The organism is Nocardioides sp. T2.26MG-1 (assembly GCF_950101795.1).
Classification (GTDB): Bacteria; Actinomycetota; Actinomycetes; order Propionibacteriales; family Nocardioidaceae; genus Nocardioides.
In genome coordinates this window covers 1-226,136 of the sequence record NZ_CATNLZ010000012.1, presented here as the reverse complement: position 1 = coordinate 226,136, position 226,136 = coordinate 1, and the positions used below count along the sequence as shown (strand labels likewise).

Annotated in this window: 220 protein-coding genes, 4 tRNA genes and 1 pseudogene (1 of these 225 running past the window's edge); 145 read left to right on the top strand and 80 right to left on the bottom strand. The window is 71.6% G+C overall.

Going from position 1 to position 226,136, the window contains the following annotated elements; translation table 11 throughout:
- On the top strand, positions 1–307 hold the 3' portion of the coding sequence (locus QQZ14_RS10840; protein ID WP_284534283.1) for an SRPBCC domain-containing protein. Its footprint begins 155 nt before the window's first position; only the last 307 of its 462 coding nucleotides appear in the window; its start codon lies off the left edge, out of view; its stop codon occupies positions 305–307.
- A 15-nt stretch (positions 308–322) separates the two neighbouring features.
- Here the strand turns inward: QQZ14_RS10840 and QQZ14_RS10835 are convergent, their stop codons facing one another.
- Together QQZ14_RS10835 and macS are read right to left on the bottom strand one after the other, a co-directional pair.
- Positions 323–949 (bottom strand): response regulator, encoded by a 627-nt coding sequence (locus QQZ14_RS10835; protein ID WP_284534282.1) that lies wholly within the window; start codon positions 947–949, stop codon positions 323–325.
- A complete protein-coding gene (gene macS / locus QQZ14_RS10830; RefSeq protein ID WP_284534281.1) occupies positions 946–2,079 on the bottom strand; it encodes a MacS family sensor histidine kinase in 1,134 nt (377 codons plus the stop codon). Before macS ends, QQZ14_RS10835 begins: the two co-directional genes overlap by 4 nt.
- A 99-nt stretch (positions 2,080–2,178) precedes the next feature.
- Here macS and QQZ14_RS10825 point away from each other — a divergent pair, with 99 nt between their 5' ends.
- A complete protein-coding gene (locus tag QQZ14_RS10825) occupies positions 2,179–2,469 on the top strand; it encodes a YiaA/YiaB family inner membrane protein (protein ID WP_284534280.1) in 291 nt (96 codons plus the stop codon).
- 246 nt (positions 2,470–2,715) lie between these two features.
- On the opposite strand, the gene QQZ14_RS10820 is transcribed toward QQZ14_RS10825, so the two are convergent.
- Positions 2,716–2,949 carry a hypothetical protein gene (locus tag QQZ14_RS10820; RefSeq protein WP_284534279.1) on the bottom strand — a complete coding sequence of 78 codons (234 nt, stop codon included), beginning with the start codon at positions 2,947–2,949 and terminating at the stop codon, positions 2,716–2,718.
- Between the two features lie 54 nt (positions 2,950–3,003).
- Between QQZ14_RS10820 and QQZ14_RS10815 the strand changes: the two genes are divergently transcribed.
- The 8 genes from QQZ14_RS10815 to QQZ14_RS10780 all read left to right on the top strand — a co-directional run bounded on the left by QQZ14_RS10815 (position 3,004) and on the right by QQZ14_RS10780 (position 11,287).
- Entirely contained in the window at positions 3,004–3,912 is a 909-nt protein-coding gene (locus QQZ14_RS10815; protein ID WP_284534278.1) for a DICT sensory domain-containing protein, read from the top strand.
- Positions 3,913–3,974: 62 nt separating this feature from the next.
- Complete coding sequence (locus tag QQZ14_RS10810) at positions 3,975–5,951, top strand: clostripain-related cysteine peptidase (RefSeq protein WP_284534277.1); 1,977 nt, start codon at positions 3,975–3,977, stop codon at positions 5,949–5,951.
- Between the two features lie 57 nt (positions 5,952–6,008).
- Positions 6,009–7,148, top strand: a complete 1,140-nt coding sequence (locus tag QQZ14_RS10805; protein WP_284534276.1) for a glycerophosphodiester phosphodiesterase — start codon at positions 6,009–6,011, stop codon at positions 7,146–7,148.
- 29 nt (positions 7,149–7,177) lie between these two features.
- A complete protein-coding gene (locus tag QQZ14_RS10800; RefSeq protein WP_284534275.1) occupies positions 7,178–8,563 on the top strand; it encodes a M15 family metallopeptidase in 1,386 nt (461 codons plus the stop codon).
- Between the two features lie 43 nt (positions 8,564–8,606).
- Positions 8,607–8,861: a hypothetical protein gene (locus tag QQZ14_RS10795; protein WP_284534274.1), complete on the top strand. Its 255-nt coding sequence runs from the start codon at positions 8,607–8,609 to the stop codon at positions 8,859–8,861.
- 10 nt (positions 8,862–8,871) lie between these two features.
- Complete coding sequence (locus QQZ14_RS10790) at positions 8,872–9,291, top strand: HIT family protein (protein WP_284534273.1); 420 nt, start codon at positions 8,872–8,874, stop codon at positions 9,289–9,291.
- A 92-nt stretch (positions 9,292–9,383) separates the two neighbouring features.
- Positions 9,384–10,151, top strand: a complete 768-nt coding sequence (locus QQZ14_RS10785; protein ID WP_284534272.1) for an SDR family NAD(P)-dependent oxidoreductase — start codon at positions 9,384–9,386, stop codon at positions 10,149–10,151.
- A gap of 98 nt (positions 10,152–10,249) precedes the next feature.
- A complete protein-coding gene (locus QQZ14_RS10780) occupies positions 10,250–11,287 on the top strand; it encodes a DUF3048 domain-containing protein (protein WP_284534271.1) in 1,038 nt (345 codons plus the stop codon).
- Between the two features lie 12 nt (positions 11,288–11,299).
- On the opposite strand, the gene QQZ14_RS10775 is transcribed toward QQZ14_RS10780, so the two are convergent.
- Complete coding sequence (locus QQZ14_RS10775) at positions 11,300–12,004, bottom strand: TetR/AcrR family transcriptional regulator (RefSeq protein WP_284534270.1); 705 nt, start codon at positions 12,002–12,004, stop codon at positions 11,300–11,302.
- 136 nt (positions 12,005–12,140) lie between these two features.
- Between QQZ14_RS10775 and QQZ14_RS10770 the strand changes: the two genes are divergently transcribed.
- The 5 genes from QQZ14_RS10770 to QQZ14_RS10750 all read left to right on the top strand — a co-directional run bounded on the left by QQZ14_RS10770 (position 12,141) and on the right by QQZ14_RS10750 (position 16,191).
- Positions 12,141–12,674: a hypothetical protein gene (locus QQZ14_RS10770; protein ID WP_284534269.1), complete on the top strand. Its 534-nt coding sequence runs from the start codon at positions 12,141–12,143 to the stop codon at positions 12,672–12,674.
- Between the two features lie 144 nt (positions 12,675–12,818).
- A complete protein-coding gene (locus tag QQZ14_RS10765; protein ID WP_284534267.1) occupies positions 12,819–13,376 on the top strand; it encodes a YqgE/AlgH family protein in 558 nt (185 codons plus the stop codon).
- Positions 13,377–13,494: 118 nt separating this feature from the next.
- A complete protein-coding gene (locus QQZ14_RS10760; RefSeq protein ID WP_284534556.1) occupies positions 13,495–13,746 on the top strand; it encodes a DUF3039 domain-containing protein in 252 nt (83 codons plus the stop codon).
- On the top strand, positions 13,743–15,527 hold the full coding sequence (locus QQZ14_RS10755; RefSeq protein ID WP_284534266.1) for a DEAD/DEAH box helicase: 1,785 nt from the start codon (positions 13,743–13,745) through the stop codon (positions 15,525–15,527). The genes QQZ14_RS10760 and QQZ14_RS10755 overlap by 4 nt, the downstream gene beginning before the upstream one ends.
- Before the next feature lie 25 nt (positions 15,528–15,552).
- A complete protein-coding gene (locus QQZ14_RS10750; protein WP_284534265.1) occupies positions 15,553–16,191 on the top strand; it encodes an IclR family transcriptional regulator in 639 nt (212 codons plus the stop codon).
- 66 nt (positions 16,192–16,257) lie between these two features.
- Here the strand turns inward: QQZ14_RS10750 and QQZ14_RS10745 are convergent, their stop codons facing one another.
- The 3 genes from QQZ14_RS10745 to QQZ14_RS10735 all read right to left on the bottom strand — a co-directional run bounded on the left by QQZ14_RS10745 (position 16,258) and on the right by QQZ14_RS10735 (position 20,201).
- Positions 16,258–17,889, bottom strand: coding sequence for a methyl-accepting chemotaxis protein (locus QQZ14_RS10745; RefSeq protein ID WP_284534264.1), 1,632 nt, complete (start codon positions 17,887–17,889; stop codon positions 16,258–16,260).
- A gap of 128 nt (positions 17,890–18,017) precedes the next feature.
- Positions 18,018–19,649: a methyl-accepting chemotaxis protein gene (locus tag QQZ14_RS10740; protein WP_284534263.1), complete on the bottom strand. Its 1,632-nt coding sequence runs from the start codon at positions 19,647–19,649 to the stop codon at positions 18,018–18,020.
- 84 nt (positions 19,650–19,733) lie between these two features.
- Positions 19,734–20,201 (bottom strand): Lrp/AsnC family transcriptional regulator, encoded by a 468-nt coding sequence (locus QQZ14_RS10735; protein ID WP_284534262.1) that lies wholly within the window; start codon positions 20,199–20,201, stop codon positions 19,734–19,736.
- A gap of 82 nt (positions 20,202–20,283) precedes the next feature.
- On the opposite strand from QQZ14_RS10735, the gene hppD reads away from it, so the two are divergent.
- The 3 genes from hppD to QQZ14_RS10720 all read left to right on the top strand — a co-directional run bounded on the left by hppD (position 20,284) and on the right by QQZ14_RS10720 (position 24,061).
- On the top strand, positions 20,284–21,477 hold the full coding sequence (gene hppD / locus QQZ14_RS10730) for a 4-hydroxyphenylpyruvate dioxygenase (RefSeq protein ID WP_284534261.1): 1,194 nt from the start codon (positions 20,284–20,286) through the stop codon (positions 21,475–21,477).
- Positions 21,478–21,633: 156 nt separating this feature from the next.
- Positions 21,634–22,161: a DUF1697 domain-containing protein gene (locus QQZ14_RS10725; protein ID WP_284534260.1), complete on the top strand. Its 528-nt coding sequence runs from the start codon at positions 21,634–21,636 to the stop codon at positions 22,159–22,161.
- A gap of 52 nt (positions 22,162–22,213) precedes the next feature.
- The gene (locus QQZ14_RS10720) at positions 22,214–24,061 is read left to right on the top strand and encodes a bifunctional metallophosphatase/5'-nucleotidase (protein ID WP_284534259.1); all 1,848 of its coding nucleotides are present in this window, start codon (positions 22,214–22,216) and stop codon (positions 24,059–24,061) included.
- Positions 24,062–24,107: 46 nt separating this feature from the next.
- On the opposite strand, the gene QQZ14_RS10715 is transcribed toward QQZ14_RS10720, so the two are convergent.
- From QQZ14_RS10715 to QQZ14_RS10705, 3 genes are read right to left on the bottom strand one after another with little or no spacing between them, the layout of a single operon-like run.
- Positions 24,108–24,890: an enoyl-CoA hydratase-related protein gene (locus tag QQZ14_RS10715; protein ID WP_284534258.1), complete on the bottom strand. Its 783-nt coding sequence runs from the start codon at positions 24,888–24,890 to the stop codon at positions 24,108–24,110.
- Positions 24,883–25,467: an isochorismatase family protein gene (locus QQZ14_RS10710; RefSeq protein ID WP_284534257.1), complete on the bottom strand. Its 585-nt coding sequence runs from the start codon at positions 25,465–25,467 to the stop codon at positions 24,883–24,885. The genes QQZ14_RS10715 and QQZ14_RS10710 overlap by 8 nt, the downstream gene beginning before the upstream one ends.
- A gap of 13 nt (positions 25,468–25,480) precedes the next feature.
- Positions 25,481–26,653, bottom strand: a complete 1,173-nt coding sequence (locus QQZ14_RS10705) for an ROK family transcriptional regulator (RefSeq protein ID WP_284534256.1) — start codon at positions 26,651–26,653, stop codon at positions 25,481–25,483.
- Between the two features lie 201 nt (positions 26,654–26,854).
- Between QQZ14_RS10705 and QQZ14_RS10700 the strand changes: the two genes are divergently transcribed.
- The 4 genes from QQZ14_RS10700 to QQZ14_RS10685 all read left to right on the top strand — a co-directional run bounded on the left by QQZ14_RS10700 (position 26,855) and on the right by QQZ14_RS10685 (position 31,218).
- Complete coding sequence (locus QQZ14_RS10700; protein ID WP_284534255.1) at positions 26,855–28,153, top strand: ABC transporter substrate-binding protein; 1,299 nt, start codon at positions 26,855–26,857, stop codon at positions 28,151–28,153.
- Positions 28,154–28,233: 80 nt separating this feature from the next.
- The gene (locus QQZ14_RS10695; protein WP_284534254.1) at positions 28,234–29,133 is read left to right on the top strand and encodes a carbohydrate ABC transporter permease; all 900 of its coding nucleotides are present in this window, start codon (positions 28,234–28,236) and stop codon (positions 29,131–29,133) included.
- Positions 29,130–30,014, top strand: coding sequence for a carbohydrate ABC transporter permease (locus QQZ14_RS10690; RefSeq protein WP_284534253.1), 885 nt, complete (start codon positions 29,130–29,132; stop codon positions 30,012–30,014). The genes QQZ14_RS10695 and QQZ14_RS10690 overlap by 4 nt, the downstream gene beginning before the upstream one ends.
- A 10-nt stretch (positions 30,015–30,024) precedes the next feature.
- The gene (locus tag QQZ14_RS10685) at positions 30,025–31,218 is read left to right on the top strand and encodes an AGE family epimerase/isomerase (RefSeq protein WP_284534252.1); all 1,194 of its coding nucleotides are present in this window, start codon (positions 30,025–30,027) and stop codon (positions 31,216–31,218) included.
- A gap of 33 nt (positions 31,219–31,251) precedes the next feature.
- On the opposite strand, the gene QQZ14_RS10680 is transcribed toward QQZ14_RS10685, so the two are convergent.
- The gene (locus tag QQZ14_RS10680) at positions 31,252–32,550 is read right to left on the bottom strand and encodes a nicotinate phosphoribosyltransferase (protein WP_284534250.1); all 1,299 of its coding nucleotides are present in this window, start codon (positions 32,548–32,550) and stop codon (positions 31,252–31,254) included.
- An 18-nt stretch (positions 32,551–32,568) separates the two neighbouring features.
- Here QQZ14_RS10680 and clpS point away from each other — a divergent pair, with 18 nt between their 5' ends.
- The 7 genes and pseudogenes from clpS to QQZ14_RS10645 all read left to right on the top strand — a co-directional run bounded on the left by clpS (position 32,569) and on the right by QQZ14_RS10645 (position 36,857).
- Positions 32,569–32,868, top strand: a complete 300-nt coding sequence (gene clpS, locus QQZ14_RS10675; RefSeq protein ID WP_284534249.1) for an ATP-dependent Clp protease adapter ClpS — start codon at positions 32,569–32,571, stop codon at positions 32,866–32,868.
- Positions 32,869–32,899: 31 nt separating this feature from the next.
- A complete protein-coding gene (locus QQZ14_RS10670) occupies positions 32,900–33,484 on the top strand; it encodes a DUF2017 domain-containing protein (RefSeq protein ID WP_284534248.1) in 585 nt (194 codons plus the stop codon).
- Between the two features lie 45 nt (positions 33,485–33,529).
- Positions 33,530–34,009 carry an NUDIX hydrolase gene (locus QQZ14_RS10665; RefSeq protein WP_284534247.1) on the top strand — a complete coding sequence of 160 codons (480 nt, stop codon included), beginning with the start codon at positions 33,530–33,532 and terminating at the stop codon, positions 34,007–34,009.
- 17 nt (positions 34,010–34,026) lie between these two features.
- On the top strand, positions 34,027–34,461 hold the full coding sequence (locus QQZ14_RS10660; RefSeq protein WP_284534246.1) for a M67 family metallopeptidase: 435 nt from the start codon (positions 34,027–34,029) through the stop codon (positions 34,459–34,461).
- Between the two features lie 13 nt (positions 34,462–34,474).
- A pseudogene (locus QQZ14_RS10655) lies at positions 34,475–34,744 on the top strand (MoaD/ThiS family protein); the annotation flags it as partial.
- 77 nt (positions 34,745–34,821) lie between these two features.
- Positions 34,822–35,769: a PLP-dependent cysteine synthase family protein gene (locus tag QQZ14_RS10650; RefSeq protein WP_284534245.1), complete on the top strand. Its 948-nt coding sequence runs from the start codon at positions 34,822–34,824 to the stop codon at positions 35,767–35,769.
- A gap of 110 nt (positions 35,770–35,879) precedes the next feature.
- Positions 35,880–36,857 (top strand): ribose-phosphate diphosphokinase, encoded by a 978-nt coding sequence (locus QQZ14_RS10645; RefSeq protein WP_284534244.1) that lies wholly within the window; start codon positions 35,880–35,882, stop codon positions 36,855–36,857.
- Here QQZ14_RS10645 and QQZ14_RS10640 read toward each other — a convergent pair whose 3' ends face one another.
- Complete coding sequence (locus tag QQZ14_RS10640) at positions 36,858–37,904, bottom strand: alkaline phosphatase family protein (RefSeq protein ID WP_284534243.1); 1,047 nt, start codon at positions 37,902–37,904, stop codon at positions 36,858–36,860.
- An 82-nt stretch (positions 37,905–37,986) separates the two neighbouring features.
- On the opposite strand from QQZ14_RS10640, the gene murI reads away from it, so the two are divergent.
- Positions 37,987–38,835 carry a glutamate racemase gene (gene murI, locus QQZ14_RS10635; protein ID WP_284534242.1) on the top strand — a complete coding sequence of 283 codons (849 nt, stop codon included), beginning with the start codon at positions 37,987–37,989 and terminating at the stop codon, positions 38,833–38,835.
- Positions 38,836–38,838: 3 nt separating this feature from the next.
- Positions 38,839–39,597 (top strand): MBL fold metallo-hydrolase, encoded by a 759-nt coding sequence (locus QQZ14_RS10630; protein ID WP_284534241.1) that lies wholly within the window; start codon positions 38,839–38,841, stop codon positions 39,595–39,597.
- A gap of 91 nt (positions 39,598–39,688) precedes the next feature.
- Here the strand turns inward: QQZ14_RS10630 and QQZ14_RS10625 are convergent, their stop codons facing one another.
- Together QQZ14_RS10625 and QQZ14_RS10620 are read right to left on the bottom strand one after the other, a co-directional pair.
- Positions 39,689–40,366, bottom strand: coding sequence for a response regulator (locus QQZ14_RS10625; RefSeq protein ID WP_284534240.1), 678 nt, complete (start codon positions 40,364–40,366; stop codon positions 39,689–39,691).
- Positions 40,363–41,517, bottom strand: coding sequence for a sensor histidine kinase (locus QQZ14_RS10620; RefSeq protein WP_284534239.1), 1,155 nt, complete (start codon positions 41,515–41,517; stop codon positions 40,363–40,365). Before QQZ14_RS10620 ends, QQZ14_RS10625 begins: the two co-directional genes overlap by 4 nt.
- A gap of 132 nt (positions 41,518–41,649) precedes the next feature.
- Here QQZ14_RS10620 and QQZ14_RS10615 point away from each other — a divergent pair, with 132 nt between their 5' ends.
- From QQZ14_RS10615 to QQZ14_RS10590, 6 genes are all read left to right on the top strand, one after another.
- The gene (locus QQZ14_RS10615; RefSeq protein ID WP_284534238.1) at positions 41,650–42,552 is read left to right on the top strand and encodes an ABC transporter ATP-binding protein; all 903 of its coding nucleotides are present in this window, start codon (positions 41,650–41,652) and stop codon (positions 42,550–42,552) included.
- Entirely contained in the window at positions 42,549–43,361 is an 813-nt protein-coding gene (locus QQZ14_RS10610; RefSeq protein ID WP_284534237.1) for an ABC transporter permease, read from the top strand. Before QQZ14_RS10615 ends, QQZ14_RS10610 begins: the two co-directional genes overlap by 4 nt.
- Before the next feature lies 1 nt (position 43,362).
- Positions 43,363–44,178, top strand: coding sequence for an ABC transporter permease (locus tag QQZ14_RS10605; protein WP_284534236.1), 816 nt, complete (start codon positions 43,363–43,365; stop codon positions 44,176–44,178).
- Positions 44,179–44,482: 304 nt separating this feature from the next.
- Entirely contained in the window at positions 44,483–45,226 is a 744-nt protein-coding gene (gene rph, locus QQZ14_RS10600) for a ribonuclease PH (protein WP_284534235.1), read from the top strand.
- 56 nt (positions 45,227–45,282) lie between these two features.
- A complete protein-coding gene (locus QQZ14_RS10595; RefSeq protein ID WP_446740491.1) occupies positions 45,283–45,894 on the top strand; it encodes a non-canonical purine NTP pyrophosphatase in 612 nt (203 codons plus the stop codon).
- Positions 45,891–46,481, top strand: a complete 591-nt coding sequence (locus QQZ14_RS10590; protein WP_284534233.1) for a lysophospholipid acyltransferase family protein — start codon at positions 45,891–45,893, stop codon at positions 46,479–46,481. The genes QQZ14_RS10595 and QQZ14_RS10590 overlap by 4 nt, the downstream gene beginning before the upstream one ends.
- Positions 46,482–46,484: 3 nt before the next feature.
- Here the strand turns inward: QQZ14_RS10590 and QQZ14_RS10585 are convergent.
- Both QQZ14_RS10585 and bcp read right to left on the bottom strand, forming a co-directional pair.
- Positions 46,485–46,558, bottom strand: a tRNA-Leu gene (locus tag QQZ14_RS10585).
- Between the two features lie 92 nt (positions 46,559–46,650).
- Positions 46,651–47,193 (bottom strand): thioredoxin-dependent thiol peroxidase, encoded by a 543-nt coding sequence (gene bcp, locus QQZ14_RS10580; protein WP_342395232.1) that lies wholly within the window; start codon positions 47,191–47,193, stop codon positions 46,651–46,653.
- 87 nt (positions 47,194–47,280) lie between these two features.
- Here bcp and QQZ14_RS10575 point away from each other — a divergent pair, with 87 nt between their 5' ends.
- Genes QQZ14_RS10575 through QQZ14_RS10545 form a run of 7 tightly spaced genes read left to right on the top strand, consistent with a single transcriptional unit; the run spans position 47,281 to position 52,811 of the window.
- On the top strand, positions 47,281–47,979 hold the full coding sequence (locus QQZ14_RS10575) for an energy-coupling factor ABC transporter permease (protein ID WP_284534231.1): 699 nt from the start codon (positions 47,281–47,283) through the stop codon (positions 47,977–47,979).
- The gene (locus QQZ14_RS10570; protein ID WP_284534230.1) at positions 47,976–48,281 is read left to right on the top strand and encodes a PDGLE domain-containing protein; all 306 of its coding nucleotides are present in this window, start codon (positions 47,976–47,978) and stop codon (positions 48,279–48,281) included. Before QQZ14_RS10575 ends, QQZ14_RS10570 begins: the two co-directional genes overlap by 4 nt.
- 1 nt (position 48,282) lies before the next feature.
- Positions 48,283–48,966 (top strand): cobalt ECF transporter T component CbiQ, encoded by a 684-nt coding sequence (gene cbiQ, locus QQZ14_RS10565; protein ID WP_284534229.1) that lies wholly within the window; start codon positions 48,283–48,285, stop codon positions 48,964–48,966.
- The gene (locus QQZ14_RS10560; protein ID WP_284534228.1) at positions 48,963–49,730 is read left to right on the top strand and encodes an energy-coupling factor ABC transporter ATP-binding protein; all 768 of its coding nucleotides are present in this window, start codon (positions 48,963–48,965) and stop codon (positions 49,728–49,730) included. Before cbiQ ends, QQZ14_RS10560 begins: the two co-directional genes overlap by 4 nt.
- 56 nt (positions 49,731–49,786) lie before the next feature.
- A complete protein-coding gene (locus QQZ14_RS10555) occupies positions 49,787–50,041 on the top strand; it encodes a DUF3618 domain-containing protein (RefSeq protein WP_284534227.1) in 255 nt (84 codons plus the stop codon).
- Positions 50,042–50,072: 31 nt separating this feature from the next.
- A complete protein-coding gene (locus QQZ14_RS10550; protein ID WP_284534555.1) occupies positions 50,073–50,372 on the top strand; it encodes a GroES family chaperonin in 300 nt (99 codons plus the stop codon).
- 39 nt (positions 50,373–50,411) lie between these two features.
- The gene (locus QQZ14_RS10545; RefSeq protein WP_284534226.1) at positions 50,412–52,811 is read left to right on the top strand and encodes a penicillin acylase family protein; all 2,400 of its coding nucleotides are present in this window, start codon (positions 50,412–50,414) and stop codon (positions 52,809–52,811) included.
- Between the two features lie 80 nt (positions 52,812–52,891).
- Here the strand turns inward: QQZ14_RS10545 and QQZ14_RS10540 are convergent, their stop codons facing one another.
- The 9 genes from QQZ14_RS10540 to QQZ14_RS10500 all read right to left on the bottom strand — a co-directional run bounded on the left by QQZ14_RS10540 (position 52,892) and on the right by QQZ14_RS10500 (position 63,549).
- The gene (locus QQZ14_RS10540; RefSeq protein ID WP_284534225.1) at positions 52,892–54,022 is read right to left on the bottom strand and encodes a hypothetical protein; all 1,131 of its coding nucleotides are present in this window, start codon (positions 54,020–54,022) and stop codon (positions 52,892–52,894) included.
- Between the two features lie 150 nt (positions 54,023–54,172).
- Positions 54,173–55,681: an FAD-dependent oxidoreductase gene (locus QQZ14_RS10535; RefSeq protein WP_284534224.1), complete on the bottom strand. Its 1,509-nt coding sequence runs from the start codon at positions 55,679–55,681 to the stop codon at positions 54,173–54,175.
- A gap of 1 nt (position 55,682) precedes the next feature.
- Positions 55,683–56,765 carry a YihY/virulence factor BrkB family protein gene (locus QQZ14_RS10530; RefSeq protein ID WP_284534223.1) on the bottom strand — a complete coding sequence of 361 codons (1,083 nt, stop codon included), beginning with the start codon at positions 56,763–56,765 and terminating at the stop codon, positions 55,683–55,685.
- 72 nt (positions 56,766–56,837) lie between these two features.
- Positions 56,838–57,839, bottom strand: coding sequence for a BadF/BadG/BcrA/BcrD ATPase family protein (locus QQZ14_RS10525; protein ID WP_284534222.1), 1,002 nt, complete (start codon positions 57,837–57,839; stop codon positions 56,838–56,840).
- Between the two features lie 20 nt (positions 57,840–57,859).
- Positions 57,860–59,005: an SIS domain-containing protein gene (locus QQZ14_RS10520; RefSeq protein WP_284534221.1), complete on the bottom strand. Its 1,146-nt coding sequence runs from the start codon at positions 59,003–59,005 to the stop codon at positions 57,860–57,862.
- Positions 59,002–60,414, bottom strand: a complete 1,413-nt coding sequence (locus QQZ14_RS10515) for a D-tagatose-bisphosphate aldolase, class II, non-catalytic subunit (protein ID WP_284534220.1) — start codon at positions 60,412–60,414, stop codon at positions 59,002–59,004. Before QQZ14_RS10515 ends, QQZ14_RS10520 begins: the two co-directional genes overlap by 4 nt.
- Positions 60,411–61,241, bottom strand: coding sequence for a carbohydrate ABC transporter permease (locus QQZ14_RS10510; RefSeq protein WP_284534219.1), 831 nt, complete (start codon positions 61,239–61,241; stop codon positions 60,411–60,413). The genes QQZ14_RS10515 and QQZ14_RS10510 overlap by 4 nt, the downstream gene beginning before the upstream one ends.
- Positions 61,238–62,206, bottom strand: a complete 969-nt coding sequence (locus QQZ14_RS10505) for a carbohydrate ABC transporter permease (protein WP_284534218.1) — start codon at positions 62,204–62,206, stop codon at positions 61,238–61,240. Before QQZ14_RS10505 ends, QQZ14_RS10510 begins: the two co-directional genes overlap by 4 nt.
- The gene (locus QQZ14_RS10500) at positions 62,203–63,549 is read right to left on the bottom strand and encodes an ABC transporter substrate-binding protein (protein ID WP_284534217.1); all 1,347 of its coding nucleotides are present in this window, start codon (positions 63,547–63,549) and stop codon (positions 62,203–62,205) included. The genes QQZ14_RS10505 and QQZ14_RS10500 overlap by 4 nt, the downstream gene beginning before the upstream one ends.
- A gap of 184 nt (positions 63,550–63,733) precedes the next feature.
- On the opposite strand from QQZ14_RS10500, the gene QQZ14_RS10495 reads away from it, so the two are divergent.
- Positions 63,734–64,489 carry a DeoR/GlpR family DNA-binding transcription regulator gene (locus QQZ14_RS10495; protein WP_284534216.1) on the top strand — a complete coding sequence of 252 codons (756 nt, stop codon included), beginning with the start codon at positions 63,734–63,736 and terminating at the stop codon, positions 64,487–64,489.
- Positions 64,490–64,526: 37 nt separating this feature from the next.
- Entirely contained in the window at positions 64,527–65,339 is an 813-nt protein-coding gene (locus tag QQZ14_RS10490; protein WP_284534215.1) for a DeoR/GlpR family DNA-binding transcription regulator, read from the top strand.
- An 18-nt stretch (positions 65,340–65,357) separates the two neighbouring features.
- On the opposite strand, the gene melA is transcribed toward QQZ14_RS10490, so the two are convergent.
- Together melA and QQZ14_RS10480 are read right to left on the bottom strand one after the other, a co-directional pair.
- Positions 65,358–66,665, bottom strand: a complete 1,308-nt coding sequence (gene melA, locus QQZ14_RS10485) for an alpha-galactosidase (RefSeq protein WP_284534214.1) — start codon at positions 66,663–66,665, stop codon at positions 65,358–65,360.
- A gap of 147 nt (positions 66,666–66,812) precedes the next feature.
- The gene (locus QQZ14_RS10480) at positions 66,813–67,361 is read right to left on the bottom strand and encodes a helix-turn-helix domain-containing protein (protein WP_284534213.1); all 549 of its coding nucleotides are present in this window, start codon (positions 67,359–67,361) and stop codon (positions 66,813–66,815) included.
- 230 nt (positions 67,362–67,591) lie between these two features.
- Here QQZ14_RS10480 and egtB point away from each other — a divergent pair, with 230 nt between their 5' ends.
- Positions 67,592–68,911, top strand: a complete 1,320-nt coding sequence (gene egtB / locus QQZ14_RS10475; RefSeq protein ID WP_284534212.1) for an ergothioneine biosynthesis protein EgtB — start codon at positions 67,592–67,594, stop codon at positions 68,909–68,911.
- Positions 68,908–69,885, top strand: a complete 978-nt coding sequence (gene egtD, locus QQZ14_RS10470) for an L-histidine N(alpha)-methyltransferase (protein WP_284534211.1) — start codon at positions 68,908–68,910, stop codon at positions 69,883–69,885. The genes egtB and egtD overlap by 4 nt, the downstream gene beginning before the upstream one ends.
- Before the next feature lie 74 nt (positions 69,886–69,959).
- Here the strand turns inward: egtD and QQZ14_RS10465 are convergent.
- A tRNA-Lys gene (locus tag QQZ14_RS10465) sits at positions 69,960–70,032 on the bottom strand.
- A gap of 57 nt (positions 70,033–70,089) precedes the next feature.
- Positions 70,090–71,661, bottom strand: a complete 1,572-nt coding sequence (locus QQZ14_RS10460) for a phytoene desaturase family protein (protein WP_284534210.1) — start codon at positions 71,659–71,661, stop codon at positions 70,090–70,092.
- A gap of 107 nt (positions 71,662–71,768) precedes the next feature.
- Between QQZ14_RS10460 and QQZ14_RS10455 the strand changes: the two genes are divergently transcribed.
- From QQZ14_RS10455 to QQZ14_RS10445, 3 genes are all read left to right on the top strand, one after another.
- Positions 71,769–73,802 carry a sensor histidine kinase gene (locus tag QQZ14_RS10455; RefSeq protein ID WP_284534209.1) on the top strand — a complete coding sequence of 678 codons (2,034 nt, stop codon included), beginning with the start codon at positions 71,769–71,771 and terminating at the stop codon, positions 73,800–73,802.
- Between the two features lie 87 nt (positions 73,803–73,889).
- Positions 73,890–74,837: a pirin family protein gene (locus QQZ14_RS10450; protein ID WP_284534208.1), complete on the top strand. Its 948-nt coding sequence runs from the start codon at positions 73,890–73,892 to the stop codon at positions 74,835–74,837.
- Between the two features lie 73 nt (positions 74,838–74,910).
- On the top strand, positions 74,911–75,327 hold the full coding sequence (locus tag QQZ14_RS10445) for a hypothetical protein (RefSeq protein ID WP_284534207.1): 417 nt from the start codon (positions 74,911–74,913) through the stop codon (positions 75,325–75,327).
- Positions 75,328–75,341: 14 nt separating this feature from the next.
- On the opposite strand, the gene QQZ14_RS10440 is transcribed toward QQZ14_RS10445, so the two are convergent.
- On the bottom strand, positions 75,342–76,010 hold the full coding sequence (locus tag QQZ14_RS10440) for a helix-turn-helix transcriptional regulator (protein ID WP_284534553.1): 669 nt from the start codon (positions 76,008–76,010) through the stop codon (positions 75,342–75,344).
- Positions 76,011–76,151: 141 nt separating this feature from the next.
- Here QQZ14_RS10440 and QQZ14_RS10435 point away from each other — a divergent pair, with 141 nt between their 5' ends.
- The 6 genes from QQZ14_RS10435 to QQZ14_RS10410 are packed head-to-tail and all read left to right on the top strand — an operon-like array spanning position 76,152 to position 84,676.
- Positions 76,152–77,393, top strand: coding sequence for a nitrate/nitrite transporter (locus tag QQZ14_RS10435; RefSeq protein WP_284534206.1), 1,242 nt, complete (start codon positions 76,152–76,154; stop codon positions 77,391–77,393).
- A 2-nt stretch (positions 77,394–77,395) separates the two neighbouring features.
- The gene (locus tag QQZ14_RS10430; RefSeq protein ID WP_284534552.1) at positions 77,396–81,109 is read left to right on the top strand and encodes a nitrate reductase subunit alpha; all 3,714 of its coding nucleotides are present in this window, start codon (positions 77,396–77,398) and stop codon (positions 81,107–81,109) included.
- Complete coding sequence (gene narH, locus QQZ14_RS10425; protein WP_284534205.1) at positions 81,109–82,776, top strand: nitrate reductase subunit beta; 1,668 nt, start codon at positions 81,109–81,111, stop codon at positions 82,774–82,776. Before QQZ14_RS10430 ends, narH begins: the two co-directional genes overlap by 1 nt.
- Entirely contained in the window at positions 82,766–83,500 is a 735-nt protein-coding gene (gene narJ, locus QQZ14_RS10420; protein ID WP_284534204.1) for a nitrate reductase molybdenum cofactor assembly chaperone, read from the top strand. Before narH ends, narJ begins: the two co-directional genes overlap by 11 nt.
- A 2-nt stretch (positions 83,501–83,502) precedes the next feature.
- On the top strand, positions 83,503–84,231 hold the full coding sequence (narI, locus tag QQZ14_RS10415) for a respiratory nitrate reductase subunit gamma (RefSeq protein WP_284534203.1): 729 nt from the start codon (positions 83,503–83,505) through the stop codon (positions 84,229–84,231).
- Positions 84,224–84,676 carry a hemerythrin domain-containing protein gene (locus QQZ14_RS10410; protein WP_284534202.1) on the top strand — a complete coding sequence of 151 codons (453 nt, stop codon included), beginning with the start codon at positions 84,224–84,226 and terminating at the stop codon, positions 84,674–84,676. The genes narI and QQZ14_RS10410 overlap by 8 nt, the downstream gene beginning before the upstream one ends.
- 107 nt (positions 84,677–84,783) lie before the next feature.
- On the opposite strand, the gene QQZ14_RS10405 is transcribed toward QQZ14_RS10410, so the two are convergent.
- On the bottom strand, positions 84,784–85,383 hold the full coding sequence (locus tag QQZ14_RS10405; RefSeq protein WP_284534201.1) for a DUF305 domain-containing protein: 600 nt from the start codon (positions 85,381–85,383) through the stop codon (positions 84,784–84,786).
- Between the two features lie 167 nt (positions 85,384–85,550).
- Between QQZ14_RS10405 and QQZ14_RS10400 the strand changes: the two genes are divergently transcribed.
- From QQZ14_RS10400 to QQZ14_RS10385, 4 genes are all read left to right on the top strand, one after another.
- On the top strand, positions 85,551–86,258 hold the full coding sequence (locus QQZ14_RS10400) for a response regulator (RefSeq protein ID WP_446740486.1): 708 nt from the start codon (positions 85,551–85,553) through the stop codon (positions 86,256–86,258).
- Positions 86,255–87,361: a sensor histidine kinase gene (locus QQZ14_RS10395; RefSeq protein ID WP_284534199.1), complete on the top strand. Its 1,107-nt coding sequence runs from the start codon at positions 86,255–86,257 to the stop codon at positions 87,359–87,361. Before QQZ14_RS10400 ends, QQZ14_RS10395 begins: the two co-directional genes overlap by 4 nt.
- Before the next feature lie 214 nt (positions 87,362–87,575).
- Complete coding sequence (locus QQZ14_RS10390) at positions 87,576–88,340, top strand: DsbA family protein (RefSeq protein ID WP_284534198.1); 765 nt, start codon at positions 87,576–87,578, stop codon at positions 88,338–88,340.
- Entirely contained in the window at positions 88,337–89,002 is a 666-nt protein-coding gene (locus QQZ14_RS10385; protein WP_284534197.1) for a vitamin K epoxide reductase family protein, read from the top strand. Before QQZ14_RS10390 ends, QQZ14_RS10385 begins: the two co-directional genes overlap by 4 nt.
- A 72-nt stretch (positions 89,003–89,074) precedes the next feature.
- Here the strand turns inward: QQZ14_RS10385 and QQZ14_RS10380 are convergent.
- Positions 89,075–89,150, bottom strand: a tRNA-His gene (locus QQZ14_RS10380).
- A 44-nt stretch (positions 89,151–89,194) separates the two neighbouring features.
- A complete protein-coding gene (orn, locus tag QQZ14_RS10375; protein WP_284534196.1) occupies positions 89,195–89,875 on the bottom strand; it encodes an oligoribonuclease in 681 nt (226 codons plus the stop codon).
- 129 nt (positions 89,876–90,004) lie between these two features.
- On the opposite strand from orn, the gene QQZ14_RS10370 reads away from it, so the two are divergent.
- The 6 genes from QQZ14_RS10370 to QQZ14_RS10345 all read left to right on the top strand — a co-directional run bounded on the left by QQZ14_RS10370 (position 90,005) and on the right by QQZ14_RS10345 (position 93,607).
- On the top strand, positions 90,005–90,478 hold the full coding sequence (locus QQZ14_RS10370; protein WP_284534195.1) for a MauE/DoxX family redox-associated membrane protein: 474 nt from the start codon (positions 90,005–90,007) through the stop codon (positions 90,476–90,478).
- Entirely contained in the window at positions 90,478–91,212 is a 735-nt protein-coding gene (locus QQZ14_RS10365) for a DsbA family protein (protein ID WP_284534194.1), read from the top strand. Before QQZ14_RS10370 ends, QQZ14_RS10365 begins: the two co-directional genes overlap by 1 nt.
- A gap of 46 nt (positions 91,213–91,258) precedes the next feature.
- Positions 91,259–91,522, top strand: a complete 264-nt coding sequence (locus tag QQZ14_RS10360) for a hypothetical protein (protein WP_284534193.1) — start codon at positions 91,259–91,261, stop codon at positions 91,520–91,522.
- Between the two features lie 13 nt (positions 91,523–91,535).
- Complete coding sequence (locus QQZ14_RS10355) at positions 91,536–92,615, top strand: adenosine deaminase (RefSeq protein ID WP_284534192.1); 1,080 nt, start codon at positions 91,536–91,538, stop codon at positions 92,613–92,615.
- Positions 92,616–92,742: 127 nt separating this feature from the next.
- Positions 92,743–93,396 (top strand): response regulator transcription factor, encoded by a 654-nt coding sequence (locus QQZ14_RS10350; RefSeq protein ID WP_284534191.1) that lies wholly within the window; start codon positions 92,743–92,745, stop codon positions 93,394–93,396.
- A gap of 34 nt (positions 93,397–93,430) precedes the next feature.
- The gene (locus QQZ14_RS10345; protein WP_284534190.1) at positions 93,431–93,607 is read left to right on the top strand and encodes a hypothetical protein; all 177 of its coding nucleotides are present in this window, start codon (positions 93,431–93,433) and stop codon (positions 93,605–93,607) included.
- 18 nt (positions 93,608–93,625) lie between these two features.
- Here the strand turns inward: QQZ14_RS10345 and QQZ14_RS10340 are convergent.
- Together QQZ14_RS10340 and QQZ14_RS10335 are read right to left on the bottom strand one after the other, a co-directional pair.
- Positions 93,626–93,699 (bottom strand) — tRNA-Arg (locus tag QQZ14_RS10340).
- Between the two features lie 111 nt (positions 93,700–93,810).
- Positions 93,811–95,265, bottom strand: coding sequence for an aminopeptidase P family protein (locus QQZ14_RS10335; RefSeq protein ID WP_284534189.1), 1,455 nt, complete (start codon positions 95,263–95,265; stop codon positions 93,811–93,813).
- 80 nt (positions 95,266–95,345) lie between these two features.
- Here QQZ14_RS10335 and QQZ14_RS10330 point away from each other — a divergent pair, with 80 nt between their 5' ends.
- The 5 genes from QQZ14_RS10330 (at position 95,346) to ettA (ending at position 102,260) form a co-directional block, all read left to right on the top strand.
- Entirely contained in the window at positions 95,346–96,479 is a 1,134-nt protein-coding gene (locus tag QQZ14_RS10330; protein ID WP_284534188.1) for a PrsW family intramembrane metalloprotease, read from the top strand.
- On the top strand, positions 96,476–98,203 hold the full coding sequence (locus tag QQZ14_RS10325) for a dynamin family protein (protein WP_284534187.1): 1,728 nt from the start codon (positions 96,476–96,478) through the stop codon (positions 98,201–98,203). Before QQZ14_RS10330 ends, QQZ14_RS10325 begins: the two co-directional genes overlap by 4 nt.
- 73 nt (positions 98,204–98,276) lie before the next feature.
- Entirely contained in the window at positions 98,277–99,932 is a 1,656-nt protein-coding gene (locus tag QQZ14_RS10320) for a GTPase (protein ID WP_284534186.1), read from the top strand.
- Between the two features lie 150 nt (positions 99,933–100,082).
- The gene (locus tag QQZ14_RS10315; protein ID WP_284534185.1) at positions 100,083–100,502 is read left to right on the top strand and encodes a single-stranded DNA-binding protein; all 420 of its coding nucleotides are present in this window, start codon (positions 100,083–100,085) and stop codon (positions 100,500–100,502) included.
- A 75-nt stretch (positions 100,503–100,577) separates the two neighbouring features.
- Positions 100,578–102,260 (top strand): energy-dependent translational throttle protein EttA, encoded by a 1,683-nt coding sequence (gene ettA, locus QQZ14_RS10310; protein WP_284534184.1) that lies wholly within the window; start codon positions 100,578–100,580, stop codon positions 102,258–102,260.
- 253 nt (positions 102,261–102,513) lie between these two features.
- On the opposite strand, the gene QQZ14_RS10305 is transcribed toward ettA, so the two are convergent.
- The 3 genes from QQZ14_RS10305 to QQZ14_RS10295 form a co-directional block, all read right to left on the bottom strand.
- Entirely contained in the window at positions 102,514–103,008 is a 495-nt protein-coding gene (locus QQZ14_RS10305) for a MarR family winged helix-turn-helix transcriptional regulator (RefSeq protein ID WP_284534183.1), read from the bottom strand.
- Positions 103,009–103,159: 151 nt separating this feature from the next.
- Positions 103,160–104,374: an acetyl-CoA C-acetyltransferase gene (locus QQZ14_RS10300; protein WP_284534182.1), complete on the bottom strand. Its 1,215-nt coding sequence runs from the start codon at positions 104,372–104,374 to the stop codon at positions 103,160–103,162.
- 96 nt (positions 104,375–104,470) lie between these two features.
- Positions 104,471–105,067 (bottom strand): TetR/AcrR family transcriptional regulator, encoded by a 597-nt coding sequence (locus QQZ14_RS10295; protein WP_284534181.1) that lies wholly within the window; start codon positions 105,065–105,067, stop codon positions 104,471–104,473.
- Between the two features lie 125 nt (positions 105,068–105,192).
- On the opposite strand from QQZ14_RS10295, the gene QQZ14_RS10290 reads away from it, so the two are divergent.
- A complete protein-coding gene (locus QQZ14_RS10290) occupies positions 105,193–105,369 on the top strand; it encodes a hypothetical protein (RefSeq protein ID WP_284534179.1) in 177 nt (58 codons plus the stop codon).
- Between the two features lie 70 nt (positions 105,370–105,439).
- Positions 105,440–106,294 carry an acyl-CoA thioesterase gene (locus QQZ14_RS10285; RefSeq protein ID WP_284534176.1) on the top strand — a complete coding sequence of 285 codons (855 nt, stop codon included), beginning with the start codon at positions 105,440–105,442 and terminating at the stop codon, positions 106,292–106,294.
- Here QQZ14_RS10285 and QQZ14_RS10280 read toward each other — a convergent pair.
- The 4 genes from QQZ14_RS10280 to QQZ14_RS10265 all read right to left on the bottom strand — a co-directional run bounded on the left by QQZ14_RS10280 (position 106,258) and on the right by QQZ14_RS10265 (position 108,559).
- On the bottom strand, positions 106,258–106,830 hold the full coding sequence (locus tag QQZ14_RS10280) for an RNA polymerase sigma factor (RefSeq protein WP_284534175.1): 573 nt from the start codon (positions 106,828–106,830) through the stop codon (positions 106,258–106,260). The two genes, QQZ14_RS10285 and QQZ14_RS10280, sit on opposite strands and share 37 nt — an antisense overlap.
- Positions 106,827–107,477 (bottom strand): hypothetical protein, encoded by a 651-nt coding sequence (locus QQZ14_RS10275; RefSeq protein ID WP_284534174.1) that lies wholly within the window; start codon positions 107,475–107,477, stop codon positions 106,827–106,829. The genes QQZ14_RS10280 and QQZ14_RS10275 overlap by 4 nt, the downstream gene beginning before the upstream one ends.
- A gap of 75 nt (positions 107,478–107,552) precedes the next feature.
- Positions 107,553–108,065 (bottom strand): hypothetical protein, encoded by a 513-nt coding sequence (locus QQZ14_RS10270; protein WP_284534173.1) that lies wholly within the window; start codon positions 108,063–108,065, stop codon positions 107,553–107,555.
- 119 nt (positions 108,066–108,184) lie between these two features.
- The gene (locus tag QQZ14_RS10265) at positions 108,185–108,559 is read right to left on the bottom strand and encodes a globin (protein ID WP_284534172.1); all 375 of its coding nucleotides are present in this window, start codon (positions 108,557–108,559) and stop codon (positions 108,185–108,187) included.
- 111 nt (positions 108,560–108,670) lie between these two features.
- On the opposite strand from QQZ14_RS10265, the gene QQZ14_RS10260 reads away from it, so the two are divergent.
- Complete coding sequence (locus tag QQZ14_RS10260; protein ID WP_284534171.1) at positions 108,671–109,096, top strand: OsmC family protein; 426 nt, start codon at positions 108,671–108,673, stop codon at positions 109,094–109,096.
- Positions 109,097–109,128: 32 nt separating this feature from the next.
- Here the strand turns inward: QQZ14_RS10260 and QQZ14_RS10255 are convergent, their stop codons facing one another.
- A complete protein-coding gene (locus tag QQZ14_RS10255) occupies positions 109,129–110,172 on the bottom strand; it encodes a mechanosensitive ion channel family protein (protein ID WP_284534168.1) in 1,044 nt (347 codons plus the stop codon).
- 66 nt (positions 110,173–110,238) lie between these two features.
- On the opposite strand from QQZ14_RS10255, the gene QQZ14_RS10250 reads away from it, so the two are divergent.
- Entirely contained in the window at positions 110,239–110,589 is a 351-nt protein-coding gene (locus tag QQZ14_RS10250; protein WP_284534167.1) for a hypothetical protein, read from the top strand.
- The gene (locus QQZ14_RS10245) at positions 110,576–110,956 is read left to right on the top strand and encodes a DUF5130 family protein (RefSeq protein ID WP_284534166.1); all 381 of its coding nucleotides are present in this window, start codon (positions 110,576–110,578) and stop codon (positions 110,954–110,956) included. The genes QQZ14_RS10250 and QQZ14_RS10245 overlap by 14 nt, the downstream gene beginning before the upstream one ends.
- Positions 110,957–110,997: 41 nt before the next feature.
- Here the strand turns inward: QQZ14_RS10245 and pepN are convergent, their stop codons facing one another.
- The gene (gene pepN, locus QQZ14_RS10240; protein ID WP_284534165.1) at positions 110,998–113,544 is read right to left on the bottom strand and encodes an aminopeptidase N; all 2,547 of its coding nucleotides are present in this window, start codon (positions 113,542–113,544) and stop codon (positions 110,998–111,000) included.
- Between the two features lie 64 nt (positions 113,545–113,608).
- On the opposite strand from pepN, the gene chrA reads away from it, so the two are divergent.
- Genes chrA through QQZ14_RS10225 form a run of 3 tightly spaced genes read left to right on the top strand, consistent with a single transcriptional unit; the run spans position 113,609 to position 115,921 of the window.
- On the top strand, positions 113,609–114,733 hold the full coding sequence (gene chrA, locus QQZ14_RS10235; RefSeq protein ID WP_284534164.1) for a chromate efflux transporter: 1,125 nt from the start codon (positions 113,609–113,611) through the stop codon (positions 114,731–114,733).
- Position 114,734: 1 nt separating this feature from the next.
- Complete coding sequence (locus QQZ14_RS10230) at positions 114,735–115,340, top strand: mycothiol-dependent nitroreductase Rv2466c family protein (protein ID WP_284534163.1); 606 nt, start codon at positions 114,735–114,737, stop codon at positions 115,338–115,340.
- Positions 115,341–115,363: 23 nt separating this feature from the next.
- Entirely contained in the window at positions 115,364–115,921 is a 558-nt protein-coding gene (locus QQZ14_RS10225; RefSeq protein ID WP_284534161.1) for a TIGR03086 family metal-binding protein, read from the top strand.
- A 9-nt stretch (positions 115,922–115,930) separates the two neighbouring features.
- Here the strand turns inward: QQZ14_RS10225 and QQZ14_RS10220 are convergent, their stop codons facing one another.
- Positions 115,931–116,617 (bottom strand): GOLPH3/VPS74 family protein, encoded by a 687-nt coding sequence (locus tag QQZ14_RS10220; protein WP_284534160.1) that lies wholly within the window; start codon positions 116,615–116,617, stop codon positions 115,931–115,933.
- Positions 116,618–116,678: 61 nt separating this feature from the next.
- Here QQZ14_RS10220 and metG point away from each other — a divergent pair, with 61 nt between their 5' ends.
- Positions 116,679–118,481 (top strand): methionine--tRNA ligase, encoded by a 1,803-nt coding sequence (metG, locus tag QQZ14_RS10215; protein ID WP_284534159.1) that lies wholly within the window; start codon positions 116,679–116,681, stop codon positions 118,479–118,481.
- A gap of 11 nt (positions 118,482–118,492) precedes the next feature.
- Here the strand turns inward: metG and arfB are convergent, their stop codons facing one another.
- Together arfB and QQZ14_RS10205 are read right to left on the bottom strand one after the other, a co-directional pair.
- Positions 118,493–118,918, bottom strand: coding sequence for an alternative ribosome rescue aminoacyl-tRNA hydrolase ArfB (gene arfB, locus QQZ14_RS10210; RefSeq protein WP_284534158.1), 426 nt, complete (start codon positions 118,916–118,918; stop codon positions 118,493–118,495).
- Entirely contained in the window at positions 118,915–119,325 is a 411-nt protein-coding gene (locus tag QQZ14_RS10205) for a CoA-binding protein (RefSeq protein WP_284534157.1), read from the bottom strand. Before QQZ14_RS10205 ends, arfB begins: the two co-directional genes overlap by 4 nt.
- A 147-nt stretch (positions 119,326–119,472) precedes the next feature.
- Between QQZ14_RS10205 and QQZ14_RS10200 the strand changes: the two genes are divergently transcribed.
- From QQZ14_RS10200 to istB, 4 genes are all read left to right on the top strand, one after another.
- A complete protein-coding gene (locus tag QQZ14_RS10200; protein ID WP_284534156.1) occupies positions 119,473–120,339 on the top strand; it encodes an Ig-like domain repeat protein in 867 nt (288 codons plus the stop codon).
- 122 nt (positions 120,340–120,461) lie between these two features.
- On the top strand, positions 120,462–121,634 hold the full coding sequence (locus QQZ14_RS10195; RefSeq protein WP_284534155.1) for an acyl-CoA dehydrogenase family protein: 1,173 nt from the start codon (positions 120,462–120,464) through the stop codon (positions 121,632–121,634).
- A gap of 427 nt (positions 121,635–122,061) precedes the next feature.
- On the top strand, positions 122,062–122,700 hold the full coding sequence (locus tag QQZ14_RS10190) for a hypothetical protein (RefSeq protein WP_284534153.1): 639 nt from the start codon (positions 122,062–122,064) through the stop codon (positions 122,698–122,700).
- Between the two features lie 17 nt (positions 122,701–122,717).
- On the top strand, positions 122,718–123,491 hold the full coding sequence (gene istB, locus QQZ14_RS10185; protein ID WP_446740490.1) for an IS21-like element helper ATPase IstB: 774 nt from the start codon (positions 122,718–122,720) through the stop codon (positions 123,489–123,491).
- A gap of 339 nt (positions 123,492–123,830) precedes the next feature.
- Here istB and QQZ14_RS10180 read toward each other — a convergent pair whose 3' ends face one another.
- A complete protein-coding gene (locus QQZ14_RS10180) occupies positions 123,831–124,259 on the bottom strand; it encodes a hypothetical protein (RefSeq protein WP_284534151.1) in 429 nt (142 codons plus the stop codon).
- Positions 124,260–124,291: 32 nt separating this feature from the next.
- Positions 124,292–124,843 carry an ArsR family transcriptional regulator gene (locus QQZ14_RS10175; RefSeq protein WP_284534150.1) on the bottom strand — a complete coding sequence of 184 codons (552 nt, stop codon included), beginning with the start codon at positions 124,841–124,843 and terminating at the stop codon, positions 124,292–124,294.
- Between the two features lie 337 nt (positions 124,844–125,180).
- Between QQZ14_RS10175 and QQZ14_RS10170 the strand changes: the two genes are divergently transcribed.
- From QQZ14_RS10170 to QQZ14_RS10140, 7 genes are all read left to right on the top strand, one after another.
- Positions 125,181–125,558 (top strand): DUF3263 domain-containing protein, encoded by a 378-nt coding sequence (locus tag QQZ14_RS10170; RefSeq protein WP_342395231.1) that lies wholly within the window; start codon positions 125,181–125,183, stop codon positions 125,556–125,558.
- 177 nt (positions 125,559–125,735) lie between these two features.
- Positions 125,736–127,016: a hypothetical protein gene (locus QQZ14_RS10165; protein ID WP_284534149.1), complete on the top strand. Its 1,281-nt coding sequence runs from the start codon at positions 125,736–125,738 to the stop codon at positions 127,014–127,016.
- Positions 127,017–127,365: 349 nt separating this feature from the next.
- The gene (locus QQZ14_RS10160) at positions 127,366–128,481 is read left to right on the top strand and encodes a DUF4041 domain-containing protein (RefSeq protein WP_284534148.1); all 1,116 of its coding nucleotides are present in this window, start codon (positions 127,366–127,368) and stop codon (positions 128,479–128,481) included.
- A 136-nt stretch (positions 128,482–128,617) separates the two neighbouring features.
- Entirely contained in the window at positions 128,618–128,977 is a 360-nt protein-coding gene (locus QQZ14_RS10155; protein ID WP_284534147.1) for a hypothetical protein, read from the top strand.
- A 1,059-nt stretch (positions 128,978–130,036) separates the two neighbouring features.
- The gene (locus tag QQZ14_RS10150; RefSeq protein WP_284534146.1) at positions 130,037–130,339 is read left to right on the top strand and encodes a hypothetical protein; all 303 of its coding nucleotides are present in this window, start codon (positions 130,037–130,039) and stop codon (positions 130,337–130,339) included.
- Between the two features lie 111 nt (positions 130,340–130,450).
- Entirely contained in the window at positions 130,451–130,939 is a 489-nt protein-coding gene (locus tag QQZ14_RS10145) for a hypothetical protein (RefSeq protein WP_284534145.1), read from the top strand.
- Between the two features lie 81 nt (positions 130,940–131,020).
- A complete protein-coding gene (locus tag QQZ14_RS10140) occupies positions 131,021–131,215 on the top strand; it encodes a hypothetical protein (protein ID WP_284534144.1) in 195 nt (64 codons plus the stop codon).
- Positions 131,216–131,285: 70 nt separating this feature from the next.
- Here the strand turns inward: QQZ14_RS10140 and QQZ14_RS10135 are convergent, their stop codons facing one another.
- The 3 genes from QQZ14_RS10135 to QQZ14_RS10125 all read right to left on the bottom strand — a co-directional run bounded on the left by QQZ14_RS10135 (position 131,286) and on the right by QQZ14_RS10125 (position 134,137).
- Complete coding sequence (locus QQZ14_RS10135) at positions 131,286–132,149, bottom strand: hypothetical protein (protein WP_284534143.1); 864 nt, start codon at positions 132,147–132,149, stop codon at positions 131,286–131,288.
- Positions 132,150–132,356: 207 nt separating this feature from the next.
- Complete coding sequence (locus QQZ14_RS10130; RefSeq protein ID WP_284534142.1) at positions 132,357–132,815, bottom strand: hypothetical protein; 459 nt, start codon at positions 132,813–132,815, stop codon at positions 132,357–132,359.
- A gap of 110 nt (positions 132,816–132,925) precedes the next feature.
- Positions 132,926–134,137 (bottom strand): hypothetical protein, encoded by a 1,212-nt coding sequence (locus QQZ14_RS10125; RefSeq protein ID WP_284534141.1) that lies wholly within the window; start codon positions 134,135–134,137, stop codon positions 132,926–132,928.
- Positions 134,138–134,509: 372 nt separating this feature from the next.
- Between QQZ14_RS10125 and QQZ14_RS10120 the strand changes: the two genes are divergently transcribed.
- Positions 134,510–134,695: a hypothetical protein gene (locus QQZ14_RS10120; protein ID WP_284534140.1), complete on the top strand. Its 186-nt coding sequence runs from the start codon at positions 134,510–134,512 to the stop codon at positions 134,693–134,695.
- Positions 134,696–134,775: 80 nt separating this feature from the next.
- Here QQZ14_RS10120 and QQZ14_RS10115 read toward each other — a convergent pair whose 3' ends face one another.
- The 5 genes from QQZ14_RS10115 to QQZ14_RS10095 form a co-directional block, all read right to left on the bottom strand.
- Positions 134,776–135,702: a hypothetical protein gene (locus QQZ14_RS10115; RefSeq protein ID WP_284534139.1), complete on the bottom strand. Its 927-nt coding sequence runs from the start codon at positions 135,700–135,702 to the stop codon at positions 134,776–134,778.
- Between the two features lie 163 nt (positions 135,703–135,865).
- Positions 135,866–136,192, bottom strand: a complete 327-nt coding sequence (locus QQZ14_RS10110; RefSeq protein WP_284534138.1) for a hypothetical protein — start codon at positions 136,190–136,192, stop codon at positions 135,866–135,868.
- Between the two features lie 1,249 nt (positions 136,193–137,441).
- Complete coding sequence (locus QQZ14_RS10105) at positions 137,442–140,564, bottom strand: hypothetical protein (RefSeq protein ID WP_284534137.1); 3,123 nt, start codon at positions 140,562–140,564, stop codon at positions 137,442–137,444.
- A gap of 150 nt (positions 140,565–140,714) precedes the next feature.
- Positions 140,715–140,900, bottom strand: coding sequence for a hypothetical protein (locus QQZ14_RS10100; protein WP_284534136.1), 186 nt, complete (start codon positions 140,898–140,900; stop codon positions 140,715–140,717).
- The gene (locus QQZ14_RS10095) at positions 140,893–142,275 is read right to left on the bottom strand and encodes a tyrosine-type recombinase/integrase (RefSeq protein ID WP_284534135.1); all 1,383 of its coding nucleotides are present in this window, start codon (positions 142,273–142,275) and stop codon (positions 140,893–140,895) included. Before QQZ14_RS10095 ends, QQZ14_RS10100 begins: the two co-directional genes overlap by 8 nt.
- A 661-nt stretch (positions 142,276–142,936) precedes the next feature.
- Here QQZ14_RS10095 and QQZ14_RS10090 point away from each other — a divergent pair.
- Entirely contained in the window at positions 142,937–143,263 is a 327-nt protein-coding gene (locus tag QQZ14_RS10090) for a plasmid stabilization protein (RefSeq protein WP_284534134.1), read from the top strand.
- A gap of 6 nt (positions 143,264–143,269) precedes the next feature.
- On the opposite strand, the gene QQZ14_RS10085 is transcribed toward QQZ14_RS10090, so the two are convergent.
- Positions 143,270–145,804 carry a PAS domain-containing hybrid sensor histidine kinase/response regulator gene (locus tag QQZ14_RS10085; protein ID WP_284534133.1) on the bottom strand — a complete coding sequence of 845 codons (2,535 nt, stop codon included), beginning with the start codon at positions 145,802–145,804 and terminating at the stop codon, positions 143,270–143,272.
- A gap of 281 nt (positions 145,805–146,085) precedes the next feature.
- Between QQZ14_RS10085 and QQZ14_RS10080 the strand changes: the two genes are divergently transcribed.
- Positions 146,086–146,871, top strand: a complete 786-nt coding sequence (locus tag QQZ14_RS10080; RefSeq protein WP_284534132.1) for a sigma-70 family RNA polymerase sigma factor — start codon at positions 146,086–146,088, stop codon at positions 146,869–146,871.
- Between the two features lie 17 nt (positions 146,872–146,888).
- Here the strand turns inward: QQZ14_RS10080 and QQZ14_RS10075 are convergent, their stop codons facing one another.
- From QQZ14_RS10075 to QQZ14_RS10065, 3 genes are read right to left on the bottom strand one after another with little or no spacing between them, the layout of a single operon-like run.
- On the bottom strand, positions 146,889–147,755 hold the full coding sequence (locus QQZ14_RS10075) for a crotonase/enoyl-CoA hydratase family protein (protein ID WP_284534131.1): 867 nt from the start codon (positions 147,753–147,755) through the stop codon (positions 146,889–146,891).
- Complete coding sequence (locus QQZ14_RS10070; protein WP_284534130.1) at positions 147,752–148,969, bottom strand: LCP family protein; 1,218 nt, start codon at positions 148,967–148,969, stop codon at positions 147,752–147,754. Before QQZ14_RS10070 ends, QQZ14_RS10075 begins: the two co-directional genes overlap by 4 nt.
- Positions 148,970–148,978: 9 nt before the next feature.
- Positions 148,979–150,367: a wax ester/triacylglycerol synthase family O-acyltransferase gene (locus QQZ14_RS10065; protein WP_284534129.1), complete on the bottom strand. Its 1,389-nt coding sequence runs from the start codon at positions 150,365–150,367 to the stop codon at positions 148,979–148,981.
- Positions 150,368–150,538: 171 nt separating this feature from the next.
- Between QQZ14_RS10065 and QQZ14_RS10060 the strand changes: the two genes are divergently transcribed.
- The 7 genes from QQZ14_RS10060 (at position 150,539) to glf (ending at position 156,565) form a co-directional block, all read left to right on the top strand.
- Positions 150,539–150,730 (top strand): hypothetical protein, encoded by a 192-nt coding sequence (locus QQZ14_RS10060; RefSeq protein WP_284534128.1) that lies wholly within the window; start codon positions 150,539–150,541, stop codon positions 150,728–150,730.
- Positions 150,731–150,761: 31 nt separating this feature from the next.
- On the top strand, positions 150,762–151,301 hold the full coding sequence (locus tag QQZ14_RS10055; RefSeq protein WP_284534127.1) for an acyl-CoA thioesterase: 540 nt from the start codon (positions 150,762–150,764) through the stop codon (positions 151,299–151,301).
- A gap of 104 nt (positions 151,302–151,405) precedes the next feature.
- Complete coding sequence (locus QQZ14_RS10050) at positions 151,406–152,851, top strand: LCP family protein (protein WP_284534126.1); 1,446 nt, start codon at positions 151,406–151,408, stop codon at positions 152,849–152,851.
- Between the two features lie 110 nt (positions 152,852–152,961).
- Entirely contained in the window at positions 152,962–153,426 is a 465-nt protein-coding gene (locus QQZ14_RS10045) for a hypothetical protein (protein WP_284534125.1), read from the top strand.
- 45 nt (positions 153,427–153,471) lie between these two features.
- The gene (locus tag QQZ14_RS10040; protein WP_284534124.1) at positions 153,472–154,428 is read left to right on the top strand and encodes a glycosyltransferase family 2 protein; all 957 of its coding nucleotides are present in this window, start codon (positions 153,472–153,474) and stop codon (positions 154,426–154,428) included.
- A gap of 1 nt (position 154,429) precedes the next feature.
- Positions 154,430–155,368 carry a glycosyltransferase family 2 protein gene (locus QQZ14_RS10035; RefSeq protein ID WP_284534123.1) on the top strand — a complete coding sequence of 313 codons (939 nt, stop codon included), beginning with the start codon at positions 154,430–154,432 and terminating at the stop codon, positions 155,366–155,368.
- Between the two features lie 6 nt (positions 155,369–155,374).
- Entirely contained in the window at positions 155,375–156,565 is a 1,191-nt protein-coding gene (gene glf, locus QQZ14_RS10030; protein WP_284534122.1) for a UDP-galactopyranose mutase, read from the top strand.
- 13 nt (positions 156,566–156,578) lie between these two features.
- Here the strand turns inward: glf and QQZ14_RS10025 are convergent, their stop codons facing one another.
- Positions 156,579–157,586: an endonuclease/exonuclease/phosphatase family protein gene (locus QQZ14_RS10025; RefSeq protein ID WP_284534121.1), complete on the bottom strand. Its 1,008-nt coding sequence runs from the start codon at positions 157,584–157,586 to the stop codon at positions 156,579–156,581.
- A 285-nt stretch (positions 157,587–157,871) separates the two neighbouring features.
- On the opposite strand from QQZ14_RS10025, the gene QQZ14_RS10020 reads away from it, so the two are divergent.
- The 4 genes from QQZ14_RS10020 (at position 157,872) to QQZ14_RS10005 (ending at position 162,876) form a co-directional block, all read left to right on the top strand.
- Positions 157,872–159,278 (top strand): phospholipase D-like domain-containing protein, encoded by a 1,407-nt coding sequence (locus QQZ14_RS10020; protein ID WP_284534120.1) that lies wholly within the window; start codon positions 157,872–157,874, stop codon positions 159,276–159,278.
- 10 nt (positions 159,279–159,288) lie between these two features.
- Positions 159,289–160,470: a hypothetical protein gene (locus tag QQZ14_RS10015; protein WP_284534119.1), complete on the top strand. Its 1,182-nt coding sequence runs from the start codon at positions 159,289–159,291 to the stop codon at positions 160,468–160,470.
- 161 nt (positions 160,471–160,631) lie between these two features.
- Complete coding sequence (locus QQZ14_RS10010; protein WP_284534118.1) at positions 160,632–161,639, top strand: endonuclease/exonuclease/phosphatase family protein; 1,008 nt, start codon at positions 160,632–160,634, stop codon at positions 161,637–161,639.
- Positions 161,640–161,760: 121 nt separating this feature from the next.
- Complete coding sequence (locus tag QQZ14_RS10005; protein WP_284534117.1) at positions 161,761–162,876, top strand: hypothetical protein; 1,116 nt, start codon at positions 161,761–161,763, stop codon at positions 162,874–162,876.
- Positions 162,877–162,903: 27 nt separating this feature from the next.
- On the opposite strand, the gene QQZ14_RS10000 is transcribed toward QQZ14_RS10005, so the two are convergent.
- The 3 genes from QQZ14_RS10000 to QQZ14_RS09990 are packed head-to-tail and all read right to left on the bottom strand — an operon-like array spanning position 162,904 to position 165,938.
- On the bottom strand, positions 162,904–164,493 hold the full coding sequence (locus QQZ14_RS10000) for a LicD family protein (RefSeq protein WP_284534116.1): 1,590 nt from the start codon (positions 164,491–164,493) through the stop codon (positions 162,904–162,906).
- The gene (locus tag QQZ14_RS09995; protein WP_284534115.1) at positions 164,486–165,607 is read right to left on the bottom strand and encodes a hypothetical protein; all 1,122 of its coding nucleotides are present in this window, start codon (positions 165,605–165,607) and stop codon (positions 164,486–164,488) included. The genes QQZ14_RS10000 and QQZ14_RS09995 overlap by 8 nt, the downstream gene beginning before the upstream one ends.
- A 7-nt stretch (positions 165,608–165,614) precedes the next feature.
- Positions 165,615–165,938: a DUF6752 domain-containing protein gene (locus QQZ14_RS09990; protein WP_284534114.1), complete on the bottom strand. Its 324-nt coding sequence runs from the start codon at positions 165,936–165,938 to the stop codon at positions 165,615–165,617.
- Between the two features lie 170 nt (positions 165,939–166,108).
- Here QQZ14_RS09990 and QQZ14_RS09985 point away from each other — a divergent pair, with 170 nt between their 5' ends.
- The 6 genes from QQZ14_RS09985 (at position 166,109) to QQZ14_RS09960 (ending at position 174,998) form a co-directional block, all read left to right on the top strand.
- Complete coding sequence (locus QQZ14_RS09985) at positions 166,109–166,834, top strand: phosphocholine cytidylyltransferase family protein (protein WP_284534113.1); 726 nt, start codon at positions 166,109–166,111, stop codon at positions 166,832–166,834.
- A 5-nt stretch (positions 166,835–166,839) separates the two neighbouring features.
- Positions 166,840–167,895, top strand: coding sequence for an iron-containing alcohol dehydrogenase family protein (locus QQZ14_RS09980; RefSeq protein WP_284534112.1), 1,056 nt, complete (start codon positions 166,840–166,842; stop codon positions 167,893–167,895).
- A gap of 126 nt (positions 167,896–168,021) precedes the next feature.
- Complete coding sequence (locus tag QQZ14_RS09975) at positions 168,022–170,058, top strand: glycosyltransferase (protein ID WP_284534111.1); 2,037 nt, start codon at positions 168,022–168,024, stop codon at positions 170,056–170,058.
- The gene (locus QQZ14_RS09970; RefSeq protein WP_284534110.1) at positions 170,051–170,932 is read left to right on the top strand and encodes an ABC transporter permease; all 882 of its coding nucleotides are present in this window, start codon (positions 170,051–170,053) and stop codon (positions 170,930–170,932) included. The genes QQZ14_RS09975 and QQZ14_RS09970 overlap by 8 nt, the downstream gene beginning before the upstream one ends.
- Positions 170,929–171,735, top strand: a complete 807-nt coding sequence (locus tag QQZ14_RS09965) for an ABC transporter ATP-binding protein (RefSeq protein ID WP_284534109.1) — start codon at positions 170,929–170,931, stop codon at positions 171,733–171,735. The genes QQZ14_RS09970 and QQZ14_RS09965 overlap by 4 nt, the downstream gene beginning before the upstream one ends.
- A 347-nt stretch (positions 171,736–172,082) precedes the next feature.
- Entirely contained in the window at positions 172,083–174,998 is a 2,916-nt protein-coding gene (locus QQZ14_RS09960; protein ID WP_284534108.1) for an FG-GAP-like repeat-containing protein, read from the top strand.
- A 40-nt stretch (positions 174,999–175,038) separates the two neighbouring features.
- Here the strand turns inward: QQZ14_RS09960 and QQZ14_RS09955 are convergent, their stop codons facing one another.
- Positions 175,039–175,764: a TIGR03089 family protein gene (locus QQZ14_RS09955; protein WP_284534107.1), complete on the bottom strand. Its 726-nt coding sequence runs from the start codon at positions 175,762–175,764 to the stop codon at positions 175,039–175,041.
- A 17-nt stretch (positions 175,765–175,781) separates the two neighbouring features.
- Between QQZ14_RS09955 and QQZ14_RS09950 the strand changes: the two genes are divergently transcribed.
- Complete coding sequence (locus QQZ14_RS09950; protein WP_284534106.1) at positions 175,782–176,882, top strand: mannose-1-phosphate guanylyltransferase; 1,101 nt, start codon at positions 175,782–175,784, stop codon at positions 176,880–176,882.
- A 332-nt stretch (positions 176,883–177,214) separates the two neighbouring features.
- Here QQZ14_RS09950 and QQZ14_RS09945 read toward each other — a convergent pair whose 3' ends face one another.
- The 3 genes from QQZ14_RS09945 to cofD all read right to left on the bottom strand — a co-directional run bounded on the left by QQZ14_RS09945 (position 177,215) and on the right by cofD (position 180,018).
- Entirely contained in the window at positions 177,215–177,970 is a 756-nt protein-coding gene (locus QQZ14_RS09945) for a DUF3105 domain-containing protein (protein ID WP_284534105.1), read from the bottom strand.
- 63 nt (positions 177,971–178,033) lie between these two features.
- Positions 178,034–178,996: a coenzyme F420-0:L-glutamate ligase gene (gene cofE / locus QQZ14_RS09940; protein ID WP_284534104.1), complete on the bottom strand. Its 963-nt coding sequence runs from the start codon at positions 178,994–178,996 to the stop codon at positions 178,034–178,036.
- Positions 178,993–180,018, bottom strand: coding sequence for a 2-phospho-L-lactate transferase (gene cofD, locus QQZ14_RS09935; RefSeq protein ID WP_284534103.1), 1,026 nt, complete (start codon positions 180,016–180,018; stop codon positions 178,993–178,995). Before cofD ends, cofE begins: the two co-directional genes overlap by 4 nt.
- A gap of 154 nt (positions 180,019–180,172) precedes the next feature.
- Between cofD and QQZ14_RS09930 the strand changes: the two genes are divergently transcribed.
- Genes QQZ14_RS09930 through QQZ14_RS09920 form a run of 3 tightly spaced genes read left to right on the top strand, consistent with a single transcriptional unit; the run spans position 180,173 to position 184,775 of the window.
- Complete coding sequence (locus QQZ14_RS09930) at positions 180,173–180,427, top strand: WhiB family transcriptional regulator (protein ID WP_284534102.1); 255 nt, start codon at positions 180,173–180,175, stop codon at positions 180,425–180,427.
- A 56-nt stretch (positions 180,428–180,483) separates the two neighbouring features.
- Entirely contained in the window at positions 180,484–183,348 is a 2,865-nt protein-coding gene (locus QQZ14_RS09925; protein ID WP_284534101.1) for a glycosyltransferase, read from the top strand.
- Positions 183,345–184,775: a DUF5719 family protein gene (locus tag QQZ14_RS09920; protein WP_284534100.1), complete on the top strand. Its 1,431-nt coding sequence runs from the start codon at positions 183,345–183,347 to the stop codon at positions 184,773–184,775. The genes QQZ14_RS09925 and QQZ14_RS09920 overlap by 4 nt, the downstream gene beginning before the upstream one ends.
- Positions 184,776–184,913: 138 nt before the next feature.
- On the opposite strand, the gene QQZ14_RS09915 is transcribed toward QQZ14_RS09920, so the two are convergent.
- On the bottom strand, positions 184,914–185,366 hold the full coding sequence (locus QQZ14_RS09915; RefSeq protein WP_284534099.1) for a metallopeptidase family protein: 453 nt from the start codon (positions 185,364–185,366) through the stop codon (positions 184,914–184,916).
- 49 nt (positions 185,367–185,415) lie between these two features.
- On the opposite strand from QQZ14_RS09915, the gene QQZ14_RS09910 reads away from it, so the two are divergent.
- From QQZ14_RS09910 to secA, 17 genes are all read left to right on the top strand, one after another.
- On the top strand, positions 185,416–185,775 hold the full coding sequence (locus QQZ14_RS09910; protein WP_284534098.1) for a DUF3499 domain-containing protein: 360 nt from the start codon (positions 185,416–185,418) through the stop codon (positions 185,773–185,775).
- A 24-nt stretch (positions 185,776–185,799) separates the two neighbouring features.
- Positions 185,800–187,173 (top strand): phosphomannomutase/phosphoglucomutase, encoded by a 1,374-nt coding sequence (locus QQZ14_RS09905; protein WP_284534097.1) that lies wholly within the window; start codon positions 185,800–185,802, stop codon positions 187,171–187,173.
- Positions 187,170–187,385, top strand: a complete 216-nt coding sequence (locus QQZ14_RS09900) for a Trm112 family protein (protein WP_284534096.1) — start codon at positions 187,170–187,172, stop codon at positions 187,383–187,385. Before QQZ14_RS09905 ends, QQZ14_RS09900 begins: the two co-directional genes overlap by 4 nt.
- A gap of 12 nt (positions 187,386–187,397) precedes the next feature.
- Positions 187,398–188,426: an SIS domain-containing protein gene (locus tag QQZ14_RS09895; protein ID WP_284534095.1), complete on the top strand. Its 1,029-nt coding sequence runs from the start codon at positions 187,398–187,400 to the stop codon at positions 188,424–188,426.
- A gap of 29 nt (positions 188,427–188,455) precedes the next feature.
- A complete protein-coding gene (locus tag QQZ14_RS09890; RefSeq protein WP_284534094.1) occupies positions 188,456–189,643 on the top strand; it encodes an acyltransferase family protein in 1,188 nt (395 codons plus the stop codon).
- 119 nt (positions 189,644–189,762) lie between these two features.
- The gene (hemG, locus tag QQZ14_RS09885; protein ID WP_284534093.1) at positions 189,763–191,184 is read left to right on the top strand and encodes a protoporphyrinogen oxidase; all 1,422 of its coding nucleotides are present in this window, start codon (positions 189,763–189,765) and stop codon (positions 191,182–191,184) included.
- Entirely contained in the window at positions 191,181–192,335 is a 1,155-nt protein-coding gene (locus QQZ14_RS09880; RefSeq protein WP_284534092.1) for a TIGR04053 family radical SAM/SPASM domain-containing protein, read from the top strand. Before hemG ends, QQZ14_RS09880 begins: the two co-directional genes overlap by 4 nt.
- A gap of 57 nt (positions 192,336–192,392) precedes the next feature.
- Positions 192,393–193,337: a DUF808 domain-containing protein gene (locus QQZ14_RS09875; protein ID WP_284534091.1), complete on the top strand. Its 945-nt coding sequence runs from the start codon at positions 192,393–192,395 to the stop codon at positions 193,335–193,337.
- Positions 193,338–193,494: 157 nt separating this feature from the next.
- The gene (gene ahcY, locus QQZ14_RS09870; protein ID WP_284534090.1) at positions 193,495–194,937 is read left to right on the top strand and encodes an adenosylhomocysteinase; all 1,443 of its coding nucleotides are present in this window, start codon (positions 193,495–193,497) and stop codon (positions 194,935–194,937) included.
- Between the two features lie 191 nt (positions 194,938–195,128).
- Positions 195,129–195,833, top strand: a complete 705-nt coding sequence (gene mtrA, locus QQZ14_RS09865) for an MtrAB system response regulator MtrA (protein ID WP_284534089.1) — start codon at positions 195,129–195,131, stop codon at positions 195,831–195,833.
- Positions 195,834–195,841: 8 nt separating this feature from the next.
- Positions 195,842–197,476, top strand: coding sequence for an MtrAB system histidine kinase MtrB (gene mtrB, locus QQZ14_RS09860; RefSeq protein WP_284534088.1), 1,635 nt, complete (start codon positions 195,842–195,844; stop codon positions 197,474–197,476).
- A complete protein-coding gene (locus QQZ14_RS09855) occupies positions 197,473–199,218 on the top strand; it encodes an LpqB family beta-propeller domain-containing protein (RefSeq protein WP_284534087.1) in 1,746 nt (581 codons plus the stop codon). Before mtrB ends, QQZ14_RS09855 begins: the two co-directional genes overlap by 4 nt.
- Before the next feature lie 64 nt (positions 199,219–199,282).
- Positions 199,283–200,026 carry a ComF family protein gene (locus QQZ14_RS09850; RefSeq protein WP_284534086.1) on the top strand — a complete coding sequence of 248 codons (744 nt, stop codon included), beginning with the start codon at positions 199,283–199,285 and terminating at the stop codon, positions 200,024–200,026.
- 471 nt (positions 200,027–200,497) lie between these two features.
- Complete coding sequence (gene hpf / locus QQZ14_RS09845; protein ID WP_284534085.1) at positions 200,498–201,127, top strand: ribosome hibernation-promoting factor, HPF/YfiA family; 630 nt, start codon at positions 200,498–200,500, stop codon at positions 201,125–201,127.
- A gap of 97 nt (positions 201,128–201,224) precedes the next feature.
- Complete coding sequence (locus tag QQZ14_RS09840; RefSeq protein WP_284534084.1) at positions 201,225–201,908, top strand: response regulator; 684 nt, start codon at positions 201,225–201,227, stop codon at positions 201,906–201,908.
- A gap of 220 nt (positions 201,909–202,128) precedes the next feature.
- Positions 202,129–203,343 carry a winged helix-turn-helix domain-containing protein gene (locus QQZ14_RS09835; RefSeq protein WP_284534083.1) on the top strand — a complete coding sequence of 405 codons (1,215 nt, stop codon included), beginning with the start codon at positions 202,129–202,131 and terminating at the stop codon, positions 203,341–203,343.
- Between the two features lie 60 nt (positions 203,344–203,403).
- Complete coding sequence (gene secA / locus QQZ14_RS09830; RefSeq protein WP_284534082.1) at positions 203,404–206,244, top strand: preprotein translocase subunit SecA; 2,841 nt, start codon at positions 203,404–203,406, stop codon at positions 206,242–206,244.
- A gap of 216 nt (positions 206,245–206,460) precedes the next feature.
- Here the strand turns inward: secA and QQZ14_RS09825 are convergent, their stop codons facing one another.
- The 5 genes from QQZ14_RS09825 to QQZ14_RS09805 all read right to left on the bottom strand — a co-directional run bounded on the left by QQZ14_RS09825 (position 206,461) and on the right by QQZ14_RS09805 (position 210,323).
- A complete protein-coding gene (locus QQZ14_RS09825) occupies positions 206,461–206,988 on the bottom strand; it encodes an Rv3235 family protein (protein WP_284534081.1) in 528 nt (175 codons plus the stop codon).
- Positions 206,985–207,620: a LysM peptidoglycan-binding domain-containing protein gene (locus tag QQZ14_RS09820; RefSeq protein WP_284534080.1), complete on the bottom strand. Its 636-nt coding sequence runs from the start codon at positions 207,618–207,620 to the stop codon at positions 206,985–206,987. Before QQZ14_RS09820 ends, QQZ14_RS09825 begins: the two co-directional genes overlap by 4 nt.
- A gap of 175 nt (positions 207,621–207,795) precedes the next feature.
- Positions 207,796–208,470: a response regulator gene (locus QQZ14_RS09815; RefSeq protein ID WP_284534079.1), complete on the bottom strand. Its 675-nt coding sequence runs from the start codon at positions 208,468–208,470 to the stop codon at positions 207,796–207,798.
- 10 nt (positions 208,471–208,480) lie between these two features.
- Complete coding sequence (locus QQZ14_RS09810; RefSeq protein ID WP_284534078.1) at positions 208,481–209,605, bottom strand: sensor histidine kinase; 1,125 nt, start codon at positions 209,603–209,605, stop codon at positions 208,481–208,483.
- 13 nt (positions 209,606–209,618) lie between these two features.
- Positions 209,619–210,323 carry a class F sortase gene (locus tag QQZ14_RS09805; protein ID WP_284534077.1) on the bottom strand — a complete coding sequence of 235 codons (705 nt, stop codon included), beginning with the start codon at positions 210,321–210,323 and terminating at the stop codon, positions 209,619–209,621.
- 262 nt (positions 210,324–210,585) lie between these two features.
- On the opposite strand from QQZ14_RS09805, the gene QQZ14_RS09800 reads away from it, so the two are divergent.
- From QQZ14_RS09800 to QQZ14_RS09785, 4 genes are all read left to right on the top strand, one after another.
- A complete protein-coding gene (locus QQZ14_RS09800) occupies positions 210,586–211,356 on the top strand; it encodes a glycosyltransferase family 2 protein (protein WP_284534076.1) in 771 nt (256 codons plus the stop codon).
- Positions 211,350–211,601 carry a hypothetical protein gene (locus QQZ14_RS09795; RefSeq protein ID WP_284534075.1) on the top strand — a complete coding sequence of 84 codons (252 nt, stop codon included), beginning with the start codon at positions 211,350–211,352 and terminating at the stop codon, positions 211,599–211,601. Before QQZ14_RS09800 ends, QQZ14_RS09795 begins: the two co-directional genes overlap by 7 nt.
- Before the next feature lie 17 nt (positions 211,602–211,618).
- Complete coding sequence (locus tag QQZ14_RS09790) at positions 211,619–211,777, top strand: hypothetical protein (protein WP_284534074.1); 159 nt, start codon at positions 211,619–211,621, stop codon at positions 211,775–211,777.
- A 99-nt stretch (positions 211,778–211,876) separates the two neighbouring features.
- The gene (locus tag QQZ14_RS09785) at positions 211,877–212,410 is read left to right on the top strand and encodes a hypothetical protein (protein ID WP_284534073.1); all 534 of its coding nucleotides are present in this window, start codon (positions 211,877–211,879) and stop codon (positions 212,408–212,410) included.
- Between the two features lie 25 nt (positions 212,411–212,435).
- On the opposite strand, the gene QQZ14_RS09780 is transcribed toward QQZ14_RS09785, so the two are convergent.
- Genes QQZ14_RS09780 through QQZ14_RS09765 form a run of 4 tightly spaced genes read right to left on the bottom strand, consistent with a single transcriptional unit; the run spans position 212,436 to position 215,781 of the window.
- Positions 212,436–212,771 carry a sec-independent translocase gene (locus QQZ14_RS09780; protein WP_284534072.1) on the bottom strand — a complete coding sequence of 112 codons (336 nt, stop codon included), beginning with the start codon at positions 212,769–212,771 and terminating at the stop codon, positions 212,436–212,438.
- Between the two features lie 16 nt (positions 212,772–212,787).
- Positions 212,788–213,951, bottom strand: a complete 1,164-nt coding sequence (locus tag QQZ14_RS09775; RefSeq protein ID WP_284534071.1) for an Mrp/NBP35 family ATP-binding protein — start codon at positions 213,949–213,951, stop codon at positions 212,788–212,790.
- Between the two features lie 11 nt (positions 213,952–213,962).
- A complete protein-coding gene (locus tag QQZ14_RS09770) occupies positions 213,963–214,514 on the bottom strand; it encodes a DUF1003 domain-containing protein (protein ID WP_284534070.1) in 552 nt (183 codons plus the stop codon).
- Positions 214,507–215,781 carry a magnesium transporter MgtE N-terminal domain-containing protein gene (locus tag QQZ14_RS09765; RefSeq protein ID WP_284534069.1) on the bottom strand — a complete coding sequence of 425 codons (1,275 nt, stop codon included), beginning with the start codon at positions 215,779–215,781 and terminating at the stop codon, positions 214,507–214,509. The genes QQZ14_RS09770 and QQZ14_RS09765 overlap by 8 nt, the downstream gene beginning before the upstream one ends.
- A gap of 212 nt (positions 215,782–215,993) precedes the next feature.
- On the opposite strand from QQZ14_RS09765, the gene QQZ14_RS09760 reads away from it, so the two are divergent.
- The 6 genes from QQZ14_RS09760 to QQZ14_RS09735 all read left to right on the top strand — a co-directional run bounded on the left by QQZ14_RS09760 (position 215,994) and on the right by QQZ14_RS09735 (position 221,820).
- Positions 215,994–217,115 carry a hypothetical protein gene (locus QQZ14_RS09760; RefSeq protein WP_284534068.1) on the top strand — a complete coding sequence of 374 codons (1,122 nt, stop codon included), beginning with the start codon at positions 215,994–215,996 and terminating at the stop codon, positions 217,113–217,115.
- 210 nt (positions 217,116–217,325) lie between these two features.
- The gene (locus tag QQZ14_RS09755; RefSeq protein ID WP_284534067.1) at positions 217,326–218,453 is read left to right on the top strand and encodes an endonuclease/exonuclease/phosphatase family protein; all 1,128 of its coding nucleotides are present in this window, start codon (positions 217,326–217,328) and stop codon (positions 218,451–218,453) included.
- 158 nt (positions 218,454–218,611) lie between these two features.
- Entirely contained in the window at positions 218,612–219,808 is a 1,197-nt protein-coding gene (locus QQZ14_RS09750; protein WP_284534066.1) for an acyl-CoA dehydrogenase family protein, read from the top strand.
- Between the two features lie 84 nt (positions 219,809–219,892).
- The gene (locus QQZ14_RS09745) at positions 219,893–220,927 is read left to right on the top strand and encodes an endonuclease/exonuclease/phosphatase family protein (RefSeq protein WP_284534065.1); all 1,035 of its coding nucleotides are present in this window, start codon (positions 219,893–219,895) and stop codon (positions 220,925–220,927) included.
- An 89-nt stretch (positions 220,928–221,016) separates the two neighbouring features.
- A complete protein-coding gene (locus QQZ14_RS09740; RefSeq protein WP_284534064.1) occupies positions 221,017–221,199 on the top strand; it encodes a DUF5302 domain-containing protein in 183 nt (60 codons plus the stop codon).
- Between the two features lie 90 nt (positions 221,200–221,289).
- Entirely contained in the window at positions 221,290–221,820 is a 531-nt protein-coding gene (locus QQZ14_RS09735) for a MaoC family dehydratase (RefSeq protein WP_284534063.1), read from the top strand.
- Between the two features lie 123 nt (positions 221,821–221,943).
- Here the strand turns inward: QQZ14_RS09735 and QQZ14_RS09730 are convergent, their stop codons facing one another.
- Positions 221,944–223,134 (bottom strand): MFS transporter, encoded by a 1,191-nt coding sequence (locus QQZ14_RS09730; protein ID WP_284534062.1) that lies wholly within the window; start codon positions 223,132–223,134, stop codon positions 221,944–221,946.
- Positions 223,135–223,240: 106 nt separating this feature from the next.
- Between QQZ14_RS09730 and QQZ14_RS09725 the strand changes: the two genes are divergently transcribed.
- Both QQZ14_RS09725 and QQZ14_RS09720 read left to right on the top strand, forming a co-directional pair.
- Positions 223,241–225,211 carry a CASTOR/POLLUX-related putative ion channel gene (locus QQZ14_RS09725; protein ID WP_284534061.1) on the top strand — a complete coding sequence of 657 codons (1,971 nt, stop codon included), beginning with the start codon at positions 223,241–223,243 and terminating at the stop codon, positions 225,209–225,211.
- 28 nt (positions 225,212–225,239) lie between these two features.
- Complete coding sequence (locus tag QQZ14_RS09720) at positions 225,240–225,812, top strand: histidine phosphatase family protein (RefSeq protein WP_284534060.1); 573 nt, start codon at positions 225,240–225,242, stop codon at positions 225,810–225,812.
- The last annotated feature ends 324 nt before the right edge of the window (positions 225,813–226,136 follow it).

Sequence of the window (226,136 nt, the reverse complement as noted above, 5' to 3'; positions counted from 1 at the left end):
CGACTTCCGCGTCGGCGGGCGCGACGTGGCCGAGGGGGCGTTCCACGACGGCCCGGTCTCGCGGTACGTCGCCACCTACACCGACATCGTCGAGCACGTCCGCATCGTCACGACGTACGACATGTGGCTCGACGGGGACCACATGTCGACGTCGGTGGCGTCGTTCGAGCTCGAGCCGGTCGCCGACGGCACCCGCTTCACCCACGTCGAGCACGGCGTCTTCTTCGACCGGTTCTGGGCCGACGGCCCGGGCCGCGAGGCCGGCAGCCGTGGCCTGCTGGACCTGCTCGGCAGGCACCTCGCCTGACTCCGCCGCCTGCGACTACTCCTCGTCGAGGCCGTGCTCGATCGCGTAGCGGGTCAGCTCGACCCGGTTGTGCATCTGCAGCTTGCGCAGGGTGTTCTGCACGTGGTTCTGCACGGTGCGGTGGGAGACCACCAGACGGTCCGCGATCTGCCGGTAGGACAGGCCCTTGGCGACCATCTTGAGCACCTCGGTCTCGCGCTCGGTCAGCGGCGTCTGCTCGGTGTCGCGCTGGAACTCGCCCAGCACCAGCCCCGCGAGGCCGGGCGTGAACACCGGGTCGCCCGCGGCCACCCGGCGTACGGCGTCCAGCAGGTCCTCACGCGAGGCCGACTTCACCAGGTAGCCGGTGGCGCCCGCCTTCACCGCCGCGAGCACGTCGGTCTGCTCGCCCGAGGCGGACAGGATCAGCACCCGGGTCTCCGGCGACTGCTCCGCGATCGCCGCGGTCACCGCGACCCCGTCGGGCTCCGGGATCTGCAGGTCGAGCAGCACCACGTCCGGTCGGGCGGCCGGGAACCGCGCCATCGCCTCGCGGCCGTCCGCGGCCGTGGCGACCACGTCGAGGCCGGCGTCGGACAGGTCACGCTCCACCGCCTCGCGCCACAGCGGATGGTCGTCGACCACCATCACCCGGATGCTCATGGCGCTGAGCCTAAGGGGACGACCAGCTCCCACTCGGTGCCGAACGACCCGGTGGTCAGCTCGGCGGTGCCGCCCAGGTCGGCGACGCGGCCGCGGACCGACGCGGTCACGCCCAGGCGGCCCTGGGCGGCCGCCTCCTCGAGCCGGCCGGGCGCGATCCCGGGCCCGTCGTCGCGCACCGAGAGCTCGACCCGGTCAGCGAACGCCTGGAGCAGCACCCACGCCGGTGCGTCCGGGCCAACGTGGACGCGGACGTTGTCGAGGCACGCCTGGACCGCGGCCACCAGCTCGCGCCCGACGACCGCCGGCACCTCGACCGGCGTGCCGGGGGTCGAGACCGTGACGGCGTACCGCCGCTCGAGGCCGGTCAGCTCCGCTGCGAGGTCGACCGTTCCCGCCGCGACCGGCGCGAACTCGTCCTGCGCGCGGATCAGCCGCCGCAGCTCGCGCTCCTGCTCGCCCGCCAGCCGGCCCAGCTCGGCCGCGTCGCCCCCGAGCTCGCGGCCACGCCGCTGGACGAGCGCGAGCACCTGCAGCACGCCGTCGTGGACGGCCCGGGCGAGGCGGGCGCGCTCGGCCGCGACCGCCGCGGTGCGCTCCGCGGCCTCTCTCTCGGTGGCCATCTGCTGCACCGACCCGGACATGAACCCGACGATCGGCCCGGCGATCACCAGCAGGAACGCGTTGCCGTAGTCGGACTGCGCCACGTCCTGACGCTGGGCGAGGTCGGCGGTCGCGAGCACGACGCCCGCGGCGAGCCCGCCCTGCCAGCGGTAGTGGATCGACCAGCTCAGGAGCGCGCCGACGATCCAGAAGCCCGGGAGGCTCGAGGTGAAGTCGTCCCCCTTCACCAGTGGCGAGAGCAGCAGCAGGCCCAGCGCGAGCGCCAGGTCGGCCCCGAGGACCGTAGGCGTACGCCGGCGCGGCTCCGTGCACGACCAGGTGACGACCGCCGTCCAGACGACCATCGCCGCGATGCAGACGGCGCCCAGCACCGGGCGGGCGAAGTCGTCGGCGTGGTAGATGCTCAGCCCGACGGTGTTGAGGAGCACGATCGTGCGCAGGACGGCGAGCGCGCGGAACAGCCGGTTCTCGACCGCGACCGCGGCGGGGGAGTGCGGCGTCCTCACGAGCCGCAGTGTCGCACTGCCCACGGCGAGGCGGTGCCCGGTCGCGATCTGAGTACGCGTGCTGATGTCACGACGCCGACGCTCCGGTGGGATGAGGCAATGGAATCCAACGCACCCACCACCAAGAACACCAGCGCCTTCTTCGCCCAGGCCGGCATCGCCTTCGGGGTCTCCCTGCTCACGATGCTGGTGGCGATCTTCTACCTCCCCAGCGACCCGTGGCCCAAGGCCTTCCTCGCCCTCGGGACCCTCTTCCTGACGACCTCGGCGTTCACGCTCGCCAAGTGCGTACGCGACGCTCAGGAGACGCAGTACGTCGTCTCCCGCCTCGACCAGGCCCGCATCGACCGGATCCTTGCCGAGCACAACCCGTGGAAGGAGGTCGGCTGACCCGTCCACGCGCCGATCGACGGGACCACCACGGCGCGCGCGAAGTCTTCACCCGAAAGTCATAGACCGGGTGGCGCCCAGGTCTTCCATTTCTCCCGAGTTCGGAGTATTCAATAAGACAGCAGTCCGGCAGGCCTCGGAATCGCCCTTACGCAGCGGTGATGCCCGGGGCCTCGTCGTGTGAGGCTCCCCGGTGGCATCAGGCCCGGTCGAAGCCCCTCCAGCCTCGGCTGTGCGGCGCGGCGGTCAGGCCGCCGGGCTCGCGTCGGTACGCCGACCCGCCTGCTCGGTCAGCAGCGCGAGCACCCGCACCCGGCCCTCGGCGAGGTCGCGCGGCCAGCGGTGCGTGAGGGCCGCGAACGCGCGGACCACCGCGATCTCCGCGCGGTGCTGGTCGGGGTGCAGGCAGCAGGCCAGCCGCCACGCGGCCGAGATCGTGGCGTCGTACAGCTCCTCGGGAGAGGGTGGGGGCGCGGTCATCGGGGTCCTCCCCGGGGTTGGCTTAAACAAGGTGTTGAGGTTTAGAGTACAACTATGAACATGGCGTTGAGTTCTGCGCAAGAGGGTAGCCTCACGATCGGCGACCTCGCCGAGCGCACCGGCGTCGCTCCGGCCACCCTGCGGATGTGGGAGCAGCGGCACGGCTTCCCCGTGCCGATGCGCCTGGCGAGCGGGCACCGGCGCTACCGGACCACGGACGCCGACGTGGTCCAGGACGTGCTGCGCCGCCGGGACGACGGGGTGCGGCTCGACGTCGCGATCGAGCAGGCCGTCGCGCGGTTCGTGGAGCAGGCGCGGCCGTCGGCGTCCTCGGTCTTCGCCGAGCTCGGCCGCCGCCACCCGCAGCTGGCCGCCCACCGTCTGCACAAGACCTCGCTGATCGCGCTCTCGTGGGCGATCGAGGACGAGTTCTGCGCCAAGGCGACCCGGCCGCACCTGTTCGGCGCCTTCCAGCGTCCCGAGTTCTACGACCCGTCCCGGTCGCGCTGGCGCGAGCTGGCCCGCGTCGCGCGCTCGGCGTACGTGTTCGCCGACTTCGCGCCGGCCCGTGATCCCGGTGACTCCGTCGGCCCCGTGGAGGTGGCCCTCGCCGCCGATGCCCCGCTGCGCCGCGAGTGGGTCGTCGTCTGCGACTCGGTCGAGCTCTCGGCCGCGCTGTCCGCCTGGGAGCTGCCCGGGCAGCAGGACGTCCCCGACCACGAGCGAGTCTTCGAGGCCGTCTGGACGGTCGACCCGGTGGCGGCGCGCGACGCGGCCCGGGTCTGCGCCGCAATGGCGCAGCACGCAGACGCCCGCGACGCCGCGACCGCGGTCGCCGAGCTGGCTGCCGCGGCGCCGCGCGAGCACGCCGACCCGGCGGCCGTGACCACGCTGTTCAACCGCGTGGTGGCGTACGCCGACGCCGTGTCGTGGCGCGACCGCCACCGAACCGCTCAGGACTAGATCTCGTGGAGCAGATCCGGCGTTCGCCGGACGGGCAGGCGGAGCCCACCTAGCCTCGCGGGATGCTCCCTCCAGCTTCGCGACGCTTCGGCGCGCCCACCGCGCTCGCCGCGAGCCTCACCGCCGCTCTCCTGTTGCTGACCGCCTGCAGCGGCGGCGGCTCGGACGACGGAGGCGACGAGGGCGAGACGCCCGCCGCCGGCCACACCGGCCGTGAGGGGGACGGATGGACCGTCCTGCACTACTCGATGGCGGACACCAACCTCGAGCCGTTCATGGCGGCCGACGTCAACGAGCTCGGCGCGGTCGGCTCGAACGACAACCTCCAGATCCGCGAGTTCATGGACCGCTCCGCCGGGTACGGCGAGGACGAGGTGCTCGACCAGGGCAGCTGGGTCGGCAGCCGGGTGCTCGACCTGGGCGCGGACGGCACCACCGAGGTGGTCGAGGATCTCGGCGACGTCGACTCCGCCGACCCCGCGGTGCTCGCGTCGTTCATCGCCGACGGCATCGAGGCGCACCGCGCCGGCCACTATGCGCTGGTGATCTCCGACCACGGCGCCTCCTGGCCCGGCATCGGCCCCGACGAGGGCAGCGACTACGACGTGCTCGACCTCGCCGAGATCACCGACGCGATCTCGACCGGCCTCGAGGAGGCCGGCGTGGACAAGCTCGACCTGCTCGGGTTCGACGCCTGCCTGATGGCCAACTTCGAGGTCGCGACGGCCGTCGCGCCGCTGGCCGACCGGCTGGTCGCCTCGCAGGAGCTCGAGCCCGGCCACGGCTGGGACTACGGCTCGCTGCAGCTGCTGGCTGACGACCCGGACGCGACCGTGGACGAGCTCGGCGAGGAGATCCTGGCCGGCTTCGAGGGTCAGGCCGCGGACCAGGGCACCCAGGACCAGATCACGCTGGCGCTGATCGACCTGACCAAGATGGACACCGTCGACGACGCGGTCGCCGGGTTCGCCACCGCGCTCACCGAGGAGTCCACCGACGTCGCGCCCGTGGTCGGCCAGTCCGAGGCGACCACGCTGGCCTTCGGCAAGAGCCCCGACGAGACCCAGGACAAGCACCTGAGCGACCTCGGCCTGCTCGCGGCCGCGATCGGCGAGGCCGCGCCCGAGGTGGCAGAGCAGGCCGACGCCGTGGTCACCGCGCTCGACGACGCCGTGGTCGACTCCGTCGACGGGCTCGGCACCGCCGGCGCCACCGGGCTGTCGATCTACCTCCCGCCGGTGGCCGGGCTCGCGGACCCGGCGTACGCCGACGTCTCCACATCGGCTGACTGGGCGGGCTTCCTCGACGCCTACTACACCGCCGGCGAGGCGATCCCGGCTGCGGAGCAGCCGGAGTTCACCGACCCGGCCGCCGGTCCCGACGTCGGCTTCGACGACGACGGCAGCATCACGCTGACCGGCACGTTCGACCCCGCCGGCCTCGAGAACATCACCGAGGCCACGATCAGCTATGCGCTCGTCAACGACGACGACTCGATCACCTATCTCGGGGAGGAGGTCGCCGACTTCGCCGACGACGGTGCCGCGCCCGAGGCGTCGGGCAACTACGACCTCACGGTCATGGAGATCTCCGACGGCGAGGACTCGGCGTACGCCTATGTCGACCTCGGCCTCAGCGACGACCTCAGCACCGCGTTCTTCGACGTGCCGCTGACCTACTACGCATCCACCGACCGGCGCGGCAAGCACCCGATCGACGCCCAGCTCTCGCTGGTGCTCGACATCGAGGCCGGGAAGTTCACCAGCGAGACCGTCTACGTCTACGACGAGACGTCGGGCGGGTACGGCGAGCTCGCCCCCGACCCCGAGGGCATCCTCGTGCCCGACGTGCTCACGATCGGCGCGGACGGCGAGCAGACCTGGGAGCCCACGACCGACGTCGGGCTCTACGCCGACGTCGCGAACCTGACCTACGAGTTCGTGCCGCTGGAGTCGGGGACCACGATCCAGGCGGACCTCACGCTGTACGACTTCGGCGGCAACACCAGCACGCTCAGCTCGCTGGTTGAGGTGCCGTAGCGCGAGCGTTCACCTGCGCCTCGCCGGGCGGCCACCTCGCCTCGTTTGGGTGAGGTCATGACCTCTCGGACCCTGCTGGCCGCCGCGGCGGCGGCGCTCCTCACCCCTGCCCTGACCTCCGTCGTGATCAGTGCGCCGGCCGCCGGACAGCCTGGCGACGGCCACGGCCACCATGCCGTCAGCCAGCTGCGCACCCCGCTCGTCGTCGGCCACCGGGGCGCCTCGGGCCACCGGCCCGAGCACACCCTCGCGTCGTACCGGAAGGCGATCGAGCTGGGCGCCGACTACGTCGAGCCCGACCTGGTGTCCACGAAGGACGGGGTGCTGGTCGCCCGCCACGAGAACGAGATCAGCGGCACCACCGATGTCGCCGACCACCCGGAGTTCGCCGACCGGCGGACCACCAAGGTCATCGACGGGCGCCCGGTCGCCGGCTGGTTCACCGAGGACTTCACGCTCGCCGAGCTGAAGACCCTGCGCGCCAAGGAGCGGCTGCCGCAGGTGCGCCCGCAGAACACGCAGTACGACGGGCAGTTCGAGGTGCCCACCTTCGCCGAGGTGCTGCGGCTCGTGCGCGCGGAGTCGAGGCGGACCGGCCGGACGGTCGGGCTGGCCCCCGAGACCAAGCACCCGACGTACTTCGACTCGATCGGCCTCTCGCTGGAGGAGCCGATGCTGCGCACGCTGCACCGCTACGGTTTCGACAAGCCGCGGTCCAAGGTGCTGATCCAGTCCTTCGAGGTCGGCAACCTGCGCCAGCTCGACAAGATGACCGACCTGCCGATCGAGCAGCTCGTCGACGCGGCCGGTGGGCCCTACGACCAGGCCGCCGCCGGCACGCCCGTGACCTACTCCTCGATGCTCACCCCCGACGGGCTGCGTGCGGTGGCGCGGTACGCCGACTGGCTCGGGCCCAACAAGGACCTGGTGCTGCCCCGCGACGCCACCGGCGCCACGGGGGAGCCGAGCACGCTCGTGCCCGATGCCCACCGGGCCGGGCTGCGTGTCGTGATCTGGACCATCCGCGACGAGAACCAGTTCATGGCCACCAACTTCCGCACCGGCGCCGATCCCGTCGCCAAGGGCAACGTGCACGACGAGATCCTGGCGTTCCTCGACGCCGGTGTGGACGCGCTCTTCGCGGACTACCCCGACTCCGCGGTCGCGGCCCGCGACGACTGGCTCGCCGCGCGTTAGGACCCAGCGCTCGGGGGAACAGTGCCCGCATGCATCTCGGGCATGCGGTCGCTGTCGGTCTCCTCGCCATCGTGGTGGCGGTGGGTCTCGTCTCCCCGGCACTCGCGGCACCGGCCGCCACCGAGCTGACGCTCGCGGGCGACCCGGCGCACGCCGACACGGACACCGCCCTGCGGGTCCGGGTCACGGACGGGGGAGGAGCGCCGGTCGCAGGCGCCGAGGTCACCCTCGAGCGCAGTGTCTCCGGGGCCTGGACCCCCGTGGCGACCGCGACCACCGACGCGGACGGGCGCGCGACCCAGACGGTCAGCCTCAGCCGGAGTCCCGGTGACAACGTCTTCCGGGCGACGTACGCCGGCGACGACGCCCACGAGCCGGCGACCCGGGAGACCCAGGTCGACCTGAAGCGCCGGGCCAGCCGGGTCGTCCTCGGCGGCCCGGACCAGGTCGTCGACGGGCGGTCCGTGGACGTCACCGTCCGGTGGACCACGAGCGGGGGCGCGCCGGTGCCCGGGCGGGTGAAGGTGCTCCGCTCGCTGGACGGCGGGCGGTGGCGGCTCGTGCGCACGCTCACGACCGGGGACGACGGCCGGGCCCGGCTCACCACGACCCCCCGGCGGGACTCGCGCTGGAAGGCCCGGGCGGTGCGCCAGGCCTGGGTCGAGGGCGACCGCAGCGTGGTGCACCGGATCGACAACCTGCCCCCGGGCAGGCCGGTCCGGCTCCCGCGGGCCGCACCGCGGCCGCGCGTCCACCTCCCGGCGCAGCCGCGGGCCGTCGGCGAGGGAGCCAACGTCGTGGTCACGCGCATCCCCGACGGGATCTGGCGGCAGATGGCCGGCGTCTCGTGGCACCGCGGCTGCCCGGTCGGTCGCGCGGGCCTGCGACTGGTGCGGGTCAACTACTGGGACTACGACGGCTACCCGCGGCGCGGCGAGCTGGTCGCCGGCGCCTCGGCCGCACGCGCGATGGGTGCGGCGTTCGCGGAGATGTACCGCCGCGAGCTCCCGGTCCGGGCGATGTACCGCGTCGACCGGTTCGGCTGGGGGAGCCGGTCGCGCGGCGGCAACGACTACGCGTCGATGTCGGCGGGGAACACCTCGGCGTTCAACTGCCGCGACGTCACCGGTCGGCCGGGGGTCCGCTCACCGCACAGCTACGGCCGCTCGCTGGACGTGAACACGTGGGAGAACCCCTACCGCTCGGCGCGGGGCACGGTGCCCAACCGGTGGTGGCAGTCGCACTCGCACCCGCGGGTGGCCTGGCGCTCGCGCTCGCACCCGGTGGTGGCGCTGATGGCCCGGCACGGCTTCCGCTGGACCTACGGCCTCGGGGACACCCAGCACTTCGACTACGTCGGCAGCCGGGCCCGGGCGGCCGTCCTGCCGCGGCCCTGCGACGAGCTCTGCGACTGACGGTGCTCCCAGGGGTCCACCCCGGGCCGCTACTGTCCCGGGCATGGTCGCCTTCCTCGTGGCCGGGGTGATCCTCGGCGTGCTGGCCCGGGTGCTGCACCACGACCCCGACGATCCGGGGGTGCCGGTCACCCTCGTGCTCGGCGTGGCCGGTGCCGCGGCCGGCGGCGCCGGGATGAACCTGGTGCTGGGCGAGTCGCTCACCGACCTCGACGCCTGGAGCTTCACCGCCGCCTGCATCCTGTCGTTCGTGCTGCTCGGCCTGCTCGAGGGCGGCGTGGGCCGGAAGCGGCCATGAGAGCACCGTCATGAGTCCGGACTGCGTCTTCTGCGCGATCGTCGCCGGCGACGTGCCCGCGGACGTGGTGCTCGAGGACGCCGGGTTCGTGGCGTTCCTCGACCGGCGGCCGCTGTTCAAGGGCCACACGCTGCTGGTGCCGCGCGAGCACGTGGTGACCCTGCCCGACCTCCCCGCGGCGCTGCGCGACGGCTTCCTCGCCGCGGCGCAGCGGCTGGCCACGGCCATGGTCGACGGCCTCGGCGCGCAGGGCAGCTTCGTGGCGATGAACAACGTCGTCAGCCAGTCGGTCGCCCACCTGCACCTGCACGTGGTGCCCCGCACCAAGGGTGACGGCCTGCGCGGGTTCTTCTGGCCGCGCACGACCTACGCCGACGGCGAGGCAGGGGAGTACGCCGAGCGACTGCGCGCCGTACTCGCCCAGGTCTGAGCCCCTCGGTTACTGACCGGTTCGGGGTGACCTAGTGTGTGGTGGCGACGGGTCCGACCGCCGGGCCCGCCGGACCACGAGGAGTCACACCCATGGGCCGTTTTGACGGACGTGTCGTCGTCGTCACCGGAGCCGCGCGCGGCATCGGGTTCGGGACCGCCACCCGGTTCGCCGAGGAGGGCGCCTCGGTCGCCGTCCTCGACCTCGACGAGGCCTCGGCCGCCGAGTCCGCCGCGAAGCTGCCGGTCACCGGCGGAGCGAAGGCGGTCGGCATCGGCTGCGACGTCAGCGACAGCGCCGCCGCGGAGGCCGCCGTCGAGCGCGTCGTCGCCGAGCTCGGCGGCATCCACGTGCTGGTCAACAACGCCGGCATCACCCGCGACAACCTGCTGTTCAAGATGACCGACGAGGACTGGGACCTGGTCATCAACGTCCACCTGCGCGGCGCGTTCCTCATGACCCGCGCCGCCCAGAAGCACTTCGTGGCCCAGAAGTACGGCAAGATCCTCAACCTCTCCAGCGTCTCCGCCCTGGGCAACCGCGGACAGGCCAACTACTCCGCGGCCAAGATGGGCATCCAGGGCTTCACCCGGACGCTCGGCATCGAGCTGGGCCCGTTCGGCATCAACGCCAACGCGATCGCCCCCGGATTCATCGCGACCGAGATGACCGACGCGACCGCGGCGCGCCTGAAGATGGACGTCGAGGAGTTCCGCAAGCTCAACGCCGAGGCCAACCCGGTGCGGCGCGTCGGCTACCCCGAGGACATCGCGGCCGCCGCGGCGTTCCTGTGCAGCGACGAGGCGTCGTACATCACCGGCCAGACGCTGTACGTCGACGGCGGCGCCAAGCTCGGGTAGCCGAGCGGACCACCCGTGGCGCGCCTCCCCACCTGGCGAGGCCGCGGCTGCACACTTGAAGTCGACCAGTTCACACGAGTTTGAAACGGAGCGTCCCCGTGCGCCGTGCCACCCTGACCCGCACTCCCTCCCTGGCGCCCCTGGCCGCCCTGCTCGTGACGGCGAGCCTCGTGCTCGCCGGCTGCGGCGGAGGTGACGACCCCGGCGACGACAAGACGCCCGCGTCGCAGGACGTCGAGGGCGCCGACGAGGTGGCCGCGAACTGGCCGCTGACCGGGCTGCCGGTGACCGGCGACGACGAGGTCGAGCAGGACCACCCGGTGCTGGTCACCAAGATGGACAACACCTACGCGAGCGCGCCGCAGGTCGGCCTCGGCTCGGCCGACCTCGTGGTCGAGGAGCTCGTCGAGGGCGGTCTGACCCGGCTCGCGGCGTTCTACTACTCCCAGATCCCCGAGCTGGTGGGGCCGGTGCGCTCGATGCGCGCCAGCGACATCGGCATCGTCTCGCCGGTCGACGGCACGATGGTCACCAGCGGCGCCGCCGGCCAGACCATCGCCCGGATCAAGAAGGCCGGGATCCAGTTCTTCCAGGAGGGCGCGAAGGGCTTCGAGCGCGACAGCTCGCGGCGTGCGCCGTACAACCTGTTCGCCCACCTCACCGAGGTCGCGGCCGAGGCGAAGGTCGACGCGGCCCGTCCCGACGACTACCTGCCGTGGGGTGCCGAGGAGGACTTCCCGAAGGGACAGCCGGCGAAGTCGATCGCCGCGGTCTTCGGCGGCGGTCACACGACGAACTGGACGTACGACGGCAAGGGCTACGTCAACGAGAACAGCTATGCCGCCGACGACGACCAGTTCCCGGCCGACACGGTGCTGGTGCTCCGGGTGACCGTCGGCGACGCCGGCTACCTCGACCCGGCCGGCAACCCGGTGCCGGAGACGAAGCTCGAGGGCAAGGGCGAGGCGATGATCTTCCACGGCGGCCGGTTGGTCCGCGGGACCTGGAAGAAGACGGGGCTGGACTCCGCGATCTCGCTGTCGACCAAGGCGGGGGAGCTGAAGGTCCCGGCCGGTCACACCTGGATCGAGCTGGTGCCGGCCGCGAACGGCGACGTCACCTTCGCCAAGAAGTAGCCCGGGCGGCCGTCAGTCGACGGTGTCGATGACCTCGCCCGAGGGCAGCTCCACGCCGCTCTCAGCCAGAGCCTGGAAGCCGGCGAGGATGAAGCCGATGGCGGTCTCGACGTTCGCCGCGGCCTCGATCGGGTCGGGGGCGCTCGAGACCGACTCGCCGGCCGAGGACATCGCCCCGAAGAAGATCCGCGCGAACGTCTGCTGCAGCGCCTCGTCGAGCTCCCACTTGCCGGCGGCCAGCACCGACTGGACGATCTCGAGCACGTTGGCGAACGTCGAGCGCTCCTCCTGCTCGCGGTAGCGCTCGTAGCCGAGCACCGAGGGGCCCTCCTGGATCACGATCCGGCGGTAGCGGGCCTCCCGCACGACCTCGAGGAACGCCCGGAGCCCGGCCTGGGCCTTCTCCCACGGGTCGCGGTGGCCCTTGAGAGCCTTCTGGATGGCCCGGGCGGCGTCGCTCTCCACGCGCTCGAAGACCGCCTCGAACAGCGCCTGCTTGCCGCTGTAGTGGTGGTAGAGCGCGCCCTTGGTGACCCGCGCGCCCGCCACGATCGCGTCCAGCGAGGTCGCGGCGTAGCCGTTCTCGGTGAAGAGCTCCTCGGCGACGTCGACCAGTGCCCGCTTGGTGGAGGCGGAGTACTGCTGGCGGCGGCTGGCCCCGGGCACGGCCACGCCGGGCACCCGCGGCACGAGCTTGGAGACCGAGGACTTGCTCATAGTGACGGGAGCCTAATGCGTACTGCCGGTACGGGTGACCACCGTCACCGCGAGGCGGATTGCGTACCGTCGGTACGGTTACGTACCGTGGGTACGTACTTACGGTATGTGCCGTGCCCCCTCGAAGGAGCAGACCATGACCTGGAAGTCCTTCCACTCTCGCGGTGAGATCCTCCGCGACGTCATCACCACCGCCAACGGCCGCCGCGACGGCCTCCTCCCGCTGGACGTCGACGGCGTCGCCGAGACCTTCGGTGACGAGCTGACGCTCCTCGGGGCCCTCCAGCTGCGCTGGCACACCCGGCTCGCGGGCCGGATCGACCGCGAGCTCATGCAGCAGCCCATGGACCTCGAAGGCGCCGTCGTCGCCGCCTGGCACGCGACCGCCGACGAGCTGCCCGGCGTGCTCGCGATCGTCGACCACTACCGCGCCGAGCCGCAGGACGCGGCGATGGCCGACGCGATGACCAAGTCGGCCACCAAGGAGCGGATCATGCTGGCGATGATGGCCGGCCGGGTCAGCGCCCCCGACCAGGCCGCCGCCCGGGTCGGCGCCGCGATCGAGGCCCAGGCGCGGGCGACGTACCGCCCGGTCCGTCCGCAGCCCACCTCGCGCCGCGCCGCGCACCCGCGGCTGCTCGCCCGGCTCAAGGCGGCGCTGGCCGCCTGAGCCCACCCGGACCGACAGCCCCGACCCGGCGCGCCCTCCCTCCCAGCGGACCCTCCCAGCCGCGAACTCCCAGCGCCGGGCCGGGGCTGTCGTCTGCCCGCGCCCATCCAGGCGCCGTCGGGGCCCGTGGGTGATGATGGGGGCATGACCGAGGCGCGGGCCGGGATGCTGCTGGTGGCGACCCCTGCCCTGCTCGACCCGAACTTCGCCGACACCGTGGTGCTGCTGCTCGACGTCGACGAGCAGGGGGCCCTCGGGGTCGTGCTCAACCGGCCCTCGGCGGTCCCCGTCGACGAGGTCCTCGAGGGCTGGGGCGAGGTCGTCACCGAGCCGGAGGTGCTGTTCCAGGGCGGCCCGGTCGGCCTGCAGGGCGCGCTCGCGGTCGCCACCCTGGCCCGCCCGGACGACGTCCCGGTCGGCTTCCGCGTCGTCGACGGGATGCTCGGCCTGGTCGACCTCGACGCACCGATCGAGCTGCTGCGCGGTGGTCTCCACCGGCTGCGCATCTTCGCCGGCTACGCCGGCTGGGGCGCCGACCAGCTGCGCGGCGAGATCGAGGAGGGCAGCTGGTACGTCGTGCCCGGTGAGCCCGGTGACGTCTTCCGGCCCGACAGCGCCGAGCTGTGGCGCGACGTGCTGCGGCGCCAGCCCGGGGAGATGGCCTGGAACTCCACGCGGCCCTTCGACCCCGACCTCAACTAGCTTTCGCACGGGGGAGGCGGAGGGTTTCGGCTGCTGGCAGCCGATCCCCGCAGCCGTCCGCCGCGGAGGAGGGGCCGGGCTGTCCGCCGGCTCGATTACAGTGGGGGCCGTGACCACCATCGGCTTTTCGACAGACACCGATGTCCGCGAGGACCGGCGTACCGTCCCGACCGACGAAGGTGACCACGAGCGGTTCTCCCACTTCGTCGACAAGGACAAGCTCACCGAGGCCATGGTGATGGGGACCCCGGTCGTCGCGTTGTGCGGCAAGGTGTGGGTGCCCAGCCGGGCTCCGGAGAAGTTCCCGGTCTGCCCGGAGTGCAAAGAGGTCTGGGAGTCGCTCCGCGACGAGTCGGGCAAGAACGCGTGACGGGTCGGCCCGAGGCCGACCCCCAGCTCGCGCTGACTCCGGCCTGGCCGGAGCGCGCCGCATGGGGGACGGCGCCGTCGCTGCGTGCGTGGCAGTCCGCGGCGATGCGTCAGTACTTCGCCGAGCTGCCACGCGACTTCCTCGCGGTCGCCACGCCCGGGGCCGGCAAGACGACCTTCGCGCTCTCGGTCGCGGCCGAGCTGCTCGGGCGGCGGATGGTCGACCGGATCACGGTCGTCGCCCCGACCGAGCACCTCAAGCTCCAGTGGGCCGAGGCCGCGGCCCGGGCGGGGATCCCGATCGACCCGACGTACGCCGCGGGCAAGGGCAAGACCTCGCAGGACTTCGTCGGCATCGCCGTGACCTACGCCGGCGTGGCGGTCAACCCGCTCGCGATGCGGATCCGCACCGAGCGGTTCAAGACCCTGGTGATCCTCGACGAGGTGCACCACGCCGGCGACGCGCTGAGCTGGGGTGAGGGGGTCCGGGAGGCGTTCGAGCCTGCCGCTCGGCGGCTGGCGCTGACCGGCACGCCGTTCCGCTCCGACGTGAACCCGATCCCGTTCGTCACCTACGCACCCGGACCCGACGGGGTCCCGCGGTCGGTGGCCGACTTCACCTACGGCTACGCGCACGCGCTCGCCGACCACGTCGTCCGCCCGGTGCTGTTCATGGCCTACTCCGGAGAGATGCAGTGGCGCACGCGCGCCGGTGACGAGATCGCGGCCCGGCTGGGCGAGCCGCTGACCAAGGACCTCACGGCGCAGGCGCTGCGCACCGCGCTCGACCCGAGCGGATCCTGGATCCCGTCGGTGCTCGCCGCCGCCGACAGCCGGCTCACGGAGGTACGCCGCCACGTCCCCGACGCCGGCGGCCTGGTGATCGCCACCGACCAGGACTCGGCGCGCGCCTACGCCAAGGTGCTCAGGCAGGTCAGCGGCGAGCCGGCCACCGTCGTGCTCTCCGACGAGAAGCTCGCGTCGAAGAAGATCTCGGAGTTCACCGACAGCGACCGGCGCTGGATGGTCGCGGTGCGGATGGTGTCCGAGGGCGTCGACGTGCCCCGGCTGGCGGTCGGCGTCTACGCGACCACCACGTCCACGCCGCTGTTCTTCGCCCAGGCCGTCGGCCGCTTCGTGCGCGCCCGGGGCCGGGGCGAGACCGCGTCGGTGTTCCTCCCGTCCGTGCCGAGCCTGCTGGGGTTCGCCTCGGAGATGGAGGTCGAGCGCGACCACGTGCTCGGCCGCCGGGTCAGCGACGAGGGCGACATCTTCGCCGCCGAGAACGATCTGCTCGCCCAGGCGAACGCCGGGGAGACCGCCTCCGCCGAGCTCGAGACGTCGTGGGAGGCCCTCGGCTCCGAGGCGAGGTTCGACCGGGTGCTCTTCGACGGCGGCGAGTTCGGCCACTCCGGTGAGGTGCACGTCGGGTCGGAGGAGGAGATGGACTTCCTCGGCATCCCCGGCCTGCTCGAGCCGCACCAGGTGCGGGAGCTGCTGCAGACCCGGCAGAGCGAGCGGGCCCGCAAGCAGAAGGCCGCGGCACCCGACCAGAGCGACTCGGTCGCCGAGGTCTCGACCCACGAGCACCTGGCCACGCTGCGCCGCGAGCTCAACGGGCTGGTCGCCGCCTGGCACCACCGCACCGGCCAGGCGCACGGCATCACGCACGCGGCCCTGCGCAAGGAGTGCGGGGGACCGGCGGCGGCGGTGGCCACCGCCGACCAGCTCCACTCGCGGATCGACAAGCTCCGGGAGTGGGCGCTCCGCAAGACCTCCTAGCTCCGGCGTCCCTACACTCGGAGGCGTGCCGGCCGAGACCTCCCAGACGCTCGACCGGGGGCTGCGGGTCCTCGACGTGCTCGCGGGGTCCCCGGACGGGCTCACGATCACCGAGCTCGCGGGCCGGCTCGAGGTCAACCGCACCGTGGTCTACCGGCTGGTCAGCACGCTGGAGCAGCACGCGCTCCTCCGCCGGGACCCGCGGGGCCGGCTGCACGTGGGGCTCGGCGTGCTGCACCTGGCCTCCGCCGTGCAGCCGGTGCTGCGCGACCTCGCCGTACCCGTGCTCCGCGAGCTCGCGGAGGCGGTCGGCTGCACCGCGCACCTCACCGTGGCAGACGGTGAGGAAGCCCTCGCGCTGGCGGTGGTCGAGCCGTCCTGGACCGACTTCCACGTCAGCTACCGCGTGGGCTCGCGGCATCCGTTGACCCAGGGCGCGGCCGGTAAGGCCATCCTGCTCGGCCGGCGCGGTGACCCTGCGCCGTTCGCGGTCACCGTGGGGGAGCTGCAGGCCGGAGCGCGTGGGCTCGCGGCTCCCGTGCGCGGCGTGGACGGGCTCGAGGCGAGCGTCGGCATCGTCACGCTGGGCAGCGACGTCGACGTCGACACGATCGCGCCGCTGGTGTGCCGGGCTGCCGAGGAGGTCGCAGCCCGGCTCTCCTGAGCCAGGCCCCGACCTCCCCCCATACCGCCCCGGCGGACCGTTCCGTGGCGGTCGGCCGGGCGGTCGTCAGTAGGTGAAGCGGTTGACGAGGGCTTGCATGTCGGCGGCCATGCCGGCGAGCTCTTCGGCGGCGTGGCTGGTGCTGGTGGCGGCTTCGGTGGTCTGGGTGGCGGCGTGGGCGACGCCGGTGATGGTGTGGGCGATGTCGGTGGAGCCGGTGGCGGCTTCGGTGACGTTGCGGGACATCTCGTTGGTGGTGGCGGTCTGTTCCTCGACGGCGGAGGCGATGGTGGTCTGGGTGTCGCTGATCTGGGCGATGATCTCGGAGATGTGGCCGATCGCGACGACGGCTTCGCCGGTGTCGGCCTGGATGGCCTCGATGCGGCGGCTGATGTCCTCGGTGGCGCGGGCGGTCTCCTGGGCGAGCTCCTTGACCTCGTTGGCGACCACGGCGAAGCCCTTGCCGGCCTCGCCGGCGCGGGCGGCCTCGATGGTGGCGTTGAGGGCGAGGAGGTTGGTCTGTTCGGCGATGGAGTTGATGACCTTGATGACGTTGCCGACCTCGGTGGAGGACTCGCCGAGCTTGGCGACGGTGGCGGTGGTGGACTCGGCGGCCTCGACGGCGCGTCCGGCGACGGAGGCGGCGTCGGTGGCGTTGTGGGCGATCTCGCGGATGGAGGCGGACATCTCCTCGGTGCCGGCGGCGACGGTCTGGACGTTGTGGGAGACCTGGTCGGCGGCTGCGGCGACGAGGTCGGTCTGGGTGGCGGCGTCGGCGGCGGTGCCGGACATCTGGGTGGACACGGCGGTGAGGCGCTCGGAGGCGGCGGTGAGGTTGTCGGCGTTGGTGCCCATCTGGCGCAGGGACTCGGTGATGGAGTCGAGGGCCTCGTCGAGCGCGGAGGACATCTGGCCGACCTCGTCGCCGCGGTCCAGGGCGGAGCGCACGCCGAGCCTGCCGGCGGCGACCTCGCGCAGCTGCTCGACCATGTGCCGCACCGGGCGCACCACCGAGCGGGTCACCAGCAGCAGCAGCACGAGCGCGACCACGGTGGCCAGGCCGAGGGCGATCCAGACGAGCCGCTTGCCGGCCGCGAGGTCGGCCTCCTGCTGGTCCTGCATCTTCGTCACCCGGGCGTCGATCAGCTCCTGGAAGCGACCGGTGGCGTCGTACGTCGCCGACCACGACTCGCCGGCCGGACCGCCGTTGATGCTGTCCATCACGGCCGGCAACGCGTCGAGACCCTGCTTGGTCAGCATCTCCCGCAGCTTGAGATCCTCGGCGAAGAACTGGTCGAAGTTGCCCTTCGCCTCCGCGATGATCGCCTGCTCCTTCGAGGTCAGCATGGAGACGTCGAGGTTGTCGAAGTAGTCGGTGATGCCCTGCTGGGAGTCGGTGAAGCCCTGCATGTTGTAGTCGTCCTCGGCGAGGCCCTTGTCGACGCCGTAGGCGGCCGCGTCGTTGATGTACAGCGACTGCCAGCCGCTGATCTCGTTGATCGCGATCAGGAGCCGGTCGGAGATCTCCTGGCCGGCCTCGGCCTGCTCGACCTGGTCCGCGAGGTCCGCCGCGTCGTGCTGGGCCTTGAGGTCCAGCGCGAAGGCGGCCGCGATCAGCAGCCCGCACAGCGCGAACACGGCGCCCAGCCGTACGCCGATCCGAAGGTTGTCGACGCGACGCGCGAGCTTCTTCAACATGGTTTCCTCGGTCCTCCCGTGGTGGAGGCAGGTGGGGATCGCCCCCTGCCGTTCCTTCTTGGGGAGGATCGGCCGCGCCAGGGCCCAGTTGAGCGGTCGGCCGCGCGAACCCTGACGCCGGGCGGTCGTCAGTAGGTGAAGCGGTTGACGAGGGCTTGCATGTCGGCGGCCATGCCGGCGAGCTCTTCGGCGGCGTGGCTGGTGCTGGTGGCGGCTTCGGTGGTCTGGGTGGCGGCGTGGGCGACGCCGGTGATGGTGTGGGCGATGTCGGTGGAGCCGGTGGCGGCTTCGGTGACGTTGCGGGACATCTCGTTGGTGGTGGCGGTCTGTTCCTCGACGGCGGAGGCGATGGTGGTCTGGGTGTCGCTGATCTGGGCGATGATCTCGGAGATGTGGCCGATCGCGACGACGGCTTCGCCGGTGTCGGCCTGGATGGCCTCGATGCGGCGGCTGATGTCCTCGGTGGCGCGGGCGGTCTCCTGGGCGAGCTCCTTGACCTCGTTGGCGACCACGGCGAAGCCCTTGCCGGCCTCGCCGGCGCGGGCGGCCTCGATGGTGGCGTTGAGGGCGAGGAGGTTGGTCTGTTCGGCGATGGAGTTGATGACCTTGATGACGTTGCCGACCTCGGTGGAGGACTCGCCGAGCTTGGCGACGGTGGCGGTGGTGGACTCGGCGGCCTCGACGGCGCGTCCGGCGACGGAGGCGGCGTCGGTGGCGTTGTGGGCGATCTCGCGGATGGAGGCGGACATCTCCTCGGTGCCGGCGGCGACGGTCTGGACGTTGTGGGAGACCTGGTCGGCGGCTGCGGCGACGAGGTCGGTCTGGGTGGCGGCGTCGGCGGCGGTGCCGGACATCTGGGTGGACACGGCGGTGAGGCGCTCGGAGGCGGCGGTGAGGTTGTCGGCGTTGGTGCCCATCTGGCGCAGGGACTCGGTGATGGAGTCGAGGGCCTCGTCGAGCGCGGAGGACATCTGGCCGACCTCGTCGCCGCGGTCCAGGGCGGAGCGCACGCCGAGCCTGCCGGCGGCGACCTCGCGCAGCTGCTCGACCATGTGCCGCACCGGGCGCACCACCGAGCGGGTCACCAGCAGCAGCAGCACGAGCGCGACCAAGACGCTGAGCCCCAGCGCGAGGTACACCAGCCGCTGACCGTCGGCCAGGCGCTGCTCCTGGTCGGCCTGCATCGTCTGCACGCGCTTGTCGATGATCGTGTGGAACCGGTCGTAGGCGTCGTACGTCGCCGACCACGACTCGCCCGCGGCGCCGCCGTTGATGCTGTCCATCACGGCCGGCAACGCGTCGAGACCCTGCTTGGTCAGCATCTCCCGCAGCTTGAGATCCTCGGCGAAGAACTGGTCGAAGTTGCCCTTCGCCTCCACGATGATCGCGTCCTCCTCGGGGGTGAGCATCGAGGTGTCCATCGTCGAGAAGAGCTCCTCGATGCCCTGCTGGGAGTCGGTGAAGCCCTGCACGTTGTAGGCGTCGTCGGACAAGCCCTTCTGGACGCCCATCGCGGCGACGTCGGCGATGTAGAGCCCCTGCCAGCCGGTGATGTCGTTGATCGCGATCAACAGCTCGTCGCCGATCTGCTGGCCGAGCCGCGTGTGGTCGAGGTCGTCCTGGAGGGCTGCGGCGTCGTGCTGGGTCTTGACGTCGAGCGCGAAGGCGGCCGCGATCAGCAGCCCGCACAGCGCGAACACGGCACCGAGTCGCAGCCCGATCCGCAGGTTCTCGACACGGTGCACGATCCTCTTCAACATGGCGTCCTCACTCCTCGGCTGGTCGACCGGCAGCCCGGGGGGAACGCCGCCAGTCGTCCTCGATGAGATCGGTCCGTCAGGAGGTCACCTGAGGGATCCGGCCAAGGGCAGCACGCGGTAGGGCACCTGGGTGGCCAGCGCGATCACGGCGGAGGAGCGCACGATCGTCGGCGACTCGAGCACCCGGTCGATGACCCGCTGCAGGTCGGCGTTGGAGCGGGCGACCACCCGGGCCAACAGGTCGCCGGCGCCGGTGATCGTGTGCACCTCGAGGACCTCGGCGATCGAGGCCAGGTGCTCGCCCACCGCATCGTGGCCGCCTGACCGGGCGGCCTGCCGGATCTCGAGGGTGAGGAAGGCCGTGACCGGGTAGCCCAGTGCGGCGGGGGAGAGCTCGGGCCCCCAGCCGGTGATCACGCCCGACGCCGTGAGCTTGTCGAGCCGCGCCTGCACCGTGCCGCGCGCGACGCCGAGACGACGCGAGGCCTCGAGCACCCCGACCCGGGGGTGCTGGGCGAAGAGCTCGATCAATCTGCGGTCGAGCTGGTCCATGGGGCCGCCTCCGACTATGCAAGTTGTCCAATCTGTCAGCCAAGCCTTGCACAACCTGTGTGACCCTGGCCACGCTGCGCCCATGACGTTGACACCTGACGAGCTCAAGGCCGACCTGACCCTCGAGCAGCTCAAGGAGCTGGTCGGACTCGTGGAGTACGACGCGGAGAGCGACGTCTTCCCGGTCACCGGCTGGGACGCGATCGTCTTCGTCGTCGGCAACGCGACCCAGGCCGCGCACTACTACCAGTCCGCGTGGGGCATGGACCTGGTCGCCTACAACGGTCCCGAGAACGGCACCCGCGACCACAAGTCGTTCGTGCTCCGCTCGGGCTCGATCAAGTTCGTCGTCAACGGTGCCGTCGACCCGGACAGCCCGCTCGCCGACCACCACCGCCGCCATGGTGACGGTGTGAGCGACATCGCCCTCGAGGTCCCTGACGTCGACCGGTGCATCGCGCAGGCCCGGAGCGCAGGTGCGACCGTGGTCCGGGAGCCCGAGGACGTGACCGACGAGCACGGCACGGTCCGGATCGCCGCGATCGCGACGTACGGCGAGACCATCCACACGCTCGTCGACCGCAGCCGGTACGACGGCCCCTACCTGCCGGGCTACGTCGCGAAGGAGAGCACCTGGAAGAAGCGCGACGGGCAGCCGAAGCGGCTGTTCCAGGCCCTCGACCACGTCGTCGGCAACGTCGAGCTCGGCCACATGGACGAGTGGGTGGACTTCTACAACCGGGTCATGGGCTTCACGAACATGGCGGAGTTCATCGGCGACGACATCGCCACGGACTACTCGGCGCTGATGTCCAAGGTCGTCGCGTCGGGCAACCACCGGGTGAAGTTCCCGCTCAACGAGCCGGCGATCGCGAAGAAGCGGTCGCAGATCGACGAGTACCTCGAGTTCTACCGCGGTGCCGGCGCCCAGCACCTCGCCGTCGCGACCAACGACATCCTGGGCTCGGTCGACGCCCTACGGGCGAACGGCGTGGAGTTCCTCTCGACCCCCGACTCCTACTACGAGGACCCGGAGCTGCGGGCCCGGATCGGCAACGTGCGGGTGCCGATCGAGGAGCTCCAGAAGCGCGGGATCCTGGTCGACCGAGATGAGGACGGCTACCTGCTGCAGATCTTCACCAAGCCGCTCGGTGACCGGCCGACGGTGTTCTTCGAGCTGATCGAGCGGCACGGGTCGCTCGGCTTCGGCAAGGGCAACTTCAAGGCGCTGTTCGAGGCGATCGAGCGCGAGCAGGAGCTGCGCGGGAACCTGTGAGCCCGACCGGCACGATACGTCTCGAGCGCGAGTGGCTCGGACCGGTACTCTGCGAGGGCCTCGGGGCCACGATCTCCCTTCTGGGAGGGAGCAACGCCCCGGCCGCCGCGAGGCAGCCGGGGCGTTGATTGGTCGCCGTCGGGCATGATGCCGGCCATGGCGACGTACGTCGGGTTCCTCCGCGCGATCAACCTCGGCGCGAACCGGAAGTTCCCCAAGGACGCGATCCGGGCTGCGGTCGAGGCGGCCGGCTTCACGGACGTCGAGACCTACATCAACACCGGCAACGTCCGGTTCGCGACGGCCCTGCGCTCGCGCCCGAGGATCGAGGCCGCGCTCGAGGAGGCGTTCCTCGCCGACCGCGGGTTCGAGGTCCCCACGATCGTCTTCACTCCGAAGGAGCTGAGCGAGATCGCCGAGCACGCCGCGTCCTTCGGCCACGGTGGGCGGCACTACGTCTCGCTGCTCAAGGAGGAGCCGACGCAGGACGCGATCGCGAAGGTCGAGGCGCTCACCTCCGCCGGTGAGGTGGCCCGGGTCTCGGGCCGCGCGGTGCACCTCCTGCTCGGCGAGAACTACCACGAGGCCAAGCTCACCAACGCCGTGGTGGAGCGGCACCTCGGGGTCGCGACGAACCGCAACCTGACCGTGATCGAGGCCCTAGCCAGGAAATGGGGCGGCTGACTCCCCGGAGTGGTAGGACTTTTCTCGTCCGCATCTATCTCTGGAGGAGATCGTGTCCCAACCCATGCCGTCGCGTCGTGCCGTCCTCGCAGGTGGAGTCACCGGAGGTGCCGCGCTCGCGGCGGCCGGCTACGCCACCCCGTCGTCCGCCGTCGAGTACAACCCGCGCAAGCCCGGCCGCCACGTCCGACTCACGGTGCTCGGCACGACCGACCTGCACGGCAACGTCTACAACTGGGACTACTTCAAGAACAAGGAGTTCGACAACAGCGCGCACGACGACATCGGCATCGCCAAGGTCGCCACGCTCATCGAGGCGATGCGCCAGGAGCGCAAGGGCGAGCCGATCCTGACCCTCGACGCCGGCGATACGATCCAGGGCACACCGCTCGCTTACTACTACGCACGGATCGCGCCGATCACCCAGGGCGGCGTGCACCCGATGGCGAGGGCGATGAACCTCGTCGGGTACGACGCGGCAGCGCTCGGCAACCACGAGTTCAACTACGGGCTCGACACCCTGCGCACCTTCGAGGACCAGCTGGACTTCCCGCTCCTCGGCGCCAACGCGGTCGACCCCGCGACCGGGCTGCCCGCGTTCCCGCCGTACCTCATCAAGAGGTTCAAGGTCGGCAGCGGCCGCACGCTCACCGTGGGCGTCCTCGGGCTCACCAACCCCGGCATCGCGATCTGGGACAAGGCCAACGTCGAGGGCAAGATGGAGTTCCCCGGCCTGGTCCAGCAGGCCCGGAAGCTCGTGCCGAAGATGAAGGCCAAGGGCTGCGACATCGTGGTCGTGTCTGCCCACTCCGGTGCGGACACCTCCTCGTCGTACGGCGACGCGCTGCCGTTCCCGGAGAACGCCGCGTCCCTCGTGGCCGCGAACGTCCGCGGCATCGACGCGATCCTCGTCGGGCACGCACACAAGGAGATCGCGCAGCGATTCGTGCGCAACGCCCACACCGGGCAGCAGGTGCTGCTGTGCGAGCCGTACTACTGGGGCATGCGGCTCGCGGTGATGGACTTCGTCGTGCGCGAGACCTACAACAAGTGGGGCAAGCTGAAGTGGGACCTGGTCGGGGTGGGCTCGCAGCTGCTGAACTCCAACACCGTCGACACCGACGCCGCGGTGGCCGCCGCCGTACAGGAGCAGCACGACACCGTCGTGGCCTACGTCAACAGCCCGGTCGGCACCTCGACCACGGCGATGTCGGCCGCCCGAGCCGTCGTCGAGGACGTGCCGATCATCGACTTCGTCAACTTCGTGCAGGCCGACGCGGTGAAGGCTGGGCTGACCGGTGCCGCCGCGTCGCTGCCGGTGCTGTCGATCGCGGCGCCGTTCAACCGGTCGGCGTCCTTCCCGTCCGGGGAGGTCTCCGTTCGCGATGTCGCCGGCCTCTACATCTACGACAACACGCTGCTCGGTGTGCAGGTCTCGGGCGCGGACGTGAAGGCCTACCTGGAGTTCTCCGCGCGGTACTACAAGCAGGTCACCGGGACGGGTCCGTTCACGATGGCCCAGGTCACCAACGCCGTGACCGCCACCGCCCCCAACGGCACTCCCGACTACAACTACGACGCGGTCGCCGGGCTCGACGCCCCGCTCACCTACGACATCGACATCTCGAAGGAGGTCGGGTCGCGGATCCTCAACCTGGCCTACGACGGCGCCGAGGTCAAGGACACCGACCAGTTCGTGCTCGCCGTCAACAACTACCGCCAGTCCGGCGGTGGCGGCTTCCCGGCCGTCTCCACCGCGACCGTGGTGTACAACCGGCAGAACGAGATCCGTCAGCTGCTCATCGACTGGGTCACCGCCCACGGCACCATCGACCCGGCCAAGTTCGCCTCCGTCGACTGGAAGCTCGTCTCCGGGGGGCAGCCGATCACGGTGAGCTGACCGCCCTCCGCTTGTAACGCTCGGCGTTACAAGCGGGGGCCCGGGATCACTCGCCGCGGAACACCGGCCGCCGGCGCTCGGAGAAGGCGCGCATCCCCTCGGCGGCGTCGGCGGTGCGGAGCAGGACCGCCTGGCCGGTGCGCTCGCGCTCGAGGGCGGCGTCGAGGTGGGGGAGGGTGGCGGCGTTGACCGCCTTCTTCGTGGCGGCCAGGGCGAGCGGGGGACCGGCGGTGAGCCGCGCGGCGAGCGAGGAGACGTACGCCGGCAGCTCGTCGTCCGCGACCAGGTGGCTGACCAGGCCGGCGGCGTACGCCTCCGTGGCGGCGAGCGGCTCGCCGAGCAGCGCCATCCGCATCGCCCGGGCCCGGCCGATCGCCGCGGCGACGGTGGCCGAGGCCCCGCCGTCGGGCATCAGCCCGATCCGGGCGAACGCGAGCAGGAACGACGCCGACGACCCCGCGACGACGAGGTCGGCGGCCAGGGCGATCGAGCAGCCGACGCCGGCGGCGACGCCGTTGACCGCCGCGACGACGGGGGTGGGGCAGGACGTGATCGCACGGACGATCCGGTTGGCCCGGTCGAGCGCGGAGACGTCGAAGTTCTCGTGGGGGTCCGCGCCGGAGATGTCGGCGCCGGCGCAGAACGCCGATCCGGCGCCGCCGATCACGACCACCCGGACGTCGTCGCGAGCGGCCACAGCCTCCACGGCCGCCGCGAGCTCGTCGGACATCACGTCGGTGAGCGCGTTGAGCAGGTCGGGCCGGTTGAACGTCAGCCGCAGCACCCCGTCGGCGACGCCGGCCTCCAGGTCGCTCGTCGCGTCAGGCAACGGTGACCCCGGCGGTCCGCAGCTCCTCGAGCGCCGCGGCGGTGGTGTCCGGGGCGACCCCGGCGCACAGGCCGGTCAGCACCCGCGTGGTGAACCCGTCGCGCACCGCGTCGAGGGCGGTGGTGCGCACGCAGTAGTCGGTCGCGATCCCGCAGACGTCGACCTCGGTCACGCCGCGGTCCCGCAGCCAGTCGGCGAGGCCGGCCCCGTCGACCGTGCGGCCCTCGAACCCGGAGTACGCCGCCTGGTGCTCGCCCTTGAGGAAGACCGCGTCGAAGGGCAGGGGGTCGAGGTTGGGGTGGAACGACGCCCCGTCGGTGCCGACCCGGCAGTGCACCGGCCACGAGTGCCGGTAGTCGGGATCGTGGGACCAGTGGTCGCCCGGGTCGATGTGGTGGTCCTTGGTCGCGACCACGAGGGCGTAGCCGGGTGCCTCCGGGCCACCGGCCACCCATGCGTGCACCACCTCGGCGATGTCGGCGGCGACCCCGGCGCCGCCCTCGACCGGCAGCGAGCCGCCCTCGCAGAAGTCGTTCTGGACGTCGATGACGAGCAGGGCGCGCTTGATGTCGCTCATGCCCTGGAGTCTGTCACCGATCGACAACCATCCGAGGCGGGTCCAGCGCCACGGCGATCGCGCCCATCACCTCGGCCCGCTCGCCGAGCGCCCCGCCGAGCACGCTGATCGCGGCGGCGGTGGTCGGCTGGGAATAGCGGTCGAGTGCGTCGCGGATGCCGGCGAGCAGCGCGGGCGCCGCGCCGAACGTGCCGCCGACCACCACCTGCTCGGGGTTGAGCAGGTTGGCGATGTTGGCGAGCACCCGGCCGATCCGGCGTCCGGAGTCGTTGAGGGCGCGGTTGGCGCCCGGGTCGCCGGACTCGGCGAGCTCCAGGATGCGCGGGATCGTGAGGCGCTCGTCGTACGCCGGCTGCAGCAGCCCGACCAGCTTCGGTCCGGACACCTCCGTCTCCAGGCAGCCGCGGCTCCCGCAGCGGCACATGACGCCGTTGACGTCGACCTGCACATGGCCCAGCTCGCCGGCGATGCCGGTGGCGCCCTTGACCAACTGGCCGTCCACGATCAGCCCGGCGCCGATGCCGGTGGACGCCTTCACGTAGATCACGTCGCGGTGGCCGCGGGCGGCGCCGTACGCGAGCTCGCCGCGGGCGCCGAGATGGGCGTCGTTGTGCACCCGCGCGGTCAGCCCGGTCCGCTCGGCCAGCTCGTCGGCGGGCCGGAGCCCGCGCCACGTCGGCAGGATCCCGGAGGTCATCCGGCCCTCGTGGTCCACCGGGCCGGGGATGCCGAGGCCGACGCCGCGCACGTCCGCTCGCGTGTGCCCGCTCTCGGCGAGCAGCTCGTCGAGCAGGGTCGCCACCCGGTCCATCGACTCCCGGGGGGAGTCGTCGACGTCGAGGCTTGTCGAGCGCTCCTGGACCACCGTCGAGTCGGGGCGGGCCAGGGCCACCCGGACGTGCCGGTGGCCCACGTCGACGCCTGCGACGACCCCGGTCACGCTGGCCAGCTCGAGGAGGATCGGTGGCCGACCGCTGCGGCCCTTGTACGGCGTGCCGCGGTCGACCTGCTCGACCAGGGCGCCGTGCTCGAGCAGCTGCACGACCAGGCTGGAGACCGTCGAGCGGGAGAGGCCGGTGCGGCGCATCAGGTCGGCGCGGGACATCGGCCCGGCCTGCTCGAGGATCGAGATCACCAGCGCCAGGTTCGCTGCACGCAGCTCACCGAGCGATCCGCCGTGGGCCATGGTCAGATGCTACTAGATTAGTTCGGAGTCCGAACGTCACAGTTTGATATTTTCGGTTCTTTGATCCTTGACCCGAACTAATGCGGGCTCCTAGCGTGACGAGAGGGAGCCACGGTCAGGACTCCTCAGCAACTTTCGCCCGGCCTCGTCCGGACTTCGCGAAGGCGCCGAACCATCACATGACCGACCTATGGAGGAAAGATGAATCGCACGCGACGCGCGTTGAGCGCGATGGTGGCGGCCGGTGCTCTCGTGGTCCTGGCTGCCTGCGGGGGGAGCGACGACGGTGACAAGAAGGACACCTCGTCCGACGGCGGGACCGTCAGTGGTGAGGTCGAGGTCTTCACCTGGTGGGCGGAGGGCAGCGAGAAGGCCGGTCTCGACGCGCTGGTCGCCGAGTTCAACAAGCAGTACCCGGACGTCAAGTTCGTCAACGGCGCGGTCGCCGGCGGCGCGGGCAGCGACGCGAAGAACGTGCTCGCCTCGCGCCTGCAGACCAACGACCCGCCCGGAACCTTCCAGGCGCACGCGGGGGCCGAGGTCACCGACTACATCAACAACGGGCAGATCGAGGACCTGACCCAGATGTACGCGGACAACGGCTGGAACGACTACTTCCCGCAGACGCTGCTCGACCGGCTGACGATGGACGGCAAGATCTACTCGGTGCCGTCGAACATCCACCGGGCCAACGTGGTCTGGGCGAACCCGGCAGTTCTGGAGGACGCCGGTGTCGACCCGAAGGCGACGTACGCCTCGCTCGACGACTGGATCAGCGACCTGCAGAAGATCAAGGCTGCCGGCAAGATCCCGCTGTCGATCGCGACGGACTGGACCCAGGTCCACCTGTTCGAGACCGTGCTGCTCGCCGACCTCGGCGCCGACGGCTACACGGGCCTGTGGGACGGGACGACCGACTGGGCCGGGTCCGAGGTGACCGCCGCCCTCGAGGACTACAAGACGCTGCTCGACCTCACCAACGAGGACCGGCAGTCGCTCGACTGGCCGGACGCCACGCAGCTGGTCATCGACGGCGACGCCGCGTTCAACGTGATGGGTGACTGGGCCGTCGCCGCGTTCGAGGAGCAGGGCAAGAAGCTCGACACCGACTACCTGGCCTACCCCGTGCCCGGCACCGACGGTGTGTTCGACTTCCTGGCCGACTCCTTCACGATGCCGGTCGGCGCGCCCGACCCGGCCGCCACCGAGGCGTGGCTGTCGACGGTGGCCAGCCCCGAGGGTCAGACTGCCTTCAACATGAAGAAGGGCTCGATCCCGGCGAACACCGAGGCCGACACCTCCGGGTTCGGTCCCTACCAGCAGACCGCGATCGAGTCGTACGCGAACGACGAGATCGTGTCCTCGCTGGCCCACGGTGCTGCGGCACCGATCAGCTGGCTGACCGACATCACCTCGGCGGTCGCGAAGTTCGGCTCCACCGGTGACCTCGGCGGGTTCCAGGACGACCTGGCCGCCGCGGCCGAGAAGAACGCAGGCTGATCCTGCTCGGTCGGCCCGGCCCCTGCGGCCGGGCCGACCGGTTCGGACCAGACGATCGACCCCGATCCGACAAGGAGTGCATGGTGAATCGAGGATGGCGAGCGTGGGGCCCACCGGTCCTGCTGATCCTCCCGTCGTTGATCCTGATCGGGGTCTTCGTCTACGGCCTGATCGGCGTCAACTTCAACACCTCGTTGACCGACCAGCACCACCGCATCGGCGGTGACGTCGCGTACGTCGGGTTCGACAACTACAAGACGCTGTTCCAGGACGACACGTTCATCTACTCCCTGAAGAACCTGCTCAAGTACACCGGGGCGTTCCTGGCCGGCACGCTGGTGCTCGGCTTCGTGTGGGCCTGGCTGCTGGAGAAGGGCGTCAAGGGCGAGGGCTTCTTCCGCGCCGTCTACCTGTTCCCGATGGCCGTCTCGTTCATCGCCTCCGGCGTGGTGTGGCGCTGGCTGCTCAACAACGCCGAGGGCGACCGTGCCGGCGGCCTGAACCGGCTCTTCGAGCAGTCCGGGCTCGGCTTCCTGCAGAACCAGTGGTGGACCGACCCCAACTGGGGCGTGGTCGCGATCGCCATGCCGGCGGTCTGGCAGCTGTCCGGCTACGTGATGGCGCTGTTCCTCGCCGGCTTCCGCGGCATCCCCGACGAGCTCCGCGAGGCCGCCCGGGTCGACGGCGCCACCGAGTGGCAGCTCTACCGGCACGTGATCTTCCCGCAGCTGAGCCCGGTGGCCCTGTCGGCCATCGTGATCGTCGGCCACATGTCGCTGAAGGTCTTCGACCTGATCATGGCGATCGCCGGCCAGACCAACTACACGACCCAGGTCCCGGCGATCCAGATGTGGGTGGAGTTCACCCGGGGTGACTACGCGCGGTCCGCCGCGATCGGCACGATCCTGCTCGTGATCGTGGCGTTCCTGATCATCCCCTACCTCGTCTACACCTACCGGCAGGAGCGGCTGACCCGATGAGCACCTCTGCTCTCCCCACGGCCGACGTCGCCCTCGCGCCGTCCGGCCGCCGGGCCGACCACACCGGCTCGGTCGCGATGCGCACCGTGCGCTACGCGCTGCTGACCTTCTTCCTGCTGGTCGTGCTGCTCCCGGCGTACGTCCTGTTCGTCACCTCGTTCAAGGGCCTCGGCGACGCCACGCCCAGCCGGGCGTGGTCGCTGCCGCAGTCGTGGGAGACCGCCGGCTGGGACCGGGCCTGGGAGGTCCTCTCGCCGGCGCTGCTGCGCACGTTCTCGATGGTGATCCCGGCCTCGATCATCTCCGCGATGCTGGGCTCGATGAACGGCTTCGTGCTCTCGAAGTGGCGGTTCCCGGGCGCGGACGTCGTGTTCACGATGCTGCTGTTCGGGATGTTCATCCCCTACCAGGCCGTGATGATCCCGCTCGTGCAGCTGATGCAGGACCTCGGCGTCCCGAGTGGCGTGCCGAGCCTGATCGTGCTGCACGTCGTCTACGGCATCCCGATCACCACGCTGATCTTCCGCAACTACTACGCCTCGATCCCGACCGACCTGGTCGAGGCCGCGCGCGTCGACGGCGCGGGCATGCTGCGCACCTACTCCTCGATCGTGCTGCCGATCTCGGCCCCGGCGTTCGTGGTCGTGCTGATCTGGCAGTTCACCTCGGCCTGGAACGACTACCTGTTCGCGCTGTTCTTCTCCAACTCGCGCAACGGGCCCGTCACGATCTCGCTGAACTTCCTCGCCAGCGGTCAGCTGCAGGACTACTCCGCGAGCATGGCCGGGGCCCTGATCGCCTCGCTGCCGACCCTTCTCGTCTACATCATCCTCGGACGCTGGTTCGTCGGCGGGCTCATGGCGGGCTCGGTCAAGGGCTGATGGACCGCTGATGGACACCGACGCAGAGGGCAGGAGGCTGCTGGCCTTCGCCCGACACAGCGCCCTGCCCGGTCTGGGCTTCGGGTGGCTCGACGACCACGGCGTGGTGGATCCGCGCCAGCCCGTGCAGACCTGGATCACCGCGCGGATGACGCACGTGTTCGCGCTCGCCGCGATGCGCGGCGAGCCCGGGGCCGCCGAGCTGGCCGCCCTCGGCACCGACTCGCTCGCCTCCGGCCCGCTGCGCGACTCGGCGCACCCGGGCTGGGTGGGTGCGGTCGACCGCTCCGGGAGCCCGGCCGCGGACCACAAGCTCGCCTACGACCACGCCTTCGTGGTGCTCGCGGGCTCCAGCGCGGCGGCGGCTGCGGTCCCGGGGGCCCGCGAGCTGCTGGACGACGCCGTCGCCGTCTTCGAGCGCTTCTTCCTCGACGACGAGGGCCGGGTCGTCGACGGCTACCCCCGCGACCTCGCCGCGCCCGAGCGCTACCGCGGCGCCAACAGCAGCATGCACACCGTCGAGGCCGCGCTGGCTGCCGGCGATGTGCTCGGCGAGCCCAGGTGGCACCGGGTGGCGCTGGGCATCGCCGAGCACCTCGTGCACGAGGTCGCCGTCGGTCACGGACACCGGGTCCTCGAGCACTTCGACGAGCACTGGGCCCCCATCCCGGAGTACAACTCCGATCGGCCGAGCGACCAGTTCCGGCCGTACGGCGTGACGCCGGGACACCTGCTCGAGTGGAGCCGCCTGCTGCTCCAGATCGAGGTCGCCCTCGACGACCCGCCGGCCTGGCTGCTCGCGGACGCGCGGGCGCTCTTCGACCGGGCCGTCGAGATCGGCTGGGCCGCCGACGGTGCGCCCGGCTTCGTCTACACCACCGACTGGCAGGACCGGCCCGTGGTGCGCAACCGGATGCACTGGGTGCAGGCCGAGGCCATCGCGGCTGCGGCGACCCTGGCCCGGCGTACGGGCGAGGAGCGGTACGCCGTCCTGGAGCGCGACTGGTGGGACTTCGCCGACCGCTGCTTCGTCGACCACGTCCCGGGCTCGGGCAGCTGGTTCCACGAGCTCGATCCCGACAACCGGCCGACGGCCGGTGTCTGGTCCGGCAAGCCGGACGTCTACCACGTCTACCAGGCCACGCTGCTCACCCGGCTGCCCACGGCGCCCTCGCTCGCCGGCCAGCTCGCCGGGGTGGTCTGACCCCGGACCGGACGGGACGGGACCCTGACGCCCTCAGAGATGCAGCGTCGGGATGACCGGCTCGCCGCGGGACATCTGCTGGGCCGCCACGGGCAGCTCGGCCCGTGCGGACAGGTGTCGCGCCCGCGCGTCGTCGAGGGACTCGCGGCCGACCACCTCGCCGTCGCGGACGAGGGGCACCAAGAGCGTCCGGTCGTCGCCGTCGTCCACCGGTGGCGTGCCGATGCCGACCACCTCCGCCGACGCGGTCCCGGAGGGGTTGCGGCGGCGCAGCGCGTACTTGCGGCCGCCGACGGAGGCCTTGTCCACGCTGCGCTTGGCCACCGAGACCATCGTGCCGGCCTCGTCCTCGCGCGCGACGAGCTTGTAGACGAAGCCCGAGGTCGGGTGCCCGCTGCCGGTGACGAGCTCGGTGCCGACGCCGTACCCGTCCACCGGCGCCGACGCGAGCGCCGCGATCGCGAACTCGTCGAGGTCGCTGGTCACGATGATCCGGGTGCCGGTGGCGCCGAGACCGTCGAGCTGGGCGCGGACCTCGTGGGCGAGCAGGCCGAGGTCGCCGGAGTCGAGGCGCACCGCCCCCAGGCCGGTGCCCGCGACCTCGACCGCCAGCCGGACCGCCTCGGCGACGTCGTAGGTGTCCACGAGCAGCGTGGTGCCCGTGCCGAGCGAGGTCACCTGCGCCCGGAACGCGTCGGCCTCGGAGTCGTGGAGCAGCGTGAAGCTGTGCGCACTGGTGCCCGCGCTCGGCACGCCGTAGCGCTGCCGGGCAGCGAGGTTGGAGGTCGTGGTGAAGCCGGCGACGTACGCCGCGCGCGCGGCCGCGACCGCGGCCTCCTCGTGGGTGCGCCGCGAGCCCATCTCGATGCAGGGCCGGTCGCCGGCCACGAACGTCATCCGGGACGCCGCCGAGGCGATCGCCGAGTCGTGGTTGTAGACCGAGAGCAGCAGCGTCTCGAGCAGCACCGCCTCGGCGAAGGTCGCCTCCACGATCGCGACGGGGGAGTAGGGGAAGTACGCATCGCCCTCGGCGTAGCCCCAGATGTCGCCGGAGAACCGGTAGGACTCGAGCCACTCCAGCGTCGCCCCGTCCACCACGTCGGCGAGCACCGCGAGGGTGGGTCCGTCGAAGCGGAACCGCTCGAGTGCGTCCAGGGCGCGCCCGACGCCGGCCACCACGCCGTACCGCCGGCCCTCGGGGAGCCGCCGCGCGAACAGCTCGAACACCGACCGCCGGTGCGCGGTGCCGGCCCGCAGCGCGGCCTGGAGCATCGTCAGCTCGTAGTGGTCGGTCAGGAGGGCGGTGCTGCCGGGCGAGGGGGAGTTGGCCACGACCCACAGTGTGCCAACATGGGGAATGTGTCTGCCCCCGTCGAGGTCGAGCCGACCCTCACTCCCGACGAGATCACCCAGACCGCCAAGCCGTGGGTGACGATCGTGTGGAACGACCCGGTCAACCTGATGTCGTACGTCACGTACGTGTTCCAGAAGTACTTCGGCTACTCCAAGAAGAAGGCGGAGAAGCTGATGATGGAGGTCCACGAGGACGGCAAGTCCGTGGTCAGCGCGGGCACCCGCGAGGAGATGGAGCGCGACGTGCAGGCCATGCACGAGTACGGTCTGTGGGCCACGATGGACAAGCAGGAGTGAACCCGGGAGTGAACGCCGCAGTGAGCCACCCGTGAGCGGCTTCCACCGCCACCGCCGCAGCAAGCTGATCATCGCGAACTTCACCGGCTTCGAGGCCGACCTGCTGCGCTCGCTGGCCGGACAGCTCGTGGAGCTGCTCCGCAACGAGGCGGCGGTCCCGCGCGACGACGTCGACCCGTTCGAGGCGATGATGGACTTCTCGGGTCCGACCCAGGCACCCGAGGACCCGGTGCTCGCCCGGCTGTTCCCGACCGCCTATCCGAGCGACGAGGAGGCGGCCTCCGAGTTCCGCCGGTTCACCGAGGGCGCGCTGCGCGACGGCAAGGCCGCAGCCGCGATCGCGATCATCGACGGGCTCGAGGAGGCCGGGCTGCCGCCGGAGCTGACGGAGGACGGCCTGATGATCGACGTCGAGCTCGACGGGCCGACCGCCGAGACGTGGATGCGCTCCTTCACCGACCTGCGCCTGGCCCTCGCCACCCGGCTCGAGATCGAGGAGGGCGACGAGGCCTACTGGCACTCGCTGCCCGACGACGACCCGCGAGCCCAGGCCCACGACATCTACGAGTGGGTGGGCTACCTGCAGGAGACCCTCGTCCACGCGCTGAGCTCCTGACCCTCCGCAGCTGGCCGACCGACCGCTCGACCGAGGAGCACCCCGATGCCCATCCCCCCGTTCGTCGCGGAGCTGCGCCGCCTGGTCGGCACGCTGGAGCTGTGGCTGCCCGCGGTGACCGCCGTCGTGCTGCGCGAGCGCGCCGGCTCGCAGGAGGTGCTGTTGACCCGCCGCGCCGACAACGACGAGTGGGCGCCGGTCACCGGCATCCTCGACCCGGGGGAGGAGCCGGCGGTCGGTGCGGCCCGCGAGGCGCTGGAGGAGACTGGGGTGGAGGTGAGCGTCGACCGGCTGGCGTCGGTGGGCGCGAGCCCGCAGGTCGTGCACGGCAACGGCGACCTGGGGGTCTACCTCGACCTCACGTTCGCCTGCACCTGGGTGTCCGGCGAGGCCCGGGTGGCCGACGACGAGAACACCGACGTGCGCTGGTGGCCGGTCGACGCGCTGCCCCCGATGAGCGACTGGCTGCGCGAGCGGATCGATGACGTCCTCGCGGGTGAGACCGCGGCCAGGTTCCGGCGCTGACCGCCTACCCTGGACCGGTGCTGACCATCGCCCGAGCGACGTACGACGCCATCGTCGCGCACGCGAAGCGGGACCACCCCGACGAGGCCTGCGGCGTCGTCGCCGGCCCCGAGGGCAGCGACCGGCCGACGCGCTTCGTCGAGATGGTCAACGCGGCCGGGTCACCGACGTTCTACGAGTTCGACTCGACCGACCTGTTCCAGCTCTACAAGGAGATGGACCAGAACGACGAGGAGCCGGTCGTCATCTACCACTCGCACACCGCGACCGAGGCCTACCCGAGCCGCACCGACATCGGCCTGGCGAGCGAGCCCAACGCGCACTACGTGCTCGTGAGCACACGCGAGCACGGGAATAAGGCAGGCCCCGTGGAGTTCAGGTCGTACAGGATCGTCGACGGCGAGGTGACCGAGGAAGAGGTCACCGTGGTCGACGAGCTGCCCGCAAACTGAGGAGCAACAAGACATGGCCATCGAGGTCCGGATCCCGACCATCCTGCGCACCTACACCGGCGGCGAGAAGGCCGTCACGGGCGAGGGCGCCAGCCTGACCGCGTTGATCGACGACCTGGAGACCAACCACCCCGGCATCAAGGACCGTCTCATCGAGAACGGCGACCTGCGCCGGTTCGTGAACGTCTACATCAACGACGAGGACGTCCGCTTCATCGGTGGTCTCGAGGCCGAGCTCAGCGACGGCGACCAGGTCGTGGTGCTCCCGGCCGTCGCAGGCGGAGGAACACCCCACGGCGTTCTTCGCCTCCCCCGCTTCGCTCCTCCGTCGAACAACGCCGCGGGGACCCCGGAAGACCAGTGAGGTTCGACAACCTCCTCTCGTCCGTCGGCGGTACGCCGCTCGTCGGGCTGCCGAGGCTCTCCCCGAGCTCCGACGTACGCCTCTGGGCCAAGCTCGAGGACCGCAATCCCACCGGCTCGATCAAGGACCGTCCCGCCCTCAGGATGATCGAGGAGGCGGAGAAGGACGGCACCCTCCGGCCGGGCTGCACGATCCTCGAGCCGACCTCCGGCAACACCGGGATCTCGCTGGCCATGGCCGCCAAGCTCAAGGGCTACCGGATCGTGTGCGTGATGCCGGAGAACACCTCCGAGGAGCGCCGCCAGCTGCTGCGGATGTGGGGTGCCGAGATCATCTCCTCGCCGGCCGCCGGCGGCTCCAACGAGGCGGTCCGGGTCGCGAAGCGGGTCGCCGCCGAGCACCCCGACTGGGTGATGCTCTACCAGTACGGCAACGCCGCCAACGCGCTCGCGCACGAGGAGGGCACCGGCCCCGAGCTGCTCGCCGACCTGCCTTCGATCACGCACTTCGTGGCCGGCCTCGGCACCACCGGCACGCTGATGGGCGTGAGCCGGTTCTTCCGCGCCGCCAAGCCCGATGTGCGGATCGTGGCCGCCGAGCCGCGCTACGGCGAGCTCGTCTACGGCCTGCGCAACCTCGACGAGGGCTTCGTGCCCGAGCTGTACGACGCCGACCTGATCGACAGCCGGTTCTCGGTCGGCCCGCGCGACGCCGTACGCCGCGTCCGCGAGCTGCTCGAGCTCGAGGGCATCTTCGCCGGCATCTCCACCGGCGCGATCCTGCACGCCGCCCTCGGCCAGGCCGCCCGCGCCGTCAAGGCCGGCGAGAGCGCGGACATCGCGTTCGTGGTCGCCGACGGCGGCTGGAAGTACCTCTCCACCGGGGCCTACGAGGGCACCGTCGACGAGGCCGAGGACCGCCTCGAGGGCCAGCTCTGGGCCTAGGACCCCCAGCGCGGTCCCCTGTTGTGGGCGAATCGTGGGTTGGGGCCCCAGCCGGGCGGGCGAGGGGTTACGGTGAGCCCGACCGGTCCGGCCGCCACCAGGAGCAGCACTTGCGCGAGATCGTCGTCTTCAGCGGCAGCGCCCACCGGTCGCTCGCGACCGCGATCTGCCAGGGCCTCGGCGTGCCCCTGTCCTCGGTGGAGCTGACCCGCTTCAGCAACGACTGCCTCCAGGCCCAGCTGCAGGAGAACTGCCGGCAGCGCGACGTCTACATCGTGCAGCCGCTCTCGCCGCCGACGCAGGAGCACCTGATGGAGCTGCTGCTGATGGTCGACGCCGCGCGCGGCGCGTCGGCCGCGCAGATCACCGCGGTGATCCCGTACTACGCCTACGCCCGGTCGGACAAGAAGGACGCCTCGCGCCTCTCGATCGGCGGCCGGCTCGTGGCCGACCTCCTGGATGCGGCCGGGGTCGACCGGGTGATCACGATGACCCTGCACGCCCCGCAGGTGCACGCGTTCTTCTCCGTCCCCGTCGACCACCTGACCGCGCTCGGGGTGCTCGCCGACCACTTCCAGGGCGCCGACCCGGCGACCACCGTGGTCGTCTCACCCGACTTCGGCAACGCCAAGACCGCGAGCCAGTTCGCCCGGCTGCTCGGGCTCCCGGTCGCGGCCGGCAGCAAGAAGCGGCTCGCCGACGACCAGGTCGTCATCGACGCGATCGTCGGCGACGTGGCCGGCCGCAAGGCGATCGTGCTCGACGACGAGATCGCCACCGGCGGCTCCATCGTCGAGCTGCTCGACCGGCTGGCCGAGCAGGGCTGCACCGAGGCCGCGGTCGCCTGCACCCACGGGCTGTTCGTCGGCAAGGCCATCGAGCGGCTGCGCGAGCACCCGATGATCACCGAGGTCGTCACCACCGACACCGTGCCGCCGCCGGCGGACTGGCCCGAGCTCCAGGTCCGCAGCATCGCCGACCTGTTCGCCCAGGCCATCGAGCGCATCCACGCGGGCGAGTCGGTGAGCAGCCTCTTCGACGGCGTCGACCCGTCGCTCGGGCCGCCGCAGCCGCGGCTGTTCGACTGATCAGTCGCTGACCGTCAGGCTCTGGTCGGCGTGGATGCCGCTGCCCGGCACGGCGTCGAGGCCGAGCAGGCTGGCGGCGAGGTTGGCCACGTCGCCGTTGCGCACCGGCTGCTTCCCGGCGTACGTCGTGCGCGTGGTGCCCGGGTCGGCGAAGCCGTCGTTCATCGCGTACAGGTCCCCGGTGGCGACGCCGTCGCCCCAGACCAGGAACGGGATCCGGTAGTTCTGGATGTTCCGCCTGCCCGAGTGGTCCTTCACGCCCGCGGCGAACCCGTGGTCGGCGGTGAGGATCACCGCGACGTCGGTGCCCGCCAGCGCCCGGACGAGGGAGCCGAGCTGGGCATCGGTGCGCTCCACGGCCGCGAGGTACTCCGCGGAGAGGCCGCCGTACTGGTGGCCGAACCGGTCCGGCAGCGAGACGTGCAGGAAGGTGAACTCGGGGGCTCCGTCGGCCAGGTCGGCCCGGGCCATCGCCACCAGGCGGCGCTGGTTCTCGCGCACCCGGAACAGGTCGATGCCCCGCGGCCAGGAGCGGTCGTAGAGAGCGAACTTGGACTTGGTGCTGTAGAGCGCGGTGCTGCCCCCGGCGGCGTGCACGGTGGAGAAGATCGAGGCGACGGGATGCCCCGCGCCCTTCTGCACGGTCGAGCGCGGGCGGTCGTGGTCCCAGGTGACGCCGTGCCCGCCGCGCGTGGCGTCGATCCGGCGCCCGGTCATCATGCTGGCGTGGTTGGGCAGCGTGACGGTCTGCTCGACCTCGGTCCGCGCGTTGAGCGTGCCGGCTCCCTCGGTGAGCAGCCGGTGCAGCGTCGGTGCGCCGTCCGGACCGAGCTGCTCGAGCGCGGCGCTGCCGAGCCCGTCGACCGAGATCGCCAGCACGTGCGTGGGCCACGCCGGGGCCTCGCTGCCCGTGGTCGCCGCGGCCGGGGCCGCGGTGTCCGGGCCGGTGTCCGGGCCGGAGCCGGGCCCGGTGCTGCAGGCCGTCAGGGTGGGGCTCAGGGTGGCCAGTGCGAGCGTGGCGGCGGCGAGGAGACGGGGGAGGGGCACGTCACGACGGTACCCACCGTGACCGTGATCTCCAGTGACCTCCGTCGCGTGGCCATGCGTTCGGGGGCGGGAGGTCCTAGCCTTGCGTGCTGTGCGCCCTGCAACGATCGATGTGACGTCGGCCGGCTCGACCGACGCCCCGATCGGCATCTTCGACTCCGGCTTCGGCGGCCTCACGGTCGCGCGGTCGGTGATCGACCAGCTGCCGCACGAGTCGATCGTGTACGTCGGCGACACCGCGCGCCAGCCCTACGGGCCCAAGCCGATCGGCGAGGTCCGCGAGTACGCCCTCGAATGCCTCGACCACCTGGTCGAGCAGGGCGTCAAGGCACTGGTCATCGCCTGCAACTCCGCGAGCGCGGCGATGCTCCGCGACGCCCGTGAACGCTACGACGTGCCGGTGGTCGAGGTGATCTACCCCGCCACGCGTCGCGCGGTGGCCGCGAGCCGCACCGGCCGGATCGGGGTGATCTGCACCCGCGCCACCGCCGAGTCGATGGCGTATGACGACGCCTTCGCCGCCGCACCGCACGTGCAGCTGTTCACGCAGCCCTGCCCGCGCTTCGTCGACTTCGTCGAGGCCGGCGTCACCTCCGGGGACGAGCTGCTCTCGGTCGCCCACGAGTACCTCGACCCGCTGATCTCCGAGGGCGTCGACACGCTGATCCTCGGCTGCACCCACTACCCGCTGCTGACCGGGGTGATCTCGCTGGTGATGGGCGACAACGTGACGCTCGTCAGCAGCGCGGAGGAGTGCGCCAAGGACGTCTACAAGATGCTGGTGCACACCGGCCTGGTCCGGCCGGGCGGCGAGGCGTCGTACTCCTTCCTCACCACCGGGGCACCCGGTGAGTTCGAGACGATCGGTCGCCGGTTCCTCGGGCCCGAGATGGTCGCGGCGTCGCAGTTCGTCGGCGGGCTGGTGGTCTAGGTCATGCGGCTCACGATCGTGGGGTGCTCGGGCTCCTACCCGGGGCCGGAGTCGCCGGCCAGCTGCTACCTGCTCGAGGAGGAGGACGCAGCAGGCCGGACCTGGCGGGTGCTGCTCGACCTCGGCAACGGGGGTCTCGGCGCCCTGCACCGCTACGCCGACCCGCTCGCGATCGACGCGGTGCTGCTCAGCCACCTGCACGCCGACCACTGCCTCGACCTCACCGGCTACTACGTGCTGCGCAAGTACCACCCGCTCGGCCCGCAGCCGCGGATCCCGGTGTGGGGCCCGGCGGGGACCGCCGGCCGGATGGCGCGCGCCTACGACCTGCCGGAGGACCCGGGCATGCGCGAGGAGTTCTACTTCCGCGAGTGGGTCGGTGTCGAGCGGATCGGGCCGTTCGGGGTCGAGCCGGTGCCGGTCAACCACCCGGTCCCGGCGTACGGCCTGCGGGTCTCGGCCGGCGGCGCCACCCTCGCCTACACCGGCGACACCGGTCCGTGCGCGTCGCTCGACGTGCTCGCTCGCGACGTGGACCTGTTCCTCGCCGAGGCGTCCTTCCGCTCCGGCGACGACAACCCGCCCGACCTGCACCTGACCGGCACCGACTGCGGAGAGGTGGCCGCCCGGGCCGCCGCCCGGCGTCTGGTGCTCACCCACGTCCCGCCGTGGCACGATCCGCAGGACGCGCTGGCCGAGGCGGTGGCGGCGTACGCCGGCCCGGTCGAGCTGGCCCGTCCGGGGACGACGTACCAGATCTAGGCGGTCGACCCCCGTCGAGCTGCCGTCGAGACACCCGAACTGGCTGCACCCCGGCCGTTCGGACGACCACTTCCGGTGTCTCGACGGATCCTCAGGACAGTCCGGCGTCGTGGACGCAGATCGCGATCTGGACCCGGTTGGTGGCCTGGAGCTTGTCGAAGAGCCGGGAGACGTGTGCCTTGACCGTCGGGACCGAGAGGTAGAGCTCGCGGGCGATCTCGGCGTTGCTGAGGCCGCGGCCGACGGCGAGGGCCACGTCGCGCTCGCGCCCGGTGAGCAGCTCGAGCCGCACTTGGGCCTCGGCCGCACGGGCGGCGGCGACGTCGGCCGCGTCGTCGGGCTCGTCGCGGAGCCGGCGGATCAGGGTGCGGGTCACCGAGGGCGAGAGCATGGGCTCGTCGTCGACGACCTTGCGGATCGCGTCGATGATCTGGGGCGGTGGCGTGTCCTTGAGCAGGAAGCCGTCGGCCCCCGAGGCGAGTGCCTCCACGATGTGCTCGTCGGCGTCGAAGGTCGTGAGCACGATGACGCGCGGCGGGTCGGGGCGGCTGTGCAGCTCGCGTGTGGCGCCGAGCCCGTCGAGGCGCGGCATCCGGATGTCCATCAGCACCACGTCCGGACCGAGCTCGCCCGCCAGGCGGACGCCCTCGAGGCCGTCGCCGGCCTCGCCGACCACCTCGATGTCGGCCTGACCGCCGAGCATCAGCGCGAGCGCGGAGCGCACCAGGGGGTCGTCGTCGACGAGCAGCACCGTCGTCGGCCGGGTCATGCCGCCCACGGTATCCAGCCGTGCAGGACGAACGTCGACCCGTCCCGGCCCGCCTCGAGTCGACCGCCGCGGAGCTCGGCCCGCTCGGTGAGCCCGACCAGGCCGAGGCCGGCGCCCGGCGTGGTCGTCCTCCCGAAGCCGATCGGGTTGCGCATCAGCACGTCCAGGCCGGCCTCGGGCGTCCCGCTGACGGTGACGGTCACGACCGCGCCCGGGGCGTGCTTGCGCGCATTGGTGAGTCCTTCCTGCACGATCCGGTAGACGGTGCGGCCGACCGCCGCGGGCGGCTCGCCCTCCACGAGGTCCTGGAGGTCCACGCGCAGCCCGGACTCGCGGGCCTCCTCGACCAGGGCGTGCAGGTCGTCGTACGTCGGCTGCGGCCCACGCAGCCGGGCGCCGGTGGCGTCGTCGCGGAGCACGCCGAGCACGCCGCGCAGGTCGGTCAGCGCCTCGTGGGCCTTCTCCTGGATCACCGCCGCGCTGGAGCGCATCTCGTCGGCGTCGAGGTCCTCGCGGAAGGCCAGCGCGCCGGCGTGCATCGAGATCTGGGAGATCCGGTGGGCGAGCACGTCGTGCATCTCCCGGGCGATCCGCGCCTGCTCGTTGCCGCGCGCCTGGGCCACCCGGAGCTCCTGCTCGGCCTCGGCCCGCTCGGCGCGGTTGCGCAGCGTCCAGATCAGCTCGCGCCGCGACCCGATGTACATGCCCCAGCCCAGGATGCCGGCGGTCGCGACCGCGTTGGCGATGAGGATGATCCAGGGCGGGTCCTCCGGGCCGGCGGTGAGCGTGCTGTAGAGCTGCGCGCACGCGAAGCCCACGGAGCCGACGACGACGAGCTGGCGCCACCGGCGGTGGGTGGCGACCGAGACCGAGGCCAGGACGGCGGGGCCGGCGGCGACTCCGGAGACGCCCCCGACCAGCGAGAGCGCGAGCGCCACCGCCAGCGGATGCCGGCGTCGGTAGAACACCAACACGTACGCGCCGATCCCCAGCAGGATGTCGGCCGCCCACCAGAGGTCGCTGACGTCCGCCTCGGCCTCCCAGGCCGGCAGCCAGGTCAGGGCGCTGATGCCGAGCATCAGGACCAGGCGCCACGCGTGGCCCCAGACGCGCAGCGGCGGCTGGTACTCCTCGGGGGTCGGCCGGTCCACGACGCCAGGCTAGGGCCGGACCGGGCCGGGCCGGACGCTGCGGGGGTCGTGGGCGCACCCCTACTTTGGTCACGCCGGGTCCCTCCGCGTGGCCGATGCACCCGAGGGCCCGGTTCGGGCAGGGTGGAGCCCATGATCACGGTCGAAGGACTCACCAGGAAGTACGGCTCGTTCACCGCGGTGGACGACGTGAGCTTCGTCTGCCAACCCGGCCGGGTGACCGGGTTCCTCGGTCCCAACGGCGCCGGCAAGACGACCACGATGCGCGTCATGGTCGGGCTGACCCCGCCCACCGCGGGCCGGGTCACCATCGGCGGACACCTCTACAACGACATCCCCAACCCGGGCCGGCACGTCGGCGTGCTGCTCGACGCCTCCGCCCAGCACGCCGGCCGCACCGGCCGCGAGATCCTCGAGCTCGGCGCCCGCACCATGGGCCTGCCGTCCACCCGCATCGACGAGATGCTCGAGCTCGTCTCGCTGACGCCCGCGGAGTCCAAGCGTCGGCTGCGCAACTACTCCCTCGGCATGAAGCAGCGCCTCGGCATCGCCCACGCGCTGCTCGGCGACCCGTCGGTGCTGATCCTCGACGAGCCCGCCAACGGGCTCGACCCCGCCGGCATCCGCTGGATGCGCGGGCTGCTCAAGGGGTACGCCGAGCGGGGCGGCACCGTCCTGCTCTCCAGCCACCTCCTCAACGAGGTCGAGCTGATCGCCGACGAGATGATCCTGATCGGCCACGGCCGGATCGTCGCCCAGGGCGACAAGAAGACCTTGCTGGCCGGGGCGACCCACACCGCCGCGACGCTCGTCACCGCTCTCGACAACGAGGCGCTCGCCGCAGCCCTGAGTGCCCGGGGACTCACCGTGGCCCCCGCCGGCGAGGGCCTGCGGGTGGACGCCGAGCCGGTCGAGGTCGGCCGCACCGCCGCCGAGAACTCGATCGTGCTCGTCGACCTGCGCGCCGCGGAGGGCGCCCTGGAGGACCTGTTCCTCGAGCTCACCTCCGACACCCAGCGGGAGGAGGTCGCATGACCACGATCCCCGCCTCCGGCCTGGGCCACACCCTCGACCTCACCTCGACCACCCCGACGCCGTTCGGGCGGCTGGTGCGGGTCGAGCTGCGCAAGACCTGGGACACGCTGGCCGGCTTCTGGCTGCTGCTGTCGACCGCGGCGCTCACCGCGCTGGTGATGGTGATCCAGCTCGCCGTCGGCATCACCCAGGACGACGTCGAGCTCACCTACAACAGCTTCCTGACCTCGACGAACTTCTCGATCGCGGTGCTGCTCCCGATCATCGGCATCATGCTGCTCACCAGCGAGTGGAGCCAGCGCACCGCGATGGTGACGTTCTCACTGGAGCCGCGCCGTCCGCTCGTCATCGCCGCCAAGCTCGTCGTCGGCCTGAGCCTCGCGGTGACCGCGGTCGTCATCGCCCTGCTGCTCGCCACCCTCTGCAACGCGCTCTACGGCGCGCTCTCCGACGACCCCACGGTGTGGAACGCGAGCGTCTCGCACACCTCGGCCTTCGTCCTGCTGCAGGTCATCGGCATGCTCACCGGCTTCGCGTTCGCGACCCTCTTCCTCAACACCCCCGCCGCGATCGTGCTCTACATGGTCTACTCCTTCGTCCTCCCCGGGCTGTTCGAGCTGGGGGCACAGCTCATGGACTGGTTCGACAAGATCCGGCCCTGGATCGACTTCAACTTCGCGCAGGGGCCGCTGGTCGACGCGACGATGACCGGCAAGGACTGGGCCTACTTCGCGGTGTCCGGCTTCATCTGGTTGGCGGTGCCGCTCACGTTCGGCCTGTGGCGAGTCCTGCGTGCGGAGGTGAAGTGAGGTGAGCGCGGGCGCCCCGGCGCCGGCTGCCGGACTGGGGCATGCCCTCGACCTGTCGTCGACGCAGCCGATCCCGTTCGCCAGGCTCGTGCGGGTCGAGCTGCGCAAGTCCTACGACACCCGGGCCGGCTTCTGGCTCCTGCTCTCGATCGGCCTGCTCGTCCTCGCCGCCGAGGTGATCGCGCTGGCGGTGACCACCGTCCAGGACGAGGCGATGCAGTTCGGCGACTTCGTCGGCACCGCCGCGTTCCTCACCTCGTTCCTCCTGCCGGTGCTCGGGATCATGGTCCTGACCAGCGAGTGGAGCCAGCGCACCGCGATGGTGACGTTCGCGCTCGACCCGCGTCGTCCGCTGGTGATCGCCGCCAAGGCCCTCGTGGGTGTGATCCTGACCCTCGCCACCGTCGCGGTCTCGATCGCGATCGGGGCGGTGTGCAACCTGCTGTACGGCGCGATCGAGGGCCACACCGACTGGACGTTCGGGTTCCCCGACTTCGTGGCGTTCACGATCACCCAGGTGCTCGCGATGCTGGGCGGCTTCGCGCTCGCCGCGCTGTTCCTCAACACCGCGGCCGCGATCGTCGTGTACTTCGTCTACAAGTGGGTGCTGCCCGGGCTGTTCGCGGTCGGGGCGGGCCTGATCGGCTGGTTCAGCGACCTGCGCCCATGGATCGACTTCCAGGTCGCTCAAGAGGCGATCTGGGACTGGTCGGGCTCGGGGCGCGACTGGGCCCAGCTCGTGATCTCCGGGTTCGTCTGGCTGGGCGTGCCGCTCGTGTGGGGCATCTGGCGGGTGCTGCGCGCCGAGGTGAAGTAGTCACCGAGGGTTGCGCGACACGTCGCCTGGCTGGCGCGGATGGGCGCGGCTGCTGGCTGAGCGCTCGGGACGGCGTACGACGTATCGTTCTGCAACCTCGCCGTCTCGTGGGCGACCGCGGCCGGCGTCCGTGAGGGACAGTTGGACGACGCGCTCGCCCACCGGCCCGACGTGGCGGCGCGACCTGGTCTGGATGATGGCCGAGGGCGCGCCTTGGGTGGGCCGGCGGGCCCGTGACCTGGCTCCGTGGGCGGTGCGGATGGCCCTCGCCGACCGGGCTAGGGCCGTGCCCTAGGGTCGCCCTATGACAGCTGTCCCACGCGAGGTCGCACCCCGAGTCGACGGTCGGGCCGACGACGAGCTCCGCCCGATCACGATCACCCGGCACTGGCTCGACCACGCGGCGGGCTCGGTGCTGGTGGAGTTCGGCAAGACCAAGGTGCTGTGTGCGGCGTCCGCCTCCGAGGGCGTGCCGCGGTGGCGCAAGGGCTCCGGCCTGGGCTGGGTCACCGCCGAGTACGCGATGCTGCCGGCGTCGACCAACACCCGCTCGGACCGCGAGTCGGTCAAGGGCCGGATCGGCGGGCGCACGCACGAGATCAGCCGGCTGATCGGCCGGTCGCTGCGGGCGATCATCGACTACGAGGCGCTCGGCGAGAACACCATCCAGCTCGACTGCGACGTGTTGCAGGCCGACGGCGGCACCCGCACCGCCTCGATCACCGGCGCGTACGTCGCGCTCGCGGACGCCGTCGCCCACCTGCGGTCCACCGGGGCGCTGAAGGGCGAGCCGCTCACCGGCTCCGTGGCGGCTGTCAGCGTTGGCATCATCGACGGCACGCCGCGCCTGGACCTGCCCTACGTCGAGGACGTGCGGGCCGAGACCGACATGAACGTCGTGATGACCGGCGACGGCAAGTTCGTCGAGGTGCAGGGCACCGCCGAGGGTGCGGCGTTCGACCGCGCCGAGCTCGACGCGCTGCTGGCGCTGGCCGAGAAGGGCTGCGCCGACCTGACCCGCCTCCAGCTGGAGGCGTTGGCGCGGTGACGCCGGCCGCCCCGCGGGTCTTCCTGGCGTCCCGCAACCGCAAGAAGATCCAGGAGATGGAGCGGATCCTCCGCGAGCACGTCCCCGGGCTCGTCGTGGTCGGCATCGACGACGTGGAGCACTACGACGAGCCGGTCGAGGACCAGCCCACATTCGAGGGCAACGCGCTGCTCAAGGCGCGCGCCGGCCGGGCCGCGACCGGGCTGCCGTCGCTCGCCGACGACAGCGGGCTGTGCGTGGACGCGCTCAACGGCATGCCCGGGGTGCTGTCGGCTCGCTGGGCGGGTCCACCCACCCTTCGAGACGCCTCGTCCCTCGGCTCCTCAGGGACCGATCGGTCGCTTCGCGACGACAGGGACGCCCGCAACAACGAGCTGCTGCTCGCCCAGCTCTCCGACGTGCCCGACGAGCGACGTACCGCCCACTTCCAGTGCGCGGTGGCGTTCTGCCACGACGGCGGCGAGGAGCTCACCAGCGGGGTGATGCCCGGGCGCGTGATCCACGAGACGCGCGGCACCGGCGGCTTCGGCTACGACGTGCTGTTCGTGGCCGACGACCGGCCCGGCGCGACCACCGCCGAGCTGAGCGTCGAGGACAAGGACGCGATCTCGCACCGCGGCTGGGCGCTGCGCCGGATGGCCCCGATCGTGGCCCGGGTGCTGCGATGAACCGGCACTTCCTGGTCCGCCGCAACCTGGCCCGCCTGCTGCTCAAGCTCTCGCGATGGAAGACCGTCGGCAGCGTGCCGCGCAAGGGCATCCTGGTCGGTGCCCCACACACGTCCAACTGGGACTGGGTGCTGACGATGCTGCTCGCCTGGGACAACAGCGTGCAGGTCCGGCTGCTCGTGAAGGACTCCTTCTTCAAGGGCCCGCTGGCGCCGATCATGCGGGCGAGCGGTGCCGTCGAGCTCGACCGTGCCAACCCCGGCGCCACGATCCGGGCCCTGATCGCCGACGCGGCGACCGACGAGACGTTCCTGCTCGGCATCGCCGCCGAGGGCACCCGCAGCAAGGGGGAGTACTGGAAGTCCGGCTTCTACCGGATCTCCCAGCAGACCGGCCTGCCGGTCACGCTGGCGTTCGTGGACGCGCCGTCGCGCACGGTCGGCTGGGGGCCGACCTTCGAGCTGTCCGGCGACGTGTCGGCCGACATGGACCGGATCCGGGCGTTCTACGCCGACAAGACCGGCATCAAGCCCGAGGGCACCACCGAGCCGCGGCTGCGCGAGGAGGACCGACCCCGCGAGGCGTGATCGTGCGCCCGGCGAGAGTCGAACTCGCACTGGCCAGGACCTAAACCTGGTGCCTCTGCCTGTTGGGCTACGGGCGCGCTGGTGAAGTCTCGCACGGCACCGCCACTACGCCGGGTCGGCGCTTCCGGTGCCTGCCGGCAACCGCAACCACACCGTCTGGCGACCAGCCTCACGAGCGATCCGCGGCCCCGCGCGGCGACGAGGTCGACGCGCGAGACACGGGCTCCTCGTCGGCGTGGTTGAGCTGGAGGTCCTTGCGCAGCTTGGCGACGTGGCCGGTGGCCTTGACGTTGTACTGCGCGAGGAACACCTTGCCGTCCTCGTCGACGACCACGGTGGAGCGGATCACGCCCTCGACGGTCTTGCCGTACAGCTTCTTCTCCCCGAAGGCGCCGTACTGCCGCAGCACCGACTTGTCCGGGTCGGAGAGCAGCGTGATCGTGAGGCCATCACGCTCGCGGAACTGCGCGAGCTTCTCGGGCTTGTCGGGGGAGATGCCGACCACCTCGTAGCCCGCCGCCTGCAAGGAGGCGAGGGAGTCGGTGAAGTCGCAGGCCTGCTTGGTGCAGCCCGGGGTCATCGCCGCGGGGTAGAAGTACACGATCACCTTGCGGCCGAGGAAGTCGCCGAGGGCCACCTCGGTGCCGGTGTCGTCGAGCAGCGTGAACTCCGGGGCGGTGTCGCCGGGCGAGAGGCGCGAGGTGTCGCTCACGGGCATAACTCCTTGTCGCAAACAATGTGCAATAACGTAGGGTGGGCGCGAAGCGATCGCGGTCCGCCCAACCTATCCAGGAGTCCGATGCACGTCCCCAACGGCTTCCTCGACGCCCCCACCTCGATGGCCACCGGCGCAGCCGCGGTCGTCTGCGTGGGCGCGGCGCTCGCCGGGGCGCGCCGCGAGCTCGACGACCGCACCGCCCCGATGGCCGGGCTGGTGGCGGCGTTCGTGTTCGCGACCCAGATGCTGAACTTCCCGGTCGCCGCCGGCACCAGCGGCCACCTGCTCGGGGGCGCGCTCGCCGCCGTGCTGGTCGGGCCCTGGACGGCGCTGCTCTGCATGAGCGTGGTCTTCCTCGTGCAGAGCCTGCTCTTCGCCGACGGCGGCATCACCGCGCTCGGCACCAACATCATCCTGATGGGCGTCACGACCGTCGTCGTGGGCTGGCTGCTGTTCGTGCTGCTACGCGCCCTGCTGCCCAAGCGCCCCTCGCTGGTCCCGCTCGAGGCCGGCCTCGCGGCAATGGTCTCGGTGCCGGCCGCGGCGCTGGTGTTCGTCGGCCTGTACGCGGCCGGTGGCACCGCCGACCTCTCGTTGGGCGAGCTGGCCGTGGCGATGGTGGGCGTGCACACGCTGATCGGGATCGGAGAGGCCGCGATCACGTTCCTCGCGGTCGCGAGCATCGTCGCCGTCCGTCCCGACCTGGTGTACGGCGCCCGCCCGCTGCTGGCGCGCCGCGAGCTCGAGATCCGCGCCACCGCGACGGAGGCGACCGCATGAGGCGGGTCTCATTCCGGTGGGTCGCGCTCGGTGCGCTCGTGGTCGCGCTGCTGCTCGCGGGAGTCGTGAGCCACTACGCCTCGAGCGAGCCCGACGGGCTCAACCGGGTCGCCCAGGACCACGGCTTCTCCCAGACCGAGAAGGACCACGAGGCGGACGCGCCTCTGGCGGGCTACGCCGCGAAGGACGTCGACAACCCGCGCCTCTCGGGCGGCCTCGCCGGCGTGGTCGGCGTCGTGGTCGTGCTGGCCCTGGCCGGCGGACTGGCCTTCGTCGTACGCCGCCGCGGACCGGCCTCCTGAGATGGGTGCGGGGCACGGGCACAAGCTGCACTACCACGGCCACTCCGTGGTGCACCGGGCTCCGGCGCACCTGAAGATCCTGGTGCTGCTGGGGTTCACGGTGCTGGTGGTCGCCACACCGGGGGAGTGGTACGCCGCTTTCGGCGCCTACCTGCTCGTGATCGCCGTGGTGGTCGGGGTGTCGCGGGTGCCGGCCACCTACCTGCTCAAGCGCAGCCTGATCGAGGTGCCGTTCCTGGCGTTCGCGCTGCTGCTCCCGTTCGTGGCGCACGGCCCGCGCACGGACGTGCTCGGGCTGAGCGTGAGCGAGTCGGGGCTGCTCGCCGCCTGGGCGCTGCTCGCCAAGGGCACCCTCGGGGTGCTCGCGAGCCTGACGCTGGCGGCGACCACCGAGCCGCACGAGCTGCTGCACGGTCTGGAGCGGCTGCGGCTGCCCAGCCAGCTCGTGCAGATCATGGCCTTCATGGTCCGCTACCTCGACGTCGTGACCGGGGAGATGCAACGGATGAAGGTGGCCCGGGAGTCCCGTGGGTTCTCCGCCCGCGACCCCCGCCAGTGGCCGGTGCTGGCCCGCTCGGCCGGGGCGCTGTTCATCCGCTCCTACGAGCGTGGCGAGCGCGTGCACCTGGCGATGCTGTCGCGCGGCTACACCGGCCGGATGCCCCGGATCGAGGGGAGACCGTGAACGCGCCCGTCCTCGACGTGCGCGGCCTCGCCTACGCCTACCCCGACGGCCACCAGGCGCTGTTCGGCGTCGACCTGCACGTCCACCGTGGCGAGCGGGTCGCGCTGCTCGGGCCCAACGGCGCCGGCAAGACCACGCTGGTGCTGCACCTCAACGGCATCCTCTCTGCCGATTCCGGGGGGCACGGAGCCGGCGCGGTCAGCGTCAGCGGGCTGCCGGTGGAGAAGGCCAACCTCGCCGAGATCAGGCGCCGGGTCGGGGTCGTCTTCCAGGACCCCGACGACCAGCTGTTCATGGGCACGGTCCGCGCGGACGTGGCCTTCGGGCCGGCCAACCTCGGCATCCGCGGCGCCGAGCTCGACCGCCGGGTGATGCACGCCCTCGACCAGGTCGGCATGGCCGAGTTCGTCGACCGCCCGCCGCACCACCTGTCGTTCGGCCAGCGCCGCCGGGTGGCAGTGGCCACCGTGCTCGCCATGGAGCCGGAGATCCTGGTGCTCGACGAGCCGTCGTCCAACCTCGACCCGGCGTCGCGCCGCGAGCTCGCCGACATCCTGCGCTCGCTCGACGTGACGCTGCTGATGGTCACCCACGACCTGCCGTACGCGCTCGAGCTGTGCCCGCGGTCGGTGGTGCTCAGCGGCGGTGCGGTGGTCGCAGACGGGTCGACGTACGACGTGCTCGCCGACGAGCCGTTGATGCGCGCGCACCGGCTCGAGCTGCCCTTCGGGTTCGACCCGCGGAACGTCACGCCCCGACCCTGACGGGGTCGGCCCTGGTTGATAGCCTCCAACCGACACCGACGTCGGAGGAGACCCCCGTGAGCCAGGACGACCAGCTGTCCTCCCTCGAGCGCGAGATCGAGGAGACCAGGGAGCGCCTGGCGACCACGATCGACCAGCTCCTCTACCGCGCCAGCCCCAAGACGATCGTGAGCCGCGAGGTCAGCAGCATCAAGGCGCACTTCGTGGACGCCCAGACGGGGCAGCCGCGCACCGACAACATCCTCAAGGTCGCCGGCGCCGTGGTCGGCGTGGTCACGGTCGTCGTCGTCCTCCGCAAGGTCGTGCGCTAGCACTGTGGCGTCCGACAAGACCCCCATCAAGATGCTCCACGACCGGCTCCTGGTCGAGGTCGACCGCGAGTCCGGGGAGCGCCGCTCCTCCGGCGGCATCGTCATCCCGGCGACCGCCGCGATGGGAGCCCGCCGTCTGGTCTGGTCCAAGGTCGTCGCGGTCGGGCCCAACGCCCGCTCCGTCGAGGTCGGCGACCGGGTGCTGTTCGAGCCCGAGGACAAGGCCGAGGTCGAGGTCGCGGGCGAGCTGTACGTCGTGATGCGCGAGCGCGACGTGCACGCGGTCGCCGCCGAGCGGGTCGGCGACCAGGCCACCGGCCTCTACCTGTAGCTCCATAACCTCGGCAGCGCCCGGCACGTTGTGCCGGTCATGCTCCGCCGCCTGCTCGCCGCCACCGCGGCCGCCGTCCTCGTCCCGCTGACCGGCTCCGCGCTGCCCTCGGGCGGTGCCGGTGCGGCCGCGCCGCACCCGAGCCGCTACCGCGCGACCATCGAGATCACCGAGCACGGCATCCCGCACATCACCGCCTCCGACTTCGGCTCGCTCGGCTTCGGCAGCGGGTACGCCGCCGCGCAGGACACGATCTGCACGCTTGCCGACACCCTGGTGACCGCCCGCGGCGAGCGGTCGCGCTGGTTCGGCCCCGACGCCCGCTACAACGACCAGGTCACGCTCGAGGCCTCCAACCTGCAGGTCGACGCCTTCGTCACCGACCTGCGCCAGCGGCACGTGGTGGAGAAGCTGCTGCGCGACCCGGTCACCGGGCCCGGTGCCCAGGCCAAGCAGATGGTGCGCGGCTACGTCGCCGGGGTCAACGAGTTCCTCCGCGACGAGCGCGTCACCGACCCCGCCTGCCGCCGGGCGCCGTACCTGAGGCCGGACGTGACGGCTCTCGACCTCTGGTACGGCGTCTACCTCGCCAACCTGCTCGCCTCGAGCGGGGTGTTCGTCAAGGAGATCGTCGACGCCGCGCCGCCCACCCCCGACGACCCGGGCCTCCCGGAGCTGCCCGTCAAGGCGGCCCAGGTCGACCGCGACGCACTGCTCACGGCGCTCGGCCGCGACCCGGACGCGCCGTTCGGCTCCAACGCCACCGCGGTCGGTGGTGCGGCGACCACGACCGGCAAGGGCATGCTGCTCGGCAACCCGCACTTCCCGTGGCGTGGCCGCTACCACTTCACCCAGCAGCACCTCACGATCCCCGGCCGCTACGACGTCGCCGGCGCCTCGCTGGTCGGCTCGCCGGCGGTGAACATCGGCTGGAACAACGACGTGGCCTGGAGCCACACGGTCTCCACGGCCTACCGCTTCACGCCCTACGAGTACAAGACCGTTGGCCCCGGCACGACGTACCTCACCGACGCCGGACCGCAGGAGCTCGCCCACGACACCGTGAAGGTGCGGGTGAAGCGGGCGGACGGTTCGCTCGGCACGGTCACCGAGGACCTCTACCGCACCCCGCAGGGCTACGTCATCGACGCGCCCGCGCTGCTGATGCCGTGGGGGCCGGCGAGCGTCTGGGCGATCCGCGACGCCAACGCCGAGCACCTGCGCACGATCGACACGTTCCTCGAGATGGGCAAGGCGACCAGCGTGCGCGACCTGCTGCGCCGGCAGGACGCGGCCGCGGGCATGCCGTGGGTCAACACCACCGCGGCGGACCGGCGCGGCGACGTCCTGTACGCCGACCACTCGGTCGTCCCGAACGTCCCCGATGACCTGGCCCAGCAGTGCCTCACCCCGACCGGCGTGCTGCTCGACCAGGTGGCGGGTCTGCCCGGGCTGGACGGCACGTTCGCCGACTCGCGCTGCGCGTGGCGCACCGACGAGGACGCCGAGCGGCCCGGCATCTTCGGGCCGGCGAACCTGCCCATGGAGGTGCGCCGCGACTGGGTGATGAACGCCAACGACTCCTACTGGCTGCCCAACCCCGCGCAGCCGCTCGAGGGCTACGCCGGCATCATCGGCTGCGAGCGCTGCGTGCGCACGATGCGCACCCGGATGGTCTCCCACTACGTCATCGACAGGCTCGCGTCGGGGGCGAAGGAGTCGCCGCGCAGCCTGCGCGGCCACGAGCACGAGAACCGGCTGATGACCGCCGAGGTGATGCGCGAGAACGGCGACCTCGACACTGTGTGCGCGGCGACCGGTGAGACCGAGGCCTGCCGGGTGCTGCACGACTGGGACGGCCGGTCGAACACCGACTCGGTCGGCACCCACATCTTCGAGGAGTTCGTCTCCCGGCTGCCGAGCCTGCCCGTCGACGCGGTTGACCCGGTGTGGCGCACGCCGTTCGACCCCGCCGACCCGCTCGACACGCCGCGCGACCTCAACGTCGCCGACCCGCAGGTGGTGCAGGCGATGGCCGACGCGATCGCATCCCTGCGTGAGCGGGGCATCCCGTTCGACGCGCCCTGGGGTTCGCTGCAGGTGGCCGGCGACCGGGGAGCGCCGCCGATCCCGCTCGGTGGCGGCACCGGCGACTCGGTGGGCAACGCCAACGCCCTGGCGTCGCGCTGGGCGCGGGACAACAGGGACCACTACCGGCCCATCACCTACGGCTCGTCGCACATCCAGGCGATCTCGTTCCTGCCCGGCGGCCGGGTGGACGCCCGCACGATCCTCACCTACGGCCAGTCCGAGGACCCGCGCTCGCCGTACTCCTCCGACCAGACGCGGATGTTCTCCCGCAAGCAGTGGGTGCGCTTCGCGTGGACCGACGCGCAGGTGCGACGCGACCTGGTGCGCCGGTTCGTGGTCCACGGCTGAGCCACCCCGCGACGCGAGAAGGCCGGCGTCCGGTATCCCCCCTCAGGTACCGGCCGCCGGCCATCCTCACGCTCGCCGGGTCAGCGGACCCGGACGGTGAGTGTCCCCGTGGTGTCGCCCGTGGTGCCGAGCGTCCGCGACACGGTCAGGCGGTAGGTGTAGCTGCCCCGCTTGGTCAGCCGGGGGAAGGTCACCCGGGCGGTGCCGCGGCTGGTCGACCGGAGCGCCTTCGCGACGACCCAGGTGCCGCCCGTGTAGCGCTCGAGCGTGAGCTCGTCGGTGCCGGCCTGCTCGACCTCGACCGAGTCGGCGGGGATCGTGGCGCCGCGGGCGACGGTGATGGTGCCGGTGCGGAAGCCGGTGACCTCGGTCAGCGCCTGGGGCATGTCCGGGGTCAGCGGGTCGCCGTCGGTGGCGCAGGCGACGTCACCCTGCCAGTGGTAGTTGGAGCCGCCGACCTGCACCCAGGTGACGTGGTACGACGTGACGCCGGCCGGCCAGCTCGGGTGGGTGGTGAAGGGGAAGGACGTGGTCCCGCTCCAGGTGCCGGTGTTGTTGTGGAAGTTCAGCGTGACCTGGCCGTGGTCGGTCTCGACCCGGACGTTGACGTCGTTGGCCTGGCCGCTCGGGATGTCGGCGGGGTAGGCGACGGACAGTCCGGCGCAGGTGGGGGCGGCGTACTTCCAGTCCCACGTGAACGGCTTGGTGCTGCCGGGGCCGGTCTCGGTCGGCCCCGAGGGCGTCGTCGGGCCGTCGGCGCAGGGGCCGACCCAGAACACCTTCGACTTGGAGTCGTTGCCGGTCGAGCCCTCGGACTCTGTGGTGACCTTCACGTGGTAGCCCTGCTCGGGGTGCGGCTCGCCCGCGAAGGTCAGCGTGTAGATCTCGCGGCCGTCGAGGTCGCTGTTGCCCTTCGCCGCGTCGTCCTCGAGCACGACGCTCGTCGTGCCCTGGACGCCGGTGATCGTGACGTCCTGGTCCTGGCTCTCGAACGTGACCGCGGAGGTGGCCGAGGAGTCGAAGTTGTACCACTCGAGAGCGAAGGTGCAGCCGACGTGCGGGTCGTTGCTGTCCGTGCCGACCTGGTCGACCTCGGCGACCTTGATCGTGCCGTTGTTGCCGCCGGCATCGGCGATCGCCGGGGCGGCGCCGAGTGCCAGGACGGCGGGCAGCGCCGCGGCGGCTGCGGCGGTGACGAGTCGTGATCGCACGGGGTGCTCCTGAGGGTTCGATCGGTCGGTGCGAGGAGCGTGCCACGGGCGGACGGGGCGGAACGGTGGCGTGGAGGAACCGTGCACGAGGCGTGGAGGAACCTTGCACGTTCCTTGAGGAACTTGCGGTGGAGCCCGGGTTTGCGCAGGTCAGCGGCGCCGCAGCCCGCAGGTGGCGGGCCCCTCGAGGACCTGGCCGTCGGGGCCGAACCGGGAGCCGTGGAGCGGGCAGTCCCAGCTGCGCTCGGCGTCGTTCCAGCGCACCACGCCACCGAGGTGGCTGCACACCGCGGACGCGGTGTGCTCGGTGCCGTCGACCCGGCACACCGCCGTGGGGGTGCCGACCCGGTCGAGGCGGACCTCGCCCTCACCCTCGCCGAGGCCGGACGCGGAGCCCGGCGAGCGGAGCGGGCGCAGCCACCCGAGGGTCATCTCGACGGCGACCTCGGCGTTCAGGCGGGTGGTCTCGGGGAGGCCGGCGAGCTCGCGGCTGCTCCACGGGTCGAACGCTGAGGCCCACTCCTGGTGGCCGCCGAGGATCCGGCCGGCCAGGGCGAGCGCGGCCGCGACACCGTTGGTCATCCCCCACTTGGAGTAGCCGCCGGCCACGAGCAGCCGGTCCGCGCCGGGCAGGATCGGCCCGACGAACGGCAGGCCGTGGTGGGTGACGTAGTCCTGGGCCGACCAGGCGTGGGTCTCGACCGCGTCGGGGTAGTAGCCGAGCGTCCACTCGCGGAGCCCGTCGAGGTGGCTGAGCTCCGAGGTCCCGGCGCCGGTCTTGTGGCCGTCGCCACCGACGAGCAGGAGGCTGCCGCCACCGTCGGGCGCCGGTGCGTCGCGCAGCGAGCGGGTGGGGGTGTCGGCCGAGAGGTACATACCGTCGACGGCCTGCTCGTCGGTCCGGAAGGCCAACCCGTAGGAGCGCATCGGCTTGGCGCGGGCGAAGAACCCGCCGCGGTCCAGGATCGGCATGTTCGTCGCCAGCACCACGGTCGGCGCCGTGGCGGTCCCGGCGTCGGTGACCACGTCGTGCGGCGCCGACCCGTGCCCGCCGTGCACCCGGTGCACCCGGGCGCCGGTCACGACCGTCGCGCCGTGGCGGGTGGCATCGGCCGCGAGCGCCTCGAGCAGCTCCAGCGGGTCGAGCTGCGCCTGGTCGGGCACCATCACCGCGCCCCGGACCCGGAACGGGAGGGGGAGGTCGTCGACCCAGGTCGCCCTGTCGACGCCGGCCCGGTGCAGCGCCTCCAGCTCGGAGCGCACCGAGCGCACCCCGGAGGCGGAGGTCGCGTAGGTGTACGCCGGCCGCCGCTGAAGCGCCACGCCGTGCTCGTCGCAGAACCTGGCGATCCAGGCGAGCGCCTCGGCGTTGGCGTCGGCGTACTTGCGCAGCACGGCGACGGGGTGCCGGCGCGCGATCCGGGCGTGCTGCGTGCCCTGCTGCACGCTCATTTTGGCGGTGCTGCCGCCCGTGGTGCCGGCGCCCACGTGCCGCGCCTCGACGACCAGGACCGACCGGCCGGACCGGGCCAGCAGAGCCGCGGTGGTCAGGCCGGTGATGCCGGCCCCAACGACGACCACGTCCCAGTCGCCGGCGACGTTCGCCGGACCCTGTGGCCCGACGGGGTGGCGGTCCCGCCACACGGATGTCAGCGCCATCTCAGCTCCTCCTCCGTCCCGGCCGGTCTCGGTGGCGGCGGGCCCGCAGCCGGATCGCCCGGCCCCGCCGCTCGTCGTCCTCGTCCTTGGCACGGGCCTTGTCGATGTTGCGGGTGTCGCGTGCGGGCAGCTGGATGACCCGCTCGGCGGGGATCCCGGACTGCAGCTCGCGGCCGCGCTCGAGCTCCGCGTCCAGCTCGGCCCCGAACAGCAGGGCCAGGTTGGTCAGCCACACCCACAGCAGGAACGCGATCACGCCGCCGAGCGCGCCGTAGGTCTTGTCGTAGGAGGAGAAGTTCGCGACGTAGAAGCCGAACGCCGCGGACACCACCGCCCAGGTGAGGATCGCGAGCACCGCGCCGACGCTGACCCACCGGAAGCGGGGCTGCTTGACGTTGGGGGTCGCGTAGTAGAGCAGCGCGACCATCACGACCACCGCGGCCGCGATCACCGGCCACTTCGCGATGTTCCACACCAGCTGCAGCGTCGACCCGACGCCGAGGGCGGCGCCGACGGAGTCGGTGACGGGCCCGGTCACCACCAGCGCGAGCAGCACCACGGCCGCGAGCACGACCAGCACCAGCGTCAGCAGCAGCATCGCGGGGCGCAGCTTCCACACCGGGCGGCCCTCGCGGATCTCGTAGATGCGGTTCATCGCCCGGCCGAAGGCGCCGACGTACCCGCTCGCCGACCAGAGTGCTCCCGCGAGGCCGAGCCCGAACGCCAGGCCGGCGGCCTGGGAGCGGCTGATCTCGAGCAGCGGGTCGCGGATGCTGTCGACCACCGACGCACCGCCGAGGTCGCCGACGATGTCGAGCAGCGTCTCCACGGCGTTGGTGCCCTGGCCGACGAGCCCGAGCAGCGAGGTCAACGCGATCGCCGCCGGGAACACCGCCAGGACGGCGTAGTAGGTGAGCGCGGCGGCCAGGTCGGTGCACTGGTCGTCCGAGAACTCCCGGACCGTCTTGCGGGCCACGAAGAACCACGAGCGCCGGGTCAGATCGGACGGGGAGTCGAGCTTGCCGTCGTCGGGGTCCCCGCCGGGATCCCGCCCCGGGTCCTGGGTCCGTGTGTCGCTGGTCATTCCTCTCGGGTGCCCCGGTGGGGCGTCCGGCATGCCACAGCGGTGCGGCGTACGGCGGCCCCGCCGAGGGGATCAGCCCGCGGTGACCTGCCGGCCGGCCGCGGCGACCAGCCGGTCGAGCGCCGAGGCCTCGAGCGGGGTCCCGGCGGCGTCGGCGGCCAGCAGCGCCGCCCCGAGCACCGGGGGCAGCAGCGGCGTCCGCAGCTCGGCGGCGGGCACCTCCCGGCGCAGGCCTGCGGCGAACGCGTCCCGCACCTGCGGCACAGCGAACACCCCGCCGGAGTAGGACACGAGTGCGGTCTCGCCGGCACCGAAGCCGAGTCGGCGATGGGTGGTCGTGACCAGGGTGACGAGCTCGCCGGCCGCGTCCTGCAGGATGCGGTGGGCGGCGGTGTCGCCGGCGCTCGCCGCCTCGGCGATCGGCACCGAGAGCGCGGCGACGGCGCGGCGGCGATCCGGCCACCGGTTCAGGGCCAGGTCGATCAGCTCGAGGTCGTTGTCCAGTTGCAGGTGCCGGCGGAGCAGGTGGAGCAGGGGACCCTCCGGCAGCCGCCCGTCGCTCATCCGCGCGAACGCCTGCATCCCGCGCCGCCCGATCCAGTAGCCCGAGCCCTCGTCCCCGAACAGCTCGCTCCATCCGCCGACCCGGACCCCGTGGCCGGCGCGCTCGCCGTACGTCATGGACCCGGTGCCGGCGATCACGTTGATCCCGTCGGCGCCGCCGAGTGATCCCGCCCACGCGCAGACCATGTCGTTGGCGCACTGGTAGCGCTCGTGACCGAGCGCCCGGCCGACACCGGCCCGGACGGCGGGCACGTCGGCGGGGACCTCGCCGTACCCGGGCAGGCCGAGGAAGGCGTGGCGGACCGCGGCCGGCGCGACGCCGGCCCGGCCGCACAGCGCCGGCACCGCCTCGGCCAGCACCTCCTCCACGAGCCCGACGCCGGGGCCGTCCGGGCGGCCGAGGTAGTAGGTGCCCGGGGCGCTCGACCTCGCGAGCAGCTCGCCGTCGACGGTCACCAGGCAGAGCGCCGTCTTGGTCCCGCCGCCGTCGACCCCCAGGTAGACGTCCATGCCGCCAGCCTCCCAGCCCGTCACGCGGGGAACGGGTGGACGGTCACGCCCTGGACGACGCGGTTGACCTGACCGTCGGGGAAGGGGTTGTCCGGCGTGAGCCCCAGCGCGACGGAGCTGCCGAGACCGAGCAGCTGCCCGACGATCACGAACGGCAGGGCGACCAGGCAGTCGTCCAGGCCGTCGAGCCCGGTGAACGCGAACCCGGGGCCGGCCACGGGCCCGGCCGCGGAGACCACGAACACGTGCTCCGCACCGACGGTGGCGCGCAGCTCGGTGACGATGTCCTCGTCGTAGCCGCGGGTGTACGGGTCGTTCGAGAGGTAGACGACCGCGAGGCTCTGGTCGTCGAGGAACGCCTTGGGCCCGTGCCGGAAGCCGAGGGCCGTCTCGTACGACGCGGCGACCTGCCCGGCGGTCAGCTCGAGCATCTTCAGGGACGACTCGCGCGCGATGCCACGCAGGGCGCCGCTGCCCAGGTAGACGACCCGCTGGTAGGAGCGCGCGACGAGGTCGGCGACGCCGCCGGGGTCTGCGAGCAGCTGGGCCGCGGCCGCCCCGATGCGGGCGCCGTACGTCTCGCGCTCCGGCCCGGGGACCGCGAGAGCGAGCCAGGTCGCCAGCATCATGGAGGTGAAGCTCGACGTCATCGCGAAGCCACGGTCGTTGGCGGCCTCGGGCATCGCGAGCACCAACGAGTCGTCCCGGCCGCGGTGCTGGAGCGACAGCGCCCCGTCGGTGTCGCAGGTGACCACGAGGTGGCGGGTGTCCGGGACGAGCTGGTCGGCGAGCGCGGTCGCCGCTGTGCTCTCCGGGCTCTCGCCGGACCGGGCGAAGGAGATGAGCAGCGTGGGGACCCGTTCGGCGAACACCGAGTCCGGGCCGGCCACGATGTCGGTGGTGGCGACCGCGTCCACCCGGCGGCGGAGCGCGCGGGTCAGCGCCGGCTGCAGTGCCTCGCCGATGAAGGCGGAGCTGCCGGCACCGGTGAGGACGATCCGGAGGTCCGGCCGCGCCAGGAGCGGGTCGAGGAAGGCCCGCAGCGCTGCCTCGTCCTTGCCGAGGGTCCTGCAGACGTCAGCCCAGACCTCGGGCTGCTGGGCGATCTCCCGGGCGGTGGCCGAGCCGGAGGTCCCGGTCGCCGAGCCGAAGGCATCGAGGTTCACTGGGGGCTCCTGTTCTCGGCGATGTCGCTGGCGGACCCGGGGTCGTCTCGACCGCTCGCCGGACCGCACGCGAGGGCATAGCCGCGCAGTACGTCGCGCACACGGTCCACGGCGAGGCTGCGCGGGTCGGGAGAGAGCTCTCCGGCCCGCACCCGGGAGTACTGCACCGGCAGGTGGGCGCTGACCATGGTCAGCGGCACCGTGGTCTGCTCGAGGTTGGCCAGCAGCCGGTCGGTCGCCGCCGCCACCTCGGGCGTGGCCCAGTAGTAGCGCATCCGGTCGGAGTAGCTGTAGGTGCGGGCGATCCGGACGTCGGTCTCGTCGCCCTGGTAGTAGCCGGCCCACCAGTGCGGGTCGTCGGCCATCGCGCGTGCGACGACCGCGACGAGGTGCGAGCGCCGGTCGGCGGGCACCAGCTCGTCCTCGATCGTGGCCAGGGCGAACAGGGCCTCACGGAGCGCGAAGGTGAGGCCGGGGCCGACCTTGAGGATCGCCCAGTGGTCGGAGACGAGGGCTGCCAGGCGGTCCGGCGTCTGGTAGTCGGTGGAGTGCGCCTCGAGCACCAGCGACGGCGGCGCCTCCGCCTCGTCGACGACCCGGCGCAGCGTCGTGGTCCGGGCCGGCTCGTAGTCGAAGACCGCGTGCGCGTCGAACTCCACGCCGGGCTGGACGACGAGACCCACGACCCGCGGCCAGCACCCCCCGACACCCGCCTCCTCGAAGGCGTCGCGGTGCGCGGCGAGGGTGGTGCGGGCGGCCTCGAGGGAGGTCGGGGTGAGGCTGTCGATCAGCTCGTGGGCACCGCCGGGCACCGGCACCTCGGTGCCGATCACATAGACCGGGAGCGAGCCGGTGCCGCGGGTCCGGGCGGTGTCCTCGGCGACCCGGGCGAGGCGAGCGGCCCGTCGCGCCACCACCTCGTCGGTCAATGGCAGCGGATCGTCGCTGCACGGCATCGAGCAGTCGAGGTGGATCTTGGTGTAGCCGGCAGCGACGTACGCGCGCACCAGGTCCTCGGCCTTCGCCATCGCCGGGTCGGCGCCCTCGTGCCGCCACACCTGCGGCCCGAGGTGGTCGCCGCCGAGGACCACGTCGGCGGCGTCGACACCGGCCGCGGCCGCGATCTCGAGGACGAGCCCGCGGAACTGCTCGGGCAGCATCCCGGTGTAGCCGCCGAACTGGTCGACCTGGTTGCTGGTGGCCTCCACCAGCAGCACGCTGCCGTCCTCGGCCGCCTGCTCGGCGGCCGCCCGCAGCACGAGCGGGTGGGCGGAGCACACGGCGGTGACGCCGACCGGCGCGCCGCGCCGGTGCCGGCGCAGCAGGTCCAGCAGGGGACCGGCGGCCGGATCGCTGTCGGCGACCATGCCGACGGCGGCGTGGGAGGAGGTGTCGGGGAGAGGGGTCATTTCACACTGCCTGCGAGTAGTCCGTTGACGATGTAGCGGCTGAAGGCCAGGGCGATCGCGGCGGGTACGGCGATCGCGAGCATCCCCGCGGCGCTGAGCAGGGTCGTCGGCACGACGTGCCGGCCCTGCAGCGAGGCGATGACGACCGTCAGCGGCTGGGTGGAGAGGTCGCTGGAGAGCACCAGCGGGAACAGGAACTGCGCCCAGGCGAACAGGAACGTGATGATCGCCGTCGAGATGATCCCGGGACGGGCGAGCGGCAGCATGATGTGCCACAGCACCTGCAGCCGGTGCGCGCCGTCCACCAGCCCCGCCTCCTCCAGGCTGGTCGGGAGGCTGGAGAAGTAGTTGTGCAGCACCCAGGTGGCCAGCGGCACGAAGCCGGAGACGTAGACGAGCACCAGGCCGGAGTAGGTGTTGACCAGGCCGAAGGTGCTCATGATCCGGTAGAGCGGGATCAGCGTGGCGTACGCCGGGAGCGCCATCGTGGCGAGCACCGAGTAGAAGAGGATCTTGCTCCCGTGGAAGCTCATCCGCGCGAACGCGTAGGCCGCGAGCGTGGCGAGCACGACGGTCACCACCGTCGCGGCCGAGCACTCGATCACGATGTTGAGCGCGGCCTGCCGGATCTGACCGGGGACCTCGCCGTCGCCGGTGAGCAGGGCCCGGTAGTTGTCGAGGGTCGGGTGGTGGGGGACGTACTGCACCGGGGTGGCCCGGGCGTCGGCCTCGGTCTGGAAGCTGGTGCGCAGCGCCCAGTAGATCGGCACCAACGACCACACGAGGATCAGCAGCACGCCGACGGCCTGAAGGCGGCGGCTCTTCACAGCTCGACCTTCCGGTAGATCCCGGCGACCACCGCGAGGGAGACCAGCAGGGTGACGACCGTGACGAGCAGCGAGAGGGCGTAGCCCTCACCGAAGTCGAGGTCCTGGAAGCTGACGAAGTAGGTCTGCATCATCACCGAGGAGGCCGTTCTCGAGGCGCCGTTGAGCACGTAGGGCTGGTCGAAGACGTTGAGGGTGGCGATCACGGCCTGGACCATGGCCACGGCGACCGCCGGGCGGATCAGCGGCAGCGTGATCCGGCGGAACGCACCCCACGACCCGCAGCCGTCGATCTGCGCCGCCTCGTAGAGCTCCCCGGGGATGATCTGCAGCCCGGCGAGGACCAGGAGCGCCGATAGCGGCATGATCTGCCAGACCTGCACGAGCTCGATCAGCGCGATCGTCTGGATCCGGTCCTGGCCGAGGAGTACGGCGTCCCCGCTCCCGAGGTGGGTGGTCTGGGCGAGGCCGTTCACGAGGCCGGCGTTCGGGTCGAAGATGCCCGTCCACAAGATGCCCTCGACGACCCCGGGGAGAGCCCACGGGAGGATCAGCACGGCGATGACGAGGCTCCGTCCGCGGAACGGGCGCTGCAGCACGACGGCGGCCGCGATCCCGAGCAGCGTCGAGCCGAGCGTGCCCACCACCACGTAGATCGCGGTGTTGCTGATGCTGGTGCGCACCGCCGGGTCGTCGAGCAGCCGCCGGAAGTTGCCGAGCCCGTCGAAGCGGGTCGGCGGGTCGAGTGCGTTGACCCGGAAGAACGCCTCGACGACCGTGAAGAGCGCGGGGCCGATGGCGAGCAGCAGGATGAACAGGGCGACGGGCGCCACCAGCACGTAGGGCACCCAGCTCTCGCCGCGGCGCCCGACGAGCCGGCGGGCGGGCCGCCGGAGGCCGTCGCCCGCTGCCGGTGTGGCAGCGAGGTCGGCCTCCGACGACTCCATCAGCGGGACCTGGCTCACGACTCGTTCGCGAGCTGGTCGGCGGTGTCCGCGATCGCGGCGATCGCGTCGGCCACCGACATCTCGCCCGTCGCGGCGGCGTGCAGGTTGGTGTAGACGGCGTTGGAGAACTTCGGGTACCACGCCGGGGCGCCGCCCTCGAAGACGGGCTTGGAGGTCTTGAGCATGGCGGCGAGGACCTCGCCTCCGACCAGGTCGCCCTTGGCCGTCATCTCCTCCACCGCGGACAGGTGCGAGGGCATCGCGTAGGCGGGGAGTGCCTTCTCGGGGCCGTTCACGCCGGCGAAGTCGACCTGCTGCTTGGCGTCGGTGAACCACTCGATGAACTTCGCGGCGGCGTCGGGGTACTTCGCCTGCTTCGGGATGCCGATGCCGTCCGGGTTCGACAGGTTGGCCGCCGGCCCGTCGGTGCCGGGCGTGGCCAGGTAGGTCACCTGGTCGACGACCGTGGACGACTCGGGGATGTTGTAGAGGCTGCCGACCGTGCCGGAGTAGTCCGAGAACGTGCTCGCCACCTGCCCCTTGGCCATCAGGGTCTGCTGGCCCTGGCTGTCGGCGACGTTGATGTTGCCCGGGGGCACGAGGCCCGAGGTCATCGCGTCGATCATCCATTGCGCGGCGCGGTAGCCGGCCGAGTCGGGGGAGGTGAACTGCGGCGCGCCCGACTCGTCGAGGATCGTGCCCCCGAACGCCTCGGTGGCCTCGTACCAGTACGTCGAGAGCCCCTCGGCCGCGGCGAACGGGATGTTGAGCGGGTACTTCACCACGCCCGCGTCCTTGATCTTCTTCAGGCCGTCGGTGTAGGCCTGCATGGTCGCGGGGTTGGCGTCGGCCCCCGCCTTCTTGTACAGGTCGCTGTTGATCGTGGTGACCATGAACGAGGCGTCGTAGGGGATGCCGACGACGTGGCCGTCGCTGGTGAACGACGCGAGCTGCGGCATGTCGGCCGCCATCGCGTCGGTGTCGAGGTAGTCGTCCATCGGGTAGAACCACCCGAGCCTGCCGAGCTGGCCCACCCGTGACCAGTCGACGTCGGTGGCGTCGGCGAAGTAGGTGTTCGCCGTGGCCGCGGCCGAGATCTTCGTCTGGAGGCTGTCCCAGTCGATGTTGACCCACTTGACGGTGATGCCGGTCTCCCGCTCGAACGCGTCGAGCGAGGCCTGCGGGGGCGGCTCGGAGTTGAGCGCGACCGTGATCGTGACGTCGGTGGTCTTGTCCGATCCACCGGGATCGTCGGAGCCGCAGGCCGCGACGGTCGCGAGCGCGGTGAGGCCCACCGCGAGCTGGGCGGTCCGGAGCCGCGCCCATGAGCGGCGACGGGTGGGGCGGGTGCTACTGGTCATCGTGCCTCCTCGGCCGGCCGGGTCCAGTCCCGGCGCGGATGACTGAATGTGCGCACAATTCTGCACAGGTCTGCGCACTCGCGCAATAGTTTGGCGGAAGGCATCGCGAATCGCGCATGATCGTCGGCGACTCAGCCTGCGCCGGATGCGCCGTCTGCGCACTTGTGCAGGGTAGAGTGAGCGGGTGCGCAAGGCAGAGCGACTGAACTGGATCCTCGACCGCATCGCCGCGGACGGCTCGGTGGCCGTGGGCGACCTCGCGGGCCAGCTCGGCGTGTCCGAGGCCACCGTCCGCCGCGACCTGCAGTCGCTGACCCGGGACCGGCTCCTGGTGCGCACACACGGGGGCGCCCTCGCGCGCGAGACCGGCGAGGAGGTGCCCGGCCGACTCAAGGCCGCCCGGATGCAGCAGGAGAAGCGGCACATCGGGCAGGCGGCGGCGCGGCTGGTCGACGACGGCGCGGTGGTCGGCATCTCGGGTGGTACGACGTCGGTGGAGCTCGCACGCGAGCTGTCGAGCCGGCGCGACCTGACGGTCGTCACCAACGCCGTCGACGTGGCGGCTCTGCTCGCCGGTCGTCCCGACCTGCACCTGATCTTCGTCGGTGGCATCGTGCGTCGCTCGCTCGAGGCCGTCGGCCCGGCGGCGGAGGAGATGCTCTCGCGCTACCACCTCGACGTCGTGTTCATCGGCGTCGACGGGCTCACCGTCGACGCGGGCTGCACGACGTTCGACGAGATGGAGGCGCAGACGGACAGGGCGTTCCTGCGCCAGGCGCGCCGCCGGGTCGTGATCGCCGACTCCAGCAAGCTCGGCCTGGTGACGTTCGCCCGGATCGCCTCGGTCGACGAGGTCACCGACCTGGTCACCGACGCGGCCGCCGACGCCGGCCAGGTCGCCGCGCTCGAGCGCGCGGGCCTCCAGGTCCGGCTGGCGTGATGTTGCGCGGCCTCGGCAATGCTGTGAGCCTGTGCGCGTGACGGTGCCCCGCGACGACCGCCCGTCCGGCACGGAGCGGCCGGCGCGACGCCAGGAGCGTCTCGAGCACGTGATCGCGCTGCTCGCCGACGGCCGGGAGGTCACGGTCGCCGAGCTCGTCGAGAAGCTGTCGGTCTCGTCGGCCTCGGTGCGCCGCGACCTCGAGCTGCTGGAGCAGCGCCGGCTGCTGGTCCGCACGCACGGCGGGGCGGTCGGCGCGCCCGGCGTGAGCTATGAGCTGCCGCTGCGCTACCGCTCGGCCGCGCGCGTCGAGCAGAAGCGGGCGATCGCCCGCGAGGCTGCGACCCGGGTGGGCGAGCGCGCGATCGTGGGCCTGACCGGTGGCACCACCACGACCGAGGTCGCCCGGGCGCTGAGCGCCGGCGGCGAGATCACGATCGTGACGAACGCGCTCAACATCGCATCGGAGGTGGTCGTCCGCCCGACGGTCAAGCTGGTGCTCACCGGCGGCGTCGCCCGCGACCGCTCCTACGAGCTCTGCGGCCCCCTGGCCGAGCGCACGCTGGGCGAGGTGCACCTGGACCTGTCGTTCGTGGGCGTGGACGGACTGAGCGCGGGCGCCGGGCTCACGACGCACGACGAGGTCGAGGCCAAGACCAACCTGGTCCTGCTCCAGCGTGCCTCGACCGTCGTGGTCGTCGCGGACTCCACGAAGCTCGGCCGGGCGGCGTTCGCGCGCATCTGCGGCCTCGACGCAATCGACGAGGTCATCACGGACGACGGCGCCGACCCCGCGCAGGTGCACGCGTTGCGCGAGGCCGGCGTCGCCGTGACCGTGGTGCCCGTCTGAGCTGGGCCCTGCCCGGGGTCAGTCCAGCGGGACGGCGACCCGCAGCGGCGGGGCCAGGAGGTCGCCGTGTGCGGCCACCATCGCGTCCGCGAGTGCCCAGATCCGCCCGACGTCCAGGGTCGCGGCGGTGTTGGGGTCGACCATCAGCGCCTGGCGCACCAGCTCCGGCCGCTCCTCGACCGCGGCCCGCACGGTGAGCTCGACGACCTGGAGGAACGCCGAGTTGAGGGCGGCGCACTGCGCGGGGAGCTCGCCGACCGGTGTGGGGCGGACCTCGGCGCCCACGACGACGGGAGCCTCGACGGGCGCACCGGCGGGCAGGTTGTCGATCAGCCCGAGGTTGGGCACGGTCGCCTGGATCTCCCGGGTGGTGCCGGTGAGGAGACTGTGGATGACCTGGGGGGCGTACTCCGCGGCCTGCTCGGGCGGCTCGACGTACGGCACGTCCGGGCCGCCGCGCACCAGACCCTCGACCTCCTCGGCGTTGGCGGCGCTGATGCCGACGTAGTCGCGCAGCGGGATGCGGAGCCGCTCGACCTCTGCGTCGTCGTGGAGGTACCACGGGACGTACTCCGAGGAGTGCTCGCTGGTCTCCGTCGGGTAGTACCCGAGGCGCCGGTACATGTCGACGCGCACCCGGCGGCGGAGCCCGGGGTCGGCCGCGATGGCCCGGTCGAGCAGCGGGTAGAGGTCCTCCTCGCCGCGACGCCAGTCCAGGACCCAGGCCTGGTGGTTGACCCCGGCGCTGCGGTAGGTGACCTCGTCGAGCGGCACACCGACGAGGCGCGACAGGTCGTGGACGGTCCAGTGCACCGAGTGGCACAGGCCGAGGGTGCGCACCTCGGGGTGCCGCCGCGCCAGGTAGCCGACGTTCATCGCCATCGGGTTGGTGTAGTTGAGCAGCCAGGCGTCCGGGGCGAGCTCGCTCATCTCCGCAGCGAGCGCGTCGAGGAACGGGAAGGTGCGCAGCGCGCGGAACACCCCGCCGACCCCCAGCGTGTCCCCGATCGTCTGCCGCACGCCGAAGCTCTCGGGTACGTCGAAGTCCGTCACCGTCGCTGCGTGGCCGCCGATGTTGACGGTGTTGATGACGAAGTCGGCCCCCGCCACCGCGCGGCGGCGGTCCTCGGTCGCCACGACGGTGGCGGACCGGCCGTGGTGGCGAACGGTCGCCTGTGCCACCCATTCGGCCAGCCGCAGCCGGTCGGGATCGATGTCGTGCAGCACCAGCTCGAGCGGTGGCAGATCGTCGAAGGTGAGGAGATCACGCAGGAGCTGACGAGTGAAGACCGCCGAGCCGGCACCGATGAACACGATCCTGGTCATGACCGGAGCATGACAGATCGCGCACAGATCGATCAATAACAATCATCGCAACGTGCGCGAATTGCGCAGATCTTGCTCAGGCGGTCGTGTCGAGGCGCTCCCGCGGTCGCGGATCGACACCCCGGCCGAGCGGCTCGAGCGCAGGAGTCAGGCGTCCGCGGGCGCGAACCCGTTCAGCAGGCACCAGGCGACGGCCCGGCTGCGCGAGGTGGCGCCGATCTTGGCGTAGGCGGAGCGGATGTAGGACTTCACGGAGTTGATCGAGAGGTACAGACGCTCGGCGATGTCCTGGTTGCTCACGCCCTGGGTGATCAGGGCCAGCACCTCCACCTCGCGGGGCGTCAGGCCGACGTCGTGGCCGAGCCGGTCGCCGGGCTCGGTGAGCGCCTCGCCGGCGGCCGCCGCCGCGACGGCGTCGACCAGCTCGGCCGAGGTGACGCTCATCGACACCCAGCCGTGGGCGCCGGCGGCGAGCGCCCGGGCCCGCAGGTCCGGGCGCAGGTCGCGGCTCACCGCGAGGACGGTCGCCCGGGTCTCGCGGAGCAGCGGCTCGAGGTCCGAGCCCTGGTTGCGGTTCACGCCGAACACGTCGTACAGGACGACCTGGGCATCCTCGACGCCGGTGACGACGACTCGCTCGGGGTGCTCGGCGAGCATCGCGGCCAGCCCCTTGCCCATGACCTCCTGGTGACTCACGATCCCCACACGGGTCGGCTCTGCACGCACCTGCACATCGTGGCTCCAGACGGCCGTGGTTCGCTGCCATAGCGCTACGCCCGAAAGGGTGACATCCGCGCCGTCACCGATGCCGGCGGTCTCCCGCGATCGGGAGGCTGGCGGCCCGCAGCACGATCTGCCAGGGTGAAGATGCAGGAGGTGGGTGCTCGCGACCGCCGCTCGATCTGCTTCTCGGAAGGACCTACGGCATGTCGAATCTCGATCCGGACCCCGCGCAGATACTGGAGCGGTACGACCGGGTCCGCTCCTACACGGAGGCACTGGCCGCGCCACTGTCGCCTGAGGACCAGACGGCGCAGTCGATGGCTGACGTCTCGCCGACCAAGTGGCACCGGGCGCACGTCACGTGGTTCTTCGAGACGTTCGTGCTGGCCGACCACGAGAGCGGGTTCGCGCCGTTCCAGGACACCTACTGGTTCCTGTTCAACAGCTACTACGAGTCGGTGGGTCCGCGGTACGCGCGCCCCGAGCGGGGGGTCATCACCCGCCCCGGCGCCCATGACGTCGGGGTCTACCGGCGCAACGTCGACGAGCGGCTGCGCGACCTCGTCGACGGGCTCGACGACGGGACGCTCCTCAAGCTCGGGCCGACGCTGGAGCTGGGCTTCCACCACGAGCAGCAGCACCAGGAGCTGCTGCTGATGGACATCAAGCACGTGCTGTCGCGCAACCCGCTGCAGCCGGCGTACGCCGGGGAGCGGCGGGCCCTCTGCGAGCCCGACGAGCTCGGCTGGGTCGACGTGCCGGGCGGCCTCGTCGAGGTCGGTCACGAGGGCGACGGCTTCGCGTTCGACAACGAGCTGCCCCGACACCGGCAGTGGCTCGAGCCCTACCGGATCGCGGACCGGCTCGTCACCAACGCCGAGTGGCTGGAGTTCATGGCGGACGGCGGCTACCACCGCCACGAGCTGTGGCTGTCCGACGGCTGGGCCCGCGTGCGTGAGGAGGGCTGGGCGGCGCCGATGTACTGGACGCAGCAGGACGGCACCTGGTTCGAGCACACCCTGCACGGCACCTGGCCGGTCAACCCAGGGCTGCCCGTGAGCCATGTCAGCCACTACGAGGCCGACGCCTATGCCACCTGGGCGGGCAAGCGCCTGCCGACCGAGTCCGAGTGGGAGCACGCCGTCGTGTCCGACGGCCAGGCCGACGCCGCGGCCTCGGGAGGCAACCTCGCCGATCGGAGCAGCTTCCACCCGGGGCCGGCGGCGCCGGCGCTCGGCGGCAGTCGACTGCGGCAGGTCTACGGCGACTGCTGGGAGTGGACCTCCTCGGCGTACCTCCCCTATCCGGGCTTCCACCCGGCCGCGGGTGCGATCGGGGAGTACAACGGCAAGTTCATGTCCGACCAGATGGTGCTGCGTGGCGGGTGTGCGCTCACGCCGCCGGGGCACGCGCGGGCGACGTACCGCAACTTCTTCCCGCACCGTGCGCGGTGGGCACTGACCGGCGTGCGGTTGGCCGACGGCGGGGCCGGCGACCGGGCGCGTACGGCGGTCGCCGGGTGAGCCGGGTGGAGCCGGTCGTCTCGGTGCTGCTCGACCCCACGCACGCCGCGACGTCGCTGGTGGAGGACGTCCGGCGCGGGCTGCGTGCGCACCCGCTGCGGCTCCCGCCGAAGTGGCTGTACGACGACGAGGGCTCGCGGCTCTTCGACGAGATCACGCGGCTGCCGGAGTACTACCCGACGCGGGCGGAGCGGGCGATCCTCGAGGAGTACGCCGACGAGATCGTCGCCGCGTGCGACGCGACGACGCTCGTGGAGCTCGGCAGCGGCACCAGCGAGAAGACCCTGCTGCTGCTCGACGCCTTCACCCGCGCCGAGCAGCTGCGCCGGTTCGTGCCGGTCGACGTGTCGGAGGGAACCCTGCGCGCGGCGGCCGTCTCGCTCTCCGAGCGCTACCCGGGCCTGGCCGTCGAGGCCGTGGTCGGCGACTTCACCTTGCACCTGGGCCGGCTGCCGCGCGGCGACCGGCGGATGATCGCCTTCCTCGGGAGCACCATCGGCAACTTCTATGTCGAGGAGCGCGGTGCCTTCCTCGGCGTGCTCGGCGACTCCCTGGAGCCCGGCGAGTGGCTGCTGCTCGGCACCGACCTGGTCAAGGAGGCCGACCGGCTGGTCGCCGCCTACGACGACGCCGCGGGAGTGACCGAGGCCTTCGTCCGCAACATGCTGCGGGTCCTCAACCGTGAGCTCGGTGCCGACTTCGACCCCGACGGCTTCAGCTACGCCCCGATGTGGGACGGGCGCATGGAGCGGATGGACCTCCGCCTGCGCGCCGAGATGCCGCAGCAGGTGCGGATCCCCGGCGCCGGCCTCGACCTCGACCTGCCGGTCGGCGAGGAGCTCCACATCGAGATCTCCACCAAGTTCCGCCTCGAGGGCATCGCGGCCGAGCTCGATGCCGCGGGCTTCGATGTCGTGCGCACCTGCACCGATCCCGACGGCGACTTCGCCGTCACCCTGGCCCGCCGCCGCTGAGGGTCGTGCTGCCGGACGCCGCGGCGCCGACGACGAAGGCCAGGACGCGTGGTGCGTCCTGGCCTTCGGTGTCGTACGCCATCAGGGACTCGAACCCCGAACCCGCTGATTAAGAGTCAGCTGCTCTGCCAATTGAGCTAATGGCGCGTGCTGTTGAAGCGACGTGAACTCTACCAGTGGGCCGAGCGGTCTCGAAATCGAGGTTCAGCGCGAGGCCAGCACGGCCTGGGCGGCGCTGTGCCCACCGAGACCGGACACGGCGCCGCCGCGGCGCGACCCCGAGCCGCACATCAGCACCGAGTCGATCGCGGTCTGCACGCCCCACTGCTGGGCCGGGGTCTCGAGCCGGGAGCGGTTCGGCGCCCACGGCCAGTCGAGGTCGCCGTGGAAGATGTGCCCGCCCGGCATGGCCAGGTCCGCCTCGACGTCCTGCGGGATCTTCGCCTCGATGCACAGGTTGCCGTCGGCGTCCCGCGCCAGGCACGACTCGATCGGCTCGGCCAGGTGCTCGTCGAGGGCGGCCAGGGCCCGGCCGACCGCGAGCCGCTTGGCGCCCTCGGGGTCGGTGTCGAAGAGCGAGGCGGGAGTGTGCACGCCGAAGTACGTCAGCGTGTGGGTGCCGGCCGGGGAGTCGCCGAGGATCGAGGGGTCGGTCAGCGAGTGGCAGTAGATCTCTCCGGGCAGCACGGTCGGGACCCGGCCGGCGGCCGCGTCGGCGTACGCCGCCTCGAGCTGGGTGTAGTCCTCGGCGAGGTGCAGGGTCCCCGCGAACGCGATCCGCGGGTCGACGCCGGACTTCAGCCGGGGCAGCCGGTCGAGGAGGAGGTTGATCTTGACCTGCGACCCCTCGGGCTTGGTCCCCGGCTCCTCGCCCTCGCCCAGCAGGATCCGCAGCACCCAGGGCGCGACGTTGGAGAGCACCCGCCCGGCGGCGACGGTGTGCGAGCCCGCGCCGTCGTGCCAGGTGACCTCGGCGCCGTCGTCACTGGCGCGGATCGCGCTCACACCGGCGGACGTCAGGATCTCGGCGCCGGCGGTGGTGGCCGCGCGGGCCAGGGCGTCGGTAACGGCGCCCATCCCGCCGACCGGGACGCGCCACTCGCCGGTGCCGTTGCCGATCAGGTGGTAGAGGAAGCAGCGGTTCTGGACCAGGGAGCGGTCGCGGAGCGAGGCGAACGTGCCGATCAGCGCGTCCGTCGCGGCGACGCCGCGCACCGTGTCGTCGGCGAAGCGCGCCTCGATCGTCTCGCCGATCGGGTTCACGACGAAGTCGCGCCACACGCCGGGGTCGACCCGGTCGCGGATCTCGCGCTCGAGCGGCAGCGGCTGGAGGAGCGTTGGGGCGACCGCCGCCGCGAGCGCGCCGACGTCGCCATAGAAGCGGTCCCAGGCGGCGTACTCCTCGTCGCCGCCGGTCAGGGCACGGAAGGACTCCGCGGTCCGCGGCCCCGCGGGCCGCTCGACCAGCAGCCCGCCGTGCCGGCCGTCGCGGATCGTGGGCGTGTACGACGCCACCGACCGGGACGCGAGCCGCAGGTCCAGCTCGAGGTCGGCGATCAGCTGCTCGGGCATCAGCGAGACCAGGTAGGAGTACCTCGACAGACGGGCGGGCTGGCCCGGGAACGCCTGGGCCGAGATCGCCGCGCCGCCGGTCCGGGCGAGCCGCTCGAGCACGAGCACCGAGAGCCCTGCGCGGGCGAGGTAGGACGCGGCGACCAGGCCGTTGTGCCCGCCCCCCACGACCACCACGTCATAGCTGTTCTTCGACGACGTCACCGGACCAACGTAGTGCGCGTCCGGCAGTTCGCCGCGCGCACGGGCCTCGGCACCGCCAAGATGGTCCCGGCGACGGAGTGCCGGACGGGCGCTCGGGAGGGGTGGTTGTGGCGAGATCGTGGATCGCGCGCGTCATCGTGCTGCTCGTCCCGATGACGCTGGTGGGTGTCACCGCGGTGCAGGGCGCGCCGGACGGCGGTCACGCGATCGGGATCTGGCCGGTCGGCCTCGCCACGGGCTGCCTCATGGTCACATCGCGGCCCCGCACACCGCTGCTGGTCGTGCTGGTCGCGGTGCTCGCGACGGGGAGCATCTGGGTCGGCGGGCGAGACCTCGACGTCGCCGCGGGACTCGGCGTCGGCCTCTCCCTCGGCGTGTGGACGATGTGGCGGATCCTCGCCCAGGGTCGGCGCGAGCGGGCGGAGCTGCGCACCAGCGCGGACCTCGCCCGCTTTCTTGGTGGCGGGTTCGCCGGGGCGAGTGTGGTCGCCGCGGCCGCCGCCCTCACCGGCCTGGTGACCGGCTGGGGTGACCCGGGCCTGCTCGCCCTCGCGGTCGGAACCTCCCACCTCGGCGCCCAGCTCACGGTGGTCCCGCTCTTCTGTCGGCTGCGCTACCACGCCCCGGTCGCGTCGCGGGGCGAGCGCATCGCGCAGTGGGTGCTGATCGTGACGATCACGCCGGCCGTCTTCCTCCCGCAGGACTCCGCCTCGATCGTGTTCCTCGTGATCCCCGTGCTCGTCTGGGGCGCGATGCGCAGCAGCCCCTACGAGGCGCTGGCCCAGCTGCTGGCGGTGCTGGCGTTCGCGATCCCACTCACCACCTGGGGGCACGGCCCGTTCGCCAACGCCGGGCAGAGCTTCGAGCTCTCGGCCGACGGCCAGGGCATCCTGCTGGCGACGTACGGCGCGGTCTGCGCGCTCGTCGTGATCCCCCTCGTCCTCACCGTCGGCGAGCAGCTCGAGCACGCGCGCCAGAGCGCCGCCGAGCGCGACAAGGTCCAGAACATCGTCAACGGCACCACGGGTGTGGCGATCATCGGCACCGACGAGCTCGGCCGGGTGACGCTCTTCAACCCGGGCGCGGAGCGGCTGCTCGGCTACCGCGCCGAGGAGGTGCTCGGTCGGCTCACCCGCCAGTTCCACTCCGACCGCGCGGTCGTCGAGAAGGCCGCGGAGCTCGGGGTGGCCGCCGACTTCGGCGTGGTCGCGGCCGCGCTGATCGGCAAGGGCGCCACCGACATGCGGTTCCTCCGCAAGGACGGCGTGGAGCGCGACCACTGGATGTCGCTCAACCGGATCAAGGACGACCGCGGTCAGGTGATCGGCTACGTCAGCACGTCGGAGGACATCACCGATCGCGTCGAGGCCGAGGCCCGCCTGGTCGAGTCCCTCGAGACCGAGCGGCAGGCCGTGGAGCGACTGCGGGAGGTCGACCAGGTCAAGGACGCCTTCGTGTCGAGCGTCAGCCACGAGCTGCGCACCCCGATCACCAGCATCCTGGGCTACACCGAGATGCTCGAGGACGGGGTGTACGGCGAGCTCATGCCCGCCCAGCTCGATGCGCTGCGCCGGGTCGCGGCCAACAGCACCCGGCTGCTCTCGCTGATCAACGACCTCCTCACGCTCTCGCGGGTCCAGGAGGACGAGATCGGGTTCTCGGACCGGGTCTTCGACCTCCGCACGATCGTCTCGGCCGGCACCACGGTCGTGGCGCCGATGCTCCAGCGACGTGCGCTGCACCTGGACCTCGACCTCCCCGACGAGCCGATGCCGTTCCTCGGCGACCGGGACATGCTCGAGCGGGTGGTGATCAACCTCGTCGGCAACGCGATCAAGTTCACCCCCGAGGGCGGTCGGATCGCCGTCCGGCTGCGGGTGGCGCCCGACAACCCCACTCACCACATCGTCCTCGAGGTCAGCGACACCGGCATCGGCATCCCGGTGCAGGAGCAGGAGCGCCTGTTCAGTCGGTTCTTCCGCTCCTCGCTGGCCCAGGAGCAGGCCATCCCCGGCAGCGGGCTGGGGCTGTCGATCGCGCACGCGATCGTCGAGAAGCACGGTGGCTCGATGAGCGTGGAGTCCGCGGCGGGGGAGGGCACCACGTTCCGGGTCCATCTGCCGCCGCTGACCGCCTCTTGACGGAATATCCAAGTTTCAACCACCGTTGGTGCGGGTAACGTGTCCGACCGCGCGCCCGACAGCGCGCCAGCACCAGGAGGTGGGCCGATGCCCGCTGTGACCGTCGATGACCTGACCGTCCTGGAGCGCCTGCGCGAGCCCGGTCTCGGCGACCAGCCGCGCCCGGTGTGGCAGGTCAGCACCGCGCCCCAGGGGTTCGAGGGCGAGGGGTTCCCGGTCCGCCGCGCGTTCGCGGGCATCGACCTCCAGCAGCTCGACCCGTTCATCATGATGGACCAGATGGGCGAGGTGGAGTACGCCCCCGGCGAGCCCAAGGGCACACCGTGGCACCCGCACCGCGGCTTCGAGACCGTCACCTACATCATTGACGGCGTCTTCGACCACCAGGACAGCCACGGCGGCGGTGGCACGATCACCAACGGCGACACCCAGTGGATGACCGCGGGATCCGGGCTGCTGCACATCGAGGCCCCGCCGGAGTGGCTGGTCCAGCAGGGCGGCCTCTTCCACGGCATCCAGCTCTGGGTGAACCTGCCCCGCGACGCCAAGATGAACGACCCCCGCTACCAGGACATCCGGTCGGGCTCGGTCCAGCTGGTCACCACCGCCGACGCGGGTGCGCTCGTCCGGGTGATCGCCGGCACCGTCGACGGCCACGCCGGGCCGGGCGCGACGTACACCCCGATGTCGCTCGTGCACGCCACGATCGAGCCGGGCGCCCGGCTCGACCTGCCGTGGAACGTCGACTTCAACGCGCTCGTCTACGTGCTCAACGGCGCGGGCACGGTGGGCACGGATGCGCGGCCGATCCGCACCGGCCAGGCGGCCGTGCTCGGCGCAGGCGACTACCTCGCGCTCGCCGCGAACCCGCGGCAGGAGAGCCGCTCGCCGAAGCTGGACGTGATCGTGGTCGGTGGGCAGCCGATCCGCGAGCCGCTCGCGTGGGCCGGACCGTTCGTGATGAACACCAAGTCCGAGGTGATGCAGGCCTACGAGGACTTCCAGCACGGCCGGTTCGGCCACATCCCGGGCTGAGCGCCCTGACGGCGACCTGACGCGCACGAGGCGGGGTGTCGACCGGCTCGCACCGATGGGCGACAGTGGGGGCATGCGTCGACCGCTCGCCGGACTCATGCTGGTCTCGAGCGTGCTCGCCGGGTGCGGGTCGGACGGTGGGGGCGGCGCGGGTGTCGACCCCACCACCCCCGCACCCGAGCCCGTGACGCTCCGAGCGGCGTGCGCGGAGCTCTACCACCCGCCGGCCCAGCTGATGCCGCGCGCGATCGAGCTCGTGCACGGCTCGCCGTCCGCCGAGGGGCCGGCCGGTGCCGAGGAGCTCGTCAGCGCTCTGGCAGACGCCGCAGGCCGTGCGCCCGCGTCGCTCGCCGCCGACCTCGCCGTGGTGCGGACCTCGGTCGACGCGCGGCGGACCGCCGAGGAATCCGGCTCGGGCGGGCCCGACCTGGAGGCCTTCGACGCCGCGAGCAGCCGGCTCGCCGGCCACTGCAAGCGCTTCAACGACTGACCGGGAGCGACCTCTCAGACCGGAGGGACCACGAGCCGGCACGAGCCGGGCGCGGCGAACGGCTCGAGCGCGCTGCCCTCCGGGTCGGCGCCCTGCTCGGCGAGCATCCCGCGGACGATCCCGAGGTGGATGCCGCACACGATGCCCGGTGAGCGGTGGGCGGCCTCCAGCAGCGGGCAGCGGGTGAGCAGCACCTCGCTCTCCTGCTCGCCCGGACGCGGCTCGAAGCCGAGGTCGTCGAGCAGCCCGATCACCTGTTCGCGGGCGTCGGTGGGCGAGGTTGTGGCGGTACGCCGCTCCCGCGCCAGCTCGCGGCCCCACTCCTCGCCGACGGTGGCGGCGTGGAGGGCCGGCTCGCTGCTGCTGCGCTCCAGGGCGTCCGCGAGGGCCACCGCCAGCCGGGCGTACTCGCCGTGCCCGTACTCGGCGTGCTCGTAGAGGTGCGCCGGCCGGCCGCGGCCGCGCGGCAGGCCGCTGGTGCGGCGTACCAGACCCCGGCGCACGAGCGCGTCGAGGTGCTCGCGGACGGTGTTGGGGTGCAGCCCGGTGATCTGGACCAGTGCGCCCAGGGTGAGCGGCTGGGGCTGGTCGCGGAGGTGTCCCAGGATGGCCCGGCGCGACGGGGAGAGGGGCGGATGACCGCTCCCCGGGCGCGGGCCGAGGGCTGATGACCTACGGCCCATGTTTTCCACGGAGCCGAGTGTAGTAAAACCCTCTCTACGACCGCCGCCGGTGGTCGACGAGTCGGAGGTGCCTCGGTTGGCAACGCCAGCTTTTTCGGACAGTGTGGTCGGCAACATGATCTCGGGAGGACGGTTGTGACCATGACGGAGCACAGCCGAGAAGTCGAGCGGACCACCGCCGGCAACCCGTGGACGATGCTGGTGATGGCGACCATCGGGTTCGCCGTGAACTTCTGGGCCTGGGCACTGATCAGCCCGCTCGGGCCACTGTTCCGCGACAACGGACGGGTCGGGGACCTCAGTGAGTCCGACGTCGCCCTGATGGTGGCCGTGCCGGTCGTCGTCGGCTCGCTCGGCCGGATCCTGGTCGGTGCGCTGACCGACAAGTACGGCGGGCGCGTGATGTTCCCGCTGATCTCGGCGGTCACGATCGTGCCCATCCTGTTCCTGGCCTTCGTTGCGCTCGACTCCTACGCGCTGATCCTGGTCGGCGGGTTCTTCCTCGGCATCGCCGGCACCGCCTTCGCGGTCGGGGTCCCGTTCGTCAATGCCTGGTTCCCGCCCGAGAAGCGCGGCCTGGCGGTCGGCATCTTCGGGGCCGGCATGGGCGGCACCGCGATCAGCGCGCTGACCACGGTCAAGCTCTACAAGAACATCGACGACACCGCGCCGTTCCTGATCACCGCCGCCGTGCTCGCGGTCTATGCGGTGGCCTCGTGGCTGATCCTGCGCGACGCGCCCGGTCGCACGGCGCCCACCACCTCCCTCGGCACCCGTCTGGTCGCGAACTCCAAGCTGCGGATCACCTGGCAGGCCTGCATCCTCTACGCGGTCGCGTTCGGCGGGTACGTCGCGTTCTCGGTGTACCTGCCGGCGTACCTCAAGACCGCCCACGGCCTCACCCCGGCCGACGCGTCCAACCGGATGGCCGGCTTCGTCGTGGTCGCGGTGATCATGCGTCCGATCGGCGGCTGGCTCTCCGACCGGTTCGGTGCGATCCCGGTGCTCGCCGGGGGTTACGGTGTCGTGGTGGTCTGCGCCGCGATCTCCGCGGGCACCCCGCCGCTCGACGGGGTGGGCACGGTCGCGTTCCTGGCGATGGCCGCCGCGCTCGGCTCCGGAAGCGGCGCCACCTTCGCGCTGATCGCCCTGGTCACCGAGCCGGCCCGCGTCGGTGGCGTGACCGGCCTGGTCGGTGCCGCCGGTGGGCTCGGCGGCTTCGTGCCGCCGCTGATCATGGGCTACGTCTACGGCCGCACCGACTCCTACGCGATCGGCCTCTGGATGCTGTCGATCACGGCCGCTCTCACGCTCGTGCTCACCCTGACCGTGGTCCGGCGGACCGCGGCCGACCATCACAACTCCGAGAGGACCCCTGCGTGACGATCGAGGACACGTCCCAGCCCGGACTCGATGGCAAGCTCAGTGATGCGCTGGTCAGAAGTCGCCGCTACTTCACCCGGGGGACCGTCTCCGACGACCTGCGCACGCTGACCAAGAAGGGCGGCCGGGGGGCCGACGACTTCTACCGGGACCGGTGGAGCCACGACAAGGTCGTGCGCTCCACGCACGGGGTCAACTGCACCGGCTCCTGCTCGTGGAAGGTCTACGTCAAGGACGGGATCATCACCTGGGAGACCCAGCAGACCGACTACCCGTCGGTGGGCCCGGACAAGCCGGAGTACGAGCCCCGCGGCTGCCCCCGCGGCGCGGCGTTCTCCTGGTACACCTACTCGCCGACGCGGATCCGCTACCCCTACATCCGCGGCGTGCTGCTGCAGATGTACCGCGAGGCCAAGGCGCAGCACGGTGACCCGGTCGCCGCGTGGGCGCACGTGGTCGACAACCCGCAGCGTGCCAAGGCCTACAAGGCCGCCCGCGGCAAGGGCGGCCTGGTCCGCGCGAGCTGGGAGGAGGCGACCGAGATGATCGCCGCCGCCTACGTGCACACGATCAAGAAGTGGGGGCCCGACCGGGTCGCCGGGTTCTCGCCGATCCCCGCGATGTCGATGGTCTCCCACGCGTCGGGCGCCCGGTTCACGTCGCTGATCGGCGGCTCGATGCTGAGCTTCTACGACTGGTACGCCGACCTGCCGGTCGCCTCGCCCCAGGTGTTCGGCGACCAGACCGACGTGCCCGAGTCCGGCGACTGGTGGGACGCCGGCTACCTGATCATGTGGGGCTCGAACGTGCCGGTCACCCGCACGCCCGACGCGCACTGGATGACCGAGGCCCGCTACCGCGGCCAGAAGGTCGTCGCGGTCTCGCCCGACTACGCCGACAACGTGAAGTTCGCCGACGAGTGGCTGGCGATCTCGCCGGGCACCGACGGTGCGCTGGCGATGGCGATGGGGCACGTCGTGCTCAAGGAGTTCTTCGTCGACCGGCAGACGCCGTACTTCACCGAGTACACCAAGAAGTTCACCGACCTGCCCTACCTCGTGGCGCTCGAGCCCGGCGGCGAGCCGGGCACCTACCGCGCCGGCAAGTTCCTCACCGCCGCCGACCTCCCTCCCCAGGATGGGGCTCAGCGCGCGGCGGAGGAGAACGCGCACTTCAAGACCGTGCTGGTCGACTCCGTCACGGGCGACCTCGTGGTGCCCAACGGCTCGTTGGGCCACCGGTTCGGCGACGCCGGCATGGGCCAGTGGAACCTCGACCTCGGCGAGGTCGACCCGCGCCTGACCCTGCACGAGCCCGGCGCGGAGAGCGTACTCGTGGAGCTGCCGCGCTTCGACAACGTCGACGGCTCGCCGGGCAGCCTGCCCCGCGGGGTCCCGGTGCGCCGGGTCGGCGAGACCCTCGTGACGACCGTCTTCGACCTGATGCTCGCGCACTACGGCGTGGCCCGCGACGGCCTCGCCGGCGACTATGCCACGTCGTACGACGACGCGACCGCGCCGTACACGCCGGCCTGGCAGGAGCCGATCACCGGCATCCCGGCCTCGGCGGCGGCCCGGATCGCCCGGGAGTTCGCGCAGAACGCCGAGGAGTCCAAGGGCCGCTCGATGATCCTGATGGGAGCGGGCACCAACCACTGGTTCCACTCCGACACGATCTACCGCGGCTTCCTCGGCCTGACCACGCTCACCGGCTGCCAGGGCGTCAACGGCGGCGGCTGGGCGCACTACGTCGGCCAGGAGAAGTGCCGGCCGGTGACCGGGTGGGCCCAGCTGGCCTTCGGGCTGGACTGGAAGCGTCCGCCGCGGCAGATGATCCACACGGCGTACTGGTACCTCCACACCAACCAGTTCCGCTACGACACGTTCTCGGCCGACACCGTCTCGGCCGCGACCGGCTCCGGCTTGCTCGACGGGATGAGCACGGCCGACGTGATCGCGAAGAGCGCGCGGATGGGCTGGATGCCGTCGTACCCGACGTTCAACCGCAACCCGCTCGACCTCGCCGACGAGGCGGCCGCGGCCGGTCGGCCGGTCGCCGAGCACGTGGTCGACCAGCTCAAGTCCGGTGACCTGCGGTTCGCCGCCGAGGACCCCGACTCGCCGGAGAACTTCCCGCGGGTCCTGTCGATCTGGCGGGCCAACCTGATCGGCTCGTCGGGCAAGGGCAACGAGTACTTTCTCAAGCACCTGCTCGGCACCGACAACTCGCTGCGCGCCACCGAGGCGGGGGAGAGCCAGCGGCCCCAGGAGGTCGACTGGCACGACGAGGCGCCGGAGGGCAAGCTCGACCTGCTGCTGACTCTGGACTTCCGGCAGACCAGCACGACGATCTTCTCCGACGTCGTGCTGCCCGCCGCCACCTGGTACGAGAAGCACGACCTCAACACCACCGACATGCACCCGTTCGTGCACTCGTTCAACCCCGCGATCGCCCCGCCGTGGCAGACCCGCACCGACTGGGACGCGTTCCAGACGATCGCGACCAAGTTCAGCGAGCTTGCCGCGGGCCACCTCGACACCCGCAAGGACGTCGTCGCGGTCCCGCTGCTGCACGACACCCCCGACGCGATGGCCAACCCCCACGGCGTGGTCCGCGACTGGAAGCACGGGGAGTGCGAGCCGGTGCCGGGCGTCACGATGCCCAAGATCGTCGAGGTCGAGCGCGACTACACCGCGGTGGGCGCGCAGATGCAGGCGCTGGGTCCGCTGCTCGACAAGCTCGGCACCACCACCAAGGGCGTGACGTACGACGTCACCGCGTCGATCGACTACCTGCGGGCCAAGAACGGTGCGGTGCGCGGCGGCCCCGGCGACGGCCGGCCGTCCCTGAAGCGCGACGTGCACGCGTGCGAGGCGATCCTCGCGCTCTCGGGCACCACCAACGGGCACCTGGCCACCCAGGGCTTCAAGACGCTGGAGAAGCGCACCGGCACGCTGCTGCACGACCTCGCCGCCGAGCACGAGGGCAAGCAGATCACCTTCGCCGACACCCAGGCGGCGCCGGTCCCGGTGATCACCTCCCCGGAGTGGTCCGGGTCGGAGTCGGGCGGTCGGCGCTACTCGCCGTTCACGATCAACGTCGAGCGGCTCAAGCCCTGGCACACGCTCACCGGGCGGCAGCACTTCTACCTCGACCACGACTGGATGACCGAGCTCGGGGAGGGCCTGCCGATCTACCGGCCACCGCTGAGCATGGGCAAGATGTTCGCCGAGCCCGAGATCGGGTCGATGGGCGAGCTGGGGGTGACGGTCCGCTACCTCACGCCCCACAACAAGTGGTCGATCCACTCGGAGTACCAGGACAACCTGTTCATGCTCTCGCTCTCACGGGGCGGGCAGACGATCTGGATGTCGGACAAGGACGCCGCCAAGGTCGGCGTCGAGGACAACGACTGGATCGAGGCGGTCAACCGCAACGGCGTCGTCGTGGCGCGGGCGATCGTGTCGCACCGGATGCCGGAGGGCACGGTCTACATGCACCACGCGCAGGACCGGCTCATCGACGTGCCCCTGGCCGAGACGTCCGGCAAGCGCGGCGGCATCCACAACTCGCTGACCCGGATCCTGGTCAAGCCCAGCCACGTGATCGGCGGCTACGCCCAGCTGTCCTTCGCGTTCAACTATCTCGGGCCCACTGGCAACCAACGCGACGAGGTCACGATCATCCGCAAGCGCAGCCAGGAGGTGCAGTACTGATGCGCGTCATGGCTCAGATGGCGATGGTGATGAACCTCGACAAGTGCATCGGGTGCCACACCTGCTCGGTCACCTGCAAGCAGGCGTGGACCAACCGCACCGGCACGGAGTACGTCTGGTTCAACAACGTCGAGACCCGGCCCGGCCAGGGCTACCCGCGGCGCTACGAGGACCAGGAGGAGTGGAAGGGCGGCTGGGAGCTCAACAGCCGCGGCCGGCTCAAGCTCAAGGCCGGCGGACGGCTGAAGAAGCTCGCGACGATCTTCTCCAACCCCAAGCTGCCCTCGATCAACGACTACTACGAGCCGTGGACCTACGACTACGCCACGCTCACCGACGCGCCCGCGCAGCAGCACACCCCGGTGGCCCGGCCCAAGTCGCTGCTCACCGGCAAGAACATGAAGATCGAGTGGTCCTCCAACTGGGACGACGACCTCGGCGGCTCCAAGGCCACCGAGAAGTACGACCCGATGCTCAAGAAGATCGCCGACAAGGTGAAGTTCGAGTTCGAGCAGACCTTCATGTTCTACCTGCCGCGGATCTGCGAGCACTGCCTGAACCCGTCCTGCGCGGCGTCGTGCCCGAGCGGCGCGATCTACAAGCGCGCCGAGGACGGCATCGTGCTCGTCGACCAGGACCGGTGCCGGGGCTGGCGGATGTGCGTCTCGGGCTGCCCCTACAAGAAGGTCTACTTCAACCACCGCACCGGCAAGGCCGAGAAGTGCACGTTCTGCTTCCCGCGCATCGAGGTCGGGCTGCCGACCGTCTGCGCGGAGACCTGCGTGGGCCGGCTGCGCTACATCGGGCTGGTCCTCTACGACGCCGACCGGGTGCTCGAAGCCGCGTCGGTGCCCGACGACCATGACCTCTACGAGGCGCAGCGCTCGATCCTGCTCGACCCCGACGACCCCGAGGTCGTGCGCGCCGCGGAGGCTGCGGGCATCCCGCGGGACTGGATCGACGCCGCGCAGCGCTCGCCGATCCACGCGCTGATCAACAAGTACAAGGTCGCGCTGCCGCTGCACCCGGAGTACCGCACGATGCCGATGGTCTGGTACATCCCACCGCTCTCGCCCGTCATCGACGTGGTCCGCGACACCGGTGAGGACGCCGAGGACACCGGCAACCTGTTCGCGGCGATCGACGCGCTGCGGATCCCGGTCGAGTACCTCGCCGAGCTGTTCACGGCCGGCGACGTCGCACCCGTCGACCGGGTCCTCAAGCAGCTGGCCGCGATGCGCTCCTACATGCGCGACATCAACATGGGTCGTGACCCCAACCCGGAGATCCCCGCCGCGGTCGGCATGACCGAGGAGGCGATGTACGACATGTACCGCCTCCTGGCGATCGCGAAGTACGACGAGCGCTACGTGATCCCGCCGGCGCACGCCGAGCAGGCGCACTCGCTCGAGGAGCTGGGCACCGAGTGCGCGGTGTCCGAGTACGGCGGCGGCCAGCAGGACCTGTTCGGTGAGGGCTCGGGGGTGCCGACCCCGATCGCGGTCGAGAACTTCCAGATGCTGCGCGACCGGCAGACCTCCGACACGCTCGCCTCGCCGAACGACAAGTCCTCGCGGGTCAACCTGCTCAACTGGGACGGCAAGGGCGCGCCCCCGGGCCTGTTCCCGCCACGCTCCGAGGGGGAGGGCCAGGACGATGGCGCGTAGGTCCCTGGTCCGCGGACGGGACACCCGCCGCGGGCACGAGCTCACCCCCGACCAGCTCACGGTCGCCTGGCAGTCCGCGTCGCTGCTGCTGGGCTACCCCGACCAGGCGCTGCTCGACCGGCTCGACCTGGTCCGGCGGGCCTCGCACGAGCTGCCCGGCATGGTCGGTGAGCCGCTGCGGGCGACGGTCGCCCGGCTCGCGGACACCCCGTTGGGCGAGCTCGAGGAGGAGTACGTCGACACGTTCGACAGCCGTCGGCGGCACAACCTGTTCCTCACCTACTTCGCCCACGGCGACACCCGCAAGCGCGGGGTGGCCCTGCTGCGGTTCAAGCAGACCTACCTGGCCTCCGGGGTCGAGCTCACCGACGACGAGCTGCCCGACCACCTCTGCGTGGTGCTCGAGTTCGCCGCCACCGTCGACCACGAGAGCGGCCGGCAGCTGATCCTGGACCACCGCGCCGGGCTCGAGCTGCTGCGTCTGTCGCTGGCCGAGGCCGGCTCCCGGTGGGCCGGAGCGGTCGAGGCGGTCACCGCCACGCTGCCGCCGCTGCGCGGGGACGAGGTCGAGGCCGTGCGCAAGCTGGCCGCCGAGGGACCGCCGGAGGAGGAGGTCGGGCTCACGCCGTACGCCACGCCGGGCTTCGACCCCGGACCTGCCCAGCCCGCCCAGCCGGACGCGCCCGTCGCGCTGCCGATGCCGTCGTTCCCCGGAGGACGCTGACCATGGACACCTTCCTGTGGGTGATCGTGCCCTACCTGTGCCTCGCGACGTTCGTGATCGGGCACTTCTGGCGCTACCGCTACGACAAGTTCGGCTGGACCACCCGGTCCTCCCAGCTCTACGAGGACCGGCTGCTGCGGCTGGGCTCGCCGCTGTTCCACTTCGGCATGCTCGGCGTGGTCGGCGGCCACATCATCGGCCTGCTGGTGCCGCAGTCGTGGACCGACGCGGTCGGGATCAGCCACGAGGCCTACCACGTCGTGGCGGTCACGGGCGGTCTGCTCGCCGGCGTGATGGCGGTGGTCGGGATGGTGATCCTCATCTATCGGCGCCGCACCGTGGGCCCGGTGTTCTCGGCCACGACCGTGATGGACAAGGTGATGTACGCCTTCCTCGCGGCCGTGATCGTGCTCGGCATGTGGAACACGATCGCCGGCTCGATCATGACCATCGGCGGTGAGTACAACTACCGCGAGGGCGTCTCGGTCTGGTACCGCTCCTTCCTGGCGTTCAACCCGGACGCGTCCTTGATGGCGGACGCGCCGCTCGGGTTCCAGCTGCACGCGATGGTCGCCTTCGGGATCTTCGCGCTGTGGCCGTTCACCCGGCTCGTGCACGTCTTCAGCGCCCCGCTCGGCTACCTCACGCGCCCCTACATCGTCTACCGCAGCCGCGAGGACCAGCTCGGCAGCCACAGCCCGCGGCGGGGCTGGGAGCGCACGCGTGTGTGAGCACTGCGGGTGCCGCGGGGTGGAGCCGATCGCGCGGCTGATGGACGAGCACCTCGCGCTGCTCGACCTCGGCGGCGAGATCAAGCGCCATCTGGCCGACGGCGACCGGCGCGGCGCCTGGGACCTCCTGGCGCGCTTCGCCCACGAGCTCGACCATCACGTGGATCGGGAGGAGCGTGGCCTCTTCCAGGCCCTGAAGGACCAGGGGGACTTCGCCGAGGCGGTCACCGAGCTCGAGGGTGAGCACGCCGACTTCGACGAGCTGATCTCCGAGCTCGGTCTCGACGACGGTGACCTCGAGGCACGCGTCGACGAGCTGATGGCCCACCTCACGCTGCACATCGACAAGGAGAACCTCGGCATCTTCCCGGTCGCGGTCGTCACTCTCGGTGCGGACGGATGGGAGACCGTGGCTGCCGCGGAGGGTGCTCAGGTCACGACCTGAGGCGTCCCGCCGCTGCTCGATCTCGGCCTGCCGACGTCGTCGATGCGCTCGGGGCCACGAGAGGTCGCCTGACGCCGAGGTCTTGGGAACGCGTCGGATGTGCGGGCTCAGGACCTGAGCATCTGCCGCATCTGGTCGATCTCGGCCTGCTGTGCCTCGACGATGCGCTCCGCCAGCGCGACGGCGTTGGGGTTCTCGCCCTCCTCGATCTCGGTGTTCGCCATCTCGATCGCGCCCTCGTGGTGGGCGATCATCATCCGCAGGAACATCCGGTCCCAGGACCCGCCGCGCGCGCGGCCCAGGGCGCGGAGCTGACGGTCGGTCATCATGCCCGGCATCCCGTCCATGCCTGGCATGCCGTCCATCCCGTGGCCCATGTGGTCCGACGACCCGTCCGGGACGTCCGCACCCCAGTCCTCGAGCCAGCCCGTCATGGTCTCGATCTCCGGGCCCTGCGCCGACTCGATGCCGGCGGCGAGGCGCTGGACGCCGGCGCTGCTCGTGTGGGTCGCGGCCATCCGGGACATCAGCACGGCCTGCTTGTGGTGGGGGATCATCTGCTGGGCGAACGCGACGTCGGCGTCGTTGAACGTCGGCGACGGCGTACCGCTCTCGGTGGCGTCGGAGCCGGTCTCGTCGCCGCAGGCGGTCAGCGTCAGGGCGGCGGCGACGGCCAGGGCGAGGGCCGCGAGGATCCTTCTCGTCATCGGCGATCTCCGTTGTCGGGGTGGTCGTCGGGCGTGTCGGGAGCCTCCCAGGATGCCCGCCGGCCGGCCCCGACCCCAGGGAGATCGCGTGAAGGTTTGTTGAAGATGACCCGCGGGACGGCCGTTGCGTCCGGTCGGAGCGCGCCCGGGCTGCGACGATGAGGCCCATGGCAGCTGGGTGGCGGGCGATGGTCGTCGAGGACGAGGTCGAGCTGGCGGCGCTCCTGGCCAGCTACCTCGAGCGCGACGGGTTCGAGGTGACCACCTGCCACGACGGCACGAGCGCCGTGGCCGTGGCCGGTGAGGTCGACCCCGACGTCGTGGTGCTCGACCTCGGGCTGCCCGGCCTCGACGGCGTGGAGGTCTGCCGTCGGCTGCGCACGTTCTCCGACGCGTACGTCGTGATGCTGACCGCTCGCAGCGACGAGGTGGACACGCTGATCGGGCTCTCGGTCGGCGCCGACGACTACGTCACGAAGCCGTTCAGCCCCCGCGAGCTGATGGCCAGGGTGCAGGCGATGCTGCGCCGGCCGCGCCCGGTCGGCGGGTCCGACCGGGCGGGAGGCGAGGACCGGCGGCGGTTCGGGCCCCTGGTGGTCGACCCGGTCGGTCGCGACGTGTGGCTCGACGACGAGCCGGTGGCGCTGACCCGTACCGAGTTCGACGTCCTCGCCGCGCTCGCCGAGCGCCCCCAGCAGGCCTTCAGCCGCCGCCAGCTCATCGAGCGGGTGTGGGGCCCGTCCTGGGTCGGGGACGAGCACCTGGTCGACGTCCACGTCGGGCACCTGCGGCGCAAGCTCGGGGACGACGCGGCCGAGGGTCGCTTCATCCGGACCGTCCGCGGTGTCGGCTACCGGATGGGCGCGGGCGGGTGACCCCCCGGCGTACCGGCCTGGCCGGGAGGCTGATGCTGGCGCAGGGCCTGGTGCTGGTCGCGATGGCGCTGACCACCTGGCTGGTGTCCTCGGCGGTCGCGCCCAGCATCTTCCACGACCACCTGCGGCGGGCCGGCATGGCCCACACCGGCTCGGAGTCCGAGCACGTCGAGGAGGCCTTCTGGTCCGCGCTGCTGGTCGGGCTGACGGTCTCGTTGCTGATCGCGGTCGCGGCCGCACTCGCCGTCTCGGCCTACTTCAGCCGGCGGGTCCAGCGCTCGGTCGGCGCCGTCACGACCGTGGCCGGCCAGATCGGCGCCGGCCGGCACTCGGCGCGGGTCTCCGACCCCGGGCTGGGGGAGGAGTTCACGACGCTCGCGGAGACGATCAACTCCCTCGCCGCCCGGCTCGAGCGCAGCGAGACCGCACGCCGGCGGATGCTGTCCGACCTCGCGCACGAGATGCGCACCCCGCTGGCCACGATCGACGCGCACCTCGAGGCCGTCGAGGACGGCGTGCGCGACCTCGACGGCTCCACGCTCGAGGTGATCGGCACCAGCACCGCTCGCCTGCGCCGCCTGGCCGAGGACATCGGTGCGGTGTCCAGTGCCGAGGAGGGGCGGCTGACGGTCGACCGCGCGGTGGTGCCGGCGGCGGACGTCGCCCGGGCGGCGTGGGCCGCGGCCGCGGACCGCTACGAGGCCCAGGGCGTCGGGCTGGCGGTCGACGTCGAGGGTGAGCCCGCCGCGGTCCGGATCGACGCGGACCGGATCGGCCAGGTCCTGGGCAACCTCCTCGACAACGCGCTGCGGCACACGCCCGCCGGCGGGCTGGTCACGCTCAGCTGCCGCGCGCACGGCTCGGGCGTGGAGTACGCCGTCACCGACACCGGCTCCGGGATCGCGCCCGAGCACCTGGACCACCTCTTCGACCGCTTCTACCGCGCCGACACGGCCCGCGACCGGCTGCACGGTGGCAGCGGCATCGGCCTGAGCATCGCGAAGGCCCTGGTCGAGGCGCACGGAGGCTCCATCGGCGCCGCGAGCGCGGGCGGCGGCCCCGGGTCGACGTTCTGGGTCCGGATCCCGGGGGACGGGGCGTGAGCGGCGTGCCGTGGGGTGGTGCCGGCTGTTGGTGCTGGGGAAGATCGTCCCGAGGATCAGGGGCCTTAGGCCCACAGGGAGCGCGCCGTGCCCGCCTTATCGTTCGAAGGGGCCGGTGCCCGTCACCGCGGCTCCCGACCGCTCGGCACGCGGCCACGGCCTCGGCCGGCGGATGGTTCGACATCGAGCACGACGGCAAAGGCGGCAGGGCGGCATGAGCAAGCAGGCACGAGTCAGGACGCAGGAGCTTCGCAAGGCCCAGCAGGAGGCGGCCGTCAAGCAGGCCCGGCGGCGTCGCATCGTCACGGCGGTCGGGGTGCTGGTCATCCTCGGCCTGCTCGTCGCGATCGTGCTTGCGGTGGTGGCGGCGACGCGGGGTGACGACGACCCGCCGGCGGCGAGCGGCAAGGTCGTGGTCCCGGCCAACGGCAACGCGAGCGGAGCGGTCCCGGTCGGCGAGCCCGGTGCGCCCGTCACGGTCGAGATCTACTACGACTACATGTGCCCGGCCTGCGGCGCCTTCGAGGCGGCGAACGGCGGCGAGCTCGACCGCCTGCTCGAGGACGGCACGGTGCGGGTCGAGCTGCGCCCGATCTCGTTCCTCGACCAGCAGTCCAGCGGCACCGAGTACTCCACCCGCGCCGCGAACGCGTTCGCGACGGTCTCGGACGGCGCCCCCGACAGCGTGTGGGACTTCCACGCCGCGCTGTACGCCCACCAGCCCGCCGAGGGCAGCAAGGGTCTCAGCGACGGCGAGATCGCGACGATCGCCGAGGACGCCGGCGTACCGGCCGACGTGATCGACCGCTTCACCGACCGCACCTACGACGGGTGGGTCGCGTCGGTGACCGAGAAGGCCTTCGCCTCCGGTATCGACGGCACGCCCACCATCAAGATCGACGGCGCGGTGTTCACCGGCGACGTCTACACCAAGGGGCCGCTCACCCAGGCGATCGAGTCCGCCGCGGGCGACCAGTGACCGACTGGGACGACCTGGCCGACCCCGACCACCAGGTCACGGCCGACGACCCGGATCCGTGGCTGCACCGCGTCCGCAGCAGCGACGTCGCCGTCTGGGTGACGATGCTGATCTCGTCGGTGCTCAGCCTCGTCGCGTCGTTCGTGCTCTCCATCGACGCGCTGCGGCTCGCGGAGAACCCGAACGCCGACCTCGGCTGCAACATCAACGCGGTCATCAGCTGCGGGACCGTGGCCAACTCCTGGCAGTCCTCGCTGCTCGGGTTCCCCAACGCGTTCCTCGGGCTGGTCACCGAGCCGGTCGTGATCACGATCGCCGTGGCCAGCCTCGCCAGGGTGGTGTTCCCCCGTTGGTTCATGGTGGCCGCCCAGGTCGTCTACACCGTCGGCCTGGTGTTCGCCTACTGGCTCTTCTACGAGGCGATGTTCGACATCGGGGCGCTCTGCCCCTGGTGCCTGCTGGTCACGCTCGCGACCACGCTGGTGTTCTTCGAGATGACCTACGTGAACATCCGCGACGACAACCTGCGCCTGCCCCGACGGATCCAGGGCGCCCTGACGTCGTTCATCCGGTCGGGCCTGGACCTCATCGTCCTGGTCGTCTGGCTGCTGGTGCTGCTGCTCGCCGTCGTGCTGAAGTACGGTGACGCCCTCTTCGCCTGACCGGCTCCGCCAACGGATCGAGCCCCTGTCCGCGTCGCCGCGGATCAGGGGCTCGACTGCCCTCGCGGGCCATGGGGTGAGTGACGGGACTTGAACCCGCGGCCACCTGGACCACAACCAGGTGCTCTACCAGCTGAGCTACACCCACCATGCGTTCCCGACTGCTCGGGACCGACCGAAAGTGTAGGGGAACTACGGTCGATCCGCAGAATCGGTCCCGGCGCCTGCGCCGGCATCAGCCGCGGGCGCCGTCCCGGTGTCGGCGGCGAGCCCGGTCAGCGCGCCGCCGTGCTTGAGCGCGATCGCCCGCGCCGTGTCGCTGTCCGGACCGGGGGAGGGCACGAACACCGCGTCGCGGTAGTAGCGCAGCTCCTCGATGCTCTCCTGGATGTCGGCGAGCGCCCGGTGGTTGCCGCGCTTGGCCGGGGCCTGGAAGTAGGCGCGCGGGAACCACCGGCGCGAGAGCTCCTTGATCGAGGACACGTCCACGATCCGGTAGTGCAGGAACGTCTCCAGCGTCGGCATGTCGCGAGCCAGGAACGCACGGTCGGTCGCGACGGTGTTGCCGGCCAGCGGCGGCCGGCTCCCGTCGGGGCAGAACTTCCTGATGTAGGCCAGCACCTGCTCCTCGGCCTCGTCGAGCGGGAGGCCCGAGTCGAGCTCGACCAGCAGCCCGGACTTCTCGTGCATGTCGCGGACGAACTCGTTCATCTGGTCGAGCGCCTCGGCCGGCGGCTTGACGACGAGGTCGATGCCGTCGCCGAGCACGTTGAGGTCGAAGTCGGTGACCAGCGCCGCGACCTCGATCAGGGCATCGGCCCGCAGATCCAGGCCCGTCATCTCACAGTCGATCCAGACGAGTCGTTCGTTCACCCCGCCACCTTAGTCCCGCCCCGGACCGTGGCGGCCGCCCAGTACACGCCCAGTACATGCCCAGGGCACGCTCAGCAGGCTCGGCACCCGCTCAGCAACCCTTCAGCGTCGGGGCCTAGGGTCGGGGCCGTGAAGGAGTGGTTGGGTCTGCTCGCGCGCCTGGTGACCGGCGCCGTGTGGATCGTGGCCGGAGCCGTGAAGCTGCCCGACCCGGCGCAGAGCGTCGACGCCGTCCGGGCCTACCAGCTGCTCCCGGGCTCGCTGGTGCAGCCCGTCGGCCAGCTGCTGCCCGTCATCGAGATCGTGGTCGGTGCGACGCTCGTGCTCGGCCTGCTCGCCCGCGGGTCCGCGATCGTCTCCGCGCTGCTGTTCGCGGCGTTCATCGTCGGCATCGCGTCGGCGTGGGCGCGCGGCATCAGCATCGACTGCGGGTGCTTCGGGGGCGGCGGCTACGACCCCGACGCGACGTCGCAGTACCCCTGGGAGATCGCCCGCGACGCCGCCCTGCTGCTCGCCTCCCTGTTCATCGCCTGGCTGCCGTCCACCCGGGTGGCGCTGGACGGGCTGCTGTTCGGTCGTGCCCCCGAGCTCGAAGGATCCTGATGTCGAAGAAGAACCGCCCCGTCGGCCGCACCGAGCGGGCGGCCGCCGCCGTCCGTGAGCTGCAGCAGCAGGAGCGCCGCCGGCGCAACCTGATGGTGGGCGGCGTGGTCGTCGCCCTGCTCGTCATCGTCCTCGGCGGCTACTTCCTCGCCCGTGGACTGGACACCTCCGACGACGTGGCTGCTCCCGACGCCGGTAGCGGGGACTACGGCCTGACGATCGGGCCCGCGGACGCGCCGCACGAGGTCGTGATCTACGAGGACTTCCTCTGCCCCTACTGCGGAGAGCTCGAGAAGGCCTCGCGGACGGACCTCGCCCAGCTCGCCGCGGACGGCAAGGTGCAGGTCGAGTACCGGCCCTACAACCTGCTGTCCAGCATCGGCGACTACTCCGCCCGGTCCGCGGCCGTGTTCGCGGTCGTGCTCGACACCTCGGGTCCGGACGCCGCCAAGAAGCTCCACGACCTGCTCTACGAGCACCAGCCCAGCGAGTCCGGCCCGTTCCCCTCCGACGACGACCTGATCAAGCTCGCCGTGGAGGCCGGCGCCGACGAGGCCGCCGTACGCAAGGGCATCGAGGACGGCGACGGCGCCGACTGGGTCACCGCGGCCACCACGGCCGCGCAGGACGCCGGCGTGCGCGGCACCCCCACGGTGCTGCTCGACGGCAAGGTCTTCCAGGACGGCCGGACCATGGACGAGATGGCGTCCAAACTGATCGACAAGCTGCAGTGACCGGACCCGGTCGCGCGCCGACGGCGGCGGCTGGGAGGATCGGGTCGTGCAAGTGGAGCGCGTGCAGCACTGGGTGATGTCGGCCCTGCTGCTGACCGTCGCGACGATCTTCGCGGGCGGCATGAGCATCCTGGCGGGGGTCGCCGACGGCGCGGGCGCCAAGCCGGGCCTGCTGGTGATCGCGGCGGTCGTCGGTCTTGCGGCGATGACCGGCGTGCGGCTGATCAACGGCCGGTCGCCGGTGACGCCCTGGCTGGCGCTCGGGCTGCTGCCGGCCGCCGTCGGTTTCTGGTTCCACTACGTCCGCTGACAGACTCCGGCGGGTGAGCATCAGCGCCCCCGCCGAGACGTCCCTGGCCCCGTTCATCGCCCGGCTGCCGAAGGCCGAGCTGCACGTCCACCACGTGGGGTCGGCCTCGCCGCGCATCGTCTCCGAGCTCGCCGAGCGGCACCCCGGCACCGTGCCGAGCGACCCCGAGGCGCTGCGCCGGTTCTTCGAGTTCCGCGACTTCGCCCACTTCGTCGAGGTCTACCTCGCCGTGGTCGACCTGGTCCGGACGCCCGAGGACATCCGCTACCTGACCCACGAGATCGGGCGGGAGATGGCGACCGGCCAGGGCCTGCGGTACGCCGAGCTCACGTGCACGCCGTACACCTCCGTGCGCCCGCACGAGGAGGGCAAGGGCATGCCGATCGAGGCCTACACCGAGGCCCTCGAGGACGCCCGGGTGGCCGTGGAGCGCGACTTCGGGCTCCTGCTGCGCTGGATCTACGACATCCCCGGCGAGGCCGGCGTCCCGTCGGCCGACGCCACCTTGGCGTACGCCCTCGAGCACCGGACCGACGCCCTGGTCGGGTTCGGGCTCGGCGGACCCGAGATCGGTGTCCCGCGTCCGCAGTTCCAGCCGCACTTCGACGCGGCGCGGGCCGCCGGCCTGCACAGCGTCCCCCACGCCGGCGAGACGACCGGCCCCGAGACGATCTGGCACGCGCTCGACCTGCTCGGCGCCGAGCGGATCGGCCACGGCACCTCGGCCGCCCAGGACCCGGCGCTGCTCGCCCACCTCGCCGAGCGCGGCATCCCGCTCGAGGTGTGCCCGTCGTCCAACATCGCGACCCGGGCGGTCGCGACGCTCGCCGAGCACCCGATCCGCGCGTTCCGCGACGCCGGCGTGGTCGTCACGGTCAACTCCGACGACCCGCCGATGTTCGGGACCACGCTGAACCGCGAGTACGAGGTGGCGGCCGAGCTGCTCGGGCTCGACGAGGCGGGTGTGGCGGAGCTGGCGCGGACGGCGGTGCGCGCGTCGTTCGCCGACGAGGCGGTCAAGGCCCGGGTCGTCGCCGAGATCGACGCGTACGCCGCGGCCGCGCGGACCGCGCCGGGTCCAGGAATGGAATAGGCCCCGCGAGCTCATACCAAGCGGGGCCGACACCTTTGTATCCCGCGCGGGGGCGCAGGCCCGGGATTGACGCGCGTGTCGCGCCGATCGGTCGCCGACGCTGGCGAGGGCGACATAAGGTGACGCCATGTCCAGTGCGCCGATCCGAGTCGCGATCGTCAACGACTACGAGATCGTGGTCGCCGGGGTCGCCGCCATGCTCGCCCCCCACCACGACCGCGTCGTCGTCGTCGAGCTCGACTCGGGGGTGCCCGTCCTCAGCGACGTGGACGTCATCCTCTACGACACCTTCGGCCAGGTGCAGGGCGACGCGGTCGACCTCGAGGATCTGGTGCGCGGCAACTCGGTGCCGGTGGCGATCTTCAGCTGGAACCTGCAGGAGGACCTGGTGGAGCGGGCGATCAGCCATGGTGCCGCCGGCTACGTCTCCAAGGCGCTGAGCGCCGGCGCCGTGGTCGACGCGATCGAGGCGATCCATCGCGGCGAGACGGTCGCGCCGCCTCCGTCCGCCGAGACCGACGACCGCGACGTGTCGGGGGAGTGGCCCGGGCGAGAGGCCGGCCTGACCGCCCGCGAGGCCGAGGTGCTGGCGCTGATCACCCAGGGCCTGAGCAACCAGGAGATCGCCGACCAGACCTACCTCTCGATCAACTCCGTGAAGACCTACATCCGCACGGCGTACCGCAAGATAGACGTCACCCGGCGCGCCCAGGCCGTGGCCTGGGGGATGACGCACGGCTTCGCGCCCGACCGGGTGCGCAGCGTGGCCTCCGACCGCTGAGCATGCCGGCGGCCCGGCCGGGTACCGGCCGACCATGGGAGATCGAGAGCACACCAAGCAGCCGGTGGAGGAGGAGCGGCCCGTCCCCGACGAGGCCGACCGGGAGCCGGAGGAGCAGCTGAGCCGTCCCGAGCAGGAGGACTTCGACCCGGCCGAGCGCGAGCAGTACCAGCGCCCGATCGCCGAGGAGGACCACCCCGAGGACCGCTGATACGAGGTCCAATGCCAGCGCCCCCGGCAGGACTCGAACCTGCGACCGGCGGATTAGAAGGCCGCTGCTCTATCCAGCTGAGCTACGGGGGCCGGGGCCCGATCGGCCCGGCGCAAGGATAGCGTCGGTCGGTCTCAGGCCGTCATACCCATCGCGGCCTAGGGGCCTCGACAGGCATGACGTCCCGGGGAACCGCCGCGACCTCAACGGCGCAGCGCGCCCATCCACTCCTCGACGTCCGTCGACGCACGCGGCAGGGCGGCGGAGAGGTTCCGCGAGCCGTCCGCGGTGACGAGGATGTCGTCCTCGATGCGGATGCCGATGCCGCGCAGCTCCTCGGGCACCAGGAGGTCGTCCTCCTGGAAGTACAGGCCCGGCTCGACCGTGAGGACCATGCCCTCGGCGAGGGTGCCCTCGGCGTACGCCTCGGGAGCGGCCTGGCCGCAGTCATGGACGTCGAGGCCGAGCATGTGGCTCGTGCCGTGCAGCGTCCAGCGCGCGTAGACCCGGCTCTCGGGGTCGAGCGCCTCCTCCGCGGACACCGGCAGCAGGCCCATGCCCTCGAGGCCGTGCGCGAGCACCTCCATGGCGGCGTGGTGGGTCGAGCGGAACGCGACCCCGGGGCGTACGGCGGCGATGCCGGCGTCCTGGGCGGCCAGGACGAGCTCGTAGAGCTCGCGCTGCAGGTCGGTGAACCGGCCGTCGACCGGCAGCGTGCGGGTGACGTCGGCGGTGTAGAGGGAGCGGTTCTCCACGCCCATGTCGAGCAGCACCAGCTCACCGGGGGTGATCGGCCCGGTGTTGTCGATCCAGTGCAGCGTGGTGGCGTGCGACCCGCCTCCGACGATGGAGTCATAGCCGATGTCGTTGCCCATCGCACGGGCCCGGCGGAAGAACGTGCCCTCGATCCAGCGCTCGCCGTAGCGGAGCACCTCGTCCCACTCGCGCACGGAGTCCTCGAACCCCAGCATGGTGATGTCGCAGGCCTCCTGGAGCTGCTCGACCTCCCAGTCGTCCTTGACCAGCCGCATCTCGGAGGCGACCCGGGCCAGCTCGGCGTCGCGGGCGTCGTCGGCGCTCACGAGGCCGTCGACCGCGGCCGAGACGCCCCGCAGCACCCGGGTCTTGCCGCTGCCGCCGAGGGCGCCGGGCAGGTCGTCGAGATGGCGGACCTCGAGGCCGAGCGAGTCCGACATCTCCTTCAGCGAGGGGCGGCGGCCGACCCAGAGCTCGCCGTACTGCCGGTCGCGGAAGAACTCGTCGGTGTCGCGGGCCGAGCGGGGCCGCGCGTAGAGCACGGACTCGCCGTCGGCGACCACGAGCACGGCGTCGCTGGTCTGGTTGCCGGAGAAGTAGGTGTGGGCGGTGTCGGCACGGAACCGGTAGTCGGTGTCGTAGGCGCGGACCTTGAACGTGCCGGCGGGCAGCACCAGCCGCTCGCCCGGGAACGCCTCGGCGAGCCGGGCGCGGCGGCGGGCCGCGTGGGCGGCGACGGGCTGGACCGGCAGGTCGAGCTCGCGGTCGCCCCATCCGGTGCGCATGAACGTGGCGTAGGCGGCCGGGACGGCGGGGTCGTGCGACTCGGTCTTCGGTGCCGTCGGCTGGGCAGCCGGCTGGGTGGACGGGTCGGTGCCCTCGGGCGGGGTCAGCTCGCTCACCCCGCCACTCTACGCCGCGGGCGCGCCACGACCCCGCCACGACAGCGGCCGCGCGGCCGCGCCCCGATAGGCTGCCGTCCATGCCTGGTGCCCGCCGCGACCGTGCGACCTCATCGGTCGCGTTCGCGGTCGTGGTGACCGTGCTGGTGTGCCTCGGGGCCCTAGGGATCCTCGCGATCCTGGCGCTCTCCGGTGCTCCGGGCTCGCTCGCGCTGGCGACGGTGCTCGCCGCGCTCCCGGTCGGTCCGCTCGTGGGCTGCTACCTCTGGCTGGACCGCTACGAGCCGGAGCCTCGGACCCTGCTCGCGGCGGGGCTGCTGTGGGGCTGCTTCGTGGCCACCGCGGCGGCGCTGCTCATCCAGGGCGTCGGCGGGTTCGTGGTCTCGTTCACCGACAACCAGGGCCTCGCGGTCGTCGCGCCGATCACGGAGGAGGCCAGCAAGGGGCTGTTCCTGCTGCTCCTGCTCTGGTGGCGCCTGGCCGAGCTCGACGGCGTGCTGGACGGGATCGTCTACGCCGGCATGGTCGGCATCGGCTTCGCGTTCACCGAGAACATCCTCTACCTGGCTGCGGCGTACAACGGCACCGACGGTGCCGGTCCCGGCGGGACCGAGGCGCTGACCGCGACGTTCGTGGTGCGCTGCCTGTTCAGCCCGTTCGCCCACCCGCTGTTCACCGCGTTCACCGGCATCGGGGTCGGGCTGGCGGTCAACGCCCGCAGCCACCCCGCCCGCATCCTGTGGCCACTGGGCGGGTACGCCTGTGCTGTGGTCGCTCACGCGGTGTGGAACACCTCGACGGTCTACGGCTTCGACAGCTTCGCGATCGCGTACGTCGTGCTGATGGCGCCCGCCTTCGTCGCGCTGGCGGGCCTCGCGGTGTGGGTGCGCAGCTCGGAGCGGCGGGTGCTCGTCGCGGCGCTCAGCGACGCGGCGCGCCGCGGCCTGGTGCCGGCCACCGACATCGGCTGGGTGGTCGATCTCGGGGCCCGCCGCCGCAGCCGCGCGTACGCTCGCCAGCTGGGCGGTCGCCCGGCCGAGCGGGTGATGCGCGAGTACCAGCAGGCGGCGATCGAGCTCGGGTTCCTCCACTACCGCTTCCTGCGCGGGACCCCGCCGCCGGACTACGCGGCGCGCGGTCAGCAGTTCCTCCAGCGCATCGCGGCCCTCCGGCCGTCGATCGCCTTCCCCGGACAGGTGGTACCCACCAGATGACTCTCTCCCGCGACGAGGGCGAGCACCCCGACCGGCTGGACACCCGGATGCTCACCGCCCTGGTGCAGCTGCGCGGTGCCCTGCAGGCCGCCCGGCTGCCGCTGGACGTGCCCGGGGTCGAGGAGCGTCGTCTGGCGCGGCAGCAGATGATCGACCAGCTCGAGGACTACGTCATCCCGCGGCAGATGTCCGTCGACGCGCCGCTCCTGGTCGTCGTCGGCGGCTCCACCGGCGCGGGCAAGTCCACGCTGGTCAACTCCCTCGTCGGACGCCGGGTCACCGCCTCCGGCCTGCTGCGGCCCACGACCCGGTCGCCCGTCCTCGTGCACCACCCCGACGACGCCCGCTGGTTCGGCCAGGACCGGCTGCTGCCCGACCTGGTCCGCACCGACCACGCGACCGACGACCCCCATGCCCTGCAGCTCGTCGCGTCCGACACCGTGCCCGAGGGGCTGGCCATCCTCGACGCCCCCGACGTGGACTCGGTCGAGGAGCACAACCGCACCATCGCGGCGCAGCTGCTCGCGGCAGCCGACCTGTGGCTGTTCGTGACCTCGGCCGCGCGCTACTCCGACCAGGTCCCGTGGGACTACCTCCGGCAGGCCGCGGAGCGCTCGACCTCCGTCGCGATCGTGCTCGACCGCACCCCGGCCGACGCCGTCCAGACGGTGGCGGCCCACCTCGCCCGGATGCTCGCCAGCCGCGGGCTGAAGGACTCGCCGCTGTTCACCGTCAACGAGGCGCCGATCTCCGAGGACGGGCTGCTCGACGCCGCCGAGGTCGCCGACATCCGCGGATGGCTGGCCTCGCTCGCCGGCGACGTCGACGCCCGCGGCCTGGTCGTGCGGCAGACCCTCGACGGGACCATCCGCACCCTGGGCCGGCAGACCTATCTGGTCGCCGACGCCGCCGCCGCGCAGCTCGAGGCGCTCGCCCAGCTGCGCTCACCCGTGGCGGCGGCGTACGACGACGCCACCGAGCGGCTCGTCGCCGAGTCCGGTGACGGCACGCTGCTGCGCGGCGAGGTGCTGGCGCGGTGGCAGGAGCTGATCGGCACCGGCGAGCTGCTGCGCACCCTCGACCAGCGGGTCGGCCGGCTGCGCGACCGGGTGGTCAGCGCCGTCAAGGGCACCCCGCAGCAGGCCGACCGGGTGCTGCTGGCCGTCGAGGCCGCCGCGGAGGCGCTGGTGGTCGACCACGCCGAGTCCGCCGCCGGACGGGTCCACGCCGCCTGGGAGGCGGTCGAGGGCGGTCCCGGCCTGCTCGAGGGACGCGACGACCTGCGGCGCGCCGGCCCGGACATTCGGCGCCGGGCCGAGTCCGAGGTCCGCGCCTGGCAGGAGGAGGTGCTCGGGCTGATCCGCTCCGAGGGCGGCGACAAGCGCACCAGTGCCCGCTTCCTCGCCTACGGGGTGCACGGGCTCGGGGTCGCGCTCATGGTCGTGACGTTCAGGCGCCGCAGCCCGGTGGCCGACGACCTGGGCCGCGTCCTGCTCGACGCGGTCTTCGGGACCGGTGCGGTGGACGCGATGGTCGAGCACGCCGGCGCCTCGCTCGAGCGGCGGCTGCGGATGCTCGCCGAGGCCGAGCGGGTCCGCTTCACCGCCGTACTCGACGAGCTGGACGTGCCGGCCGACGCGCCCGACCAGTTGCGTGCCGCGTCGCGGCGTGTCGACGACCGCAGGTTCGAGCAGGCCAGGTCGGCAGCCGAGCCCACGAGGTGAGCACCCGACCCCCTAGGGTGGGGGGTGCACTGTCCCACCGCTGGACCCGGCCGTTGGCGGGTCGAGGGAGAACATGACGTCCTTGCTCGAAGGGGCCAAGAAGCTGGTCACCCGTGGTACCGACATCGGCGCCCGCATCGAGGGCCTCGACGCGGCGACGTACGCGGCGCGGGGCCGTCTCGACGACTCCGTGGTCGACCACGCGCAGGCGGTCATCGACCGTGCGACCGGGAGACTGCGGCTCTCGGCGACGCACACGGTGGTCGCCATCGGTGGGGCGACGGGCTCCGGCAAGTCCTCGACGTTCAACGCCCTGACCGGCCTGGAGCTCTCCGCCGTCGGGGTGCGCCGCCCGACCACGTCGTGGGCGTCGGCCTGCGTGTGGGGCCGCGACGGCGCGGAGGAGCTGCTGGAGTGGCTCGGCATCCCGCCGCGGCACCAGACCACCCGCGACTCGATGCTCGACTCCGGTCGCCGGGGCGCCGACTCCGAGCTCGACGGGGTCGTGCTCCTCGACCTGCCCGACCACGACTCCACCGAGGTCGCCCACCACCTCGAGGTCGACCGCCTGGTCGGGCTGGCCGACCTGCTGGTGTGGGTGCTCGACCCGCAGAAGTACGCCGACGCCGCGATCCACGACCGCTACCTCGCGCCGTCCGCCGACCACCAGGACGTGATGCTGGTCGTGCTCAACCACATCGACACGGTGCCCGAGGAGCGGCGCCAGTCGATGCTCGACGACGTACGCCGCCTCCTCGACGCCGACGGGCTCGACCGGGTGCCCGTGCTGCCGGTCAGTGCGCGCCAGGGCATCGGGATCGCGGAGCTGCGGGCCGAGATCGCCCGCCGGGCCGCGGAGAAGCAGTCGACGCGGGCCCGGATCGACGCCGACGTGCGCGCCGCCGCGCTGCAGATGTCCGAGGCGGCCGGTGACGCACCGACCCGGGTGCTGTCCCCGGAGCGGGTCAGCGCCCTCGACGAGGCGTTCGCGGAGGCCGCCGGGGTGCCCACGATCGTGGACGCCGTCGAGCGGTCGACCCGGATGCGGATCGGCCGGGCCACCGCGTGGCCGGTGGTCGGCTGGCTGTCCGGGATCAAGCCCGACCCGTTGCGGCACCTCGATCTCGACCTCGGCGCGGACGGCCGCCAGCTCACCGGCAAGGGCCGGTCCTCGGCCCCCCAGGTCGCCCAGGTGCAGCGGGCCCGGGTCGACACGGAGGTGCGGACCCTGGCCGACGACGTCTCCAGCGGCCTGGCGACCCCGTGGGTCGAGGCCGTCCAGCGCGCCTCGGTGTCACGGCTCGACGAGCTGGGCGACCGGCTCGACGCCGCACTCGCCTCGGCCGCCATCGAGGCCGGCCGGCTGCCGTTCTGGGCCGGGCTCGTGCGCGTGGTCCAGTGGCTGCTCGTGCTCGCCAGCCTCGCCGGGCTGGTGTGGACCGGCGTGCTCGCCGGCTCCGGCAAGCTCCAGGACGCCGACACCCCGCAGGTCGCCGGCGTCGCGCTGGCGCTCGTGCTGCTGGTCGGTGGCATCGTCCTCGGGCTCGTGCTCGGGCTCGTCTGCCGGCTCCTGGTGGCCCGCACCGCCCGCGCACGGGCCGACGAGGCCGACCATCGGCTGCGCGGAGCGGTCGCCGAGGTCTCGCACGAGCTCGTGGTCGACCAGGTGGAGATCGAGCTCGCGGCGTACACCGCCGTACGCAACGGGCTCAGTCGCGCGCTGGCCTGACCCTCCAGACGGCGGGGCCGGGCCCGCCTCCCGTCCACAGCGGCCGTTCCGGCCGCGGTCTCCACAGCACCCGTCGCCGTACGTCGCCGCTGTCGGCGCGGCCGCCGAGCCTCGATCAGGGAAAGCCCCGACCGAGGCAAGGAGACCTCCATGAACGAATCGCTCATCACGCTGCAGGGCTGGCTCGGCAGCGACGTGACGCTCCGCCGCGCCGGCGACACCCCCGTGGCCAGCTTCCGGCTGGCCTGCACGCCGCGCCGGTTCAACCGCCGCACCGAGAACTGGTCCGACGGCACCACGCAGTGGTACACGGTCAACGTCTGGCGTCAGCTCGCCGAGAACTGCGCCGCCTCGCTGCGCCGGGGCGACCCGGTGGTCGTGCACGGGCGGCTCGAGGTCAGGTTGTGGGTCAACTCCGACAACGTCGAGGTCACCAGCTTCGAGATCGACGCCGCGCACCTCGGCCACGACCTGACCCGGGGCACCAGCACGTTCACGCGCAACCCGCCGCGCGAGCGCACCGCCGAGACCGTGGTCCCGGACGCTCCGGGGGAGGAGGTCGCCGCGTGAGCGCTCGCCACGGCCGGTCGAGGCCGCCGCCCCCGATCAGGTCTCATGACCGTTTGCCAACTAGGCTTCGTGATCATGGCGGAATATGTGTTCACCCTGCGCAACGTGCGCAAGGCCCACGGCGACAAGGTCGTCCTCGACAACGTGACCCTGTCCTTCCTGCACGGGGCGAAGATCGGCGTGGTCGGCCCCAACGGCGCCGGCAAGTCGTCGCTGCTGAAGATCATGGCGGGCCTCGACCACCCCAACAACGGCGACGCGATCATCGACCCCGACGCGACGGTGGGGATGCTCCAGCAGGAGCCCCCGCTGACCGAGGGCAAGACCGTCCTCGAGAACGTCGAGGAGGCCGTCGGCGAGCTCAAGGGCAAGATGGCGCGGCTCGACGAGCTGTACGCCGCGATGGGCGACCCGGACGCCGACCTCGACAAGCTCAACGAGGAGGCCGGCAACCTCCAGACCGAGCTGGACCACGCGAACGCCTGGGACCTCGACAGCCGGCTCGACCAGGCGATGGACGCGCTGCGCTGCCCGCCGCCCGAGGCGCTGGTCGACAACCTGTCCGGTGGCGAGCGCCGCCGGGTCGCGCTGTGCAAGCTGCTCCTCCAGCAGCCCGACCTGCTGCTGCTCGACGAGCCCACCAACCACCTCGACGCCGAGTCGGTGCAGTGGCTCGAGGGCCACCTCAAGAGCTACCCGGGCGCCGTCCTGGCCGTGACCCACGACCGGTACTTCCTCGACAACGTCGCCGAGTGGATCGCCGAGGTCGACCGCGGCCAGGTCCACGGCTACGAGGGCAACTACTCCACCTACCTGGAGACCAAGAAGGACCGGCTCAAGATCGAGGGCCAGAAGGACGCCAAGCGCGCCCGGATGCTCGAGAAGGAGCTGGAGTGGGTCCGCTCCAACCCCAAGGCCCGGCAGGCGAAGAGCAAGTCGCGTCTGGCCCGCTACGAGGAGATGGCGGCCGAGGCGGACCGCGCCCGCAAGATCGACACCTCCGAGATCAACATCCCCGCCGGTCCGCGGCTCGGTGACGTGGTGCTGGAGGCCAAGGGCCTGACCAAGGGCTTCGAGGGCCGCACGCTCATGCACGACCTCTCGTTCACGCTCCCGCGCGCCGGCATCGTCGGCGTGATCGGCCCCAACGGCGTCGGCAAGACCACGCTGTTCCGGATGATCACCGGCAACGAGGAGCCCGACGAGGGCGTGCTCACCGTCGGCCAGACCGTGAAGATCTCCTACGTCGACCAGAGCCGCGGCGGCATCGACCCCCAGAAGAACGTCTGGGAGGTCGTGTCCGACGGGCTGGACTTCATCAAGGTCGCGAACTTCGAGATGAACTCCCGCGCCTACGTGGCGTCGTTCGGGTTCAAGGGCCCCGACCAGCAGAAGAAGGCCGGCGTCCTCTCCGGCGGCGAGCGCAACCGCCTCAACCTCGCGCTCACCCTCAAGATGGGCGGCAACGTGCTGCTGCTCGACGAGCCGACCAACGACCTGGACGTCGAGACCCTGTCCTCGCTCGAGGACGCGATCCTCGACTTCCCGGGCTGCGCCGTGGTCACCTCCCACGACCGGTGGTTCCTCGACCGGGTCGCCACGCACATCCTCGCCTGGGAGGGCGACGACGAGGACGACGCGAAGTGGTTCTGGTTCGAGGGCAACTTCGCCTCCTACGAGGAGAACAAGATCGAGCGGCTCGGCCAGGAGGCCGCCCGCCCGCACCGCGTCACCCACCGGCGGCTCACGCGCGACTGAGCCACCTCGATGGTCGGGGCGCCCGGTGGTTGAGGTGCGAGCGCAGCGAGCCTCGAAGCCACCGAGAGCTACGCAGGGCGAGACCTACGCAGGGCGGTGACTCCGGTCGCCGCCCTGCGGCGTCTCGCCCTTGCTTCCCGCGGGCTGGGGTGCCCGCAGATCTACTGGGTCTCGACCCGCGGTCGCGGTCTCGCAAGCTCGACCGCGCGCTCGCTCGACCCGCTTCCGTTTGGTCGGCTGCCGCCGATCAAGGTCAGCGGATCTCCATGGCAGGGTGGGCGTCGATGAGGTGGTCGGAGACGGCGTTCATGACCCGGCCGACCGCGAGGAAGTCCTCGCGGCTGACCAGGTCGACGAGGTGGGCGCGCACGCCCTCCACGTGGACGGGGGCCATCCGCTCCAGCAGGTCGAAGCCCTTGTCGGTCATGATCGCGACGACCCCGCGGCCGTCGTCGGGGGAGCTCTTGCGCAGGACCAGGCCGGCGTGCTCCATCCGGGCGACGGTGTGGGTGACCCGGCTGCGGCTGTGCGCGAGGGCGTCGGCGAGGTGCGCCATCCGCATGCGCCGCTCCTCGGCCTCGGAGAGGCGCACCAGGATCTCGTACTCGACGAGCGAGAGGTCACACTGACGGCGCAGGTCGTCGTCGAGCCGGTCGAGCAGGAGCGTCATCCCCATCAGCAGGGCTCGCCAGGAGCGCTGCTCCTCGTCGTCCAGCCACCGCGTCTGGCCACCCCCGATGTCGCTCACACCGGCAGTGTAGGACGTCACCGTGAGGCCGGGGAGCGTCCTCGGCGGATCCGCGGTGTGACCTCCGTCGAGACGACGAACGCCCGGCCGCGAGGGTGGCCGGGCGTTCGAGGGTGGTGTGCGAGCGGATCGCGCGTCGTGCAGCAGGCTCCTACATCCGCTCGAGGATCAGCGCCATGCCCTGGCCGCCGCCCACGCACATCGTGATCAGGCCGGTGCTCTTGTCGTGCCAGTCCAGCGAGTTCAGCATCGTGTTCTGCAGCCGGGCACCCGTCATCCCGAAGGGGTGGCCCACCGCGATCGCGCCGCCGTTGATGTTGAGCCGGTCGAGGTCGATGCCGAGGTCCTGGTACGACGGCACCACCTGGGCCGCGAACGCCTCGTTGATCTCGACCAGGTCGATGTCGCCGATGCTCATCTTCGCGTTCGCCAGCGCACGGCGGGTCGCCTCGACCGGGCCGAGGCCCATGATCTCGGGCGACAGCCCGCTGACGCCGGTCGCCACGATGCGGGCCAGCGGCTTCGCGCCGAGCTCCGCGGCCTTGGTGTCGGACATGATCACCACCGCCGCAGCACCGTCGTTGAGCGCGCAGCAGTTGCCGGCGGTGACGACGCCGTCGGGCCGGAAGACCGGCTGGAGCTGGGAGATCGCCTCGTAGGTGACACCGGCCCGCGGGCCGTCGTCCTGGGTCACGACGGTGCCGTCGGGGGTGGTGACCGGGGTGATCTCGCGGGCCCAGAAGCCGTCGTTGATCGCCTTCTCGGCGAGGTTCTGCGAGCGCACGCCGAACTCGTCGAGCTCCCTGCGGTCCAGCTTGCGCAGCCGCGCGACGTTCTCGGCCGTCTGGCCCATCGCGATGTAGGCGTCGGGGAGCTCGCCGTCCTCGCGCGGGTCGTGCCAGTCGACGCCGCCCTGGGCGGTCTGCTCGGTGCGGGCCATCGCGTCGTTGTAGAGGGGGTTCTTGGTGTCCGGCCAGTGGTCGGAGGTCCCCTTGGCGAACCGGGAGACCGTCTCGACGCCGGCGGAGACGAAGATGTCGCCCTCGCCGGCCTTGATCGCGTGGAACGCCATCCGCGTCGTCTGCACCGAGGAGGCGCAGTAGCGGGTCACGGTGGCACCGGGGACGTCGTCCATGCCGTTGAGCACGTTCACGATCCGCGCCATGTTGTTGCCCGACTCACCGCCGGGCAGGCCGCAGCCGAGGTAGACGTCGTCGACCGTGTTGGGGTCGAGACCCTCGATCTTGTCGAGCGCGGTCTTGATGATCAGCGCGCTCAGGTCGTCGGGCCGCAGGTCCTTCAGCGAGCCCTTGTTGGCCCGTCCGATAGGGGAGCGGGCGGCGGAAACGATGACTGCCTCGGGCATGCGTGCTCCATCTGGTCGTGATCGGTGGCGATCGGGGGTGGGTCGAGGTGCCCGGCCAGATTAGACCGTGTTCTATCGCTCCGGACGAGACGCTCGTCACGCTTCCGACGGTGCCGGGGCCTCGCTCGACAGCTGCTCGCCGATGAGCTCGAGCGACCTGGCCAGGAACTCCGGGCGCTCGGCGGGGGAGCGCAGCAGTGCCGCGAGCAGGACGCCGTCGTACGACGCCACCAGGGTCTCGGCGCGATGACGGACGTCCGGCTTGCCCGTGGTCGCCATGATCCCCTCCACCAGCGTCACCAGGCGGGCCCGGTGGTCGGCGAGCAGCCGGGCCAGTTCGGGGTCCCTGGTCGCCGCCATGCTCAGCTCGAGCCGGGCGACCAGCAGCTCTCGCTGGTCGAGCCAGCGCAAGAACAGCGAGAGCGCCGCGTCCACGCTCTCCTGCTCGAACTCGCAGTCGAGACGCAGCTGCTCGGCGAGCCGGTCGACGTCGGAGAGCAGGGCGTCCGCGACGTACTCGGTGAGCGCGCCCTGGAGCGCCGACCGGGTCCGCAGGTAGGCCGAGCAGGTGCCCTCGGGCAGCCCTGCGCGCCGGTCCACCGCACGGTGGGTCAGACCCCGCAACCCCTCGTCGGCGATCACGTGGAGGGCGGCCTCGAGCAGCTGGCGGCGGCGCGGACTTGCGGATGACATCTCGACCTCTCCTGCGATGTGCTGGGGGCCTGTGAGCCGGGACACTACCCCTCGAGTTGTTCGCCGCGGCCCCCGGCGGTACGTTCTACATAAGTAGAATCTACGCCTGTAGAAGGGTCACGGCCATGCTCTCGTACACGTTCCTCGCCCCCGTCGCGATGGCGTTCGTCGTCTTCGGGGTCCTCGCGTCCCTGCTCGCCATCGGCGTGCTGGTCGAGTTCTTCGTCAGCAACCGTCGCGACCGCCTCGCCCACCACGAGTCGGTGCGCACGCACTACCGCCGCATGGTGCTCACGCACTGATCCCACCCCGGCGTCCCACGGGCGTGCCCGCGTGCCCGCACGGGCGCTGACGTCTGGCAGCATCGACGCCGTGCGGCACACCTACCGGTGCCCCCTGCGCTGGGCCGACCTGGACCTGCTGGGGCACGTCAACAACGTCGTCTACGTGGACTACCTGCAAGAGGCCCGCGTGGACATGCTCCGCACCCACGGGCCAGCCGCGGTCACCGGCGAGCTGGCCGAGGGCGTCGTGGTGGTGCGGCACGAGGTCAGCTACCTCGCCCCGCTCGCCTTCGGGTTCGAGCCGGTGACCATCGAGTCCTGGATCACCGAGATCCGCGCCGCGACCTTCACGATCGCCTACGAGATCTTCCACGAGCAGCCCGACGGGGAGCGCCGCGTCTACGTGCGCGCCAAGACCGTGCTCACGCCGTACGTCTTCGCCAGCGAGCGCCCGCGCCGCCTCACGCAGGCCGAGCGCGAGACCCTCGCGGTCTTCCTCGAGCCCGACGACCGGGCCCCACAGGCCCCGCTCGCCACGACCCGGCCCGACGTCGCGGTGCACGCACCGGTCCAGGTCCGCTTCTCCGACGTCGACGCCTACGGCCACGTCAACAACGTGAAGTACTTCGAGTACCTCCAGGAGGCGCGGATCCTGTTGACCGCCGACCTGTGGCAGGGGCTCGACCCGATCTCGCTGGTGGTCGCGCAGACGGACGTCGACTATCGCGTGCCGATCCTGTTCCGGCCCGAGCCGTACGACGCGTGGTCGTGGGCATCGCGGGTCGGGCAGCGTTCGGCGACCATCGAGTCGCTGATCCTCGACGGGGAGACCGTGCTGGCCCGGGCGCGCGTGGCGATCGTGTTCTTCGACCCGCGCACCGAGCGCTCGGTGGTGCCCCCGGAGGCCTACCTCGACGGGCTCCGCTCGCTGCTGGTCTCCTGAGGTCTCGGCGCGTTCAGGCGCAGGCGCTTGAGGCCCCGGTGCCGCGCCACGCGGACGGCCACGGCGGAGATGCCGAGGGCGCGGGCCGTCGTCTCCACATCCAGACCCACGACGTCGAGGCAGCCGACCACGTCGCGTTCGCGGGGCGGCAGCATCGCGAGGGCGCGGACCACCCAGTCCTGCGCGGCGTACGACGGCTCCGGCCCGGGGACGACGCCCGGCTCGCCGAGCTCGTGCGGGTCGGTCGCGTAGGTGCTGCGGCGGAGGCTGCGGCGGTGGGTGTTGCCGCCGAGGTTGCGGGCCACGCCGAACAGCCAGCCCGCGAAGTCCGAGGAGGTCCCCGCGAAGGAGTGGATGCGCTCAGCCGCGACCAGCCAGGTCTCGGCCGCGAGGTCCTCGGCGGTGACCGCGCTGTCCCCGCTGGGACGGGTGCTCAACCAGACGAGGAGCCGGCCGGCGTGCGCCCGGTAGAGGGCGCGCCAAGCCTCGGCGTCACCGCGCTTCGCGGCCGCCACCACCTCGTCGTCGTTGCTCACCTGGGTTGTCTGCCACCTGCTCCGGCGCCGGGGCGGTCCCCGGCGTCTTGGTCTGCGACGTCCGCGTGCCCCGAGGCCCGCGGTGAGGGGTGCTGGGAGGCGTGCTCGTTCGGGTGGTCGCCCGCGTGCTCGTCGGGGCCCTGGCTCTTGCCCGGGCCGGTGTCGCCCTGTTGCTGGTCGTTGTCGCCCTGGCCCTGGTCGTCGTGGTTGCCCTCGCCGGCGTCACCGTCGTCGCCCGCGCCGGAGGAGCCCTGCGGGTCGCTGCCGTCGCCCGAGGTCGCTCCGGGGCCGCCGGCTGCCGGGGTGCCGGTCGCCGACGCGTCCGGTGAGCCGGTGGCCCCGGTCGGCGACGGGTCGGGTGTGGTCGTGGGGAGCGGCGCGGGGTCGGGCGGCGTGGACGCCGGCGCCGGGTCCGTGGGCGCCTCGGTGTCTCCCAGGCCGCCGATCCAGGCGGCGCCGACCAGCACCGCCGCGACACTCGCCGCGGCCAGGCCCACGCGCCAGGTCACGCGCGGTGCCGCTGCGCCGGCCGGTGCGGGGGCACCGGCCGCGGCGAGCGAGCTGAGGCGCGCGAGCAGGGCGTCGTCCGGCTCCAGCGTGGGAGCCGGGGTGCGCAGCGGGGCGCCGGGAGAAGGGTGGTCGGCCATGAGATCTCCTCCCAGGGTAGGCGGTCCCGACGTTAGTCGGGGGTGGGTCACGCCGGGACCGCCGGTCCTGGGGGGTCAGCCCTCCGAGGGGGCCGGGGAGGCGTGCTCGTTCGGGTGGTCGCCGGCGTGCTCGTCCGGGCCGTTGCCGCGGTCACCGTCGTCGCCCTGGTGCCCGTGCTCGCCGTCGTGGCCGTGCTCGGTGCCGCCCAGGAGCGCGTGGGTGTCCGGGTGGGTGCCCGCGTGCTCGTTCGGGCCCTCGGCCTCCGGAGCCTCGGTCTCGGGCGCCTCGGTCTCCGGGGCCTCGGTCTCGGGGGCCTCGGTCTCCGGGGCCTCGGTCTCGGGTGCCTCGGTCGGCGTCTCGGACGCCAGGTGCTGGGCACGGGCCTCGGCCGCGCGGGCCTGGCCGGCGGCGGCGTGCTCGTTGACCTCGTGGCCGTTCTTGTTCACGACCGGCGAGCCGGTCGCCGTGGTCGCCGCGGCGCTGGCGTCGTCGGAGTCGGTACCGGTCTGGGTCGCGTACGCCGTGCCGAAGGTGAGTGCGGCGGCGAGTGCTGCGGTCGCGGTGACAGCGGTGGTGGTCCTGCGCATGCTGGGCCTCCTGTGTCGTAGGTGGGGTCGGCGGCTGTCCGCCCGTTCACCTTCACCTGTCGCGAGTGCGACCTGGTGTTACACGGAGCCCGAGATTCCCGCGCGGGCCCTGGGAGGCCTCACTCGAGGCTGTTGACCATGAACTGAGCGGCGTGGGTGACGTAGTCCCAGAACCTCGCGTCCTGCTCGGGGGGCAGGGCGACCTCGTCGAGTCCGGCGCGGAAGTGCTGCAGCCAGTGCTCCTTGGCCTCCGGGGTCACCGCGAACGGCGCGTGCCGCATCCGCAGCCGCGGGTGGCCGCGGTTGTCGGAGTACGTCGTCGGGCCGCCCCAGTACTGCACCAGGAAGAGCAGGAACCGCTCCTCCGCCGGCCCGAGGTCCTCCTCGGGGTAGAGCGGCCGGAGCACCGGGTCCTCGGCGACGCCCTCGTAGAACCTGGCGACGATGCGTTGGAAGGTCTCGAAGCCGCCGATCTCCTCGTAGAAGGTGCTCACCGGTCCATTCTTGCGGTCGACCGGTGAGCGTCGCTCGGCGGCGTGCAAGACTCCCGATGTTCCCGACATCACGGGCGAACGCACCCGCCAACCATGAGGAGTGATCCGCACATGGCAACGACTCGCATCGCCACCACGCACTGGGAGGGGAGCCTCTTCGAGGGGGCCGGCAAGGTCACCCTCGAGTCCTCCGGGATCGGGACGTACGACGTCTCGTGGCCCTCGCGCGCCGAGGAGGCGAACGGCAAGACGAGCCCGGAGGAGCTGATCGCCGCCGCACACTCGTCCTGCTTCTCGATGGCGCTGTCCAACGGTCTCGCCAAGGCCGGCACCCCGCCGACCTCGTTGGACACGAGCGCCGAGGTCGAGTTCACCCCCGGCACCGGCATCACCGGCATCAAGCTGACCGTGCGCGGTGCCGTGGACGGCATCAGCAACGACGACTTCGTCGCCGCAGCCCAGGCCGCCAAGGAGGGCTGCCCGGTCAGCCAGGCGCTCGCCGGCACCACGATCACGCTCGAGGCGTCCCTGGCGTGATCACCCTTCGGCTCCGCTGACGCGGGCGTCGATCAGCTCTCGACGGGCTCCTCCCCAGCCGGGGCGGGGCCCGTCGGCGTCTCGTCCTCCTGGTGGAGGGCGTCCTCGCGGTGCCAGACCACGCGCTGCGGGAGCGGGATCTCGATGCCCTCGTGGTCGAACCGGGCCTTGACCCGCTGGCGCAGCTCCCGAGCCACGCCCCACTGCTCCATCGGGGCCGTCTTGAGCAGCACCCGGAGCGTGAGGGACTCGGGTCCGAGGACCTCGACGCCGGTCACCTCGGGCTCCTCGATGATGATGCCGCGGAAGTCGTCGTCCTCCCACAGGTCGTGCGCGATCTCCTTCAGCACCCGGGTCACCCGGGCGACGTCCTCGCGGTAGCCGACCGCGACGTCCACGACGGCCCGCGACCAGTTCTGGCTCATGTTGCCGACCCGCAGGATCTCGCCGTTCGGGACGTACCAGACCGTCCCGTTGAGGTCGCGCAGGCGGGTGACCCGGAGGCTGACCGCCTCGACCGTGCCGCTGGCCTCACCGACGTCGACGACGTCGCCGACGCCGTACTGGTCCTCGAAGATCATGAAGATCCCGGACAGGAAGTCCTTGACGAGCGACTGGGCGCCGAAGCCGAGGGCGATGCCGATGATGCCGGCGCTGGCGATGATCGGGGCGATGTTCACGCCGACCTCGCTGAGGACCATCGTGCCGAACACCGCGATCAGCAGGCCGGTGATCACGCTCTTCAGCAGGTCGCCCATCGTCTTGGCGCGCTGCACGCGGCGGGTCGAGGCGGCGAGGTCCTGGGCGCTGGCCTGCTGGGCGGCCTTGCCGCGCAGGCCGAAGCGGCTCATCCGGTCGGGCAGCACGCCGTCCTCGGCCCGCAGCACCAGCCGGTCGACGAGGCGGTGCAGCATCCACCGCACGACCATCATGAGGAGCAGCAGGCCGATGATCGCGAGGGGCTTGCCGATCAGGATGTCCGAGGCGTTGGCGAGCTTCTGGTTGTCGGTCCAGTCGAGGACGGTCTTGCAGAGGCTGTCGGAGGGATCACACTGCGTGTCGTCGAACCCGAACATGGGCCCCATGTCTACCGCACCGGACAAGGTCGGGTGACCGGCGGGCGGGGCGTTACCCTTCTGCCCGTGACCACGCTCGCGAACCTGATCCGTCGTACCGCCGTCGTCCTCGTCTCGGGGGCGCTGGTCCTCGCCGCATCCGGTCCCGCCGGTGCGGACGTGCCGGAGGGCTGGGACACCCCCGACCCGGTCGACCCGACGCAGGCGCTGCTGCTGCTCGGCGGCGTCCCGCTGCTGCTGATCGTCGTGATCACGCTCCTGGTGTTCGCCTCGGGCCGGCGCCACGGCGAGCGGGTCCCGACGACGGGCCACGCGGCCGAGGACCACTGGTTCGGCGGGCCGCGGCAGGGCACCGCGGAGCTGTCGGCACCGGCGGAGGACGACGCGGCCACAGGCGGCACCAGTGCGCGCTGGTGAGTTCAGCGCGGCGGAGCGCTTCTCGATCGAGGAGGCCATCCGCTCCGCCGAGCAGGTGTCGCGCTACGAGTTCAGCGTGTTCGTCGGGCGCGCCGAGGGTGAGCCGCACGAGTTCGCGAGCCGCCTGCACGCCGCGCTGGTGGCGCCCGAGCGCAGCGTCCTGGTGCTCGTCGACCCCGCCGCGCGGGCCCTCGAGATCGTCACCGGCTCCGTCGTACGCCGCCACCTCACCGACCAGGAGGTCGAGCTGAGCGCGGTGCAGATGCAGAGCTCCTTCGCCGTCGGCGACCTCGTCGGCGGCCTGCGCCGCGGGCTGCAGATGCTGGCCGACCACGCCCGCGCGCCGCAGACGCTCCACACCGACTAGAGGTTGACCCGCCCGAAAGTTTCGGGCGGGTCAACGTCAGATCAGGCCTGGGCGTCCTTTGCCTGGGCGGCGAGCGCCCGGGCGACGTCGGCGCGGCCCTCGCGGACGTAGCGCTTCGCGGCCGGGTTGGCGGGGGAGGACTCCAGCCAGGCGTCGACCCGGTCGAGGAGATCCTGGCTCGCCAGCTGCTTGGGGAACATGAACTCCAGCGCGGTCGAGGCCCGCTGGGTGCCCTTGTCCTCCCAGAGGGTGTCGGCCGCCTCCAGGTACTTCTCGACGTACGGCGTGAGCACGTCGTCCTGGCCGAACACCTGGAAGGCGAGCACCACGCTGCGCTGCGTCTCGTTGGCGACGTCGTCGCGCACGATCGCGATGTCCCACGCCTCGGCCTTGGCCTCGGCGGTCGGGCGCAGGGCCCGGGCCGCGGCCGCGTGCTCCTGCCCGGAGATCGTGTTGTCCTGGGCGAGCTCCGCAGCGATCCGGGCGTCGTCGGCCCGGCCGTTCTTGGCCAGCCCGCTGAGCAGCGTCCAGCGCAGGTCGGTGTCGACCGCCAGACCCTCGAACGTGAGGGTGCCGTCGAGCAGCCCCTCGAGGTCGGCCAGGGCGGCGTCGCTGTGCGCGGCCCCGGCGTAGGCGCGGGCGAAGGACAGCTGGTGGTCGCTGCCCGGCTCGGCGTCCTGCAGCAGCTTGCGCAGGCCCTGCTCCCAGGTGGCGCGCAGCGCGGCCCGGTTCGCGGGTGCGGCGTACAGCGTGGACGCCTGGGCGGCGTACGTCGGGATCCGGCTCACGCCGAACGCGTCGCTCTCGCTGCCGATGCCGCTGAGCACCAGCGCGACGAAGTCCGTCGCGCTCATCTCGGCGTCGCGGGTCATGTCCCAGGCCGCACCCCAGCACAGGGCACGGGCCAGGGAGTCGTCGAGGGTCGCGATGCCGCCGACGACTGTGGCCAGCGAGCGCTCGTCGAGGCGGATCTTGGCGTAGGCCAGGTCGCCCTCGTTGAGCAGCAGCAGGTCGGGCTGGCGCTGCCCGACCAGGTCGGCGACCTCGGTGAGCTCGCCCGCGATGTCGGTCTCGAGGGAGGTACGGCGGACCAGGTGGCCCTCGACGGCGTCGTACAGGCCGATGCCGAGCCGGTGCCGGCGCAGCGTCGGCTGCTCGTCGGCGGCGGTCTGACGGACGGCGAACGACGTGTACTTGCCGTCCTCGTCCAGCTCGAACTCCGCCGAGAGCGTGTTGACGCCCGCGGTCTGCAGCCATTCCTGTGCCCAGGCCTCCAGGTCACGGCCCGAGGACTTCTCGAGCGCGGCCAGGAGGTCCTTGAACTCGGTGTTGCCGTACTCGAACTCCTTGAAGTAGGCGCGCACGCCCTCGAGGAAGTTGTCCAGGCCGACCCAGGCGACCAGCTGCTTGAGCACCGAGGCGCCCTTGGCGTAGGTGATGCCGTCGAAGTTGACCTCGACCGCGCGCAGGTCGACGTTGTCGGCGGCGATCGGGTGGGTGCTGGGCAGCTGGTCCTGGCGGTAGGCCCAGTTCTTGCGGGCGTTGGTGAAGCCGGTCCACACCTCGGTGAACTCGGTGGCCTCCACCGCCGCGTGGTAGCAGGCCCACTCGGCGAACGACTCGTTGAGCCAGAGGTCGTCCCACCACCTCATGGTCACGAGGTCGCCGAACCACATGTGCGCCATCTCGTGGAGGATCACCTCGACGCGGAACTCGTAGAACGCCCGGTCCTGGCGGCTGCGGGGGAGGTACTCGTCGCGCAGCGTGACGCAGCCGGCGTTCTCCATCGCGCCCATGTTGTACTCCGGCACGTAGAGCTGGTCGTACTTGCCGAACGGGTAGGGGTAGTCGAAGGCGTCCTCGAAGTAGCCGAAGCCCTGCTCGGTGATCTTCACGAGCTCGTCGACGTCGAGGTGCTCGACGAGCGACTGGCGGCAGTAGTGGCCGAGCGGGATGTCGCCGTGCTTGCCGTGGTAGACGTGCTGCACCTCGTGGTACTCGCCCGCGACGATCGCGGTGACGTACGTCGAGAGCGGCTTGGTCGGCGCGAACGTCCACACGGCCTTGCCGTCGCCGAGGCTCTCGGGCTCGGGGGACGGCGAGTTGGACACGACCTTCCAGCCCTCGGGAGCGGTGACGGTGAACGTGAACGGCGCCTTGAGGTCGGGCTGCTCGAACGTCGTGTAGACGCGGCGGGCGTCCGGGACCTCGAACTGGGAGTAGGTGTAGACGCGGTCGTCGGCGGGGTCGACGAACCGGTGCAGGCCCTCACCCGTGCGCGAGTAGGTGCAGTCGGCCCGCACCACGAGCTCGTTGTCGGCCGAGAGGCCGGTCAGCGTGATCCGGCTGTCGGCGTACGCCGTGGCCGGATCGACCCGCTCGCCGTTCAGCGTGATCTCGTGGACGGTCGCGTCGACGAGGTCGGCGAACGTCTCGGCACCCGGCTGGGTGCAGGTGAAGCGGATCGTGGTGGTCGATCCGAAGGACGTGTCACCGGTCGTGAGGTCCAGGTCGATGGCGTACGAGGTGACGTCCAGGAGCGCGGCGCGGGTCGCGGCCTCGTCCCGGGTGAGGTTGGTTCCAGGCATGCGAGGCATCCTGCCACCCGGGTGCTCGCTGCAGAAAAGGAGATCCGCCCGGGATGATGGCGCCGTGAGCGAACCGAGTCGGACCCGCGAGGTCGCTCTGGTGTTCCTCCGCCTGGGCACGGTCGCGTTCGGCGGGCCGGTCGCGCACACCGCGATGATGCGCGAGGAGCTCGTGCGGCGCCGCGGCTGGGTCAGTGACGAGCGGTTCGTGGACCTGATGGGTGCCACGAACCTGATCCCGGGGCCGAACTCCACCGAGCTGGCGATCCACCTCGGCTACGACCGGGCGCGCGGGCGCGGCCTGCTGCTGGCCGGCCTCTGCTTCATCCTGCCGGCGGCTCTGATCGTGACCGCACTCGCCTGGGCGTACGTCGAGTACGGCGACACCCCGTCTGCAGTGTGGCTGCTCTACGGGGTGGTCCCGGCCGTGCTGGCGATCGTCGCCTGGGCGCTGGTGGCGCTGCTCCGGGCCGTGCTGAAGAGCGTCTGGCTCGGGCTCCTGGCCGTCGCCGGGCTCGCGGCGTACCTCCTCGGCGTGCACGAGCTCGTCGTCCTGTTCGGCGGCGCGGCGCTCGCCGGTCTCGTCCGGGCCGCGAGCCGCGGCGGACGGCACGCCCTGCTGGCGCCGCTCGCCGTGCTGTTCCCCGACCCCACGGCGGGCCAGCTGGGTCAGCTGTTCGTGACCATGGTGAAGATCGGCTCGGTCCTCTACGGCAGCGGCTACGTGCTGCTCGCCTTCCTCCAGGGCGACCTGGTCGACCGGCTCGGCTGGGTCACCCAGCAGCAGCTCCTCGACGCGGTGTCGATCGGCCAGGTGACGCCCGGCCCGGTCTTCACGACCGCGACGTTCCTCGGCTACCTGGTCGCGGGCCTGCCCGGCGCCTTCCTCGCGACCGTCGGCATCTTCCTGCCGTCGTTCGTCTTCGTGGGTCTGCTGACCCGCATCACCGACCGGCTCCGGTCCTCGCCGTGGACGTCGACGATGCTCGACGGCCTCAACGCGACCGCACTCGCGCTGATGGCCGGGGTGTCGTGGCAGCTGGGGCGCTCCGCGCTGGCCGACGGCTGGACGCTGGGGATCTTCGCGGTGACGCTGCTGCTGATGTGGCGCACCCGGCTCAACTCCGCCTGGTACGTCGGGGGCGGCGCCGCGGCGGGAATACTGCTCGGCCTGCTCGGTTGGGCCTGACATGACCAAGACCAACGCTGACTTCTGGTTCGACCCCGTCTGCCCCTTCGCGTGGATCACCTCGCGCTGGATCCTCGAGGTCGAGCAGGTCCGCGACATCGAGGTCACCTGGCACATCATGAGCCTGGCCTACCTCAACCAGGACAAGGACATCCCCGACGACTACCGCGAGTTCCTCAAGCCCGCCTGGGGTCCGGTGCGGGTGGCCATGGCCGCGGAGCAGAAGTACGGCAAGGAGGTGCTGCTGCCTCTGTACACCGCGCTCGGCAACCGCTTCCACCTCGAGAAGGCGGAGAAGGACCGCGCGACCATCGAGGCGGCGCTCCAGGAGGCCGGTGTCGACCTCGGGCTCGCGGACGCGATGGACGACGCGTCGTACGACGAGGCCATCGCGCGCTCGCACCACCTCGGCATGGACCAGGTCGGCAACGAGGTCGGCACGCCGACGATCGCCTTCGAGGGCCACGCGTTCTTCGGCCCGGTGATCAGCAAGGCACCCCGCGGCGAGGACGCCGGCCGGATGTGGGACGCGTTCGTCACGCTCTCGGCCTTCGACCACTTCTACGAGCTCAAGCGCAGTCGCACCGAGGACCTCGACTTCTCCTGACCGGCGCCAATAGCGTGGGGAGCATGACGACCCACCACACACCGCAGGCCGACTGGGGAGACGACGTCCGGGTGCTCGCACGCGCACTGGACCAGGCGGGTGACGTGCTCGACCAGGTGCACCGCGACCTGCTGGACCGTCCGACTCCGTGCACCGAGTGGGACGTCGCCACGCTCGCCGACCACCTGGTCGCCACCCCGTCGAGCTTCCTGACGATGGCGCGCGGCGAGCAGCCCGACTGGTCCGCGCCGCCGCCGCACGTCACCGAGGAGTGGGGTCCGGCCTTCCGGGTCGTCGCCGACGACCTCATCCACTGGTGGCACGAGCACGCCGGCGAGGCGACCTCGAGCGCGGACATGGCGACCGCCGAGCTGGCCCTCCACACCTGGGACCTCGCGACGGCGATCGGCTACCCGGTCGGCCGCCTCGACCCCGAGGTCGCGACCCGTGGTCTCGAGTTCCTGCGGGCCGGCCTCACCTCCGAGAACCGCGGCGGCGCGTTCGGCCCCGAGCAGCCCGCCGCGGAGGACGCGGGACCCTACGAGCGGCTCGCCGCGTTCGCGGGTCGATCGGCCGGCTGAGGCGGCTCGTCAGCTGCTGCCGCTCCCGGCGCTCGCGGCGGCGGTCGTGGCCACGATCGCGGCGGTGATCGCCGCCGTCGAGGCGGCGACGGCGTCGCGGACCGCCTTCGCGGCCCAGTCGCCCTCGGCGATCCTCTTGGCGCGCTTGCGCACCTCGCCGGAGGACAGCCCCCGGTGGTCGACGACCAAGTGCGGCTTGTCGATCGCCGAGAGCAGCGCCACCAGCGCGCCGGTGCGCTCGTCCGGCTCGACGCCCTCGACCAGGACGGCCGCGAGCGCTCGACGGACCGCCTCCTCGTGGGTGGAGTCGACCGCCGGCCACCGGGTGCGGGGGAACAACCCGAGCACGCGGTCCTCGCGGCGCTCGAGGATGCCGCGGGCGGCCAGGCGGTCGGCGAGCTCCGTCTTCGTGCCCTTGCCCAGCCGGGTGACGAGGTCGCTCGCCGTCCGCGCCTTCTCGCCGACGACGTCGTACGCCGCCCGCCGCACGGGGTCGGCCGGGGCCTCCCCGGTCGTGCGCACCTTCACCGAGCGCCAGGCGCTGGACTTCTCCTCCACCTCGACGGCCCCGATGATGGCGAGCTCGACGAGCAGTGCGCCGCCCAGCACGGTCTCGGGATACGAGGTGATCGTGAGCCTGCCGTCCTCGTCGTCCAGCAGCAGGAGCAGCAGGTCCTCCGCGATCAAGGTCTCCACGCAGCGACCGTAGCGCGACGCGGCCGACGGTGCCCGGGTCTCCGGTCCCTAGGATTGCCCCATGACTCATGTCCTCTCCGCAGTCGCCTGGCCGTACGCCAACGGTCCGCGCCACATCGGCCACGTGGCCGGGTTCGGCGTGCCGTCCGACGTCTTCAGCCGGTACATGCGGATGGCGGGGCACGACGTGCTCATGGTGTCGGGGTCCGACGAGCACGGCACGCCGATCCTGATCGCGGCCGACGAGGCGGGGATGACGCCGCGGGAGCTCGCCGACAAGAACCACCGGATCATCGCCGAGGACCTGACCGCGCTCGGGCTCACCTACGACCTCTACACCCGCACCACCGCGCGCAACCACCACGCGGTGGTGCAGGAGCTGTTCCTGGGTGTCTACGAGAACGGCTACTTCGTCGAGCAGACGACGTACGGCGCCATCTCACCGTCCACGGGCCGCACCCTGCCCGATCGCTACATCGAGGGCACCTGCCCGATCTGCGGCTACGACGGCGCGCGCGGCGACCAGTGCGACAACTGCGGCAACCAGCTCGACCCCGCCGACCTGATCAACCCGGTCTCGAAGATCAACGGCGAGACGCCGGAGTTCATCGAGACCCAGCACATCTTCCTCGACCTCCCCGCCCTCGCCGACGCGCTGGCGGAGTGGCTGGACGGGCGCGAGGCCACCGGCCTGTGGCGGCCGAACGTGATCCGGTTCAGCCAGAACATCCTCAAGGAGATCCGGCCACGGGCGATGACTCGCGACATCGACTGGGGCATCGCGGTCCCGCTCGACGGCTGGCGGGACAACCCGACCAAGCGGCTCTACGTCTGGTTCGACGCGGTCGTCGGCTACCTGTCGGCGTCCATCGAGTGGGCGCGCCGGCTCGGCGAGCCGGAGCGGTGGCGGGAGTGGTGGAACGACCCAGAGGCGCTGTCCTACTACTTCATGGGCAAGGACAACATCACCTTCCACAGCCAGATCTGGCCGGCGGAGCTGCTGGCCTACTCCGGCAAGGGCTCCAAGGGCGGGACGCCGCGTGAGTACGGCGAGCTCAACCTGCCCACCGAGGTCGTCTCGTCGGAGTTCCTGACGATGGAGGGCAGGAAGTTCTCCTCCTCCAAGCGGGTTGTGATCTACGTCCGCGACCTGCTCAGCCGCTACCAGCCGGACGCGTTCCGATACTTCGTGGCCGCGGCCGGTCCGGAGAACCAGGACTCCGACTTCACCTGGTCGGAGTTCGTGCGGCGCACCAACGACGAGCTCGTCGCCGGCTGGGGCAACCTGGTGAACCGCACCGCCACGCTGATCGCGAAGAACTTCGGTGAGATCCCGAGGGCCGGCGAGCTGACCGCCGAGGACCAGGCGCTGCTCGACTCCGTCGCCGCCGCGTTCGGCACCGTGGGCGACCTGATCGGCCGGCACCGTCAGAAGCAGGCGATCGGCGAGGCGATGCGCACGGTCGGCGAGGTCAACAAGTACGTCTCCGACTCCGAGCCCTGGAAGATCGCCAAGTTGGATTCTGGGGCGTACCCCGACCGGCTCGGCACGATCCTCCACGTGGTCGCCCAGTGCGTGGCCGACCTCAACCTGGTGCTCAGCCCGTTCCTGCCGTTCGCGGCCAACGAGGTCGACAAGGCGCTGGGCGGGGCCGGGGACGTCGCACCGATGCCCAGGATCGAGGAGGTCGACGACCTCGACGGCGGCCCGGCGTACCCGATCATCACCGGCGACTACTCCGGGTTCCCGGCCTGGGAGCGCCGGCCGATCGTGCCCGGCACCCCGGTCGCGAAGCCGACCCCGATCTTCACCAAGCTCGACCCGTCCGTCGTGGACGAGGAGCTGGCCCGGCTCGGCGGCTGAAACGACACGCCTCAGGTTTCCCGCACCCGCCCACGCAGCGACTTGGTCTGGCTGCGCTGCTTCTTGGCCTCCAGGCGGCGCCGTTGGGAGCCCCGGGTGGGCTTCGTGGGCCGGCGCGGGGGAGGAGGCGGCGCGAGTGCCTCGCGCAGCCGCTCGGCGAGCCGCTCCCGGGCCGCGACCCGGTTGCGGTGCTGCGAGCGGTGCTCGGAGGCGACGATGCGCACCGGCGAGCCGAGGCGGCCGACGACCCGGGCCCGCTGGGCGTCGCTGAGGACCGTCGACGTGGCAGCGTCGTACTCCAGCTCGACCCGGCTGTCGGTGGTGTTGACCGACTGCCCACCCGGACCGGGCGATCTCGAGAAGCGCTCGACCAGCTCGGTCTCGGGGATGTCCAGCCCGTCCGGGACGCCCGGCCCCGGCGGGACGGTGAGGTTCATCCCCGCTTGCGCCACTCGATGGCGGGACACGTGTCCATCACCATCGGGACCCCCGCCGCCGTCGTGCGGGCGAACGCCTCCTCGTCGACGACCCCGAGCTGGAGCCACACGCCCTTGGCGCCGATGGCGACCGCCTGGTCGGCGAACTCGCCGGCCGCCTCGGAGCGCCGGAACACGTCCACGACGTCCACGGGGAACGGGATGTCGGCGAGCGTGGCGTAGCCCTGCTCGCCGAGCACCGTCGCGGCCGAGGGGTGCACCGGCACGATCCGCTTGCCGCGCTGCTGGAGCAGCTCGGCGATGGAGTACGCCGTGCGGCTCGGGTCGCCGGAGAGTCCCACCACGGCCCAGGTCTCGCAGTCGTCGAGCATGAAGCGGACCCACTCGGGGTCCTGCCAGTCAGCCATGGGCTCAGCCTAGATCGGAGCGAAAACCTGGGACGAACCGCCGACTTCGGGACTTTCGGCCCGGGTCTTGTCGCGGAGGGGTTACCGTGACGTCCACCGCTACCGAGTAGTAGCGGCCATCGAGTTGCTCGGGAGGGAGCACTTTCCATGATTCTCCGCAGTTTCACCACCCGCACCGCCGTCGCCGGCGCCGTCACCGCACTCGCCGCAGGCGCCATGGTCGGCGTTGCCACGTCGCCCGCCAACGCCGCGACCGTGACGAACACCTACACCTGCAGCCTGCCGTCCGTGTACAGCGGCGACTTCGACCTGACGGTCACCGGTGAGATCCCGGTGCCGCAGTACTGGGCCGGTGCGACCGTCCCCGCCGGCCTCCTCACCGTCACCGCCGAGGCGACCGTCCCGGCCGACGCAGCGGGCCTGCTCGGGGCCGCCGGCGTGACCGGCGCCCGGTCGGACAACTTCGGCTTCGCTCTCAGCACGTCCACGGTCCCGGTCCCGCTCAAGGGTGACTTCGTCACCGAGGGTGGCTCCACGAAGTGGAAGGCCACGGGCGCGAACACCGCGTTCACGACGCCGAACCCGGGCACCTACGACGCTCTGATGCCCGCGGCGTTCGACATGACCACCATGCAGGGTGACACCGACTCGGTCACGCTGAACTGCGTGCTCAAGGAGGGCACGACCGCCGCGGCGATCTCCTCGAACTTCACGCTGCTCAAGCAGAGCTCGAAGACCGTCGTCACCCCGACCGTGATCAAGGTCAAGAAGGGCAAGGCCGCGAAGATCCCGGCCACGGTCTCCAGCACCTCCCTCGGCGGGCCGGTCTCCGGCAAGGTCGTCGCCAAGGAGGGCACGAAGACCCTCAAGGCGGCGAGGCTCAAGAACGGCAAGGTCGTGCTGAACCTCGGCACCAAGCTCAAGCTCGGCAAGCACCGGATCACCGTGAAGTACCTCGGTATCCCGAGCGTCGGCGGCAGCTCCGACAAGGTCGTCGTCAAGGTCGTCCGCTAAGCAGCAGCACCACAGCACCACACTGCGACGCCCGGCCGGGTTCTGCCCCGGCCGGGCGTTCGCACGCCCGGCCCCGGACGCCCAGGACGACGCTGCGGTTACCGACGAGTAGAGTCGCGCGCATGAGCTCCGACTCCCCTCTCTTCGCCCTGTCCGAGGAGCACCAGGCGGTCCGCGAGGCCGTCCGTGCGGTGTGCGACGCGAAGGTGGCGCCGTACGCCGCCGACGTCGACGAGCACGCCCGCTACCCGCACGAGGCGGCCGCGGCGCTGCTCGCCGCCGACTTCCACGCCCCCCACGTGCCCGAGCAGTACGGCGGTGCCGGGGCCGACGCGCTGGCCACGGTCATCGTCATCGAGGAGGTGGCTCGCGCCTGCGCGTCGAGCAGCCTGATCCCGGCGGTGAACAAGCTGGGCTCGCTGCCGATCCAGATCGCCGGCTCCGAGGAGCTCAAGCAGAAGTACCTCGGTGCGCTGGCGCGCGGCGAGGGCGGCTTCTCCTACTGTCTGTCCGAGCCGGACGCCGGCTCCGACGCCGCCGGCATGAAGACCCGCGCCGTGCGCGACGGCGACACCTGGGTGCTCAACGGCGTCAAGCGCTGGATCACCAACGCGGGGGAGTCGGAGTACTACACGGTGATGGCGGTGACCGACCCCGAGAAGCGGTCGCGGGGGATCAGCGCGTTCGTCGTGGAGAAGTCCGACGCCGGTGTCACCTTCGGTGCCCCGGAGAAGAAGCTCGGCATCAAGGGCTCCCCGACCCGCGAGGTCTACCTCGACAACGTCCGCATCCCGGCCGACCGGATGATCGGCGCCGAGGGCACCGGCTTCGAGACCGCGATGCGCACGCTCGACCACACCCGGGTCACGATCGCGGCGCAGGCCGTCGGCATCGCCCAGGGTGCGCTCGACTACGCGCTGGGCTACGCCCAGGAGCGCAAGCAGTTCGGCAAGCCGATCAGCGACTTCCAGGGCCTGCAGTTCCTGCTCGCCGACATGGGCATGAAGGTCGAGGCGGCGCGGCAGCTGACGTACGCCGCGGCCGGCAAGTCCGAGCGCGGTGACCGCGACCTCACGTTCTTCGGCGCCGCGGCGAAGTGCTTCGCCTCCGACGCGGCCATGGAGGTCACCACGGACGCGGTCCAGGTCCTCGGCGGCTACGGCTACACCCGCGACTACCCGGTCGAGCGGATGATGCGCGACGCCAAGATCACCCAGATCTACGAGGGCACCAACCAGGTGCAGCGGATCGTGATGGCCCGCCAGCTCCTCGCGGGGGTGCAGAGCCAGCTTTGAGCGCGTGCGGTCGCCGGTGATCCGCGAGGTGGCCTTGGCTGATCTCGTCTTGCCGTTCATTCGAACGCAATGAAGCGCACCGCACCGAACGGCGTCGTGTGCCAGTTGTGTGCCACCTCTGGATGACGAGTTCGTGGGACGTGGGTGGGCTGGCCCGGCTATCACGGACATGGCAATGAAGTGTAGACCTCAATACATTGTGCCTGTCATCTTCTCGAGGCCGGTCCCGCGGAGATGCCGGCGGAGGCAGTGCACTAGTCGGCCTGACGCAAGTGCGGGCTTCCGCATTTCCAGGCGGCGGTCCGAGCTCGAGGCCGCGTGCGAGGCGTTCTGCGAGAAGGTCAACACCCGCCCGCATCGGCTCACCAAGCGGCCGCCGATCGAGATGCTCGCCGAAGAGCGGGCACGGCTGCATCCGGTCCCAGCCGTGCCGCACACGATCGCGTTCGGCACCACCAGGGTCGTGCCGGCCAATACCCCGATGGTGACCTTCGAATCCGGCCAGTACTCGGTCCCACATGTCCACGACGGCCAGTCGTTGCTGGGCGCGACGGTGTGGGTCCGCACCCACGGCATCGGCGCCGACGAGCAGGTCGTGATCGTCCACGTCGGCCAGGACGGGCCGGTCGAGGTCGCCCGCCACGCACGCGCGACACCGGGCACGCCGAAGATCAACGACGACCACTTCCCACCCCAGCCAGCCGGGCCGCTGGACCGCCAGCCGCGGGCGAAGAACCCGGCAGAGGCTGAGTTCCTCGACCTGGGTGAGGGCGCCCGGCTGTGGCTGCTCGAGGCCGCCGCCGCGGGCACCCCACGGATGCGGGTCAAGATGGCCGAAGCCCTCAGCCTGGCCAAACTGTTCGACCCCGTCGAGGTCGACTGGGCACTGGGCCACGCCGCCGTGCACGGCCGGTTCGCCGAGGCCGACCTGTCCTCGATTCTGGACCACCATGCCCGAGCGCCGAAGGCCGGTGAACACCGGGCCAGCGAGGATCGCTCGCTGACCCAGGGCACCAGCGCGTGGGCACGACTCGGCCAGCGCGACGGGGACGAGGTGGTCCGGTGACGACTCGAACCACCGCCGTGTCGACCGGCTCAGCGCCCCCGTTGCCAGCGGACCTGGAGGACCTGCTGCGCCGGCTGCGGCTGCCGCACATCCGCCGTCACGCACCGGAGGTTGTGGCGACCGCGAAGGCCCAACGCTGGGAACCCGCCGAGGTGCTCAAGGCGCTGTTCGCCGAAGAGGTCGCCGGCCGGGAACGCTCCGCATTGGCCACCAGGAGGGCCGCGGCGGGATTCCCGACCGGGAAGACCTTCGACGCCTGGCAACCCGAGGCATCCTCGATCCCCGCCCCGACCCAGCAAGCACTACGCACCCTGGAGTGGGTCCACCGCCGGGAGAACCTCGTCGTCTGTGGGCCGTCGGGGACGGGGAAGACGTTCCTGCTGGAGGCCCTCGGCCAACAAGCCGTCGAGACCGGCTTGAAGGTCGCCTGGTTCACCCTGGAAGACCTCGGCGTCCTGCTACGCCGGCATCGTGCCGACGACACCGTCACCAAGGCCATCGCCCGCATCCTTCGCGCCGACCTCGTCATCGTCGACGACATCGGACTCCTCCCGGTCGGAGCAGACGCCGCCGAAGGGCTCTACCGGCTCGTCGACGCCGCCTACGAGAAGCGGTCGATCGCGATCAGCTCGAACCTGCACCCCTCCGGGTTCGACGAGCTCATGCCCAAGACGCTGGCCACCGCCACCGTCGACCGGCTCCTGCACCACGCCCACGTCTGCCAGACCAGCGGCGACTCCGTCCGGCTCACCCAAGCACTCGCCGGCCAGGGGGTGAGCCCGTTGAGCTGACCACCCTGGCCGGTGGTGGCCGCAGCCCCTTGGGCAGATCCCGTGGCCACCACCGGGCAGTTCTCGTGGCCGTCAGCGGGCAGGTTTCATGTCCGCCACTGGGCAGTTCCTACTGACCCTTGACACACGGTGCACACCAGCCCCCGTGGTGCATCGTCCGCATGTCGGGCCATACCGAGCGCGCTGTCGTGCGGAGGTCTACACACAGCGGTTCACGCAAGAGTGGCACTGAGCTCGGCAGGCCTCGATAAGTTCGGCAAACCACGACCTGGCGGTTTCCCAAATCCGCCTGGGCCGCCCCGGAACGTCCGGTTGAAGTGCGAGTGTCTGGGTCTCGGGTCAGTACACGGGCATCGTGTCGAGTACACGAGCAGCGACGTCGACGATCTCGGAGATCTTGGGGATGTCGGCGCGAACGTCCGACGGAACCATCTCGGGAGTGTCGATCTGGGGGTACTCGGCATCCCGGCGCTGGCGCCGCATCCGGTCGAAGGGCCGCAACTGACGACCCATCGGCGGGTCGAGCTGCGCCCGCACTGCGTGGTAGGCGGCCAAGTGGCCGCCGCGATGACTCGGGCGCAGCCCTTGGTTGGCCAACACCGCCCACAAGGCCTTGCGCCCGGCGTCGTAGAGGGTGTCGTAGGCGCCTTCCGGGTCGGAGTCGCAGATCTTCTCGGCCGACTCCAAGTGACGCCGTGCCTGGTCGACGAGGCGGTCGGCGTGCTCTCGGCTGGCCTGGACTCGCTCAAGCTCGCCGCTCTCGAGCATGCGGTCGATCTCGTCTCGGCCCTGCTCCCACCTCATGGGCGCTGCTCCTCGTGCTCAGTCGGCCTGGTCAACCGCAGCTCAACAAGGGGCCGCGACCGGATTGTGGAAACGAAGGCGTCCTGGCCGGTCTCCCAGGCGCTTCGCCGCAGACGGCGGATATTGACCTCGCGGCGCAGCACCGTCTCGGCCTCCCGGGCCAGCTCGTCGAGATCATCGAGGTCGGCATCACCGATCACGAGCACGTCAACGTCCCCGGGCACGGCCCCGGCCTCGTCCATGTATCGCGCAGCCCACGAACCGTAGATGTACGCCTGCTCGACTCCCTCCACTCCGGACAGAGCGTCGGTGAGTACGGGCAGCGGGCCGTAGGTGACCGCCAGCAGGTCGGTGAGGGGTCTCGTCAGCACGGAGTCCCGCACCGACCGAACGAGTCGGGACGTCCCCATCCGCCGATCGGTCAGCAGCCCGGTCTGCACGAGGCGTTCGACCTCGTGTGCGACGGTCTTCACAGACGCTCCTGCATGCGAGGCCATGTCGGTGACACTGAACTCGCGATCCGGGTTCAGGTAGGTCAGGGCGAGCAAGTCGCCCTGTACGCGCGACCTGAGGATCGGGAGCAGCGCCGGCGCCGAAGTTCTCATAACAGTTCCAGTATTCCTTACGTCTTATCAGAACAGCAAGGATGACGGTGCCTCGTATGTTCGCGCCGACATTGGCAGTGACGAGCGCTCCGCCGGCGGGCTGGTCGCCTCCCGGCCGAACCCACCATCCTCCGCCGGGAGCCCGGACTCGCGCGCTCCCAAGGTCGGCCGGAGCACCGCCAGTTCAGTGACATGCCGAACTCAGGCCTCGAGGGCGATCGGGGGTTGGCGTGTGACATCCGCGGGCGGGGCTCGGCCGCAGAGCGATGCGCAGGTCGGGGTGCCGAAGTCTGACAAGTCGGGCGCGGAACTGTCGGACGTGGAACACGCCATGTTGGCGTTCGAGCAGAAGTGGTGGAAGTACGCGGGCGCGAAGGAGACGGCGGTCCGCGAGGAGTTCGACATGCCGATGACCCGGTACTACCAGGTGCTGAATGTGCTCATCGACAGGCCGGCGGCGTTGGCGGCGGAACAGTTGACGGTGGGCCGGTTGCGTCGTTTGCGGCTGCGCGGCAGGCGGAGCCGTCGGCGGACGAGCGTCGGTCGGAACCGTCGCGAGGATGAGTTGGCAGCTGCGGCCCCAACTTCAGCGAAGACGTGTACGGCCCATAGGAGAACGTTCTACGGTCGAGCGGTGGTCCTTTCGCCCTGTGCCTGAACGGCGGCAGGCGGCCCGGGACCGTCGGAGTTCGAACTCGGCGACTTCGTGTTGTTTCTCCGACGGGGGCTCCGGGCGGTCTGTCGGTCGAGGTGTCGGTGGTCCCGCAGGGTGTGGGACGCACGGCGTCGGGATCGATCCACGTCCGCTGGCGGCGTGGCAACGGAGGAGATGAGAGTGGCGAAACGCGGGTTCTTTGCAGAGATCAACTACCAGGCTCAGCAGGCGGAGAAGCGGCAGAGGCAGCAGTACAACGCCGCGGTGCGCGCGCATGCGACTGCCCAGCGTGCAGCTGAGAAGGCCCGCCGTGACGCTGAGCGGGCGCGGGCGGCCGCTGCTCGTGCGACTGACGCGCAACGCAAGGCCGCGGAGAAGGAGGCTGCGCAGCTCTACGCGGAGTCGCGGGTCGCGGAGACTGAGGAGATGAACGCCGAACTCGCCTCCACGCTCGGCGAGATCGACGCACTCCTCGCGGCGACCCTGGAGGTCGACGACTTCGTCGACCTTGAGGAGTTCAAGGTCTCCACCGTGGAGCACCCACCGTTCGAGCCCGGTGCGTTGGCGACGCCGACGCCGCCGATGCCGGAGCTGGTTTACCCGCCCGAACCGCCCTACGCGGAGCCGCCTGCCCCCACGGGCCTGTCGGGTGCGTTCGGGGGTAAGAAGAAGCATGCCGAGGTCGTCGAGCAGGCACGCGCCGCGCACGCCGCCGCCGTTCAGGCCTGGCGTGATGAGTGCACCCGCATGTACAACGCGCACCTCTCCGAGCAGGGGATCCGTCGCCAACGGGAGGCTGACCGGGTCGCGAAGCTCGCGGAGGCGGAGGCCGCCTACCAGGCTGAGTGCCGTCAGCGTGAGGTCGACGCTGAGGCCCGCAACGCCGAGGTCACCAAGCTCATCAACGACCTCGCGTTCGACGTCCCGGCCGCGATCGAGGAGTACGTCGGGATTGTGCTGTCGAACTCGGTGTACCCCGAGTCCTTCCCTGTCTCTCACGAGTACCAGTTCGACCTTGCGACTCGTGAGCTCACGTTGGCGGTCACGGTCCCCGAACCGTCGACGGTGCCGGCGGTCAAGGAGTACCGGTACGTGAAGGCCAAGGATGAGATCGCGGCCACCATGCTGCCCGTCAAGGCGCAGAAGGACCGGTACGCGAGCGCGGTGTCGCAGGTTGCGGTACGCACCCTGCACGAGATCTTCGAAGCCGACCGGGCCGCCAAGATCCGCTCCATCGCGCTGACGGTCGGCGTGAACCGGACCGCACCCGCGACCGGGCTGCCCGAGACGGTCCCGCTCGTCGTCGTCGGCGCCGACCGGGACACGTTCACGACCTTCGACCTCGCCAACGTCGTCCCCGACGCGACCCTCGCGCATCTGGGTGCGGCCGTGTCGAAGTCACCGTTCGACTTGACCCCGGCCGATGCGAGCAAGGGTGTGCGGGTGCGGGGGCAGGCGTGAGGTTCAACCCGCCGCCCGGATGGCCAGCCCCGCCGACCGGGTGGGTGCCGCCGGCCGGGTGGAGGCCTGACCCGTCGTGGCCCGAACCGCCGCCCGGGTGGCAGCTGTGGCTGCCTGACGACGATGCGTCCTCGGAGGTGCCCGCATCCCCTGAGCCGCCCCCCGCACCTGTGGATCCGGCGCCCCGGGCCGGCGAAACTGACGCCCCGCCCGCACCGGGCGGTACCGACGTCCCCTCACCGGCCGCGGTCGAAGAAGTCACCCCCAGCCGCCGCCGCTGTCCGACCAGTCGCCGGTCCCGGACCAGTCGCCGTCGCCGGCCGCTACGGACAGCGGGGAGGTTGGTCGGTTGCGGGCGCGGGTCGTCGAGCTCGAGGCCGAACTGGTCCGTGCGCGAGAGGCCGCCACCGGCGGTGACACCGTTGACCTCGACGACCAGCGTGTGCTGCAAGACGTCGGCATCTACCGCTACCACCACCCGCTCGAAGACGCGGCCACGTACAGGGACCGGCTCCGCGAGATCGAGGCCAAGATCGACGACATCGTGAAGTCCGGCCGCGCCGTCCTCGCCGCCGACATGTTCACCTTCATGGGGTCGTTGGCCAAGGGCCGCAAGATGGTCGCCGACCTGTCCAAGCTGATGCTGCGCGCCTACAACGCGGAGGCCGACAACTGCGTCCGGTCGCTGCGTTCGGGCAACATCACGACCGCGAAGAAGCGCCTCGATAACGCCATGACCGCCATCGAGAAGCTGGGTGCCATCATGGAGATGCGGGTCAACCCCGACTACCACCAGCTGCGTGTCGCCGAGCTCGAGCTCACCGCCGACTACCAGATGAAGGTCCAAGAGGAGCGCGAAGCGGCCCGTGAGGAGCGCGAGCTGCTGCGCGAGCAGCGCCGCGCCGAGCAGGAGCTCGCTGCCGAACGCGAGCGGTTGGAGAAGGAACGTGCCCACTACATCAGCGTGTTGGAGTCGTTGCGGGCCTCTGGTGACGACGTGGCCGCCGACGAGCTCGCGGTCCGGTTGGGCGACATCGAGCAGGCCATCGCGACCAACGACTATCGGATCGCGAACATCCGTGCCGGCTACGTGTACGTCATCTCCAACATCGGTGCGCTGGGCCCGAACGTCGTCAAGATCGGGATGACCAGGAGGCTCGAGCCGCGTGACCGGGTGCGTGAGCTCGGGGACGCGTCCGTCCCGTTTCCGTTCGATGTGCACGCCCTGTTCTTCTCTGAGGATGCCATCACGCTCGAGAACGAGTTGCACAAGGCGTTCGCGGACCGGAAGGTCAATCACGTCAACCAGCGCCGCGAGTTCTTCTTCGCCACCCCTGAGGAGGTGCGGGTGGTGCTGGCTGAGAAGGTCGGGGGCCTGCTGGAGTACACCGACTCCCCGGAGGCTGTCGAGTACTTCCAGAGCCGCGGCATGTGGCCCGCAACCGTCACCGAGGAACGCCCGTGACTGCCGCGACCCGGGGGGATTGATGTTCTGGAAGCGCACCGGTGCGCGCCGCACCACAGTGCAGGCTGCGCCGGCGCCCCCGGCGCCCCCGGCGCCCCCGGCGCCCCCGGCGCACGCGACGCCGGCGGCGGATCCCGTGGACCTCTGGGGCGACCGGGTCGCGCCGGCCGGCCTGGGACATCACCGCGGCAAGCACTTCACGGGTTGGGTGGAGACGGTGAAGCAGCTCAAGCGTGACGGGCACCCCGACGTGGCGGCGGACCTGTTGATGAAGCTGCTGCCGGTGGTCGAGGAGGAAGCCGAGTTCCGCGGGTGGACGGTCGCGCCCTGGTACTTCGAACAGTTGGCCATCATCCGCCGCCAACAGCACGACTATGCCGGCGAAGTCGCAGTGTTGGAGCGATACGGAGAAGTGAACGCCTCCTACGGCGGCCTGGGCCCCCAGCTGACCCAGCGGCTCGCGAAGGCACAGGCTCTACTCGCTGCGCGCCAGTAGAAGGCCACGGCTGACGCGCCCGGGACCTGAGACTGCGCGTCCTGTCCTGGGTGCAGGTGGGCGATACGGACGAGCACTCCACGGGTGCGGCTACTGGGGTGCCTGCCGAGCCCGCTTGAGACCTACCCTGCGGCCCGTTAGGGGGCTGCGTGCCTGTGACAACCCAGGGTGTGGTTCGGCTCCCAACCGTCGCCGCTGTGGGCAGTGACCGAACCGCAGTGGGGGCAGTGCCATCCGTCCCAGTTGCAGCCGCATGGGGCGGTGGGCGACGTGCGCCAGAACTGGTCGTCGTGCTCGGGCATCGGCTTCCCCTCTCCGATGCCGAGTGTGCCAGCGTCATCCGACAAGAGGTCGCCAACTTCGGCGCGCCGGGCGACTGACGGCGGTCGGGGCCGCCGGTGCGTGGTGCGGGCTAGGTGCGGGGCATGGTCGCGGCTGGTGGGACGCCGGCCACTGACTGGACGCCGGTGGGGCCAGCTGCGGTGATGCTGGCGTGAGCGTAGGTGTCGGTGATGGCGATGTGGCCGCGGCGGGCTGAGAGAGCGGCGAGTTGGGGAAGCCGGGAGCCCCACGTGCCGATCGCAGCGGCGACGGATGCCGTGGGGTCGTCGGTGAGCCGCATGGTGTCGGCGTCGGCTTGGACACGGCTGGCGGCCCATACGGCTGTTGTAGGAACCGCAGGAGGGGCAGCGGACCAGCAGGTTGGGTGCGAGCGTTGCCGCGGCGTCCGCGCCGGCCACCAGGACGAACGAACAGACTGCGCAGAGCAGGTTGATGCTGCCTGTCCCGGTCGAGAAGGGCGCCGGGTCCGGGTAGTGGGTGAAGGCCAGGATGCTGCGGTCACCGACGTCGCTGGGCGAGACCAAGGTCAGTAGCAGGTCGGGCACGGCGCGAAGGTACTACCGGCAGGTGAACACCTCACCCCTGCACTGTTCCCGCAGGCGTGGCCGGGCCCGGAGGCTCGGCCCCTCTGCGATTGAGGTGTGATAGCGAGGTCGCGGAACATCCGCTCATGCCGATGATCGGTCGTCCGCCAGGCAGTGCCGCTACCGTCTCTCCGTGCCCGCTGACGACCTCGGAGTCCTGTCTGAAGAACTCCGATCGCATGCCCGCGTCGAGCGCAACGGTGAGGTGTCCTGGCACGTGCGTGCCGCCCCGGCGGTGCTGAATGAACTTGCCGGGGCCGGTCGCGTCGTGCTCGGCCTCGACATACGCGACTACGACGACGACGGCACGTTCCTTGAGGTCGCGTGGAGCGTCTACGACGGTGCGGACCCGTTCGAGGCACGTGACGCCGCGCTCGGAGCCTTGGCACGAGAGGAACTTCCGGGCGACTGGGCGCTGATCACCTGGCGGTCCTGAAACGCACTGATCTGCCGCTGACCGCGTACTGCCCATTTGCGCGCGATGCCGCGATAGCGGATGACGTCCGAGTTGACGCACGATCGCGGACAGGAGTGCCACGATGCACCAATGTCATACGACCTCGCTATCTGGGAGGGGCCGAAGCCAGGGTCCCAGTCAGAAGCCATCGCCGAGTACGAGCGCCGGATGGACGCCATGGAGGCGGCGCTTGATGATCCAGGCGGACCCGCCCCCGCAACGCCGGCGATTCGGGCGTTCATCGATGCGGCGCTGACGCGGTTCCCGGAGCTTGACGACGAGTCCGGGCCAGAGTGCCCGTGGGCGGCCTCCCCGCTCGATGGCGATGCTGTCGGGGCCATGATCTACTTCCCGATGACCTTCTCGGGCGCGGAGTTCGCCCGCGATCCGCTCGCTGAGATCGCTGACTCCCTCGGCTTGGTCTGCTTCGACCCTCAGATCGAGCAGTTGCTCCCGGACCCGGACGCCACCCCTGCATCGACCGTTAGCGGTCGAGCCTATGAAGCCCTCGCAGCGCGCCGAGGCACAGCAGCGTCGACTCAGAGGAACTGGTTGGGGCGCCTATTCCGCAAGAACTGAACCTCCGCAGAATCGCGCGGATCTGCGGCGTTCCGCGCGGTCGTGGCCGACTAGCGGGCTCCTTGTGACACGCTCCCAGACATGGACGAGGTTGCGACGGTGGACGGGCTGGTCAGATACGTCTGCGCGTTCTGCGCCAAGCCGACAGACGACGAGCCGAGGTACGCCTTGCTGACGGTCCAATGGGCCTTCTCGAATGCAACGCAGGGTTTGGGTGCGCACACGGCGTGCCTACGCGCGGCCGTTGACGCCTCCGTGCCGCTCGCCATCGAGTGAGCCGAAACGTCCGCTCATGCCGCGAGCCGAGCGTCTGTCCCTCCGACTCTGATGCCCTAGGGCAGTGAACCTACTCCGGCTTGCGACGGAACGCTCCGGTCTCACACATCATGGCGATGGTCACGGCGAGGTGGACGGCTGCACGGGCCTCGGTTACCGAGTTCTCGTCGCTCTCGAAGACATGGCGGTCCTTCTGTCCGTACGCGATAGTCCGGACCATTTGCATGACGGTCTCTCGGCCGTCGAGTAGCTCGAGCCCCTTCTCCTTGGCTCCGGGACGCGACTCGGTAAGCAAGAACTCCCACTTGTTCGGGTTCGCCTCGTAGTCCCGGATCATCTTGCCGAGACGCGCGTCTCCGTCGTTCGGGCTGATGACCGGACGCAGGACGGTCTCAGCTGCCCTGAACGCTGCCATGTAGGCGTCGAACGGGTCGCCCTCTACGCCGTATGCCTCGTTCCATGCCTTCGTGAGCAGCTGGCCAACAGGCTCCGGTGTGGACCTCACGGCCTCCTCCACCTGCTCGCGGGCTGCCGGGGTCACCCGGTACTCCAACCCGCGAGTGTTCGTCCGCACCGTGTAACCCGACCGTCCGCGCTTCAGGATCACCTCCAGGTACTCGGCGGCCCCCGCGGCCGGCAGGTGCTGAAGACAGGTGTGGATGGTGCGCAGCAAGAACTCGCCGTTGGAGCAGTTCCGCTTGAAGTACTCCTGCATGTCGCCGAACTTGCCATGCGGAGCGTCGGCGCCCAGGTGCATGGCGGTGGCGATCACGAAGACCGGGTGGTTGGTGGTCTTGACTCCCGAGCTGGCTGGCCGGATCCGGCCGTTCGCCCATGTCCACAGCTCGTGATTCAGGCCTGGCGGCATGTCGTTGTCGTAGTACAGCGGGAGCAGCTCGATGCGACGGTCTTCTTCCTCCGGGTCCCACGGCATGGACCGGAGAGTACGCCGACCATCGACGTCTTCGGTGCTTCGTGGCGGTGCGAGGAGAGGACCGTAACGTCCCGTACGTCGTCTTCGACGACATCAGTGCGCCGTGGAGACCTCCGAACGCACGATCTGGGAGTAAGGCGCCCAGCCAGCCGTGTAGGAGTAGAGACGGGAATGAGCAACCCCCACCGGGATCAACGTCGCCTATGACTACTCCGCCGAGTTGGCGGTGGGATCGGCAAGGGCTGCTTTGTACGCCGTGTCGCATTGTCGCTCGGTGACTCGTCCCTTGAGGCACATCACCCACTGAATATCGAAGAGCGCCACGTAGACCGGCGCGCTGTCAGGGAGGTGATATCGAACCTGCACAAGTCGGTTGAACGCGATCGGTCTCCGGGTTGCCACCGTCAGGTCCAAGTCAGGCGCGGGCTTCTCGGTTGCAGGGACCACACGTTGGCCGACCGCGTCGGCGCCCTCGATGCGTGCCTTGAGCAACCGTGGCATGGGCACACCCTTGAACGGGAGGAACCGCACGTCGTCCACGATGATTGGCTCCTCACCGGCCACTTCGAGCGGGATGGCGAGGGCCTTTGACGTGAACGCCTTGCCTGCCGTGGCCTCGATGAACCCGGCCCCGCCAGACGGGTTCGATTTGAGAGGCCCATCCATGCGGATGGTGCCGGGCGACGCAGTCAAGGGGCTGTGCGGCCCGGGCGAGGGTCCGTTGCCACCTCGACACGCTGGTGCTGCAACAAGCACGGCCAGGATGACGACGAGCCTCAACAGGGCGTGTTCGCTGTACCGTTCACCCGGCGGTAGCTGGCACTCCACGTTGCCTCCTGACGCCCGCTCGGGCAAGGCGGGGAAACCCGCTTCGGGAAGGTGCTCACGACCACACGGCTGCCGTTGTTCCAACTACCATCGACCCCGCCGAGGCAGTAGTTGAACCCGTTCATGTGCGGGATGTCGAACCAGTATGTCGCCATGACCGAGTCCGAGTACTTGGTCGACACCTTCGTCTTCATGCCGGCGACGCCAACTTCTCCCACTGCTTCGAACGCTTTGCCAGTTCTCTTGGTGAAGTGGGTCAGTGAGTCGCGCCGAGTGAAGTAGTAGGCCTTCGAGGCGTGGCTGCAACCGAGGTAGTCGGCCTTGGACGGTTTTACTTCACCGTCCCATCGCCCTTGCGTGGTGTAGGTGCAGCTCCTGGTGACCACGAGCCCGTAGGAGTTGACCAAGCTGGAGCACTTGCTCGTCGCGGACAGTGCTACGGGCGCGGTCAGCTTCTGCGCGGCCGCTTTGCCGTAGGTGGCTTTCCCTTTGATGCCGAAGTCGCCGCCGGCCGAGCCCTCCTTGGTTCCCTCGATCTTGATCTCGCCGCCGAGCTTCCAGTCGCCGAGGGATGTGCCGTAGCCCGCCTCGAGGGATGTACCGCTTCCCGAGGCGAACTCATAGGCCGTGTGCGAGTCGGGTGCGTGTTCGAGCATCATCACGGGCGCGTCCCAGACCGCCGCCGAGTCCGGCAGAATGCCACGCCGGGCCATCGACCGGTCGGCCGACGGCCTCCAGTAGGAGACGCGCTTCAACGCCGCTCGGCCCAGCTTGACGTCGCCGGCGCTGTATCGCACATACACGGCCCGCATGAAGAGCTTCTTTCCGCGGAGGACCGCGAGATCCAGATTGATGAATCCGCGGTGATTCTCCGCGTACTTGGCCAGTGCGGGAGTTCGTTCAATCCGCAGGCTGAAGGCACCGGCGTCGCTGGTCTTCGCGTGATCGAGCAGCGGCGACGTGTTCTTCTTGGTGTGCAGCGTGACGTTGACGACGGAGTCCTTGAAGACGCCACCTCGCCCTCGTGCGACGCCGGTGATGGTCAAGGTCTGCTGCGCATCGACCGATGCTTCGCTGGGAGACACAGAGAGCAGCGCCGGCAGCAGGCCACTGACTGTGAGACAGATCGCGGCGCGGCGGGCGCCAGAAGTTGAAGCCATGATCCCGAGATTCCTTTCTGTTCAGCTGGCCGCGCCCGCCCGTAATGGGCCCCGTCAGGTCACGTTCCTTGCTGAATGCCCGCAGCGTGCCCGGGGTCGAGCACTCCAAACCACACATCACCGCGGTCAGTGGGCGGCTGGAGGCCGGGCCCGACACCGCGAACGCGTAGACGGCTGATCGACCCCACGGGTGCACTACCAGCCGCTCCTTTGTGCAGAGGTCTGCACCACGCGGTGGATGCCGGCGCCCTTGGGGGCGGCCGGGGGCAGAGTGACCGCCATGAGGCAAAGCGAACAGCCCCTGAGGCCGCCCCTGGGGCGGGGGTCGGCCACCGGGAGTCCTGACCAAGCAGCGGGCGGCGGAGGGCATTCATGAGTGAGAACAGCGACATCCGCATCAGCGAGGCCGACATCGCCGCCCACGCAGCGCAGATGGTTGAGCAGGCCTGGTGGCCACTCTTCGAGGCCGAGCAGGCACTCGCGCCGTGCCCAATCTGCGGCGGCCGCCAGCTCCTCCGCATCGACGGAACCGGCGCCTGCGAGGCCGGCTGCCCCTGACCGCCGGCGCGTCCACGACGCGCCGTCCTCGCCCGGCCCGTCCAGCAGCGGACGCAGACTGCGGACGGCAAGATCGGCCGTCACGGTCCAGGCGGGGACGACAGAGCGGCTACATCGTCGAGGGCGAGGGCCCCGCCGCCAGGTCCGTCTTGCACGACGAAGCCGCCGTCCCTCACGGTCAGCCTCCAGTGTCGCTCCCCGACAGACCCAGTCGGGGTGCCGAGCGCATCAGAGAGGCACTCGGGAGTCGTTCTGAGCAGCTGAGCCGCACGATTGAGGTTCTGAAGTTGAAGGCTCGCCCAGCTCGCTGCGCGCATCGACGTGCCAGCCAGGGTCAACGAGTCACGGGCGCCATAGACGCGACCTTTGTGGGGAAAGAACGTGCTGACGTTGCCATTGCGTAGTTCGACACGGTCTTGTTCGGTCACCGGCTGGGCGAGACCGATCGCGCCACTGAGGCGTAGGAGTGGGCCGTCGTCGGGCCAGTTGTCGGCAGCGATTCGCAGCAGCTGGTCGGTGTTCCATGCCTGGTGGGGAAGCGCGTCGAGAGCGAACGCGTCATTGTCGACGAAGCACACGAACAACAGTTCTCCGGTCCGCCGATGTCGTGAACTGGTGCGCTGGCCGAGGTGCAGGTGGTGGATGCCCCACGCGTACAAGTAGCGGTCCAGGGTACGAAGCCGCTCTCGACGGTTGGCCTCGGGCGGCACCCAGGCGACAGCGACGTCAGAGCTGAGGCGACCGCTGAGGTCGGCGCCGGCGGCAATCTCGTCCAGTACGACGCGCACGCTGTTGCTCAGCTCACCCGGCCTGCTCAGACGTCGGCGGAGTTCGCGGGAGAGATGCACAGTCCGGGGTTTCACGGATGGGTGGCGCAGCGCCCAGTTGGCGTAGACGATCAGGAGGTCGCCTGTGGACAGTTGCGCCAGCCGCTCCGGGTGAGCGGTCTCGGTCGTCAGGTCATCAAGTAGCAGAGCGCGCATGTCGCGCTCGAGGTTGACGCTCATCCCAGCACTCTTCGTTCTAAGGCGTCCGATACCCACGCGCCCAGCTCGGCTGAGCGCTCGGGCCGTGGCCGACCGCATGGGTGGTGCGGGGCCGGAGACAACTCAGAGACGCTCCTCGCCCTCGGGACTCGGATGCGGCCCAGACCAGAGCATGACCTCCACGTCAGGAGGTCGGGTTCGGCCGCACGCGCCCGCCAGTGCCAGCCGTCCGCGCCAACTGAGCCACACGGGGAACGCTCAGGCCGGTAGCCGTTGCTATCCGCTGGTACGTCATACCCTGGGCACGCAGTGCGGCCACCGCATCCAGGCGTACAGCGGCGATGGTCTCCAGTTCCATATCGAGCGCGGCGAAGAAGTCCCCGATGGCCCGCGCTCGGGCGGCCGGCTCCTCCAAACCGGCGAGGCGATCGGCCTCGGCCCTCAAGGCGTCCCGCATCTGCTGTGACATCACGCCCTCGCGATAGCCGGTTCTGTCTCGGCGATCGCGCATGCCGACAGTCGAGTCTGTGTAGACGTATACATAGAAGGAGGCTCGCCGGGCTCGCTGCCTACGCCATCTGGAGGACGCGAGCGTGACTAGCGGCCTAGCGAACCCGATGCGGCTCACGCGCAGACAGTGCTCCCGCTCGGTGCTCGGCGCCAAGAGGTGGAATGCCCGCATGCCGGCGCGCGGTCGCGGCCTGTGCTGGCCATCGGCTGAGGACCCGCACGACACCTGTTCCAGGAGCCGCCTTGGCCCGATCTGGCGCTTCGCGCCGCCGTTCGTCCGCCTGTCCCGCGAGGGAAGCGCGTCGGGTCCGTCGTCCGCTCGGTGTGCGGGGAGCGGTTCCAACCCCCGGTGCTCCGCCTCGCGGGGGTTCGGAACCTGATATGGGGCGGGACCGCACCCGGCAGGGGGCTTCTTCGGCTGCTTCCCAACTTGCGGGAACCGTGCACGAGGGTGCGGTCCCCACGCGGCCGGTCAGCGACGGTCGGGTGTCTTGTCCAGCCCTACGGGGTGCTTCCGAGGTTGGATGGCGGACCCGTTCATCGGCGCTTGTGGTGGAGGTCCCTCCTGGCGCCACGAGGGCGACTCGAGCCGATCATGTTGAACGGGCAACAGCCGAGGGTTCGCAGGGCCTGCGCTCAGGTAGCGTCGTTGCCACCAGGGCGTCCCACACGAGCCGATGCCGGGGGACTTGCAGGTCGAGCGTACGACCGGCAAGCTCCACGACGTTGGATGCCTCGACCTCCCGGATGACGGCCGCGCGTACCGCCGGGTCTGCAAGCCCGCGTACAACCTCACCACCAGTCGAGCCGCGCGCCGCTGACTGCATCGATGAAGTGTAGACCTATACATATTCGATGTGGAAGGGTTGACCTCGAAGGCGATGCGGAGCTGGCAAGAGCCAGATGCATTGGCAGTTCCAGCGCTTATGTGACTCCGGTATTCCGAGCGACCCGGCCCGGGCCGGGGATGGTTCTGTTGGGGCGTAGCTCCCACCGCAGGAGCCGCCTGGCCAGCATCTGCTCTCCGAGACGGGTTGCGCGCACCCCTGGTGAGGATCGTGCGGTGCGAGCGGGGCGGGAATGCCGTCTCGGTCAGCCGTCGCATCTCCGCACAGCGGATGTCGGTTTACCAGCGTGTCGGCCGGGAGCGCAGCTGACGTGCGAAGCCGTCTTGGTCGGTGAGTGTGCTCTTTGACTGAGCTGGACCGCCTCCGTACGGACCGTGACAGGTTCGGATGCGGTGGCACCAGTCACTCCTCGGTGGCGTCGCCGACCCTTACGGCACGTGACCGGCCCGAATGTCTCACGACGCCTTGGCGATGCAGGAGGGCGCTTACATCCTTGCGGTTCAGACCGAACCGCGCCGCGAGCTCGCGCATAGACAGCTGCTCCTCGCAGTAGGCCCGCACGAGCTCCACAACCTCGGGCTCGGACAGCGTGCGAGCCCTGCTCACGCAAGGTGTTCTCCGGGCGCCATCGTCTTTCTTGTCGACGCTAGCGACAGGCCGGCGTGACTCCCCGTTGGCCGGTGCCAGGCCGGTCTCATCCACGACGTACGCGCCGAAGAGGTCGGTGGGCCACGTGACTCCCGACGAGTCAGCTCGACACGAGCAGCACACGTACCCATCGACCTCGCGCAAGATCAAGACGGCCCTACGTCTGGACCCGCACGACGGGCACGGTCTGAGCACCAGGTCGGAGCCTTCCTGTGCCCATTCCGCGGCCCATGGGCCACGCCGAAGCGAACGAGCCAGTTCCCGAAGCCGTCGGCTTCCGAGGTCCGCCGCGGTAACCCTCCCGGCGCGCTCGCTGGCGCCATGGACCGCCTGGGCGTGTACTCGGCCAACGGGATGTGCCCAGTGCTTCTGACCGGGATGGAGCTCCCCATACAGGCGAAGCATCCGCTCGGCGAGGACCTCCGGGTGGGTGAAGACCGAGATGAGGGCTGGGTCCCCGCGCAGGACAAGCGCAAGGGAAGCGGCAAGGTTCGTCTCGCTGTCTCCGGCGGCGGTGACGTCTGGTCCGTCGGACGGGAACAAGACCGCCATCCCGAGCTTGAGGAGGTCCGGCTGCCGGCATTTCAGGAAGCTGCCGCGACCGTCAGTGCACCGCAGCCGCTCACGTAGCGTGAACATGGCCGCCCGTCGCAGGCCGCATTCATAGGGTTCAAGTGGCTGGCCTTCTCGAAGGTCCTCGAGGAGCTCGTCAGCAAGCTGGTCAGCCGTTGCGGCACGCCCCAGCATCCGGCGTCCCGACGCCGGAACGGCAACGGTGACGTCGCCATCGGAGACGTGGATATCGAAGCTGAACTCAACCAGGCGCCCGTGAAGACTGAACTGCCTTCGCCTTGTGCACACGACCTTGAGGTTGTGGATGGTGGCGCGCCACAGCGCCCGGTAGGTCGTGTCCCGCGGGTCCAGAAGCGAAACGAGGACGTCGGCAATCGCCGCGACCTCCATGCCGCGCTGGATCTCGGCGAGGCGAACCCGATGGTGCTCGTACGCCAACTCGGCTTGAAGAACCGCCGCCTCAAGCTGCGGGAGCGCCCCCGAGAGGTCGGCGTGCCGACGCCACTTGGTCGCACGCATGTCGGCTGGAATGACATGCTCTGACGTACCTGGGACCAGTTCGTCGTTGTCGTGCTCGATGCGCGCCATCTCCTCGGTGGCCGTGCGCACCCTGCCTGCGGCGGCCGCGACCGCTGCACGAAGCTTGGCCAGCTGTTCGTCCATCTCCTCTGCGACAACGCGGGCGGCCGGCGCTCGCTGAGCACGCCGCAACGCCTGCAGGATGGCGTCGGCAATCCACTCGTGCTCCAGCCAGACAACGGGTCGCGAGGACGGGGTCCCCTCGACAACGCCTACCGCGTCTTCGGAGCCGACGTCGCCGGCGCGCGACGCGACCCGGTCCTTCTCGAGAAGGTACTTCACCGTGGAAGAGCCGGGTTCGCCGACTGATGAGACCGTCACGGGCTCGAGTCGACGGACTTCTCCGTTGTACTCGACACGTAGGCTCACGAACGTGCTGCCCGCCTGTTGCGAGACACGCTGAGTCTCCCCGGCGCGCCACGCTCTGATGCGGTCGAAGTCCTCCTGGGTCGCCCACCGCTTCCCGGGGCTCGGCCACACGTCGACGAACGTCAGGGTCTTGTCGAGGATGGTTCGCTGGAAGCTCCCGGTCTCGTAGAAGTCCAGGTTCGACCAGATGGCCACCTGGAGGTCGTAGTTCTGCTCCTCGGTCCACCGGCCAGCCGGACCGCGCCTCCACCGGATTTCGTCGGTGGAGTAGCCCCGTCGGACCATCTCTCGGCCGAGTTCGCCGACGGTCCAGTTCGGCTTTCCAGCGTTCTTCAGGTACCAGCGGATGTTCTTGACCTGGTCGGCCGGCTTCCCCCGGTCGTCGCGCACTATTGGCAGCCCGCTCTTGATGAATGCGGGGGATGGGTAGTGCTTCGGGCTGTCAAGGTAGAGCCGCTTCGTCACGCCCGTGACCGGCTCGCTCACGAGTTCGATGCGCGTCAGTCCCGGCGGCGTCGCGCTGGGCAATGCGAACGGCAGGTAGCCGTCGACCATGCGGATGGCCCCGGTGTCGGTGTTGTTTGCACGGGCCATTCTCGAGAGCATCGTTGTCCGCGTCGTCGTGAACAGGGTGAGCGCGACCTGCCGGTCCTTCTTGCCGTCGACGAGATGCTGAGCCTGCGCGAAGTCATCGTCGCGCCACACGCCCGTCTTGCCATCGACGACGGTCACCGTGACGCCCCGCTTTACGAGTGCCGCGAACTGGGTCCACATGGGAGCCTGTTCCCATCCAGTTCGCCGGATACGGTCGGCTCGTTTCCCGCACAACACGCTCGGCTCGCACTCGGCAACGTCGTCGGCGAGGTTCACGATGACGGGTGACTGGCGACGCGAGTCAATCTTGGCTGCGCTGCCCGCGGTAAGCGTGATGAACAGCGCCTGGCCGTGGGACCTCAGGTCATAACGCGCAAAGGCGCAGGTGAACGGCTTGCCGGTCTCCAGTTCCACCGCCTGGACCACGTTCGTGCTTCTCATGATGAGGCTCGCAAGATGGTCGTAGGTCGGCAGCAGATGAGCGACATATATGTCGAGTTCAGCGAAGAGCACGTCCGCTGCCTCGTACGCGTCGCGGGCGACGTTGTCCGTTACGCCAGTGGACCGGCGGCCGCTCTGGCGTGCCGACATCATGACGGGTCGCCCTAGTGAGATGACGCTCGCGACCGCCTGCGGGCACCGGGGTCCGATGAGGATTCCGTCGCGCTCCTCGTACAGTCCGCCTGCAAGCAGCCGGTCACGCTTCTGGAGGACGAGCGCGTGCTGCGCGTTTGCTTCGGCTCCTGGGAGTGTCGACGTCATCGGGGTGGTACCTCTGCTTTCTGACTGGCGGTTCCGACTCAGTCTCTAGGACCAAACGGTTCGAGCTTTAGTACGAAAAATGGTGGGACTCGCTGGAAAGTGCATGGTCGATTCCGCGCTACTTGCGACCGTCGAGAGTTGTCGGCGCGGCTACCTCGGCGCCGGGTCTTCGGCCAGATGCGGCTTCAGTCGGAACCTGACCTGGCTCGCCTGAAGCCGCTTCAGTTCCGTCAGAGACTCCGGAATCTCGCCGCCAACCAGCAGCTGCGCGCACTCGCAATCCGCGCAGCAGGTGTGCGGCGAAGCCGGACGCCGCCAGCCGTCGACGTCACTCATCCGACATCTCCCCGACCGCGCTCGTGACAACTGGGTCCGAGCCGGCCACCACGTCCGTGAGCACCAGCTGGGGTGAGCGCACGGCCGAGACGGCGCCCACGTGTTGCGCCGTGATGTCACCGGACATCGCAACGTCGCCCGCGGCGACACTGGACCCCGGCGGTGGCTTTCGGACGGTAGCCGCGTAGGCCGTCTCCTCGTCACCGTGCTGCCGGTTCACGTAGTAGTCCAGCGTCGTGCTCATCTTGCGATGACCCAGCCAGACCTGCACCGACGCAGGGTCCAGGCCATACCCTCCCGCGGTGACCGGCGCGAGGGACACAGAGGCCCAGGCATGTCGCAGCCAGTGAAGCCGCCACTCGAAGCCGCAACTTTCCGCAGCTGCGCAGGCGAGACTCCCGGCGAGCTGTGCCCAGTCGGTGACTGGTCGCGGTGGAGGGAAGAGGACACCTTCGGTCGGCCCTTCCCGTACCACGGCGTCCTCAGCGAGGCTCTCGATGACGTGGCGGTAGGCCCGCCACACGATGGTGGTCCTGGTGTGCCCGCCCTTCGGGAGCTTCGTAGCCGGCCATGCCCTCGCCCGGTCCAACTGAACGTTGACGTCGACAGTGGCCCTAGTCGCGGTGAGGTGAACGGCCTCGACTCGAAGGGCTAGGAGTTCACCGATGCGCATGCCGGTTGCGTACGCAAGCAGCGCCAGCCGTTCGCCGTAGCCGGGGTAGAACGTCTCGAGAGCCGCTGCGAACCGCTCGACGTCCTCCCGGGTCGGGCATTGCGCCAGGCCGACCGTGGTGCGCCGAGCATCCGTGCGCTTACGGGCAGACGTGACCGCCTCGCTCACCGTCGCGGCGCGACGACTCGGAGTCGTGAACGGCTCGATGTCGTCGAAGTAGCCTCGCGCGACCGCGAACTTCAGGAGCGTTCCCATCGTTCGTGCGACCGAACGGATGGTCCCCACCGATGCCTGCTGACGGGACAAACCGTCAAAGATGGACGTCCAATGTCGCCACTCCAAGTCACAGCAGCGCGTCTCCCGAACCTCCTCCGGAACCCACTTGTTCCAGTTCGACCGGTACTGCTTCACACTGCTCTCGGGGGCGCCGGAATCCGTAAGGTGGGCCACCAGAGCGCGCATCACCTCGACCAGCGGCGCCTGAGACAAGGGACCCAGACCGCGTCCGCGCAACACCTGCGCGCGCAGCGCATCGGCGCGCAAGGCTGCGAGCTCTGGACGCGTGCGCTCGAAGACCCGTCTCCCGGCCCCAACGATGCCGCTCTCCCAGTACGCGATGCGTCGGCCGCCTGCGACGATGCGGACGGGGTCGGAGCCACGCGGAGGGCGGGCAGTCGACGGCCCCCAGGCCGGGTCAGACATCGGTGGACCTCCGCCGGCGTCGGCTGCCGGCCGCCGGCCTCTTCGCGTCCGCGGGACCTTCCCCATCGGGGAGGCTGCAGGCCGCATTCGCGTCTGCGCCAGCAGGAGCGCTACTCACCGCCGCGCGAGTGGCGCCCTCAAGCACGTACTGGTGGATGGCCCACTCCGACCACCGCGGCAGGGTTCCGACCCACCGGGGCTGCGGGAAGTCCGGGTCCGCGAATCGCAGCTTGTCGACGTGCCGCTCGCTGCAGCCGAGCATCTCTGCCACGCCGGCCACATCGAGGACTCTGGGGACGAGGCAGCGGCACCTCGCAAACTCACTCATGCCCTTCGACTGTGCCCTCGAGATTTCTCCCATCACGAGGGCGAAGGCTCGCCACAGAGGCCTGCGCGCTGCGGCCACGCTGTGCCACTTCTGTGCCGGTCCTGCGACAAATGAGCAGGTCAGAGACCGTTTTGGCGCAGGAGCCTGCAGATCACCCAGATCTACGAGGGCACCAACCAGGTGCAGCGGATCGTGATGGCACGGCAGCTCCTCGCGGGGGTCCAGTCGCAGCTCTGAGCCGAGTGCTGCCGCCTGCTGGGTGGGGCATCCCCCGGGTCGGGTCGGGTACTGACGAGGTACTCATGCGCACCCGATGCGAAGGAGGTGGGCGAGATGCCCCAGCAGCAGTGGAGCAAGAAGCGCGAGCGGCAGTACGACCACATCAAGGAGGGCCTCGAGGAGCGGGGCCGCTCCGAGGACGAGGCCGAGGAGATCGCCGCCCGCACCGTGAACAAGGAGCGGGCCCGCAGCGGCGAGGCGAAGCAGCGCAGCCGGACCTCGACCGAGGACATCTCCTCCTCGCGTCGCGGCGGCCTGCGCTCCCACCGGGGCGCGGGCGGTCGCACGCGCGACCAGCTCTACGAGGAGGCGCGGCGCAAGAACATCAAGGGACGCTCCTCGATGACCAAGGCCGAGCTCGAGCGCGCCGTGGGTCGCTGAGGCTCCTCACCCCTGCGGTGACGAGGTGGGGCTCCGGGCGCCGGGCACCCATCGGGCCAGGACCGCGGCGACCTCGACGGTCGTCGCTGGTTTGGTGATGTAGTCGTTCATCCCGGCGGCGAGGCACCGCTCCCGGTCGCCTGCCACCGCCGAGGCGGTCATGGCGATGACCGGGAGCGCGTGGCCGCCCAGGCCCTGGCGGCGGATCTCGGCGGTGGCGCGGTAGCCGTCCATCCCGGGCATCAGGCAGTCCATGAGGACGGCGTCGAAGCTGGCGGTGCCCAGGGCGGCCACCGCCTCGAGCCCGTCGTGGGCGACGGTGGCGTGGTAGCCGAGGTGCTCCAGGATGCCGACGGCGACCAGCCGGTTGACCTCGCTGTCCTCGACGACGAGGACCCGGCCCCGCGGTGCTCCGGTCGCCGGCGGGTCGCCGAGGTCCGGCCGGACCGACGGCGGCCCGGCCGACCGAGGCTGGACCAGCGCCACCGGGAGGGGGACGGTGAACCAGAACGTGCTGCCGGCCCCGGACCGCGACTCGACACCGATCTCGCCGCCCATCGCCGTGACGAGCTGGCGGCTGATCGCGAGCCCGAGCCCGGTGCCGCCGAAGCGCCGGGTGGTGGAGGAGTCCGCCTGGGTGAACGCGTCGAACAGGTGCTCGCGCTGGTCGGGATCGACGCCGATGCCGGTGTCGGTGACCTCGAAGCGGACGTCGGCCACGTCGGACGTGAGCGGCCGGTCGAGGCGGACGGAGACGACGACCTCGCCCGAGGCGGTGAACTTGATCGCGTTCGCGGTGAGGTTGAGCAGCACCTGCCGCAGTCGCACGTGGTCGCCGCGGAGCCGGCGGGGGAGCTCCGGAGCGCAGCAGACCAGGAGTCGCAGGCCCTTCTCCTGGGCCGGTGCGTCGACCAGCCCGGCCGTCTCGTCGAGCAGTCGGGCCACATCGAAGTCGTCCTCGTCCAGCTCGAGCCGGCCCGCCTCGATCTTCGAGAAGTCCAGGACATCGTTGATGACCTGGAGCAGCGCGCTCCCGGCGACCCGGACGCCCTCGGCGTAGCGGCTCTGCTGGTCGTCGAGGTCCGTCGTCAGCATCAGCTCGGTCAGACCGATGACACCGTTGAGAGGGGTGCGGATCTCGTGGCTCATCGTGGCGAGGAACGTCGACTTGGCGCGCGACCCGGCGAGGGCGGCGTCGCGGGACCGTTCCAGCTCCAGCTCGGCCTGCTTGCGTGCGGTCGAGTCGGACAGCGAGATCACGATCCCCTGCACGTCGGGGTCGTCGAGCAGGTTGATGAACCGGCCCTGCACCCATGCGGTCGAGACAGGCTTCGGCAGGTACTCGGGCAACAGCTCGAGCTCGGCCTGGACCACCTGCCCGGGCGCCTCCTGGGCGGCCGCGAGGGCCCGCTGGATGTCGTCGTGGAGGTGTGGCGCGAGCGTCTGCACCCGGCTCAGCAGGTTGCCGTCGGCGGACTCGCCGAGGAAGGTCTCGGCGCTGCGCGAGCAGAACGTGACCTCGAGCCGGTCGTCGACGACCAGGATCGCGTCGACGGTGTTGTCCGCGAGGACCCGGAAGTACCGGCGGCTGCGCGCGGCCTCGGCGCGAGCCGACCTCTCCGAGGCCAGCAGCCGTGCCACCCGCAGCAGCGTGATGAGCAGCAGGATGCCCATGCCGACGTACGGGACGTACAGCTCGCGCTGCGCGGGGTGGGTGACCAGGTTGAGCAGGGGCGGAACCCCCAGCGGCACGGTCGCGAGCAGGAGGGGTATCACGGAGTGAGAGGAGTTGCGCGGTGGGCCGGAGCCGGGGCTCCGCACGGTGGTCTCGTGGGGAAGCGCCGCGAGGGCGAGGAGGAGCAGGCCGATGAGCCACCCGGTCTCCACCCACGCCGGTGGGTCGGTCCGCAGCACCACGAAGGTGCCGCCGGTGAGCAGCCAGGTCGTTGCACCGGCCGCGAGCAGCCAGCTGGTGATGGAGCGACCGCGGCTGACAACGATCGCCCGTACCGTGAACATGACCAGGACCAGGTCGGCGACCGGCGTGGCGAGCTCGATCGTGCGCTCCGTCGTGCTCCGCCCACCGGCATCGATGGACGCCAGCGTCCACGTGGTGAGCACCCCGACCGTGACGAGCGCGGCCGCCTCGAGCAGGGCGTCGATCCGGAGCACGCGCATCCGGTCGCTGTGCGGCGCGAGGAGCTCGATGACGACCGCGCCGAGGAGGAGGTATCCGCCGAAGTAGGCCAGCGCGGTCGCCCACGCGAAGGCCCCCATCTCGGCCTGTGAGCCGGCCGCTGTGGCCGTCACCTCGATGAAGTCGCCGATGCTCGACACGCTCACACCGACGGCGACCAGCAGTCCGACCCGGGTGAGGCGGCCGTGCGCAGCCCCCGCCCACGCGACCGACACGATCATGGCCACCGCGACGAGGTAGGCCCGGTCCGAGAGCGAGCCCGACGACTCGACGGCATAGATGACAATGGCTGCGCAGGCGACCGTGACGGCCAGTCCTACGGCCGCGTCGCCGACCCGCCTCATGACCATCTTCTCGTGGCTCCAGTCGCTCGAGTGGCCCCGCCGAGTCGAGGACTGTCTGGCCCCGCCCGGAGCCATCACTCTGTTCGGCAGGCTCGGCGCCGACTGAAGCGAATGGGCGCCGCTCCGCTGGCGGACGCAGGCTCGCACGGGTGTGCGGCGGGCGCCCGCGGCCACCGCCAGTGGCTCGCCCGAAGGGGTGGTGCGCCACCTGGGGTCCGCTGCGAGTATCGAAACGGCGGACGCTGTGTGCGTCCGCCGCCAATCGTCCTAGGAGGTGCGAGATGGAGCACCGACGCGAGGCCACGGCCCGGCTCTTCGACGAACTCGAGGGGGCCTCCGAGGAGGAGGCCCAGCGGATCCGTGACGAGATCATCCGGCTCAACATGGGCGTCGCCAGCGACTGTGCGCGGCGCTACCGCGGTCGCGGCGTCGCCACGGAGGACCTCGACCAGGTCGCCTACCTCGGCCTGGTCAAGGCGGTCCAGGGGTTCGACCGCAGCCGGGGCTTCGACTTCCTGTCGTTCGCGGTCCCGACGATCCGCGGCGAGGTGCGCCGCCACTTCCGCGACCTCGGCTGGGCACTGCGGCCACCGCGCTCGATCCAGGAGCTGCAGTCGCGGATGCTCGCCGCCGAGAGCGACCTGACCCAGGAGCTCGGCCGGTCGCCGCGGCCCACCGACCTGGCCAAGCACCTCGGCGTCGACCTCGAGCACGTCCTCGACGCACTCGGGGCGAGCGGCTGCTTCGCCCCCGCGTCCCTCGACATCCCGGCTCTCGAGGGCGACGACTCGCTCGGCGAGCGGATCGGCGCGGTCGACCCGGCGTTCGAGTCCGCCGAGGCCCGGGTGACGCTGGCCGCGGTGATGCGCGGCCTCACCCCGCGGGAGCGGCGGATCCTCGAGCTGAGGTTCTTCGGCAACCGCACCCAGGCCGAGATCGGTGCGGACATCGGGGTCACCCAGATGCAGGTCTCGCGGCTGCTCAACCGCATCCTCGCCCGGCTGCGCGAACGCCTGCTCGCCGACGCCGAGGCCGCCTCCGGCCACCGCGCGTCCGCGGCATCCTAGTCAGACCTGGGGAAGTCCTAGAAGATCCGCGGCAGCTCGGAGGCCCGGCCGGTGAACCGGGGCGCCCGCTTCTCCCGGAACGACGCGACCCCCTCCGAGCCGTCGCCGATCGACGCGTAGTACATCGCCAGCGAGTCCGACAGGTGCGCCTCGAGCGGGTCGGCGGCCGCGCTGTTGCGGTAGAGCAGCCGCTTCGCCAGGCCGAGCGCCACCGGAGAGCGGCCGACCACGAACGAGCGGGCCAGGTCGTACGCCGCCGGCAGCAGGTCGTCGGGTTCGTGGACGCTGCGCACCAGACGGCCCGCGAGCGCGGCGTCGGCGGTCAGGATGTCCGCGGAGTAGACCCACTCCAGTGCCTGCTGGATCCCGACGATCCGCGGGAGGAACCAGCTGGACGCCGCCTCCGGGACGACGCCGAGTCGCCCGAACACGAATCCGATCCGGGCTGCGGTCGAGGCGAGGCGCAGGTCCATCGCCAGCGTCATCGTGGCGCCGATGCCGACCGCCGGCCCGTTGATCGCGGCGATGACCGGCTTGGGCAGCGCGTGGATGGCGAGGGTGACGCGACCGCCGGTGTCGCGCACGCCGTCGTGGTACGGCGGCTCGTCGTACGCCGCCCGGAACTCCTGCGGCGTCGGCCGGAGGGTCTCGTCGAGCCCGAAGACGTTGCCGTCGGCCGACAGGTCCATCCCGGCGCAGAAGGCCCGTCCGGCGCCGGTGACGAGCACGGCACGCACGTCATCGGCGGCGGCGTCGGTGCGGAACACGCTCTCGAGCTCGCGCGCCATCGTGAGGTCGAACGCGTTGAGCTGCTCGGGCCGGTCGAGGGTGAGCGTGGCGATCCCGTCGTCGTCGACCGACCACCGCAGCGTCTCGTGGCTCATCCGGTCACGCTCTTCGGCAACCCGGTCGGCGTGCACAGGCTCTTGGGCATGTCGCCGGTCTTGTCCTCGATGAGGTAGCGGAACATCTGCTCGGAGCGCTTGGGGTCCCAGTGCACGGCGAGGTCGGAGATCGGGACCACGCAGCTGAGGTCTGCGCTCCGCATCGCGGTCGCCCACATCGCCGCTCGCATCGGGCCGGTGCCCTCGCCGAAGGCGAAGAAGTCCGGGACGGCGTTCGCGAGGTTCCAGTACCGCACGGGGTTGACGAAGGTCCACGGCGAGAACACCTTCCCGCCGACGGCAGCCACGACCTCTCGCTGGTGCTTGACCCGGGTGATGTCGCCGTAGCGCGGGTCGGTGTGCCGTGAGCGCGCATATCCGAGCGCCGTGGCACCGTCGGCCTCCTGGCAGCCCTTCTTGATGTTCAGGTTGGCCAGCTTGTCCTTCATGTCGAAGGTGGGGCAGATCTCGATCCCCCCGACGGCGTCCACGACTCCCGCCAGCCCACCCAGGCCGATCTCGACGTAGTCGTCGATCCGGATGCCGGTGTTCTGCTCGATGGTCTTCACCAGCAGCTTCGGGCCGTCGTAGGCGTAGGCGGCGTTGATCTTGGTGGTGCCGTAGCCGGGAACCTCGACCAGGGAGTCGCGCGGGATCGACATCAGCAGGTTGGGACCGTCGCCGGTGTGCAGCAGCATGATCGTGTCGGTGCGCTGGCCCGCGGCGTTGCCGGTGCCGAGCTGCTTGCGCTCCTCCTTCGACAGACCGGCGCGCGAGTCACTGCCGACGAGCAGGTACGTCGTGCCGGGCTGGTCGGCCGGGCGCTTCCCGGACGGCTCGAAGTCGACCTTGTCGACCTTGCTCCACGCCCACAGCGGCACCGCGACCAGGTAGACGACCCAGAGCAGCAGCAGCGCCAGGACGATCCGCAGCCAGAAGCCGGGACCCCGGCGTCGGCGCGCCGGGCGTGTGCCGCGGGGCGAGGACGGGGGAGGGACGCCAGGGCCGGGCCGTGGTTGGCCGGGCTGGGGCTGGCCCGGGAGCGGCCGGTCCGGCGGGGGCGGAGAGACGTCGGAGGGGCGCGACATGGTCGGCATCACGCGGGTCTCGTCGGGTCGCGGCTCGCGGTCCGGAGCTCCGGACTCGCCGTACAACCAGTGGAAGTCGGGAGACCCGTCCCCGGGCTCGCCGTCCCCCCGGGGGCGATCGGTCATGCCCCGACGCTACCGTGCGGCCAGCTCCGACCAGGACTCCGCGATGCCGTCGGCGAGCACCTGGAGGTCCGGCATCGACTCGTGGTCGCCTGTGATCCCGAACGTGAGGGTGTCCCGGTAGGACAGCATCGCGACCCCCACCCGGAGGTGGTCGGCGATCGGCACCCAGGGCACCAGTGAGCGCAGCGGGCGTCCCAGGCAGTAGAGCTCCACCGGCGGGCCGGGCACGTTGGTCGTCACCGTCGTCACCTGGTGCTGGGGGAACCGCCACGCGGTCCGGAGACCCCACGACACCAGCGGGAACGGCCCGAGCTCCGCGGCCGAGGTGATCCCGACACCGGCCTCGGGCTGGTGGGCCGCGCGCATCCGGTGCAGCCGCCGGTGCACCGCCTGAACCCGCTCGAGCGGGTCGGCGAGGTCGACGGGCAGGTAGGGCAGCAGCAGCGAGACCTGGTTGTCCGGGGTCGACTCGCGGGTCGGCTCGCTGCGGGGCGCGCGGGTCGAGACCGGCACGAGGGAGCGCACGGTGCGGGAGGCGGGGGTCTCGCCGCGCCCGAGGAGCAGGCGCCGGAACCCGCCGGCGATCGCGGCGAGGGCGACGTCGTTGACGGTCGCACCGCACCGGCGGCGTACGTCGTGGACCTCGGCCATGCTGACCTCGACCCAGGTGAACCGCCGGTCGGCGCCGATCGGTCCCAGCAGCGAGGACGGGTGCACGGGACGCGCCGCGCCGGAGAGGTCGAGCAGACCGCGCGCCGCGTGGGCCACCGCGTTGACGGAGCGGACCGGGGTCCGCGAGAGCCGGCCGACCGCGGTCGCGACCCGGGCCGGGTAGCCGACCAGCTCGCTGAGGCCGCGGGCGGCGAACGCGGTGTCGGTCGCGGCGGGCGCCGCGGGAGCCGGGTCGGGCACCAGCGGGGACGCGTTGGGTGCCGGGTCGAGGAAGAGCCGGTACAGATCGGTGCCCGAGACGCCGTCGGCGAGGCAGTGGTGGACCCGCGAGAGCACCGCCCACCGCCCGTCGGGCAGACCCTCGCACAGCCAGCACTCCCACAGCGGTCGGGACCGGTCCATCCGGGGCGCCATCAGCGTCGCCATGAGGCCGGCGACCTCCCGCGCGCCTCCGGGGCTCGGCACCGCAGCGCGCAGGACGTGGTTGCGCAGGTCGAAGTCCTCGTCGGCGACCCAGGCGGGCGCCGCGAGGTCGAGCGGCACCGACCGGAGCCGCTGGCGGTAGCGCGGGACCAGCGGGAGCCGGGCCTCGATCATCGCGAGGAACTCGCGGTAGGTCGGGGCGGGTCCCTCGAAGACCGCGAGCGACCCGATCGCCAGCGACACGACCGGGTCGACGTCCTCCACCTCGAGGAAGGCGTCGGCGAGCGGTGTGAGTCGGTCCACGGCGGCCTCCTTCCCACGATCCGTCCCGGCCAGTCTCGGCGCCGACCGGCTGCCGGCGCCCGGGCCGACCGGCCTCGCAGCGGCCGCCGTGGGTCCCGAAGGGCCCGGGCCGAAAGGCCCTACGGTCCGGGCACCGGCGGAGCGATGGTGGAGTTGTCGAGAGGAGGAGCCATGACTGAGCGCGAGCAGTTGCAGGCTCAGCAGGAGGCGAAGTCCGGCGCGGCACGGGTGGCGAGCAGTGCCGAGCGGGCCCGGCTGTGGGCGGGGATGAACCGCTACCTCGCGGCCGAGGCCGCCCACGCTCACCGGGTGAGCGACGACGAGGCCGAGAAGCCGGCACCCGAGCCAGGCGCCTGCGACTGACGGGTCCGGCCGCGGCGGTAGCGTGCGGGGCATGCCAGCCGACCCGGAGCCGAGTGCGCAGCACGGCCTGCCGCCGTCGTACGCCCGCGTCTCGCTGGCCGTGGTCACCTCGAGCGCCCAGGCCAACCTGCTCGGCAACATCCACGGTGGCGAGATCATGAAGCTCGCCGACTCGACGGCCGGGGCGGTCGCGGCACGCCACAGCGGCGGCCCCGCGGTGACGGCCGCCATGGACGAGATGGCCTTCCTCGAGCCCGTGCACGTCGGCGACATCGTGCGCACGTTCGCGCAGGTCAACTGGGCGGGCCGGTCCTCGATGGAGATCGGGGTGCGCGTCGAGACCCAGCCGTGGAACGACCCCTCGACGACGTCGCTCCACGTGGCGTCGGCGTACTTCGTGTTCGTCGCGGTCGACGGCGCCGGACGGGCCCGCCGCGTCCCGGGCCTGGTGCCGGAGACACCGGACGAGGTACGCCGGATGCGCGAGGCCGAGATCCGCCGCGCCCACCGGCTCTCGCGGCGGCAGGCGATCGAGGCCGGGCGCGCCCCGGACGGCGCTCCGGAGGGTTGATCGGGACGCACCGGCGCGTCGCGCATCGTTGTGACGGGTGTGACTGGTGATACTGGCGGTCAGCACCATCCCTTCCCCGTTCCACGTTGCAGAGAGGCATCTCGATGCCGCCCGTCTCTTCCCCCGGGTCGCTCGACAGCCAGGTCCCGCGCTTCACCGCCGGTGACCGCGCCGCTCGGGTGCGCTTCCGTCGGGCCCTGGCCCTGATGCTGATGACCCTGCTGCTGCCCGGCTCGGCCCAGCTCGTCGCCGGCAACCGCAAGGTCGGCCTGATCGCGCTGCGGATCTGGTTCGTCGTGGTCACGACGTTCGTGGTGACCGTGGTCGCCGCCTTCTTCTGGCACCGGCTGGCGTTCGAGATCGGCTTCGACCCGGCGGCGCTGTTCTGGCTGCGCCTGGCGCTGATGGCGCTCGCCACCGGGTGGGCGCTGCTGTTCTTCGACGCCTGGCGCCTGGGCCAGCCCCTGACCCTCACCATGGGTCACCGGCGCGCGGCGGTCGGCCTCAACGGCGTCCTCGCGCTCTCGGTCGCGGCGGCGCTCCTCTTCGGGGCCCACCTGGTCGGCGCGCAGCGCGACTTCGTCCTCGCGATGTCCGGCGACGGCGGCGACACCGGCGCCCACGACGGGCGCTACAACGTGCTGCTGCTCGGAGGCGACTCCGGCGCCGGTCGGTGGGGGCTGCGCCCCGACTCGATGACGGTGGCGAGCATCGACGCCGAGACCGGCCGGACGGTGCTGATCTCGCTGCCGCGCAACATGCAGAACTTCCCCTTCGTCAAGGGGTCGGTGATGCACGAGCAGTTCCCCGACGGGTTCGACGCCGACTACCTCAACGGTGTCAGCACCTGGGCGGGCGACAACACCGAGCTCTTCCCCGACTCCGCCAACCCCGGCGTGGACGCCACGATCATGGCGATCGAGGGGATCACCGGGCTGAGGATCAACTACTGGGCGATGGTGAACCTCGAGGGGTTCAAGGACCTGGTCGACGCGGTCGGCGGCGTCACCCTGAACGTGCGCCAGGAGATCCCGGTGGGACTGCCCCAGGACTCCTTCTACAGCCACATCGAGCCCGGCGTGCAGAAGCTCAACGGGTTCGAGACGCTGTGGTTCGCCCGGGCCCGCTACGACTCCGACGACTACTCGCGGATGGCGCGGCAGAAGTGCGTGATGAACGCGATGCTGCAGCAGATCAGCCCGCAGACCGCCGTACGCAACTTCGCGAGCATCGCCCAGGCCAGCTCGGCGATGGTCTCGACCAACATCCCGGCGGGCGAGTTCGGGCACTTCGCCGAGCTCGCCCTCAAGGCCCGCGGTCAGCGGATCTCGACGCTCTCGCTGGTGCCGCCGATGATCGACACGGCCCATCCCGACATCAAGCTGGTGAGGAAGAAGGTCGCCGAGGCGATCGACCGTGCCGACGGCACCGCGCCGCCGCCCGCGAAGCCGAAGAAGCACGCCGACGACCCGGTGACCGGGGGCTCGATCGGCTCGCTCGGCTCCGGCTACGCCGCCAACGAGGCCGACGACCTCGACAGCGCTTGCTGATCGGCTGGTTCACCCACGCGGCCGCTGTCGTGAGGGTACGGTTCGCCGACCGCGGAAGCGCTTCGCCCACTTCCGGGGTAGTGCTCCGCCTACGAGAGGCACACCCCCCCATGAAGCGATCCCTCCTGTCCCTCCCCGCGCTGGCCCTCGCTGCGAGCCTCCTCGCCGGCTGCGGCGGCTCGGACGGCTCGGACGGCAAGGACAGCGCTCCCGAGCCCGACGCGTCGGCGATCGCGTCCGCCGACTTCGTCTCCGAGGCGAACCAGATCTGCGCCGACGGCAACGCCGAGGTCGACTCCGCGAGCGCCGAGCTGGGCGACGCACCGACCGAGGAGGACGTGTCCGCGTTCGCCCGCGACGTACTCGTCCCGAACATCCAGGGCCAGCACGACGCGATCGCCGAGCTGGGCGCCCCCGAGGGTGACCAGGACGCGGTCGACGCGCTGCTCACCGCGCTGCAAGACGGCATCGACGCCCTGACCGCCGACCCGACGGTCGTCTCCGTCTCCCCCGGCCCGTTCGCCGACGCCAACGCGGCCGCCACGGAGCTCGGGCTCACGGAGTGCGCCGGCTGATCCCAGCAGGGAGGGCTGCTCGGTCACGGCACTAGGGTTGGCGCCGTGACCGAGCTGCCGCAGGACCGCCGCGTGGTCGCGGTCGTGGTCACGTTCAACCGGCTCACGCTCCTGCAGCGGCTCGTCGAGCGGCTCGACCAGGTGCCCGGGCTCGCCGAGATCCTCGTCGTCGACAACGCCTCGACCGACGGCACGGGGGAGTGGCTGACCGGGCTCGCGGACCGCGACCCGGGCGAGGCCCACCCGACGACGCCGGTCCTGGGGCGCACGCTCGCCGAGAACGGCGGCGGCGCCCGCGGCTTCCACGACGGCCTCGCCTGGGCCGTCGAGCGCGGGGCCGACCTCGCCTGGCTGATGGACGACGACGGGCTGCCCGAGCCCGACTGCCTCGCCCGGCTGCTCGCCGAGCCCGACCTCGACTTCTGGGGACCGCTGGTCGTCGACGAGGACGACCACGGCCGGCTGGTGTTCCCCATCCGGATCCCGGGCGGCACCCGGGTCGTGCACCGGCTGGCCGACGTCGAGCGGGCCGCCGCCCGCGGGCGCATCGACGGCATCGTGATCCCGTTCAACGGGGTGCTGGTCACGCGCGACCTCGTCCTGCGGATCGGGCTGCCGCGGGCGGAGTACTTCATCTGGGGCGACGACCACGAGTACCGGCTGCGGGCCGAGGCGGCGGGTGCCCGGATCGCCACCGTCGTCGGCGCCCAGGTGCGCCATCCCGCCGTCGGCAGCCTCGGCACGCCGATGATGTTCGGGCGGGCGACGTACAACCACAGCCCCAGCGACCTCAAGCACTACTGCATGGCGCGCAACAACCTGCTCAACCTGCGCGAGTACCGGGGCTGGCCGCACGCTCTCGCCTTCGTCGCGAAGACCGTGTGGTTCTACACCTTCACCCGCCCGGACGGGGGCCGGCTGCTCACCAGCGCCCGCGCGATGTACGCCGCGCTGCGCGGCGACTTCACCGGCCACCGTCGATTCCTGGAACTCGGTGGTTGAGGTGAGAGCGGAGCGAGCCTCGACACCCCGCGAGTCCGTCGCGGTCGTGGTCGTCACCTACAACCGGGCCGACCTGCTGGCGCACATGCTCGACGGGCTTGCCGCCCAGTCCCGCCCGGCGGACGCGATCTTCGTCATCGACAACGCGAGCAGCGACCACACCCGAGCGGTCCTGACCGAGCAGGTGGCCGCCGCCCGCCCCGGCCTGCCGCTGCAGGTGACCCACGCGGAGGAGAACCTCGGCGGCGCCGGGGGCTTCCACCTGGGCGTGCAGATGGCCTTCGCTGCGGGCCACGACCGGATCTGGCTCATGGACGACGACGTCGTGCCCGCGCCCGACTGCCTGGAGGTGCTGCTGTCCCAGGACGAGGCGTGCCTGATGTCGGTGCGCCAGGACGTGCACGGCCGGCTGGTCGAGAAGGCAGCGACCCGCTTCGACCTGAGCAACCCGCTGTCCGTGCGACCCAAGACCGGGATGGTCGAGACCGACTACGGCAGCCGGGACCGGATGCCCGCGCGCGTCGAGCTCCAGAACGTCGCGTTCGAGGGCTTCATGCTCCGCCGCGAGGTCGTCGAGGCCATCGGGCTGCCGGACCCGTCGTACTTCATCTTCTACGACGACGTCGACTACGCCGTGCGGGCCCGTCGCGCCGGCTTCCGGATCTGGGCGATCCGAGACGCCGTGCTCGTCCGTCAGCTCCCCTTCGACCAGCAGCACGACCTGAGCGGGTGGAAGGGGTACTTCATGTACCGCAACCTGTTCGTCGTGCACCTCCGGTACGGCGAGAACGCGCTGGTGCGGCTCAAGCCGTGGCTGGTGACGGCGGCGGTCGTGCTGCTGAGCCCGGTGCGCGGAGGGCGTGCCGAAGCGCGCAACGTCGTCCGAGCCATGCGTGACGCGCGGGGGATGCGAGCCGTGCCGCCCCGATCCGTAGACTGACCCACCGTGTCCTCCACTACTCCCGCTCCCGGTCCGGTCCCCGATCTCGTCGTCGTCGGCTCCGGCTTCTTCGGCCTGACCATCGCCGAACGCTGCGCGACGGAGCTCGACCTGAAGGTCCTGGTGCTCGAGCGCCGGTCGCACCTGGGCGGCAACGCCTACAGCGAGTTCGACGAGGAGACCGGAATCGAGGTGCACGTCTACGGCACCCACCTGTTCCACACCTCCAACAAGAAGGTGTGGGACTACGTCAACCGGTTCACGACGTTCACCAACTACCAGCACCGCGTGTTCGCGAAGTACCAGGGCCAGGTCTACTCGTTCCCGATGAACCTGGGCCTGATCAACCAGTTCTTCGGTCGTAGCCACACCCCCGACGAGGCGCGCGCGCTGATCGCCGAGCAGGCGAGCGAGATCGCCACCGCCGACGCCCGCAACCTCGAGGAGAAGGCGATCAGCCTGATCGGCCGCCCGCTCTACGAGGCGTTCGTCAAGGGCTACACCGCCAAGCAGTGGCAGACCGACCCGAAGGAGCTGTCGGCCGACATCATCACCCGCCTGCCGGTGCGCTACACCTTCGACAACCGCTACTTCAACGACACCTACGAGGGCCTGCCGACCGACGGCTACACCGCCTGGCTGGAGCGGATGGCCGAGCACCCGAACATCGACGTGCGGCTGGACACCGACTTCTTCGACGTCGTCGACGACTTCCGCGGAACGGTCCCGATCGTCTACACCGGGCCCGTCGACGAGTACTTCGGCCACAGCGAGGGCCGCCTGTCCTGGCGCACGATCGACCTCGAGCGCGAGACCGTCGACGTCGACGACTACCAGGGCACCGGAGTCGTCAACGCCAACGACGCGGACGTGCCGTACACCCGCACGCTCGAGTTCAAGCACCTCCACCCCGAGCGCACCTACCTGCCGGGCAAGAGCATCGTCGTGCACGAGTACTCGCGCTTCGCCGAGGAGGGCGACGAGCCGTACTACCCGATCAACACCGCCGCCGACCGCGAGAAGCTGCTGCGCTACCGCGAGCTCGCCAAGCGCGAGGCGAACGTGCTGTTCGGCGGCCGGCTCGGCACCTACCAGTACCTCGACATGCACATGGCGATCGGCTCGGCGCTCTCGATGTTCGACAACAAGCTGCGCCCGTACTTCGAGGGCGGCACCGCGCTGGACAGCGGCCTGTAGGTCACCGGTCTGGTCACCGGGCGGGGGCCAGCGGCTCGGTGATGGTGGCGCTGGCCACGATCACCGGGTGGTCGGTGGTCCGGGCGACCACGGCGTCCTGGTGCCGGACGTAGTCGGAGAACTCGACGTCGGTGGTGCCGAAGATCCAGTCGATGCCCGCGTCCGGGGGCGGCGCGCACCGCCCGCCGACGCTGCCGCCGTTGGCGGCGCCGATGTCCCCGCCGGCGGTGACCGCGCAGAACGCCTCGGCGCGCTCGTTGAAGTCGCCCAGGAGCAGGACCGGGTCACCGCCCTGGGCCAGCGTCCGCACCATCGCGATCTCGCGGCGGGTGGCCTCGGCGCGCTCGGCGGCGTTGTTGCCGCGCTGGGGGTTGCTGGTCGGGTTGTGGATGCTGATGAAGGAGACCTCGCGACCGGTCGCCCGGTGGCGCAGGGTCACCCACGGCATCGGCACCGGGTTGCCGTGGAAGTACGGGATCGTGCCGGTGCCACCCGTGACGAGCTCCCAGACGTCGCTGCGATAGGCGATCGAGTCGCGGCCGCGCTCGGTGCCGGTGAACACCCGCCACACGCTGGTGAGCCTGTCGAAGGTGGCCCGCTGCGTGGTCTCGAACTCCTGCAGCCCCACGACGTCGACACCCTGCGAGGTCAGGATCCCGATCAGGTTGCGGGTGCGGTCCACCCCCGAGGCGAAGCGCGCCTTGTTGCCGCCGCTCCGGGTGTGGGAGTCGCCGAGCGTGTTGATCGTCGCCACGCGGAACGAAGTGGTCGGGGCCGCTGCCTTCTTGCGGCGCTGCTCCGCGCGCTTCTCCGCCAGCTCGGCGAGCCGTGCTCGGCGTCGCTCGGCCGCGGTGGGCGGAGCCAGCTGCAGGGCCGGAGGGGCGGCGAGCACCTCCTGGACGACGGGGGGCGCGTCGAGGGCGGCGAGGCCCGCATCGGAGCCCGCGGTCCGCTCGACCCAGTCGTGGCTGGCCGCCAGGCTGCCGAGCACCGCGGTGAGTGCGAGCGCAGCGGCGGCCACCTGGACCCCGCCGCGCGATCGGAGCGCTCCGCGCGGTCGCCGACGGCGTGGCACTGTATGCCGACCCACGGACCTGGACACCTCCTGCCACGCTGCCCACGGAGACGGACAGGGACCGGGGCAGATCTGTCGAGCGCCCACAGGCTACCGGAACCCGCGACGGGCCCGGCCGGCCGAGACGGCAGCCGAAGTCCGGATTCGGCCGTACCCCCGGCTACTCTGTTCCCGGCCCGTTCCCGATCTGCTGTCGGCCGAGTGCGAAGCTCCGTCCGACCTGAGGTGTTCATGCGCAAGCTTCTTGTCCTCGCGACGTTCCTGCTGCTCGCGATGTCGCCTCAGCCGGTGATGTCCAACGCCGCGTCGTCGGCCGCGGTCGACGGCACCGCCGTGTTCAACACGCCGCGGCCGTTCTCCAAGACGGCGTCGGCGAACTTCGCGATCGTCAACCAGGTGGACCGGGCGATCAACGGCGTCCCCAAGCACGCGCGGACGAGCAAGAAGCCGCAGCCGGTCATCCACATCACGACGTTCCTCATGGACCACACGCGCTCGGTCACCGACCTGATCGACGCCTGCAAGCGGGGCGTGGCGGTGCGGGTGATCATCGACCAGGACATCGACAACGCCAACTCCCGCCGGCTGATCTCTGCCCTCAACGGTGACAACGTCACCGACCGCAACCACGACGGCAAGGCGGACCAGAAGGCCAAGCGCGGCCCGTGCAACCGGCCGCTCCGCCGCGACCGGGTCGCCCGGCCGACCATCGCCCCCGACGACAGCCCGCTGATGAGCCGGGCGCAGGCGGCGCAGAGTGTCGACGCGCCCCTGGGTGACTCCGTCACGTGGGGCAAGGACGGCAGCTACGTGAAGCGGTGCAAGCCCAGCTGCCGCTCCGGCCAGGGCAACATGCACATGAAGATCTACCTGTTCTCCCAGACCGGCAAGTCGCACGACGTGGTGATGGTGAGCTCCTCGAACATCAACCGCGGCGGCGCGAAGCTCGGGTGGAACGACATGTACATCATGCGCGGCCGGCCCGAGAGCTACGCGGAGTACGTCCAGCAGCACCTGGCGATGACCTACGGCAAGCCCGCGCCCCGCGAGGGCGTCTTCTTCAAGGACGGGCCCTACACGAGCAGGTTCTTCCCGATCAAGGACGCCGGGCAGAAGAAGGACCCGGTCATGAAGGACCTGAGGAAGGTCGAGTGCCGGGGCTCGGCCTGGGGGGCCACCCAGATCAACATCTCGATGTTCTACTGGAAGGGCACCCGCGGCAACTACATCGCGACCAAGCTCCTGAACATGGCGCGCGCCGGGTGCCGGATCAGCATCATCTACGGCGCCCCCTCCCGTCAGATCGCCGAGCGGCTGCGCACGGCCGCACGCAACAACCTGATCGACCTCTACGACAGCCGGTGGGACTTCAACGAGGACGGCTGGAACGAGGTCCGCACCCACAGCAAGTTCGTGCTGGTGCGAGGCAAGTACGCCGGCAACCCCAAGAAGTGGGTGGTGATGACCGGCTCCCCGAACTGGGTCGCCGGGTCCCTGAGGAAGGGCGACGAGTCGACGCTCAACATCGAGCTCAAGAGCGCGTACGACGCCTACCTCGCCAACTGGGTGAGGATGCGGGAGCACTCGCGCAAGCTGCCCTACACCGCGTCCACCTCCACCAACACGCCCCCGGCCTGATGGAGTCATCGTGAACGGTCCCGCCCGACCCCGGGCAGTCCTGCACGTCGGCAGTCCCAAGACCGGGACGACGTTCCTCCAGCAGGTCATGTGGTCCCACCGGGACCTGGCCGAGCAGCAGGGCGTCCGGCTTCCCATGGACAGCTTCAACGACCACTACCTCGCCTCGCTCGACATCCGGGGCATGGCGCGGCCCCCGCACCCGCCGCAGGCTCAAGGCATGTGGACGCGGCTGGTGTCGGACTCCGAGCGGTGGCCCCGGACGAGCCTGATCTCGCACGAGCTGTTCGCGGCCGCCGGGCCCGCCCAGGCCAAGCGGGCGACCTCGTCCTTCGGGCCGGGCACCGAGGTACACGTGGTGCTGACCGCACGCGACCTGCTGCGCCAGCTGTCCGCCGAGTGGCAGGAGCACGTCAAGCACCGTTCGAGCCTGCGCTTCGACGAGTTCGTCACCTCGGTGCGCGCCGACGCGCCCGAGCGGACGGGCTGGTTCTGGCGGGTGCAGGACTACGTCGGTGTCCTCGAGCGCTGGGGCGCCGGGCTGCCGGCGTCGCACGTGCACGTGGTGACCGTCCCGCCCAGCGGGGCGCCGCAGGCCCTGCTCTGGGAGCGGTTCGCGGGTCTTCTCGGTCTCGACGCGGCCACCTTCGACACCGAAGGCTCGCGCTCCAACACCTCCCTCGGCCTCGAGCAGGCGGAGCTGCTGCGACGGGTCAACGTGGCGCTCGGCGACCGGCTGCCCCTGCCCGGTCCCTATCCCGGGACGGTCAAGGATGTGCTCGCCCACCGGATCCTGGCCGCCCGGCCCGGCAACCCGCTGCGCCTCACACCCGAGGACATCGCGTTCGCCGCCGACGAGTCGCGCAAGCTTGCGGAGGGGCTCGCGGCAGCCGGCGTGGACGTCATCGGATCCCTCGACGACCTCCTGGTCGACGAGGACGCGGTTGCGCGCGCTGCGGCCGAGGGCTACCGGCCGCCTGCCGAGACAGACCTGCTCGACGAGAGCGTGCAGGTCCTGGCCGACCTCCTGGTCGACATGTCCGCGACGCGGCAGCGCGACCGGGCCTCGGTCGAGCTGGGCGAGGCGGTGCGCGCGGACCCGGTCCGGACGGCGCTCAAGGAGCTGTCGGCACAGCACCCGGCACTGGGGCGGCTCGAGCGCCGCTGGCGCCGGCTCCGCGAGCGTTCCTGACGCGCCGGGAGCCACCCGCCGACCGTCGCCGGCGCTCCGGCCCCAGGCCCGAGCCCGTGGAACGTGTGACAGATGACGACTTGTGTGACTAGACTTCTCTGCCTCACCATCCGTATCCACCCCGGCCGCCCGCAACGGGCGGCTGCTACGAGAGGGGATGTGTGATCCGCTCGGGTCCGCCGCTCACCGTCCGCGCCGCCGCCGTGTGCGCCGCGGCCCTGGCCCTGTGCCTGGCCGTCGCCGGTCTGAGCGCGGCCGGCGGCGCCCGCGGGGACGACGGCGGCACGGCCCCGGCCACCTCGAGGCTGCGCATCGTCACCTACAACGCCGACGCCCAGCTCGACCCCGAGACGGCCATGCTGGACCTCGAGAAGATCATGGCCAAGGACCCGGACGTCATCGCCCTCCAGGAGATGGCCAGCCCCGACAAACGCCGGGCGATCCGTGAGATGTACATCGACTGCGAGGGCTGCGTGTGGGGCGCCAACATGCCGGGCCCGGCGGTGCCGGGGGAGACCCCCGTGCTCTACCGCACGGACCGGTTCGAGCTGAAGGACTCCGGCTCGGTCCAGGTGACGGAGCCGACCTACGTCGGCAAGGCCGGCGCCGGCCCGTCGACGATCAACGCCAAGTTCGTCAACTGGGTGCGCCTGAGCGACCTGCGCTCGGGTCGCCCGGTGTACATCCTGAACAACCACACGGTCCCCAGCGTGCAGGCGAAGTCCGGCGGGCCCAACCGCAACTTCCCCGAGCGGCTCAAGCTGTTCCGCAAGCACATGCGCGGCCTGCAGTCACTGGTCCGTGAGATCACCGCGCACAAGTGGGGACTGGTCTTCGTCACCGGCGACCTCAACGTGAACTTCCGCCGCGACCGGGTCCTGGCACCGGCGATGTTCCCCTACCGGATGCTCGGCGACGTGGGTCTCGAGGCCAGCTACCAGGCGGTGCGCGAGCCTCCGGTCGGGACGCACACCCTGCGTTCGGGCAACGACACGCGACTCATCGACTACGTCTATTTCCTGCCGCGTCCGTCGGTGACCGCATCCGCGCTGAAGATCCTGTGGGGCCTGTCCTCGGACCACCGCCCCCTGATGGTCGACTTCGACGTGAAGGTCACCACCCCGCCGCCGACCCCGCCCCCCAGCAACCCACCGACCGCCACCCCGTAGCCGGTCCGGCCGGTGGCCGAGCCACCTGTATCGTGGTGCCGCAACCCGCCGATCACCGGGCGGGATCCCTACTGTCGTCGGCACGAAGAGTGAGGCCTCGTTGGGCAGATCGCCGCGCCGGGTGGTCCTCCATGTCGGAACGCCGAAGAGCGGGACGACCTACCTCCAGCGGGTCCTGTGGGACAACCAGGGCGCGCTGAAGGCCCAGGGCTTCCGCTGTGCCGGCCACCGCCCGAACGACATGTTCCTCGCCGCCGTCGAGCTCCGCGAGTCGCACGGGTTCTGGGGCTACGACCCCGAGGATCTCGCCGGCCGGTGGAGCGCGGTGTGCCGGGACGCGCAGGACCACGACGGCGTGACGATCATGAGCCACGAGGTCCTCGGCGGCGCGACCGTGTCGCAGGTGAACCGGGCCTACGCCGACCTCGACGGGCTCGACGTCCACCTGGTGCTCACCGCCCGTGACCTTGCCCGGCAGGTGACCTCGGAGTGGCAGGAGCGGGTCAAGAACGGCAGCGCCCGCACCTTCGCGAAGTTCGAGCGGCGCCTGGTGCGGCAGCTGGAGAGGGGCAACTTCGAGAACGGGTTCTGGCGCAACCAGGACCCGGTCGGTGTGCTCAGCCGGTGGGCGCGCGACCTGCCGCCCGACCACGTCCACGTCGTCGTCGCCCCGCAGTCGTCCGCGGACCCCTCCCTGCTGTGGCGGCGGTTCGCCGAGGCGCTCGACCTCGACGCCGATGGCATCGACCCGGTGGCGCCCCGTCGAGCGGCCAACAGCAGTCTCGGCGTCGCTCAGATCCAGGTGCTCCGGAGGGTCAACCAGGCGCTCGCGGGCCGGATCAAGCACCCGGAGTACGCCCGGGTGGTGAAGTCGCAGTTCGCCGAGCGCGTCCTGGCGGCGCAGAGCTCGAGCCGTCCGCAGTGCCCACCGGAGCTGGTCGAGCGCCTGCGCGTCCTGGCCGAGGAGCGCAACGAGACGATCCGGAGCCGCGGATACGTCGTCCACGGCGATCTGGCGGAGCTCGTCCCGCGACCGCCCGAGGGACCGTACCGCTCGCCCGACGAGGTCGGCCGCGGGGCCGAGCGCGCCGCCTACGCCGACGCCATCGCCGCCCTGCTGGTGCAACGCGCGTCGCAGGGTCGGGTGATCCGGGCCGACGCCCCGCGTCCGGCGGACGAGGGGCGCCTGCACCGGCTGGGTCGGCTGGTCGACGACCTCAGGCGCCGCCGGAGCTGACCCAGGAGCCGGCCCCTGGGCCGACGGTCACTCGGCGCCGTCCGCCTGCTCGCTCCAGGCGGCGACGATCCGGCACACGTGCGGGTCCTCGTCCAGGTAGGGCGCCAGCCCCAGCCCGGCGTCGCGGTGCACCACGCGCCCGCCGGCGTCCTCGATCTGCCGGACCACGCCGTCGGGGTCGAGGAAGACCCGCTTGTCGTTGTGGAAGGCCTTCCGCCGGCCCCGGTCCTGCAGGGTGCGGAACTCGAGGAACAGGTAGCCCGCTCGGCGCAGCGACATCGACGCCAGCCGCATGACGTTGGCGACACCGTCGGCGTCGAGGGTGTTGAGCAGGAAGCGGGCATACAGGTCGACCGGCTGTGCGGTGCGGCTGAGCCGGACCCCGAGGGACAGCACGTGCCTGGTGTCGTTGAGGTTGACCAGCTCCCGGTGGACGCGCTTGCCCGGCTTCCGTCCGAGTCGCATCGCGCCGCTCGTGTAGTCGAGGGACAACACTGCGGCCTGCCGCTTCCGGGCGAACCACCGTGAGTCGCGCAGGTTGCCCGCCCCGAGGTCGACCAGCGGGCGGGTCGCGGGATAGTGCTCGGCCACCCAGCGCGCGAAGTGGGTCGGCTCCGTGGGCAGGGTGCGCCCGGCCCGGCCGTAGAAGGCGTCCCAGTACTTCCGGTTGGTGCGCAGGCCGCCGAACCAGCCGTTGAGGCGGCGGGCGAGCCAGCGGGGGGTCTCGTACTTGAACGACGGGTCCGGCGTGCGCCATCCGGGGCCGTAGGTCAGGGAGAGCAGCAGCTCGTAGTCCCTGGGCGCCGGGAACGGGCGCCCGTGCAGCGGCACCGTGGTCAGCGGCAGCATCCGGTCGCGGGGGATGTCGAAGCCGGTGTCCTGCGGCATGTACAGACGGTCCCCGACCCAATGCGCGGTGAACACGTCGACGAACCGGTGCGACCCGTCCTCCTGCTGGATCCGCACGTTCAGCCGGCTGCCGGAGCCGCGGCGTACGTGCCACCCGTCCGCACGCAGCACCCGCTCCAGGTGGAAGGTCTCCCGGACGACGTCGACGGGGTAGGGCTGATCGCTCAGGTAGGCGATGTCGACGTCGTTGTCGTGGCCGATGAGGCGTCCGTTGCGCACCGCGCCGAGCAGCGTCCCGTAGCAGATGAACGCCGGGAAGCCGGCCTGGTCACGCACCGCGGTGAGCAGCGCCTCGACCTGCGCGAGGAAGCCCGCCACCGACTCGGGGTCCTCCGCGGACAGGGGGACGGTGAGGCGGCCGTACTTGTCCAGGATCAGGTGGTGGCCCTCGGAGTCGGTGACCTTGACCTGGCGCCCGTGGACGCCCTGGAACACGTGGTGTCCGGTGGCGACCACCACGTCCTCGGCGTGCTCGCGCAGCACGACGTCGGCGGTGCCGACGAGGTAGCGCCGCAGTGCGCGGGGCCACGGGACGACGGTCTGACCCCGGCGCGTCTCGGCGTCGCGGGAGGGCAGCAGCGACCACACGTGCCCGCCGTTGAGGAGGACGTCGTAGGTCCGGGCCGGTTCGACGTTCGTGGGCAGCCGGAGGAACTCGTCGTCGACGACGAGGGTCTGCTCGCCCGTGGCAGGGCCGATCTCACTCATGCCGGCTCCTGCCGCGGATCCGGCGCGCCAGGTGGCGGACCCGGGCACCCAGGCGGGCCGACGAGCCCGACCGGGCCCGGTCGCGCCACTTGTTGCGCTCGAGCGTCATCTCCCGCATGTCGCGGATCATCTGCTCGATGGCCCGGGCGGCGACCTGGACCAGTTCGGCATCCGTCACCCGGTCCGGGTGCGCTCGCTCCCCGGTGGGGCCCTCGACCACGAGCTCGTCGAGGTCGCCCACCACGTCGTAGCCACCGGCGCGGATGGCCTCGACGGCGTCGCGGGAACGCTCCTGGAGCTCGTCCAGGTGGGTGTCGCTCGGGTAGAACCTGTCGCCCTTCTGAGGGACGAGCACCTCGTGCCCGAAGTAGCGGCGGACCCACCGGTGCCGGGTCGGCCCGTCGGTGAGCGGTCCGGACAGGTAGGGCTTCACCTGCCGGAGCAGGGCGGCCTGGGCCGCGCCCAGCGACTCGTTGGGGTAGGCGACGTCGAGGTCGAACCCGCGGTCGTCCAGGCCGAGCGTCGCGACCCACCGCCTCCATAACAGGTCGCGCGGCGACCCGGGCGGCGGCACCGTGACGACGTGGATGCGGTCTGCCGGCACGACGCTCGCCCATGTCGTCAGGATGGCCGGCAGGTCCTGAGAGGACCATCCCCAGGCGCCTCGGCGCTCCCCAGCGAACGCCTCGGCCATGAACTGGTCGAAGCCCCCGTCGTAGCTCATCTTGAGCGCCTCCTGCCAGATGGCAGGGAACTGCAGCCAGTAGGCCCGGGCGGTCAGGACGACGTGGACCTCCGCCGGCGCGAGGTCCTCGAGGACCCGGCGAGCCTGGTCGGGGGTCGCCATGCAGAAGAACTCGTGCGACACCAGGCCGACGCCGTCCCAGGCACGCAGCTCGGCGACCAGCCGATCCCACGCACCGCTGCCGGCGCCGGGGCTCGCCCGCTTGGCCGCCCGCACCTGCTGGAAGGCCTGGTAGTGGTCGAGTCGCTCCCGGCCGGGGTACAGGACCCCCTGGGCGCGCAGCCGCGGGCGGTTGGCCCACATGGTCGTCTGGAGGAACGTCGTGCCGCTCTTGGGCAGCCCGATGTGCAGGAAGACCCTGCTCGCCACCTGGCAGTCACCCCCGCTCGGGGTGCTGCTGCTCGCGCGTCCCCGTCGCCGATGGTCCGTCCGTGTCGTCGTCGAACCGCCCCGCGTCCAGCCGGGTCGTGTTGCTTGCGAGATAGGCCTCGACCCGCTCGTGGTCCTGCTGGCTGAGCGGGACCAGGAGCTCCTCGACGACGTCCATCAGCTCGGCCAGCCGGCGGTTGAGGCGCCGCGCCTCCTGCATGTCCTCCTCGAGCGCCTCGACGCGCGCCGCCAGGGAGCCCGTGGCGCCGCCGGCCTTGCCGCGCGACGTCCACGCGCGGGAGCGGCGCAGGCGGCCGGGGAGGTCGAACATGTCCCACCGTCTTTCCTGTGTTTCGTCAGCCAGCCGCCGGTCGGCACCGCCGGTCCGGGGCACGAGGCAGGCTACTACCTGCCTCCGCAGTGCCGGCCGAGGCTGAGCCCCACGATAGGTTGGCCGTTCGAGCAGACACGGATCTCCAGGAAGGCCTCGACGTGATCGGAATGGTGCTGGCAGCCGGAGCGGGGCGCAGGCTGCGCCCCTACACGGACGTGCTGCCCAAGGCGCTGGTCCCGGTCGACGGGGACATCACCATCCTCGACATCGCGCTGCGCAACCTCGCCGCCGTCGAGCTGACGGACGTCGTGGTCGTGGTGGGGTACGCCGCGCAGGCGGTCGAGGAGCGACGCGCCGACCTCGAGCGGCGCTACGGCGTGACGCTGGAGCTGGTGCACAACGACAAGGCCGAGATCTGGAACAACGCCTACTCCCTGTGGTGCGCCCGTGACCACCTGACCGACGGGGCGCTCCTCGTCAACGGGGACACCGTGCACCCGGTGGCGGTAGAGGAGACCCTCCTCTCCAACCGCGGGCCCGAGATCCTGCTGGCGGTCGACACCGAGAAGCGGCTCGCCGAGGAGGAGATGAAGGTCCGGATCGGCGCCGACGGCGGCGTCGTCTCGATCACCAAGCTCATGGACCCGGCGACGGCGTACGCCGAGTACATCGGCGCGACCCTGATCGAGGGCTCGGCGGCGCAGAAGCTCGCCGATGCCCTGCAGGCGACGTTCGAGCGGGACCCGGACCTCTACTACGAGGACGGCTACCAGCACCTGGCCGACCAGGGCGAGTTCATCGGCGTCGCGCCCCTGCCCAGCGGGACCTCCTGGGTCGAGGTCGACGACCACGCCGACCTGGCGCGGGCCCGGGAGATCGCGTGCCACTACTAGCGAGGATGCTGGCGAGCCCCCTCCACCTCGACATCCGGGCGGGGGCGATCGACGACCTGCCCCAGCTGCTCCAGGACCGGTACATCTCGACGACCGGCAGCGTGCTGGTCGCGGTCGGGCCGTCCACCGGGCAGGAGATCTGGGGCCGGATCGCGCCGGCCCTCCCGGGCGCGGCCGTGCACGGTGTGCACGAGGCCAGCCTGAAGGCCGCCACCGAGCTGCAGTCGGCGCTCGGCGAGCGCGGCTACGACGCCGTGGTCGCCATCGGCGGCGGCAAGACGCTCGACGTCGCCAAGTACGCCGCCACCCGTGCCGGCATCCCGATGATCGCGGTGGCCACCAACCTCGCCCACGACGGCCTCTGCTCGCCCGTGGCATCCCTGGACCACCCCCACGGCAAGGGCTCCTTCGGGGTCGCGATGCCGCTCGCGGTGGTCGTCGACCTCGACTACGTCCGAGCAGCACCGGCACCGCTGGTCTCGGCCGGGATCGGCGACGTCGTCAGCAACCTGTCGGCCATCGAGGACTGGCTGCTCGCCGGCCGGCAGCGCGGCGAGCCGGTCGACGGTCTCGCCCTGGCCTTCGCCCGACTGGCGGCCGAGTCCATCATCGGGCGCACCGACTCGGTCCACGACGAGCCGTTCCTCGTGGTGCTCGCGGAGGCACTCGTGCTCTCCGGCATGGCGATGTCGGTGGCCGGGACGTCGCGTCCCTGCAGCGGCGCCTGCCACGAGATCCTCCACGCCGTCGACCAACTGTTCCCGGGGAAGGCGCACCACGGTGAGCTGGCCGGGCTGGGTGCTGCGTTCGCCACGCACCTGCGGGAGCAGCCCGGACGGTTCGCGGAGATCGTCACCTGCCTCACCCGGCACGACCTGCCGTGCCTGCCCAGCGAGGTCGGCCTCTCGGACGAGGAGTTCGTGACCGCGGTCCTGGCGGCCCCGCAGACCCGGCCCGACCGCTACACGGTCCTCGAGCACCTGGCACTCGACGAGGAGCAGACCGCGGCCAGCGTCGCCGACTTCGTCGACGCCGTCGCGACCGTGAGGGGCTCCGGCTGAGTCCGTTGCCGCACCGCTGGACGTGACGCGAGGTGGCTCACACACCCCGCGGCAGATGCGGGATCGCCCGATCCCCGCTGGTAGTCTTCCCGGCGTCTTCGCCGCTACATGACAAGGAGTGAGAACGTGGGTGACTCCTCCGAGGCAGTGGCCGAGCCACGCTCAGACGACGTCTCGACCGCGGGGTTCCGGGTGGTCCAGCGCACGATCATGCGCGCGACCCAGGAGCTCGACGTCCGCGGCCTGTACATCGGTGCCGTCACGTCGATGGCCAGCAGCGCCGACGCGTCGTCCGGGCAGTCCGGCATCGACCGCGCCTCGCAGAAGCTCGCGGCCAAGGCGACGGACAGCACCCCCACGGCCGACACGAGCCTGATCGGCTACGGCCGGATCGACGAGAACGACCACGCGATCGCCGAGAAGGGCCGCCGGATCACCTTCGGCACCTACTTCAACGCGTTCCCGGCGAGCTACTGGCGGCGCTGGACCGAGTTCCGCACGGTGCGGCTGGTGCTGCGCGCCCGCGGTATCGGTGCCCTGATCGTCTACCGCTCCACGGCACGCGGCCAGGTGCTGCGGGCGGACTCGATCCCGCTCGAGAGCGACGAGCCGGTGACGATCACCCGCGACCTGACGCTCGACCCGTTCATCGACGGCGGCTGGTACTGGTTCGACCTCGAGGCCGGCGACGGCGAGGCGGTCCTGGAGAGCGCGGAGTGGTCGATCGAGACGGACCGACAGCAGGTCGGGCGGGTGAGCATCGGCATCACGACCTTCAACCGCCCCGACTTCTGCGGTGACCAGCTCGTCGCGCTGTCGCGCGATCCCTCGACCCTCGCCATGCTCGACGACGTGTTCGTGGTCGACCAGGGCAACCAGAAGGTGGTCGACACCGACCGCTACGCCGAGGCCAAGGCCGTGCTCGGCGACCAGCTGCACATCATCGACCAGGCCAACCTCGGCGGGTCCGGCGGCTTCTCGCGGGCGATGTTCGAGTCCGTGCAGCGCGGCAAGTCCGACTACGTCCTGCTGCTCGACGACGACGTCGTCTGCGAGCTCGAGGGCATCAAGCGCGCGGTCGCGTTCGCCGACCTGACGCGGCGCCCCACGATCGTCGGCGGACACATGTTCAGCCTGTACGACCGCACCGTCATGCACGCCTACGGCGAGGCCCTGGCGAAGTGGACCTGGTTCTGGGGTCCGGCCCCGGAGACCAAGCACTCCCACGACTGGGCCCGGCGTCCGCTGCGGTCGACGCCGTGGCTGCACCGCCGGATCGACGTCGACTACACCGGCTGGTGGATGTCGCTGATCCCGACCTCGGTGATCCGTGAGATCGGCCTGTCGTTGCCCATGTTCATCAAGTGGGACGACGCCGAGTTCGGCCTGCGGGCCGGCGAGGCCGGGTTCCCCACGGTGACCCTGCCCGGCGCCGCCGTGTGGCACGTCCCGTGGACCGAGAAGGACGACACGCTCGACTGGCAGGCCTACTTCCACGAGCGCAACCGGCTCGTCTCGGCGCTGCTGCACTCGCCGTACGACCACGGCGGCCGGCTCGCCTTCGAGAGCATGGCCAACCATGCCAAGCGGCTGGTCTCGATGCAGTACGGCACCGGCGAGATCATCCTGCTCGCGCTCCAGGACGTGCTCGACGGCCCGGAGCGGATGCACTCCGACCTGGCGCACCGACTGCCGTACCTGCGTGAGCTGTCCGGCCGGTACGACGACGCGCGCGCCACCCCGGACCTCGAGCTGTTCCCGCCGCCGCGCATGAAGAAGCCGCCCCGCAAGGGCAAGGGGATCCCCAACCCGACCAACATGCCGGGCAAGCTGATGATGGCCGCCACCGGACTCGTCCGGCAGGTCACGCCACCGCGCGCGATGTCGTCGGCGTTCCCGGAGGGGATCGTTCCCCACCTCGACCAGAAGTGGTTCCGGCTGGCCCACTACGACTCCGCGATCGTCTCGGCCGCCGACGGCACCAAGGCGGCCTGGTACCGCCGCGACCGGCAGCAGTTCACCGACCAGATGCGGCGTTCGACGGCGCTCCACGCCCGGCTGTTCCAGGAGTGGCCGGAGCTGAGCGCCCGCTACAAGGAGGCGCTGGGGTCGCTGACCTCGCCGGACGCCTGGAAGGCGTCCTTCGAGGGGCTCGATGACTGACGCCGGTCGCCTGCACGTCGTCGACGCACCGCTGAGCCCGCCGGCCCCGCGCGCCGGCCTCCTGGAGGTGTTCCGACGCCGCTACCTGCTGCGCATGCTGGTCAAGCGCGAGGTCAGTGCTCGCTACCAGGGCTCGTTCCTGGGGCTGATGTGGTCCTACATCAACCCGCTCTCGCAGCTGTTCATCTACTGGTTCGTGATGGGCAAGATCGTCGGCCGCAGCACCGAGATGTTCGCGGTGCACGTGTTCTGCGGACTGATCGTCGTGCAGTTCTTCATCGAGACGTTCAACGCCGGCACCCGCTCCATCGTGCGCAACCGGTCGCTGGTGCAGAAGATGGCGATGCCACGCGAGATGTTCCCGGTGGCCTCGATGCTGGTCTCGCTCTACCACATGGGCCCCCAGATCGTGATCCTCACCGTGATCTGCCTGTTCACCGGCTGGACGCCCGATCCGGTCTACCTGCTCGGGTTCCTGCTGGCGCTCGCGATCATCGCCGCCCTCGGGACCTCGCTGGCGCTGGTCTTCAGCGTCGCCAACGTGTTCATGCGCGACGTCAGCAGCTTCGTCTCGATCCTCACCAACTTCGTGCGGTTCGCCGTGCCGATGATCTACCCCTACAGCATGGTCGACGCGCGGTTCGGCCACTTCGCGCAGTACTACCTCTTCAACCCCATCGCGGACGCGGTGCTGCTCGTCCAGCAGGCGTTCTGGGTCGGCACCACCGACGACCCGGACGCGATCCACGCCGCGCACATCCCGGATCACCTGTACGCCTACGGGTTCCTCGCCCTCGGCATCGCGCTGGTGATGCTGGTCTGCGGCCAGCTGATCTTCACCCGGTTCGAGAACAGGATCCCGGAGCAGCTGTGACGACGCACTCCAGCAACACGTCGATCGTGGTGGACGACGTCACCAAGACCTTCACGCTGCGCTACCACCGCACGCTCAAGCAGATGACCGTCGCGGCCGTGAAGGGCCGGGACATCCGCGGCAAGTTCAACGCGCTCGACCACGTGTCGTTCACGGTCGAGCAGGGCGAGTCCATCGGCCTGATGGGCCTGAACGGCTCGGGCAAGAGCACGCTGCTCAAGCTCATCAACGGGGTGATGCGTCCCGACACCGGCACGGTGCTCACCCGCGGCCGGATCGCCGGCCTGATCGCGACCGGCGCCGGGTTCCACCCGCAGCTGACCGGCCGGGAGAACGTCTACCTCAACGCCGCCGTGCTCGGCATGAGCGAGGCGGAGACGCAGCGCAAGTTCGACGACATCGTCGAGTTCGCCGACATCGGGCGCTTCCTCGACTCCCCGGTGGGCCACTACTCCTCCGGGATGTTCGCCCGCCTGGGCTTCGCGGTGGCGATCCACGTCGACTCCGACATCTTCCTGGCCGACGAGGTGCTCGCGGTGGGGGACAAGCCGTTCAAGCAGAAGTGCCTGAAGAAGATGCAGGAGATCCGCGACAGCGGCCGCACGCTCTTCTACGTCAGCCATGCGGCGGGCTCGGTCCGCAAGATGTGCGACCGGGTGCTCGTGCTCGAGCAGGGCCGCCTCGCGTTCGACGGCGACGTCGACGAGGGCATCAAGTTCGTCCGGTACGACGACGACGAGAAGTCGGACGGCGACGAGCTCACCGCGGGCGACACCGACGACGAGCTCGGCGCGGACATCTGAGCTGCCCTCGTGACCCGAGCGAAGCTCGGGACACGAGGACTCAGCAGCCAGGTCGAGTAGCCGCGCGAGCGAGGAACGAGCTCGCGACCGGCGTATCGAGACCTCGGTCGTGCAGTGGTCTCGATACGCCGCCGCTCGTCCCTCGCGGCGGCTACTCGACCAGCGACCGGACCGAATCGGCCGGGGCCGAGAACTACAAGCCTGAAGTTTCTTGACAAATCTCGGTTCTGTCGGCGTGTCGAGTGGAAATTACAAGATTGTAGTTACTCAATTCCTCTTCCAGAGGCGTGTTACTGGTGTGACAGTTGCTCCACGTGTGAACTTCCCCGCGCACATGGAGTCCCTCAATGCCCCCCAGCAAGACCACCTTCGTCACCGCCTGTCAGCAGCTGCTGGCGCTCGGTGTCGTGCTTGCCGCGCTCACGCCGGCGGCCAGCGTCGTCAGCCTCGACGTCGTCCGCGAGATGCCGACCGGCGCCCCTGGCGCGGGCTCCTCGGGGGACCCCCTGGGCGACTCGCTGGCGGCCGACCTGTCGGCGTACACCCGGGCCGCCGCGCGACCCTCCAAGGTCCCGACGGCGCCGGTCGACCCGACCGTCACGGAGTACTCCCTGACCGCCCCGGCGGGCAGCAAGGTCGCGCCGCGCGCGGTCAGCAGCCGCACCAAGGCCGGTGCGCTCGGCGGCACCCAGGTGACCAGCCTCCCCGAGGCGGTCAGCGGGTACGGCGCCGTGGGCGTCACCTGGGCGCACGGCACCTCGGTGCCGGAGGGCGCGATCAGCCTCGCCGTCCGCACCCGCACCGGCGACACCTGGTCGGACTGGATGGACCTCGACTACGACGTCGAGCACGGCCCCGACCCGGGCACCGCCGAGGCCCGCCACGCGCGTCCCGGCACCGACGCACTCCTGGTGGGCGACGTCGACCAGGTCCAGGTCCGCGCCTCGGCGGCCCGCACGCTGCCGCCGGACCTGCGCCTCGCCGTCGTCGACCCCGGCACCGCGGCGCGCAGCGCCGTCGAGAAGCCGGCCCTGGACACCGACACGATGGACGGCGCGGCCACCTCGGCCGCCGACCCCGGTGCGCTGACCGGGCGCGTGGCCGCGAGCCTGGACACCGACCCCGGCGAGGGCACCGACGGCGGCGACCAGATCGACCTGCAGGCGGCGACGTACACCCCGCGCCCGAAGATCTACTCGCGCGCCCAGTGGGGCGCCGACGAGCGCATGCGCGACAAGAGCTCGCTGCACTACTTCGAGGTGCACGCCGGCTTCGTGCACCACACGGTGAACGCCAACAACTACAGCCGCGCCGAGGTGCCCGGGATCCTCCGCAGCATCTACGCGTACCACACGCAGTCCCGCGGCTGGTCCGACATCGGCTACAACTTCCTCGTCGACCGGTTCGGCCGCATCTGGGAGGGCCGGTACGGCGGTATCGACCGCCCGGTCGTCGGCGCACACACGCTGAACTACAACGAGTACTCCTTCGCGATGTCCGCGATCGGCAACTACGACATCGCGCAGCCCTCGCAGGCGATGATCCAGGCGTACGGCGCGCTCTTCGCGTGGAAGCTGTCGCTGCACGGCGTGGACGCGTCCTCGACCAAGCAGTGGGTCGGGTCCAAGGACTTCGAGGCGATCAACGGGCACCGCGACGCCGCCTCGACGGCCTGTCCGGGCAGGTACCTGTACGCGAAGATCCCGGAGATCCGTACCCTGGCCGCCGAGGCACAGCGCGGCTGGGCCGGACGCGAGCTGGAGTCCAACCTGGCCTCGACGCCCCACCCCGACCTCATCGTCCGTCGGGCGAGCGACGGCCAGGGCTTCGTGGTCCCGACCGCGGGCCTGACCAGCTTCCGCAAGCCCGTCACCGCGCTGAGCGGCGTCACGTCCGGCCAGGAGGTGGTCGCGTCCCCCGACCTGACCGGCGACGGCATCGGCGACCTCCTGGTGCAGGCTGCCGACGGCAGCGCCGAGGTGCGCCCCGGCAGCGCCGGCGGCTCGTTCGGCAACGCGGTGAAGCAGGTCGCCGCGCTGGGCGGCCACGACCTCCTGACCGCGGTCGGCGACCTCGACGGTGACGGAAGGAACGACCTGGTCGCCCGGTGGCCGGCGACCGGCCGCCTCGACACGTTCCTCGGTCGCGGCGACGGCACGTTCAAAGTCGAGCGGCTCGGCACCACCTGGGGCGGCTACACCCTGCTCGTGGGTGCGGGTGACGTGAACGGCGACGGGCGGCCCGACCTGCTCGCCCGGGACGCCGCGGGTGCGCTGTGGCTGCACCAGGGCCTGGCCAAGGGCGGCTTCGGCAGCGCCAGCGCGGTTCCCGGCTCCTGGGGCCGGTGGTCTGCGATCACGGGGGCGGGTGACCTGACCCGAGACGGCCGGGCCGACCTCGTCGTCCGGGACGCCACGTCCAAGCTCGGCTACGTGCTGCCCTCCCGGGGCGACGGCAGCTACGGGCAGCCGCTCGGTCCGGTGTCCCGGCTGCGCACCATCGGCATGCTCGCCGGGGCCGCTCAGGTCCTCGGCGACCCGACGGCCGACCTCGTGGCGCGCAGGGGCGCCCGCGTGGTCGTGTTCCGCAACAGCGGCGGCACGGAGACCGCCGAGCCGATCGCGACCGGCGTCGACCTCTCGGTGGCCAACCTCGTGCTCAACGCCGGCGACTGGGACCGTGACGGCTTCGGCGACATCGTGTTCCGCAGCAAGAGCACCGGCGCCCTCTACCTGCGCCGCGGCGACGGCACCGGACACTTCGGGGCGTCGTCGATCAAGCTGGCCGACGGCTTCGGAAGCGTCGCCCTGCTCGCGGCGGTCGGCGACATGACCGGTGACGGGTATCCGGATCTCATGGGGCAGCCGAAGGGCGGGGCGATCCGGATCTACCCGGGCAACGGCCTGACCGGGCTCAAGACCAGCTACGTCGCCCACGGCCGGATCGCGGCCGGGCGTCAGGTGGCGGTCGGCCGCTGGGACGGCGACGGTGCGCCCGACTCGTTGTTCCGCAGCGGGTCGAAGCTGACGCTGTTCCCGGGCAACGGGCCCGGCGGGCTGACGAGTCCGCGCACCTTGAGCCTCGACCTGACGCCGTACGACTGGGTCATCGGCGTCAGCGACGTCGGGTTGACCGGGCACTCGGACCTCATCGTCCGTGAGAAGGCGACCGGCTACCTGTGGCTGCTTCAGGGCACGGCGACCGGCTTCGCGCCGCGCCGGTTCCTGGCCGAGGGGATGGGGGAGTACGACCTGGCCGGCTAGACCGGCCCTGCGGAGAAGAGGACTGCCTGGTCCTCCGCGATCAAGGGAAGCGGGCCGTGGCGCGCTCGGCGGCGTAGATCGCCTCGAGACGCTCCGGTCCGGCGTGGGTGACCAGGACCAGCGAGCCGCCGGCAACGAGCGGCTCGGTGAAGGCGGCGACACCTGGTGGGGAAGCCGGGTTCGCCTCCGAGAGGAGGCGGCCGCCGTCGGTGAGGAGACTCCCGGCGGCGGCCGCTGTCCACAGCTGCTCCTGCGTCGCGGCGCCGTACGACGCCCCGGTCGCGACGTCGCCCACGACCGGCGGGTCCCAGGGCGTGAACGCGTCCGGCTGCGACCAGACCTCGACGCCGACGTCGTGGACGCCGGCGGGCAGCGGGTCGGCGAAGCGGACGCCGAGCGGCAGCAGCGAGCAGGCCAGCACCGGCAGCTCCTCGGCCCGGTCCGCCCAGCTCGCCAGGGTCTCTGGGCCGCAGACGACGGCGTCCGGCCCGTCGTCCTCGGGCCCGGTCACGACCAGGCCGACCGTCCACGCCGCCCCGAGGAAGACCGGGCCGAGCCAATGGGCGGGCAGGTCGACGCACAGCGACTGGCCTCGCTCGAGCTCGTGCTCCTCTGCCAGGAGCGAGGCGGCCTTCGCCACCCAGTTCGCGTACGTCGTCACCGAGAGCTCGACCCGCTCGCCGGTCGCGTCGTCGTAGAAGGTGATCAGGGGGCGGGAGGAGTCGGCTCGCAGCTGGCGCGCCAGGACGTCGGCGAAGGTCGTCACCCCACTAGCCTCTCAGCATGCCCGCAGCCGACCCTGCCGCCCCAGCCATCGACCACTTCTGGGCCGTGATCCCGGCGGGTGGAGCGGGCACGCGGCTCTGGCCGCTGTCGCGCTCCTCGGCCCCGAAGTTCCTCCACGACCTCACCGGCCGCGGGCGCACCCTGCTGCAGGACACCCACGACCGGCTCGCGCCGCTCGTCGGCGACCGCTTCGTGGTCGTCACCGGCACCGCGCACCGCGAGGCGGTGCTGGGGCAGCTCCCGCAGGTCGCACCGGAGCGGGTGCTGGCCGAGCCGGCCCCGCGCGACTCGATGGCCGCGATCGGGCTGGCCGCCGCCGTGCTCGAGCGCGAGGACCCCGACGCGGTGATGGGCTCCTTCGCGGCCGACCACGTGATCCCCGATCCCGGGTCGTTCGCGGCCGCGGTGCGCGTCGCCGCGGGGGTCGCCCGCGAAGACTGGCTCGTGACGATCGGCATCGAGCCGGTGTTCCCGTCCTCGGCGTTCGGCTACATCCACCTCGGTGCGCCGCTCGCCGGGCACCCCGGTGCCACCGAGGTGCGCGAGTTCGTCGAGAAGCCGTCGGTGCGGACCGCGACCGAGTACGTCGCCACCGGCCGCTACCGCTGGAACGCCGGCATGTTCGTGGTCCGGCCGACCGTGCTGCTCGACCTGCTCGCACGGTGGCACCCGGAGTTCGCCGGTGCGCTGCGCACGGTCGCCGCCGACCCGGGGCGGCTCGACGAGCTGTGGCCGGGTCTGCCCAAGATCGCGTTGGACCACGCCGTGGCCGAGCCGGCCGCCGACGCGGGCCGGGTCGCGTGCGTGCCCTCGGCGTTCCACTGGGACGACATCGGGGACTTCGACTCGTTGGCGGCGCTGCTCGGTTCGTCCGCCGAGCAGGTCTCGGTGCTCGGGGACGAGGCGCTGGTGCGGGCCGTCGACGCCAGCGGCCTGGTCGTCCCCTCGTCCGGTCGCGTGGTCGCCGTCATCGGGCTGGACGACGTCGTGGTCGTCGACACCCCGGACGCCCTCCTGGTCACCACGCGGGCTCGGGCGCAGGACGTCAAGCAGGTCGTGGAGGGGCTGAAGGCCGACGGGCGCACCGACCTGACGTAGCGCTCGCGGTGGTCGAGCACCACGCTCGTTCGGTGGTCGAGCTTGTCGAGACCACCACGCTCGTTCGTTGGTCGAGTAGCCGCCGAGGAACGAGGCGGCGTATCGAGACCATCTGCGGATCGACGACTGGGGCGATCCGTTCGTTGGTCGAGTAGCCGCCGAGGAACGAGGCGGCGTATCGAGACCACCTGCGGGTCGGTGGCTGGGCAGATGTTCCGCCGGCGTACTGGGTCTCGATACGGCGGTCGCGAGCTCGTTCCTCGCTCTCGCGCCTACTCGACCTGGCTGCTGCGTCTTCGTCTCCCGAGCTCCGCTCGGGAGACGAAGGCAGCTCACATCGCGTTCGGCTCGGGGGAGTCGAAGTAGGGGTACTTCTTCATGAACGAGTCGAGTGCGGCACCGCTGATCTCGGAGCAGTACTGCCAGACGCCCAGCTGCTTGCTGGCGTCGGTCTCGCCCTGGCCGCCGGCGGACCAGTGGGTGAACGCGATGTGCTGGCCGTCGGGGAACGTGGCGCCGTTCTCGTCCGACTTGGTCCACGGCAGCGCGATGAACTTGTAGCGGGGGTTGTCGGCGCCGCCGAACTTCTCCGCGATCGCGCGCAGCTCCTCCAGGTCGGTGTCGTTCTCCGCGATGGTGTGGTCGTACCAGAGCAGCGTGTAGCCGTGCTCGAGGTTGTGCACGAGCGCCTCGAGCTGGGGCCGGTCGTCGGCGGTGTAGAACTTGCGCGCGAACGGCGCGGGCGCGACGCCCGACTCGTTCCAGTGCGCGCCGAACGCCGGCGGTGCGTCCTTGTACTCGACCGGGGTGCCGGTCGGCACGTGGTTCTGGTTGCCGTCGGCCTTCTTGGTGGTGATGTCCTGGCAGGACGACGCCGGGGCACCGATCTCGGAGAGCGCGACCTTGTCGAACTCGCGCCCGTCCCACCAGTCCTTGACGGGCTTGTACGCCGCCGCTCCGATGATCAGCAGGGCGACCAGGACGCAGACGCCGACGATGGCGAAGCCGCGCCGCTGGTCGGCGCTCTTCTGCTTCTTGAGCTGCTGCTGGATCTTCGCCTGGCGATCGTTCTTGGCGGGCTTGGCCACGGTGTGCGTCCTCGGTCGGGCGGGGGCGGTCGGGGTCAGTCGAGGGCAGAGTCTACGGGTGGATCATGGGGTGCCCGGCCGCAACCGCGTGCCGCTCGGAGAATCGGTGCGGACCACGTCCCAGCCGTGGGCGAACGCGAGGGCGGCGACCGCTCGGGCGAGGCCGGGCGGGACCGTGACCAGGAGCTCGCCGCCGTCGGGGCCCGCGCTCGACGCGAGCAGGCCGACCGAGCCCCGGATGGCCGCCGCGAGCTCGGCGGCCGGGGCCGGCGCGCCGAACGGCGCACGGTCGGCGAGGTCGCCGGTGAGCGCGCGTACGACGGCCTCCCGAGCGCCGTACCCGAAGAGGTCGGCGCCCTCGGGCCGGATCAGGGCGGCGGCGCCCGGGCCGTCGTGGCCGGGCGGGAGCACCAGGTCCGCGCGGCCCCGCACGACGGCGAACGGCCGCCCGCCGAGCTTGCCCGGGGCGAGCTCGGCGACGCCGGCGATCTCGTCGGCGACGGCCGGCAGGGTGACCGCGAGCTCGTTGCCCCACCGGTCGGTGCGGCCGGCATGGTCCTCGGCCACCAGGAGGCCCGCGGCGCCGATCGCGATGTCGGTCTGCCCCTCGCGCCAGGCTCGCCCGGCGGTGTCGGTCACGACCACCGCGACGTTGCGGCCGGTGCGCCGGGCCAGTCGCCCGCGCAGGTCGCGGGCGGAGGCGTCCGGGTCGAGCGGCAGCAGCACCACCCGGCCCGCCGGGATGTTGGAGCTGTCGATGCCCGCGGCGGCCATGGTCAGGCCGGTCCGGGTGCGCACGATCGTGGTCGCACCGCGGCGTGCGACGACCCGGACCGTCTCGCTGGCGAGGGCCTCCTCGCGGGTGCCGGTCCGCACCCGGCCCTCGGCCTTGCTGACGACCTTGCTCGTGACGACCACGATGTCGCCGTCGACGAGGTCGACGTGGGGGAGCAGCAGCTCGACGAGGTCGTCGCCGGGGCCGACCTCGGGCACGCCGTCGGGCGCGGTGACCTCGAGGTGGGTCATCCGGCGGCCAGGTCCGCGGCCAGTCCGACGGCCGCGGCGGCCATGGCGGCGGTGGCGTCGACGTCCGTCATCATCAGCGGTACGGCGCGGCACGCGAGGCCGCTCGCGGTCACCCGCTCGACCTGGTCGGCGTCGACCTCGTCGACCAGCCAGCCGTCGAGCACCCCGCCGTCGGAGCGGGCGCCGTAGTGGAGCCCCACCCCGGCGGCGCTCACCTCGACGCCGAGCGACGTGAGCAGCTGGTTGGCCATGCCGCGCACGTGGCTCCCGCCGACGATCGGGGAGAGGCCCACGACCGGCGCCCGGGTGGCGGCGAGCGCCTCACGCACCCGCGGCACGCCGAGGATCGTGCCCACCGAGACCACGGGGTTCGACGGTGGCAGCACGACCAGGTCGGCGTCGGTGATCGCGTCGATCACGCCCGGTCCGGGCGTCGACTCGTCGAGGCCGACGACGACCACGGCCTCCGCCGGCACCTCGGCGCGCAGCCGCACCCAGTACTCCTGGAAGTGCACGACCCGGCGGCCGCTGGGTGCCTGCGCGTCGGCGACGGCGACGTGGGTCTCGACCCGGTCGTCGGTCATCGGCAGCAGCCGCAGGCGATCCCCGTGGACGGGCGTCAGCCACCGCCGGCACAGCGCCTCGGTGACCTGCGAGAGCGGGTAGCCGGCGTCGAGCATCTGGGTGCGGACCAGGTGGGTCGCGACGTCGCGGTCGCCGAGGCCGAACCACGTGGGCTCGACGCCGTACGCCGCGAGCTCGGCCTTGACGCTCCACGTCTCGTCCCGCCGGCCCCACCCGCGCTCGAGGTCGATGCCGTCGCCCAGCGTGTACATGACGGTGTCCAGGTCGGGGCAGACCTTGAGCCCGTGGATCCACAGGTCGTCGGCCGTGTTGGCGACGACGGTGACCACCGCGTCGGGTGCGACGCCGGGCAGCAGGCCCCCGGCGATGCCGTGGAGCAGGCCCTGGAGGAAGCGGGCGCCGCCCATGCCGCCCGACAGCACGGTGATGTTCTGCATGCGGATACCTTGCCGCACGGGGGAGCGGCCACGGCCGCCGGTCGGGCCCCATAGCAGATCCGGGGTTGACTTTCGGGGTACGACAGGCATGTAATTCCCACAGTGTCGTTCACGATGTGGGGAGCGGCAGTACCGGGTCGAAAGGGCGAGGGCCGTGAGAGAACTGTTTCTCCTCGACGGGGACGCCGAGGAAGCAGGCTGGCAGGAACGTGCGCTGTGCGCACAAACCGATCCCGAGGCGTTCTTCCCGGAAAAGGGAGGGTCGACTCGTGAGGCCAAGAAGGTCTGTCTGACGTGTGACGTACGAGACGACTGTCTCGAGTACGCCTTGATGAACGACGAGCGCTTCGGCATCTGGGGCGGGCTCTCCGAGCGGGAGCGCCGCAAGCTGAAGAAGCGGGCCGTCTGAGGCTGGGGTAGCGCCGACCGAGGGGCCTCACCCCCGGGCCGTTAGGGTTCCGGGTCGTGGGTTCCTCGGTCTCAGCGCTGCTCGTCAGCCACGACGGCGCGCGTTGGCTGCCTGCGGTGATCGATGGTCTGCGTGGCCAGCGGACCGCGGTCGACGACGTCGTCGTCGTCGACACCACGAGCCGGGACGGCAGCGCCGACCTGCTCCACGACGCCTTCGGCGGTGAGTTCGGCGACGTCGTCAGCGCGCCGGGGTCGACCACGTTCCCGGCCGCGATCGCGCTCGGGCTCGAGCAGCTGCGCGAGCGCGGCTCGACCAGCGAGTGGGTGTGGATCCTCCACGACGACGCGAACCCCGACCCCGGAGCGCTCGCCGCGCTGCTCGCGGCAGCGGCCGCCGACCCGGGTGTCGACATCCTCGGGCCCAAGCTGCGCGAGTGGCCGTCGCTGAAGCGGCTGCTCGAGCTCGGCGTGACGATCTCCGGCACCGGGCGTCGCGAGACCGGTCTCGAGCGCGGTGAGTACGACCAGGGCCAGCACGACCAGGTGCGCGAGGTGCTGGCCGTCAACACCGCCGGCATGCTGGTGCGCCGTTCGGTGCTCGAGGAGCTCGGCGGGCTGGACCCGCAGCTGCCGATCTTCGGCAACGACATCGACTTCGGCTGGCGGGCGGCGATGGCCGGGCACCGCACGGTGGTCGTCCCGGACGCCGTGGTCTTCCACGCGGAGGCCGCGCACCGCGGCCTGCGGCGTACGCCGCTGACCGGCCGGCACACCCACTACCAGGAGCGCCGTGCGGCGCTCTACACGCTGCTGGTCAACGCGCGGCGCCGCTCCCTGCTGTGGCTGACGGTGCGGCTGGCGTTCGGCACGCTGCTGCGGATGGTCGGGTTCCTGCTGGTCCGCGCCGTCGGGGAGGCGCTCGACGACCTGGCCGCACTGCTCTCGATCTACGCCCACCCCGGGCAGGTCCGCGCGGCCCGCCGGGCACGACGCGAGCTCGGTGTCGTCGACGAGGAGCGCGCCCGGCCGCTGCTCGCGCCGTGGTGGCTGCCCTACCGGCACGGGTTGGACTTCCTCGGCGACCTGGTGGCGGCCGCCACCAACCAGGCGCAGGACGTCGCCGAGCGCCGTCGGGCCGCGGCCGCCGAGCACGCGCCGGCGAGCACCGTGGCCAGGCCGCGCTCGGACGAGGACGAGCTCACCGAGGACACCGGGGCGGTCGCCCGGTTCCTCACCAACCCCGTGGCACTGGCGCTGACCCTCGTCGTGGTCGCGGCGCTCGTCGGTGCGCGGGACGCGCTCGGCGAGGTGGCCGGCGGCGGGCTGTCGCCCGTGCCGGCCGGTGTCTCGGACTGGTGGCGGCTGCACACCGAGACCTGGCACCCGCTCGGCACCGGGACCGCGGTCCCGGCACCGCCGTACCTCCCCGTGCTCGCGCTGCTCGCGGTCGTCCTCGGGGACAGTCCCGCGGCCGCGGTGTCGGCCGTGCTCGTGCTCGCGGTGCCGCTCGGTCTCTGGGGAGCATGGCGGCTGCTGCGGGTGGTCGGCCGGCTCGTGACGCCGACCGGCGCGCCCCGATGGGCGCTGCTGTGGGGTGCGACGACGTGGGCGGTCGTGCCGATCGCCAGCGGTGCCTGGGGCGACGGACGGCTCGGGGTCGTCGTGGGGTCCGCGCTGCTGCCGTGGCTGGCCCACGCCGCCCTCGGCTTCGCCGACCCGGCCGCGGACCGGCGCTGGCGCGCCGCCTGGCGGACCGGGCTGCTGCTGACCCTCACCGCGGCGTTCGCGCCGGTGCTGTGGCTCTTCGCGGTGCTGCTCGGGCTGGTCGTGGTCGCCGCGGCGTTCGCGATCGTGCGCGGCGTCGGGCACGACCGCTCGGTCTGGGGGCCGCCCGCGACAGCGCTCGGGCTCGTCCCGCTGCTGCTCTCCCCATGGTGGCTGCCGGCGATCCAGCGCGGTGCCGCCGAGGCACTGCTGCTCGACGTCGGCCGGCTCCCGGCCCCCGAGGTCGACGGGGTCGCCATGGTCACCGGCCGGCTCGCGGACCTCGGCGCCCCGTGGTGGCTGGGCGCGGTGCTCGCCGCGCTGGCCGTGCTCGCGCTCGTGCCCCGGATGACGCGAGTGCCCGTGCTGGTCTGCTGGGTCGTCGCCGTCGTGGCCGCGGTGATCGCCGCGGTGCTCGGCACCGTGTCGGTCTCGCTCGCGGCAGCGACCGCCGACGCGGGACTCAGCGTGCTCATGGTGGTCCTGCAGGGCGCGTTCGTCGTCGCGGTCACCACCGGCGCGATCGGCCTCGCCAACGGCTCGGCGACCTGGCGCCGGGTCGGCGCCGGTGTGCTCGCCGTGGTCGCGGCCGCGGTGCCCGTCGGCGGCCTGGCGTGGTGGTTCGCCGGCTCCGACCCCGCCATCGCCGACGGCGTGGACACCGACATCCCGGTCTACATGGTGCAGAGCTCCGAGGCGGGCGCCGCGCACGGCATCCTCGTCGTCCGGGGCAGCGTGGACGACGGCCTCAGCTACACCGTCCGCCGCGGCGACGGGGTCACGCTTGGCGAGGACGAGATCCTCGACCTCACCGCGGCTGACGACTCGTTCACCCGCGAGGTGCGCGAGCTGGTCTCGCGGCCCACCCCCGCGGTGATCGACCGGCTCGGGCAGAGCGGGATCGAGTACGTCGTGCTGCCCGCACCCGCAGACGGCGACGTCGCCTCCGTCCTCGACGCGGCGGCCGGGCTCGTCCAGGCGAGCGCGGCGGACCGGTCCACGCGCGCCTGGCAGGTCGACCGGGAGGTCGACGCCACCAGCCTGGACGGGCCCACCTCGTGGCTGCGGGTGCTGCTGCTCGTCGTCCAGGGCGTCGGCGCGGTCGTCGTGGCCGTGCTCTGCCTGCCCACCACCAGCAGGAGGCGGTCGTCATGAGCCACAGCGCCCCCGCCGCCCCGGGACGACGCTCGACCCGCCGCGGCACCCGGCTCGACGTCACCGTGCTGCTCGCTGTCGTGCTGCCTCTGCTCGGCGGGCTCGCCGTGCTGCTGGTCCGCCCCGCGTCGACCACCGGCGCCGACCACCCGCCCACCCGCACCGCACTCAGCCGGGCGACCGTCGTGTGTCCCTCGGCGCTCGGCGACGCCGGCGTCGCGCTCACCAGTGCCGCCGAGGGCGTCCGCGGGCGGGTCGACGTCGGGCTCGGCGACGGCCGGCGCCCGGCGGACATCGCCGCCGGTGAGGTGACGACCGTGGCCGGCGACCCCGGCCCGGCGGCGGTCACGGGCGAGGACGAGAGTGCGCCCGGCCTGGTCGCCGCTCGGTTCGGCACGGACCAGCGGGCTGCCGTCGCGTGCCCCGCGCCCGCGCCGCAGGCCTGGTTCACGGGAGTCGGCGCCGGGGCCGGGCACACCTCGGTGCTCGAGCTGGTCAACCCCGACTCCGGCACCGCCGTCGCCGACGTCACCGTCTACGGACGCGGGGGTGTGGTCGACGCACCCCGGCTGCTGGGGGTCTCGGTGCCCGGCGGCACCAGCGTGCGACTCGACCTCGGCGCCGAGATCCCGCGGCGCGACGAGCTCGCGATCGAGGTCGTCGCGTCGCGCGGCCGGCTCGGTGCCACCGTGCTCGACCGGGTCGACGAGATCGGCGCCGCCGAGCTGACCCAGGACTGGCTGCCCGCGCAGGCGGAGCCGGCCACCGACAACCTGCTCATGGGCCTGGCGCCTGGCGGCGGTCGCCGGACGCTCGTCATCGCCAACGGCACCGACAGCGAGGTCCGGTCCGAGGTCCGGGTCGTCACCGACGACTCGGTGTTCGCGCCGAAGGGGCTCCCGGAGATCCGGGTCGCACCGCAGAGCGTCCAGCGGATCTCGCTCTCCAAGGTGCTCGGCTCCGCGTCCGCCGACGGCGCGACCGGCCTGCTCGTGACGTCGAGCGGCCCCGTCACCGCCACTGCGCGCTCCGTCGTGCAGGGCGACCTGTCCCACGCCGTCGGGGACGCGCCGATCGACGGCACGGCCACCGTGCTGCTGCCCGACGGCGGCAAGGGCGTTGACAAGACCGTCGAGCTCGCCGGCGCCACCCGGGCCGGCTCGGTCACGGTCGTCGCCCGCTCCGCCTCCGGTGCCGAGCTGGACACCACCCGGGTCGACATCGTGCCGGCCGAGGGCGTCATCGTGAAGCTCCCCGCAGACGCCGCGCTGGTGACCGTCACTCCCGCGCGCACCTCGGTGTCCGGCGCCGTGCTCGTCTCGGCGACCAGCGCGTCCAAGGGGAGGCCGAAGGGCGCCGCGGTGGTGCCGTTGACGCTGCCGGCGATGAACGGCCTGGTGCCCGACGTGCGACCGGGCCTGCCGTAGCCGCGTCTCGCGCGTCGACTTCGTCGCCGCGCGGGCCGCGGGATCGCTCCTGGGTCGGTCTCCAGAGGGTGTGGTTGCGGTGAGCGCGGAGGCTGCGGGACCCCAGGACCGGACCCCAGCACCGGCGAGTCGCAGGGATCAGTCGTCGCGGTCGTACCGGGGGTCCACCTGCTCGGCGTCGACGCCGAGCAGCTCGGCGACCTGCTCGACCACGACCGTCAGGACCATGGCCTCCAGGTCGGTGCGGGTCTCGCAGCGGTGCTCGATGGGCCGGCGGAACAGCACCAGCCGGGTCGGCGTACCGCCCGAGCCGCGGACCAGCGACGACAGCGGCACCGTGTCGGACGACCAGTCGTCGGGGATCTGGGGCGTGTCCTCGACGGCGTACTCGACCAGCCCGAGCCGGTCCTGCCAGCGCGCGTCGATGTCGGTGACGATGTCGAGCGCGAGGTCGTCGAAGCGCTCCCGGGCGGTGCGCAGCTCGGGACGGCCGGGGACCGCGGGGAGAACGCCCGGCCCCCGCATCCCCCGGCCGCGGCGGTCCCGGATCCGGCGCTTCGGCGGGCCCGGGTCGGGGCGCGTGTCATCCACACCGCGAGCCTAATGCGCCCGCACCCGGGCGACGGGTAGCGTCAGCGCCGTGAGTCCTGCCCGCCGCTGTTCGCGTACCGCCTGCGGCCGTCCCGCGGTGTGCACGCTGACCTATGTCTACGCGGACCAGACGGCGGTGCTCGGCCCCCTCGCGACCTACGCGGAGCCACACGCCTACGACCTGTGCGAGGCGCACAGCGAGCGGCTCTCCGCCCCGCGCGGCTGGGAGGTGCTGCGGCTCGCCGCCGACCCCGCGGCCCAGGGACCCTCGAGCGACGACCTGCTCGCGCTCGCCGACGCCGTGCGCGAGGCCGCCCGGCCCGCGCCGCTGCCGCGCGTGGCCCCGGCCGCGGAGACCGGCCGCGAGACCGCCCGCCGCGGCCACCTCCGGGTCCTCAGCAGCGACTGACCCGCGCCCACTAGGCTCCGGAGAATGGTGGACACCCTCGACCCGGCGAACGTGCGCGCGGTCTTCAAGGCGTACGACGTGCGAGGCACCGTCCCCGAGCAGGTGGACGAGAGGCTGGCCCGGGCGACCGGCAGCGCGTTCGTCCAGGTCGTCGGCGCGACCACGGTCGTGGTCGGCCACGACATGCGCCCGAGCTCGCCGGGCATGGCCGGCGCGTTCGCCGAGGGCGCGAGCGCGGCCGGCGCGGACGTGGTGATGATCGGGCTCGCCTCCACCGACCAGCTGTACTTCGCCTCCGGCTTCCTCGGCCACCCCGGTGCGATGTTCACCGCCAGCCACAACCCGGCGCAGTACAACGGCATCAAGCTCTGTCGAAGCCTGGCCCAGCCGGTCGGCCTCGACACGGGACTCGCGGAGATCCGCGACCTGGTCGCGGACGGCGGCCCGGTGACCTCCGGGCCCGCCGGCGCGATCTCCGAGCACAACGTGCTCGAGGCGTACGCCGCGCACCTGATCTCCCTGGCGCCGGTCTCCGGCCGCCGGCTCAAGGTCGTCGTCGACGCGGGCAACGGCATGGCCGGGCACACCGCGCCCGCCGTGTTCGCGCGGCTCGGCGACGCGGTCGACCTGGTCCCGATGTACTTCGAGCTCGACGGCACGTTCCCCCACCACGAGGCGAACCCGATCGACCCCGCCAACCTCGTCGACCTCGAGAGGCGCGTCCTCGCCGAGGGCGCCGACCTCGGGCTGGCCTTCGACGGCGACGCCGACCGCTGCTTCCTGGTCGACGAGCGCGGCCACGCGGTGTCGCCCTCGACGCTGACGGCCCTGATCGCCGCCCGCGAGCTGGCCAAGGAGCCCGGGGCGACCGTGATCCACAACCTGATCACGAGCCGCGCCGTGCCCGAGATCGTCACCGAGCTCGGCGGCAGCCCGGTCCGCACCCGCGTCGGCCACTCCTACATCAAGGCCACGATGGCCGAGACCGGCGCGATCTTCGGCGGCGAGCACAGCGGCCACTTCTACTTCCGCGACTTCTGGCGCGCCGACTCCGGCATGCTCGCCGCCCTCCACGCCATGGCGGCGCTCGCCGAGACCGAGCGGTCGCTCACCGAGCTGCTCGCGCAGTACGAGCGCTACGTCGTGAGCGGCGAGATCAACAGCGAGGTCGCGGATCCCGCCGCGGTGATGGCCGGGATCGAGACGACGTACGCCGGCGCCGACGGCGTCACCGTCGACCACCTCGACGGGCTGAGCGTCAGCCACGCCGACTGGGCCTTCAACGTGCGCCCGTCCAACACCGAGCCGCTGCTCCGGCTCAACGCCGAGGGCCGCGACGAGGCCACCATGGCCGACATCCGCGACCGTGTTCTGACCGAGATCAGGAGTGCCCGATGAGTGTGAACCCCCCTGCCAACCCCCCTGCCAACCCCCCTGCCAACCTCGACCCCGAGCTGCTGGCGATCATCGTCTGCCCGGCGTGCCGCGCCGAGCTCGACCTGACCCAGGGCGAGGGAGTGGCCGAGCTGGTCTGCCGCGGCTGCGGCCTGGCCTACCCGATCCGTGACGACATCCCCGTGCTCCTGGTCGACGAGGCCCGCAAGCCCTGAGAGGCGGGCCCGATGGCCACCTGGTTCGACGAGTCCCGCCTCGACGACGAGGCCACCCTGGAGAACGACGGCGCCCTGCGCCACCTGGCGGAGTCCGGCGCCCGCGTGCGCCGCGCCGCGGGTGACGCCGCCGAGGCCACCGACCATGCGGTCGCCCGCGCCGAGGAGCTGGCCCGGCCCCGGGCGGTGATCGCCGCCGGACCCGACTCGCGGCTGCTCCGCGCGGTGCTCGAGCCCTGGTGCCCGGTGCCGTTCGTGGCCTGGCCCGGTCCGGCGCTGCCTGGGTGGGCCGGCAGCCTCGACCTGGTCGTGGTGCTGGCGCCCGACGGCGTCGACACCGGTACGGCGTCCGCGGTGGCCGAGGCGGTGCGCCGCGGCTGCCAGGTGGTGGTCGCCGCGCCCGCCGGCTCGCTGGTGGCCGAGCACGCCGCCGGCCGCTGGAGCACGATCCTGCCCACGGACAACCGGGACCAGCTCGCGGCCGCCGTGCTGGTGCTCGAGTATCTCGACCGGGTCTCACTCGGTCCGCGCGCCGACGCCGAGCAGGTGGCGACCGCTCTGGACGAGGTGGCGATCGCGTGCTCCCCGCACCGCGACCTGGCCGTCAACCCCGCCAAGATGCTCGCGATCGCGCTGGCCGACACCAACCCGCTGGTCTGGGGTGGGTCCGTGCTCGCCGCCCGGGCCGCGCGCCGGGTCGCCGAGGCCATCCGCCGGGCCAGCGGTCGCGCGGCGCTCGCCGGGGACGCCGACCACCTCCTGCCGGTGCTCGAGGCCACCCGGCAGCGCGACGTGTTCGTCGACCCGTTCGCCGACGGGCCCGCCGAGCTGCGTCCGATGCTGCTCGTGCTCGACGACGGGGCCGAGGAGCCCGTGGTGCGCGAGCACCGCGGCCGGCTCCAGGCCGCGGCCGCCTCGCGCGGCGTACGCGTCGAGAGCGTCACCACCGACGCGCCGACCGAGGTCGCGCGCTACGCCTCGCTCATGCTCAGCGGCCGCTACGCCGCCGAGTACCTCCGTCTCGGTCTCGTGGAGGACTGAAGCCGGTCGTCATCGGGTATGGGTTCTGAATGCCGATCCAGAACCCGCCCCCGGCCTCGACGGCGGTCCCTCCACGGGAGCCCGTCGCGCGCGACCCCTGGTTCGACAACGCCAAGATGGCGCTGGTCACACTGGTGGTCGTCGGGCACGCGTGGACGCTGTTGCCGGACAACGCCGTCACCGACCACTTCTACGACTTCCTCTACGCCTGGCACGTGCCGGCGTTCGTGCTGGTCACCGGCTACCTGTCGCGCTCGTTCAGCTACACCCGGGTCCGGATGTGGAAGCTGTTCCGGATGGTCGTGGTGCCCTACCTCGTCTTCGAGTGCGCGCTGGCGCTGTTCCGGGTCTACGTCGGGGGTGAGGAGCTCGCCGACCTGTTCCGCGACCCGCACTGGCCGATGTGGTACCTCGCCGCGCTGTTCCTCTGGCGGCTGATGACGCCGATCTTCCGGCCCCTGCCGGTCGGGCTGGTCGTGGCCGTCGCGATCAGCCTCGCGGCCGGGATGTACGCCGGCGACACCCTCGACATCGCCCGCGTGCTGGGCCTGCTGCCGTTCTTCGTGATGGGGCTCAAGGCAACCCCCGAGCGGCTCGAGCTGCTGCGCCACCGGCGCGTGCAGGTCGCGGGCGTCGTGGTGTTCGTCGCCATCTGGATCCTCACCACCTGGACCGACGTCTGGGCCAGCACCGAGTGGCTCTACTACCGCTCCCGCTACGACGAGATGGGCTATGCCGACGACCTCCGGGCGCTGCTGACCCGGGCGCTGGTGCTGGTGATCGGCACGCTGGGTGCCGCCGCGTTCCTGTCCCTCGTGCCGCGGGTGACCGGCTGGTTCACCCGGATGGGCACCTGGACGCTGGTCGTCTACCTGTTCCACGGCTTCGCGGTGAAGGGCGCCGAGTACGCCGGCTACGGCTCCTGGGCCGACGCGCACGCGGTGGTCTCGTTCGTGGTCACGACGGCCGCCGCGGTGGCGCTGGCGCTGCTGCTCGCCTGGCGGCCGCTGGCGACGCGGCTCAACGACGTGGTCGACCCGCTGGGCTACGCCGAGCGGCACGTGCGGCACGCCGTCGACCTCGCGGTGGTCAAGGACCAGGTCCAGCCCGAGATCGAGGCCGAGATCGAGGCGGAGATCGAGGCGGAGATCGAGGCCGACATCGAGACCGGCATCGAGACCGGGCACGCCCCGCGCGCGGGGGTCCGCCTCCGCTGACGCCGCGCTGACGCCGTGCTGATCCCGCGCTGATCCCGCGCTGACGGGTGACCAGCGCCACCCGGACGAAGGACCTTCGGTCCGGGCGGTCGGGACCCGCGCGCGGCGAGGATGGCTGCATGACCGGGACCGGCGGGCACGAGCGCGCGCACGCCCAGGTCGTCGTGGTGGGCGGCGGCATCAGCGGCCTGGCGACGGCGTACTTCCTGCGGCAGCGGCTCGGCCCGGAGGCCCGGCTGCGGGTGCTCGAGGCCTCGGAGCGTCCCGGCGGCAAGGTCCACACCGTGCAGGTCGCCGCCCGTCCGGTCGACACCGGGCCCGACGCCTACCTGTCCCGGGCCCCCGAGCTCGGCGGGCTGGTGGCGTCGCTCGGCCTGGCGGAGACCGTCGTCGAGCCGCAGAGCTCCGGCTCCTACGTCTGGTCCCGGGGCGCGCTGCGGCCGCTCCCGCCGGGGATGGCCTTCGGCCTGCCCGAGCGGCTGGTCCCGCTGCTGCGCTCCGGGCTGCTCCGCCCCACCGAGGTGGCCCGGGCCGGGCTCGACCTCGTGCTGCCGCCGTCCCGGCTGCCCGACGACCCGTCGGTCGCCGACCTGGTCCGGCCGCGGTTCGGTGCCGGGGTCTACGACCGGCTGGTGGCGCCCCTGCTCGGCGGCGTCCACGCCGGCGACCCGGCGCTCCTGAGCGCCACCAGCACGGTGCCCGAGATCGCCGCGATGGCCCGCTCAGGCCGCAGCCTCTACCTCACCATGCGCCGCCGGCGCCGCAGCGCCCCCACGCCAGCGGGGCGCCCGAGCGCCCCGCTGGTGTCGCTGCGTGGCGGTCTCTCCGGGCTCACCGCGCGTCTCGTCGACGAGCTCGGCCCCGAGACCGTCCTGACCGGCGCCGCGGCCCGCGGTCTCGACCGCAGGTCCGACGGATCTTGGACGGTGCGCACCGACGACCGGCTCCTCCCCGCGTCCCACGTCGTGCTCGCGACCCCGGCGTACGTCACCGCCGACCTGCTCGCGGACCTCGCGCCGGGCGCGGCCGAGCTGCTGCGCGGCATCGGGTACGTCGACGTCGCCAACGTGACCCTGGCGTTCCGGCGCGACCAGGTGCCGCCGCTGCCGCCGGGCACGGGCTTCCTCGTCCCGCCGGTCGAGGGCGAGCTGATCGTCGGCTGCAGCTGGCTGTCGCAGAAGTGGCCCCAGCCCAGCGACGACCTCGTGCTGGTCAAGGCCATGGTCGGCCGGGCCGGGGACTCACGCTGGCTCACGATGGACGACGGGGGGCTCGTCGGGGAGGTCCGCGAGGCCCTCTCGCGGATGCTCGGGATCCGTGCCGAGCCGCTCGACGGGATCGTCCAGCGGTGGCCGGCCGCGATGCCGCAGTACGTCGTCGGGCACGCCGCCCGGCTCACGGCCCTCGACGCGGAGCTGGCCGGGCTGCCGGGCCTGGACCTGACCGGCGCGGCGTACCGCGGCGTCGGCCTCGCCGGGTGCGTGGCCCAGGCCGAGGCGACCGCCACCCGCATCCTCACAGCGCAAGGAGCGTCCGCATGAACCACCCCACCGGCCACCCCCCCGGCCACCCCGCCGGCCTCACGCTGCCCCGGTCGGTCGACTACGGGCAGCGGCCGATGCTGGTGTTCTGGGAGGTCACCCGCGCGTGCCTGCTCGCCTGCCGGCACTGCCGGGCGTCCGCGGCGCCCGACCCGCTGCCGGGCGAGCTGAGCGGCGCCGAGGGGCGCGCGCTGATCGACCAGGTCGCCGCCTTCGGCCGGCCGTACCCGATCCTGATCCTCACCGGCGGGGACTGCCTGCTGCGCCCCGACGTCTTCGACATGGTGGAGTACGCCAACGGCCTGGGCGTCCCGGTCGCGATGTCGCCGTCGGTCACCCCGATGCTGACCCCCGAGACGATCGGCCGCATGGTCGACTCCGGGGTCAAGGCGGTCTCGCTCAGCCTGGACGGCGCGACGCCCGAGACGCACGACGGCGTCCGCGGCATCCCCGGCCACTTCGAGGAGACGGTGCTCGCGATCCGGGCGCTCGTCGACGCCGGGCTGAAGGTGCAGATCAACACCACCGTGATGCGCGCCAACCTCGACGAGCTCGCGGACATCGCCGCGCTCATGGCCGAGACGGGGGTCGCGATCTGGGAGGTGTTCTTCCTGGTGCACGTCGGTCGCGGCGAGGCCACCGGCGCGATCACGCCGGCCGAGCACGAGGACGTGTGCCACTTCCTGTTCGACACCTCCCACTACGGCTTCACGGTGCGCACGGTGGAGGCGCCGTTCTTCCGCAGGATCGTCGTCCAGCGCAAGGCCGGGGTGCCCGCGCCGGACACCGCGACGTACCACCGCCTCCACGACCGCCTGGTCGAGCGCGCCGGCCCGGGCCGGGGCCGGTCGACCGCGCACACCGTCTCCACCCGCGACGGCAAGGGCATCGTGTTCGTCGCCTACGACGGCGAGGTCTACCCGGCCGGCTTCCTGCCGCTCCCGCTGGGCTCGGTGCGGGACCGGCCGCTGGCCGAGATCTACCGCGACAACAAGGTGCTGCGCAGCATCCGGGCCTCGGAGTTCAGCGGCCGGTGCGGGCGGTGCGAGTTCGCCGACCTGTGCGGCGGCTCGCGGGCCCGGGCGTACGCCGACACCGGCGACCCGCTGGCCGAGGACTCGGCCTGCATCTTCCAGCCGGCCCCCGTCTGACCGCGGGCCTGACCCAGCCGGTCGGCGGGTTGCGGACCGCCCGATAGCCTTCCGCACATGGCTGGAGGGTTGTTCGCGCTGCTCGACGACGTCGCCGCGCTCGCGCGCCTGGCCGCGGCGTCGGTCGACGACGTCGGGGCCGCCGCCGGCCGGGCGACCACCAAGGCCGCCGGGGTGGTCGTCGACGACACCGCGGTGACCCCGCAGTACGTCCACGGCGTCACCGCCGACCGTGAGCTGCCGATGATCCGCCGGATCGCGATCGGCTCGATCCGCAACAAGCTGCTGCTGATCCTCCCGGTGGCGCTGGTGCTCAGCCAGTTCCTGCCGTGGCTGCTGACCCCGATCCTGATGACCGGCGGTGCCTACCTCTGCTACGAGGGGGCTGAGAAGGTCTGGGGCCGGATCCGCGGCCACGACGCGCACGGCGCCCCGGTCGCGGAGGCCGGTGCCGACGCCGAGAAGCAGATGGTCAGCGGCGCGATCCGCACCGACCTGATCCTGTCGGCCGAGATCATGGTGATCGCGCTGAACGAGGTCGCCGACGAGCCGTTCCTCAGCCGGCTGCTGATCCTCGTGGTGGTCGCGATCGTGATCACGATCGGCGTGTACGGCGTGGTCGGGGTGATCGTGAAGATTGACGACGTCGGCCTGCACCTGACCCAGCGCTCGTCGGCCGCGCTGCAGCGGCTCGGCCGCGGCCTGGTCGCGTTCATGCCGCGGCTGCTCACCACGATCTCCGTGGTCGGCACGGCCGCGATGCTGTGGGTCGGCGGCCACATCGAGCTGGTGGGGCTCGACGACCTCGGCTGGCACGCGCCGTACGACGCCGTGCACCACCTCGAGGAGAAGGTCCACGACGCGGTGTCCGGCGCGGGCGGCGCGCTCGGCTGGACGGTCAACACCGTGGCGTCCGCCGTCCTCGGCCTGATCGTCGGCGGGCTCGTCATGGTCGTCATGCACCTGCTGCCGTTCCCCAAGAAGACCGCCGCCGCTCACTGACCGTTCGCTCGGGGCCGGCCGGCCCGGGTGGCGACCAGGCGCGAGGATTCCGCCAACCGGTGATCGCCGTCCTAGGCTTTGCAGCGTCCGCGTGGGAGATCCCAAGACGTGCAGATGCACGACGCAGACCTGACTCCACCTCACGAGGAGACAACCGATGGACTTCAAGGTCGCCGACCTCTCCCTGGCCGACTACGGCCGCACCGAGATCGAGCTCGCCGAGCACGAGATGCCGGGCCTGATGGCGATGCGCGAGCGCTACGGCGCCGAGCAGCCGCTGGCCGGCGCCCGGATCGCGGGCTCGCTGCACATGACGATCCAGACCGCGGTGCTCATCGAGACCCTGGTCGCTCTCGGCGCCGAGGTCCGCTGGGCCTCCTGCAACATCTTCTCCACCCAGGACCACGCGGCCGCCGCGATCGCGGTCGGCCCGAACGGCACTCCCGAGGACCCCCAGGGCGTCCCGGTCTTCGCCTGGAAGGGCGAGACGCTGGAGGAGTACTGGTGGTGCACCCAGCAGATCCTCGACTGGCCTGCCAAGGACGGGCAGAGCCAGCTGCCGAACATGATCCTCGACGACGGCGGCGACGCCACCATGCTCGTCCACCTCGGCGTCCAGGCCGAGAAGTCCGGGCAGGCGCCCGACCCGGCGTCCGCCGGCAGCGCCGAGCAGCGGATCGTGTTCGAGGTGCTCAACAAGGTCCTCGCCGACAAGCCGAACCACTGGACCCCGATCGCCAACGCGATCAAGGGCGTCACCGAGGAGACCACCACCGGTGTGCACCGTCTCTACGAGATGATGCGCGAGGGCACGCTGCTGTTCCCGGCGATCAACGTCAACGACTCGGTCACCAAGTCGAAGTTCGACAACAAGTACGGCTGCCGCCACTCGCTGATCGACGGCATCAACCGCGCCACCGACGTCCTCATCGGCGGCAAGGTCGCCGTGGTGTGCGGGTACGGCGACGTCGGCAAGGGCTGCGCCGAGTCGCTGCGCGGCCAGGGTGCTCGCGTGATCGTCACCGAGATCGACCCGATCTGCGCGCTGCAGGCGTCGATGGACGGCTACCAGGTCACCACGCTCGAAGACGCCCTCCCGTACGCCGACATCATCATCACCGCGACCGGCAACAAGGACGTCGTCACCGTCGACCACATGCGGTCGATGAAGCACAACGCGATCGTGGGCAACATCGGCCACTTCGACAACGAGATCGACATGGCCGGCCTCGAGGCTCCCGGCGTCGCCGAGCGCAAGAACGTCAAGCCGCAGGTCGACGTGTGGACGTTCCCCACCGGCAAGGCGATCATCGTGCTCTCCGAGGGCCGTCTCATGAACCTCGGCAACGCCACCGGCCACCCGTCGTTCGTGATGTCGAACTCCTTCACGAACCAGGTGCTGGCCCAGATCGAGATCTTCACGAAGACCGAGGACTACCCGGTCGGCGTCTACGTGCTGCCCAAGCACCTCGACGAGGAGGTCGCCCGCCTGCACCTCGACGCGCTCGGGGTGAAGCTGACCCGCCTCAGCGACGAGCAGGCCGCCTACCTCGGCATCGACGCCGCCGGCCCGTACAAGCCGGAGCAGTACCGGTACTAGGGCGCCTGAGCCGAGCTTGCTCGGCTCAGGAAACACGCGCTGGGTCGAGTAGCCGCGCGACCGACGAAGGAGGTCGCGACCGGCATATCGAGACCGGTGATCGGTGGGGTGGTCACACGGGGCCGCCCCACCGGCCCGTCCTCGGGAGGTACGTCCCAAACGAGCGGGCCGGGGCTGGCACACTGGACACCATGAGCGAGCCTGCGTCCGAGAGCCTGACCAAGGGACGGATCCTGGTCGTGGACGACGACGCCTCGCTGGCCGAGATGCTCACGATCGTGCTGCGCCAGGAGGGCTTCGACAGCCACATGGTCGGCCGCGGCGACCTGGCGATGGACGCGTTCCGCGAGTACCGCCCCGACCTGGTGCTGCTCGACCTGATGCTGCCCGGCAAGGACGGCATCGACGTGTGCAAGGAGATCCGCGCCGAGTCCGGTGTCCCGATCGTGATGCTGACCGCCAAGGGTGACACGGTCGACGTGGTCGTGGGCCTGGAGTCGGGCGCCGACGACTACGTCGTCAAGCCGTTCAAGCCCAAGGAGCTGGTCGCCCGGATCCGGGCCCGGGTGCGCCGCTTCGACGCCCCGAGCCAGGAGACGCTGACGATCGGCGACCTCGCGATCGACGTCGCCGGTCACGCGGTCACCCGCGGGGGTGAGCGGATCAGCCTGACGCCGCTCGAGTTCGACCTGCTCGTGTGCCTGGCCCGCAAGCCGTGGCAGGTCTTCACGCGCGAGGTGCTCCTCGAGCAGGTGTGGGGCTACCGCCACGCCGCCGACACGCGCCTCGTCAACGTCCACGTCCAGCGGCTGCGCTCCAAGGTCGAGCACGATCCCGAGAACCCCGAGATCGTCGTGACGGTCCGTGGCGTGGGGTACAAAGCCGGAACCGCGTAGGACGACCCGTGCTCCACCTGCGCTCGTCAGCCGGCTCCCACAGGCTGCCCGAGTCCGTCCGTCGGGGGCTCACCTTCTGGCGACGCTCGATCCAGGCGCGCGTGGTGGCGAGCACGCTGATCCTGTCCGCCGGGGTCGTCAGTGTCGTGGGTTGGTTCCTGCTCCAGCAGACCCGTGACGGCCTGCTCGAGCACCGCGTCGACGCGGTCGTGGCCGAGGCGAACGACGAGACCGCCGAGGCGCGCGACCTCCTGGACGCGGCTCCGGGGATCGTCAGCGACCCCTTCGGTCAGCAGCAGTCGCTCGCCGGCACCCTGATCCAGCGCGGCGAGACCCGTGGCTACTCCGTCGTGCTGGTCGGCCCCACCACGCCCGGCAGCCGGATCGCCGACGGTGGCGCCAGCCGCACCAGGGGCCTGGACACCCGCAGTGTGCCGGGCTCGCTCGAGCAGCACTTCGACTCGTCGTCCTCGACCGCGTGGACCTACACCTCGATCCGGCGCACCGGGCCCGACGGGACCGTCACCGAGCGACCGGGCATCGCGGTCGGCTCCCAGGTGCAGCTGCCCTCGGACGCGGAGTCCTACACGCTCTACTACCTGTTCCCGCTCGACGAGCAGGAGGAGACGCTGGCGCTGGTGACCCGCGCCCTGCTGACCGCCGGCGTGCTGCTGCTCGTGCTGGTCGCCGGGATGACCTGGCTGGTCACCCGGCAGGTGGTCACCCCGATCCGGCTCGCCCGCCAGGTCGCGGAGCGGCTGGCCGCCGGGCAGCTCCAGGAGCGACTCAAGGTGTCCGGTGAGGACGACCTGGCCCGGCTCGCGACGTCGTTCAACCAGATGGCCAGCAACCTGCAACGCCAGATCCGCCAGCTCGAGGAGCTCAGCAGGGTGCAACGACGCTTCGTGTCCGACGTGTCCCACGAGCTGCGCACCCCGCTCACGACCGTGCGGATGGCCGGCGACGTCCTGCACGACGCCCGCCGGGGCTTCGACCCCGCCACGGCGCGCGCCGCCGAGCTGCTCCAGACCGAGCTGGACCGGTTCGAGACGCTGCTCGCCGACCTGCTCGAGATCAGCCGCTTCGACGCCGGCGCCGCCGTGCTGGAGCTCGACGACGTCAACCTCGTCGACGTGGCGCGCCGCATCGTCGACGTCACCCGCCCGCTGGCCGAGCAGCGGCACGTGACCGTCGAGGTCCGGGCACCCGGCGATGCCTGCCTCGCGGAGGCCGACGTGCGCCGGGTCGAGAGGATCGTGCGCAACCTGGTCACCAACGCGATCGACCACGCGGCCGCGGAGGGTCCCCATGCGGGCATCGTGCTGTACGTCGCCGGCGACGAGCATGCCGCCGCGATCGCGGTCCGAGACCACGGGGTGGGCCTGGCGCCCGGGGAGGCCTCGATGGTCTTCAACCGGTTCTGGCGTGCCGACCCGGCGCGGGCGCGCACCAGTGGCGGGACCGGGCTCGGTCTGTCGATCGCGCTCGAGGACACCCACCTGCACGGTGGCTGGCTGCAGGCCTGGGGCCGTCCGGGGGAGGGCGCGCAGTTCCGGCTCACGCTGCCGCGCCGGGCCGGTGGGGTGCTCCGGCACAGCCCGCTGCCACTGGTGCCCGCCGACGTCGCGGAGCCGGTCTCGTGACGCGCCGGGGGCTGGCCGCCCTGGCGGTGGTCCTGCTCGCCGCTCTGGTCGGCGGCTGCGTCCGCGTGCCCGACGACGGGCCGGTCGTCGAGACCCGCTCCGAGGGCGACGTCTCCACCGACACGGGGTTCTTCTTCGACCCCCGGCCGCCGGAGGACGGGGCGGCCCCGACCGAGATCGTGCGCCAGTTCCTCATCGCGATGCGGGCGGTGCCGGTCAGCACGAAGATCGCGCGCGAGTTCCTCACCGAGGACGCCGCCGCGGCGTGGAACCCGCAGGGGACGATCACCTACCCGACTCCGCCGACGCCGACCGACAGCGGCCAGGCGGTCACCATCCGGCTGCCTGACGCCAACCATCTCGACAGCCGCGGCGCCTGGCGAGGGGCGCTCCCGCGGGCGCACCGCACGATCACGTTCACGATGGCGCTCGAGGACGGCGAGTGGCGCATCGACCGGCTCCCGAACGCGCTGATCGTGCCCGAGAGCTGGTTCCAGCAGTACTTCCGCCAGGTCTCGCTGTACTACTTCGACCCCACCGCCTCGATCCTGACACCGGAGCCGGTCTTCGTGCCCCGGGGCGACCAGCTCGCGTCCTCGCTCGTCCAGGCCCTGCTGATGGGGCCTTCGCCCGACCTCTCCCGGGTCATCCAGAGCTTCATCCCTCCGGGCCTCGAGGTCTCGGTCGGCGTGACGGTGTCCGACGACGGCGTCGCCGACATCCTGCTGTCGGGGGACGGGGGGCGGCCCACGGCCAACACGATCGAGATGATGATGGCGCAGCTGGCGTGGACGCTGCGCCAGGAGCCAGCGGTGAAGAGCATCCGGCTCTCCTTCAACGGCGACCCCGTGCCGTTGCCCGGCGGCGTCTCGTCGTACCGGGTGGACGGCGGCGCCCAGTTCGACCCGGCGGGGTTCCAGGCCAGCCCGCTGCTCTACGGGCTGCGCCGCGGTGGCGTCGTCTCGGGCACGCCGACGGCCCTGGAGCCCGTGGCGGGCGCCCTCGGCGGCCGGAGCCTGGGGATGCGCTCGATCGGCGTCAGCCTGGACGCGAGCACCGTGGCCGGCATCGGTGCCAACGGCACGTCGGTCCTCGTCGGCGAGCTCGGCAGCAACAAGGACACGAAGGTCCGGACCGTCGTCAGCGGCGGCCAGGACTTCCTCAGGCCGGCCTGGGACTTCTCCGGCCGGATGTGGCTGGTCGACCGGACCAGTCGGGGGGCGCGGGTCTCGTACGTCGAGGGGACCACGGTGCGGACGCTGTGGGTGCCGGGCATCTCCGGCGAACGGGTCCGCTCGTTCCTCGTCTCACGCGACGGCAGCCGTCTGGTCGCCGTGATCAGCGGACCCGCCGGGGACGCGATCGTCGTGACCCGGATCGAGCACCGCGGGACCGGCCAGGTGCTCGGCGCCACGCGGGCACGCCGGATCGGGGCGAGCGGCGACGACGAGCTGCCGATCCGGGCGATCGCCTGGCGCAGCACCAGCAGCATCGACGTGCTCACCCCACCCGTGGCGACGGCACTCGCGATGATCGAGGCAGCCCCGGTGGACGGGTCGCCGTCCAGCATCGACCCGACGGCGGTGACGGTCGGCGGCGTGCTCACCGGGCTCGTCGGGTCCCCGGCCGGCGACGAGCCGGTCTACGGCCTGACCCGCCGGGGCCTCGTCGACGTCGGCAGCTCCGACCAGCACCTCACGCCGCTGCCGAAGGGCACCACCGGCGTGGTCTACGTCGGCTGAGAGCCCGTCCACAGGCGCGGCGGCCGGGATTGAACACCGGGCCGGCGACCTGGTGCGATCGAGCATGCTCCGCGACGTCCTGGACGGCTCGCTCGACCTGCTGCTCGGCGGCTCCTGCGTCGGCTGCGCGCGCCCCGGTCGCCCGCTCTGCGAGCCCTGCGCGGCCGGGCTTCCGGACGGGGCACGGCCCGCCTGGCCCTCGCCGGTGCCGGCTGGGCTGGCTCCGCCGTGGGCGGCGGCGGCGTACGACGGCACCGTCCGTGCCCTGGTGCTCGCGCATAAGGAGCACCGCGTGCTCGCGCTCCGCGGCCCGCTCGGCCGGTTGCTCGCCCAGGCGGTCTCGTCGGCGCTCCACGGGCAGCCCGGGGGACCGGCGGGTCCGGTGGTGCTGGTGCCCGTGCCATCGCGTCCGGGCAGCGCGCGGGCCCGTGGGCACGACCCGACCTGGTCGATCACCGTCCGTGCTGCTCGGCTCGCACGGGCCGGTGGCCTCGACGTCGTCGCGACGCGGCTGCTGCGCAGCCGGTCCGGCGTGCTCGACCAGGCGGGCCTCGGAGCGGCCGCCCGGGCCGCCAACCTGGCCGGCTCCATGCACTGCCCGGCGACGTCGCTGCGCCGCCTCGCCACCTGCCGACCCCGTGCCTCGCTGGTGGTCTGCGACGACGTGCTCACCACCGGGTCGACGGCCCGCGAGGCTCAGCGCGCCCTCGAGTCGGTCGGTCTCACGGTGGTCGCGCTCGCCGCGGTGGCGGCCACCCGCCGCCGTACCGACGCGGCGGCGGGTTCCTGGGACCTCGGTCCCTTTTGAATGCCGAGGCCTTCGACTAACGTCTGTGCATGGAGTCCGTCCGGGTCCGTGGTTGCGTCGTCGGGACGCCCCGGTCCAACCGGGCGTCACGTCGGCAAGCCGATGCCAGTCGCAGGCGAAACGGTCCACGTAACCAAGCCTTGGGGGAGTTCTCCTGGATCTCCTTCGGGGGGTCCGAGGGGGGCGGCGCCTCCCTTGTCTTGGGATCACGGTGCGGCTTAGTCGTAAGTCCTGCCTCTGCCCCGTCGCCAGATGCGACGACGGCCGGGAGAAGGCCAGTAGTGGCACTCAAGCTGCGAACGCCTCAGCAGGCGATTGTGGGGTCGAAGACCAGGTCGGCCGGACGGACTCCTCTCACCACCCCGAGCACCGGACCCCACGACAGGGGTGCCGGGGCGTCGGCCTGCCCGCAGGAGGGCGTGCTCGGACGCTGATTCATCGCTGAAACCAACTGTGCAACGGGAGGTTCACATGGAAGTTGTGGTCACCGGTCGTCATTGCGAGCTGTCGGACAGGTTCCGCAGTCACGTCGACGAGAAGCTGGGAAAGCTCGAGAAGCACGACCATCGCATCATCCGCGTGAACGTGGAGGTCGAGTGTGAGCGCAACCCGCGCCAGGCGGACCGCGCGGTGCGGCTCCAGCTGACCGCGTTCTCGAAGGGGCCCGTGATCCGGGCCGAGGCGCTGGCGGCGGACAAGATGGCCGCGCTGGACCTCGCCCTCGACAAGATGGCCGCACAGATGCGGCGCGCGTCCGACCGGCGGCGCGTGCACCGCGGACGGCGTGCACCCGTCTCGGTCGGCCAGGCGCTCGCCGAGGGGATGGAGGCCATCGACGAGACCGCTGCGGATGACCAGGTGACCACCCACGACCGCAAGGTCGGGCCGATCGACGTCTCCGGCGACGGTCCGCTGGTGGTCCGCGAGAAGACCCACGCCGCCAGCCCGATGACACTCGACCAGGCGCTCTACGAGATGGAGCTCGTGGGCCACGACTTCTACCTCTTCGTGGACAAGGAGAACGACCGGCCCTCGGTCGTCTACCGGCGCCGCGGCTACGACTACGGCGTGATCTCGCTGGACGTGGACGCGACGTCCTGAGCGAGGGACGGGTGTCGGGCCGGTCCTGATGGGCCGGTCGGCATCTCCACCACCCGATCGCGCGCCCCGGGGGGCCTGATCGTGCCATGATGCGCAGGTGGGAGACGAGACGAACGACGCCGGAGGCGAGCCGATCCGGGTGCTCGTGGTCGATGACCAGGAGCTGTTCCGCCGAGGCCTGACGATGCTGCTCGGCATCGAGCCCGGCATCGAGGTGGTCGGCGAGGCCGGCGACGGCGTCGAGGGCACCTCCCTCGCCGAGACGGCCGCGCCCGACGTCGTGCTGCTCGACATCCGGATGCCGAAGCGCTCCGGGATCGAGGCGTGCCTGGCGATCAAGGAGGCCGTCCCGTCGGCCAAGATCATCATGCTCACGGTCTCCGACGAGGAGGCCGACCTCTACGAGGCGGTCAAGAGCGGCGCTGCCGGCTACCTGCTCAAGGACTCCTCGATCGAGGAGGTCGCGCAGGCGGTCCGGGTCGTCGCCGACGGCCAGTCGCTGATCAGCCCGTCGATGGCGGTCAAGCTCATCGACGAGTTCAAGCAGATGTCGCGCCCCGAGCGCGACCACGTGCCCGGGCTGCGCCTCACCGAGCGCGAGCTCGAGGTGCTGCGTCTGGTGGCCCGCGGGATGAACAACCGCGAGATCGCCAAGGAGCTGTTCATCAGCGAGAACACCGTCAAGAACCACGTGCGCAACATCCTGGAGAAGCTCCAGCTGCACTCCCGCATGGAGGCCGTGATGTATGCCGTCAAGGAGAAGCTGCTTGAGCTGCCCTAGTGCCGGCTTGCCGGCGCTAGGAAGCAGCAGCCAGGTCGAGTAGCCGCGCGACCGAGGAACGAGGTCGCGACCGGCGTATCGAGACAGCGGTGAGCCGACAGTCGGCCTGGTGACCGACAGGGGTCTCGATGCGCTCGCTGGCGCTCGCTACTCGACCACCGGATGACGTGCTCGCTACTCGACCAACGAGTGTCGGCGCCCTGATCTAGGGTCTGGCTTCGTGGTCGACTCGCTGAGCAACGCCCAGGCACGCCGCATCGCACTCGCCGCCCAGGGCTTCCTCGACCCGCGGCACACCACCCCGACGATGCGCACGTTCACCCGCACGCTCGAGCGCACCGGCGTGCTCCAGGTCGACTCCGTCAACGTGCTCCAGCGCGCCCACTACATGCCGCTGTTCTCGCGGATGGGCCCGTACGACGTCGAGCTGCTGCGCCGGGCCGCCGAGCACCGGCCGCGGCGGATCGTGGAGTACTGGGCGCACGTGCAGGCGTTCATGCCGGTCGACCTGTGGCCGGTGATGCGGCACCGGATGGCGTCGTACCGCGAGAAGCGCGGCAAGTGGGGCTTCGTCGCCGCTGACGACGCCCTCGAGCAGAGCCTGGTGGCCGAGGTGCGCGACCGAGGTGCGTCGACCGCGCGAGACCTCGACGACGGGCTGCCCCGCGCCAAGGACAACTGGGGATGGAACTGGTCGCGGACCCGACGGGTGCTCGACTACCTCTACACCGCGGGCGAGCTCGCCATCGCCGGGCGCAACAACCAGTTCGAGATCCGCTACGACCTTCCCGAGCGGGTGTTACCCGCGGACGTCCTCGCGCAGCCCACCCCCTCGCTGGAGGACGCCAGCCGGGAGCTGGTCCGCCGGGCGGCTCGCTCGCACGGCGTCGCCACCGTCCAGGACCTTCGCGACTACTACCGGATGGAGGTCGCGCACGCGGCGCAGGCCGTGGCGGAGCTCGTCGAGGACGGTGAGCTGCTCCCGGTCACGGTCGAGGGCTGGAAGCGCCCCGGCTACCTCCACCGCGACGCCCGGCTGCCACGGCGCGTGAACGCCCGCGCGCTGCTGAGCCCGTTCGACCCGGTGGTGTGGGAGCGGGCGCGCACCGAGCAGCTCTTCGGCTTCCGCTACCGCATCGAGATCTACGTCCCGGCCGCTAAGCGGGTGCACGGCTACTACGTGCTGCCGTTCCTGCTGCGCGACCGGATCGTGGGCCGGGCCGACCTCAAGGCCGAGCGGTCGTACGCCGGGGGCGCGGGGCGGCTGGTCGTGAGGGCGGCGTACGCCGAGCCCGACGCGCCTCCTGACACGGCGGCCGAGCTGGCCGCCGAGCTGGAGTCGCTGGCGGGCTGGCTGGGGCTGGCCGACATTGTGGTGGAGCCTCGAGGTGACCTGGCGGGCGAGCTGGGTGCCGCGGTCGCGGCGCTCGGTTAGGGCCCGCTTCCCGGCCTGGGTAGAGTGGCGCAGCCAACGATTTCAGGGAGCCAAACCCACGTGCCTGCCATTCTCGACAAGATCCTCCGCATCGGCGAAGGCAAGATCCTGCGCCAGCTCGAGGCCATCTCGCAGGCGGTCAACGCCATCGAGGACGACTTCGTCGCGATGAGCGACGCCGAGCTCCAGGGCATGACCGCGGAGTTCAAGGAGCGTCTCGCCAACGGCGAGACCCTCGACGACATCATGCCCGAGGCGTTCGCGACGGTCCGTGAGGCCTCGCGCCGCGTGATCGGCCTGCGCCCGTTCGACGTCCAGGTCATGGGGGCCGCGGCGCTCCACCTCGGCAACATCGCCGAGATGAAGACCGGTGAGGGCAAGACCCTCGTCGCGGTGCTGCCGTCCTACCTCAACGCCCTGTCGGGCAAGGGCGTCCACATCGTCACGGTCAACGACTACCTGGCCAAGTTCCAGTCCGAGATGATGGGCCGGGTCCACCATTTCCTGGGCCTCACCGTCGGCGTGATCCTCCCGGAGATGCGCCCCGACGAGCGGCGCGTCGCCTACAACTGCGACATCACCTACGGCACCAACAACGAGCTCGGCTTCGACTACCTGCGCGACAACATGGCGGGCTCGATCGAGGAGTGCGTCCAGCGCGGCCACAACTACGCGATCGTGGACGAGGTCGACTCGATCCTCATCGACGAGGCGCGGACCCCGCTGATCATCAGCGGCCCCACGCAGGACGAGGTGCACTGGTACGCCGAGTTCGCGAAGATCGTGAAGACCCTCGTTCGTGACGAGGACTACGAGGTCGACGAGAAGAAGCGCACGATCTCGGTCCTCGAGCCCGGCATCACCAAGGTCGAGGACCACCTCGGCATCGACAACCTCTACGACTCCGTCAACACCCCGTTGATCTCGTTCATGAACAACTCCATCAAGGCCAAGGAGCTGTTCCACAACGACAAGGAGTACGTCGTCATCAACGGCGAGGTGCTGATCGTCGACGAGCACACCGGCCGCATGCTCGCCGGTCGCCGCTACAACGACGGCCTGCACCAGGCGATCGAGGCCAAGGAGGGCGTCCAGGTCCGCGAGGAGTACCAGACGCTCGCGACGGTCACCCTGCAGAACTACTTCCGCCTCTACGAGAAGCTCTCCGGCATGACCGGCACGGCCATGACCGAGGCCTCCGAGTTCGACAAGATCTACAAGCTCGGCGTGGTGCCGATCCCGACCAACAAGCCGATGGCGCGCGTCGACCAGCCCGACCTGGTCTACCGCACCGAGGAGGCGAAGTACGACGCCGTCGTGCAGGACATCGCCGAGCGGCACGAGAAGGGCCAGCCGGTGCTGGTCGGCACGGTCTCGGTCGAGAAGTCCGAGCACCTCTCCGCCAAGCTCAAGAAGCGCGGCATCCCGCACTCGGTCCTGAACGCCAAGGTGCACGCCGACGAGGCGAAGATCGTGGCGCTCGCCGGTCACAAGGGCGCGGTCACCGTCGCCACCAACATGGCCGGTCGAGGCACCGACATCATGCTCGGTGGCTCGGTGGAGTTCCTCGCCGACGCCGAACTGCGCAAGCGCGGGCTCGAGCCCGCGGGCGAGACCGCGGAGGAGTACCAGGCCGAGTGGCCGGGCACCCTGGAGCGGATCAAGGCGCAGGTCGCCAACGAGCACGACGAGGTCCGCGAACTCGGCGGCCTCTACGTCGTCGGCACCGAGCGTCACGAGTCCCGCCGCATCGACAACCAGCTGCGTGGACGCTCCGGCCGCCAGGGCGACCCGGGCGAGTCCCGGTTCTACCTGTCGCTCCAGGACGAGCTGATGCGGCTGTTCAAGTCCGACTGGGTCGACCGCGTGCTCCAGGTCCTCAAGATCCCAGACGACGTCCCGATCGAGAACAAGCGCGTCACCAGCGCGATCGCCAACGCGCAGGGCCAGGTGGAGTCCCAGAACTTCGAGTCGCGCAAGAACGTCCTCAAGTACGACGACGTCATGGACCGCCAGCGCAAGGTGATCTACGCCGAGCGGCGCGAGGTGCTCGAGGGCAAGGACCTGCAGGACCAGATCCGCACGTTCATCGACGACACGGTCGCCGGCTACGTCACCGGCGCGACCGAGGAGTTCGCCGAGGAGTGGGACCTCGAGGCGCTGTGGACGGCGCTGCGGCAGATCTACCCGGTCAGCCTCGACTACCACGCACTCGAGGAGGAGGCCGGCGGGCGGGCCAACATGGACCGCGACGAGCTCATCGCCGCGCTCCAGAAGGACGCCCACGACGCCTACGACCGCCGCGAGGCGGATGTCGGCGACACCGTGATGCGCGAGCTCGAGCGGCGGGTGCTGCTCTCGGTGCTCGACCGCAAGTGGCGCGAGCACCTGTACGAGATGGACTACCTCCGCGAGGGCATCTACCTGCGGGCCTACTCGCAGCGCGACCCGCTGGTCGAGTACCAGCGCGAGGGCTTCGAGATGTTCGCCGCGATGATGGACGGCATCAAGGAGGAGGCTGTCGGCTTCCTGTTCAACCTCGAGGTCCAGGTCGAGGTCGAGGAGGAAGAGGACGAGGAGGAGGTCGAGGTCGTCGAGCCGATGCGCCAGCCGGTGCCGGCGTTCGACCAGTCCGGCGAGCAGGTCGCGGGCCAGCCTCGCGAGACGCCGCAGATCCGGGCGAAGGGCCTCGAGCCTCCCAAGCAGCCGACCAAGCTGGCCTACTCCGCCCCGAGCGAGGACGGCGAGGCCGAGGTCAAGGGCACGCCCGCGTCCAACGCCGACGACGAGTTCGCCGGCGTGGGCCGCAACGACCGGTGCCCCTGCGGGTCGGGGAAGAAGTTCAAGCAGTGCCACGGTCGCCCCGGTGGCCCGACGGGGCTCACCGCACGGGTCAGCTGAGTCGTTGCCGGTGGTTGAGGTGCGAAGGCGCGCTGGCGCCTGAGCCTCGAAACCACCCGGCCCGACGACGGCGGTGACGATCCGGTCACCGCCGTTTGTCGTCTCACCGGTATTCGACGCGCTCGCGCGACCTCGTTCCTCGGTCGCGATCGCCTGCTCAACCTTCGCTCGCGACGCGCCGTGCTCGTGCGTCGCACGCCGCGACTCGCTCGCTCTTCATGCGAAGTCCAGGGCGGTGCAGCACCAGCGCTGGTCGACGGCCTCGAAGCGGGCGGCGATCGCGCGGGAGCGCTGGCCGTAGCGGACGTGGGCGCTGACCTCGACGACGTCGTGCCGGATGAAGCAGGTGTGGACCCCCAGGACCTGGGGCCGCACCGGCTGCACGCGACCTTGGCCGGGATGGTGACGCCCGGCTCGGGCGACCAGCTGGGCGCGGCGCTCCAGGTTGTCGAACACCTCGCGGGTGCTCCAGCGCAGCAGCTGGGTGACCGGACGGTCGCCGCCGACGATCTCGACCGCGGCCTGCACGTAGCGCCGGGCCCACTGCTCGAGCCCGTGCCGTAGCGGCTGCTCGATCGCGATGACGTCCGCCGAGCCACGGCACGCGGCCGGTGCCGGGTCGGGCGGGTCGTGGCGCGGCTGGAGGTCGAGCGCGAGCGTGCCCTGCACGCTCGCGAGCGGCACGGGTGCTCGCAGCGCCACGACGTTCTCGTCGAGGTGATGGTCGAGGTGGTGGTCGCTCACGGTGTCTCCTCGGGTCGGTCGGCGGGCAGCCGAAGGCGGGTCGCGGGGTGGATCAGGCTCGGGTCGGCGCCGATCGCCGCCCGGTTGAGCGCGTAGATCTCGGGCCACCGGCGGGCGTCGCCGAGGTGCACCGAGGCGAGGTCCCAGAGCGTGTCGCCGGGGCGGACCACGACCGACGACACCGGGGGCCGGGCAGACGGGAGCGGAGCGGTGCCGATCGACGCGCCGCCGGGCAGGCCGACCGCCCGGTCGGGCAGCGGCAGCCCGGCGAGCACCGAGACCGGTCCGCGGTCGGTGTGCACCTCGCCGGGGGTCGCCACGGCGGGCGTGGCCAGGCCGGCGACCAACCCGGCGCCGCAGGCGGCGAGCACCCACCGGCGCAGGGGAGCCGGGAGCGCCCGGGTGCCCCGGGTGCGCCCGCGGAGTGCCTCGATGACGGTGATGCTCGTCGCCACCCACAGCCAGGCGGTCCCGAGGATCGCCACCGCCGAGCACAGGCGCACCAGGAGGTCGTCGAACCCCGCGTCGGCCGGCCCGCTCTCAGCCAGCGGCGCCAGCCAGGCGACCAGGCCGCCGCCGGCCGCGGTGGCGGCGACCCAGACGGTCAGGCAGCGCAGTGGTGGAGCCGGCATCCCGAGACCTACGATCCATGCGTTTGCGTGCGTTTACGCCAGGAAACGACTTTTTACCTTCGCAGTCAACCGCTTGTGCACAGGCAGCGTCCGGACGTCGGTGAACGGTGCAGCGGCTCGGGGCGTGCGGGGTCCCCGCAGGGCGACGAGGGTCGACCCTCGAGCAGGGTCGGGCTCAGTCGTCGGGAAGCAGGCCGGCGCGGACGGCGAGGACTGCGACCTGCACGCGGTTCGCGGTCCCGAGCTTGGCGAGGATGTGGGTCAGGTGCGCCTTCACCGTCGCCTCGCTGAGGTAGAGGTCGCGACCGATCTCGGCGTTCGAGAGCCCCTGGGCGACCAGCGGGAGGATCTCCAGCTCGCGCTCCGAGAGGGTCGCGAGGCGCGCGCGTACGTCGTCGGGGACGTCCGCCGTGTGGCGCGCGGCGATCCGCCGGGTCAGGTCCGGGGAGAGGATCGCGCCGCCGGTCACCGTGGTCCGGATCGCCTGGATGAGCGCCCGTGGTGGGGTGTCCTTGAGGAGGAACCCCGCCGCGCCGCTCGCCAGCGCGTCGTAGACGTGGTCGTCCGCATCGAACGTCGTCAGCACGATGACGTGGGGCGGATCCGGCAGCGCCCGCATCAGCTCGAGTGCCCGCAGCCCGTCCATGGCGGGCATTCGGATGTCGAGCAGCACCACGTCGGGCGTGAGCTCGCGGGTCCGCTCGAGGGCTCCGATGCCGTCCTCGGCCTCGCCGACGACCGCCAGGTCCGGTGCCGTCGAGAGGATCATCCGCAGGCCGGCCCGCACGAGCGCCTCGTCGTCGACGAGCAGCACCCGGATCGGCGTTTCCTCCGGTGCGGCGCCGTTCACCGAGGCCGCCTCATTCCTCGGGCTCGGGGAGCGGAAGGACGAGGCGCACGACGAATCCGCCCGCCCCGTCCTCGTGGGCCTCGATCGAGCCCCCGAGCAGATCGGCACGCTCCCGCAGACCGATCAGGCCCGTGCCCGACCCGGTGGCGGCGCGCGACGACGTCCGGGTGGCCGGGCCGTTGTGCACGGTCACCTCCAGATCGCCGCGCGCCTCCGTCAGCGTGACGACCACGGCGGATCCCGCAGCGTGCTTGCTGGCGTTCGTGAGCGACTCCTCGATCACCCGATAGGCCGTGCGCCCGGCCGGGCCTCGGGCCCGGTGCCCGGGCGGGACGCGGTCGGCGAGCGTGACGTCCATCCCGGCGGCCTGCCACCGCGCCACCATATCCCCGATGGCGTCGACCGACGGTTGCGGAGCGCGCTCCTGGTCCGGCGTCGACCTGAGCGTGCCGATGACGCTGCGCAGCTCCTCGAGCGCCTCCCGGGCGGTGCGGCGGATGAGCGCGGCCGTCTCGGCGTACGGCGTCCCCTCGGCGCTCAGCTCGAGACCTCCGGCGTGGAGGGCGATCAGGCTCACCTGGTGGGCGACGACGTCGTGCATCTCCCGGGCGATCCGGGTGCGCTCGTCCAGCCGGGCCTGGTCCTGGAGGACGGGCTGGACGGCCTCGAGCCGATCGGCGCGGAACACCGCGGCGGCCAGCGCCTCGCGGCGTGCGGCCAGGTTGAGGCCGACCGCGGCCGGGAGCACGATCACCGCACCCCAGACCAGCCAGGCGCGCTCACCCGTGACGTCGGGCTCGAACCAGAGCACGACGCCGAGCCCGGCGAGCGTGCCCAGCCAGGTGACCAGGTGGTTGCCGTACCGCTCGGCGACGGTGCCGGCCGCCAGCATGGCGAGCGTGGGGACGCCGGTGATCGCGAAGACCGCGAGCGACACGGCCAGCACGACGGCCGGGACGTGGCGGCGGGCGCCCAGCACCACGCACCCGACGAGGATCGCGCCGACCTCCAGCGGGGTTCCCTCGAACGGATCGCCGGTCGTCAGGGAGACGATCAGCGTCCCCAGGGTCACCGCGATGACGACGACGTCCAGGACCAGGTTCGACGCGATGAGTCGTGCCCAGGTCGTGGTCACTGCTTCACCCTAGTCATCCAGCCGACGGGACGAAGGTCGCCACGACGTTCGAGTCCCAACCGCGGGTCGTGGAGTAGGAGCCTCCGCAGGTGACGATCACGAGCCGCTCGCGGCCCTCCTGGCCGAACACCCGGGCCGCCGGCAGCCGGTCCTTGGCGTACGTCGTGACGTCGGCCAGCTCGTAGGTCGTGCCGGTGAGCGTCACGGTCGAGGCGCGCGGCAGGTCGCCCAGCGCGGCGAACGGGCCGCGCCCCTCCGCGCTGCTGTCGCGGTGCACGACCAGGACCACCGCCCCGGTCCCGTCGCCGGGGCGGGCGCCCCGGTCCCAGCGGCCGAGTGCGTCGACGTCGTCGGGAGGGACCAGCGCTCCGTCGTCCCGCACGCTGACGTCGGTGACCGGGAACGTGCGGTCCCAGGCCTCGACGCGAAGGCGGCCCCGCCACGGCTGCGCGGCAGCCGACGCGGGACCTCCGGCACCCGGTCCGGTCTGCTCCTGAGCGTGCTCGTCAGCCGCCGCCGTGACCGTGGTCGGTGCGGTGGCGGAGCGGGCGGCGTCGTCGTACGTCGGCACGTCGCCCCCGAGTGCGGAGGCCACGACCGCCCACGGCACCTGCGAGAGCACCACGGCCAGCAGTGCGGCCGTCACCAGGTAGCCACCGGCGATGCGGATCCGCTCCCGGCGGCCGCGGCCCCTCTCGTTCCACGTGCCTCGTCCCACGCCTCGAGCCTCGCTCCACGCCCGGTCCTGGCGCATCCGACCGGCCTCGGCAGCCGGTCGACGACTGTCGATCCGTTGGTCGGACCGGGTCTCGCCGGACGGGCCCGGGCCGACGACCTCCGGCCGACGTCCCAGGAGCCGGCGCGACGGAGGGTGGAGGTGCAGGACCGGAGCAGCATCGGGAGGTGACACGAGATGGCGACGGACCGGGTCGCGAGCCCGGTCGGGACGGTGGTCGCGATGATCCCCGCCCACGACGAGGGTGCGACGGCCGCCGCCGCGGTGCGCGGACTGTTCGCCCAGGACCGCCGCCCGGACCGGGTCGTCGTCGTCGCGGACAACTGCACCGACGACACCCGCCGAGCAGGCGCGAGCCGCGGGCGCCGAGGTCCTCGTGACCCGCGGCAACACCGCCAAGAAGGCAGGTGCCCTCAACCAGGCGCTCGCCGCGGTCCTCCCGCAGCTGGACGATGACGACGTGGTGCTCCTCCAGGACGCCGACAGCGTCCTCGACCAGGGGTTCATCTCGGCGGCGGTGCGCAACCTCGAGGCCGACCCTCGGCTCGGCGCGGTCGGCGGCACGTTCCGGGGCAGCGACGACCGCACCTTCGTGGGACACCTGCAGCGCAACGAGTATGCGAGGTACGCCCGCGACGTCCGCCGGCTCGAGGGCCGGGTCCTCGTCGTGACGGGCACCGCGGCGGTGCTGCGGGTGCGCACGCTCCGCGCGGTCTCCCGGGCCCGGCTCGACGGCCGGATCCCGCCGGGAGACGGTCACGGAGGCGTGTACGACACCACGGTTCTGACCGAGGACAACGAGCTCACCTTCGCGCTCAAGCACCTGGGCTACACGGTGCTGTCGCCCCGTGAGTGCACGCTGACGACCGAGGTGATGACGACCTGGCGGGACCTGTGGCGCCAGCGGCTCCGCTGGAAGCGCGGCGCGCTGGAGAACTGCGCACAGTACGGCCTGACCCGGGTGACCTGGCGCTACTGGGACGGCAGCTGTTCACGGCGCTCGGCATCGTGGTGACCGTCGCCTACCTGACGAGCATCGCCTGGTCGCTGCTCGTGTACGGCGGCCTGGACGTCCGGCCGTTCTGGCTGGCGGTGACGCTGGTGTTCGTGGTGGAGCGGGTCGTGACCGTCCGCGACCGGGGCCCGGTCCGGATGCTGCTCGCCGCCTCGATGTACGAGCTTCCCTACGACATCTTCCTGCAGGTCGTCCACGGCAAGGCCTATGCGGACGCGCTGCTGCGACGCGAGAGGAGGTGGTGACCGTGTATGACACCCCGGTGAGTCTGATGCCCGCCACGGTGCCGGCCGGCATGGCTGGTGCTGGGACGTTCGCACTCTCGGGCCTGGACTGGGCGTGGCTGCTGCTGGCGGCGTTCGCTCTCGTGGCTGCCGGGAGCGCGCTGTGGCGCATCGTGCCACGCCATGGCGAGCTGTGAGCGCCATCCCGAGCGGGCCCGGCCGTCCGGCCGGGCCCGCTAGTCTGCCCCTGGTCGCGACGGAGTGCAGGTGCGGCCGGACGTCCAGGAGGCGGTCCCATGACCTGGGAGGAGGAGCTGTTCGCGGTCCTCGACGACCTCGAGCAGCAGGCGGAGGCGCTCTACGACGCCGAGCGCGACGTCGAGCTCGCCGACCGCAGCCGTGCGGAGTACCAGCAGGTCACGCTCGCCAGCAGGCTGATGGCCTCGCTCGGAGCCCCGATCCGCCTGGAGGTGACCGGGGTCGGGGTGGTGTCCGGCACCCTCGACCGGGTCGGGTCCGGCTGGTGCCTGGTCACCGGGCACGCCCAGGACTGGGTGGTCCGCCTCGACGCGGTCGCGGTGGTCCACGGCGCCTCCGAGCGCTCGCTGCCCGAGCTCGCCTGGTCGCCGATCGCCCGGCTCGGGCTCGGCTCGGCGCTGCGCCGGGTCGCGGACGCGGGGGAGCGGTGCGTCCTGCACCTGGTCGACGGCGCCAGCCGCGACGCGCTGCTGCGCCGGGTCGGCGCCGACTTCGTCGAGGCCGTCGAGGGCGAGGGTCGCACGGTGCTGGTGGCGTTCGACGCGCTCGCGGCGGTCCAGAGCCGCGACTGACGCCGCCGGGGCCTCGGCGCGGCGGTCAGGTCGCGTCGGCGTCGTACGGCGGGACCTCGCCGTCGAGGAGCGGCCGCAGGCCACGGCGCACGGGCGGCGCCGGCTCGTCGTCGTCGTCCTCGAGAGCCTCCGCGATGTGCCGCTTGACGATCGTGCGCGGGTCGAGGTCGCGCAGCTCGAGGTCGGCGTACTCCGGTCCGAGCTCGGCGCGCAGCTCGTCGCGCGCGGCGTTGGCCAGCGTGCGTGCCTTGCGCACGAGCTGACCGGCCTGGCGGGCCAGCTCGGGGAGCTTGTCGGGGCCGAACACGAGCACCGCCACGAACGCGAGCACCGCGAACTCCGGCAGGCCGACCCCGAACACGGCTAGAACCTACAGCCTAGAACTTGCTGGTCGGCGTCAGCCCGAGCTGCATCCCGGCCAGGCCCCGGCCGCGACCCGACAGCCGCTCGGCGATCTCCGTCAGCGCGGTCGCTGCCGGCGTGGTCGGGTCGGAGTCGACGATCGGCTTGCCGGAGTCGCCGCCCTCGCGCAGCGAGGTGTCGATCGGGATCGTCCCGAGCACCGGGACGTCGTAGCCGAAGCGGGCCGACAGCGTCTGCGCGACCCGGGCGCCGCCGCCGGAGCCGAAGATCTCGAGCCGGTGCTCGGTGCCCTCGGCGGCGCAGTGCGGGCAGGGGAGGAAGCTCATGTTCTCGACCACGCCGACGACCCGCTGGTGCATCATCGACGCCATCGTCCCGGCCCGCTCGGCGACCTCCGCGGCAGCCTCCTGGGGCGTGGTCACGACCACGACCTCGGCGCCGGGCAGGTGCTGGCCCAGCGAGATCGCGACGTCGCCGGTGCCCGGCGGCAGGTCGAGCAGCAGGACGTCGAGGTCGCCCCAGTAGACGTCGGCGAGCATCTGGAGCAGCGCCCGGTCGAGCATCGGGCCGCGCCAGGCGACGACCTGGTCGCGGCGCGGCTTGAGCATGCCGATCGAGATCGCCGAGACGCCGCTCGCGGTGGGCACCGGCATGATCAGCTCGTCGACCTGCGTCGGGCGCTGGTCGGCGATGCCGAGCATGGCCGGGACGGAGTGGCCGTAGATGTCGGCGTCGATCACGCCGACCTTGAGGCCCTGCTTGGCCATCGCGAGCGCGAGGTTGACCGTCACCGAGGACTTGCCCACCCCGCCCTTGCCGCTCGCGATCGCGAACACCTTGGTGAGGTTGCCGGGCTGTGCGAAGGGGACCTCGCGCTGGGCCTGGCCGCCGCGGAGGGTCTCCTGGAGGCCGCCGCGCTGCTCGGCGGTCATCACGCCGAGGGTCAGGTCGACGCCGGTGACGCCGGTGACCCCGGACACGGCCGCGGTGACGTCGCGGGTGATGGTGTCCTTGAGCGGGCAGCCGGCCACGGTGAGCAGCACCGTGAGGTGCACGGCGCCGGCCTCGTCGATGTCGACGGTGTCGACCATCCCGAGCTCGGTGATAGGGCGCTTGATCTCGGGGTCGTTGACGGTCGCGAGGGCGGCGGTGACCTGCTCGAGGGTCGGAGAGCTCATGATCCCCGAGTCTAGGCGGTGGCCGGCCCGGTCTCGTCGTCGCCCGGGTGAGCCTGGCCACCCTCGCGGAGGCCGTCCTGGGCCCGCTCGTCGAGATCGCTCAGCAGGGCCCGCAGCTCGGAGCGCAGGAAGTCACGGGTGGCGACCTCGCCGACCGCCATCCGCAGCGAGGCGACCTCGCGGGCGAGGAACTCCATGTCGGCGTGCGCGCGGGCGTTCGCCTGGCGGTCCTGCTCGGCCACGACCTTGTCGCGCTGCTCCTGGCGGTTCTGCGCGAGCAGGATCAGCGGAGCGGCGTACGACGCCTGGAGGCTCAGCATCAGCGTCAGGAAGATGAACGGGTAGTCGTCGAAGCTGCTCTCGCCCGGGACCGCGAGGTTCCAGAAGACCCACGCGATGACGAACAGCGTCATGTAGATCAGGAACCGGGCGGTGCCCATGAACCGTGCGAACTGCTCCGCGAAGATGCCGAACGCGTCGGAGTCGTACGACGGTCGGCGGACCAGGGTCCGGCGGGTCTCCTTCGGCGTGTCCAGCCGCGCGCGGGGGCGTGGCTCAGCCACGGCGCACCCCCTGGGAGCGGTCGGAGGACCGGATCGCCCGGTCGCGCCAGTTCTCCGGGAGCATGTGGTCGAGCAGGTCGTCGACGCTGACCGCGCCGAGCAGGTGGCCGTTCTCGTCGACGACGGGCGCCGCGACCAGGTTGTACGTCGCCAGGTGCGCGGCCACCTGGTCGATGGTCGCCTCGGGCTTGAGCGGGTCCATGGAGTCGTCGAGCACGCCGGCGACGAGCGTCGAGGGGGGCTCGCGCAGCAGCCGCTGGATGTGGGCGACGCCGAGGAACCGGCCGGTCGGCGTCTCCAGCGGCTGCCGGCAGACGTAGACCAGGGCGGCGAGCGCCGGCGTGAGGTCGGGGTTGCGCACGTGGGCGAGGGCGTCGGCGATCGTGGCGTCGGGTCCGAGGATCACCGGCTCGGGCGTCATCATCGCGCCCGCGGTGTTCTCGACGTACGACATCAGCCGCCGCACGTCCTCGGCCTCCTCGGGCTCCATCAGCTCCAGCAGCGCGGCGGCGGTCTCGGGCGGCAGGTCGGCGATCAGGTCGGCCGCGTCGTCCGGCGACATCTCCTCGAGGACGTCGGCGGCGCGCTCGGAGTCGAGGTGCTCGAGGATCTCGACCTGGTCCTCCTCGGGCAGCTCCTCGAGGACGTCCGCGAGGCGCTCGTCGTCGAGGGCGGCGACCACGGCGGTACGCCGCTCGGGCGGGAGGTCGTGGATCATGTTGGCCGCGTCCGCGGGCCGCATCTCGTTGAGCGCGGCGATCAGGTGGGTCGCGCCCTGGGTCTCCTCGCGCCGGGTCAGGCCCTCGACGTCGCGCCACTCCACGACGTGGCTCTGCCCGCGGCGGCGCAGCCCCTTCGCGGGCTCCTGCACCGCGACCCGGCTCAGCACCCAGTCGCGGTTGCGGGCCTGCTCCATCGCGACGTCGTAGACGGTGCCGGTCACCCCGGTGCTGGTGATCCGCACGGTGCGGTCGAGCATCTGCCCGATCACCAGCGTCTCGGTCGGCCGCTGCTCGAAGCGGCGCATGTTGAGCAGCCCGGTGGTGTACACCTGGCCGCTGTCGATGTTGGTCACCCGGGTCATCGGCACGAAGATCCGCCGCCGGCCGAAGACCTCCGCCACCATCCCGAGCACCCGCGGCTGGTGCACCTCGGAGCGGACCGCGACCACAAGGTCTCGAACCTTCCCGACCTGGTCGCCCTGGGGGTCGAAGATCGGCAGCCCGACCAGGCGGGCCGCGTACACGCGGACGGGGGCGGTGCTCACACGCCGAACGCTACCGGTCTGGGGCCTGGATCCACCGCTGTCCGCCTGCTGCGCGCCGACATTCGGGCGCGCTGGCTGCGGTGCCGATGCTCGCCAGACGGCCCGGTCTGCCTTCGCATCGGTCGCCTTGCCATCGCACCCGCCTGTCGACGCTCGCGGCGGCGGCCATCGGCGGCTCCAGGCTCCAGGCCGGCCGTTGGTAGGGTCCGCGCATGGCCGCGGCGCGAGGGCAGATCTACCTCCACGTCGGGATGCCCAAGACCGGCACCACGTTCCTCCAGGCGACCTTCCAGGCCTCCCAGCAGCAGCTCGCCCGCCAGGGCGTCGAGTTCCTGCCGCCGACGCGGCGCGAGGCCTCCTGGCTGTCGCTCGCCGTCCTGGACCAGCTCGACGCCGAGCGCGACCCGGCCGCCGCCCTCGGGATGTGGGACCGGTACGTCGCCGCCGGCACCGCCAGCGGGGCCCCCCGGCTGCTCGTGTCCGACGAGCTCCTCGGCGGTGCCTCGGAGGAGCAGCTGATCCGCCTGACGCGCGCGATCCCGGACCGTGAGGTGCACGTCGTCCTCACCATCCGCGGGCTCGCCAAGCTGCTGCCCTCGACCTGGCAGCAGCGGATCCAGCAGGGGAGCGAGGCGCCGGCGCTGGACGACTTCGTCGAGCAGATCGCGAGCCGGAGCGGGCCGCTGGCCGAGCGGTGGTGGCGCGAGCGCGGCGTCGGGCCCGTCATCGAGCGGTGGTCGGCCGAGGTGCCGCCCGAGCGGATCCACGTCGTGATCATGCCGCGCCCGGGCTCGAGCGGGTCGACGCTCCTCGAGCGCTACTGCGCGGTCCTCGGCGTGCGCGCCGACGAGCTGGTGACCGAGCACGGCGACCGCAACCCCGCGCTCGGCCGTGCCCAGGCCGAGCTGCTGCGCCTGGTCAAGGAGCAGGTGCCGGACGAGCTGATGGACCGCCACGGCTACGTCCCGGTGGGCAAGTGGTGGCTCGCCCGCCAGCACCTGGCGCCCCAGGGCGGGACGCCTCCCCGGATGCCGGCCCGGTTCCGGAGCTGGTGCGAGGAGGAGGCGCGCGCGACCATCGCCCACCTCCGCGAGAGCGGCGTCGACGTGGTGGGCGAGCCCGACGACCTCCTCCCGGACGCCGCGGACTTCGACGACGGGGCGGCACCCACGGAGGCCGAGCTGCTGGCGGCGGCGGTGCGCGCACTGGCCTCGATCGGGGTGCAGCGGGTCGAGGAGCAGGCGGCCCGCCGTGGCGCCGCCCCGGCCCCGGCTCGCGTGCGGCTCCGCCGACGGGGCGGGCGCCTCGTCCGGACCCTTCTACGGCGAGGCTGAGCCGAGGCTCGGACCGCCGCGCCTCAGGTCCGGCTCGCCGCGGCCGATGAGACATGCGGGGCCGGTCGTGCGCGCCCCCTGGCGACCGGTCAGGCCCCGCTGCTCGGTCGTCGCGACCAGGGTTGAGACGCGGTCGTTCGGGTAGAGTCACGACAGCCACCACGCGGGGGGAAGCCGGCGTCGGACCGGTCGAGGAGAAGGTCGCGAAGGATGTCCAGGCAGGTCGACCCGCACGAGCCGGAGGAGCGCAACGGCGCCGCGGTCGCGACGATCGCCGTCGTGGGCCTCCTCGGGCTGGTCGTGTCCGTCCTGGCGATCTTCCGGCCCCCCGACCTCGGTCCGGGCGGGGCGACCGACGTGTCGTTCGCCCAACAGCCGACCGCCGGACAGACCGCCGACCCGACGACCCGCGCGACGGAGGCGCCGGCTCCTGAGGCGCAGGACGTCCTGCCGGCCCCGGTGCTGAGACCCCGGGGGATCGAGAAGGCTCTCGGCGCCGGCCGCGTCGGCCCGATCGCGCGCGACCTGCGCCGCAAGACCCAGCTCGTGGTCGAGGCGGCACCGACCACGTTCCGGGTGGCCACGTTCAACGTGCTGGGCGCCTCCCACACCGGCAAGGGCGGCAACAAGTCCGGCTGGGCCGACGGCAACACGCGGATGAGCTGGGCCTTCTCGGTCGTGAAGTCCTCGGGCGCCGACATCGTGGGCCTCCAGGAGTTCGAGGTGACGCAGTTCCAGGCGTTCGTCGGCCAGGCCGGCGGTGCCTGGGACGTCTACCCCGGGCTGAGCGAGGGCAAGCCGGCGGTCCGCAACTCGATCGCCTGGCGCCGCGACACCTGGGAGCTCGTGCAGGCGGCGACGATCCCGGTCCCGTACTTCCACGGCAACCGGATCCCGATGCCGTACGTGCGACTGCGCAACATCGCCTCGGGCCAGGACGTGTACTTCATCAACGTCCACAACCCCGCCACCACCCGCCGCTGGGGTGACAACGAGCGCTGGCGCGACGCCGCCACGAGCGTCGAGATCGGCCTGGTCAGCCAGCTGCACACCGCGGGCTTCCCCGTCGTGCTCACCGGCGACTTCAACGAGCGCGCCGAGGTGTTCTGCCGGATCACGGGCGCGGGCACCATGCGGGCGGCGAACGGCGGGTCGGTCGGGGGCAGCTGCGCACCGCCCGCCGACCACGGCATCGACTGGATCTTCGGGTCCTCGGTGATCGAGTTCTCCCACTACCTGTCCACCCGGGCCGGGCTGGTGCAGCGAGCGACCGACCACCCGTTCGTGGTCGCCGACGCGCTGATCCCGCCGCTCGAGCCGCTGGCGGCCGCGCGCTGACGTCGGAGTGGACTCCGGTGGCCGGGCGTGGCCCTTCTCACGCGGTGCGTGATCTCACATGGGCCAAAACCACGAAGACGAAGTAGGTTACCCGCGAGTTCGTCCCCGGTTCGGGTACGGACCAGGAGTTGCCGACCAGCTGTGATCGAGAGGACGCCATGGGCCGCCTGTGTGAGACCGAGGGACTGACCGAGGACCAGACCGAGATCCTCAAGGCCGTCCGGACGTTCGTGGAGGAGAAGATCCTCCCGGTCGCGACCGAGCTGGAGCACGCGGACGAGTACCCGCAGGAGATCATCGACGGGCTCAAGGAGCTCGGGATCTTCGGGCTCACCATCCCCGAGGAGTACGACGGCCTGGGCGAGTCGCTGCTGACCTACGCGCTGTGCGTGGAGGAGATCGCGCGCGGCTGGATGAGCGTCTCCGGCGTGATCAACACCCACTTCATCGTCGCCTACATGCTGATGAAGCACGGGACCGAGGAGCAGAAGCGGAAGTACCTGCCGCGGATGGCGACCGGCGAGGTCCGGGGCGCGTTCTCGATGTCCGAGCCGGGTCTGGGCTCGGACGTCGCCGCGGTGAAGACGAAGGCCACCAAGAACGACGGTGGCTACACCATCGACGGCCAGAAGATGTGGCTGACCAACGGCGGCACCTCCAACCTCGTCGCGGTGCTGGTCAAGACCGACGAGGGAGCCGACTCGGTCTACAAGAACATGACGACGTTCCTGGTGGAGAAGGAGCCCGGCTTCGGCGAGACCGCCCCCGGCCTGACCATCCCCGGCAAGCTCGACAAGATGGGCTACAAGGGCGTCGAGACGACCGAGGCGGTCTTCGAGGGCCACCAGGTCTCCGCCGACCAGATCCTGGGCGGGGCGCCCGGGCAGGGCTTCTACCAGATGATGGACGGCGTCGAGGTCGGCCGGGTCAACGTCGCCGCGCGCGCGGTGGGCATCGCCAACCGGGCGTTCGAGCTGGCCATCGCCTACGCCCAGCAGCGCGAGACCTTCGGCAAGCCGATCGCCCAGCACCAGGCGATCCTGTTCCGGCTCGCGGAGATGGCCACCAAGGTCGAGACCGCGCACGCGATGATGGTCAAGGCCGCGCGGCTCAAGGACCGCGGCGAGCGCAACGACGTCGAGGCCGGGATGGCCAAGATGGTGGCCGCGGAGTACTGCAACGAGGTCGTCCAGGACTCCTTCCGGATCCACGGCGGCTACGGCTACTCCAAGGAGTACGAGATCGAGCGCCTCTACCGCGAGGCGGCGTTCATGCTCATCGGCGAGGGCACCTCCGACATCCAGAAGATGATCATCGGCCGGTCGCTGCTGAAGGACTACCAGCTGAAGGGGTGACGCGCGGACGCTCACCAATGGGGCTGGTGTGACGGGTGTGAAGGTTAGAGTGCTCCCGTCCCCTCACCTTCCCCGGAGGAACAGATGCTGTCCGACCCCCGATCGCGATCTCGCGCTGCCGTCGTCGCGGCCCTGCTCCTGGGCATGGTGCTGGGCGCCGTGGCGCTGCGCGTCGCCGGTGGCACCGCCTCCGGGGGCGAGGCCGCCCAGCTCGCCGACGGAACCGTGTCCCCGAGCCCGACGACGACGACCACGCCCGTCCCCGGGACCCCGACCCAGTTCACGATCAGCACGCTGAACGTCCTCGGGGCCGGGCACACCAGCGCGAACGGCAACAAGAAGGGCTGGGCCCCCGGGCCGCAGCGGATGGCCTGGCTCACCGACATCGTGCGCGCCAGCGGCGTGGACGTGATCGGGTTCCAGGAGCTCGAGCTGCCGCAGTACCGGGTGTTCATGCAGAAGGCCGGCGCCGAGTACGGCATCTACCCCGGTCAGGTGTGGGGTCCGAAGGCGACGCGCAACTCCGTCGCATGGAAGCTCGACGAGTGGGAGCTGGTGAGCGCCAGCTGGGTCGAGATCCCCTACTTCCACGGCAACACCATGCGGATGCCCGTGGTGCTGCTGCGCAACCTCCAGTCCGGCCAGCAGGCCTACTTCTCGACCTTCCACAACCCCGCCAACGCCCGCGGCCCGGCCGCGACCTGGCGCAAGAGGGCCACCCAGATCGAGGTCGCCATGGTCAACCGGCTGCGCGCCGAGAGCGGGCTCCCCGTCTACGTCACCGGTGACATGAACGAGCGGGACATCTACTTCTGCCGGATGACGGCCGGGACCGACATGGTGGCCGCCAACGGCGGCGTCAACGACGGCGGTGGGTGCGGACCGGCGCGGCCGACGTACATCGACTGGATCTTCGGCTCGCCCGAGACGACGTTCAGCGGCTACGTCGCCAACCGGGGACCGAAGGTCCGGAGGTCGACCGACCACCCGATGATCATCGCGCAGGCCGCGCTGCCCCCGGTCCTCGCCGACCCCGACTGCCCGGCGACCCCGACCGACGGCCCGACGCCCACCCCGACGCCCACGCCGACCGGGTCGCCGACGCCGAACGTCCCCTGACGCTGACCGGGACGCAAGTCCGTGGCGACGCCGTGGTCCGCCGTGCCATGGTGGAGGGGTTCGCCGTCATCTCGATCGCAGGAGGAACCATGACCGACTCCAACTCCAACGACGACCTGAAGGCGAAGATGCGCGAGGCGCTCGACCGCAAGAACGCCAAGGAGAAGGGCGTCCACCAGGACGGCCCGACGCCCGAGAAGGCGCACGGCTCGGAGGTCGTCGGCGGGGCGCCGAAGATGCACCGCCGCAAGGCCGGTGGCGGCGGCTCCTGACCCGACCCGCGGACCCCGGCCCCCGTCCGTCCCGCACCTGGTGAGATTGGCCACGGTGCAGACGGGCGCGAGGCCGGGCAGAGTGTGCGCATGCAGTTCGGACGCAGCTACGAGGAGTTCGAGGTCGGCGCGACCTACAAGCACTGGCCCGGCAAGACGGTGACCGAGTACGACGACCACCTGTTCTGCCTGCTCACGATGAACCACCACCCGCTCCACCTCGACAGCAACTACGCCGAGGAGACCACCCAGTTCGGCAAGAACGTCGTGGTCGGCAACTACGTCTACTCGATCCTGCTCGGCATGAGCGTGCCGGACATCTCGGGCAAGGCGATCGCCAACCTGGAGATCGAGTCGCTGCGCCACGTGGCCCCGACGTTCCACGGCGACACGCTGTACGGCGAGACCACGGTGCTGGACAAGTGGGAGTCGACGTCCAAGGACGACCGCGGCGTGGTGCACGTCGAGACCATCGGCTACAACCAGGACGGCAAGGTCGTGTGCATCTTCCGCCGCAAGGTGATGGTGCCGAAGAACAGCTACCTCGAGGCGCGCGGCGGCGAGCAGCCCGGCCGGCCGAGCCCGCAGCCGGACAAGAACTGGCGAGGCGCCGCGGACTGAGCTCGCGAAGTCCGCGCCGACGCCGAAGGGTTGAGGAGCGTCGGGTCAGATCGGAGCGAAGCGACGGAATGACCGACGCGTCTCGAAACCCAGCACCGCAATGGAACGAATTGCTGCGGTCGATCAGCTCGTCGACGACCCGCGCCCACTGACCAGCGTGGCGACCCGCGGAGCGAACGCCGGGGCCAGCGGCACGATGCCGAGCACGAGCACCATCGGGACCGCGAACCCGATCCGCAGCGAGTCGGCTCCCACGAGGCCGGTCAGCACCGAGCCGAGCAGCGCTCCGATGTAGTTGAACTGGTTGAAGCGGGCGATCACCGCGTCGACCCGGGCCTGCCGCACCGCGGGGTCGAACGCCGCCCCGCCGTCGGGACCGCCGGCGATCTTGGCCGCGGCCGAGAAGCTGAGCGGCGCGACCACCGCGACCCCGGCGCCGAGCAGCGCGAACCCGAGGACCGCGACCTGCCACCCCGGCGAGATCACCACGACCGCGAGGGCGGCCGCGCCGACCAGCGCTCCCGCGCGGAGCACCGGGACGACGCCGAAGCGGCGTACCAGCCCGTCGCCGGCCAGCCGCACCGCCCCACTCGCGATCAGGTACCCCAGCGCCGCGAGCGCGACGTACCGCTCCGGGGTCGGGAACGTGTGGTCGAGGAACAGCGGTCCCCACGTCTGCACCGCGGTGTCGACCATGTAGAAGAGCACCATCGCGATCCCGACCAGGAAGATCGGCCGCCACGGCACCGCGATGTCGGTGGCCAGCTCGGTCGGCCCGTGGTCGCGCGGGAGGAACGGCGCGAACGCGACCAGCAGCGGGACCACGCCGACCGCGGCGTTCGCCGACAGGGGGAGGTGGGAGGTGCCGAGGGTGACCGCCGCCCCGACCACGCCACCGAGGGTCCAGGCACCGTGGAACGACGGCAGGATCGGGCGGCCGTAGCGGTGCTCCAGCGCCACCGCCTGCATGTTGGTGCTCGCGTCGACGACGCCGAGCCCGAAGCCGTACGCCGCGATGCCGGCCACGAACACCCCGGTCGACGGGGCGGTGCACAGCACCGGGACGCCGACGGCGACCACCAGCAGCCCGAGCCGCAGCAGCAGCGCGCTGTCGCGGCGCTTGGCGAGCGTCTCCGCGGCGACCGAGCCCGCGCCCGCCAGCAGGATCATCATCAGCAGGATCAACGAGAGCTGGACGTCCGAGAGGTGCCACCGGTCCTGGAACTCCGGCAGCCGGGTCGTCAGGCTCAGCAGGATCAGGCCCTGGCTGAAGAAGCCGGCTGCGGTCGCCAGCCGCGCCCGGGGGAGGTCCATGGGCGGAATCGTGGCACGGGTTGGCCGAAAAGTGGTGTCCCGCTCGCTCGCGTGGGCGACCATTCCGTGAGCACGTGCCTGACCAGCGGGCCTGCGGGGAAGAGGGATGATGGCGCGCACCGGGCAGCAGCTGCGACAGCGGACGGCGAAGGCGATGGCTCAGCCGAAGGCTGCCACGGGGGCCGGCACCGGCAGGGTCGCGAACGCGCCGCGGTCGGGTCTCGGCGACCGGATGCGCTACGCGTTCGACAACAGCATGTCCCGGGGAACCCCGGCGCTGATCGCCTGGCTGTGCGTGGTCACCCTGGCCCTGATCCTGCTCTTCACGGTGATCGTGTCGATCTTCGGGCTCCGTGAGGAGGGCGACCCGGCCCGCGGGTTCTTCCGCGACCTGATGCAGAACCTCTTCCACGCGCTCGACCCGGGCACGGTGGCCGGGGACGGGCTCAGCTCCTGGCGCTTCCTGCTCACGATGCTGGTGCTCACCATCGCCGGCCTGTTCATCGTGAGCGCGCTGATCGGCGTGATCGCGGCGGGCATCGACACGAAGCTCGCGGACCTGCGCCGCGGCCGCTCGATCGTGCTCGAGAAGGACCACACGGTGATCCTCGGCTGGTCCGACTCGATCTTCACGATCGTGCGCGAGCTGACCATCGCCAACGAGAGCCGCCGCAAGCCGGTGATCGTGGTGCTCGCCGACCGCGACAAGGTCGAGATGGAGGAGGACCTGCGCGCGAAGGTCGACGACTTCCGCGGCACCCGGGTGATCTGCCGGTCGGGGTCGCCCATGGATCTCGACGACCTCGCCCTCAGCAGCCACCCGACGGCACGCTCGGTGATCCTGCTCGCGCCGGAGCAGTCGGAGGATCCCGACAGCGAGGTGATCAAGACCCTGCTCGCCCTGACCCACGCCGGCCCCGACGGTCCCCGGATCGTCGCCGAGATCCGCAACCCCACCAACCTCGAGGCGGCCCGCCTCGTCGGCGCCGAGCGCACCGTGCTCCTGGACATCCGCGAGACCGTCGCCAAGCTGGTCGTCCAGACCTCGCGGCAGTCGGGTGCGGCGGCCGTCTACACCGAGCTGTTCGACTACGACGGCGACGAGATCTACTTCCTCGAGGACCACCGGCTCGACGGCGCGACGTACGCCGACGCGCAGCTCGCGTTCGAGAAGGCCACGGTCATCGGGCTGATCGCGGACGGCGTGCCCACGCTGAACCCGCTGCCCGGCACCGTCATCGCCGGCCACACGCTGGTCGTGGTCGCCGAGGACGACTCGATGCTCCAGGGCGAGCCGGACGCGACCGGCCGACCGGAGCTCGACCTGCTGGGGACCGCCACGGCGGGGGAGGAGCGGCCGACCGAGGCGTTGCTGATCGGGTGGAACGAGCGCGCCTCGATCGTCGTCCGCGAGCTCGACCACTACGCGCCGCCCGGCTCGACCCTGACCGTGCTGACGTCGTTCGGCCTGCCGCACGTCCCGCAGCTGCGCAACCTCGCGGTGACCGTCGTCGCCGGGGGCACTACCGACCGCGCGACGCTCGAGCAGCACGTCGTCGACGGGCTCGACCAGGTGATCGTGCTCTGCTACTCCGACGACCTCACCCCGCAGGCCGCCGACGCCCGCACGCTGGTCACGCTCCTGCACGTGCGCGACATCCTGTCGGGCTTCGACGCCACGACGCCGGTGGTCAGCGAGATGCTCGACGACCGCAACCGGGTGCTCGCGCAGGTCGCGCACGTCGACGACGTCGTGGTCAGCGGTGAGATCGTCAGCCTCCTGGTCACCCAGCTCTCCGAGGACCCGCGCCTGGAGCTGGTGTTCGGCCAGCTGCTCGGCAACGAGGGCAGCGAGATCTACCTGCGCCCCGCCGAGTGGTACGTCCGGCCGGGGTCCCAGGTCTCGTTCGCGACGATCGTCGCGGGGGCCACCCGCCGCAACGAGACCGCGCTCGGCTACAAGTCCGCGGGGCTGGCCGACGGGGACGCGGGGTTCGGGGTGCGGGTCAACCCGGCCAAGTCGGAGACGTTCCGCGTGCTGCCCGGCGACCGGGTCGTGGTGCTCGCCGACGACTGAGCCTTGGTCCGCCCGGTTGAATGGGGCGGTGAACGAGCACGCGTCGCATGAGCTCTGGGTCGTCCGCCACGGTGCCACCGAGTGGAGCGAGGCCAGCCGGCATACGTCGGTCACCGACCTCCCGCTGCTCCCCGAGGGCGAGGAGGTGGCCCGTGAGCTGGCGCCGCGCCTGGCCGCGGTCGAGTTCGCCGAGGTGCGGACCAGCCCCCGGCTGCGTGCCCGCCGTACGGCCGAGCTCACGGGGTTCCCCGACGCGGTCACCGACGACGACCTCGTCGAGTGGGCGTACGGCGACTACGAGGGCGTGACGACCGAGCAGATCCGCGAGCAGGTCCCCGGCTGGACGATGTGGACCCATCCCGCACCCGGCGGCGAGACCGCGGCGGACCTCACCCGGCGGCTCGACCGGTTCGTCGAGCACGTCCGTGGCGTCGACGGCCCGGTGCTCGCGTTCGGGCACGGCCACTCGCTGCGGGCGCTCGCGGCCCGCTGGCTGGACCTGCCGGTCACCGACGGCCGGCACTTCAAGCTCGACACCGCCACCGTGTCGGTGCTCGGCTGGGAGCGGGAGACGCCGGTCGTGCGCCGCTGGAACTCCTGACCACGTCGACGAGCAGCGGCGTCGCTCGCTCCGCGGAACGCGGGATGCGCGTCGGTCCGACGGCGACGTCACCGGCGACAAGCTCCTCGGCGTACGCCGTGTGGGCCGCGTGCTTCGCCGATGCGGACAGCGTCGCCGGGCAACCGGATGGTGCTGGGGGCGGGCGCGCCTGACGGCCTGCGCGGGGTGGCGGTGCTGGGTTGCGGCCGTTGGTTGGGCTGCGGGTGGGTGGGGGTCGTCCGTGGTGGTGGGGGCCGAGGATTGGTTCGGTCTATGTGCGCCGGGTGAAGGCGACCTTGCCGTTGGGGAGGTGGGTGGTCGTGT

Excerpts from the sequence above, each read along its gene's own strand:
- QQZ14_RS10705 (WP_284534256.1), bottom strand. The coding sequence starts at position 26,653 with ATGGCCCACGGCGGATCGCTCGGTGAGCTGCGTGCAGCGAACCTGGCG.
- QQZ14_RS10700 (WP_284534255.1), top strand. The coding sequence starts at position 26,855 with ATGAATCGCACGCGACGCGCGTTGAGCGCGATGGTGGCGGCCGGTGCT.
- QQZ14_RS09920 (WP_284534100.1), top strand. The coding sequence starts at position 183,345 with ATGAGCCACAGCGCCCCCGCCGCCCCGGGACGACGCTCGACCCGCCGC.
- QQZ14_RS10130 (WP_284534142.1), bottom strand. The coding sequence starts at position 132,815 with ATGGATGGGCCTCTCAAATCGAACCCGTCTGGCGGGGCCGGGTTCATC.
- QQZ14_RS10290 (WP_284534179.1), top strand. The coding sequence starts at position 105,193 with ATGCTCTCGTACACGTTCCTCGCCCCCGTCGCGATGGCGTTCGTCGTC.
- QQZ14_RS10145 (WP_284534145.1), top strand. The coding sequence starts at position 130,451 with ATGTCATACGACCTCGCTATCTGGGAGGGGCCGAAGCCAGGGTCCCAG.
- QQZ14_RS10530 (WP_284534223.1), bottom strand. The coding sequence starts at position 56,765 with ATGACCAGCGACACACGGACCCAGGACCCGGGGCGGGATCCCGGCGGG.
- QQZ14_RS09735 (WP_284534063.1), top strand. The coding sequence starts at position 221,290 with ATGCAGTTCGGACGCAGCTACGAGGAGTTCGAGGTCGGCGCGACCTAC.
- QQZ14_RS09820 (WP_284534080.1), bottom strand. The coding sequence starts at position 207,620 with ATGCCGGCTCCACCACTGCGCTGCCTGACCGTCTGGGTCGCCGCCACC.
- QQZ14_RS10820 (WP_284534279.1), bottom strand. The coding sequence starts at position 2,949 with ATGACCGCGCCCCCACCCTCTCCCGAGGAGCTGTACGACGCCACGATC.
- QQZ14_RS10100 (WP_284534136.1), bottom strand. The coding sequence starts at position 140,900 with ATGAGTGACGTCGACGGCTGGCGGCGTCCGGCTTCGCCGCACACCTGC.
- QQZ14_RS09905 (WP_284534097.1), top strand. The coding sequence starts at position 185,800 with ATGGTGGACACCCTCGACCCGGCGAACGTGCGCGCGGTCTTCAAGGCG.
- QQZ14_RS10825 (WP_284534280.1), top strand. The coding sequence starts at position 2,179 with ATGGAATCCAACGCACCCACCACCAAGAACACCAGCGCCTTCTTCGCC.
- QQZ14_RS10550 (WP_284534555.1), top strand. The coding sequence starts at position 50,073 with ATGCTCCACGACCGGCTCCTGGTCGAGGTCGACCGCGAGTCCGGGGAG.
- QQZ14_RS09850 (WP_284534086.1), top strand. The coding sequence starts at position 199,283 with ATGCTCCGCGACGTCCTGGACGGCTCGCTCGACCTGCTGCTCGGCGGC.
- QQZ14_RS10400 (WP_446740486.1), top strand. The coding sequence starts at position 85,551 with ATGGCAGCTGGGTGGCGGGCGATGGTCGTCGAGGACGAGGTCGAGCTG.
- hpf (WP_284534085.1), top strand. The coding sequence starts at position 200,498 with ATGGAAGTTGTGGTCACCGGTCGTCATTGCGAGCTGTCGGACAGGTTC.
- QQZ14_RS10545 (WP_284534226.1), top strand. The coding sequence starts at position 50,412 with ATGCTCCGCCGCCTGCTCGCCGCCACCGCGGCCGCCGTCCTCGTCCCG.
- QQZ14_RS10575 (WP_284534231.1), top strand. The coding sequence starts at position 47,281 with ATGCACGTCCCCAACGGCTTCCTCGACGCCCCCACCTCGATGGCCACC.
- QQZ14_RS10200 (WP_284534156.1), top strand. The coding sequence starts at position 119,473 with ATGATTCTCCGCAGTTTCACCACCCGCACCGCCGTCGCCGGCGCCGTC.
- QQZ14_RS10320 (WP_284534186.1), top strand. The coding sequence starts at position 98,277 with ATGACGTCCTTGCTCGAAGGGGCCAAGAAGCTGGTCACCCGTGGTACC.
- cofE (WP_284534104.1), bottom strand. The coding sequence starts at position 178,996 with ATGACCCACCTCGAGGTCACCGCGCCCGACGGCGTGCCCGAGGTCGGC.
- QQZ14_RS09990 (WP_284534114.1), bottom strand. The coding sequence starts at position 165,938 with ATGTTCGACCTCCCCGGCCGCCTGCGCCGCTCCCGCGCGTGGACGTCG.
- pepN (WP_284534165.1), bottom strand. The coding sequence starts at position 113,544 with ATGCCTGGAACCAACCTCACCCGGGACGAGGCCGCGACCCGCGCCGCG.
- arfB (WP_284534158.1), bottom strand. The coding sequence starts at position 118,918 with ATGAACCTCACCGTCCCGCCGGGGCCGGGCGTCCCGGACGGGCTGGAC.
- QQZ14_RS09750 (WP_284534066.1), top strand. The coding sequence starts at position 218,612 with ATGGGCCGCCTGTGTGAGACCGAGGGACTGACCGAGGACCAGACCGAG.
- QQZ14_RS10405 (WP_284534201.1), bottom strand. The coding sequence starts at position 85,383 with ATGACGAGAAGGATCCTCGCGGCCCTCGCCCTGGCCGTCGCCGCCGCC.
- QQZ14_RS10230 (WP_284534163.1), top strand. The coding sequence starts at position 114,735 with ATGACCAAGACCAACGCTGACTTCTGGTTCGACCCCGTCTGCCCCTTC.
- QQZ14_RS10080 (WP_284534132.1), top strand. The coding sequence starts at position 146,086 with ATGGAGCACCGACGCGAGGCCACGGCCCGGCTCTTCGACGAACTCGAG.
- QQZ14_RS10775 (WP_284534270.1), bottom strand. The coding sequence starts at position 12,004 with ATGAGCAAGTCCTCGGTCTCCAAGCTCGTGCCGCGGGTGCCCGGCGTG.
- QQZ14_RS09880 (WP_284534092.1), top strand. The coding sequence starts at position 191,181 with ATGAACCACCCCACCGGCCACCCCCCCGGCCACCCCGCCGGCCTCACG.
- QQZ14_RS10630 (WP_284534241.1), top strand. The coding sequence starts at position 38,839 with ATGCGGCTCACGATCGTGGGGTGCTCGGGCTCCTACCCGGGGCCGGAG.
- egtB (WP_284534212.1), top strand. The coding sequence starts at position 67,592 with ATGTCGAATCTCGATCCGGACCCCGCGCAGATACTGGAGCGGTACGAC.
- QQZ14_RS10295 (WP_284534181.1), bottom strand. The coding sequence starts at position 105,067 with ATGTCATCCGCAAGTCCGCGCCGCCGCCAGCTGCTCGAGGCCGCCCTC.
- QQZ14_RS09900 (WP_284534096.1), top strand. The coding sequence starts at position 187,170 with ATGAGTGTGAACCCCCCTGCCAACCCCCCTGCCAACCCCCCTGCCAAC.
- QQZ14_RS10525 (WP_284534222.1), bottom strand. The coding sequence starts at position 57,839 with ATGGACGTCTACCTGGGGGTCGACGGCGGCGGGACCAAGACGGCGCTC.
- QQZ14_RS09960 (WP_284534108.1), top strand. The coding sequence starts at position 172,083 with ATGCCCCCCAGCAAGACCACCTTCGTCACCGCCTGTCAGCAGCTGCTG.
- QQZ14_RS10325 (WP_284534187.1), top strand. The coding sequence starts at position 96,476 with ATGACTCTCTCCCGCGACGAGGGCGAGCACCCCGACCGGCTGGACACC.
- QQZ14_RS09755 (WP_284534067.1), top strand. The coding sequence starts at position 217,326 with ATGTCCAGGCAGGTCGACCCGCACGAGCCGGAGGAGCGCAACGGCGCC.
- QQZ14_RS09725 (WP_284534061.1), top strand. The coding sequence starts at position 223,241 with ATGATGGCGCGCACCGGGCAGCAGCTGCGACAGCGGACGGCGAAGGCG.
- QQZ14_RS10765 (WP_284534267.1), top strand. The coding sequence starts at position 12,819 with ATGACCGAGGCGCGGGCCGGGATGCTGCTGGTGGCGACCCCTGCCCTG.
- QQZ14_RS10770 (WP_284534269.1), top strand. The coding sequence starts at position 12,141 with ATGACCTGGAAGTCCTTCCACTCTCGCGGTGAGATCCTCCGCGACGTC.
- QQZ14_RS10570 (WP_284534230.1), top strand. The coding sequence starts at position 47,976 with ATGAGGCGGGTCTCATTCCGGTGGGTCGCGCTCGGTGCGCTCGTGGTC.
- QQZ14_RS09875 (WP_284534091.1), top strand. The coding sequence starts at position 192,393 with ATGGCTGGAGGGTTGTTCGCGCTGCTCGACGACGTCGCCGCGCTCGCG.
- QQZ14_RS10095 (WP_284534135.1), bottom strand. The coding sequence starts at position 142,275 with ATGTCTGACCCGGCCTGGGGGCCGTCGACTGCCCGCCCTCCGCGTGGC.
- QQZ14_RS10075 (WP_284534131.1), bottom strand. The coding sequence starts at position 147,755 with ATGAGCCACGAGACGCTGCGGTGGTCGGTCGACGACGACGGGATCGCC.
- QQZ14_RS10815 (WP_284534278.1), top strand. The coding sequence starts at position 3,004 with ATGAACATGGCGTTGAGTTCTGCGCAAGAGGGTAGCCTCACGATCGGC.
- QQZ14_RS10000 (WP_284534116.1), bottom strand. The coding sequence starts at position 164,493 with ATGAGTGAGATCGGCCCTGCCACGGGCGAGCAGACCCTCGTCGTCGAC.
- QQZ14_RS10535 (WP_284534224.1), bottom strand. The coding sequence starts at position 55,681 with ATGGCGCTGACATCCGTGTGGCGGGACCGCCACCCCGTCGGGCCACAG.
- QQZ14_RS10515 (WP_284534220.1), bottom strand. The coding sequence starts at position 60,414 with ATGACCCCTCTCCCCGACACCTCCTCCCACGCCGCCGTCGGCATGGTC.
- QQZ14_RS10810 (WP_284534277.1), top strand. The coding sequence starts at position 3,975 with ATGCTCCCTCCAGCTTCGCGACGCTTCGGCGCGCCCACCGCGCTCGCC.
- QQZ14_RS09785 (WP_284534073.1), top strand. The coding sequence starts at position 211,877 with ATGACCTGGGAGGAGGAGCTGTTCGCGGTCCTCGACGACCTCGAGCAG.
- QQZ14_RS10390 (WP_284534198.1), top strand. The coding sequence starts at position 87,576 with ATGAGCAAGCAGGCACGAGTCAGGACGCAGGAGCTTCGCAAGGCCCAG.
- QQZ14_RS09985 (WP_284534113.1), top strand. The coding sequence starts at position 166,109 with ATGGTGCTGGCAGCCGGAGCGGGGCGCAGGCTGCGCCCCTACACGGAC.
- QQZ14_RS10300 (WP_284534182.1), bottom strand. The coding sequence starts at position 104,374 with ATGCCCGAGGCAGTCATCGTTTCCGCCGCCCGCTCCCCTATCGGACGG.
- melA (WP_284534214.1), bottom strand. The coding sequence starts at position 66,665 with ATGACCAGGATCGTGTTCATCGGTGCCGGCTCGGCGGTCTTCACTCGT.
- cbiQ (WP_284534229.1), top strand. The coding sequence starts at position 48,283 with ATGGGTGCGGGGCACGGGCACAAGCTGCACTACCACGGCCACTCCGTG.
- ettA (WP_284534184.1), top strand. The coding sequence starts at position 100,578 with ATGGCGGAATATGTGTTCACCCTGCGCAACGTGCGCAAGGCCCACGGC.
- QQZ14_RS10740 (WP_284534263.1), bottom strand. The coding sequence starts at position 19,649 with ATGTTGAAGAGGATCGTGCACCGTGTCGAGAACCTGCGGATCGGGCTG.
- QQZ14_RS10135 (WP_284534143.1), bottom strand. The coding sequence starts at position 132,149 with ATGCCGTGGGACCCGGAGGAAGAAGACCGTCGCATCGAGCTGCTCCCG.
- QQZ14_RS10050 (WP_284534126.1), top strand. The coding sequence starts at position 151,406 with ATGCCGCCCGTCTCTTCCCCCGGGTCGCTCGACAGCCAGGTCCCGCGC.
- QQZ14_RS10270 (WP_284534173.1), bottom strand. The coding sequence starts at position 108,065 with ATGCGCAGGACCACCACCGCTGTCACCGCGACCGCAGCACTCGCCGCC.
- QQZ14_RS10685 (WP_284534252.1), top strand. The coding sequence starts at position 30,025 with ATGGACACCGACGCAGAGGGCAGGAGGCTGCTGGCCTTCGCCCGACAC.
- QQZ14_RS10195 (WP_284534155.1), top strand. The coding sequence starts at position 120,462 with ATGAGCTCCGACTCCCCTCTCTTCGCCCTGTCCGAGGAGCACCAGGCG.
- QQZ14_RS10365 (WP_284534194.1), top strand. The coding sequence starts at position 90,478 with ATGTCGAAGAAGAACCGCCCCGTCGGCCGCACCGAGCGGGCGGCCGCC.
- QQZ14_RS10745 (WP_284534264.1), bottom strand. The coding sequence starts at position 17,889 with ATGTTGAAGAAGCTCGCGCGTCGCGTCGACAACCTTCGGATCGGCGTA.
- narH (WP_284534205.1), top strand. The coding sequence starts at position 81,109 with ATGCGCGTCATGGCTCAGATGGCGATGGTGATGAACCTCGACAAGTGC.
- QQZ14_RS10665 (WP_284534247.1), top strand. The coding sequence starts at position 33,530 with ATGCCCATCCCCCCGTTCGTCGCGGAGCTGCGCCGCCTGGTCGGCACG.
- QQZ14_RS10260 (WP_284534171.1), top strand. The coding sequence starts at position 108,671 with ATGGCAACGACTCGCATCGCCACCACGCACTGGGAGGGGAGCCTCTTC.
- QQZ14_RS10110 (WP_284534138.1), bottom strand. The coding sequence starts at position 136,192 with ATGCGCGATCGCCGAGACAGAACCGGCTATCGCGAGGGCGTGATGTCA.
- clpS (WP_284534249.1), top strand. The coding sequence starts at position 32,569 with ATGGGGAATGTGTCTGCCCCCGTCGAGGTCGAGCCGACCCTCACTCCC.
- QQZ14_RS10695 (WP_284534254.1), top strand. The coding sequence starts at position 28,234 with ATGGTGAATCGAGGATGGCGAGCGTGGGGCCCACCGGTCCTGCTGATC.
- QQZ14_RS10790 (WP_284534273.1), top strand. The coding sequence starts at position 8,872 with ATGAGTCCGGACTGCGTCTTCTGCGCGATCGTCGCCGGCGACGTGCCC.
- QQZ14_RS10500 (WP_284534217.1), bottom strand. The coding sequence starts at position 63,549 with ATGACCAGTAGCACCCGCCCCACCCGTCGCCGCTCATGGGCGCGGCTC.
- QQZ14_RS09895 (WP_284534095.1), top strand. The coding sequence starts at position 187,398 with ATGGCCACCTGGTTCGACGAGTCCCGCCTCGACGACGAGGCCACCCTG.
- QQZ14_RS10060 (WP_284534128.1), top strand. The coding sequence starts at position 150,539 with ATGACTGAGCGCGAGCAGTTGCAGGCTCAGCAGGAGGCGAAGTCCGGC.
- QQZ14_RS09730 (WP_284534062.1), bottom strand. The coding sequence starts at position 223,134 with ATGGACCTCCCCCGGGCGCGGCTGGCGACCGCAGCCGGCTTCTTCAGC.
- QQZ14_RS10330 (WP_284534188.1), top strand. The coding sequence starts at position 95,346 with ATGCCTGGTGCCCGCCGCGACCGTGCGACCTCATCGGTCGCGTTCGCG.
- QQZ14_RS10055 (WP_284534127.1), top strand. The coding sequence starts at position 150,762 with ATGCCAGCCGACCCGGAGCCGAGTGCGCAGCACGGCCTGCCGCCGTCG.
- QQZ14_RS10450 (WP_284534208.1), top strand. The coding sequence starts at position 73,890 with ATGCCCGCTGTGACCGTCGATGACCTGACCGTCCTGGAGCGCCTGCGC.
- QQZ14_RS10045 (WP_284534125.1), top strand. The coding sequence starts at position 152,962 with ATGAAGCGATCCCTCCTGTCCCTCCCCGCGCTGGCCCTCGCTGCGAGC.
- hemG (WP_284534093.1), top strand. The coding sequence starts at position 189,763 with ATGACCGGGACCGGCGGGCACGAGCGCGCGCACGCCCAGGTCGTCGTG.
- QQZ14_RS09760 (WP_284534068.1), top strand. The coding sequence starts at position 215,994 with ATGGCCGCGGCGCGAGGGCAGATCTACCTCCACGTCGGGATGCCCAAG.
- QQZ14_RS10615 (WP_284534238.1), top strand. The coding sequence starts at position 41,650 with ATGATCACGGTCGAAGGACTCACCAGGAAGTACGGCTCGTTCACCGCG.
- QQZ14_RS10610 (WP_284534237.1), top strand. The coding sequence starts at position 42,549 with ATGACCACGATCCCCGCCTCCGGCCTGGGCCACACCCTCGACCTCACC.
- QQZ14_RS09745 (WP_284534065.1), top strand. The coding sequence starts at position 219,893 with ATGCTGTCCGACCCCCGATCGCGATCTCGCGCTGCCGTCGTCGCGGCC.
- narJ (WP_284534204.1), top strand. The coding sequence starts at position 82,766 with ATGGCGCGTAGGTCCCTGGTCCGCGGACGGGACACCCGCCGCGGGCAC.
- QQZ14_RS10345 (WP_284534190.1), top strand. The coding sequence starts at position 93,431 with ATGGGAGATCGAGAGCACACCAAGCAGCCGGTGGAGGAGGAGCGGCCC.
- QQZ14_RS10020 (WP_284534120.1), top strand. The coding sequence starts at position 157,872 with ATGCGCAAGCTTCTTGTCCTCGCGACGTTCCTGCTGCTCGCGATGTCG.
- QQZ14_RS09950 (WP_284534106.1), top strand. The coding sequence starts at position 175,782 with ATGCCCGCAGCCGACCCTGCCGCCCCAGCCATCGACCACTTCTGGGCC.
- QQZ14_RS10125 (WP_284534141.1), bottom strand. The coding sequence starts at position 134,137 with ATGGCTTCAACTTCTGGCGCCCGCCGCGCCGCGATCTGTCTCACAGTC.
- QQZ14_RS09890 (WP_284534094.1), top strand. The coding sequence starts at position 188,456 with ATGCCGATCCAGAACCCGCCCCCGGCCTCGACGGCGGTCCCTCCACGG.
- QQZ14_RS10725 (WP_284534260.1), top strand. The coding sequence starts at position 21,634 with ATGGCGACGTACGTCGGGTTCCTCCGCGCGATCAACCTCGGCGCGAAC.
- QQZ14_RS10255 (WP_284534168.1), bottom strand. The coding sequence starts at position 110,172 with ATGTTCGGGTTCGACGACACGCAGTGTGATCCCTCCGACAGCCTCTGC.
- QQZ14_RS09980 (WP_284534112.1), top strand. The coding sequence starts at position 166,840 with ATGCTGGCGAGCCCCCTCCACCTCGACATCCGGGCGGGGGCGATCGAC.
- QQZ14_RS10085 (WP_284534133.1), bottom strand. The coding sequence starts at position 145,804 with ATGAGGCGGGTCGGCGACGCGGCCGTAGGACTGGCCGTCACGGTCGCC.
- QQZ14_RS10180 (WP_284534151.1), bottom strand. The coding sequence starts at position 124,259 with ATGCTCGAGAGCGGCGAGCTTGAGCGAGTCCAGGCCAGCCGAGAGCAC.
- QQZ14_RS10115 (WP_284534139.1), bottom strand. The coding sequence starts at position 135,702 with ATGAGCGTCAACCTCGAGCGCGACATGCGCGCTCTGCTACTTGATGAC.
- QQZ14_RS10625 (WP_284534240.1), bottom strand. The coding sequence starts at position 40,366 with ATGACCCGGCCGACGACGGTGCTGCTCGTCGACGACGACCCCCTGGTG.
- cofD (WP_284534103.1), bottom strand. The coding sequence starts at position 180,018 with ATGCAGAACATCACCGTGCTGTCGGGCGGCATGGGCGGCGCCCGCTTC.
- QQZ14_RS10205 (WP_284534157.1), bottom strand. The coding sequence starts at position 119,325 with ATGGCTGACTGGCAGGACCCCGAGTGGGTCCGCTTCATGCTCGACGAC.
- QQZ14_RS10120 (WP_284534140.1), top strand. The coding sequence starts at position 134,510 with ATGAGTGAGAACAGCGACATCCGCATCAGCGAGGCCGACATCGCCGCC.
- QQZ14_RS10795 (WP_284534274.1), top strand. The coding sequence starts at position 8,607 with ATGGTCGCCTTCCTCGTGGCCGGGGTGATCCTCGGCGTGCTGGCCCGG.
- QQZ14_RS10350 (WP_284534191.1), top strand. The coding sequence starts at position 92,743 with ATGTCCAGTGCGCCGATCCGAGTCGCGATCGTCAACGACTACGAGATC.
- hppD (WP_284534261.1), top strand. The coding sequence starts at position 20,284 with ATGACGTTGACACCTGACGAGCTCAAGGCCGACCTGACCCTCGAGCAG.
- QQZ14_RS10275 (WP_284534174.1), bottom strand. The coding sequence starts at position 107,477 with ATGGCCGACCACCCTTCTCCCGGCGCCCCGCTGCGCACCCCGGCTCCC.
- QQZ14_RS10800 (WP_284534275.1), top strand. The coding sequence starts at position 7,178 with ATGCATCTCGGGCATGCGGTCGCTGTCGGTCTCCTCGCCATCGTGGTG.
- QQZ14_RS10595 (WP_446740491.1), top strand. The coding sequence starts at position 45,283 with ATGGAGCGGATCCTCCGCGAGCACGTCCCCGGGCTCGTCGTGGTCGGC.
- QQZ14_RS10590 (WP_284534233.1), top strand. The coding sequence starts at position 45,891 with ATGAACCGGCACTTCCTGGTCCGCCGCAACCTGGCCCGCCTGCTGCTC.
- QQZ14_RS10435 (WP_284534206.1), top strand. The coding sequence starts at position 76,152 with ATGACGGAGCACAGCCGAGAAGTCGAGCGGACCACCGCCGGCAACCCG.
- QQZ14_RS09740 (WP_284534064.1), top strand. The coding sequence starts at position 221,017 with ATGACCGACTCCAACTCCAACGACGACCTGAAGGCGAAGATGCGCGAG.
- QQZ14_RS10315 (WP_284534185.1), top strand. The coding sequence starts at position 100,083 with ATGAACGAATCGCTCATCACGCTGCAGGGCTGGCTCGGCAGCGACGTG.
- QQZ14_RS10140 (WP_284534144.1), top strand. The coding sequence starts at position 131,021 with ATGGACGAGGTTGCGACGGTGGACGGGCTGGTCAGATACGTCTGCGCG.
- narI (WP_284534203.1), top strand. The coding sequence starts at position 83,503 with ATGGACACCTTCCTGTGGGTGATCGTGCCCTACCTGTGCCTCGCGACG.
- QQZ14_RS10225 (WP_284534161.1), top strand. The coding sequence starts at position 115,364 with ATGACGACCCACCACACACCGCAGGCCGACTGGGGAGACGACGTCCGG.
- QQZ14_RS10440 (WP_284534553.1), bottom strand. The coding sequence starts at position 76,010 with ATGGGCCGTAGGTCATCAGCCCTCGGCCCGCGCCCGGGGAGCGGTCAT.
- QQZ14_RS10805 (WP_284534276.1), top strand. The coding sequence starts at position 6,009 with ATGACCTCTCGGACCCTGCTGGCCGCCGCGGCGGCGGCGCTCCTCACC.
- QQZ14_RS09970 (WP_284534110.1), top strand. The coding sequence starts at position 170,051 with ATGACTGACGCCGGTCGCCTGCACGTCGTCGACGCACCGCTGAGCCCG.
- mtrA (WP_284534089.1), top strand. The coding sequence starts at position 195,129 with ATGAGCGAGCCTGCGTCCGAGAGCCTGACCAAGGGACGGATCCTGGTC.
- ahcY (WP_284534090.1), top strand. The coding sequence starts at position 193,495 with ATGGACTTCAAGGTCGCCGACCTCTCCCTGGCCGACTACGGCCGCACC.
- QQZ14_RS09775 (WP_284534071.1), bottom strand. The coding sequence starts at position 213,951 with ATGAGCTCTCCGACCCTCGAGCAGGTCACCGCCGCCCTCGCGACCGTC.
- QQZ14_RS10070 (WP_284534130.1), bottom strand. The coding sequence starts at position 148,969 with ATGACCGATCGCCCCCGGGGGGACGGCGAGCCCGGGGACGGGTCTCCC.
- metG (WP_284534159.1), top strand. The coding sequence starts at position 116,679 with ATGACTCATGTCCTCTCCGCAGTCGCCTGGCCGTACGCCAACGGTCCG.
- QQZ14_RS10785 (WP_284534272.1), top strand. The coding sequence starts at position 9,384 with ATGGGCCGTTTTGACGGACGTGTCGTCGTCGTCACCGGAGCCGCGCGC.
- QQZ14_RS10105 (WP_284534137.1), bottom strand. The coding sequence starts at position 140,564 with ATGACGTCGACACTCCCAGGAGCCGAAGCAAACGCGCAGCACGCGCTC.
- QQZ14_RS10735 (WP_284534262.1), bottom strand. The coding sequence starts at position 20,201 with ATGGACCAGCTCGACCGCAGATTGATCGAGCTCTTCGCCCAGCACCCC.
- QQZ14_RS10090 (WP_284534134.1), top strand. The coding sequence starts at position 142,937 with ATGCCCCAGCAGCAGTGGAGCAAGAAGCGCGAGCGGCAGTACGACCAC.
- QQZ14_RS10445 (WP_284534207.1), top strand. The coding sequence starts at position 74,911 with ATGCGTCGACCGCTCGCCGGACTCATGCTGGTCTCGAGCGTGCTCGCC.
- QQZ14_RS10690 (WP_284534253.1), top strand. The coding sequence starts at position 29,130 with ATGAGCACCTCTGCTCTCCCCACGGCCGACGTCGCCCTCGCGCCGTCC.
- QQZ14_RS10710 (WP_284534257.1), bottom strand. The coding sequence starts at position 25,467 with ATGAGCGACATCAAGCGCGCCCTGCTCGTCATCGACGTCCAGAACGAC.
- QQZ14_RS10835 (WP_284534282.1), bottom strand. The coding sequence starts at position 949 with ATGAGCATCCGGGTGATGGTGGTCGACGACCATCCGCTGTGGCGCGAG.
- rph (WP_284534235.1), top strand. The coding sequence starts at position 44,483 with ATGACAGCTGTCCCACGCGAGGTCGCACCCCGAGTCGACGGTCGGGCC.